Origin of the sequence: Nisaea sp. (assembly GCF_039990255.1) — a bacterium.
GTDB lineage: Bacteria > Pseudomonadota > Alphaproteobacteria > Thalassobaculales > Thalassobaculaceae > Nisaea.
This window is the reverse complement of sequence record NZ_JBDXGG010000018.1, coordinates 399,699-630,384: the sequence shown is the minus strand read 5'-3', so window position 1 is coordinate 630,384 and position 230,686 is coordinate 399,699. Positions and strand designations below refer to the sequence as shown.

Genomic DNA, 230,686 nt, shown 5'->3' with positions numbered 1-230,686 from the left:
GGTCAGAGCCGTCCGCATAGGCGCGCGGCAGATATTCCTTCACCAGCCGCAGGCCTTCAAGCGCGATGCCCTGGCTCATCGGGTGGTAATGCGGGCTGCAGAAGGCTTCGAGGCAATGGGCGAAGGCATCCATGCCGGTGCCCGCCGTGATCGGCTTCGGCATGCCGACGGTCAGCTCCGGATCGCAGATAACCACGCTCGGCAGCACCTTCGGGTGGAAGATGATCTTCTTCACGTGGGTTTCCGAATTGGTCAGTACGCTGGCGCGGCCGACTTCGGAGCCGGTGCCCGCCGTGGTCGGCACGGCGACGTTCGGATAGATCGCGTCGGCGTCGGCGCGGGTCCACCAGTCACCGATATCCTCGTAATCCCAGACCGAGCCTTTCTGGTCCGCCATGAAGGCGACCATCTTGCCAAGGTCAAGGCCGGAGCCACCGCCAAAGGCGATGACGCCGTCATGATTACCTGCTTTGAAAACCTTGATACCGGCTTCGAGGTTCTTCTCGTTCGGGTTCGGGTCGACCTCGGAAAACATGGCGCGGCCAAGGCCGGCGGCTTCCATCAGATCCAGCGTCTTCGTGGTGATCGGCAGGCTCGCCAGCCCCTTGTCCGTGACCAGCAGCGGGCGTTTGATACCCGCAGCGGCGCAGGCCTCGCCGATTTCGGCGATACGCCCGGCTCCGAAGCGGATCGCGGTCGGGTAGCTCCAGTTGGCGGTGATGCTCATCGCAATCAGGCTTTCTTCAGATGGTATGATTTTGGACGGGTCAGGTTCTGGAAACCGATGACGGACAGCGCGCCGCCCCGGCCAGTATCCTTGCACCCGGTCCAGCACAGGCCCGGATCGAGATAGTCCGCACGGTTCATGAAAACGGTCCCGGTCTCTAGCTGCGCGCCAATAGTTGCCGCCCGCTCGGTGTCTTTCGTCCATAGCGATACGGTCAGGCCGAAATCGCTGTCGTTCATCAGACGGATCGCTTCCGCGTCGTCCCTGACCTTCATGATGCCGACAACAGGGCCAAAGCTCTCTTCCCGCATCACCCGCATCTCGTGGGTGACCCCGGTCAGGATCTGCGGCATCAGATACGCGCCGCCGTCATCTTCCGGGAACAGCTTCGGGTCGATAAGTGGGGTCGCTCCGAGGGCAACGGCCTCATCGGTTTGCTCACGCACCAGAGCGGCAAAGCGCTTGTGCGCCATCGGGCCAAGCGTCGTTGTCTCTTCCATCGGGTTGCCGAGCTTGTAGCCTGAGACGATGGCGACAGCCTTCTCCACGAAAGCGTCATAGAGGCTTTCATGCACGTAGATCCGCTCAATGCCGCAACAGCACTGGCCGGAATTGAACATGGCACCGTCAATCAGCGTATCAGCCGCCGCGTCGAGATCCGCGTCTTCCATCACATAACCCGGATCCTTGCCGCCAAGCTCAAGGCCAAGCCCGGTGAAGGTTCCCGCCGCCGCCCGTTCGATGGCACGGCCGCCACCGACGGAGCCTGTGAAGTTGATGAAGTCGAACTCGCGGGTACCGATCAGCGCCTCGGTCGTGCCGTGATCGAGGAAGAGATTGACGAACAGCCCCTTCGGCAACCCCGCTTCTTCGAAGGCGCGGACCATCCGCTCGCCAACCAGCAAAGTCTGCGTCGCGTGCTTCAGCGCCACCGCGTTACCGGCGATCAGAGCCGGGGCGACGGTGTTGATCGCCGTCATGTAGGGATAGTTCCAGGGCGCAATGACGAAGATCAGGCCGTGCGGCTCCCGCATGATGCGGCGTTCGAACTTGTCGGAGTTCTCCACCACGATAGGCACCAGGGCCGTCTCGGCAATATCGGCCATGTAGGAAGCGCGCTCGTTCGTGCCGCCGAACTCGCCGCCATAGCGCACCGGACGGCCCATCATGTGAGCGAGTTCCGGCGCCATCTCGTCCTGCATCTCGCCGAGCCGGGCAACACCGGCACGGACCAACGCAACCCGGTCGGCCAGCGGCCGTGCGGCCCACGCGCGTTGCGCATCGCGCGCTGCCGCGAGGATCTCGCGCGCCGCTGCCGGCTCGATCACCGGACGCTCCGCGAAGACGGAGCCGTCGATCGGCGAAATACACTGAAGCATCTTGGTCATTGAAGTGTCAGGCCCTTTCAAACCCGCGATTGACTTCCCAGTCAGTGACGCGGCGGTCATATTCAATCTGCTCCCACCGGGCAGCATTCAGATAGTGGTCGATCACCTCGTCTCCGAAGGCCGACCGCAACATTGTCGATCCATCGAGCGCTGTGGTCGCTTCCCGCAGCGTCGCTGGAATCTCCCGGATATTCGCGCCGCCATAGGCATCGCCCTTGAATTCCGGCTCGAGTGCCATCTTCTTCTCGATCCCGTCAATGCCGGCCGCGAGCAAAGCCGCCATGGCGAGATAGGGGTTGAGATCGGCGCCGCCGATCCGGCATTCGACGCGCACTGCCTTGGTGCCGTCGCCACAAACCCGGAAGCCGGCTGTTCGGTTATCCATAGACCAGACAGATTTGGTCGGCGCGAAGGTGCCCGCGACAAAGCGCTTGTAGGAATTGATGTAGGGCGCGAGGAAATAGGTGATTTCCTCGGCATGCGCCAACAGCCCCGCGACATAATTTTGCATCAGCTCCGACATACCGTATTTGGCTTCCGGATCAAAAAACAGCGGCGCGCCGTCTTGCGACCAGAGAGACTGATGGACATGTGAGGAATTGCCAGCGAAGTCATAATTCCATTTGGCGAGGAAACTGATTGCATGCCCCTTGGCCCAGGCGATTTCCTTGCAGCCGTTTTTAATCAGGACATGCCGGTCCGCCATAGTCAGTGCCTCGGCATAGCGGACATTGATCTCTTCCTGGCCCGCGTCAGCCTCGCCCTTGGAATTTTCCACCGGAATGTCGGCGCCATGCAGACCGTTGCGGATGGCCCGCATCACTCCCTCTTCCTTCGTGGTCTGGAAGATGTGGTAATCCTCGTTATAGGGGCTGATGACGTCGAGGTTGCGATAGCCTTGGGCGTGCGCTTCCTCAAAGCTCTGCTTGAAGAGGAAGAATTCCAGCTCGGTGGCCATGAAGGCCTTCATATCCATCGCTTCCAGCCGGGCGACCTGTTTCTTCAGGATCGCCCGCGGCGAATGCGGGACTTCCTTGTGGGTGTGATGGTCGAGCATGTCGCAGAGCACCAGCGCCGTGCCTTCCAGCCAGGGAATGCGGCGCAGTGTCGAGAGATCGGGCTTCATCGTATAGTCGCCGTATCCCGCTTCCCAGCTCGTCGATTTATACCCCTCGACCGTATTCATCTCCATGTCGGTCGCCTGGAGATAATTGCAGCTATGGGTCTCGTCATAGGCGCTTTCGCAGAAGAACTCGGCATGAAAGCGTTTGCCCATCAGCCGGCCCTGCATGTCGATCTGCGCCGCGAGCACTGTGTCGATTTCGCCGCTCGCAACTGCCGCGCGCAATTCCTCAAGGGTGAGTTTGCCTGCCATGCCGATAACCCATCATTCCTGTGTTCGGGGCTGCCCCCGTTGAGTGTCCTGTATCAGCGCCCGGACCAGACGGACCGGGACGAGGTCCGGCCGCCAGACCACCCTTTCAAGGCATCCGGCGGCCGGTATTCATAACTCCCGAAGGGGGAGCCAGGTCTTAGCTATAGCGGTACGGCTTGCCCGCCTTCTTCATATCCGCCGCATATTGTTTGAAGATCTCGACGACCTTCTTGGTACGCGGCGTCCGGTCGGCAATCTCGTCCCAGAACTTCAGCGCTTCGTCTTCGACTGTCTTCCATTCTGCGTCGTCGATGGAGGTCAGCTTCAGCTTCGTGCCGTTGACACGCAGCTTCGCTTCACCACCCCAGTACCAGTGCTGGCGATAATAGTGCGAGCTGTCCATGCAGAGCCGGAACAGGGTCTTCAAATGCTCCGGCAACTCGTCCCAACGCTCGGAATTGGCGAAATAGGAACCACACCAGGCGCCGGAGATGTTGTTGGTCAGGAAGTAGTTGGTCACATCCGCCCAGCCGACGGTGTAATCCTCGGTGATGCCCGACCAGGCAATACCGTCGAGCTCGCCGGTCTGCACCGCAACCTCAATGTCTTCCCATGGCAGGGTCACCGGCACCACGCCGAAGCGGGACAGGAACTTGCCCGCCGTCGGGAAGGTGAAGATGCGCTTGCCCTTCAGGTCGTCCAGCTTGTTGATCGGATCGACCGTGTTGAAGTGGCACGGATCCCAGGCACCGGCGCTGAGCCAGGTCACACCGTCGACCTCGCCATAGGCTTCTTCCCAGATTTCCTTCAGGCCATACTGCTCGAACAGCACCGGCACGTCGAGGCTGTAGCGGGTGGCGAACGGGAAGTAACCGCCGAACACCGAGATATCGACCGGAGCCGCGATGGAATCGTCATCACTCTGCACCGCGTCGATGGTTCCGCGCTGCATGGCACGGAACAGCTCACCCGTCGGGACCAGCTGGTCGGCGAAGTAGAGCTCGATTTCCATCTCGCCATTGGCGACCTTGTTGAAGGCATCAATGGACGGTTTGATCACATGCTCGGCAAGGGCCGGGCCCGCATAGGTCTGCAGCCGCCACTTGATCGTCTTGTTGGTAGCGGCCTGCACATAAGGCGCGCTCAGTGTCGTTGCGCCGGCCCCCGCCGTCGCGACGGCAGCCGTCTTCAGAAAATCACGTCTGTTCTTCATCTCACCAATCTCCCTCGTCGATGGTGGTTCAATCGAACCCGTTGCCCCGATGCGACCGTAGGAAACAACCGTCGCATCTCCCTGTTGTGGCGCGTCGCGCCTTCCTTCCCCGCCTGATTTTCTTTTGCATCACCGCCCCGCTGCTAGCGACCATAAAAGGTCTTCGGCAACCAAAGCGCGATCTCAGGGAAGATCATGACCAGAATGAGCGCCAATGTCATGACCAGCACGAAGGGGCCGATGGACCGGTAAATGTCCGACAGCGTGACCTCCGGCGGCGCCATGGCGCGCATCAGGAAGAGATTGTAGCCGAATGGCGGCGTCATATAGGCGATCTGGCAGGTAATCGTGTAGAGCACGCCATACCAGACGAGATCGAAGCCCAGCAGCTTTACCAGCGGCACATAGAGCGGCGCGACGATCACCAGCATCGCGGTGTCGTCCAGGAACATCCCCATCAGGATGAAGGAGAGCTGCATCAGGATCAGAACTTCCCACGGGCTCAGGCCGAGCTTGCCTATAAAGAAGCCCTCGATGGCTTTCACCGCGCCCAGGCCGTCGAACACCGAGCCGAAGCAGAGCGCGGCCAGGATGATCCACATGAACATGCAGCTGATGCCGAGCGTCTTGCGCAGGGTTTCTTCCATGACATGCGCCGTCAGGCGGCGCTTTACCAGAGCGGCAAGAGTCGCAGCCGTGGCGCCGACAGCCGCGCTCTCGACCAGGGATGTCACGCCCATCAGGAAGAGACCGGTCATGGAAAAGAAGATGAACAGGGGCAGAATACCCGCCTGCAACAGCCGGAACTTCTCCGCCCAGCTGATCTCCTCACGTTCTTCCTTGCTGAGGGACGGGCCAAGGTTCGGCTGAAACCAGCAGCGGATGACGATATAGGCGATGAACATGCCCGCCATCATCAGCCCCGGAAGGGCACCGGCGAGCCAGAGCTGGCTGACCGGCTGACGGGCGATCATGCCGTAGAGAACGAGCACGACACTCGGCGGCACCAGAATGCCGAGCGAACTCCCTGCCTGAATGACCCCGGTGACCATGATCTTGTCATAGCCCCGCCGGAGCAATTCCGGCAGCGCGATGCTGGCGCCTATGGCCATGCCGGCGACGCTGAGGCCATTCATGGCGGAGACCGCGACCATCAGCAGAATGGTGCCGATGGCGAGACCACCGTTCAATGGCCCCATCCAGACATGGAACATCCGGTAGAGATCGTCGGCAATTCGCGATTCCGACAGCATGTAGCCCATGTAGACGAATAGCGGCAGGGTCAGCAGCGGGTACCATTTCATAAGCTTCATGGCTGCGCTGAAGGCCATTTCCGAGCCGCCGTCGCCCCACATCAAGAGGGCGGCAGCCGAGGCGACGAAACCGATGGCCCCGAAGACCCGCTGCCCCGTCAGGAGCAACAGCATCATCGAGGAGAACATCAGGAGAGCGATCAGCTCATAGCTCATCAGAGCTCCTCCCCGCGTGCGGCGGCAATATCCTTGAAGAGGGTCGCCAGTGCCTGCAGCAACATCATGAAGACACCGAAGGTCATGACGATTTTCACCGGCGCCATATAGGGCGCCCAGGCGGAATAGCTCTGCTCGCCATACTGGATTGCATAGGACGTCGAGGAATAGCCGCCATAGAGCAACAGCGAGAGATAGAAGATCAGGCAAAGCACGGTAATCGAGTCAACCAGGGACCGGGTGCGCGGCTTCCAGGTCGTATAAAGCAGGTCCATGCGCACGTGGTCACCGAGCTGCATGGAATAGCTGCCGCCCAGAAGGTAGTAGGCCACCATCAGGAATTGGGCGGTTTCAAGGGTCCAGTGCGCGGGCAGGAATACGGTCTTGGAAAAGGACGAATAAAGCAGTACGCCCAGCATCGCGAAGATTAGATACATCGCGCACCGGCCGATCGCCCGGTTTACCTTCTCCACATACCTGACATAAAGCCGTATCGCTTTCGGCATCCCGACCTCTTAAGCCTTATGAAGAACTGGATTACCGGCAGCCGGCCGATCATATCCGGAGCATCGGCTGATCGCATCCCCGATCACATCCGAGAAAACCCGCGCTATCGCCGTCTGCTCCGAGGGCCGGCGGATCACATCATTGCGGATTTCGATCATCACATTGAGCATGCGACGCGGCAACGCATGCCTCTGCAAGGTGTGCGTTACGCCGTCCACAGGACCATAGGGTTCGTTCCGCCGTACATCCATTCCATCGAAGGCGTCTGACTTGTCGAGCATAGCATCAGCAAGCCGGGCATCCTCGTCATGCAGAATTCCTATTTCGAAAGGACGTCTGGCACCGTGATAGGTTGGCGTAAAGGAGTGAATGGTGACGATGGCGGGCGCCGTACCGGCCGCAAGTCGCGGCTCGATCACGGAACTAACCGCAGCATGGAAAGGATTATAGATCCGTTCCACCCGTTCTGACCGTGCAGCATCCGAAAGGTTTTGATTGCCGGGGATCGCGAAAATCTCACTGACGGCAGGCATTGCGCTTTCAGCGCTCGGCGGTCGATTGCAATCATAGACAAGGCGCGAGAAGGAGGCGGCCACCATCGGACAATCCAGCGTCGTCGCGATAACGCTTGCTACCGCCAGGGCGCCCGGGTCCCACGCGACATGACTGTCGCAGACATCCGCTTCGAGACCGAGATCGTTCAATTCGGGCGGAATGAAATTCGAGGCGTGCTCACAAATAATGACAGCTGGACCGCACCCGCTCTCATTGGTTACACGCACCGGATCGCCCCACGCGGCAGCGCCGGACATTGGCTGAGCCATCGTCGCCACTCGTATTCTCCCTGCCTCTTGCTGGCATCTTTTCAACTTTGACCAAGCAGTCAAGATTAATTCTGAAAATTCTTCTTCTTTGATTTTTAAAATGTAACATTATTTTCAGAACAAAGAGCGGCGTCGCAGCGCCGACGGGGAGAAACAAGTGTCGGAAACCTCGGCAGGGACCGTCGCGGAACGTATCAGCCGCCTGTTTGAAACGCTCACGCATGCGGAACGCAAACTGAGTAACGTGATACTGGAGAACTATCCGGTCTCCGGACTCGGGACGATCACGGCGCTTGCCGAAATAGCAGAGGTATCAGCCCCCACCGTTGCCCGAATGGCCCGGAAGCTTGGATATGGCGGCTTCCCTGAATTGCAGACAGCCCTCCGGACGGAATTGGAAGCGACACTCTCCAGCCCCATAACAAAGCACGATAGCTGGGCCGCGAACGCACCGAACACCCATATCCTCAACCGTTTCGCGGATGCTGTGACGGACAATCTGCGCCAGACTCTGCAGCAACTGGATCTGGAGGATTTCGATGCGGTGGTTGACCTGCTTTCCGATCCGTCCCGCAACATCTACGTCGTCGGCGGCCGCATCAGCCGCTCCATGGCGGACTATCTGTACACCCACATGCAGGTCATTCGGGACCGGGTGACGCTGATCCCGCCCAACTCGAACACCTGGCCGCACTATGTGCTGAACATGACAGAAGGCGACGTTCTGGTGGCGTTCGACATCCGGCGATACGAGCACGACACCCACCGGCTCGCCGAGATGGCGACCGAACAAGGGGCACAAATCGTTCTTTTTACGGATCAGTGGGGCTCGCCCGCCGCGAAACATGCCCGGCACGGTTTCCGTGCCCGGATTGAGGCACCATCGGCCTGGGACAGCTCGGTTGTCATTATGTTCATTCTGGAAGCCCTGATCGCGGCGGTGGAGACAGAGCGTTGGGAAGAAACCCGGGACCGGATGAAAACGCTTGAGCAACTGTTCGACAGAACAAAGCTGTTCCGTAAATTCACCTGAAGCGGCACGGATTAGCGCCGGAAAGACTCGAGCAATTCCAGATACTGGCGCACCACGGTGTCCTCGCTGAATTTGGCCTCGTATTCAGCACGCCCGGCGGCAACGAGTGACCCGGCCAACACCTTGTCGGCAATCACCGCTTTCAGCTTTGCCGCCAACCCCTCCGCGTCCTCAAGTTCTGCCAACAAACCAGTCTCGCCGTCTCTGATCAGATGCACCGGACCTTCACTGCGAGCCGCGACCACAGGACGATCCCGAGCCCAGGCTTCGATAACCACGTTACCAAGCCCTTCGACCCGGCTGGAACAGACCAGAATGTTCGCTGTCGCCAACAGATCCGCCGTATCGTCACGCCATCCAAGAAAGACAACCCGGGACACCACATCAAGCTCTATTGCAAGCGCCTTCAGCGCCCCCTCTTCCGGGCCGGTCCCGGCTATCCAGAGGTACGCATCCGGCACCTTGGCGAGAGCGCGGATCAGAACGTCGAAGGCCTTGTTCCGGTGCAACCGGCCGAGTGCCAGCAACAATGGAGCATCTTTCGGCGTTCCAAAAACACTACGATCCAAAGCCTCCCCTGGCACGGCGTTGACAAAGTTAGGCAGGTAATGCAACCGCTCCGTCGGCCAGCCCTGCCCCATCATGTGATCGATCAGACCTGGCGCATTGCAGATCAGATGATCGAAACCCCGATAATATTTGATGTCGTAATAGCCGCCGATCCGGCCGGCGCGGATGTAGTCACCAGGCGGGGTTTTCGATGCCGCCCGGTTCATCCAGGCAAGCACGACATCTGGTGCGAAGGAGCGAATGTCTTTTCTCAACCGCCAGGGCGTCAAAAAGTCAATCGCGCCTCCAAAGCGGAGCTCGGTGAAATCGACACCCGCAGCACGCAGAATGCCGGCACGCCGATCATCCCGTCGGATCGCCACATGCTGTGCCACAGCCGCGCGGCGTTCAGGCTTCGCCATGGCGGAGACCAACCGTTCGAAAAACACTTCGGCGCCGCCGTGGCGCGCCCCAGCCATGGTCTGGTAAAGACGGATCATTCAAATATCAGAAAAGCTTGTGACAACGCGGCGCATTGTGGTGTAGCCGGGACCTGACCGCAAGCGCAGCCACTTCGGGAGTAATGAGACGTGGAAGCTGAAACCGCAGGAGCGAACCCACGCCACATCGGCGGAACGCTTGTCATCCAGCCACTGCCCGGTATCGGCGACGCAATCTGGCTTTTGCCACACCTGAAAAGCATTGCCGCGCAGACCGAGGAAAAGACAGTCACCTTGCTGACCAAGAAACGCTCTATGGCGGATGCACTGTTTCAGCGTCTGGACTGCGTGCGGGATGTGCTGTGGCTCGATGATGATCGGCATCGCGGACCTTTCGGTGGCTTCAACCTCGGCACAGCCCTCAAACCCTACGGATTCGACACCGTCTGGATCCTGCATGCGTCAGCCCGCTACGGACTTGCGAGCTGGCGTGCCGGTATCGGTGAACGGATCGGTTATGGCATTGGCTGGCAGGATGCATTCCTGACGTCGCAACACAGCCTGTCACGCGAAGCCCGAAAATTTACAGCCATCGAAAAAGCGAACCAACTCCTGCTGAACCACTCGGTGCCGAAGCTGGAATCGATGCCCAATCTGCCTGTCCCGGCATCCATGCGCGAAGAGAATATGCGCCGGTTTGCCGACCTGCCCCGCCCCTGGATCAGCTTCATCATCGGCGCCAGTGAGCCTTTCAAGCAGTGGGGTGCCGAAAATTTCGGGGCCCTCGCCGACCGACTTCGCCGGGAAACGGGTGGCACCATTTTCCTGATCGGCGGGCCAGGTGAAGCGGATCTCGCGGACAGGCTGCACACCCGCTTTGGGCGGCCGGACTGGATGATTCCCATGCTGACCCAACCCATTCTCGACTCCGCAGCCACCATTTCGGTAACGGATATCGCTGTTGGCAACGACACCGGCGGCCTCAACCTGGCCGCCGCGACAGGCATCCGGTCTGTCGGCCTGTTCGGTGGCTCCCGGCCAATGATGGAAGATAGCAGAATCGATGTTGTCATGCCGTACGGCGACGTGCGCTATGGCACTGACCGGATGTCGGATATTGGCCCGGACAGAGTTGCCGACAGGATCATCTCAACTCTCGCTGAGAATTAAACGCTCTTCTGCTCGTGCATCATCCGAAGCCAAACGGACACCACCGCCCCGGCCTCCGAAGAATCAAAACTGATTCGCGAGCCTCCGGTATCGTTACCGATCAGATGGCCGGTCAAATTGAGGCCCGACGCAGGATGCTTGATCGTCAGATCGGCGCCAGCTTGAGCCTCCACTGGTGGCTCAAGCCGGAGACCACCAACCGACACATTATCAATGATGCAATTATGCGCCGTGCCGTCCACCGTCACCTCAATTGGCGAGGTAACGGGATAGCGTTCGAACTGGCGTCTTTCATCTTTCGAAGAAAGGCCAATGGCCTGCAGTATCGCGTTCAACATGGTTCAGGACTCCTCCGGCACGAACGCCGAACGTTCAACCAATGATACGCACTCAATGCGATATTTAAAACGTGGTCTGTGCGAAAATAAACGCCAGAGACAAATTATTTCCGTCAACCAGTTAACTGTCGATTCCGAATAGCGCATTATCAGGCCAAGTACCAATCCAAAAGGACGGATCGGGCATCGTGAAGAAACTTACACTGGAAGACGTCCGGCATCGATTTGGTGGAATGCCGTCAGAGACTGAGGTGCATGCGGTCGGAGCAGCGGAATTCTCTCTTTCGGATGGAGAATTTCTGACAATTGTCGGACCATCGGGATGCGGAAAGTCGACGCTGCTGCGATTGGTCGCTGGCCTGATACCGCTGCGCGACGGACATATCAGCTTCGATGGCGCGTCAGTGACAGGCCCAAGTCCCCGGCGCGGGATGGTGTTTCAGCAACCCGCGCTTTTCCCTTGGCTGACGGTGGAACGGAACATCGCGTTCGGGGCGCGCTTCAGATCACTTTCCCGCAGTCAGACAGCAGATGTGACCGCGGAACTGATAAGCGCAGTCGGGCTGGAAGGCTTCGAGGCATTCTATCCCTCAACTCTCTCCGGCGGCATGCAACAGCGGGCGGCACTGGCGCGTACACTTGCGGGCGGGCCGGACCTGTTGCTGCTTGACGAGCCGTTCGGCGCACTTGATCAGCAAACCCGGGCAAAAATGCAAGTCTGGCTTGCCGGACTTCTGGCCGAGCGTGGCATTTCGGCTCTGCTGGTAACGCACGATATCGAGGAAGCCGTTTTTCTTTCCGACAGAGTGCTCGTGATGAGCGACAGGCCAGGGCGCATTGTCCGGGAAATCCATATCGACCTTCCCCGGCCGTGTAAGGCCCATATCAGAACAGATGCCAATTTCGTCGCTCTGAAAGCCAAGATCGGCGCGGCACTGGAGGGTTAAGCGAGGAAGTCACAGCCGCCAGGACCTCAACCGGCTAAATCGTTAGAACGACTACAAACAAGTCATGGCCTCACCGCATACTTTTCTGTTACTAAAGAGGGAATCGCTCGGCTGGCTGTGTATGCGGTCATCCGGTATCTGGTTTATCCCTGACCGTCCCCGCGGGGTCCATGTACATCTACCTGCCCATCGCAGAGATGTCGGTAAACGTCCTTACCATTCTGGCAATGGGCGGCGCCGTCGGCTTCCTCTCCGGCCTATTTGGTGTCGGCGGCGGGTTCCTTATGACTCCCATCCTGATTTTCATCGGCGTACCTGCGCCTGTGGCCGTCAGCACCGGCGCCAACCAGATTGTCGCCAGCTCGGTATCCGGCGTGATCGCCCACTGGCGACGCGGAAACCTTGATTTCACCATGGGCTTCGTCCTGCTGGCCGGCGGTATCGTCGGCTCGACGCTGGGCGTCCTCCTGTTCAAGTTTCTGGAAAGCCTCGGCCAGATCGATCTGGTCATTAAGCTCTGCTACGTGGTCTTCCTGGGTGTGATCGGCAGTCTGATGCTGCTGGAAAGCGTCCGCACCATCCTGCAGGTCCGGCAGAGCGGCGGACGCCGGCGGAAACTGCATCAACACACTTGGATGCACGGCCTGCCGTTCAAGATGCGGTTCCGCAAATCGAAGCTCTATATCAGTGCCCTGCTACCGCTCGGAATCGGCTGTTTTGTCGGTGTGCTCTCTGCCATTATGGGGGTTGGCGGCGGCTTCATCATGGTGCCGGCGATGATCTACATGCTTGGTATGCGGACCTCCATGGTGGTTGGGACCTCGCTGCTGCAGATCATTTTCGTCACAGCCAACGTGACCTTCCTGCAAGCTATCTCGACGCAGACCGTCGATGTCGTTCTCGCCATCCTTCTGCTGGTCGGGGCCGTTGTCGGAGCTCAATTCGGCAGCCAGTTTGCTGTCAAACTCAAAGGTGAACAGCTCCGCGGGTTGCTTGCGCTGATGGTTGTTGCCGTCTGCCTGAAGCTCGCATTCGATCTGGTGGTTACACCGGACGACCTCTATTCCATCGTGGTGGCCCACAATGGCTAAGCGCGAGAACAGGCTTACAAAGCTAGGCATCCTGCTACTTGCGATCACCGCACTGAGTTATGGAGCCGCCGACAAAGCCAGTGCGCAGGATCTAATCGCCGATCTTTCCAGCCACCGGGTCGACATTACAACGGGGTTTACGGGCGCCGATCTCCTGCTCTTCGGCTCGGTTGACGACGATGGCGATATTGTCGTCACGGTCTCGGGTCCGCGTGAGTCCGTGACGGTACGGCGCAAGGAGCGGGTTGCCGGTATCTGGATGAACACCCGCAGCATGCAATTCTCCGCCGCTCCGAACTTCTATGCCGTCGCTGCCAGCCGGCCATTGAAAGAAATCGCAGCCCTGGAAGTTCTGGAGCGCCAGCAGATCGGTGCGAACCACCTGCGGCTGCGCGCCTCCTCAAGCGGCAGCGAACTGCGGCCTGAGGACGAGGATATTTTCCGCAAGGCTCTTGTGAGGCGAAAACAAGCGCAGGGCCTCTATGCGACCGAGCCCGGCCAGGTCACCATAATCGCAGGCAAACTATTCCGCACCCAAGTCCATTTCCCGGCCAATTTGGCAACAGGAACCTACACTGCTGTCGTCTATCTGATCCGAGGCGGCCGCGTCGTCCACGCCCAGACAACTCCGTTATTGGTCGAAAAAGTCGGTGTGGGTGCAGAGGTTTACACCTTCGCGCACGAACGCTCCGCAATCTATGGGCTGGCCGCAATTCTGATCGCCGTCGCCGCAGGCTGGCTTGCCGCCGCTGTTTTCCGTAAAGTCTGAAGCCAGTATAGGCGGAACGGACAACACGCATGAATCAATTGACGGACGGATCGAAGCCAAGGGTCTTTCTCGTCGTTGTCGACGACAGCGAGGAGATGCTGATTGCTCTGCGTTTTGCCTGCCGCAGGGCGCGCCATAGCGGCGGCCATGTAGCGCTGTTCCGCTCTATTGAACCGCAGGAGTTCCAGCATTGGATGGGGGTTGGTGAATTGATGCGCGAGGAAGCCCGGGAAGATGCGGAAGCTCTTCTTGGCCAGCTTTCCGAGCAAGTCGTCGAAATCTCCGGACAGATCCCGATCATCTATGTCCGCGAAGGAGCCATCCGGGACGAATTGCTTAACTTGATCGATGAGGAGCCGAGTATCTCCGTTCTGGTGCTCGGCGCGAACACACAGGGCGAAAGCCCGGGGCCACTTGTCACTTACATGACCGGCAAAGGCGCCGCGCGCATGCGCGTTCCTGTCACCATTGTTCCCGGCAATCTCTCCAACGAGCAGATCGACGCGGTCACCTGACGCACAACGCCGATAAAGTCAATTCGTCCACCATTTCCGAACGAAACAAAAAGTCTTGTTTCCATCCTGACTTTTTCCGACAAGTCCTGCTATTGTCTCTGAAAATAATAATATAATGCGCCGAACAGGCCTTCCCGCCCCGGAGAGATAATGAGCATCAACCCGTTCGAGACGGTGATTGAAACAGTCGACACGTCGCCTGCAGTGTCCGATGAGACCAAATTCACGACCTGCTATATGTGTGCCTGCCGCTGCGGCATCAAAGTGCACCTCCGCGACGGAACGATCCGGTATATCGAGGGCAACAAGAACCACCCGGTGAACAAGGGTGTGCTCTGCGCCAAGGGCTCCGCCGGGATCATGCAGCATTACTCGCCGGCACGGCTGACCAAGCCGATGAAACGGGTTGGCGAGCGCGGCAGCGGCGAGTTCAAAGAAATCGAGTGGGACGAAGCCCTTGCCACTGCCTCCGAGTGGCTCGGCGATATACGCAAGAGCGATCCGCGCAAGCTCGCCTTCTTCACCGGCAGAGACCAGTCCCAGTCACTCACCGGGTGGTGGGCCAGCCAGTTCGGAACGCCGAACCACGCGGCCCATGGCGGCTTCTGTTCCGTGAACATGGCGGCGGCGGGGCTATATTCCATCGGCGGCTCCTTCTGGGAGTTCGGCGAACCGGACTGGGAGCACACCAAATTTTTCATGATGTTCGGCGTTGCCGAGGATCATGATTCGAACCCGATCAAGATGGGTCTCGGACACATAAAAACCCGTGGTGCCAAGTTCGTTTCCGTAAACCCTGTAAAGACAGGCTATTCCGCCATCGCGGATGAATGGGTCGGTATCCGGCCCGGCACGGACGGGCTGTTCATTCTAGCCCTAGTGCATGAGCTGCTGCGCGCCGGCAAGGTCGACCTGCAATATCTGGTGCGCTACACGAACGCCCCCTGGCTGGTGATCCAGGATCCGGGTGCCGCCGATCACGGCCTGTTCGCGCGCGATGCCGAAGGCCGCCCGCTTGCCTTTGACAAGAGTGGCGGCAAGGTGGTCTCCGCGCTGGAAGCAGACATTTCGCCTGATCTCGCCGGCGAACATGTCCTGCCGGACGGCCGGAAAGCCGTTCCCTCCTTCAAACTGCTGGCCGAACGGTATCTCGACCCGTCCTATGCGCCGGATGCTGTTGCCGAACAGACCGGCCTCGATGCCGCGACAATCAAGCGGCTGGCCGCCGAGATCGCCCATGCAGCCTTCGAGCAGGAAATTACCCTCGATATACCCTGGACTGACTGGGCTGGACGCCGGCACGAAAAGATGATCGGCCGCCCCGTCGCCATGCATGCGATGCGCGGTATCTCCGCACATTCCAACGGCTTCCATACCTGCCGCGCCCTGCACGTGCTTCAGATGTTGCTCGGCAGCATCGATTGCCCGGGCGGCTTCCGTTACAAGCCGCCCTTCCCGCGCCCGGCACCGCCGCCTCTGAAACCTGTGGGTCGAGCAGAACAGATCAAGCCGGGAACGCCCATGGCCGGACCGCCGCTCGGCTTCCCGATGGGCCCGGAAGACCTGCTGGTGGACGATGCCGGAAACCCGGCCCGGATCGACAAGGCCTTCTCCTGGGACGCACCGATGGCCGTGCACGGCATGATGCATATGGTCATCCACAATGCCTGGGCACAGGACCCGTACCCAATCGACACCCTGTTCATGTACATGGCCAACATGAGCTGGAATTCGACGATGAATTCCAGGGGAACGATGGAGAAGCTGACGGACAAGGACCCGGAAACCGGCGAATACCGGATACCGAAGATCATCTATTCCGACGCCTATGCCTCCGAGATGGTGGCCTATGCCGATCTGATCCTGCCGGATACCACCTATCTGGAGCGCTGGGACTGCATCTCCCTGCTGGACCGCCCGATCTGCGACGCTGACGGGGCGGCAGACTCTATCAGACAGCCGGTGGTGGCACCGGACCGGGACGTCCGGCCGTTCCAGGAAGTGCTGATCGATCTCGGCGTCCGCCTCGGGCTGCCGGGCCTCACCAATGAGGATGGCTCCGCGAAATATCCAGGCGGCTATCCCGATTATATCGCCAACCACGAACGCGCACCGGGCATTGGCCCGCTGGCGGGCTGGCGCGGCGCAGACGGAACCGAAGGCGGCAAGGGCGCGCCGAACCCGGACCAGCTCAAGCGTTACGTGGAGAACGAGTGCTTCTGGCGCCATGAGTTCAAGCCGGAAGAGCGCTACTACAAGCACGCAAACAAAACCTATCTGGAAACAGCAACACGCCTCGGCTTCATCGGCGCGCCGAACCAGATCATAATGCAGCTCTATGTCGAGCCGTTGCAGCAGTTCCGGCTGGCCGCCGAAGGGCATGGCGCCAACCAGCCGCCGGAAAAGGACCGCGACCGGATCAAACGCTATTTCGACCCACTGCCGATCTGGTATCAGCCGTTCGAGGAAAGCCAGGTCGATACCGACAGCTTCCCGATGCACGCAATCACCCAGCGCCCGGCGGCAATGTATCATTCATGGGGCGGCCAGAACGCCTGGTTGCGCCAGTTGCACGGTAAGAACCCGCTCTTCATGAACCGGAAGCAGGGCGAGAAGCTCGGCATCGCGGACGGAGACTGGGTCTATGTCACCTCCCATCACGGCCAAATCAAGGTGCCGGTGAAACTGATGGAAGGCGTCAATCCGGACACTGCCTGGACCTGGAACGCTATCGGCAAACGCCGAGGTGCTTGGAACCTCGGCAAGGACGCTCCGGAGACGACGAAGGGTTTCCTGCTGAACCACGTGATCTCCGAGCTGCTACCCGCACGCAAGGACGGCTACCGCTATGCCAATGCGGACCCGGTCACCGGCCAGGCCGCCTGGTATGATCTGCGGGTTCGGATCGAGAAAGCGGAGGATGATCACCCAGAGACGGTTTCGGAGCCGCAATTCCCTGTCCTGAAGACAGCACCGACGGCGAAACGTCCAAAAGGGCCGCTCCAATACAAAGGGAGGCGCGGCCAATGACCTCTCTTCCAGCAGCCCTTCCCGCTTCGGCCGGGGGCAAGAAACTCGGTCTCGTCATCGATCTTGATATCTGCGTCGGCTGCCATGCCTGCGCGGTGAACTGCAAGGAATGGAACACCAGTGGCCATTCGGCGCCGCTGACGGATTGGAACGCCTATAGCGCCGACGCCGAGGAAGACGGCGACGAAGGAGCGTGGGGTGTCTGGTTCAACCGCATCCATACCTTCGAGGCCGGTGACGGCGAAGACGCCCGTACAGTACATTTCCCACGCTCCTGCCTGCACTGCGATACACCCGACTGTGTCACCGTCTGCCCGACAGGCGCCTCCTACAAGCGCGCTGAGGACGGCATTGTTCTGGTAAACGCGGATCTCTGCATCGGCTGTAAACTCTGCTCCTGGGCGTGTCCCTATGGCGCGCGGGAGTACGACAAGACCGAAGGCGTGATGAAAAAATGCACCCTCTGCGTCGACAAGATCTACAATGAAAACTTGGAAGAACAGGATCGTGTCCCGGCCTGCGTCTCGACTTGCCCAGCCAGCGCCCGCCATTTCGGTGATCTCGGCGACCCGGACTCCGATGTCTCTAAACTGGTTGCCGAGCGCACCGGGTACGAGCTGATGCCGGAGATGGGCTATAAGCCGGTCAATCGCTATCTGCCGCCGCGCCCGCGCCGCAACAAGGCAGAGGATTTCGGCGCGCCGGAACGGCTCGCGGATCTTGCCCGGCGGGTTCCCGCAGGAGAGACCTCTTCCGACGCCACTGGCCTGCTCGGCTGGCTCGACACCATGCTTTCCCGCTGAGGACCGCAGATGCATCCCGCCCTCTCAGTCATCTTCTTCACCACCGCCTCCGGCGCCGGCTACGGCATGCTGGTCTGGCTAGCGCTGCATGCCGCCCTCACTGGCGATGCGAACCCGCTGATCGGCTGGATTGGTTTCCCGCTTGCCCTTGGTCTTATTACTGCCGGGCTGCTGAGCTCCACCTTCCACCTCGGACACCCGGAACGGGCCTGGCGCGCGATGAGCCAGTGGCGGAGCTCATGGCTGTCACGCGAAGGTCTCCTCGCCGTGCTGACATATATACCGGCGCTTCTGTTTGCCGCCGGATGGCTGTTGTTGGGTCACAACGACGGGCCATGGATGCTGGCCGGAGCGGCGGCTGCCGTACTGGCCCTCGTCACGGTCTATTGTACGGCAATGATCTATCAGTGCCTGAAGACCATCCCGCGCTGGCATAACAGTTTCACCGTGCCCGGATATCTCGCCATGGCGATGGCGACCGGAGGCCTTTGGCTGCTGCCGCTTCTCGCTCTTTCGGGCAACGACCTGCGGGCAATGGCCTTGTCTACAATGGGCTTCCTGCTGCTTTCAGCAGCGATCAAGTGGCGCTATTGGATCGCGATGGACAATGCGGCTCCAACTGCGACATCTGGCACCGCAACCGGGCTCGCAAGTCTCGGAACCGTGCGGTTGCTGGAAGGACCTACAACGTCAGAGACTTACGTGATGCGCGAGATGGGCTACAAGATCGGACGAAAACATGCAGTGAAGCTCCGGCGTCTTGCAGCTTTCTTCGGCCTGGTGATCCCAATTGCGGTTCTGTCTGCCGTGCTCGCTATGCCCGGCTCCGGCACGATGGCAAGCGGCCTGGTTTTGCTCGCGGCCATCTCGGGCAGTGTGGGCGTTGTCGTGGAACGCTGGCTCTATTTTGCCGAAGCGAAGCACGTCTCGACGCTCTATTACGGCGAAGAGTTTGCCTGAACCCATTCCTCGGCCTCGCCTTCGACCGCTGACTCGATAACCTCGTCGTAGGAGAAATCCTTCGGCAGGTTCTCGTCCATCACGTTCGGCTCGACTTCCTCGATAAACTCGCCACGCGGATCGAGTTCAGCAACGATGGCCGAAGTCCGGGCATAAGCGACGTACGGCCCCTGCTCTTCCATGGTCGGCGCCTCGCTGCGCAACATCCGGTAAACAGCGAAGATGCCAACGGAAAAGCCCACAAAGGCGGTGAACTGGAACAGGCCGCCGGGTCCCACTTTATCCATGGCAAACGCACCGATAATCGGTCCGATGGACGACCCCAAGCTCGCCGCGATCAGGATACCGGCTGCAGCGGGCACCAGGTCGGAGGCGTCCACATGATCGTTCACGTGGGAGATCGCCAAGGGATAGAGCGCGAAGTTGAGCCCGCCAAAGACCACCATCAAGCCAAGAAACATAAATATCCCGCCATCAAACAGCAGCGCGATGGCGAGAGACACACCGCCCACGGCAAAGAGCACAACCGCAATCACTGTACGACGGTCGAAAAAGTCGGAGAGCTTTCCGATCGGATATTGCAGCAACAGGCCGCCAAACATGGTCACCGTCATCATTGTTGCGATCTGCGCGACCGAAAACCCGATCTGGTTACCGAAAATCGGACCGAGGCCCATGACAACCGCTCCCAGAACACCGCTGGCAAAACTGCAAATCATGCCGAGTGGCGAGACCTTGAATAGTTCTGCCATGCTGAGACGGGACGGTGCCAACTCTCCCGCCGTCGCCCGGCTGGCCAGCGACAGCGGGACCAAAGCAAGCGAGAAGAGGATCGAAGCCACGCTGTAAAGTATGAAGCTGGTCGGCGGCGAGAGATTGAGGATCTGCTGCCCCGCAGCCATACCGAAATAGATCACCACGACATAAATCGAGAGCATACCGCCACGTCGCGTATTCGAAACCGCACCATTCAGCCAACTCTCAGCGACCATAAGCGCCCCGGCGATGCAGATGCCGGTTCCAAAGCGTAACAGCGACCAGAAATACGGATCGACGAATATTGCGTGGGCAACCGCACAGGCAGAGATGATAGAGGCGAATGCCGCAAACGAGCGTACATGCCCAACACTCTCGATAATCCGTCCGCAGAACACAGCCCCGACAAGCTGACCAATGAAGTAAGCAGCGGTAACCAGACCCGCGACAGTCGTATCGAATCCCTCCTGGCTCATACGCAGGGCGATCAGACTGTGAAACAACCCGTTCGCGGTCCACAGGAACGCGACGGAAATCATCAAGGCAACGATGGGGTGACCTAGCATGCTCATCGGAAAACCGTTTCGGTTGCGCGTGGCCCTTTATACAGAGCAGCCCTTAGGGCAAGAGAGGCATCAAAGTCTCGCTTCCCGGCGACGGAGGAGGCGCAAACAGGATGATTTACCAACCAGTCTCAACAGTTTTATAAAAACCCCGGCCTTCTGCAACGGTTGACAGATTCCCTCTCCGGCGCATATCGATGCCGATCACGTAAAATGGAGTCCCCCATGCGCTGGCGCACTGCCCTCGGCGGAATCATAATGATCGTCGGCCTTATCGCCTATATCGTGGGCACCGTAACCATCGCGAACCACATGCTGCCTCAGCACTGGCTCGCCGAGCTGATTTTTTACCCTATTGCCGGCTTCCTGTGGATTTTCCCCGCAATCAGCTTGATTGGCTGGACCAAAAAAGACAAAGAGCCGCCGCTGAATCTTTAATGCGGCAACGTCTGGAAAACCCATTCATGACGGCCGGAGCTGGGCAATTCATCAACCCAGGCAAGTTTACCCGGGCCACAATTATGCGAACGTCAGTCAATCTGACGACTCTCGTTCAGCCTTCCCGGAAATCCCTGGCGGACAGTCCGAAACGCGACAGGCGGTCGTAGAACGTATTGCGCGGTACGCCCAGTATCCTGGCTGCCTCGGCTGCCTTCCCGCTGGTGCGCTTCAGCGTTTCCGTCAGAACCATTTTCTCGAATGCCTCAACCTGTTCCGCCAGAGTCCCCTGTCCGGCGCCATTGCTCTGGACCCGTGCACCCAGGGCATAGGTCATGGCAAAAGCACGCAGTTCCGGCAGACTGCCCGGCCAGGACCGGGTCATGATCTCAGTCAGGGTAGTTGTCGCTATTTCCGGCATGTCCATGTCGAGGCTACGCACCGTAAGGCGAAGGATATTCTCAAAAATCTCCGGCAGGTCGTCTCTTCGCTCATCCAGTGACGGAACCCGAACTTCCACTACCGTCGCGCCCTCGAAAATCGGATCCAGACGCTCCAAATCCGCAAGCGGAAGCGTCGAGGATGATATGACGCGAAGCTCCGGGCAACGGTGTATCAACGCCCGCACATCCTCTATCTGGTCTGGAGTGGCACACTCGACGCTTTTCAAAGATAGGTCCGCCGGGCCTTCGGGCACACGCAGGCGCTGCACAGCATCCGACGAGGCGTAAGAAAGGTTCAGAGTAAGGAACACACGTGGCTCAGCCGAAAGAGTATTGATCGCAAAAGCTGCCTCTTTCCGGCCCGTCCCCTTCTGGCCATGCAGATGGATATGACAGTCGCTCGCGGCCACCCGGCGAAGCGCCGTGCGCAATGCTGTCGAGACAGGCCCAGAACCCGGGAAACTCCGTGCCGCGGCATCGCTGCGTTCAAGCGCCCGCTCGATCCGGCGGGATTTCAACACAAGATCTCTATGCTCAATCGCCCTGAGGACAACATCGACCAGACGATCCGTTCCGACAGGCTTTTCGAGATATTCGTATGCTCCCTCCTTTATTGCCCGCATAGCCGTCGGCACATCGCTGTGCCCAGTCAGCAGGATCACCGGCAGCTCCGGATCGGCCCCACGAGCCGCCGACAGCACGGCGAAACCATCCTGATGCGGCATCCGGATATCTGACAAGACGATGCCAGCGAAATTCGCCCGGATAGTCCGCTTTGCCTGCACATAACTGCTCGCTGAAATGACAGCCAGATCGGCAAGCTCAAGCGTCTGCGCCAACGAGTTGCGCAAGGCATCGTCATCCTCGATCAGCAGCACCTGCCCGGTCATTGCACTACCTTTTCGGTCAATGGGAGGCGAACGGTGAATACCGCTCCGCCATGCACACCGTTTCGACACGAAAGTGTCCCGCCAAAACTACGAATGATCCCATAGGAAATCGACAGCCCGAGGCCAAGGCCTTTCGAGGCACCAAGCTCCTTGGTTGTGTAAAACGGCTCAAACACCCGGGTCGGGTCTGGGATACCTGGTCCGGTATCGGCAAGTTCCAGAACAGCGTCGCTCGTATCAATTTTCAGCGTCACGTCGATCCGCTTTATACCCGACGATGCCATCGCATCCTGTGCGTTGGTCAGGATATTGACCACGACCTGTTGCAGACGGACCTCGCCACCAACGACCAGCACCTGCTGGTCAGGTCGTGACCAGGACAAGACGATCCCGTCCCTGTTAAAAGACGGCATCGAGAGGGTGATCGCATGTTCAATGGCGGCGACGAGGTCTACAGGTTCTGTGGCGACGGTTTCGCCTTCATTTCGGGCGAAGGCGCGCAGATTTCGGATGATCTTGTCGATCCGCTGCACCTGGACGGATATCTGACTGAGATTGTCGGCTGCATCGTTGAACCGGTTCCGGTCGAGTAGCTTTTGCCCGTTCTCCGACAGGTTCAGAATGGCCGCGAGTGGCTGGTTAAGCTCGTGGCTGATCCCCGCAGACATTTCTCCAAGCGCGGTGAGTTCGGAAGCCTGGACAAGCTGCTCCTGTGCCACTTTCAGCTCTGACGTGCGCCGGTCGACACGCTCTTCGAGATGCGCGTTTACCGCCGCCTCGATCGCCAGACGATCTGCCATACGCCGTCGCCAAAGCGCCGCGATCAGCATCGCCAACCCCAATGCCCCGAGAACAGTCGTGGTCAGTAAACCGCGCAATGTGGCAGCGGTCCTAGCCGGGGCCGTGTCAAGAAAACCGCGTGCGATCATGTTCACCTGCGGTAATTCACGGGTTACGACAAGAGCATGTTTCGGCAATTCGATAGCCTTGGAGAAGGACCACACTTCGTGGCCGCCTTCATGCGCCAAAGTGTGACGTGGAAATGGTTCAAATCTGGAGTCATCTTTTCCCCGACTCTCATCCCGCCGGCTCAAAAGCGATTGTCTGGTCGAGGCGAACACGGTTTGCGACGCATCGAAGAAACAGATCGCCTCCGGATCGACCCCCCATTCAAATTCCAGCGCCGCAACATCGATGGTCAGGAATATCGCACCCTTTGCAGGAGCCGCACCATCTAGGATGCCGCGGCTCAACCGGATCATTCTGCGACCATCATCGTCGAAAGCCGCTTCCAGTCCCAGACGGCCATTCCGCGCCGCACGCAACAGGGAAGTATCAACCGGGCCATCGACTGGTTCCGGTTGTGTCTCAGGAGATGAAGACGCCACCAGACGGCCGTCCGCGTTGGTCAATTTGATCCGGTCGGCGCCATAGGTCAGAACAGAGTCGATCAACAGGTCTTCAATAACCTCCGGGGAAACACCTCCAGAGACGCTTTCGATAACCAGTGGATGTCGCGCTAGCAAATTGATCAGATATGAATAGCCGGAAAGCTGGCCCATCAGGCGGTCACTCGCCTGTTGCACCCGAATTCTGCCGGTCTCATCCAGCTGGTCAAGAGATCCCAGATAGGCATGGCGATACACCAGCCAGCCAGCCAGCATGGAGAAAAGCGCATAGAACGCGCAAAGAAAGACAACGGTCGCCTTGAGCCGTGACATGATACCCGGACTGCTGGTCGCCTTCCCGAAACGAATACGGGTCGCGAAAGTTCACAATGATTTGCCCGAAAATTCGGACAAATGAAGTTCTTGCGCACATTAGCAAAAGTTAGTGTGCTGACTTTAAAGAAAAAAAAAATTACCTGAATTGGCGATTGCCCAGTTGAGCGAGACAAATTCAGTTATCAGCCTATGCGGATTCAACCGCGTGTCTATCGGGAGGACACAATGAAGAAGTTTTTTGCTGCCGCTCTGGCGGCTGCCGCCCTTATTACGCCTGGCGCTGCTTATGCCAATTGCGATGACGGCGAGGTTGTCATCAAATTCAGCCATGTCACCAACACCGACCGGCACCCGAAGGGTATCGCTGCGTCGCTGCTGGAAAAGCGCGTGAACGAGGAAATGAACGGTAAGGCCTGCATGCAGGTTTTCCCGAACTCAACCCTCTATAACGACAACAAGGTTCTGGAAGCGATGCTTCAGGGCGACGTGCAGCTCGCCGCTCCGTCGCTGTCCAAGTTCGAGAAGTTCACCAAGAAGTTTCGCCTGTTCGATCTGCCGTTCATGTTCAAGGACATCAACGCTGTTGAGGCCTACCAGAACTCAGCGGCCGGCCAAGATTTGCTCGACAGCATGCAGCGCCGCGGTCTGCAAGGTCTCGGCTACTGGCATAACGGTATGAAGCAGATGTCAGCGAATAAACCGTTGCTTATGCCATCCGACGCGAATGGCCTGAAGTTCCGCGTGCAGTCTTCGGAAGTGCTGGTCGCCCAGATGGAAGCCATCGGCGGCACCCCGCAGAAGATGGCCTTCTCCGAAGTCTACGGCGCCCTGCAGCAGGGTGTTGTCGACGGTCAGGAAAACACCTGGTCGAACATCTACGGCAAGAAGTTCTTCGAAGTGCAGGATGGCACCACCGAGACCAATCACGGCATCATCGATTACCTGCTGGTCACCTCCGTCGACTGGCTGGAAAGCCTGAAGCCGGACGTGCGTGACCAGTTCCTGAAGATCGTTGCCGAAGTGACCAATACACGAAACCAGGAATCAACAGCCGTTAACGAAGCTGCCAAGCAGTCCGTAATCAAGGCTGGCGGGACCGTTCGCACCCTGACGCCGGAGCAGCGTTCTGCCTGGGTTGATGTGATGAAGCCGGTCTGGGCCAAGTTCGAAAAAGACGTCGGCTCCGACAATATCGCCGCTGCACAGGCCGCGAACAGCCTGACGAACTAACTCCACAGCACTAAACTCCAAGGCAACGGCTCGGACTTTAGCCTTGTCGCGCGGTGCGGACCTCCCTCCGCACCGCGCTTATTTCTGGGGCGCACGCGATGACGACCACCCCCCTTACCGACCGGATCGAGGAAACCGCTATAGCGGTGATCCTCGGATCCATGACCGTGATCACCTTCGCCAATGTGATCGCACGCTATGTTTTCGATTCAGGCATTCTCTGGGCTCTTGAAGTCACCGTCTTCCTGTTCGGCTGGCTTGTACTTCTCGGCGCTGCCTACGCGGTCAAGATCCGCGCTCATCTGGGCGTCGATGTTGTTACCGCGGCCCTCACCTCACCAAAACGCCGCATCCTGGCGCTGCTCGCCTGCACCATATGTGTTCTCTATGCCTTCCTGCTGCTGAAGGGGTCGTGGGATTACTGGGCAAACTTCGCAAACCTTCCGGCCACCGAAGGCCGCTGGTTTCCGCTCGGCTTTGAAGACAAGTTCCGAGAAAAAGGCTGGTACGAGACAGAAGACACACCAATGCCGGACATTTTCGGCTTCCGTCCGCTTGACTGGCTGCAGGACGTCTTCAACGAGGGGGAGGCTTACGAAAAAATTCCCCGTCTCATTCCCTACGCCATTCTGCCAATTGCGATGGCGTTACTACTGTTTCGTTTCGTTATGGCCGGCATAGCAATCTGGCGCGGCCGGATGGAAGGGCTGATTGCCAGCCATGAAGTCGAGGACGCCGTCGACGAAGCCGCCAAAAAACTGAAGGATCTCTGATCCATGGAAGTCGCCCTTCTCTTCCTCGCCATTATCATGCTGCTGCTGATCGGGGTCCCCATCGCGGTCGCGCTTGGCTTGTCATCCATTCTGTTCCTGCTGGCTTTTTCGGACTCGTCCCTGGCTTCCATTGCGCAAACTCTCTTTAGCGCTTTTGAAGGCCACTATACGCTGTTGGCGATTCCTTTCTTTATTCTCGCCTCTTCCTTCATGTCGACGGGCGGGGTCGCGAAACGGATCATCCGGTTCTCCATCGCCTGCGTTGGGCATTTCCCGGGCGGCCTTGCCATTGCCGGTGTCTTCGCCTGCATGATGTTCGCCGCTCTCTCCGGCTCCTCGCCCGCGACTGTGGTCGCCATCGGTACCATCGTGATCGCCGGCATGCGCCAGGTTGGTTACACCAAGGAATTCGCGGCCGGTGTAATCTGCAATGCCGGAACCCTCGGCATCCTGATCCCGCCTTCCATCGTCATGGTGGTCTATGCTGCTGCCGTGGAAGTCTCGGTCGGCCGCATGTTCCTTGCCGGTGTGATCCCGGGCCTGTTGGCCGGGCTTTCGCTCATGGCGGCGATCTACATCATGGCGAAGTGGAAGAACCTGCCGAAAGGGGAATGGGCCGGCTGGCGCGAGATTTATGCCAGCGCCAAGGATGCCTCCTGGGGGCTGCTGCTGATCGTCATCATCATGGGCGGCATCTATGGAGGCGTTTTCACACCGACCGAAGCAGCGGCCGTCGCGGCCGTCTATGCCTGGATCATCGCAACCTTCGTTTACCGGGACATGGGTCCGCTGGCGACCGAAGGCGAGGCACGCAATGTCTCCCTGTTCCGCCAGCCCAGCGCAGTGCTGACAGCGCTCTACCACCCGGACACACGCAAGACCCTGTTCGATGCCGGCAAGCTGACAGTGACGCTGCTGTTCGTCATCGCCAATGCGCTGATTCTGAAGCACGTTCTGACCGACGAGCAGATCCCCCAGCAGATCACCGAAACCATGCTGGCCTACGGTTTCGGGCCAGTGATGTTCCTGGTCGCTGTGAACGTGATCCTGCTAATCGGCGGGCAGTTCATGGAACCGTCGGGCCTGCTGGTCATTGTGGCACCGTTGGTCTTCCCGATCGCCATGGAACTCGGTATCGACCCGATCCATCTCGGCATCATCATGGTGGTGAACATGGAGATCGGCATGATCACGCCGCCCGTCGGGCTCAACCTGTTTGTCACCTCGGGTGTCGCCGGTATGCCGATGATGTCAGTGGTGAAGGCAGCCCTGCCATTTCTGGCAGTCCTCTTCGCCTTCCTCATCCTCGTAACATATGTTCCATGGATCTCGACGGTGTTGCCGAATGCTGTGATGGGACCGGAGATCGCTACAAACTAAAATAAATCAGGCCGCGCCCTCGTCCGGGTGTGGCCTGCTGCATGTTCAGATCGACGACATCATCTTGTTAAGATCGCCGCCGCTCAGCCAGTCCGTATTGGTATCACTTGCATAGCGGAATTCGGCGGGTACCAACTTGCAGCCTTCAGCCAGATAGTCATCCAGCACCCGGTCACTTTGGGCCGGAAGGATGACATACCGGTCTTCCAGTTCAACCGTGGTGCGGGAATCGTCTTCCGAGATCATCACCTCATGCAGCTTCTCGCCCGGCCGGATGCCCACATTGCGGAGCGGCAGACCGGGGGCCATGGTTTTTGCCACGTCCGTAATCTTCATGCTCGGGATCTTCGGCACGAAAATCTCGCGGCCCTTCATCATCTCCATACTGGAGAGAACGAAGTTCACACCCTGCTGCAGGGTGATCCAGAAGCGTGTCATGCGCTCATCTGTGATCGGCAAATCCGCAGACCTATCGTCAATCAGCTTCTGGAAGAAGGGAATCACACTTCCGCGCGAGCCGATGACATTTCCATAGCGAACAACAGCGAAACGGCAGCCGTCTGCTCCGGAAATATTGTTGGCAGCAACAAAGATCTTGTCAGAGGCAAGCTTGGTCGCACCATAGAGATTGATCGGGTTTGCCGCCTTGTCCGTCGACAGAGCAATGACCTTCTTCACCCCGGTCCGAAGCGCCGCCTTCACGATGTTTTCAGCGCCATAGATGTTTGTCTGAACGCATTCAAACGGATTGTATTCGGCTGCCGGCACATGCTTCATTGCCGCTGCATGAACGACATAATCCACGCCGCGCATCGCCAATTCCAAACGGTCAACATCGCGCACATCGCCGATGAAATAGCGGATCGGCTTGCCGGGCACCGAGGGGTAATCCTGGCCCATGTCATAATGCTTCTGCTCGTCCCGTGAGAACACGATACAGCGGCGCATTTCCGAGAATTCCAGCGCCGTGCGCACGAATTCCTTCCCGAAAGAGCCTGTGCCGCCTGTAACCAGCACCGTCTTGCCATTGAGATCGATATGGTCGGTATCAAACGAGAATGGTTGATAGCTCATGCGGCTCGGAGCCTCCCCCTAAGACATTCGAATCATTTTATTTTGCCCTGTTTCCCGCATCTGCGGAAGAGGCAGGTTTGATCCCTTATGTCCCGAGTACCTCAGCCAGTGCCTCAACCACCCAGTTAACATCTGCCTCATCCATCGCCGGAAAAAGCGGCAGGCTGAGGCAGCGGGCGTAATAGGCGTCCGCGCCGGGCAGGGACTTGGTCTGGTACCGGCTCGCGTAATAAGGCTGGCGATGAACTGGAATGTAATGCACCTGGGTGCCAATGCCGCGCTCTTTCAGCGCTGTCATGACCGCCGTCCTGGTAGTGCCCAGCGCCGCGAAATCGATCAGGGCCACCGCGAGGTGCCAAGCGGGGCTGCAGCCTGGAGCAACCTTCTGCATCGCGACGTGCGGACCAAGGCCGTCCAGCAGCTCCTGATAGCGCCCCCGGAGAACACTGCGCTTGGCGACGAAGCTGTCGAGTTTGCCCAGTTGGCTCAAGCCGAGAGCGGCATTGATGTCGGAGAGCCGGTAATTATAGCCGGGCTCATGCATCTCGTAATACCAGGGAGCCGGGACGCCATCTTCAAATCCCATGCGCTTGTTCAGGAAGTTCTCGGGCTCCCGCACGAGGCCGTGATTCCTGCTCCGCCGGAGCGTGTCTGCAAAGCGGTCGCTGTTGGTTGTCAGCATGCCGCCCTCGCCCGTTGCGATGGTCTTCACCGGGTGGGTCGAGAACATCGTGATACCGCCGCGCGGACAGGACCCGACGGGTTTCATACTGCCGCCGACCTCATATTCCGCGCCGATTGCATGACAGGCATCCTCGACCAGCACCAGTTCAGGGAACTCCGCGGCGAGTTCATCCACATTGACCGTATGTCCGGTCAGATGGACCGGAAAGATCGCTTTGACCGTCCCTTTAGACATACCCGCGATGGCCCGTTGTACGTCCTCCAGGCGCATCACGCCTGTTTCCGGATCCACATCGGCGAAAAGAACATCCGCCTTGACGTATCGGGCGGCATTGGCCGTGGCCAGGAAGGTCACGCTCGGAACGATAACGATGTCGCCGAAATCAAGGTTCAGAGCAATAGCCGCCATGTGCAGACCCGCCGTTCCGCTGGAACAGGCAATCGCATGTTTTGCACCGACGCGCTCGGCGAAAGCCGCCTCGTAGGCCTCCACAGCTGGACCTGTGGTCAGCCAGTCTCCGCGCAGCACGTCGAGAACGGCCTGCTCGTCGGCCTCGTCGAGCATCTGTCTGCCGTAGGGAAGAAAAGAACGCTTGTCGGACACATCATTCATCGGATCAGTTTTCCCTCAATCCAAGCTCGAAACTGCGCACCAGTGGGGCAAGCAGATATTCGAGCAAGGTCTGGTCGCCGGTCGAAATTATCACGGTTGCCGGCATCCCCTGTACTAACTCCAGTTTAGGCTGCCTCGCCAGACTGTCGCCGTCGAGAACGATCCGAGCCTCGTAAAAGGGCGCACCCTGCTCGGGCTGCACGATATCAGCCGAAATACTTGCCAACTCGCCATCAATAGGTTGCGTGGTACGCTGACTGAAAGAGGTCAGCCTGATGCTGGCTTCCGCGCCGACCGAGACCACATCGATATCGGTCGGATCGATCCGCGCCTTCACCACCAGCGTATCTCCCTGCGGCACAATCCCCATGACCGGCTCCCCGGGAGCGACAACGCCACCGACCGTATGGAACCGCAGACCGTAGACCTGCCCGTCCTGCGGTGCCCGGATGCGGGTCCGGTCAAGCGCATCCCGAGCACCAGTCAGACGATCCTTCAAGTCTATCATCTGATCCTGCACCTGACGCAGGTTGGTCTCAACCTCGGTCTTGAATCGCTCTTCTGTGTTCAGCAACTGGAATTCGGTCTCGGCAATGGTCTGTTCGGCCCGTGCGACCAACGCCCTGCGGTTTCCAATACTTCCTTCCAGCTGCACCGCAGTGCGCTCGAGAGACAAAAGGCGTGGTTTGCGCTCCAACCCTTTTTCGTACAACTCCCGGACATCCGCGATTTCTTCCTGGATCAGCTCGTATTGCCGCCCATCCGCGCGCTGCTGCGCCCCGAGTGCAGTGATCTCCTCACGGGTCTTCTGGATGCGGCGGCGAAGCAACCCGAACTGGCTGTCGCGGGCACTGATACGGGTCTCGAACAGGCGTCTCTGACCGGCGATAACTTCTCCCACATCGTCGTCAGCCGACTGCGACAGGAGTTCCGAGGGGAAATTCACCTCTGCCAGATTATCCCGCTCGGCCACCAATCGTGCCTTGCTGCCAAGGTGTGTCAGAAACTGCTTATGCAGCAGCTCGTATTCAACCCGCGCCCGGGTATCGTCCAGCTTGATCAAAACCTCCCCTGCGCGCACCAGATCGCCGTCCCGGACATTGATCGCTTCGATAATCCCACCTTCAAGATGCTGAACTGTTTTCTGGTTGGAGGAGACCTGCAACTGCCCCTGCGCGATCGCGCCGCTGCCGAGTTGGGCCAGAGATGCCCACAATCCGAAACCGCCGAAGAATGCCAGCAATATGATGAAACCCGTCCACACGACAGGCCGCCAAGCTTTCGGGTTTTCAGCCTCAGAAAGCTCAGAACCGTCGCTTAGGTCATCTACGGCATTCGACATTAATAGTTCCTGACAACGGACATTGCGCCCGGTTCCGGGCGATTACGACTTGGCACGGGGGCGTCCCGAAATGGATTGTATGTCCGCGATATTGAGGGCCGCGACCGGCCGGGCATTCGTCGCCGGTGGTGGCGAGAGTGGGCGGGAAACCGAAGGCTGTTCGACATGCTTCTCAGCGCGCGGTTCCTGCGTGTTCGCCGGTTTCGGAGCCGGACGTACCGGTCCGGAAGGAGGCGGTTCCATGCGCACTGTCGTTTCCATTTTCGGCGGCCGTATCATTGGCGCAGACTCGCCAGCCTTTTCAGACTGAGGCGAAGCACCGGGGCCGGGGCCGGCAGTTGGTCGGGCGGCCAGAATTTCCATAGCCTGGGCCGAGCCTTGACCAAGTTGCGGCCTGACGCCATGGCCAGTACCTGGCTGCAGAGTCGGCGGCGTCGTCTTGCCGGAACGCGTCCGGCGCGCCGACGGCATTTCGGGAATGCGTGGCGGCGGAGGCAAATTAGCTGCTGCGGGCACGCCGCGCGGTGCCGGTCCTGGTCCTGCCCGCGGAGGTGACGGCATGCGGCGGCGCTCAACCTCGGATTTGTCCTCTTCAGCTTTGGACGGCGCCGGCTTATTTGAAGCGCGTTGTACGGGAGCCTTGGGAGTCGATGCACCGGTCCCACCTGACGAAGGCGACGCGGAGGCGGGAGCCCCTCCCATACCGGCACTCGCCAGCACTTCATCACGGGAGCCGTATTTGTTGATCATGCCATCCTGCAGAACCAGCAGCTGATTCATATTGGCGAGGGTCTGCACCCGATGCGTGATCATGATAACCGTGGCGCCACGTTCCTTAAGGACATTGACCGCATGCGCCAGTGCTTCATCACCCTTTGAATCCAGGTTAGAGTTCGGCTCGTCCAGAACCACAAGAGACGGGTCGCCATAGAGCGCGCGGGCAAGCGCGACGCGCTGCCGCTGGCCACCAGAAAGGATCGCACCGGCATTGCCAATATCGGTGTCGTAGCCGTTTGGTAATTGCAGGATAAGCTCATGCAGACCGGCAAGCTTCGCCGCATCGATCACCTGTTCCGGATTCGGATCGGCGTCAAGGCGCGCTATGTTCTCCGCGACGGACCCACCGAACAGCTCGATATCCTGCGGCATGTAACCGACATGCTTGCCTAGGCTTCCGGTGTCCCAGTTGAATATATCGGAGCCGTCGAGCCGGACATGCCCGACATGCGGCTTCTCGACCCCAACAATAAGGCGTGCCAATGTAGATTTTCCGGCAGCAGACGGGCCGACGACACCCAGCGCCTCACCCGGCTTAACCTCAAGGCTGATGCGCTGAAGGATCGGTCGCGGCGCACCGCGCGGCTGATACCCGACATTCTCCAGAACCAGATGCCCTTTCGGTGCCGGCAGTTCCATCCGGCGAATGCCAGACTGGGCATTGACCAGCGCCGTCTCGATACTCTTGTACGCCGCCAGCGCATCGACCAACTGGCGGGCCTGGCTGATACCCATTTCGACCGGCTGCAGGGCGCGACCAAGAATCAGCGAACAGGCGATCATCATCCCCGGTGTCATGTCGACCGCCGGATCGATGATCTGCAAGACGGCAACCGTCATAATCACCATCTGGATCAGCATCCTTGCGGACTTCGACATCGAACTGAGAATGGCGGCACGGTCACTTGCCCGCCCTTGCAGGGTGAGAACCTTTTCGTTTTCCCGATGCCAGCGCGCCATCACGTTCCGGCGCATGCCCATACTTTCAACAACCGCCGCATTACGAACGGCGGATTCCGCTGCCGAATAGGCTTTGGAGGAGAACTCCTGTGCCGCGTTGAGTGCCGGCCGCGTCATCCGGTCGTTGACGATGCCAAGCACCAGCATGACCACAGCGCCGGCTATTGCCGCCATACCCATGTGCGGATTGATAAAGAAAATAAGGGCCATGAAAACCGGCACCCACGGCAAATCAAGCATGGTGAGCATGCCGGGGCCCGTCAGGAACATCCGGAGTGTTCCGAGCGAACGAAGCGGGTTGCTATTCGGCTGGCTGCCCCGGTCAAGCGCATCGGTGATGATCGAGGAGAGCAGAATCGGGCCAATGCGGCGATCAATCCAGCCACTGATCCGAACGAAAGCGTAAGCGCGAATTGTGTCGAGCGATGCCTGGATGCCGAGCGTGAAAGCGGCGATTCCCAGCAGCAGGTAAAGCGTTGACTCGCTGCGACTTGCCAGCACGCGGTCGAACACCTGGAACATGAAGACCGGCAGGGTCAGCATCAGCATGTTCACTGCGAAACTGAAAATGCCAGCCGACATCAAGGCCGTATAGCAGGCTCGCATCAACCGATTTACGGTTACGGGCTGATCCGCCCCTGCCATTGAATCACCTCGGTATCGAATATCCAAACGAAGCCGCGCATCTCAACTTGCGCGGCTTTTGCCTCGAAAACTATCAATACCATACATGATTCGCCGATGCGAAACATGAAGTTGAGCGTCTTGTTTATTGATTTATCGTCAAAAAAGGCCTGCCGGAACAGCCCCCTTGCAGGCCTTGAGGATCAATCCTCGGTAAATTTCGCCAGATCGATATCGCCGTGACGGAATGGTACCCAGTATTTGGTTTCCGGATTGTACTGCAGGCCATAGATATTGACGCAGAACACCTTGGTCGGCGGGCTTACGCCCTCACCTTCGGTCCGCGCAGCGTCAACCAGCTCGGCGGGCTTGAAGTAGGTTTCCCAAGCCCCCGACACGTCAGAGCGCTCTTGCTCGGGAAGATCATTCACCTTCATGGCAAGATCCCAAGTTTGCTCAAGATCGTTCCAAAGGTCGTCGAGATACTTGCCCATCGATCAAAAATCCACAATTTCGTATGCGGTTCGGCCTAACGGCCTTATATCGGATCGCTTTCGAGAGGTGAAGGTGTAATTTAAAACTGGCTGGGTGATTGACCATAACATATTTATGGAAATTCTGGCTAACCAACCGCCTCAACGGAGGCTGGAGCGCGCGTGCTCGACAAGATCTTCGACAAGTTTTTCGCCTATCAGGATACAACCGCTCCCCTGTTGATCGGTGCGACCGGCGGATCGGGAACCCGAGCGCTTCACAGCGCGCTGGATAAGGCCAATTTTTTCGTCGGCACCCGGCTGAATCATGCCGGCGATGCGATGGATTTCGAGCCTTACCTGGACGAGATTATCAATCCGATTCTGCGGGAAACGCGCTCACTCGACTACGTTCTCGACCAGCTCTCCGACGGAACGCGCGCAGCTGCGGAACGCGGTTTCAAAGCGGCCTTGAAGACATACACGGCCGATCTCACGCCAAAAGCCGGGCATTGGGGCTGGAAGAATCCCCGCAGCATGTACATCCTCCCAATCATTGCCGCTGCCTGCCCGGGCATGAGCTTCCTGCATCTGGTGCGCGACGGGCGCGACATGGCCCTGAGCGACAACCAGAACCAGCCCAACAAGCATTATGCAGCCCTTTTCGGCGAAGCCTACGAAGGTGCCGCGCCCGAATTCGCCATCAGACTTTGGGCAGCGGCCAACTCCCAGGTCGCCGATTGGGGCGAACGGGAACTCGGCAGCCGCTATATGCGCATTCGATTCGAGGATCTCTGCGCCGCACCCGGCGCGGTTATGTCCGATACGTTGATCAAGCGCGGCATAGAGCCTTCTCTCGCCAACCGCATCGGCGCCGGAGCTGACGCCGTGATCAAGTCCCCCTCTTCCATCGAACGATGGAAAAGCATACCTGTTGCAGACGCGCACGCTCTCACGGAGAAGGCTCGAGATGCGCTGGAGCGATTCGGTTACCAACCCTGAGCCGAACAAGGCGGCAACACCGCCGAATTGAATGGCATGTAACACTAAAACAGTCAGTCACGCGAACTGCGAACCGCGAACGACGTTCACCCGGCGAATCAAAATCGATGAAATCAAAAAACAAGACCTCCAAACCGACCGCCATCATCATTCTCGGCATGCACCGAAGTGGCACGTCAGCGATGACACGGGTATGTAACATCCTCGGGGTCAATCTGAGCGACAACCTCCTGCCACCGACCAAGGGGAATAACGAGACCGGGTTCTGGGAACATCTAAACACCGTCGTGACCAACGAGGAGTTGCTGGATGCGTTCGACATGCATTGGGACGACCCGCGCGCCCTGCCGAGCCGCTGGACGGAAACGGAAGCGGCCAAGGCAGCGCGCGAAAAAATCCTCGCTTTCCTGAAAACGGATTTCGGAACGGCGCCGCTCTGGGGTATCAAGGACCCGCGCATGTGCCGTTTGATGCCGCTCTGGGATCCGATTATCGACGAGCTTGGCGTGGCCCCCGCCTACATCATCATGCTGCGGCACCCGCTCGAGGTTGTCCGTTCTCTGTACCAACGCGACGGTCTTTCGGACGGCCGCGGCATGGTTCTCTGGCTCCGGCATGTGATCGAAGCGGAGCGGGCGACGCGGGGCAAGCGCCGCACTTTCGTTAGCTACGACCTCCTGATGCAGGACTGGCAGCGCGCTATCGAAGGTATGGTCGGACAACTTGGCCTGCCTTTCGAGAAGACAACAGATGAGTCCCGCGCCGAGATCGAGAGTTTCATTCGTCCACGGCTGCGCCATTTCAACTTTCACGACACCGAGCTTTACGGTTCCGCCCCCCTCGCACGCTGGACTGGTCGTGTCTTTGCCGCATGCCGCGCGCTGGAGCAGGACCCGCAGGATACGAAAGCCCTTGCCGATATAGACATGGTCGCTCGAGAGCTTGATCAGGCTGGCAGCTATTTCGACGACATCGTCGGCGAAGGCGCCCCGCGTGAGAGAAAGTTGCGCCAAGAGATCGTCAACCTCCGTCGCAAGGTGACCGAGCGGGAAAACTGGGCCAACGAGCAAATCAGTCGGGTGGCTGAACGCGATGCGCGCATTGTCCGGCGCGACGCAAGAATTGTCAGCCTGTCCGAAGAACTTAATGCTGCGGCCGAAACGAGCAGACAGACGACCTCAGAGCTTATGATCGAGAATTCCAGGCTGCATGGAGAGATCCAGTTCATTGCCAGGACCTGGTCCTGGCGCCTGACCCGACCATTCCGTGGCATATCACGCATTGCATTACGCAGCCTCGGTGCCATGCGCGTGATGACCCATCACATGACCGTCAAGTCCGCGGTCGATGCAGAGCCGCTTGGCAACCACAAGTTCCGTTCCCAGAAGCCGAATCCGCAGTTGGTGCTGGCGTCGCCGTGGCGCTTCCTACCGAGCGGCTGGGTCGAGATCACCTACGAAATCGATGCGAGCCAGACCGCCACGCCGTTCCTGTTTGCAGACACGGGCCAGGGTTTCACGGAAGCAAACCGATTTCGCCTGCCAACGACACGCGATGGCTTTGGGCGTGTCATCGTCCGCTTGCCGAACCATGTCTCGGCCTTGCGCTTCGACCCAGTGCATTTCGTTGGCACCTTCACAATCAAGTCGATCAACATCCGCGAAGTCAGCCGGATCGGTCTTGGGCTGACCGCATTGGCTCGCCAACTCCGGCAGGTTGCGAGCTACAGCGACACCCGCAAGCGGAATTAGACGTTCCTCTGGAAAGCCCTAAGCATGACGGTACGAGATTACATCCGGCCAGGCCCGGAGATATCTCGGCCTTCATCATCAAATTTCAGGCTCCCTACCGCCCTTCCCGCAGCAGCTTGACGAAATCCGTCAACCCCAGCCGCCGGTCGCGCTTCAGGCGTTCGGCGGTCAGGATGGCGCGGACCGCCTCGACGCTTGCGTCAAGATCGCGGTTGACGATGATGTAGTCATATTCGCGGTAATGGCTGATTTCGTCCGCAGCCTTGGACATGCGCTGGGCGACGACTTCGGCACTGTCCTGTGCACGTCCCATCAGGCGGCGCTCCAGCTCATGCGTCGAGGGCGGCAGGATGAAGACGCTGACCAGATCGTCACGGGCCGCGTCGGCGACCTGCTGGGTGCCCTGCCAGTCGATATCGAACAGCACGTCCTTGCCGCCACTCAGAACATCGTCCACCGGGCCGCGCGGAGTGCCGTAGTAATTGTCGAAAACCTTGGCGTATTCGAGGAACTCGCCCCGGTTGATCATCAACTGGAAATCGGTCTGATCGATGAAGTGATAATCGACACCGTCCACCTCCCCCGGCCGCCGAGGACGCGTGGTGGCCGAAACGGACATAGTCAACTCGCTTTCTGTTTCCAGAAGGCGGCGGGAGATCGAGGTCTTGCCGGCACCGGACGGGGAAGACAGCACCAGCATCAGGCCACGGCGCTGCATATCTGGATGAAAACCTTCCGACATGCTCATTCGACGTTCTGAACCTGCTCGCGGAACTGCTCGACCGTCGATTTCAGCTCAAGCCCAATATTGGTCAGCGCAAGAGAGGCCGCCTTGGAGCAGATCGTGTTGCTCTCCCGGTTCAGCTCCTGACAGATGAAATCGAGCTTCCTGCCGATTACCCCACCTACACTGACGAGGTCCCGGCAGGCGGCGACGTGGGCGTCCAGACGGTCGACTTCCTCGCGGATGTCCGCCTTGGTCGCCAGCAGTGCCAGCTCCTGGCCCAGCCGCTCCTCGGAGACCGGCGGGGATTGTTCGAGGATCTCGGCGATCTGCTGCTTCATCCGCTCACGCTGCTGACCCGGCTGCAGGTCCGCCGTATCTTTTGCCGCTTTGGAGAGCCCGGCGAGCGTGTCGAGATGGCTCGTCAGCATTGTGCCAAGATGGACGCCCTCCTCACCGCGCATTTCCGACAGAGGCTTCAGCACCGTTTCGAGTCCGGACAAGAGCGCCGCAATCAGCGCGTCCTTTTGCGCCGGGTCCTGCGCCGGCTCTTCCTCCGTCTCCAGAATGCCGCGCACGGACAACAAGCTGTCGAGACGCGGGGGGGATGGATAGATCTTGCCTTCGGCTTCGAGCGTAGTCTGGAGGTCGAGGATCTGCTCGATCAGCTCCCGGTTCACCGTCAGCGCCTTGGAATTTGTCTGGCGGGAGAGCATCAGGGAGACGGAGAGCGAGCCTCGGCCCAATTTCGTGCCGATCAGCTTGCGGGCGGGGATCTCCAGCGTGTCGAAACCGCCAGGCAGGCGGAAGCGGATATCGAGGCCCTTGCCGTTGACCGACTTGACCTCCCAGCTCCATTGCCATTGTGCGGCACCATCTCCAGAATCATGGGTTCCCTCGACACGGGCGTAACCCGTCATGCTGTTGATCGCCACTCGCACCACCAAATTTTTGCTATAGGTTCAGGGGGCGCACTATATCCGCGCCCCGTTACGGCAACAAGACGCGGAGCAGCCAGGTGCGTGCGCCCAGATCGATTCTCATCACCGGCGCCTCCAGCGGATTAGGCGCCGCGCTCGCCGAAACTTATGCGGCGCCGGGCAAGACCCTGTTCCTCGGCGGACAGGATACAGCACGGCTGGAAGCGGTCGCAAGGATCGCGACAGCGAAGGGCGCGGAGGTCCATACCGAGACAGTCGACGTGACCAAACGGACACATATGGAAATTTGGATCGACTCGGCAAACGGGATCGTGCCCCTCGACCTTGTTATTGCCAATGCCGGGATTTCCGCCGGAACCGGCGACGGCGGCCCCGAGCCGGCAGATCAAGTCCGGCGCGTTTATGCGGTGAATGTCGACGGCGTGATGAACACAGTGCTGCCCGCTCTGCCGCTGATGCAGAAGCGCGGAAAAGGACAGATCGGGATTGTTAGCTCGATGGCCGGGTTTCGGGGTTTTCCAGGCGCACCGGCCTATTGCGGCAGCAAGGCGGCGGTTAAGGTCTTTGGCGAAGGACTTCGGCCGACCGCTGCCCGCCATGGCGCCGAAGTGTCAGTCATCTGCCCGGGCTATGTCCGCTCACCGATGACGGCCGTGAACAATTTTCCAATGCCATTCCTGATGGAAGCGGACGACGCGGCGGAGAAGATCCGGCGCGGGCTGGAGCGAAACAAGGCACGGATCGCCTTTCCATGGCCAATGTATGCCACTGTCCAGCTGTTGCAGATCATCCCGCCCTCCTGGATCGACGGACTCATGGCGCGCCTGCCGACCAAGTCGAGCTGAACCCGGCGCATGCCTTTCGTTAATTTGTCCAGAAGCCGCGGTCGAATATCACCAAAATGGTGAATATTTCCAGCCGCCCGAGAATCATGGCAAACGCCAGGAGCAACTTTGCGCTATCAGGCAGGCTGCTGAAATTCCCGGCCGGGCCAACCACAGGGCCAAGACCGGGCCCAACATTAGTGATAGCTGCCACGCTGGCCGAATAGGCCGTTATCAGATCGAGATCCATAAAAGTCAGCGCCAGTGTGCTGAGCGCGATGGTCGCAACAAACATGGTCAGAAACGCCAGCACGGAAATCGCCACGTCATCCGGCAAAGGGCGGCCGTTGAAATGCGTCGGCACCACGCGATGCGGGCTGGTCAGCCGTTTTATATGCGCGCTGATGACCTGGGCCAGAACCTGAAAACGATAGATCTTAATCGCGCCCGAAGTCGATCCGGAACAACCGCCGACAAAGGTCAGAATAAGAAATGCGCCGACAGCGCCGGTGCCCCATAGCGTATAGTCGGCGCTGGCAAAGCCGGTGGTCGTTACTACTGACGTAACGTTAAAGAATGTAAGGGTCAGTGCATCGCCAAAATCCATATGGCTGTGACGAGAAAGCCAAACCGCCATGGCGACACTGGTGGCAATCAGAAAGATAACCAGCGCCCGAACCTGACTGTCGGAAATCATAGTCCAAGCATTCCCGCGCAAGGCCTTGATATAGACGTAGAATGGGATCGCGCCGGACAGCATGAAGATCGTGGCGGTCCATTGCAGGGCGTTGGACTCGAAGAAGCCGAAGGACGCATCGTGAGTCGAGAATCCGCCGGTCGATACTGTCACCATCGCATGGCAAATTGCATCGAATCCGGTCATCCCCAGCAGGCGAAAAATGATCCCGCAAAGAACGGTTAGAAACAAATAGACCAGTAGGATATTCGACATCAGAACAAACCAGCGCGGCTCGACTTTGTCTGACGTATCGGAGCTTTCCGTGTGGAACAGCTGCGCCCCACCGATCCTCATAAAAGGCAGCAGAACCACGGCCATCACCAGGATCCCGATACCGCCGATCCATTGCAGGATAGATCGCCACAGCAAAATTCCCGGCGGCAGATCGTCGAGCCCCGTAATAACGGTCGAGCCGGTTGTGGTAATACCGGACGTGGCCTCGAAGATCGCATCGGCGTAACTGAGACCGAGATCCAGAAACGGCAGTGCGGCGAACAACGGCAAGACAAACCAGGAAAGCCCCGTCAGAAGGAACGCTGTCCGCAGAGTGATGGATTTGGATTTCTCACCGCGTGTTGCCAGAATACAGGCGCCGCCAAAAAAGCCCATTGCAGCGGCCGAGACAGCGAAAGCCAGCCACTCGGCCCGGCCTGCGATAAAATCGGCCAGCATCGGCAGCACGGCCGCAATCGCGGTGCCGAAGACAACTAAACTGACAATGTGAACAACGAAATTTACCTGCATTGGCAAACCTTTGTCACGGGCCGCGCGCTGAGCTCCCGCTATATGCAAACCGGCGAGCCAGGCCTTTCCTACGCCCCCTCATCCTCCATCGCGAATTCTCCGCCATTTGCGGACGTTGCGATTATGTTCTTTGAGGGTGCGGGCAAAAGCATGACCGCCTGAACCGTCGGCGACGAAGTAAAGAAAATCTGTCTCGACGGGGTTCATCACAGCCCGAATTGCATCAATTCCGGGATTGGCGATCGGCGTTGGCGGCAAGCCCTTGATCACGTAAGTATTATACGGCGAAGGCTCCTTGAGATCCCTCCGGGTCAGCGGTCGGTCGAGGCCGCCAGGCGCAATACCGTAGGCCACGGTCGGGTCTGACTGCAGACGCATGCCACGCTTCAGACGGTTGACAAAGACACCCGCGACCAGACCGCGCTCACGAGCTATCCCGGTCTCCCGCTCCACGATAGAGGCGAGGATGACGGCCTCTTCCATCGTCTTGATCGGCAAATCCGGTGAACGCATGTCCCAAAGCCGGGCGACAGCGACCTCCATGGAGGCCTGCATGCGTTTGACAAGTTCCTCGCGGCTGTCGCCATAAGAGAAATGATACGTCTCGGGCAACAACGAGCCCTCGTCCGGTCTGCCTGCTGGCTCGGAGAGCCCTTCTGCCAGATCCAGCCGGGCCATCACTTCAGAGGAGGTAAGCCCTTCCGGGATCGTCAGCCGGCGGACGACCGTCTTGCCGGATGCAAGGATGTCCATCACCTGGCGCGGACTGGACGTCGCCGGGATCATGTATTCCCCAGCTTTCAGGCTCCGGGCCTGCCGCGAAACCCTGGCACCGATAACGAAGACAAAGTCGCGCCGAATTGCACCCGCCCTCTTCAGCGAAGTAGCGATCCCTTCCAGGTCAGTTCCGGAGGGGATGACTATGGCGGTTGATACAGGAAGCGGCCCCGGGCTGGTGAACTGCGCATAAAGCCAAGCGCAGCACACCGCACCGGCGATAGCCAGAATCACCAAACCAAAGAATGCACGCAGCAGGGCCCGGCCCATGCTGCTTTAATCCACGGCGGAGAAGATCAGGGACGCGTTCGTACCGCCGAACCCGAAAGAATTGGAAAGCGCGTGTCTTACCTTGCGCTCCTTTGTCTTGAGCGGCACGAGATCGACCGGTCCTACGTTCTCGGCCGGTGTCTCAAGATTAAGAGTTGGCGGCAGCATGCTATCACGGATCGCAAGTATTGAATAAATTGCCTCGACCGCACCGGCCGCGCCGAGCAAATGCCCGATGGCCGATTTAGTCGACGACATGGAAGCGCCGCCCAGATCGTCACCCATTAGACGCTTCACAGCACCAAGCTCGATCATGTCGCCGAGCGGCGTGGAAGTACCGTGTGCGTTGATATAATCGATCTGGTCAGTCGCCAGATTGGCCCGCTTCAGAGCGGCCTTCATGGCACGGAAACCGCCATTACCGTCGGCGGCCGGTGCCGTGATGTGATTAGCGTCACCGGAGAGTCCATAACCTGTTACTTCGGCGTAGATCTTCGCGCCTCGGCGTTTGGCATGCTCGTATTCTTCAAGAACAACACAGCCGCCACCTTCACCCATGACGAAGCCGTCGCGGCCTTCGTCCCAGGGGCGGGAAGCGGTCTCGGGAGCATCGTTAAAATTGGTCGATAATGCGCGGGCCGCAGCAAAACCGGCAATGCCGAGCCGGCTAACAGCCGCTTCGGAGCCGCCAGCGACCATCACATCAGCATCATCCAGCATGATCAGACGCGCAGCGTCACCGATAGCATGCGCGCCGGTCGCGCAAGCCGTGACTACCGCATGGTTCGGCCCACGGAACTTGAAGCGAATGGAGACATGACCGGAAATGAGATTAATCAGAGCAGCCGGGATGAAGAACGGGCTGATGCGACGCGGGCCGCGATCCCGGATCAGGTCCTCGGTCTCGGCAATGCTATTAAGCCCGCCGATCCCCGATCCGATAAGAACGCCGGTACGATCCTGGCTTTCTTCATCTTCAGGCATCCATCCGGAATCGCGCACCGCCTGATCGGCTGCCGCGACACCAAGCAGAATGAAACGGTCGACCTTGCGCTGTTCCTTCGGCTCCATATAGGCAGACGGGTTGAATAGCCCCCCTCCGCCTTCGCCTTCCTCAACTATTCCAGCGATTTTCGCGGGCAGATCGGAAACATCGAAAGTATCTATAGCCTTGATGCCGGACTCGCTTTTCAGGAGCCGGGACCAATTATGTTCTACCCCATCGCCGAGGGGCGTAACCAGACCGAGGCCGGTGATTACGACACGTCTCATGCCTTGCACTTTTCCAGATTACAAACGTAACCCCGGGCGGAAAACTCCGCCCGAGGGCAGTCGTCAGTCAATTACTTGGAAGATTCTTCGATGAAGGAAATCGCGTCCTTCACAGTCAGAATTTTCTCGGCGGCATCGTCCGGAATTTCGACGCCAAATTCTTCTTCGAACGCCATGACAAGTTCAACCGTGTCGAGGCTGTCGGCCCCGAGGTCGTCGATGAAGCTCGCGGAATCGACCACTTTGGCCTCATCAACGCCGAGATGTTCGACCACGATCTTCTTCACGCTAGCGGCGACGTCACTCATTTTTGTTTTCCTCGAATCTTAAGCTCAACGGTTTGTCAGCGAAACGTCTGCGCTCACCGACCTCAATATACTCCAAGAAACCCGTGTTTCATCATGGAGTCCGAAACAGATAGGCAACACACCTGTAAGCGGCGGCGGGATACCACACTTTTTTTTACTTGCCTAGCATCAGAAACACCAAGCGCCTGCAGCATGAAAGCCAATGCAGGGCCTGCGACTCGGCCCACCCACACTCGCTCGGCAGCACTTAAAGCATCGCCATGCCACCATTCACATGAATGGTAGCACCCGTAACATAAGCAGCTTCCTCTGAGGCGAGATAAACAACCGAGGCCGCAATATCCTCGGGCGTGCCGAGACGGCCAGCCGGAACGGCGGCGAGAAGTTTCTCGTGCTGCGCCTCGTCCAGGGCATCGGTCATCGCGGTTTTAATAAAGCCCGGCGCCACCACATTCGCGGTGATGCCCCGGTTAGCGACTTCCTGAGCGAGCGACTTAGTGAAACCGACCATGCCCGCCTTTGAGGCCGCGTAGTTCGCCTGGCCCGGATTGCCTGTCGTGCCGACGATGGAGGAGATACCGACAACACGGCCCCAACGCCGTTTCATCATACCGCGCATCAATGCGCGGGAGAGCCGAAAGCCGGACATCAGGTTGACGTTCATCACCGCCTCCCAGTCCTCGTCCTTCATCCGCATCATCAGACCGTCACGGGTCACGCCCGCATTGTTGATCAGAATGTCGATACCGCCGTCGGCGACTTCTTCCGCCGTCTTGGCAAGTGCGGCGACCGATTCGGCATCGCCAAGATTTGCCGTCACCACATGGGCCCGCTCGCCCAGCTCAGCGGCCAGCGTCTGCAGCGCCTCCTCACGGGTACCGGACAGAACGACTTCCGCCCCTTGCGCGTGCAGAGCTTTGGCAATTGCATTGCCGAGGCCGCCGCTAGCGCCAGTAACCAGGGCTGATTTTCCATCAAGACGAAACATATGAGTTCTCCCCGCCCGCGACCGGGCCGATTGGACCTTAAAGGGTTTCGAGAAAGGCCGCGATCTCTTCCGGCGCACCGATAGCACTGCCCTTCAGAGAGCGGTCGATCCGCTTGGCCATGCCGGTCAGCACCTTGCCCGCACCAAGTTCGACAATATCGGTGACGCCTTCGGAGGCAAGCCACAGGACGGACTCGCGCCAGCGCACCATGCCGGTGACCTGCTCGACCAGGCGGATGCGTATTTCACTCGGGTCGACCAGTTTGTCCGCCAGTACGTTCGCAACCAGCGGCACCAATGGCTGGCGCAGATCCGTAATCGCCAATGCTTCCGCCATCGCGTCCGCGGCCGGCGCCATCAGGCCGCAATGGAACGGGGCGCTGACGGGTAACATGATGCTCTTGCGCGCACCCTTTTCAGCCGCTGCCGCGACGGCACGCTCAACCGCCGCCTTAACCCCGCTGATCACAACCTGTCCGTCGGCATTGTCATTGGCGATATCGCAGACACCTCCGCCAGATCGGCCTTCCTCCGCGATCTCCTGCGCCACTTCGAGCGTCACACCGAGGAGCGCCGCCATGGCGCCCTCACCGACAGGAACCGCCGACTGCATTGCTTCGCCACGCAGCCGGAGCAGCTTGGCGGCATCCGCAATATCAAGAGCACGGGCCGCCGCCAGCGCGGAATACTCACCAAGCGAATGGCCGGCGACGAAACTAGCCATATCGCGGATCGTCTTACCGCTCTCGGCTTCCAGAACACGGACGATCGCGAGGCTGACCGCCATCAGTGCGGGCTGCGCATTGCGGGTCAGGACGAGTTCCTCTTCCGGCCCCTCAAACATGAGCCGGGACAGGGGTTCGCCAAGAGCCTCGTCAACCTGTTCGAAAACCGCGCGCGCTTCGCCATAAGATTCTGCGAGAGCCTTCCCCATTCCGACGACTTGGGAGCCCTGTCCAGGGAACGTAAATGCGCGAACAGTCGTCATATGTGAGATCCTTTTACTTAATGGCGTTTCCGAAGCCTCTTCCACTCGACCAGGCCAGCGGAGGCCAGCCAATTAAAGAAGAACGACCTGAATAGGCACGGTATTTTTGGCGCCAAAAAGAACGGGCTGCCAAAGCCCTGTCAAGCGGAACCGACAGCAGAGTTGCGCGTCCGTAGGATTTGTGTATATTCCGCCGGTCCCGCGCTAAGGTACCTCGTGCCGGGGCGGGTTTTTACATAACTCCTTGCCGGTTTATGCCGGCTTAGCAGCGTTCCATGAGGGAACGCTCTGATTATCCGTAAGGAGCACCAATGCCTCTCTATGAGAGCGTGTTTATTGCACGCCAGGACATTTCGTCCGCACAAGCCGAGCAGCTTACGACCGAATTCTCCGAGATCATCACCAACATGGGTGGTGAGATCAAGAACACCGAATTCTGGGGTCTGCGCTCCCTTTCCTACAAGATCAAGAAGAACCGCAAGGGTCATTATGTGCTGCTGCACATCGAAGCCCCGGCCGAAGCCATCACGGAGATGGAACGCCTGATGCGTCTCAATGAAGACGTGCTGCGTTACATTACCCTGCGCATGGAAGAGCTGCCGGAAGGTCCGTCCGCAATCGTACTCGCCAAATCCGAACGCACCGACCGTGGTGGCCGTGGCGGCCGTCCTGGTGGCGGCGGTCGTTTCGACCGTGGTGACCGTCCAGGCGGTGATCGTCCGGACCGTGGCGATCGCCCGGAACGCGCCGACCGTGAGCCGGCCTCAAGCGAAGCCCAGGGAGACTGATCCATGAGCACTCTTACGATTTCCCGCGCCGCTGTCCGAAAGCCGTTCATGCGCCGTCGCAAGTCGTGCCCGTTCGCGAGCACCAACGCGCCGAAGATCGATTACAAGGACATCAAGCTGCTCCAGCGCTTCCTGTCCGAACGCGGCAAGATCGTTCCGAGCCGCATCACGGCCGTGTCGGCCAAGAAGCAGCGTGAGCTGGCGCGAGCCATCAAACGCGCCCGCTTCATGGCCCTGCTGCCGTACGTGCTCAGCTAATAGACGTGCTTAGCTAACGCGATTGGCCGATGCCCGCGTATGCGGGCTTGACGAGGCAAAATGTGGTCCAGGTGGTTTCCCATCGGAGCGGCGGCAACAGCAAGCGCGCTCATGTATCTCTCCACGATCCTCGGATCGCTTGGGGCGGTTCTGCTTGCGTTCCTGTCGCCTCTTCCGCTGTTCGCCCTCGCTCTCGGGCGGGGGTGGGTTGCGGGGATCGCCGCCGCACTGGCGGGCAGCGCAATCGTGCTGGTCGCCGCCAACGGCATGGCTGCACTGTTCTTTCTGGTCTTCTGCGGACTGCCTCCAGCCCTGCTTGCACGGCAGGCGCTGCTGGCGCGTCCTCTGAACGAGGATCAGGAGAACAAGGATCTCGAATGGTTTCCTCCTGGCATGCTGGCCATGTGGCTGACGGCAATCCCCGCTACGGGATTGCTGACTGCGATCGTGGTCACCGGCCTGCAGGGGGAAGGTCTCGAAGCCATCGTCAGGGTGGAAGTCGAGGCGCTTTTCGAGGCGATGGGAACGACCTTCCAAGGGCCGTTGGCCCTGCCTCCGGAGCAGCTTGCTGCCGCCCGGGAGCTGACCATCGCGGTGCTTCCCGGTGTGGCCGGCTTACAATGGGCGGCGATGATCCTCGTCAATGGCCTGTTGGCACAGGGCGTGCTCGCACGCTTCAACGCCAACCTCAGGCCTTCGCCGGACATGCGGGATATCCGTCTGCCGAACTGGGCCCCCTTCCCGCTCGCCGTTGCGGCATTGCTGGCAGCGGTGGCAGATGGAACGCTCGGCTATCTCGGATGGAACGCAGTGCCAATCCTATGCCTGCCGTTCTTTCTCTCGGGCCTTGGGCTGATACACGCCCTTGCTTCCGCGCTGAATGGCAAGCGTTGGCTTCTGCACGTGACCTATACGCTGATGATCCTGTCCTTTGTGCTGCCTGCTCTGCAGTTCGTCTGGCTCCTGCTGGTTTTCGCGGGACTGGTCGATCATTGGGCGGACCTGAAGGGCCGAATCGCACGGAATTCGAATTGAACGTGACCCTGGCCGGAACCGGCCTGCACCGCGGCAACGCGGCAACGGCTTCGGCCTTTAAGGAGTAAGAGAAATGGAAGTCATTCTTCTGGAGCGTATCGAACGTCTCGGCCAGATGGGCGACGTCGTTAGCGTCAAACCGGGCTTTGCCCGCAACTTCTTGCTGCCTCAGGGTAAAGCCCTGCGCGCCAGCAAAAATAACCTGACCCACTTCGAAGGCCAGCGGGCTCAGCTCGAAGCGGAAAACCTTGAGCGCAAGGGCGAGGCCGAACAGGTCGCCAAGAAGCTCGAAGGCCTGATGGTCCCGATTATCCGGGCCGCCGGCGACAGCGGTCAGCTCTACGGCTCCGTCACCTCCCGTGACATTGCAGAGTCCGCGACCGCCGAGGGCGTCACCATCAACAAGCGTCAGGTCATTCTCGACCGTGCGCTTAAGGTCCTTGGTCTTGAAGAAATCCGTGTCGTTCTGCACCCGGAAGTCGCGGTGAACATTACCGTGAACATCGCCCGCAGCACGGACGAAGCCGAACAGCAGAAACTCCTCGGCCGCGCCGTCGGCTCCGAAGAGAATGAAGACGACGACGAAGATGAAGTCGAAGTCCAGGCTGCCCCGGAAGCGACTGAAGAAGTTGCTGAAGGCGCTGCTGACGAAGAGAAGACCGAAGAGGCCTGAGCCTCCCGGTTCTCTCGCGTCGATGCATCAGGAAACGGCTGCCCCGCAGGGCGGCCGTTTTCTTTTTCACAAGCAATAGCCGTTGAATAACAGGGACTCTGCGATATTTATCCCCGTTATTTTGCTTTATCCACAGGATTAAGCCTCTGATATTTCAAGGCTTGTGGATAAGATTGCGGAAGACGTCCACAGCCCTTCTTGGTATGTGTAGGCAATGTCGAATTCAGAGCCCGTTTCCACAGTTGCATCGCTCCCGCTCGCTGAACCGCAAACCAGCGCGTATCGTGAGCCACCTCATAATCTGGAAGCAGAGCAAGGTCTGCTCGGGGCTATCCTCGTTAACAACCGCGCCTTCGAGCGGGTGAGCGAATATCTCGCTGCCGACCATTTCGCCGATGCTGTTCATGGCCGGATCTTTGCCGCCTGCGGTCGCTTGATCGAGAAGGGCCAGATCGCCAACCCGGTCACTCTGAAAGGCTTGTTCGATCAGGATGAGTCCCTTCAGGAAGCCGGCGGCGCCCAGTATCTTGTTCGCCTTGCCGCCTCCGTGGTTACGGTTATCAACGCCGACGATTACGGCCAGGCGATTTACGACAGCTTCCTCCGGCGCGAACTGATCGATCTTGGCGGCGAGATCGTCAACGAAGCCTACGAACATGATCTTGAGCTGCCCGCATCGGAGCAGATCGAAGCGGCGGAATCGAAACTGTTCGGCCTCGCCGAACGTGGCTCCAGCCAAGGCGGCTTCCAGGATTTCGGCGAGGCTCTGACCAACTCCGTACGGATGGCCGAGGAAGCTTTCAAACGCGATGGTGGTCTTGCCGGTGTATCGTCCGGCCTGACGGACCTCGACGCTAAACTCGGTGGCCTGCATCCATCGGATCTGCTGATCCTCGCCGGACGGCCTGCCATGGGTAAAACCGCTCTGGCCACGAACATCGCCTTCCATGTCGCCACCGCATCACTGAAGGATCCGGAGCTCGAACGGCAGGTCGTGGCGTTCTTCTCTCTGGAAATGTCAGCCGAACAGCTCGCCACCCGTATCCTCGCCGAGCAGACAGAAATTTCCTCGGAACACATCCGGCGCGGCGAGCTTACCACCGAGGATTTCCAGAAACTGGTTGCTGCCAGTCAGGATCTGGAGCGCGCACCGCTCTATATCGACGACACGCCGGCGATCACCATCGCCACCATGCGGGCCAGGTCGCGACGGCTGAAGCGTCAGCAGGGTTTATCCCTCATCGTCGTCGATTATCTACAGCTGATGCGCCCCTCCGCCGGGCAGCGGGCCGACAACCGGGTGCAGGAGATTTCCATGATCACCCAGGGCCTGAAGGCGATCGCCAAGGAGCTTGAGGTTCCGGTCATCGCACTGTCCCAGCTCTCCCGCGCCGTCGAGCAACGCGATGACAAACGCCCGGTACTGGCCGACCTTCGCGAATCCGGCTCGATTGAGCAGGATGCAGATGTGGTCATGTTCGTGTTCCGCGAGCAATACTATCTGGAAAAGGGCGAGCCGGCCCAACGCATCGATGAATCTGACGAGAAATTCCATGATCGTCATGACCAGTGGAAAGAACGGTGTGAATCGTCATACGGCAAGGCCGAAGTCATCATAGGCAAACAACGACACGGCCCAACGGGCACCGTTACCCTGCACTTCGAAGGCGCGACGACCCGTTTCTCCAACTTCATCGCAGACGATCATATACCGGACAATTTTTAATGCTCGACACTCTCCCGTCGACTGACGGCTCCGGCGCCGCGTCGGAACTCGTGATCGACCTTGGTGCGATCAAACGGAATTACCTCGATCTGAAAGAGCGACTCGGCGGCGTCGAATGCGGCGCGGCGGTGAAGGCCGATGCCTACGGAACAGGTGTACACCAGGTCGGCCCGGCTCTGTTTGAGGCCGGGTGCCGGACGTTCTTCGTCGCTACCGTCGACGAAGGTATCACCCTGCGGGACGTACTTCCCCGAGCTCGTATTGCCGTGCTGAACGGCTTGCTGTCCGGCACCGAGGAAGTTTTTCCGGAGCACGGATTGGTCCCGGTGATCAACGATCTGGAACAGATCGCGCGGCTTAGGCAGATGTGCGTCAAGGCCGACAGGGCTCTGAAAGCGATGCTGCATATCGACACCGGCATGAGCCGGCTGGGCTTGACCGCCGAGGATATGAAGTGGATTTCCGACGAGCCGGATGTGCTCGGCGGGCCCGATTGGCTTTACGCCCTTTCACATCTCACCACAGCCGACAATCCCGATGCCCCATCAAACGCCGCGCAGCTCGCCCGTTTCAAGGAACAATTGCCGCGGCTACAACGCAGGATGAAGGCCAGCCTGGCGAATTCCGCCGGTATCTTTCTCGGGCCGGATTATCATTTCAATCTCGCCCGGCCCGGCTTCGCACTTTATGGCGGGCGCGTAAAAGACGGGGAGCCAAGTCCGATGGCGCCCGTTGTTAAACTGTCTGGACGCATCCTTCAGGTTCGTGCTGTTAAAGCCGGCGATACGGTCGGATATGGCGGCACTCATAAGGTGCAGAAAGACGGGCGTATCGCGACCGTTGCCGTGGGATATGCCGACGGATATCTCCGCTCTCTGTCCAGTCAGGGTGTAGTTTATCTCGGAGAACGCAGACTTCCTGTTGTCGGCCGTGTTTCCATGGATATGCTCGCGGTCGATGTCAGCGATGCTGACCGGGCTGAGGTATATCCCGGAGGCTTTGTCGAACTGTTGGGGTCGCGCTACACGGTGAACGACGCGGCCGACGCGGCCGGAACCATCGGCTATGAAATATTGACAGGCCTCGGCCATCGCTATACCCGACGCTACATTGATGCGGCGAGCGGAGAAGCCTGATCATGCCAAGCGAAACGTTCGGTTCCTTCAAAGAGACCCCACACGCATGAATTTTCTTGCAGCGATCGGACGGACCTTTCTCGGCTTTCTAGCAGCCACCGGACGGTTGGCGGTCTTCACCGGCATCACCCTAAGCCATTGCGTGCGTCCACCAGTCTATTGGCGCCTGCTCGGCCGCCAACTGGTGGATATCGGTTATTACTCCCTGCCAGTCGTCGGACTGACGACCCTGTTCTCCGGCATGGTGCTGGCGCTGCAAAGCTATACCGGCTTTTCCCGCTTCAATGCCGAAAGTGCGATTGCCACCGTGGTCGTACTGTCCATGACCCGGGAACTCGGACCTGTCCTGGCCGGTCTTATGGTCGCTGGCCGCATTGGCGCCTCGATGGCAGCGGAAATCGGCACCATGCGGGTCACCGAGCAGGTTGACGCGCTGACCACACTGTCGACCAGCCCCTTCAAGTATCTTGTCGTGCCCCGCGTGCTTGCAGGCATCATCAGCCTTCCGTTCCTGGTTCTGATCGGGGATATCATCGGCGTGTTCGGCGGCTATCTGGTCGGTGTCCACAAACTTGGCTTCAATGCCGGCAGCTATTTGAAAAGTACTTTTGATTTTCTGGAAGTTCAGGACGTGGTCTCTGGCCTGGTGAAAGCCGCCGTCTTCGGTTTCCTGATCGCCCTCATGGGCTGCTATCACGGTTACCATTCCGGGCGCGGCGCCCAGGGTGTCGGCCGAGCCACGACCAACGCCGTGGTCTCCGCCTCGATTCTGATACTGATTTCGAACTATCTGATCACCGAACTGTTCTTCGCCCGCTGAGCGGCAGGGAAACTCCATGGCCGAACTCACGGCGGCACTTCCGAAAATCAGGATCCAGGGACTGACAAAGTCCTTTGGTTCGAACCATGTGTTGCGCGGACTGGATCTTGTTATTGCCGAGGCGGAATCCGTTGTGGTGATTGGCGGCTCCGGCACCGGCAAATCCGTCCTGATAAAGACCATCTCCGGCCTGATGGACGCCGATGGCGGCTCGGTTGAAATCGACGGCACTGACGTGTTGTCTCTGCCTGCTTCAGGGCGGCGCACGATGATGAACCGCTTCGGGTTGCTGTTTCAGTCGGGCGCCCTTTTCGATTCGCTGAGCGTACTCGACAATGTCGCCTTCGGTCTGGTCGAGGCCCAAGGCATGCCGCGCCGCCAGGCCTATGAGCAGGCGCTGGATTATATGGCCCAAGTCGGTCTCGAGCCGGATGTCGGTGCTATGTATCCGGGCGAAATCTCCACCGGCATGCGCAAGCGCGCCTCCCTCGCCCGCACCATTGCAACCCGCCCGGACGTGGTATTCTTCGATGAGCCGACCACAGGTCTAGACCCGATCATGGGCGACATTATCGACGAGCTGATCGTCAAATGCGTTCAAGAGTTCAAGATCACCGCACTGACCATCACCCATGACATGGACAGCGCTCGCCGGATCGGCGACCGCATCGCCATGCTCTATGACGGCAAGATCATCTGGCAGGGACCGACCGCGGAGATCGACAACTCCGGCAATCCTTATGTGCATCAGTTCATTAACGGCCTCGAAGATGGCCCGATTGAACTCGTGACCAGCAGAGCCTGAGCGGAGCACGCGCGATGGCAAAATCCCAAGCCCGTTATGTCTGCCAGGAATGCGGCGGGGTCCAGCCGAAATGGTCAGGAAAGTGCGACGCCTGCGGCGCCTGGAACAGTCTCGTTGAAGAGGTTGTCGAGAAAGCCGCGCCGAAGGGCCTCGGCGGGGCAAAGGGCCGCAAAATCGACTTTGTCAGTCTCTCCGGAAGCTCCAAGAAATCGCCGCGCCGGGTCACGAATATCGCCGAGTTTGACCGGGTCGCGGGTGGCGGTCTCGTTCCCGGCTCTGTCGTGCTGATCGGCGGCGATCCCGGTATCGGCAAATCCACCCTGCTGCTTCAAGTGACAGCCAAACTGTCCGAGAACTCCCGCTGCGCCTATGTCTCTGGTGAAGAGGCGCTGGATCAGGTGAGGATGCGCGCCCAGCGCCTTGGCGTTGCCGAGGCGCCCGTGCAGCTCGCCGCCGCAACGAGCGTGCGCGACATCGTCACCACGATGGACGGCGAGGACGCGCCTGACGTGCTGGTGATCGATTCGATCCAGACAATGTATGTGGACGCTATAGACAGCGCGCCCGGAACGGTCTCACAGGTTCGCGCCTCAGCCCAGGAGCTGATCCGCGTCGCCAAGCGGCGCGGCATCGTGCTGCTGCTGGTCGGACACGTAACCAAGGAAGGCACCATCGCCGGTCCCCGGGTGCTTGAGCATATGGTCGACACGGTGCTCTATTTCGAAGGCGAGCGCGGCCACCAGTTCCGTATCCTGCGCGGCGTAAAAAATCGGTTCGGGCCGACCGACGAGATCGGCGTCTTCGAAATGACCGAAGGTGGTCTTGCCGAAGTCACTAATCCGTCCGCCCTTTTCCTTGGCGATCGGCAGGACAATGTTTCAGGCGCCTGCGTCTTTGCCGGCATGGAAGGCACCAGGCCACTGCTGGTCGAGATCCAGGCATTGGTCGCCCCTTCCCCCTACGGCACTCCGCGCCGGGCCGTGATTGGCTGGGATTCCGGACGTCTCGCCATGGTCACCGCTGTTCTGGAAGCCCGTTGCGGCGTCGTGCTGGCAGGCAGCGACGTGTTTCTCAATGTCGCCGGTGGTCTGAAAGTCAGCGAGCCTGCCGCCGACCTTGCCGTCGCTGCGGCCCTGCTTTCCTCGCTGACCGGGAAACCGGTCCCGTCGAATTCGGTTGTGTTCGGAGAAATCGGCCTTTCAGCGGAGATCCGTGCCGTATCCCATGCAGAGGCGCGGTTGAAAGAAGCTGCCAAGCTTGGTTTCGAACGCGCTATCCTGCCGGAGCCGCGGCGCTCGTCCGGTGACAAGAAAGCCCCACGCAATGGCAGCCTAACACTTGCCACGATCAAGCATTTGCATGACCTGGTTGCGATGTTCTTGGACGAAACCAATATCGGCCGCAAAGCGGGAGAGGCGTGAGTCATGGATAACCTGCCGGTCAATGTGACCGACATCGCGATCATCGCCATTGTCCTGCTCTCGGGCATTCTCGCCTTCGCGCGTGGATTTTTCCGTGAAGTGCTGTCCATCGGCTCATGGGTCGCAGCGTTTTTCGCCGCCCTTTACCTCTACCCTGTCGCCGCGCCCTATGTCCGGCAACTTCTGGGCTGGGGCGATATGGCGGATCTGGCAGCAGGTATCGCGGTTTTCGTCGTCTCGGTCATTGTAATGTCGCTGGTCACCCACTATGTTGCGGCCGCGTTACAAGGAAGCGGCCTTAGCGCCGTTGATCGCTCCCTTGGGTTCCTTTTCGGGATCGCCCGTGGCGCGGTACTGGTTTGCTTGCTCTATCTCGGACTGAACTGGCTGATCGAGGATGATGGCTATCCGCAATGGGTAACCGAAGCGCGAACATTACCTCTCGTCGAACAGGGCGCACAAACCCTTGTCGGCCTCGTGCCGCCAAAATTGCGACCAAAGATTCAGGGGGCCGCTGGGACAGCCGGCGCGAAAGCCCGCGAGAAAACAGAACAACTGCTTTTAGAACGTTTGATCAGTCCGCCGGCAAAATCCGATGCGCCGAAGGACGGCGATGGGTATACTGCCGATCAACGTCGGGGACTGGAGAAGGTTATCGAGGGCACGGATTAGCGCTTTCGATGAATGTGCCATGGACAGCAACCGGCAGGAGGATGTCGCCGTGACGGATTTGAAACAACCGTTGGACCGGTCCCCCAATTGGGACGACGATCATCTCCATGAGGAATGCGGCGTCTTCGGCGTCTTCGGCGCTCCTGATGCATCCGCACTGACGGCCCTCGGACTTCACTCCCTGCAGCATCGTGGACAAGAATCCTGCGGTATCGTCTCTTGGGACGGTGCTCATTTCCATGCCCACAGGGCGCTGGGACATGTGGGTGAAAACTTCGGCGATGAGTCGGCGAAGATCATCAATCAGCTCAAGGGGCATGCTGCCATCGGGCATAACCGCTATGCCACTACCGGCGGAGCCAATCTCCGGAACGTACAGCCGCTCTTCGCCGATTTCGAATTCGGCGGTATGGCGCTCTGCCACAACGGCAACCTGACCAACGCTATTGATCTGCGCGATAGTCTGGTGCGCCAGGGCTGCCTGTTCCAGTCCACCTCGGACACCGAAACCATCATTCATCTGGTAGCCCGCAGCCCGCAGCACACCGTGCTGGACCGGGTGGTTGACGCCATGCAGAAGATCGTCGGCGCCTATTCTCTGGTTTGCCTCTCCCGCGACTCGCTGATTGGCATCCGCGATCCATACGGTGTTCGTCCCCTCGTGCTCGGTAAGCTGGGCGACTCTCATATTCTCGCTTCGGAGACCTGCGCGCTCGACATCATTGGCGCTGACTATGTGCGCGATGTGGAGCCCGGCGAGGTTGTCTACATCACGGAAAAAGGCGTTCAGTCGCTGAAACCTTTTGCCAACAAGCCAAGCCGCTTCTGCATTTTCGAGTATGTCTATTTTGCCCGCCCGGACAGCGTGATGGAAGGCAAGAGCGTCTATAGTGCCCGCAAAGAAATCGGCGCGGTGCTGGCCAAGGAGAGTCACGTCGATGCGGACGTTGTGGTCCCCGTCCCAGATTCCGGCGTTCCAGCCGCGATTGGATACGCGGCGGCGGCCGGCATCTCCTTCGATCTCGGCATCATTCGCAATCACTATGTCGGACGGACCTTCATCGAGCCTACGGACCATGTCCGGCATCTCGGTGTGAAGCTGAAGCACAACGCGAACACAGCACAGCTCAAGGGCAAACGCGTTATCCTGGTGGACGATTCCATCGTCCGTGGCACAACCTCGACCAAGATCGTTGAAATGGTGCGTGCCGCCGGTGCCAAGGAAGTCCATATGCGCATTGCCAGTCCGCCGACGACGCATTCCTGTTTCTATGGTGTCGATACGCCAGAGCGAGAGAAGCTGCTGGCCTCCAAGATGTCGGTGGATGAGATGGCCGAGTTAATCGGCGTCGACAGTCTTGCCTTCATTTCTCATGACGGCCTTTACCAAGCTGTTGGCGAGGCCGCGCGCAACAAAGACAATCCTCAGTACTGCGATGCCTGCTTCACCGGTGACTACCCCATCGCGCTGATCGATCAGAACGACGGATCAAACGTCCGGCAGCTTTCCCTGCTGGCTGAGGCTTCCTGACTCAAACCAATCTGCTGAGAGTTCCATGACCGGCATTCTTGACGGCCGCATTGCGGTGATCACCGGCGCGTCCCGCGGCATTGGCGCCGCCGTTGCCAGGGCCTTTGCCCGTGAAGGCGCGCATGTCGTGCTTGTTGCCCGCACCGTTGGGGCACTGGAAGAACTTGACGACGAGATCCAGGCCGCCGGTGGCAGCGCCAGTCTCGTGCCTATGGATCTTACGGATTACCCGGCCATCGACCGGCTCGGCTCAGCTCTTCACGAACGCTACGGCAAGATTGACATTCTTGTCGCGAATGGCGGCATGCTCGGCAATCTGACACCCGTCCATCATTACGATCCCAAGCTTTGGGAAAAGGTCATCGCGACCAACCTGACCGCCAATCAGCGTTTGGTGCGCAGTCTCGACCCTCTGCTTCGCCAATCGGACGCGGGTCGCGCCATTTTCGTGACCGCCGACGCCGCTCACGGCGAAAAACCTTTCTGGGGTGCCTACGCGGTCAGCAAGGCTGCTCTAGAGGCTATGGTCCGCAGCTATGCGGTGGAAAACACCAAAAGCAATATCAAGGCAAACCTGCTGAACCCCGGCGCAACGCGCACGACATTGCGGGCGACAGCCTATCCCGGAGAAGATCAGGAATCGGTCAAGCCGCCGGAAGATCTGGTGCCCCTGTTCCTTGAGTTAGCCTCGCCGGAATGCCGTCGCAACGGCGATCTGGTCAATGCTTAGCAAGCTCGTCAGCCCTTTCTCCCTCGCAATCGTTCTGATCGCCGGGTTTTCCAGCATGGCTGTGGCTGTCGAAGTCCAGGGCCACCGCGGCGCCAGAGGCCTACTGCCGGAGAACACGCTTCCCGCCTTTGAGAAAGCCCTCGATCTCGGTGTCGATGTGCTGGAACTAGACACGGTGGTAACAGCGGACGGTATTGCCGTCATTCATCACGACCGCGCTCTATCGAAAGACAACACGCGCCTCAACGGTGCTTGGATCAACCGCGAGATCCCGCTGAACACGCTCACTACGACCGAACTGGAAGCATACGATGTCGGCCGGATACGTCCCGGCAGCCGCTATGCAAAGCGTTTCCCCGATCAGATACCAGTTGACGGCACCCGGATTCCGAAACTGGCGGACCTTTTCGCCATGGTCGCCGCGCGGGGAGATAAAACAGTCCGCTTCAATATCGAAACCAAACGTTCCCCGCTTGAACCCGGAGCTACGCCCGAGCCTGAAACCTTTGCCCGGCTGTTGATTGAAACAGCCCGGAATGCCGGTGTCCTGGACAGGATCACATTGCAGAGTTTTGACTGGTCGACTTTGCTCGCGGCCAAGCGGATCGACCCAGCTATTCCGACCGTCTGCCTAAGCGCCGAAGCCCGATGGCTCGACTCGGCAGAAAAGGGCAAGGAGGGCGCGTCTCCCTGGCTCGGAGGACTTGATGTCGACGATTACGGCGGCTCCATCCAGAAAGCAGCCAAAGCGGCGGGGTGTGCTGTGTGGTCGCCCTATCATCGCAACGTCACCAGAATTGCCATAGAAAAAGCCCATGCAGAAGGGCTCCAGGTCATTGTCTGGACCGTCAATAAGGCAGATGACATGAGACGGCTGGTCGATTTGGGTGTCGACGGCATCATCACCGATTATCCGGACCGAGCAAACGGGTTCTGATCCGGCGGCCCGGCATTGCCCGTTCGCGCCGCCTAGATATACTAATCGGGGTATCGATCATGAGCCTGGATGTCCGGACGCTCAGATATCATAAACTGCTGAAATAATCTGCGGGACCGGGCCACAGAATATCATGCCACATCATTTCAAGACCCTTCTTGTGCTTCTGATTTTCGTGCTTGGCTTTAGCGCCCTCACCCCGACGCTGGCTAATGGCCAGGAGACCGCCGAAAGTATTTCGCTGGAAGAGTCTGACAAAGTCAGACCGCAGAGGGTTCAATCTCTGCTCGACACGCTGAAGGACGAGACCAAGCGCGACGCTCTGATCACCGATCTGGAGACGCTGCTGGCCGCAACCGAGAAAGAAAAACCCGACGAAGGCTCTTCCGTCGCTTCCGCGATGTCGGATGTGGTCACGGGGATCAGCGGATTTCTTCAGGAAGCCGTGCGCCGGCTCTCCGATACCGCGATTGCCCTAACTGACGTAAAAAGCCTGGTTCCTGCTATTTCCGCACTTGCAGCCGACCCGGAAGAACTTTTTAGCATCGGACGATGGTTGGCGATAATTGCAGGCATCGTTGGGCTTGGACTTATTGCCGTCCGCCTGACCACCCGATTGATACGGCGCCCCATCGACAGAGTAGAAGAATGGGTTATGCGTGGGACACTGCTGCGCAACCTCGCCGCCCTTGTGCCGCTGCTCGTGCTCCGCAGTACCCGCAGCGTAGTCTTCTTCGCCGTCACTCAGGGGGTATTGACCACGGTGAGCAGCACCAACGTGCAACTGGCCGGCCGGGCGTTCGTTTTCGCCGTCGCCTCCCATATCGCGTGTCGCGCCGTGATCCACACCCTTCTGAAACCCGCCGGACTGATCAGCCGTTCGCTGAATATCTCGGAAGCGACCGGCGCCTATCTCGGGGTCTGGGCCAATCGGGTGATTGCCACTGGCATCTACGGTATCCTTGGGCTGCAGAGCGCTTACATCCTCGGCATGCCGGTCGCGACCTTCATTTTCCTCGAGAAAATTGTCTATGGTGCGCTCTGGGTACTTCTCACGGCTTTCATTCTGCAAAACCGAGGAAGTTTCGCCCGAGTTATCGCAGGCAGCGACGCTAATGCGACGAGCCGGACATTCTGGTCCATTCTCTCCGCGGTCTGGCACCTGATCGCAATTGCCTATGTAACCGCTGGCCTGGTGATCCTGATGTCGATGGGGGATGCAGGCTTCAAGCGCCTCGGCGAGATCGCGGCCTACATGGTCGTTATCTCGATCGCCTGGCGGCTCGCCTGGCTTGCTGTCGAGACCGCCGGCCGCTGGGCTTTCTCCATCTCGCATGAAATGACCGACCGTTATCCCTCTCTGGAACGCCGTGCGAACCGCTACCTGCCGCATCTCCTGGCCGGCGCCCGCGTCCTCATTTCCATTGTGGCTCTGGGTGCCCTGCTTGAGATCTGGGGCATTCAGCTTTCAGCCTTTTTCGCCTCCGAGAACGGCCAGGTCCTGATCCGTGCCATTGCCACCATAATTGTCGTCGGCGGCGGTGCCGTTGCCTTCACCGAAATCGTCAGCCTTTTCATCGAGCGTCGGTTGTTTGTGCTGGAGAGCACTGGTGTTCTGAGCGGGCGCGAACGTACCCTGCTGCCTCTGCTAAGGCGCGCCATGATCATTGTCATCGCCGTGCTCGCCGTGTTCGTCATATTGTCCGAGATCGGCGTCGATATTACCCCGCTGCTTGCCGGTGCCAGTATCATCGGTCTGGCCATCGGCTTCGGCTCGCAGTCTCTCGTCAAGGACGTGATTTCCGGGATCTTCCTGTTGATCGAAGACACGCTGAACGTGGGCGATTATGTCGATGTCGGCGGCAAGTCCGGAACAGTCGAGGCCCTGAGCATCCGCACCCTGCGGCTGCGCGACGTCGCGGGCGATCTGCACACTATTCCGTTCGGCACCGTCGACGTCATCACCAACATGACGAAGGACTACGCCTACGCGCTGGTCGATGTCGGTATCGCTTATCGAGAGGATGCGGACGCGGTGATGAAGCTGCTGCAGGAGATCGGCACAGAGCTTGCCGAAGACGACGCCTTCAAGGATGGGGTCGCCGGTCCGTTCGAGGTGGTCGGCGTGCAGGATCTTGCCGATTCCAGCGTCAATATCCGGACCCGCCTGAAAACCGTCGCAGGCCGACAATGGTCGATCCGGCGCGAATTTCTACGCCGCGTTAAAAGGCGGTTCGACGCAGAGGGAATCGAAATCCCGTTCCCGCACCAGACACTCTATTTCGGCGAGGACAAGGACGGCGGAGCACCACCAGCCTTTGTGACGGTCGCCCAGGCCAAATCCCGCTCAGGTGCAAGAGGAGCAAGTGCAAAAGAGGCAAACGGAGAACCTTTAGAAAGCGCGGAATTTTTCGAGACTGCGGACCCGGAAATGGCCGATGCGGAGACCGCCCGGAATGCGGAGAAAGACTCCCAGGAAGCAGACCGCAAGCGTCTCCTCAAGGAGCGTGAAGAAGCAGCCGAGGACGCCAAGGAGGCGGAACAGGAACTGATTGGCGAAGCCCCTGATAGCGACTCCACAAAGGACGGTGCCTCCCCGACCGGGAAAAAACCGGGTTAACCCCGGTATCGGCCGATGCGCAGAGTTGATTGTCTCATTATCGGCGCCGGTGCCGCCGGAATGATGTGCGCAGCCGAGGCCGGCAAGCGTGGCCGCTCTGTGCTGCTGGTCGATCACGCCTCCGCGCCGGGAGAGAAAATCCGCATCTCTGGCGGGGGCCGCTGCAACTTCACCAATCTCCGCGCCGCTCCGGAAAACTTCCTCTCTAATAATCCGCGCTTCTGCATTTCCGCGTTGCGGCGCTACACCCAGCGCGACTTCATCGCCCTCGTCGAGAAGCACACCATTGCCTATCACGAGAAAACGCTCGGCCAATTGTTCTGTGACAGCTCGGCAAAAGCCATTATCGACATGCTGCTGGCCGAACTCGCCGAGGCGGGCGTCCGGATGGAGCTTTCAGCGCGAGTCGACGGCATTGAACGACAGGGAGAGGGCTTCCGCGCTACGCTCTCCTCCGGTCCGGTAGAAACCGCGTCGGTTGTCATCGCCACCGGCGGCAAATCGATCCCGAAGATGGGCGCCACAGGTTTCGCTTACAGCACAGCCGAACAGTTCGGCATCAATGTGATCGAGACACGCCCCGGTCTGGTGCCCCTCACCTACGACGCTGCCATGCTTGAAAGGCTCAAACCTCTCTCCGGCATTTCCGTCGATGCGGTTGTAGCATCAGGCAAAACGCGGTTCGCCGAAGGGCTTCTTTTCACCCATCGCGGCGTTAGCGGACCGTCAATCCTGCAAATATCTTCCTACTGGCGGGAAAATGGTGAAATCATCGTCGACCTAGCGCCGGGAACGGCAATCGAAGATCGCCTGATCGCTGGTAAATCCAGCAATGGTAAACAGGCCGTCCAGACCGCTTTGGCCGAGCATCTGCCGAAACGGCTGGCTGTGGCAATCACGGAAGAAGTCAGCCTCGCCCGCCCGCTTGGCGATACCAGCGACAAGGCGCTCAGACAGCTCGGCGAGCGGGTGAACCGCTGGCGTGTGAAGCCCTCTGGCTCGGAAGGCTATCGCACAGCCGAAGTCACACTCGGCGGAATCGATACCGCCGCACTCAACCAGAAGACAATGGAAGTGAAAGCGCAGCCCGGCCTGTATTTCATCGGCGAGGCCGTGGATGTTACCGGCTGGCTCGGCGGCTACAATTTTCAGTGGGCCTGGTCGAGCGGCTGGAGCGCCGGGCAGGCCGTTTAAACGCGCGCCTTTGCTGCCGGTCTCTGGATTCCCAACACAAGCCCAAGCAAAAGCAGTGCACACACGCCCGTCAGCACCCAGAGACTGACTGTAAAACCGCCGGTCATGTCATGGATCACCCCGATGGCTACCGGACCCGAGACGCCGCCGATTTCCGCCGCTGAAAAGAACAGCCCGCCGGCGGAGCCCGCATTCTTCGATCCAACGCCGCGCGCCTCAACCAGAAACAGCAGCGCGATGGTCATCATCGAGCCGCGCGCCAGCCCCTGGAAGATCAGCGCCAGGATCAGCCCCGGGCCTTCCCCGAGCTGCAGCAGCAGGGTGCAAAGCCCCGCCAGCACGAACAACCCGCCAAGTATCGCGCCACGCCGCTCCGGTGTCGCCAGACGCGGGATGGTCAGAGAGCCTAGTACACCGACCATCGTTGGCAGCGCCGCCCAGTAGCCTGCATCGACCGCGCTCATACCCGTCGATTTCAGGATCTCCGGCAGCCAGTTATTGGTTCCATGATTGAAGAAGAAGATCCCCACGCTCATAGCGAGGATGACCCGCACCACCGAATTGGCCATCAGCTCTCGGAAGATTTCGAGTTGGGGCCGTTTCGGAGCCGCCTTCTCAGCGGCCTCGCGCGCCCGCGCTTCAGGATGCTGTGCAATCAGCAACCAGAGCAGACCGGCGATTGCGGTGACAGCGGCATAATCCAGCACCACCATACGCCAGTCGCCGTCATGGAAAGGCAGCACAATAGCGTTGGTAAGGCTGAGAGAGAGTATGCCGCCCATGGCCGGGCCGGTGATATAGATGCCCATGGCGAAGCCGCGCTCCTTGCCTTCGAACCATTCGGCAATGATCTTCGGCGCCCCGATAGAAATCAGCGGCCCTCCGAACCCGAATATGCCGACGGCAAGAAATAGAGACAAGTGATCAACCGCCACCGCCCGGCACAGACCGGAAGCGGCCATAATCATAGCGGCAAGCAACAGAGCCCGACGGGCTCCAATCCGGTCCAGCAGAATGCCGCACGGCACCGCCGCGCCAATATAGATGAAGGGCCAGGCCCCGAGCACGGTCCCCATGGCGCCATGGCTGAGCCCCAGATCATGTGTGATCGGGCCAACCATCGGGGCCAGCGCGCTGATCGTCAGGCCGAAGGCGAAATAAATCAGCCAGACGCCAAACAGCATTGCCCAGCGATAGGGGTGCTGCGTCGGATCTGCGGCGGTAACGTCGATGGTTTGATTCACGCGAAGGGCTCAATCGAAAACGGAGAAAGGACGCAACGACAGTATGGCCTCCGTCCGAATCCGCGCAAGTAAGGTGCGCGCCTTACTTGTCCGTATCTGTCTTCATTCCCTTCGCCGCCAGCCGGAGATTGCGGGCCGTCTGCTCCATCTCCCGGCGCTGACGTATTGTCAAATCCTCATAGCGCAGTGCGTACTCGATGCCGTCCGCCCGTTCCTGCAGCCGTTTCAGCCGGACCTCGTCATGCACCACCTCACGTTTACGTTTGGAGTTGAACACGGGTGTCTCGACCTTCCAACGGCGGTAGTAGCGCCTCTTCTGGCTCTCCAGAAGCGTGTCATAGAGAGCGGCGATATCGTCGACCGTAAGCTGGTGACGGGTGATGCGGCGGCGGCTCATACCACGAAGTATGACGGCTAAGCCGCCGCGTGAACAAGACCGGATCGCGGTACTAACGGGCTCGCGATCCAGCGTGGCGCATGACGGCCTGGCGCAACCGCGTGGACGGATGTGGGATACAAATAAAAAAGGAGAAGCTTCCGATCATACATGAAGGACATAGCGCTGGGTCTCACCGAACCCCTCGAAATCAGTGAGATTGAACTTCGCTCTATCGTCACAACGGACAAACTCGAACACTTGGGCCGAGAGCACATGGTGGACGGTGTGCCCATCGTTCGAAAACGGCATCATCAACCGCTGCGTAGAGCGTGTTACGTAGTCTTTCCAATGAATTGTGCTCTCTGTAAACAGAGGTGCCCTCTCTTGCACGAGCCGCTCATAGATGCCGATTATATAGTCCCTGTACCCCCCGCGCTCTGGCAACTCATCGAGGTACGAACCGGTCAGGTCCCACCCGACCGCCTCAACATGAGCTGTGCCATGCAACCGGTAGAGGAACCTCTTTTCCTCTTGAACCTCTACAATCATGAGATTTGGCAGGGTTTTTGGGGGCACTTCCGTCGGGTCAAACTCTCTCCGGGTCGGCATGACCCGATTCGCGCGCAGCGCGCACCAATGATTCAACATCCAATCAAGCTGATCATTTCCGGTCGATTGCTTAGATTGCATCCAGCGAATGGAGTCCCGATTTTCCCCTTGAGCGAGACACTACAACAAATTTGTTAAGCAAGTCTTTGCTAGCCTCCGAATTCTAAGCGACTAGGGCGGACCCGCTCTTCCAGAGATCTGGCACCCACACAAGATGTCATCGCATTATTTCCATTGGCATCATCATCCGGAAATTTATGCGCCTCTGATCAGCGCAGCCCTTTGCGCTTCCATAGCTCATGAATCTGAACACCATTCACGCGCTCTAGCGCTTCGGCCGCATCAAGAGTCAGATCTTCGCGAAAGCGGCGGCCGATGATCTGCACGGAGATAGGCAGACCGTCGTGATAACCAGCCGGTGCGATGGAGGCCGGCAGACCGAGGAAATTGATCAACCAGCTATAGACAGAACTATCGAAAATATCCTTCGTTCCTGCGGAGCTGTCCAAATCCTCGTTCCAGGTGAAGCCCGGGCGCATCATGAAAGGGGTCAGGATCAGCGGATAGTCCTCGAGAAAGACATTCCACTCCCGAAGATAACGGGTCCTGCGGGACATGGCACGCAGTAGGCCTTCGGCATCAGTCGGCGGATAGTTCTCGAAGTAGAAATCAAACGCCTTCTGGATCTCAGCGCTGCCGTATTTCTTGATCACCTCGCCGATGAAGATCTCGCAATCGGCATAAAGCGCGGGCAGTGCTTCGGCCGCAGCCTCCCGGATCATTGGCGGCGCCGCTTCCTCAACCCGATATCCGGCCTTTTCCAGCTGTTCGGCGGTTTTTTCCAGCGCGGCGTCGATCGCAGGGTGCATGGAATAGCCATTGGTTTCGCGGCAGAGAGCGACCTTGATCGGCTGCTCGACCGCCGGCCCTTCAAACGGCAATGGCACCTGCATCGGATCGCGGGCGTCATATCCGGCCATTACCTTCGTTGCGAGCCGCACATCGCGCACCTCGCGGGCAATGATGCCCTGGACAGACATAAGCTGGGCGAGCAGCGACCGTTCTTCCTTACCGGACGGATTATAGGCAGGCACGCGTCCCAGGGTCGGCCGTACGGTCACGGCGCCGGTCTGATAGGCCGGAAAGCGCAGTGAGCCGCCGATATCATTGCCGTGGGCAATGGGACAGAACCCGGCCGCAACGGCGGAGGACGCACCGCCGGAGGAGCCGCCGGGCGAATGATTGTCGTCCCACGGATTGTAGGTGCGGCCATGCAGCTCGTTGACTGTCGTCGCGCGGAAAGAGAATTCCGGCGTATTGGTCCTGCCGACTATAATCGCCCCGGCCTTTTTCAGATTGCGTACGACCGGAGCATCCTCCGGCGCGATCAAATCCTTGAAGGCGACGACACCATTGCTGTTGGCCGTGCCCTTCTGATCCACGTTGATCTTGATGGCTACCGGCACGCCGTGGAGCGGGCCAATCGGGCCATCCGTTTTCAGAATTTCATCATAGGAAGCTGCCTGCTCTTTGGCGGCCTCGGTCTGGTCGAATACAATCGCGTTGAGATGGCCGTTCTCGGCACGAATCCGTTCGACGACAGAGCTTACGGCATCAGACGCGCTGACACGCGCATCACGGATGGCTCCCGATAGCTCCACAGCGCTCCATTGCCACAATGGAACGGGATTCTTGGGGGCGGCAGACATGGCAAGGACCTCGATTGGGAAAGGCAGGACCACCATGATGTCCCCTTCCCCGTCGATTGCCAAGTCCGCTTTGGAATGAGGCGCTTACTCGTCGTTAACGTAAGGGTTCTTGCTGCCGCGCAGATAAAATCGGATCGGCACTGCCGTGAGCTGGAAGCTCTCGCGCAAGCCATTCACCAGATAGCGCGTGTAGGCTTCCGGCAGTTCTGTCGGCTGGCTGACGAAGGCAGCGAAGGTCGGCGGACGGGTCTTGATCTGCGTCATGTAGCGCAGCTTGATCCGGCGCCCCTTGGCCAGCGGCGGAGAATGCTGAGCCGTCATGTCCGCGAGCCAGCGGTTCAGGCGCGACGTCGACACCCGGCGGTTCCAAGTATCATAGGTCTGGACGATGGAATGCAGCAGCTTGTCGAGATTGCGGCCTCGTTCGGCCGAGATGGTGATGTAGGGGATGCCCTTCACCTGCGGCAGCGACGTTTGCAGCCGATCGCGAAGTTGACCAAGGGCTTTCTCGCGGTTCTCGACAATATCCCACTTGTTGGCGGCGATGACGAGGGCACGGCCCTCCTCGACCACCATGCGGGCGATGGTCAGATCCTGCTTTTCCAGCATCGTGCTGGCATCAAGCATCAGCACAACGACATGGGCGAACTGGATAGCCCGGCGGGTGTCTTCACCGGAGAGATACTCAAGCCGCTTGGTAACTTTCGAGCGGCGGCGCAGACCCGCCGTATCGAACAGCTTGAACGGCTGCCCCTCGAATTCCCAGTCACTCTCAATGGCGTCACGGGTGATCCCGGCCTCAGGGCCGGTCAGCATGCGGTCCTCGCCGAGCAAGGCGTTCACGAAGGTAGACTTGCCAACATTCGGACGGCCGACAATTGCCAGCCGAATGGTGTCAGGCGCCTTGGCATCACGCCAGGTCACGGCACCGTCTGGTGATTCTTCAATGATATCGTCAGCGCTCTCTCCGTCATCGTCGAGATCTCTGTAGTCGTCATGCGCGCTTTCCGGCGCGAAAGCGGCAAGCGCATCGTAAAGCTCGCTCAGCCCCTCGCCATGCTCGGCGGAAAGCGGCACGGGGTCGCCAAGACCGAGCCCGAAAGACTCGTAGAGACCTGGCTTGCCGGCCTTACCCTCACACTTGTTGGCGACCAGGATGACCTTCTGCTTCTCGCGGCGGAGCCAGCGGGCAAAGTGATCGTCCAGCGGCGTAACGCCGGCGCGGGCATCGATGACAAACAGAACGGCATCCGCTTCAGCAACGGCAGCCTCGGTCTGCTGCCGCATCCGGCCTTCGAGGCTTTCGTTATCCGCGTCTTCAAGACCGGCCGTATCGAACAGGCGGAAGGTCAGATCACCCACTCGCCCCTCGCCCTCGCGACGGTCGCGGGTAACCCCCGGCTGATCGTCGACAATAGCAAGGCGCTTGCCGATGAGCCGGTTGAAGATGGTCGATTTGCCGACATTAGGACGGCCGATGATGGCGACTGTAAAACTCATGGCTGTTCCGTAGTCCCGAGGCACGCCTCAGATCAAGCATTGTTGCGGCATAGCCGCCATGCGGGGTTGCGGTATAGCCACTGTGCGAGCACGGCCCCCACCGGCCAAAGGCCTAGCGGTAAGCGTCGAGATCACCATTATCGGTCAGGAAGAATACCGTTCCCCCGGCGGCGATCGGCGGCACGAAAACCGGTGATCCGATATCGATCTTGCCGAGGATGTCCCCCGTATAGGGCGAAATCGCATAGACATCCCCAGTCGAAGCCCCCACCAGCAAACGGTCGCTGACCAGCACCGGCCCGGCGTAAGTGATAATGCCTTCCTTGTCTTCGGGATTTTCGAAGACCGGCAATTGCTGAATCCAGCGGATCTGGCCCCGGCGCTTGGTCAAGGCCAACACCTCGCCTAGATCGGACACCACAAAGATATAATCACCAGCAACCCAAGGGGTCTGATCCCCACCGACCCGCGCTTCCCAGACACGGCGACCGGACTTCAGATCCGTCGCCAGCAGGCGTCCAGCCTGGCTGATGGCGATCACAAGGCCATCATCCACCACCGGATTACCGCGAATATCCGAAAGCCTGGAAACGGCGTTGCGGCCCCTGATCGCACTCAGGTTGTCACTCCAGATCAACCGGCCATTCTCCACCCGGAGAACGAAAATCTCGCCAGAGGAATAGGGAATGATAGCCGAACCGCCGCTCACCGCCGGGCTGGCGATGCCAAGCAGAGCAGACTCTTCCGAAATTCCTGTATGGGACCAGACACGGGTCCCGTCCCTGAGATCAAGCGAGAAGGACTGGTTCCCGAGAATGCTTACGAAGATCCTGCCGTCAATCACTGTCGGTGCGGCACGGGCCGGCCCGGGGAGCCGAGAGCGCCAGAACTCCGAGCCGTCCTTCAGATCGAAGGCAATCACTTCGCCATATCCGGTAGCCGCGATCAGTTTTCCGTCACCGGCCGCGATGCCGCCCGGAAAGATCGTCTCGTCTTCATCGTCTGGCCGCGTTTCAACCGACCATATCCGGTCACCATCCACAACGGAGAGCGCGGAGACCTCTCCTTCGCCATCCATCGTGTAGATCAGGCCGTCAACGACGATCGGGCTCGCGATAAGCTGGATTTCATCGTCCGAGCCACTGCCGATACTGGTTGACCAGGCGCGTTTCAGGACATCGCCAGCCGCCAAATGCTGCATTGCGTGTAAAGCGTTGCCGCCCGGCTGCGGCCAGTCCCTGTTCTCGAAGGGCCGCGGCAGAACGATCTTCAGTTCGGCAAGGTCAGGATCAGCGGTCAAGCTCTCCTCAAGCGCAAGGATTGGCAGCCGCTCGCCTTCCAGCGGCGGACCTTCCTCTTCCTCACCGAAAAACAGCGAGTCTGCGCTGCAACCCTGCAGGAGAGCTGCCGCAAAAAATGCCAAGCCTAGGGCCCGCCAGGAACGCATGCCACTCATCCCGCTCACTCGGCGCCGATGGCGCTGATCAGTTCCGTCACTCGGGCCCGCTGCTGCCGCGGCGTCGCCACATCGGCGTTGAGCGCGTTTAGAACCTCAAGAGCCTTAGCCTTGTCACCGACCTTCAGCGCGATCATAGCTTCGGTCTCGCGGGCCAGTGAGCGCCACGGGCCAGTCTTGCTGGCGAGCGCTGAAATGTCCCGGGAGAGATCTGCCGCATCCCCGCTATCGATCCGATGCGAGATGGAAAGCAGAAGGGCCAGGTCACGAAACAGTTCGGGCGCAGCCTGATCATCAACCATTTTGTTGTAGATCAGCACCGCACCTTCAGCATCACCAGCCTCGATAGAGGCCGCTGCCTGACGCAGGGTCGCAAGAGCGGCGTAGCCGGCATTGCTATCTCCGGCGAGCGCGCCAAACCCGGCTGCTGCCGCTGAGGGGTCTTCGGCAAGAGCTCTCGCCGCAGCCTCATAACGGGCGGACTGGTTTGCGCGCTGGTCTGCCTCGTAGGACTGCCAGAAACGGTACCCGGCAACAGCCGCTATAACCAGAACCGCAAGCGCGATGACATAGGGGCCATACCGCTTCCAGAGCTTGGCCGCCTTCTCCTGCTGGAGTTCTTCATCAATCTCGCGAAAAATGTCTGCCACGCGTATCTCCGTTGCGATGCGCCGCCCCCGCTCGCTCGCTTGAGCGAATGGACCGGCAGCCAGGTCCCAGCGCCTTTGTTCCGGACAGCATTCCGCGTATCCGGCTTCCGGCGGAAGAGCGCAACCTACATGGCGCGCCCGCCGAAATCAAACCGCTCTGAAGGTCTCCTTACTTTCCGCTATCGTGGCCTTTACGCCGGGCGATTTTTCGGGAAAACTGTCTTTCATGAAACGGCAACAAATCCAACGGTGATCAGCTCATGGCGGATTTGATTCGGCTCAAGAAAAGCCGGTCGCCGCAGCGCGGTCTCTTCTTCACAAAAAAAGAACTCGGCCAGCTACTCGCATTATACTCGAGCCGCGTTATTTCCGGCGAGTGGCGCGATTATGCAATCGACCATTCGGACGACGGTGCCGCCTTCTCGATTTTCCGCCATAGCCACGAGTTGCCGCTGTTCTCGATCTCCAAGAATCAACGCAAAGGCCAGCGCCAACCGACCTTTGAGCTGGTGTCGGGTTACAAAAAGATCGCATCCTCGCCATCTTTGGTAGACGTTATCTCTCAGTTTGAGAAATTGCCCCGCCTCGTTACCGGTTGAAACCATGCCCCCATTCGATGCTTTTCTCTCCGAGATTCGGAAAGCCGCCCGGCTGTCCGACCGTCCGGCACCAACCGTCACAGGCTCCGGAACCTTGCCATCAGCCTATGCCGTAACGGATCTGGCGGCGGCCTCCATCGCGGCCGCCGGAGAAGCCATTGCCGAATTGATTGCCGCTCGACACGATGCGGCCCCTGCTGTGGATGTGGACCGGCGGCTTGCCTCATTCTGGTACAAAAGCTCGCTTCGGCCGGACGGATGGGAACTCCCGGCGCCTTGGGATTCGGTGGCGGGAGATTATGCGACGAAGGACGGCTGGATCCGGCTTCACACCAATGCGCCGCATCATCGGATCGCCGCCCTGAAGGCCCTTGGCATCCCTGATACGGCCGAGACCGAACGGGCGGATGTCGCCGCCGCCGTGGCCAAATGGAATGCCGCCGAACTCGAAGGCGCTGTTATCGCAGCTGGCGGCTGCGCCGGGGAGCTACGCTCCAGCGCCGCCTGGGCCGCACACCCTCAGGGCAAGGCCGTCGCTGAAGAGCCGCTTCTTTGTCGCGAAACCTTTTCCGGGCCCTCCCCGGCAAACTGGGAAGTGAGCCGCGCCCGACCGCTGGACGGCATCCGGGTGCTCGATCTGACCCGGGTCCTGGCCGGACCAACCGCCACCCGCTTCCTTGCCGGATACGGGGCCGACGTGCTCCGGATCGACCCGCCGGCCGATCTCTGGGTCGAGGCGCTGGCGGAGGAAATGACCCTGGGCAAGCGCTCTGCCATTCTAGACCTGCGCAAGGGTGCAGACAGGCAACGCCTGAAACAGCTGATCGCGGAAGCCGATGTCATGGTGCACGGTTATCGCGGAGATGCGCTCGACGGTCTCGGTCTCGGCGCATCCGAACGCCGCTCGCTCAATCCCGGGCTGGTCGACGTGGCGCTTTGCGCATATGGCTGGACGGGGCCGTGGGCCGGACGGCGCGGCTTCGACAGCATTGTGCAGATGAGCAGCGGCATCGCCGAAACCGGCATGCGTCGTTACGGCAAGGACAAGCCGACGCCGCTTCCGGTCCAGGCACTGGATTACGCAACCGGCTTCATCGTCGCGACAGCGGCCATCAGCGGCCTCGCCGAGCGCGTCCGGAACGGCGACGGCAGCGCCTTCCGCACCTCCCTTGCCCGCACCGCCGTACTGCTCGAAGGCCAGAAGCAAAACACGGACGAGCCGCAATTCTCCCCGGAAACCGAAACAGACCTCGCTCCGGACATCGAAGAGACCCACTGGGGGCCCGCACGCCGTCTGGCGTCGGCGCTGACGGTCTCGCGTGTTCCGGTTTCCTGGGATTTCCCGGCTGGCCCCATCGGCACGTCGGAACCTGTCTGGCAAAACCTCTAAACGTCACCGGAACGTAGTCCCGACAATCCAGTCATCTGCTTGTTTATCTAAAGTGTTCTTGTTATGTTCTCATTCAGTTTCCAGCATGGATGCGATGGATGGGACGCTTTAAAGACAAGGCCCTGCAGCGGGACGAACAGCACAACCGGCCTGCCACTCTCGCCGATCTCGCGCGGGCTGGTATCGGCGTGTTCTGCTGGTGCAACCGCTGCGGCCACAATGCCGAAGCGGCAACGGCCATGCTCATCTCTCAACTCGGCCCGGATTATCCCGTGCCCGAGATCGGCACGCGGATGCGCTGCAGTGCCTGCGCCTCGAAAGATATCGCAACCCGGCCGGCCTGGCCCTCCAGGGACCCGGTCATCGCCCGGCACAGCTAGGTACACCTGGCAAGTCCGGCAGTTTCAGTCCGGCAGAACTTGCCGCATCGGGCGAGGCCACGCGCCAATCCTTGCAAATAGCAATGAAACTCACCCTAATTTAAGGAATTGTCGTCGCGGCAAGAAAAATGGCACGCAGGTTGCTTGCAAAGCTGGCATCCACCGCGGGTCGGAACAGAAGGGCCGGAACCGCCAAGAAAATCGCGAATGACAGAAACGAGGCCGCCCATGTCGCAGTCCACTTCCGAGTCCGTCGACCGGTCATTATCTGATGACCGCCGTCGCGCGCCACGCGCAACCGCACCGATGACGGCTGTGGTCGGATCGACCCCCTATACGATCGACGACTGGAATACGCATGGCATCAAGATCGTTGGTTATTATGGCAACCTGAAACCGGACGACCGGGCGGAACTACGCGTGCTAGTACCGACTGCCGGACCCGGCGCGCTGTTCAACGCCAAGATCTCCGTCCGGCGTTACGATCCTGAAACGGCAGCCTTAACCCTGCTGTTCGATCCCGCCGAGCCTGTTGCAACGACGACCCTGAACCGCTACTTGCATGAAATGGTCGCGCAGGGATGCGCGTGAGCTTTATGCGATGAACAGTTTCAGAGGAGCCGCCAGCTTGATGGCCGACGATCGCACACCCGCCGTATTCGATCTGACACGCGATGCCTCTTCTGACGATAAAAAGGACCGCGACAACGACTCCGCATTTCCCAGCCTGAAACGGCGCCCTGCGGAAGAGCGGGCGAAAGAGATCGTCGACGACCTGAAAGAGGTGATCCTCAACCCCGGCCGGACCGACGGCAAGACCGGGATGCGCGTCGGCGACTGGACCAAGCTCGCCCGCAAGGATATCACCAAGGCCATTCGCGACGCCGAAACCAGCGCCGCCTTCCGCGAGCTGATGTCGGCCAACCGCATCGGCGGACTCTGCGTGCGCATCGGCTTCCTGCTGATGGCTGCCGTCGCGTCTTTCTTCTCCTTCTGGTACGGCATCGTCTTCATCGGCCGAGAATACGGCCCACTCTGGGGCTTCGGCGCCACAATGTCCGCTCTCGGCCTCTCCCTAGCCTTCGTTATCGCCGGTCTGGTCTATGGCAGCGAGAACAAGGAAAAGGCCCGCGACAAGGTGAAGCGTCAATACCAGAAGTAGCTATTCGAAAACCATACGGAGCATATCGGACCAGGCTTTCCCCTTTTCGAAGGGGCCACCCGGTGATGGCCTTGTCTTTTGCAAAGGACTTCTGGCTAAAGAGAAACCATCTCACGCAGTTGACCGGCTGTCCGATCTATGACGTCGGTCCAGTCTCCGAGCCGCTTCTGTTCGAAGACCTCCACACTCGGATACCAAGGCGACGTCTCCTGCCCGCTCGGCCAACGCCATTCGGGGGCTTTCGATTTGAGAAGCAAGGCCGGTCGCCCAAGGGCTCCTGCCACGTGAACAACCGATGTGTCGACTGTAATCAGTAGATCAAGTTCTTCAAGTGCAGCCGCCGTCTGTTCGAAATTCGTGAGATGCGCGCTGAGATCCGTCAAAGTGGTAAAGAGGGGTTTCGGTAAGTCGCTCTGTCTCTCTCCGACCTGCAGACTGAACCAGTCAATCCCTTCAATATCGAACAGAACCTCCAGGCTGGCATTATCAGCGGCCGGCGTTCTCGGACTGTCGGCCAGCCCCCCCAAATTCGGAAGAGAAGCGACGCGCGCCATCATTTTGTTGAAATCAGGAACGGCTTTCGTTGTCCCAATTTGATCCTTCGGCTGATAAAGCGAGCGGAAACGGTCGTTGCGATGCATCGCGCGCCCGGCCCACACTAGGCCGACCTTGAGACCTTTGAACGGAGCAAGGCGTTCCTGCCATTGCCGTTTGGCATTCGCGCCAGCCGCAAGATAGGGGAATTTGGCCGGGATCGTGTCGACGCGCGTCTCGAACAAAAGAGGCAGACTGCCAAGCGGGCAATGAAAGGCAAAATTCGGAAGATCCGCAGCGTTCGTGTATATCTCGTCCACACCCGCCAGCGACTGGAAAAGCTCGGCAAGGCCAGTCCTGCTTTGGTCCACCAGCATAATCACACGACCACCCCGCTCCTTGACCATCGGCACATAGCGAGCAAATTGAATGGTGTCTCCTATGCCCTGTTCGGCGTGGAGCAGAATCGTCTTTCCGTTGAGAGGCCTGCCGTCCCAGCTAGGCCGGGGGAAGTTCCGACGCTCCAGAGCCTGTGTGGGAAGCTGCCAACGCCACTCATATTCCAGCCAGCCACGTTCGAACTCCCCACAAGCAATGTCGAGAAGAGCGCGATTGAAGCGTGCGGATGCAAATTCCGGTCGAAGTCTCAGTGCTTGCCTGAAATGCCAGGCCGCGCTCTTGAGCTCTCCAACTCGCTGAAGCGCATATGCCAGATTGTTATGAATGAGGTGGTTGTCCGGGTTATAGGCAAGCGCGGCCTCAAGGACCGGGATTGATTCCTGGATCAGCCCAAAACCCTGAATGTTTAGGGCGAGATTGTAGTAGGTATTGGCATCGTCCGGATCGAGTTCGAGCGAGTTGGCGATCGCTTCAAAAGCCTCACATTGCCGCCCCAGCTTAATAAGAATCAGCGAATAATTGTTCAGGTAAGCGGCGTTGCGGCTATCTAGCTCAACAGCCTGGGCAACCAACCCTTCAGCAACGTCAAAACGTCCCTCTTCGAAGTGAGTCATGCCAAGCATATGCAGCGCGTCGGCGTGCTGAGGCCTATTCTTGAGCATCGCTTCGTAGATCGGACGGGCTTCGGAACTTCGGCCAGAAAGGTGCAAAGCGCGGGCTTTGTCAAAGTCGCTCGGGATGTCGTTCATCTGTCTTCACTTTTGCTGATTCCGGCAGGCCGCAAGGTTTCCGATCCCGCCAATTACCGGTCATGCATGGCTTGTAGAAAGTCGGGGGAAACTCGGGGAGACGGCGTATCATTTACGGTAGCACTCCATGCCACACTCCCGAAACTCAGGCAAATTCAGAACTGATACTTCGCCGATTTCTCTCTCATCGCACCGCAGCATAACGGCTATAGTCACCCTCCAAACAAAACCAGAAGCTTTTGACAGGGGGGAAACATGAAGCTCGATCTGACGGGCAAGCGCGCGCTGATCACGGCAGGCGCAGGAGGCATCGGCCGCAGGACAGCCGAAATGTTCAGCGAAGCCGGTGCAAAAGTCTTCATCTGCGACATTGACCAGGACCAGCTCGAGGATGCCCGGGACAAGGTGCCAAACCTGAACGGCACGATCACCGACGTCTGTGACCGGCTCGCGCTGAAGGACATGTTTAAGGCCGCGATCGAGGATCTCGGCGGGCTCGACATCCTGGTGAACAATGCCGGTACGGCCGGGCCAACCGATCGGGTTGAGGATATCAGCCTCGAAGACTGGCAGACCTGCATGGACATCAATCTGACCAGTACGTTCCTGATGAGTCAGATGGCCGTTCCTTACCTGCGAGACTCAGGCGGCGGCGCGATCATCAATCTCTCCTCGGCGGCAGGCAAGTTCGGCTTCCCGTTGCGCAGCCCCTACTCCGCTGCAAAGTGGGGCATTGTCGGCTTTACGCGCACACTGGCACTTGAGCTTGGGCCGGATGGAATCCGCTGCAACTGTATCCAGCCCGGTGCCGTCGAAGGTGACAGGATTGATCGGGTAATCAAGGCCAAGGCAGCAGCGAAGAAGGTCTCCGAAAACGCAATGCGGGACGAGCTCGCTTCCATCACCTCACTCAAGGTCTTCGTCACGGCAGACGATATCGCCTCGATGATCCTGTTTCTCTGCTCGTCAGCCGGAGCCCACATCACAGGCCAGGCGCTCAGCGTCGACGGCGGTCTCGAAGGACTGGTCTAACCCGTGGCAAAAGCAGCGCTCTCAAATAATCTCCAGGGAGCGCTGTGGATCCTCGCCTCCTGTCTGGCGGCAACAGTGATGACCGTCGGGGTCAAGATGGCGTCCGGCGGTCTTTCGTCCACGCAGATCGTGTTTCTGCGATGCGTTCTCTCGCTGGTCATAATGGCACCCTTCGTCATCAACTCCGGCAAAAACGTGCTGTTCAGCCGGCACTGGAAAAAGCATCTGGTGCGCGGCGCCTTGGGCGCCGTCTCGATGAATGCGGGCTTCTATGCCCTCGGCAACCTGCCTATCACCACGGCCTCCGTACTGTTCTTCTCGACCCCGCTTTTCATGACCGCGCTGGCCGGACCAATGCTTGGCGAGAAAGTCGGCATACACCGTTGGGGCGCCACTCTGGTCGGGTTCGCCGGCATTATCGTTGTGGTCAACCCGACCCTGGACACGGTCGAATTCGCGATGCTTGCGGCGCTGATCAGTGCCGTACTCTTCGCAGTCATACTCATACAGGGAAAGATCCTCTCGAAGGATGACCCTCCCGGCACGTTGATGATCTATTTCATGGTAATGACCACACTGGCTAGCGCACCGCCCGCCCTGTCCCATTGGGTCTGGCCGGACCAGTCGCTCTGGCTCGTCCTTGTTGTGCTCAGCATCGGGGCCACCGCGCGTGTCTATTTCGACATCAAGGCCTACGCCGTCGGCGAGGCCAGCGCGATCTCGGTCTTCCAGTATCTCCGGCTGATCACCATTGCCGGAGCCGGCTATATCGTGTTCGCGGAGGTTCCAGACGAGCGTACCATCGTCGGCGCGGGTCTCATCGTCGCCAGCACGCTCTATATCGCCCAACGCGAGACGTTCCGGCAAAGACGGGCGCGGCTTGCGGCGGCAAAGGCTGACGATTAATCAGGATACGTTATCAGGCTAGCGTGCGGTCGAGCCAGCGGGCCGTGCGCAACAACTTTCCATCCTCGCCAGGCTTCCCGACAAGTTGAACACCCAGCGGCAAACCATCGACGCTCAGCCGCGGTAAACTCACGCAAGGCACACCAAGGTAGGTCCACAACCCGTTGAACTTGGGTGAGCCTGTGGTGGCGAAACCGCGCGGTGCGGGTCCAGGCGCAGGCAGACAGAGAACCGCATCATACCGATCAAGTAACGCGGCCAAAGCCTCGTTAAGAGGGCCGCGTGCAAGCAGCGCCGATATATAATCTCCTGCACCAACACCCTTGGCGTCAGCCAACCGCTCTTTAAGCAAGGCGCTGACCTTATGAGGGCTTACTTCGGCATGATGCCCGTAATAGGCCAAAAGCTCGCCGGCGCCGACCGCCCCGTGAAAGTCGATAATGCGGTCGAAGGGAGATGGTAAGCTTTCCCGCACACATTGTGCGCCCAGACCAGCGACAACGCCCTCAATAGCTTTGCGAGCACCCGCATCCGCTTCAGCCCAGGCAGGGGTCTCCAAAAAGGCAAAGCGCGGTGCGAGGATATCCTGCTGGATGGCCGAGACAAGTTCCGCGCAGCGGTCGCCATATCTTGAAACATTCGTGGCACTGAAATCCGATAAACTGTCCGTGATCAGCGCCAAATCCTCGACGGAGCGGCCGAACACACCGACTGTATCGAGCGTGTGAGACTGCATCAAAACGCCATCGCGCGGGATACGTCCGACAGTCGGCTTTAGGGCATGGATACCATTGAAGGAGCCGGGCCGGATCACCGAGCCAGCGGTTTGCGTGCCAAGCGCCAGCGGAACATGGAAATCCGCCACCGCCGCGCCAGAACCAGCGGAGGAGCCTCCGGGCGTATGCTCCGGGTTATGTGGATTGCGCGTCTTGCTGGGACAGCCATTGGCAAGCTCGGTGGTGACCGTCTTGCCCATGATCACCGCACCGGCATTGCGCAGCATGGCAACGCATACCGCATCGCGCCCCGTATGCTGTCCACGGAACAGATCCGAGCCATTCTCGGTTGGCATATCGGCGGTCTCGATCACATCCTTGATGCCGACAGGCATACCATGCAGAGGCCCAAGCGCAGCCCCCGCCTTACGGCGGGCATCGGCAGTGCGGGCATTGGCGAGGGCGATTTCAGGGTCAAGGAAGGCCCAGGCCTGCACCGTCTCCTCGCGATCAGCCACACGTTCAAGGCAGGCACGCATAAGCTCTTCAGCGGAGACATCTCCCGCCGCCAGCATCTGTGCAAGCTCGGATGCAGTCCGTTCGTTCAATGCAGTCATCGGGACTTCCCTTTCCGGTTACCCCGACAACTATCGGCTGCGCCCCAGCTTAAATATCGAGCGTGTTATCCCGCTCCCATTCCGTGAGGTGGGAAGCGTAGGAGTTCCATTCGCCTGATTTCAGCTTCAGGAAGGCGGCCGAGAATTCGTCGCCGAGAATTGACTTCAGATCCGTATCCTTATCGAAGGTCCGCAGCGCGTCCAGCATGTTCAGCGGCAGACGCGGTGCATCGGCAGCAAGTTCCGGCTGGGCATACATGTCATTGTCGTACCTCTTGCCGGGATCAGCCTTGGTTTTCAGACCGTCGAGACCAGCGGCGATGACAACAGCTTGCAACAGGTACGGGTTCACAGCCCCGTCCGGCAGACGCAGCTCAAACCTGCCCGGACCTGGCACGCGGACCATATGGGTCCGGTTGTTGCCCGCCCAGGTAACCGTGTTCGGCGCCCATGTAGCACCGGAGAGGGTCTTCGGCGCGTTGATGCGTTTGTAGGAATTCACAACAGGGTTGGTGATCGCCGTCATTCCCTGGGCGTGCTTCATGATGCCGCCGAGAAAATTCATCCCCTCTTTCGAAAGATCGAGTTCGTCCTTCTTGTCGGCGAATGCATTCTCCTTGCCCTTCTTGTCCCAGACTGAGACATGGCAATGGCAGCCATTGCCGGTCAGGTGCTTGAACGGCTTCGGCATGAACGTGGCACGCAACCCGTGTTTCTCGGCCACGGACTTGACCATGAACTTGAAGAAGGAATGCTTGTCCGCCGTTTTCAGGGCATCGTCGAATTCCCAGTTCATCTCGAACTGACCGTTCGCGTCTTCATGATCGTTCTGGTACGGCCCCCAGCCGAGCTCCAGCATGTAGTCGCAGATCTCGGAGATAACATCGTAGCGGCGCATCACCGCCTGCTGGTCGTAACAGGGTTTCTCCGCCGTATCGAACGGGTCGGAAATCTCGGTCCCATCCGGCAGGATCAGGAAATACTCGGCCTCGATCCCGGTTTTCACGCGCAAGCCCTGCCCGGCGGCCAGATCGACCATCCGCTTCAGCGTGTTGCGCGGCGCCTGTTCGACAGACTTGTCCTCCATGACGCAATCGCCCGCGACCCAGGCCACGTCCTTCCTCCAGGGAAGCTGGATAACAGTCGAGGCATCCGGCACGGCGAACAAGTCCGGGTGGGCCGGCGTCATGTCGAGCCAAGCGGCGAAGCCTGCGAAGCCCGCACCCTCTTCCTGCATGCCGGCAATTGCCTGGGCAGGCACCAGCTTGGCCCGCTGGGCGCCGAACAGGTCGGTAAAGGAGATCATGAAATACTTGACCCCCGTCTCTTTCGCGAAAGCCGCGAGATCCTTCGTCATGAAACCTCCAATGTCCCCTGTCGTCTCCCTCGGCACGCGACGCGTTGGCCGCAGCGTCTTAGCCTGTTCCTAAAGTCCGCTCTTGCCCGGTATCCAGTCCGTCCCCGCCAGCGGCACGCCCGCCATGGCCGACGCCTCGATGCTCAGCGCACAAAGATCTTCCGGCTCGAGATTATGCACATGGTTCTTGCCGCATGCCCGGGCGATGGTCTGCGCTTCCAGAGTCATCACCTTCAGATAGTTCGCCAACCTGCGCCCGGCGGCAACCGGGTCGACCCGCTTCATCAGCTCCGGGTCCTGGGTGGAAATACCCGCCGGATCGCGGCCCTCATGCCAGTCGTCATAGGCACCGGCAGTCGTGCCGAGGGCCTGGTATTCCTCTTCCCAGCGCGGATCGTTGTCACCGATGGCAACCAATGCCGCCGTGCCGATGGAAACCGCGTCCGCGCCCAGCGCCAGTGCCTTGGCGACATCCGCGCCGTTCCGCACCCCGCCGGAGATGACGAGCTGGACCTTGCGATGCATGCCGAGATCCTGCAGCGCCTGCACGGCGGGCCGGATACAGGCCAGCGTCGGCAGGCCGACATTCTCGATGAAAACTTCCTGGGTCGCCGCAGTGCCGCCCTGCATGCCGTCCAGCACGACAACATCCGCGCCGGACTTCACCGCCAGCGCGGTATCGTAATAGGGCCGGGCACCGCCGACTTTCACATAGATCGGCTTTTCCCAGTCTGTGATCTCACGCAATTCCTGGATCTTGATCTCCAGATCGTCCGGCCCGGTCCAGTCCGGATGCCGGCAAGCGGAGCGCTGGTCAATGCCAGGCGGCAAGGTCCGCATTCCCGCCACCCGGTCGGATATCTTCTGACCCAGCAGCATACCGCCGCCGCCCGGCTTGGCGCCCTGTCCGACGACAACCTCGATAGCGTCGGCCCGGCGCAGATCGCGCGGATTCATGCCATAACGGGACGGCAGGTATTGGTAGACGAGTATCTCGGAGTGCCCGCGCTCCTCCTCGGTCATGCCACCGTCACCGGTCGTCGTGGACGTCCCGGCGAGCGTCGCGCCGCGTCCCAGCGCCTCCTTGGCGGGACCGGAGAGCGAGCCGAAGCTCATTCCCGCGATAGTGACCGGGATCTTCAGCTCGATCGGTTTTTTCGCATGACGCGCGCCGAGCACCACATTGGTTCCGCACGCCTCGCGATAACCTTCCAGCGGATAGCGGGAGATTGAGGCGCCGAGGAACAGCAGATCGTCGAAATGCGGCACCTTGCGCTTCGCACCGGCTCCGCGAATGTCATAGATTCCTGTCGCGGCGGCGCGGCGAATTTCCGACAGCGTGTAGTCGTCGAACGTTGCAGACTGACGCGGCGTGGTCGGGGGATTTTTATAGGTCATCTGTCCGGCCTCAATACGCGTCGACATTGTCGATGTTGAAATTGTAGAGAGTGCGCGCGGAGCCGTAACGCGTGAACTCCTCCGGCTTCACGTCAGTGATCCCCGCCTTCGCCAGCAGGTCCGCCAATAGCGCCAGATGCTTCGGCCGCATTTTCTTCTTCACGCAATCGGCGCCCAGGCTTTTTACTTCTCGGCGCACGAAGAGCTTCGCCTCATAGAGCGAGTCCCCGAGCGCATCACCAGCATCACCAAGCACGACGAGGTTCCCGGCCTGCGCCATGAAGGCGGACATGTGGCCGATATTGCCTTTCACGACGATATCGATGCCTTTCATGGAGATGCCGCAGCGCGAGGAGGCATTGCCTTCGATCACCAGCAGGCCGCCATGGCCCGTGGCACCGGCATACTGGCTAGCATCGCCTTTCACCACGACGGTGCCGGACATCATATTCTCCGCCACTCCGGGGCCGACGCTGCCATGCACAGTGACCGTCGCCTCGGCATTCATTCCGGCGCAGTAATAGCCAACGCTGCCATGCACATCGACGCGGATAGACGCATCGATCCCGACAGCCACCGCATGGGCGCCACGAGGGTTAACGACTTCGAACTCGGTTTCGTTCTTGCCAGCTTCCACAGCGTGGAGCGCCTGGTTCAGGTCCCGTAGCGGAACCGACGCCAGATCAAAGGTCGGCATCGCTCAATGCTCCCAGAAATAGACAGTTGCGGGTTCCGGCTCCCAGACCCGGGCGGCTTCAATGCCCGGCAGGTTGACCAGCGCCCGGTATTCGGAGCCGAAGGCAACATAGCCGTCCGTCTCGGCCATCACAGCAGGCTTGCAGGCAATCGGATCGCGCAGCACGCCGAAGCCGGATTTGGTGCCGACCACGAAAGTGTAGAAGCCGTCCAGATCGCTCAGCCCGCTCTCCAGCGCTGCGCCCAGATTGCTGCCGGTCGCGAGCTTGTGGGAGAGATAGGCAGCGGCGACCTCTGTATCGTTCTCGGTCTCGAAACGGAGCCCGTTCCGGACCAACTCGCGCCGCAGATTGTTATGGTTGGAGAGCGAGCCATTGTGAACCAGACACTGGTCCGGTCCGGTCGAGAACGGATGCGCGCCAAAGGTGGTCACAGCCGACTCGGTTGCCATACGGGTATGGCCGATGCCGTGCGTGCCGGCCATTGCGCCGATCTTGAAGCGGGCAGCCACGTCTTTCGGCAGCCCGACTTCCTTGTAAATCTCGACGCTCTCTCCGCTGCCCATCACGGTGATGCCCGGCCGGAGTTCCTTCAGAGCCGTCCGCGCCGCATCCAGCTTGCCACTCTCCACCGCAATCACCGCATGTGTCGCCCGCACCGTCACGGAGACGGGAACGCCCAGCTTTTTCGCGAGCGCAACTTTGAGCCCTTTGAAATCCATGGCTAGGTCGGCGGACTGGACCGTGATTTTTCCAGAGCCCGCTTCGCTCGGGCCATAAATCGCAATGCCGGCACTGTCCGGACCACGATCCGTCATGGTGATCAGCATATCCGACAGCAGCGCGCCGAGCTGCGGCTCCAGCGCCTTGTCCTTCAGGAACAAACCAACGATGCCGCACATACCGGCAACCCTCCGTATCAAGTTCTGACGGAGGTTAGCAGCCCGTCTTCAGGAACTCAATTGCGAAGAATAATTGTTTCTTATGGAGAATAATTCGTTCAGTCCTGCGATCCGCGCTGGGGATAGGAAATGATCGAGAGATAGCGGATCGGCCGGGTGATAAGTTCTTCCGGCCCGTGCGGCGCATCCGCATCGAAGAACAGGCTGTCCCCCGGCAGCATCCGGTGGGTCTCGTCTCCATGCCGATAAAGCACCTCGCCCTCCAGCATGTAGATCAGCTCGGTGCCCTGATGTTGAAAGGCGGGGAAGATGTCGGAATCCTCGGTCAGGCTGATCACGTAGGGCTCGACAAGAACGCCGCTGGTATTGCCTTCGAGATAACCGAGCAGATTGTACTGGTGCCCGGCCCGCGTGCCCCGGCGCTCGACCTGCACCCCTTCACCCGCCTTCACGAAGACCGCGTTGCGTGGTTCCTCGAACCGTTTGAAGAGATCGGTGATCGGCACACCGAGAGCACGGGCAACGGCCTGTAGTGTGGTCAGGGAGGGAGAGATCGCGCCGTTCTCGATCTTCGACAACATGCCGACCGAAAGACCGGTGGACGTGGCGAGATCCGCGACGGTGATACCGAGTGCCTTGCGGAATTCCCGCACCTCCCGGCCGATCGCCTGCTCCAGGTTGTTTTCCTTAGGTTCCTTGACCGCATGCGGGTCCTGGGCAAGGGCGGGTCTGCCGCTGATGCCCGCCCCTTTGGCGACCTTTGGCTTTTCGGAAGACATCAGGAGTAACGCGAGAGGCGGTTGAGCAAGCGGGCGAGGAACTCATCCGCGTCGACATCCAGCATAACGGTTGCGTTCGGCGCCCCGTCGCCCGCATCGCGGACGATGCTGCGCCCCGCTTCAATGCCTTCGGTAACAATATCCACGCGCCGCGCTTCACCGGAGAACAGTTCCGGCCAGAGCATGTAGCCAACCGTCAGCACGTCGTGCAGAGCCGGGTCATTGTCGGAGTCATAAAAGGTCAGCATTCCGGCAGTCGCATGGCCAACTGTTGTATCGAGCGCCCGCAGCGCCGCAATCCAGTCCGGCTTCGCCCGAACCTGATGGGTGATATTCAGACCGTGCATGACAATCGGCGCGCCACTCTCGAAGACGATATGGGCGGCATGCGGGTCGACATGGAAATTGAACTCGGCATGGGGCGTGACGTTACCGGGTCCGGTCGAGCCGCCCATGACGACGATATTCGAGACTTCCTGCGCGAATTCCGGTCGCGCCGCCAGGGCATGCGCGACATTCGTCAACGGCCCCACCGGCATCAACGTGATACCGCCCGGCGCATTGGAAATCTCCTGGCGCAAGACATCCGCGCCATGTCCCGGCGCGAGGTGAGAGGCCGGGTCGGGAAGGTCGCTTCCGTCCAGCCCGGTCTTGCCGTGAATCTCATCCGCCGTTTTCAGCGCCTTGATCAACGGGCGCGGGCAGCCGGCATGGATCGGCACCTCGCCGCGCCCTGCAAGATCTCGGATACGACGGGCATTCGCCTCCGTCCGGTGCAGCGGCACATTGCCCGCAACCGTGGTGACGGCTTTGATGTCGAATTCTTCCGGGCTGGTGAAGGCAAGCAGCAGGGCCACCGCATCGTCAATTCCCGGATCACAGTCAATAATGATGGTTTCGCGCTGGGTCATGCATCGGAAGATAGGCAGCGACGTAAAACTGCGGCAAGCTGTTTTACCGGAACGCCTTGAACCATCGGCATGGTTCCGCTATTCCCGTCCGCTCAATCGAACAAGGGGGACACCCGTGCAAAAGAGCGAAATCGAAAAAGTTCAGCGCTACCTGCGCCAGACCTTCGGAAATCACGGCATCAGCATCGAAGGCCGTCCGAATAAAGACGATTCGGCCGAAGTCTCCCTGGATGGAGAATTCATCGGCGTCATCTTCAAGGATGATGAAGAAGGCGATGTTTCCTATGATTTCCATATGACTATCCTGGAAATGGACCTCGACTAAGGGGTCCATTCGCGCGAGCGAAAAACTCCACAAAACCGAAACACAGGATGTGTCATTCTGTTCCGTACATGGAACGGAGGATGCGACATGCGTCTGGATGACATTGTTTCGGTAACCTGCACCGATACGGACAAGACAGAACACGGCAAGGTGGTGCGTCTCAGTCGCGACCGCGCCGACATCATGATTGGCCCGGCGGTGATCCAGTTCAGGATGACCAAGCCCGGTTTCTATATCGGCAACATGCACGGGCTCGAATTCACCATGAAAGCGGGATGACTTTGCGCTCAAGAATGTTCCGGCATGCCCGGCACCTCTCACTCGCGCCTGCCCTGGCCGGATTTCTGCTGCTATTCTCACTCTGCATCCCATCCGTCACTGGCGCGGAAAGCATGACACCAGACGTAACCCTAAGAGCGCTGTTCGAAACTGAGAAGCTGGACGATGCGCGCTTCTCAACGGCTTTTCTCGCTCAAGTCCCTGCCTCAAGCATCGCACAGATTCTTTCCAGCCTGCGTCAAAGCTATGGCGCGCTTGGCAAAATCGAACCAGACGGGGACGGGTACCGGCTGAGTTTCGAGGGTGCGGATATCCCCGCAAAGATCGTTCTTAATCAGGAAGGCCGTATTACCGGTCTCTGGTTCGGCGCTCCGGTGCCGTCTGGATCGGTCGAGGAGCATGCGGCAGCCATCACCGGGTTGCCGGGAGCCGTCTCGCTGCTTGTTCTAGAAGACGGGAAGCCGCTGATATCGCACAACGCGGACGAACCTCTCGCAGTCGGGTCCGCGGCAAAACTCGCAATACTGAAAGCTCTGTCTCTCTCTGTCCGCAATGGGGACAAGCAATGGTCCGACGTCGTGGAGTTGCGGCCCGAATGGAAATCCCTGCCCAGCGGAACGCTACAGGACTGGCCGGACGGCACGCCCCTCACACTCGGATCACTGGCGCATGTCATGATATCGATCAGCGACAACACCGCGACAGACGCCTTAATCCGTCTGGTCGGGCGGAATGCGGTAGAGGCAGTCTCGCCACGCAACAGCCCGTTCCTGACCACCCGCGAGCTGTTCACCCTGAAGACCCGGGACCATTCCGCGCTGCGCCTTGAATGGGCGGGTGCGGACGAGGCCGCGCGCAGGCTTATTCTGGAGCGGATCGCGGATATACCGCTGCCCGACCCCCATGCGCTCGCGTCCGAGCCAACATTCGAGGCAGTAGAATGGTTCTTCTCCGCTCGAGAGCTTTGCACCTTATTGGAAGACACCTCCGGTCTGCCGAGCGGCAGCATCAATCCCGGCCCTATCGATCCCGGCCAGTGGCGAGAATTTTCCTACAAGGGCGGCTCGGAAACGGGGGTCCTTAATCTGTCCAGCCGGGTGGTTGGGACGGACGGGATCGCACGCTGTGTGGTCGCCACCTGGAACCATCCCTCAGCGCTCGACGAGAACAGCTTGCTGCTGCCCTATCGCGGAGTTCTCTCGGCCCTGGCCGGGCTAAGCCGCTGATCCAATAAAATGGACCGGATCAGTTACTGAATCCACAGCGGCTCATTGGATTAATTTGTTGTCGAGGAGCATCCACGCTCCGAACACAGCGAGAAATCAAAGCCTAGAACAGCGAAAAATATTCCCGCTCTTCCCACTCGGAGACGGCCTGGGCATAGCGATCCCACTCCGCCTGCTTTATGTGGCTGTAGTAATCCACATAGGCATCACCAAGCGCTTTCCGGAAAAAGCTGCTCTCTCGAAACAGGCCAATCGCATGCTCCAGGCTTGATGGCAGTTTGTCCGCATCGCTGTCGTATGGCCGCTCGACCGGCATCGGTGCTTCAAGCCCGCGCTCGATTCCATCAAGGCCCGCAAGGACCTGGGAAGCCATATAGAGATAGGGATTGGCCGTCGGCTCGCCGACCCGGTTCTCTATCCGGCTGGCTTTGTCGCCCGGTTTGGCCAGAGCACGGATCATGGCGCCCTTGTTGTCCCGGCCCCACTGCACCCGATCAGGCGCCAGAGTAAAGGGCCGATAGCGCTTGTAGCCGTTCACTGTCGGTGTCGAGAGCAGGCAACTCTCGGCCGCGTGCTCGAGCAGGCCCGCAACCCAGTTCCCGCAGAGCATCGAAAGAGTTTCGCCCTCCTCTGGGATGAACAGGTTTTCACCGCTCTTCAGATCAACAAGAGACTGATGCAGATGCCAGCCGCTGGCCATCGCGTCCTTGAATTTCGGCCGACACATGAAAGTCGCGTGCAACCCGGCACGGCGGCAGACCTGCTTCACCATAGAGCGAAACAGGATCATGTTATCCGCGTGCACCATGGCGGACGCTGGATGGAACGTCACCTCGCACTGGCTCGGACCGAATTCGGCCTCGAAGGAGCGCACCGGCAGACCGAGCGCCGCCGCATTGCGCCGGACCAGATCGAACACGTTTTCCAGTCGGTCGTACCTATCCTCGGTCAGATATTGATAGCCGTGAGAGAGTAGCTCGGTCTTCGGCACCGCCTCTGGCTGCCCCGTATCCTCATGGCCGAGCTTCGGATCGACCACCTTCAAGACATGGAACTCGACCTCCAGCCCCGTGATCAAATCGTACCCCTGGGCGTTCAGCCTCTCAACCGCGCGGCGCAGAATACCGCGCGAGCAGACCTCAAGCGGCACTCCGTCAGCATCCATCAGGTCCGCCTGCATCCAACCGGAATGCGGCGACCAGGGCAGTACCTTGAAGGTTGCCGGGTCGGGATACATCAATACATCTGCAGCCCCGGTCATCCGCCCGGCCCCAAATCCCGCATCCTCCTGCCAGACAGGGAATACCGTCCGATGCGAGGTGTCCTTCAGCAGCAGCGTGGAGGTCATGGCGATGCCGGAGCGGAAGGCGCTCTCCAGATCCGCCGCCATCACCGTCTTGCCACGCAGAATTCCATGCTGGTCGGCAAAGGAAATGCGGACGACCTCCAGCCGTTCTTCCGCTACCCGCGCCAGAACGGCATCGATAGCGGTCTGGTCTACACTTGAGCCGTTCACGAGAGCGCCGCATCCCAGGTGCAGGAGGCGCGCCGGCCGGCGTCCCGGTCGGTCCAGACGGACTCCCATTCCTCTGTCGGCCCGATTGCGTCGATTGAGATCGGCCCCTGAATGTCTTTTGCCGTGACCTCGTCAATCACCAGCGGCAGCTCGCCTTCACCCAGCTTCACGCTCTTGATCGCGGCGCGCAGCATGCGCCGGTAGCGAACGATGGCGGCATCGGAGGACGCCAGATGCTCGCGGGTGCGGTCCTGAACCGCTCCCATGGATTCCACCGCCCATTGGTCATGCACGTTGATGTCCAACCCCATGCCCGTATAGGTCAGGGTCTTCTGCTCTTCCGGGTCATAGCCATACTCGTTCGACTTGTTGCGAAGCGGCGCATAGTCCGGCAATCGGTGCTCCTTCAAGCGCTGCTCCCGCATCTTTTCCTTGTCGACGGGGGCACCGAAACTGGTGAACATCGAGTACCAGTAGCAATGCGTGTCATCCACCGGCACATGCCACTGGGTGATGGTCATCTCGTTCGACATCGGAATGGTGATGGCACAGGGAAAAACCTGATTGGTCACCCGGACATGACGCTGGCCGTTGCCGAGATCGCGCAACGCGATGATCCGCAGCCCGTAATCGGTCTCCTCGACCTTCAGTTCCGGATTATCGAAATCGCGCAATACTTTTGTCATCGGCAGGTCGCTCTGGGCCGCTTTGTCCCGGAACTGCTTGCCGTATCCGTCCGCCGGGTCCTCATCCTGCAGAAAACGATGAAGGAAGGAAGCATGCGCCGGATCGATACCTATCTCGAGCGCCTGCAGCCAGTTGCACTCCCACAGTCCCTTAAAGGCGAAGACATGGCTGTCGGGCGCGCGGAAACAGTCCAGCGCCGGAAAGGCCGGCGGCTCACCCGGCCCCATATAGGCCCAAATTACACCGTTCTTCTCTACCGCCGGATAGCTGGAAATCTTGACCCGCTCGTGCATGCGCGAGCCATCGGGTTCTGCCGGCTGCTCGGTGCATTGCCCGGTCTGGTCGAAGTGCCAGCCGTGGAAAGAGCAGCGAATACCGCCGCCCTCAAGCCGTCCGTAGCAGAGATCGACCCCACGATGAGGACAGAACCGGCTCATCAGGCCAAGCGTGTTGTCCTCGCGCCGGAAAAGTACCAGATCCTCGCCCATCAGTCGGACCGGCGCCACCGGGCGCGGGCCGTCAAGTTCGACCGCGAGCGCCGCTGGCATCCAGTAATGACGAAGCAATTGCCCAGCCGGCCGGTCGGCGCCAACCAGCGTGATCTCGTCGTTCTTTTCCTGGCTCATCATGGCTGGGAACTCCTTTGCAGCCAAGCGCTCCGGTCCGGTAGCGCAAAAGCGGTTTCTTCAGTACTGACGATCCGGGATATGAATCTTGATCCCGTCCATCTCACCCGTAAGTTTGACCTGACAAGAGAGACGGCTGGTCGGACGCACTTCGGCAGCCGCGTCCTCAAGCATAACCGTCTCTTCTTCCTCGGCTTCGGGCAAAAGACTGGAGATCGCGTCGTCGAAATAGACATGGCAGGTAGCGCACATGCAGCTGCCGCCACATTCTGCCTCGATCCCCTCGACGTCATTGAAAACAGCGGCTTGCATGACGGATTCACCCGTCTCTGCCTCGACCGTTTCGACCGATCCTTCCGACCGGACGAAATGAACCGTGATTTTGGTCCCCACGTCACGTCTCTCCTTGCCAACTCGCGTCAAGGACACACCTGAGTTGACATATAAGTTTGACCGATTATCGAACATTCGGTCTATTATTGATCATAGTAAAAAATACACCGCAAACAGATGCATCGGTCAAGCCCTGGGAGCTTCATGATTACCGATAAAGATATCTCGCTCACTTTCATAAAAGGGATGGAAGTCCTTGAAGCCTTCGAGCGCGCTGCGGCTCCCCTCACGATCCCGGAGCTTGCACGCAGAACCGGCATCAATCGCTCGGTCACGCGGCGACTGGTTCTGACCTTGGTTCGACTAGGCTATCTGGCAGAAACCAACCGTGCTTTTACGCCGACCCCGCGCATCCTCCGTCTGGCAAGCGGCTATTTGAAGGAGCGGCAGTTCGGACGCACCGTACAGCCTGTGATGGCCGCTTATTCGAAACGCCTCGGGGACGCGATCTCGCTCGCGGTCAGGGACGGAGTGGATGCAATCTATGTCGCTTATTCTCCCGGTGACCCGACACTGATCACGTCCGGGTTCAGCATCGGCTCAAGATTGCCGCTGACCGCGACCGCAATCGGCCGCGTGCTACTGGCATTTAGCGATCCGGAAGAGATCGAACGCTTACTCGCCAAGCCATCAGCGTCCTATACGCCAGATACCAAAACAGATCCGGACGCAATTCTTGCTGATCTCTCAGCTGTTCGAGCGCGTGGGTTTGCCCATGTCACTGGGGAATACGAGCCTGGCGTCGCCTCCATCGCGGTACCTGTACTGGGACCGGACAACACAGCCAAAGCTGCTCTCGGCATCGTTGGGCCTGCAGCACGCTTTGAAGAAATGGAAATTTGTGCCCGGAAAGCCGCCCTGCTATCGGAATGCGCAGAAACTTTGGAGAGCTTCGTTTAAGCCCACCAGAAAACGGCATCAGCGGGCAGATGCCGAGACGCAGCGAGCCGGAGACGAAGCCCCGGCCCGCCACCCTGAGCCGATCCCAAACGGCCGCAGGAGATCAATCACACACCCCGCTCTAAGCTAATGTTCAGAGCACCAGAACTTAAAATCTCGCAATTTTTAGATGTGTATTCTGAAATCTCGGAAAACCATACATCAGTACTCTCTAGAACCGCAAGGGTTTAGCCCCAAAATCATCACGTAGAAACACACAATGCGTCATAAAAACTACTTCAGTATTAAAAATGGCTAAAATGAAATGCTTTTCATGACATCTCGTTAACAGTGATGATTTCCAACGGTCGATCTCGCACAAGTAAAAATAAACTTAAAATTACTTAAAAATCGGAAAGCTGGAAAGGAAACCCCATACAACCCTAAAAGCACTTCATCGTTGATGCCTCGGGAAGCTCCTTCAAGCTGAGGAATGACAGTTTTTTTGCCTTTTGCACTGGCCCAGATTTTTCTGCCTACATGACGCCGGAGTCACCATCGGCAGGCTGACACCGCTCTGCTAATTCTCTGGTGAAATCGACACTCAACCCAAAGCGGATCGAGATCCGTTCTTATGCAGTTTCTTCGCCATCCCTCAAGACAACCGCCGGAAATATCGCCATCGCAAAACCACTCGAGTCAGCGCCAATGCTGCTATGGAACAACAACGCCGCCTCGAGCCGCGCAAGAACAACTAGCTCCGCGCGCCCGCACTGCATTGGCACCGCCGCAAACGATAATATACCTTCTAAGGGTCCTGTCTTAGGCTCGTCAGCCCGATACCCGTAGCCTCGAAGCCGCCGTCGACGGCGAGGTATTGGCCATTTACGTAACTCGCCTTGTCGCTTGAGAGAAAATAGATCGCTTCGGCCAGTTCTGACTCGAGCCCGTAGCGGTTCAGCGGGATGTTGGCGTGATAGTCTGCACGGATTTCAGGCGTATGCACCTTCATCGCCATAGCCGTGTCAACCGGACCGGGACAAACAGCATTAACCCGGATACCCACGTTACCAAGCTCAGCCGCTTGCTGCTTCGTCAAATGCAGCACGCCTGCCTTGCTGGTGCCGTAGGCGACCCGGAGCGTACTCGCCCGGAAGCCCGAGATGGAGGCGATGTTCACAACTGCTCCGCCTCCGGTTTTCAACATCACCGGAGCAACGGCATTAGTGCAAAGGAACGGGCCATTGAGGTTGGTCGCCATGATCTCGGACCACTCCTCGAAGCTGGTCTCCAGGACCGGCTTGAAGTTCGCAATCCCGGCATTGTTGACCAGCGCATCGATACGCCCGAAGGCGGCCTCGGTCTCCCCGACCGCCCGACGCACCTGATCCGGATCCGAGACATCGGCAAAGATCGGCATGGCGCCATTGCGATGGCCGATATCTTCCATCGCCTGCGTCAAGGTTTCCCGGTCCCGATCCAGCAGCGCCACGCGCCAGCCCTCGTCCAGAAACTTGAGTGCCGCCGCCAGGCCAATACCGCGCGCGGCCCCCGTGATGATGGCAACCTTTGAATCAGTCATTTCCTACCCCGTTTTTTGATACTGACGCCTCTTGCTTTGGCGTCTTCAGACTTGCTCGTGCCAGACGTTAGGAGATTGCCGCCCGGACAAAAAGAGAGGACAGTCGCCCACCGCCATTATGAGCAGGCGCCAGTCCGGCGGATCAAGGCTCTTCCGCCCCGCTTCCGATCAACGTCATGTCGAACGGCGTCGTCTGGTAGATCTGGTTGATCCAGTTGGCGAACAACAAATGTGCATGACTGCGCCAATGGTTCTTTGGCGCCTGCTCCGGATCGTTGTCCGGGAAGTAATCGTGCGGCAATGCCGTATCGAGCCCCCGGGAACGGTCACGGAAATATTCGTCGCTAAGCGAGTCCGAGTCATATTCGATGTGATTGAACATGAAGAGCGTGCGCCGCGCCTTGTCCTCAAGCAGGCATGGCCCCTTCTCGGCCGAATCCATCAGGGTTGTAATCCCCGATTCCGTTGGAATGTCGGCTGATCGGATCTCGGTCCAGCGGGACACCGGTATGGAAAAGTCGTCTGAAAATCCACGCAGGTAAGGTGATGCCGGCGCCATATTGCGATGCCGGTAAACGCCGAACGCCTTTTGCGGCAATTCGTGCTTTGGCACGCCATGGAAATGATAAAGCGCCGCCTGAGCACCCCAGCAAATCGAAAAGCACGAATGCACGTGGCTCCTTGTCCAATCGAAGATCCGGCAGAGCTCGGACCAATAGGACACGTCCTCGAATTCCATCTTTTCGACCGGAGCCCCGGTGATAACCAGCCCGTCGAACTTCTCTTCCCTGACGTCTTCCCACGGCCGATAGAAGGAAATCATGTGCTCCGCAGACACATTGCGGGACACATGATCCGTCATCTTGATCAGAGACAGCTCAACCTGTAGCGGTCCTGCACCGAGCAGGCGGGCGATCTGGGTTTCCGTGCGGATCTTGTCCGGCATCAGATTCAGCAAACCGATCTTGAGAGGCCGCACATCCTGACGGATGGCATCCGCCTCACGCATGACCATGACGCCTTCAGCTTCAAGTGCGGCGAAGGCGGGAAGATCGTTTGGAATCTTGATCGGCATGTAAACGTCCTCTGCTTTTTCGGCGCATCGAGCAGAGCAGACGTTATGGCGAGACCCGTTTGGTTGCCGGTTCGGCCACATCTTCCTTTAGAGGAGCGCCACCTTGCCCGGAGAGCAGGTTGGCGTTGAGCGTCGGCTCAACTCTTGATGCAGATTAATATTTAGTCGAACCGGGCGCGTTTGGCAATTCTGTCGCCAAGTGCAGTCAGATACGCATTGTATGGGGCTAGCATTCCAGCACTTCCGTGCGAACCTGACCCAGCAATCGCTCCACTTCCTCTTTGTGGCAGAGATCGGTGCCCGGTGTCAGAAGCGCGGCCGAACCGGCTGCAATGGCATACTTGAACGCCGCCTCCGGCGCATCGCCTAACGCCAGCCGCCAGACCATGGCGGCGAGGCAACTGTCGCCCGCGCCTACAGCACTGACGGCTTCTACCGGCACAGCATCCGCGCGCACACGAAGATCCCGGGTCGCAAGGAACGCACCCTCTTCTCCCAGAGTCAGCAGAACAATCTCGACCTGGTGAACCCGGACCAGATCGGCAGCGGCTTCCTCCCACTCCGATCGCCGCTCAAGTAGAGAACCGGTCAGATCGCGTAGTTCCTGAAGGTTGGGCTTGGCGAGATAAATTCCGTTGCGTATTGCCGCGTCGAGCGCGCGCCCCGAACTATCGATCACAAGACGGACCTTGCGACCCACGAGTTCTCCAGCGAGTCTTGCATAGAAGTCATCCGGCACGCCGGGCGGCAGGCTACCGCTGGCGACAACATAGTGATGCGGCTTGGCGTGGGTAGCGACAGCATCGATGCATGCCTGCCAATCCGCCTGCCCGAGGGGATCGCCGGGAAGAACGAACCGGTATTGCGCGCCGCTGCGCGCCTCGGTTATGGAAAAACTCTCTCGCGTTTCGGCAGAAACGTCGATGGCCAAACTATCGACACCCTGTTCCACTAGTATGCCCCGGAGCTGCTGCCCTTGCGCGCCACCAGCCGGATAAATCGCGCGACAGGTTCTGCCAAAGCGTCCGATCACCCGTGCAACATTGATCCCGCCGCCCCCGGAATCACGATGAGCGTCGCGACAGCGGAGTTTATCGGTTGGAACCACACTATCGGTCACAGCCGAGACGTCGATCGTGGGGTTCATGGTCAAAGTAAGTATGCCGCCTGTCACGAAAATGCCCCCGGCACCGTCCTTGCCGGTAACGAAGATGCCTCTGTTATTCCATAACGGTTGCTGTACATCGTAAAATCCGTCCGCATTGTCCGACCAGGCATCGAACGTCGCCCCTCAATCAGCTACCCCTCAAAATCAAGAAACCGAGCGTGTCGGAAAGCAGGGTAAACTCCTGCCGTTCTGCAGAACAGAGCTGGCCCGTCCGCATTCGGAAGTCGATGCCGAACTCCCATTCTCCCTGCGTGGAATCCATTTCCTCCGCGAAAGCATGCAGATGTTTCACCAGACACCCCATAACCTCTGTGAGCCTGGGACTGATATCCTCCCCCATACGATCGTTCACGGCCCCGGCGTAGGCCTACTCCGCAAAATATCGGATCATATGACTTCTCTCCCAGATCCGACTGCCTTCTTACGAAAGCCCGCGACCTCTCGGTAGCCGGCAGCCACTTCTTCAAGCTCCTCCGTCGAGATCAAATCCTCGATCCTGTCGTCGGGGCCGGTCACCCGGGCAGCGGCAATGTCCAGTACCCTCTCGGGCCCCGAACGCCGATTGGTCATGACCAGCTTTGAGGTTGCCGGACAGCGGAGTTCCTCATAGGCGAGCAGACCGTCCGGGCCGGGTTTCTGGCCCAGGATGTCTGCGAGAATACGAGCGTCGATAATCGCTTGCGAGGCGCCATTGGCGCCGATCGGATACATTGGATGCGCGGCATCGCCCAACAGGGTGACCCGTCCGACTGTCCAGAACCCTACCGGATCGCGATCGACCATCGGAAACTCGTTTACCTGCTCGGTTGCGTCCATGAGCGCCGCGACATCCATGTCCGGCAGTGCAAATTCTCTAAAGGCGTCGATGAATTCCCGTGTGCCCTGCCGGGTCCAGTCCGCATCCTGAACATGGCGGGGTTGATCGCGGCGCAGCTCCGCCACCCAATTGGTCAGGGACTTACTCTGCCGCCGGGCCTGCTCACTGATCGGATAGGTGACGAATTTCACATCATGATCGCCAGCGATCACCATGGTTCGGCCATCGCCGATCATTTCCATCTCGACCGCCCCCCGCCACATCATCGTCCCTTCGTAATGCAGCGGCCCTTCATCAGGATGTATCTGTGCCCGTATCGCCGAATGCAGACCGTCGGCGCCGATCAGCAGATCGCATTCGGTATTGTCACCGTCGGCGAAATGCACCGTCACCAACGCCTCTTCCTGTGCAAATCGTGTCACCTTCTTTCCGGTAACAACGGCATTCTTACCCAGACGCTCTTTCACCGCGTCCAGCAGCAGGAACTGCAGATCGCCGCGATGGACCGAATATTGCGGCGCCGCGAAGCCTGCTTCCATGTTGCGAGGATCGGACTGGATCAGATGCCCGTATCTGGTCCGGTATTCGATGCAGCGGGTTTGAATAGCGGTTGCGTCCAGCACGTCCGCCAACCCCAAGTCCCGCAAGATCGCCGAAGCGTGAGGCATTACGTTGATGCCGACACCCAAGGGGCTTATGTCGCCGACCGCTTCGTAGACCTGCACGGAAAATCCCCGCTCGTGCAGACAAAGGGCCGCGGTCAAACCGCCGATCCCGGCTCCCGCAATGGCAATTCGCGTCACAGCATCCTCCCGCAGTATTTTCATTATTCAATTTCGGCCGATTTTTAGCCGAGATAGATTTTGTCGAGATTCAGCATCATTCCGGTTAGGATCAAGCCACTCTTGTGACAATAAATTGCACTATCTCAACATATCAGGCATGCCATGAATGATGCCGCTCTCGACCAGCATCAATATGTCCTGGGCTCCCCGTCAGCCCACGTAGGCCTGCTGAATTGCGAGCGGATCGCCGAGCGCCGCCACATCCACAACTGGACCGTCGCCCCGCATTATCACGAGGGACTATCGCAGCTCTTTCTGTTCGGCCGGGGGAACGTCACGGGTCAAATAGACGACAGTCATTACCGTCTTCAGAGTCCCGCGCTGGTCTGGGCGCCCGCTCTGTGCCGCCACGGTTTCGATTACGAGCCGGAGATGCTTGGGTGGGTGATTACCATACCGAGCGCGGACGTCGTCCGGCTGACGGAAGGGCGGCCATGGCTGCGGGATCTGACCCAGAAGCCGCATGTTCTTCAGGGGCAGCAACATGCAGCCTTGCTGGCTGAAGTCCAGCTTCTGGTCGGCAGGATCGAAGAGGAACATCAGCGCTATGGCGTGGACCGCAACCTGGCTTTGGAATCTCTGTTCCAGCTTCTTTTACTCAACCTTTACCGGGGCCTTCCCGAAGAGCCGGGCACCACACCATCCGGAACCGGCCGGGGGCGCCGAGTGGTCCAGCGTTTCGAGGAACTGCTGGATCAACATCTGCACACGACCAGATCGGTCGCGTCGTTCGCCGCCATGATGGCGGTCACCCCGACCCATCTTTCCCGAACCGTCAAGGAAGTGACCGGGTCCACAGCCGGAGCCATCATCCAGGACAGGGTTCTATTGGAAGCCAAGCGCCGGTTGGTCTTCAGCGATCATCCGGTCGCCGAAATCGCTTACGCACTCGACTTCTCGTCACCATCCTATTTTTCCCGCTTCTTCACCGCACGAACCGGCGAGACACCGGCAAGCTTCCGCCGCCGCGCACGCTATACCGCCGAAGACGTATAGCAACGGGCCCGGATTACTCCCACTCAATGGTCCCCGGAGGCTTCGAGGTGATGTCGCAGGTCACCCGGTTGATACCCTTGCATTCATTGATGATGCGGGTGGAGACCCGTCTGAGGAACTCGTGGTCGAAGTGACGGCGCGGAGCGCGCAGGCGAAGTCGTTGGTCCGGCCGTCGCCCATGACGCCCACGGTGCGGACAGGCAGCAGCACCGCGAAGGCCTGCCAGATGGCATCGTACAGGCCGGCATTGCGGATTCTCTTCCAGATACACCGCGTCGGCCTTACGCAGGATATCGAGCTTCAGCGCAATTATTGCCGCTGCCTGAGGTACATAATTCCTATTGATAGGAACAGCAGAATTGCGCAAGGATCGAGAAATTTACGGCAATGGGAGAGAAGAAATCGGCAAAGTCCGTTATTGTCCAAAGCAGAACAGGTCCGTCAGCAGACGTGATTTTCTGAAATCATCCGCTGCTGCAACAGCCCTTGCTGCTATGCTTCCTGCACAGGTCAAGAGAGCTTGCGCAAAATCTAAATCTATTGATGAGTTCGTGAACTACGACGCACTCGGCATGGCCGAATTGATCAAAACTGGCGAGATTTCACAAATAGAAGCCGTTGACATCACCATCCGCCGCATTGAGGCCATTGAGCCGCTGATCAACGCGATCACTACCCCAACATTTGAACGTGCTTATGAAAAAGCAGAGACTATTTCAAAAAACTCCACCTTTGCTGGAATGCCGATCCTTATCAAGGATATGATTGATGTTGGAGGCGTGCGCCGTACGGACGGCTCTCGGATGATGCTCACAAATATTCCCAAGGAAAATGTAAAATACATAGACGGTATTGAGGCCGCTGGCATGAATATCATCGGGATGACCAACGTACCTGAGTTCGCTCAGCTGGGCATCGCGACCAACAATACTGCTTTCGGACTCACCAAGAATCCTTGGGACTTGTCCAAATCTACTTTGGGCTCAAGCGGCGGCGCCGGTGCAGCAGTTGCATCAGGCATGGTGCCTCTGGCCCATGGCACAGATGGCGGAGGGTCAAACCGGTTACCACCTTGCACACAGGGCGTTTTCGGGATTAAACCGAGCAAAGCACGCATGTTGCCTGGTGAAGCAGGTGGCGCACACGGTCCTTTCAAGACAAATCAGGCCATTTGCCGCACCGTGCGTGACAGTGCAGCACTGTTTTCTCACACAGAAGATCCCGATGGTCCATTTCCCGCAATTGGATTGGTTGAGAGACCAAGTAAAACCAGACTCAAAATAGGTTATGCAGCTTCGATCAAGGGAGGTGCAAAGGTCGAATATGCTGTGCGGAGCGCACAGGAAAACGTGGTCGAACTTATTAAAAACCTTGGGCACGAGGTCGTCGAAATCGATATTCCTGTAACTCAAGACGAATTTTTTATCAATTTCAATGGAGCTTTTCTTGGTCAATTTGGTGCGCTCACTGAAAGAGCAAAGGCCATTACCGGGATGAGCGCAGCTCAATCTGGTCTACTGGATCCTTTCACCGTAAATTTGATTGAATATGGAGCATCCATTACTCCCGAACAGCAGGCCGCAGGACTTGCTTATTTGAGTACCGTTCCAAATCTATATGCCAAAACATTCGAGCAAGTTGACCTAATTCTCAGTCCAGTAATGCCGCTAGTTTCTTTACCTGGAGACACGTTAACACCAACCACAAAAGTCAATGAAGCAACATTGGCAATACTAGAGAACAACCTGGGTTACACAGCGTCAGTTAATGTTTCAGGCCATTGTGCGATGTCTGTACCGCTCAATTGGGACCCGGAAAGCGGCATGCCGATCGGCTCAATGTTTCAGGCAGCAACAGGTAATGACCGCATGCTGTATGAGCTAGCATTTGAGCTGGAAGCAGCCCGCCCATGGAAGGATCGATGGGCACCATACTCAATTAAGAATATTCCGGTTTAAGCTACGACAAGGATGGGCTGATTTATCCAAAACTGGAGATCTTTATACGCCAGGCCTCGCTATGCTTGAGGAATAACACTCGCAGTATTGCTCCCGCACATCAGTCATTGATGATGCAGTCGGGGCCCCTCTTCAGGGACGCTTGGTCAACGCAATAGCAATCCACTGCCTCGCCTTTTGCAAACTGTTGGCGTCGGGATCGGTCAAAAGCACTGCCAGACGTGACGCTTATTCTACCTGTCGTCCTTTTGTTGCCCGCCAGCGCCCTGTTGCTCCAGTAACTCCTGGTCCAGCACTGGGGCCACAGCGCCGGAAACCGCTTCCTTCTTCTTGTCGGAGAGGGTGCTGCTCGTTTCATCCGCCAGACGCACGGTGACTTCTCGTGTCGCGAACCTGATCCCATTGGATTCGAACAGTTCCCGGAGCTTGGCATAGATGATCTTGCGGGCAACGAATTGATCTCCCGGCTTGGTCATGAACTTGACCGAGAAGATCATCGCCGAGTCTTCCATCTGGCGCACACCCTGAGCCTTGAGAGGTTCCAGGAAACTGCTTCCAATCTCGGGATGTTCCAAAAGCTCCTGGCCCAGCTTCTTGATCAATTTCCGAACTTTTTCCGGATCCGTATCATAGGTCAACCGGAGCGGCAGTTTCATAATCACCCAATCCCTGGAGTAGTTCGTCAGGGATTTGATCTCGCCAAAAGGAATGGTGTGAAGCGGCCCTAGATGATGGCGGAGTTGCATGGATCGGACAGAAATTTTCTCGACCGTGCCGCGAGTCCCGTCTGTCTCGATGTACTCGCCTTTACGGAAAGCATCATCAAGCAGGAAGAACGCGCCCGAGAAAATATCCCGGATCAGTGTCTGGGCGCCAAAGCCAACGGCAAGTCCGACAACACCAGCCCCTGCGAACAAGGGTGCGATGTCGACACCCATTTCCGACAAGATCACCATACCCGCGGTCGCCACGATAACGGCTAACAGGAAATTGCGGAAAATTGGCAGCAAGGTCGCAAGGCGGGATGCCCCGCCTTGCCCGCCTTCATCGCCCGGCAGTGCCTCGACAGCGTCACCACCTTCCAACGCGATCATGCCGTCAATTTTGATGCGCGCTGCGTTAAAAGCGATATAGGCAAGGACACCGACAATGATGATCTGCGCTGTCGCATCGAGTGCACTGCTGCTCTCCAAACTCACAGCGAACCAGTCCTGGAAGATAAACAAACCCGCTCCTAGGGCGAGCGTCATAGCGATCACATTCTCAATCAGCTGCTTTAGAGCATAATTCTCGCCGGAAAACGGAACATCGTCCGCATCAAGGGATGGGGCCGCCCCTTTCATGAAACGGTCGAGGATCAAAAGGCTGACTGCATAGAGATAGAAGCCCAAAGTGCCGTATTTCAACGGCGACATGATCAACCCCAAAGCACCGGGCTCCTCCAGCAACAACCGGATCGCGGAAACAAACCAGGCGCCCATGAAGTAAGTGGCGGCAATGGCGTGCCACGAGGAGGCGAAGACCCGCAGCGCAGGACCAGCGCTTGAGATCCCGTCGCCCGCTTCTTCCATCCCCATATTGGCAGGCCCCAGCATCGCCCTTGCGACCGCATCGCGATACCGGATCGCAAGGCCAGAGAAAAGCAGTGCCGCCAGCAACGTTGAGCATATCAACATTAATGTATGGGCGCCCCGATCGATCCCAAGCAGGTCCATCAAGACACAGATCCCTCCGACGGGGGCGGCGATAAAACACGCCGTCACAAAGCCCCGATAAAGGCCCTGCGCGTCCTCGTCGGACAAGTGGATCATGCGATGCCTAGGCAGGTCGGGACCAATCATCCCCTCGAAGATGACAACCCCGAGCTGAGCCACCCCAAAAAACACGACAGTCATCATCATTGTCGAGCGCCACGGCACCGATTCATCGCCGAACAACACGACGAGCATTGCCGCGAGCCCGATCAGCAACGCCACGCCCAGCATTTTCAAGATCACCCGCTGCAACGGATAGATCAACCGATCCGTCCGGTCCTCCGGCTCGGGCGTATAAAGATTTTCAAAGCGGGATGCCATCCAGCGACGGACTGGAATCACAACGAGATAGGCAACAACCAGAAAGGCGACAGCCAAGACAAAGGCCTGAACAATCCACCAGGGGCTACCGTCGAGCCCCGCGTTTTTCTTGAGCACCTCATGAACATGTTGCGGGAACGCATCCATGTCGGAGAGAATTTCGACAAGACGCCCACGGGCCTTGCGAGCCAGGACTTCAAACCGAGCTGTGGCGGAAATAATATCAGCGCCACCGCTTTCAACGTCAGATGTCGCCGCGCCCTGCGGGACGAGAATAATCTGATACCCATCCTCTTGAGCCTGCTCAACCAGCGTTTCCAAGGTCCCTGGTTCAGCTTGAACCGGGATCTGCGCCCGCGCCGCGATCGGGCCAAAGGCTGCTGTTAGGATCAATAAAGTCGGTAAAAGCGACGCAACCTTTCGCACCATGCCCCCTATTTGAGCAGCGGGCCCCGACACATGGTGTTTCAGGGCTTAGGGAGACACTAGCCGATCATCGTGAAATGGGCGAGCCCTTGCACGATCTCGCCGCTTACTCCCACTCAATGGTCCCCGGAGGCTTCGAGGTGATGTCGTAGGTCACCCGGTTGATGCCCTTGCACTCATTAATGATGCGGGTGGAAACACGGCTGAGGAAGTCGTGATCGAAATGGTAATAGTCTGCGGTCATGCCGTCGGTCGAGGTGACGGCACGAAGTGCGCAGGCGAAGTCGTAGGTCCGGCCATCGCCCATGACACCAACGGTACGAACCGGCAGGAGGACGGCGAAGGCCTGCCAGATGGCATCGTAGAGACCTGCATTGCGGATCTCTTCCAGATACACCGCGTCGGCCTTGCGCAGGATATCCAGTTTTTCGCGGGTGATGTCGCTGCCGGGGATACGAATTGCAAGGCCCGGACCGGGGAACGGGTGGCGGCCGACCAGGGTTTCCGGCAGGCCGAGTTCGCGGCCGAGATCGCGGACCTCGTCCTTGAACAGCTCACGCAACGGTTCGACCAGTTTCAGGTTCATCCGCTCCGGCAGACCGCCAACATTGTGGTGGCTTTTGATAGTGACGCTCGGCCCGCCAATGAACGAGACGCTCTCGATCACGTCCGGGTAAAGCGTGCCCTGGGCAAGAAACGCGGCGCCCTCGATCTTGTTCGCTTCTTCCTGGAACACGTCGATGAAGAGAGAGCCGATGGTCTTACGCTTCTTCTCGGGGTCGGTCTCACCTTCAAGCGCGCCGAGGAACAGATCGCTCGCATCCTTGTGGATCAGCGGGATGTTGTAATTGTCGCCGAACAGCCGCACGACCTCTTCCGCCTCGCCCTGGCGCAGCATGCCATGGTCGACAAAGACGCAGGTGAGCTGGTCACCTATGGCCTCGTGGATCAGCACGGCGGCGACGGAGCTGTCGACCCCGCCGGAGAGACCGCAGATGACTTTCCCGTCACCAACCTGATCGCGGATTTGCTGGATCGCCTGATCCTTGAAGGAGGCCATGGTCCAGTCACCGGCACAGCCTGCGACCTTGTGCACGAAGTTGGAGAGCAGCGCGGCACCGTGCGGCGTGTGCACCACTTCGGGGTGGAACATGGTGGCGTAGTAGCGGCGCTCATCATCAGCGACCACCGCGAAGGGAGCACCTTCGCTGGAAGCGACGACCCGGAAGCCCTCCGGAAGCTCGATCACCCGATCGCCATGGCTCATCCAGACCTGTTCGCTGGCGCCGATCTCCCAAACCCCGTCGAACAGGATGCAATTGTCCTTCACGTCAACGAAGGCGCGCCCGAATTCGCGGTGGTCGGAAGTCTCGACCCGTCCGCCGAGCTGGTGACACATGGTCTGCTGGCCGTAACAAATGCCCAGCACAGGAAGGCCGGATTCGAAAACCAGGTGCGGCGCCCTTGGCGTTTCCTCTGCAACCACGGAGGCCGGTCCGCCCGAGAGGATATAGGCCTTGGCGCCGAACGCCTCGATCTTCTCGACAGGTGTGTTGAAGGGCATGATTTCGCAATAGACACCAGCTTCGCGGACACGGCGCGCGATCAGCTGTGTGACCTGACTGCCGAAATCGAGAATGAGGATACGATCGGTCATCGGGCACCAATTTTGCTGGGCGGGAATGAAGCGCAGGAAACTACCCGAACTGCTGCATTGCGGCAAGGCTAGCGAACAAGCCCTTGGCACCGGTGTCGCTCTAAGGCGAGACTCACTTTCAATCCAAGCGCCCGCCCCTTCGAATCATGCTTTATGCATCGAGGCGAAAGAGCCTGCCTGCCCGCTGATCCCGAAAACCGTCGATCAGCGATCGGTCCGTTCAATCCGGGCAAAATCGAAGACCGTCAGACCCTCGGAATGTGAAAGGCTGTGAGTGCCGACGAGCTTTTCAAAAAACCGAGGCGAGATCGCGCAGATCTCGCTCTCCCGATAATGCTCTTCATCCAACGTGTCGATCCGGGCAACGCCCATGCCCTGGCCGTAAGTGTCGAAACCCTGAATCTGGAACACACGGAACAAACCTCGATCATCCAAAATGAACCCACCATTCCGTGCCCGACAACTGTCGAAGACCACCGGATTGCGAGGATGCGGAACCCAATTCTCGGAATCGAATGCATCGGCATGAAAAACGTGAAGCTCGGAATCATGATCGCCGATCCCCGCGCTATCGATATTCGTAAGCATCCACCATTTGCCGTTGTGCCTGAAAATACTGGTATCGGCCGCGCTCACATCCCGCACGATCACTTTGTGAAGCTCCCACCTGTTGGGAAAATTCACACATTTGTATAGCCGTATATCTCCGGCCTCATGCGTCTCCGGGCACATGTAAAGTCCGCCTTCCGCCTCAAACAGATAGGGGTATGAGAGGTGGAAATCTTCCTGCAGTGCGCACCCCAGATCGTCATACCCGCCCTCTCGCAGACCCAGCACAGAGATCTTCCCTTTTCCGCTCGCATAGCCATAGTCCTCAACAAAGCAGAAATGTGCACCATCCCGGAAGATCAGGAATGGATCGGCCAGATAGCGACCTGGTAAATTTTTGATCGTCACGCCCCGCCGGAAAACTGCATCCCTCCAGTCTCCACCCAACAGGTAAGCGACACTCCATCGTTGTGACTGCCCCCGTATCCAGCGGAGGATCTTGCCCGACAGGTGAAAGCCAGTGCGCCCGAGATAAGCCAGTTGTTGAGTAATCGTGGGAGTGCGATAGAGCGGGCAGGCATAGGGCACTTTTGGATAGGCGTCCGGCAAGCTCCCCGACCGGCCGATACCTTCCAGCAGCCGATGCAAGAAGATGTTGGCTTTCCGGTAAAGCTTCGCCTGGTTCAGGGCATAGAACGGCGCTGTCCCTATATGCCCTTTAAAGAGGACATCGCCCCCGTCGAGTTCGGTCGACAGTTTCTGAATGACAAACCCGGTAGAGGGTTCCCGATGCAACACCTCCCAAAACCCGGCGGGGCTGCCCCGATACACATCGTTATCTCCATGGTGAAACGAGAGAACGCCAAAGGGACAAACAGTGAGGATATCTCCCTTCAGGATGCCACTTCCCCCACGGATCAGAACATCGATATTTCTTGTTTGGATCGCCTCAATGTCACTCTCCATGTAGCGGTAGACCAGCCCGCCGTCCGAAATCTCGGGTGTGACGTAAAGTCTCTCCAGGCCGACTTCATCCAGAGATTGCCGATCGAAAAACCCGAATAGTATGGAAGAAGCACGTGTGTTTCCGAGGGCCTTCGATGCGAGGCTCGCAAACCGCCATTCAGCCCGCTGCAGAAAAGCAATCAATGCTTTTTCGACGAGCTTTTTCACGCCTCTTCTTTTGATGAAATTAAGTATTTTCCGGACTTTAGATACCTCATTCGTCCGAAACGTTCTTTGAACAATCAGGAGAGCAATTTCATAGTCATCCGACTGTCGGCTCTTCTCGATGAGATCGGAAACAAGCCATTCCTGCTCACAATCATCGACAATGTAAGCAGCTTTTAACTTTCCCATGGAGAGTCCCAACGCACAGGCGCCGCTAGCCTTCCGCGCTTGCAAGACGCTCCTGAAGCAAGCGGATGTCCGGCCAGCGATAAACCGTCTCTTCCGTCTTCACGCCCATCACACTGCACTCGATAGGGGCATCGGCGACACCGTCCAGCTTCTCATAAAACGCCACACCGCCGCGATTTTCGCTCAACACCGTCAAGACAAGGGCGCCAAATCCAGCATTGGAAAGCCCCTGAACAACACGCCCCAGAAGCGCCGTTCCCACGCCAAGACCCTGAAAGCTCGGGTCCACATAGAGAACATAAATTTCGGCAAGCTCGCCAGCTTCATTTCCGGCGGCTGTGATATCCTGCCGGCGCATCCCGCCCTGGCAAAAACCCACAATCATGCCATTCCAGTCGGCGACTTGAAAAAGCTCGGCATTCCCGTTCTTGGCAATCGCGTTCGACCATTGCCCCGCCGAACGCACCGCGCGCAACTCAAGCAGAACGCGGTCAGGCAGGATCCCTACATAGGCATCCTGCCAGGTTTCGACCTGCACTCGTGCAATCGCGGACGCGTCCTTGGGTTGGGCGGGACGTATCTTTATGTCTCTCGGATCCGGCATTGCTTTCCTCTCATCGGAACGCATCGGGATCATGATAATGGAGAGACAGCACCGTTTAAACGCCGAAACAGCACGACGAAAGCGCCCGGACCTTATTCGGGTATTTCTTCTGCCGCGCGACGCTCCAGGATCTGCACGAAAAAACCGTCCGTCCCGTGCTTGTGCGGATAGAGCCGCAATGCAGTCCCTTTACCCGGGCAGTCTCCACCACCGAGCGGAGCCACCGTCTCGGCCCAGACTGTTGCGATATCCAGTGCCTGGAACTCGCCTTCCCGTGCTTCGAGGAATGCGTTGACGATCCCCTCGTTCTCTTCCGGCAAGAGCGAGCAGGTGACATAGGCAAGCCTGCCGCCCGGCTTCACCAAGCGAGCCGCCCGTTGCAAGATCACCGCCTGCAGATCATTCAGCTCTGCAAGATCCGTCTCATTGTAGCGCCATCGGGCATCGGGATTCCGGCGCCAGGTTCCCGTTCCGGAACAGGGCGCGTCAACCATGACCCGGTCAAACTTCCCGGCGAGCCGCTTAACCCTGCGGTCGCTGCCTTCAGCCAGAACGTGCCGTTCGATATTGTGCAGCCCGGCGCGCCGGGTACGGACACCGCAGCGTTCCAACCGGCCCTCGGAAGTATCGAGCGCGAGGACACGGCCCTTGTTCTCCATCAGACCGCCGAGCACGAGGCTCTTGCCGCCAGCACCGGCACAATAATCGGCTACCTGCATGCCAGGCGCAGTACCGAGCAGCAGCGCGGCAATCTGCGCGCCTTCGTCCTGCACCTCAATGAGACCTTCCTTGAACAGCTTGAGACTATCAATCGGCTTCCGGTCTGCAGACCGAAGACCGAAGGGCGACAGCGGTGTCGGGGTGCACTCGATGTCCTGCTTGTAAAGCGCCTCACGGACCGAATCCCTGTCCGCCTTATGCAACGGATTGATCCTGAGATCGAACGGAGCCTCGGTTCCCATGGCTGCGAGGGCGGCTTCCCGCTCGTCACCCAGCACCGGCTCAAGCCGCCGGTAGACCCAATCAGGCGTCTCCAGACGCACGGCCGCAGGCATGTCCGGAGCACTGTTCAGAATCTGCCCCTTCAGCTTGGACAGCAGCCGCAGCTCCACCTCGTCCATCACGTAGGGAGCATGATTTTCACCGGAAAAGAGTTCCGTGATCGCCGTTTTGGTCAGCTCATCCACGAGCACCAGATCCGCAAGAACCCGCATGCGCGCCGTCGGGTGCTCGGAAACTCCGGTTCGGCCAAGGTGCCAGTCGACCCGCGACCGGCGCCGGAGCAATCCATACACCCGGTTGCGGACCGCATGCCGGTCCTTTGACCCCGCATAACGCCGCTGCCGGAAATAGCCTTCAAGAACGCGGTCAACCGGACGCGGATCCGCGTCGGCTTCTTCCATGATCTCGATTGCGGCAAGGAGGCGGGCCGCTGGGGTCATCTAAGTTGCTTTCGTTATGCCGGGTATGCCCCGGGCGTTGTACCGAACTGGTTTACATGCTCGGACGGTAATTTGGGGCCTCACGGGTAATCGTCACGTCATGGACATGGCTTTCCCGAAGACCGGCGGAGCTGATTTTCAGGAACTTGCAGTTCCTCTGCATTTCCGCCAGCGTCGCGTTGCCAGTGTACCCCATGGCCGCCCGAAGCCCACCGATAAGCTGATGCACCACGGCGGAGACCGGGCCCTTGTATGGCACCTGACCCTCGATCCCTTCCGGAACCAGCTTCAGATTATCCGACACTTCTTCCTGGAAATACCGGTCAGCGGAACCTCGCGCCATGGCGCCGAGCGAGCCCATGCCACGGTAGGATTTATAGGAACGGCCCTGGTAAAGGAAGACTTCTCCCGGGCTTTCGTCAGTCCCGGCGAAGAGCGAGCCGATCATGGCGCAGTCGGCGCCGGCTGCGATGGCTTTGGCAAGATCACCGGAATACTTGATACCGCCATCGGAGATCACCGGCACCCCAGCCTTGCGGCAGGCTTCGAGCGCTCCTGTAATGGCCGTGAGCTGCGGCACACCGACACCGGCAACCATGCGCGTCGTGCAGATCGACCCTGGGCCGATACCGACTTTGACCCCATCTGCGCCCGCATCGATCAGAGCCTGCGCCCCGTCCCGTGTGGCGACATTACCTGCGATGATCTGAGTATTGTTGCTGAGATTGCGGATTGCCTCGACGGAACTGAGCACGCCCTGTGAGTGACCATGAGCGGTGTCGATCACGATAATATCGACTTCCGCATCGATCAACGCCTCAGCCCGGGCAATACCGTCCGAACCAATGCCCGTCGCAGCAGCGACCCGCAGGCGGCCCTGCTCGTCCTTGCAGGCATGCGGGTGGGTCTGGGCCTTGTCCATATCCTTTACGGTGATCAGGCCGATGCACTTGTGATCGCCATCGACCACCAGCAGTTTTTCAATCCGGTGCTTGTGCAACAGCGCCCGCGCTTCTTGCGGCGTGACATCCTCGCGCACCGTGATGACCCGCTTGGTCATCAGATCTTTCACTGGCTGGCTCATATCCGTCGCGAAACGCACATCGCGGTGAGTCAGAATTCCAACAAGCTTGCCGGTCTTGGCTCTCACCACCGGGATGCCGCTGATCTTGTAGCGCATCATCACTGACATGGCGTCCGCAAGGCTCTGTTCCGGCGCAATGGTCACCGGGTTCACCACCATGCCTGCTTCGAACTTCTTCACCGTGCGGACTTCACCGGCCTGAGCGTCCGCGTCCATATTCTTGTGAATAACGCCGAGGCCACCAAGCTGCGCCATGCCGATGGCAAGACCGCTTTCGGTCACGGTATCCATCGCTGCGGAGATAACCGGAATCCCCAATCGGATCGACCGGGTCAATTGTGTGGACGTATCGACTTGTGCCGGGAGAACCGACGAAAGGGCCGGTTCAAGAAGGACGTCATCGAAGGTCAAAGCTTCGCGGATATCCATGGTGCCTCCGTTTGCTGCGGTGGCACGGCGCTATAACACCAGCCCTGCCACCTGCCAAGCACGAAGTGCCTACGCTTCCGTTACGTTTCCGCAGAGCTGCCATGCGAGGCAGTGCACAAAGCCTTATCGGTGGCCTTCACAAGCCGGAAAGCAAGCGCGTCCAGCCCTTTCCACACCATCTCGTCCGACAGGTTTCCGTCATCTCCAAAAGCGCTGCCCACGCCCGGAACCGTGACGAAACCCTGAACCGGCACGCCACCGAGTCGGCCTGGAGACGCCGCCATTACCGCGACATGTTTCGACATCAGGACGTCTTCGGGTCCGCCATCCTTTGACGGACGGGACACCCATCTAAAACGTTGGCCAGAAGCGGCGGCACGAAGCCGTCATATTCCGGCGTCGCGATCATAAGCCCGTTATGCTCGGCAATCAGTTTTTTCAGGGCGCTAATGTTCGCGGAAACACCGTGAGCATCTTCGTCGTCACCGTGATAGATCGGGGCCGGATAATCGTTGAGATCGATCAGAGTAGCCTCGTCTCCGGCCTTCCGGATGGCAGCCGCGCTAGCCGTGGCCAGTTTCTTGTTCAGGGATTCCGCACGTGCACTTCAGGAGAAAACGAGGATCTTCGAATTGCTCAATTAATGACTTCCATAAAGGGAGGAACGAAAGGTTTTAAAGTGGGGCAGTCAGTCTGTCGGACAAGCCGGCGCTCTAGAGATCTCGGCTGAGATAATAGCGACTGTTGCCCGTTGGGTAGTCCAGAGTCCCGAAAACAATAAAGCCAAGCGACTCATAAAAGGGCCGGGCCTGAAAATCGTAGGTATCGAGAAGCATCTTGGACGCCCCGAGCCGGCGCCCTTCGTCTGCGATCGCATCAACGATTCTTTTGCCCCATCCAGTGCCCCGCAGATCTTCGTCGAGCCAAAGCACTCGGATTTCTGCCACGCCAAGATTTACGCGCCCTCCGGCACCGCCCTTAAGTGCGCCTTCGGCATCCCTGATTTCGACTGTGAAATACTGGCTGTTCCAGTCGGATCGATCCTTGTTGAAGGCGACCAGACGCTCATCGAGCTCCTCAAGAGCTTCAGTAACGCCCTCCTCAGCCTTAATCGTCAGACCTGTCGTCATCACCTTCGTCCAATTTGGAACGGTCCGGCTTTTCCTCGGAGATTCCCCTGAAACCAGTGCAGACCACATAGGCTTCCGGCGATTCAGGCCGGCTGGCGGCCGGTTTCGCATGCCTCACAACCCGGAAGGCAAGCTTCATACGCCGCAGCATCTCTTGTTCGCTGCCGCCTTTGAAAACCTTTGCGACAAAACTGCCGCCTTCGGCCAGCACCTCAAGCGCGAATTCGAATGCCGCCTCACAAAGTGCAGCGGTCCGCAAATGATCCGTCGGTGCATGCCCGGTGGTCGAGGCTGCCATGTCGCTCAGCACGACATCAACCTGCTCCGGCATCCGCTCGCGCAGGGCCGCCAGGCCTTCGTCGGTCATGAAGTCACCCTGGAACAGATCCGCGCCCGGAACCGGCTCCATTTCCAGAAGATCAATCCCGATGACAGTGCCTTTGCCCTTGCCGGCCCCGACGATGTCCACCGCGATCTGAGTCCAACCGCCCGGCGCGGCGCCAAGATCAACCACCTTCTGACCGGACTTCAGAAAGTGAAACTTCTCATCAAGCTGCTGCAGTTTGAAGGCCGCACGAGACCGGTAGCCGCGCTTTTGCGCCTCGACCACATAAGGGTCGTTCAATTGTCGGCGCAGCCAGCGCTGAGATGAAGGTTTATGTCGGCGCGCATTCTTGAGCTCGACGCTGGTCATCCGTGACCCAGAGCCGCGCCCGCCGCGCCGTCCGCCGCGATTGGTTGTCATGGCCGCTTTAGTGCGCCGGAAGCGGCTGTCCCGTCAACCCATCCTGCCTATTCTGCGGGCAAAATACGCTGCAAGAGTTCAACGAGAATTCCCTCGCGCAGTCCTCTGTCAGCGACCCGGAGCCTGCCAACAGGCCAACGCTCACAAATTCCTTGCAGAATGGCGCATCCCGCCACGACAAGGTCTGCACGGTCTGAGCCGATACATGGCATCGCCGCCCGTTCCCGGTACCCGACCGACGCCAGGTGCTCTGCAATCCCTTCCATCTCCGAAAAATCGAGATAGGTACCATCGACACGGTTTCGCTCATAGCGGCGGAGATTCATATGCAGTCCGGCCAGTGTCGTCACCGTCCCTGACGTTCCGAGCATCTGCACCTGACCATCGCGAATTGCGGAGCCGATGCCGAAACGGGTTTCAAACTCGTCAAGCGCCGCTCGGGATTCCTCGACCATTTTGCGATAGGTGACACGGTCGAACCTGTCCCCACCATAGCGCTCCGACAGGGTGACCACGCCGAATGGCAGGGAAATCGTATCAAGCGCGCCGCTGCCGTTGCATTGGGCTCCATCGTGGTGATGTGCCCGGTGCCAGACCAACTCGGTACTGCCGCCACCGATATCGAAAACCAGTGCGTTCGGGATTTCCGGATTCAGCAAGGGCAGACATCCGGCGAGCGCCAACGACGCCTCCTCGTCCGTCGAGATGATCTCGATCTCCAGATCCGTCTCGGAAGCAACCCGCTCCAGAAAAGCATCGCAATTACGTGCTTTGCGACAGGCTTCCGTCGCCACGATGCGGGAAGACGTCACGTTCCTCTTGGCCATCTTCCGAGCGCAGATTTTCAATGCTTGGAGCGTCCGGTCCATGGCGTCAGTAGACAGCTCCTGTCTGCTCTGGAGCCCCTGCCCCAACCGGACGATACGGGAAAATGCATCAATAACACGAAAGCCTGATCCGTGCGGAACCGCGATCAGCAACCGGCAATTGTTCGTCCCCAAATCCACAGCGGCCAGGACCGGCGGTTGGCCTGGCTTATGGGGTGCGTGGACGGCAGCGTTCGACGATTTCGGAGCCTCGCGTCTTGAAGGCGGCCGCAACCGCTCAAGGCGCCCTTGTTCGCGGCTACCCTCTGTCGAACGTCCTCCCCGCCGCGTCGAATGCGAACGGCCGGCGGACATGCATCACTCATTTCAAATGGCGCGCCTCCGGCATTCGGAGGCTGTTTCATCGGATACTGTAATAGGATTATCTAAAATTTCATACAGTACGGACTGATGAGTTCCGTATTTTGTGAACGGATGATCAGGTGCCGTTTAGTTTCTCTGCAATCAGACTGCCGTTCGGCGTCAGCGCTCATAGATAAAAGTGAACGATAGAGCGTCCGTCGACGGACTCGACCCGCGCCTCCAGATCAAAAATCTCTTTGATATTAGTTGAGGTCACGATCTTGGAAGGCGCGCCCTGTCGAACCAGCTGACCGTCCCGCATGGCAATCATCAGATCGGAATAGCAGGACGCGAAATTGATATCGTGGAGCACCAGAATGACGCTTTTGGAGAGTTCGTCGGCGGCACGCCGGAAGAGCTGCATCATCGCGACGGCATGCTTCATATCGAGATTGTTCAACGGCTCATCGAGCAGCACATATTTGGTGTCCTGACACAACACCATGGCAATGAAGGCTCTCTGACGCTGCCCGCCGGAAAGCTCGTCGAGAAAACGATGCGTAAGCTCCTCCAGACCAAGATAGGAAATCGAGCGCTCGACATGCGCGAGATCTTCCGAAGTCGGCCGCCCCTTGGAGTGCGGATAACGCCCAAAGGCAACGAGATCGCGCACGGTCAGCCGGGTCGTCAGATGATTGTCCTGACGCAGAATGGAGAGCTTCTTCGCCATCGCATCGCCGTCCGCCGTCAAGATATCCATTCCATCGACCGTGACCTGACCGGAAGACATCGGCAGCAGGCGGCTGATCATTGAGAGGAATGTCGACTTCCCGGCACCGTTCGGACCGATGATCGAAGTCACCCCGCTGGCAGGAAGACTGGACGTCACACCGCGAACGACTTCCGAGCCGCCATAGGCTTTTGTGACGTTGCTGACTTCGATCATCGTGCCCCCCGCATAACGATCATCATGATGAACACGATCCCCCCGGCAAATTCGATCACGATCGACAAGGCGCTGCCATAGGACAGAACACGTTCAAGAAACAATTGCCCGCCGACAAGGCAGGTCACCGCCAGAAACGCCGCTCCTGGCAGGACAAGAATATGACGGTGGCTTGGAACCAGCATGTAGGCGAGGTTCGCAACCAGCAACCCGAAGAAAGTGACCGGGCCGACCAACGCCGTCGAAACTGAAACCAGAACGGTGACCATGGCGAGCGTCACCGTCACCATGCGGCGGTGGTTCACACCGAGATTGACCGCGGTTTCGCGCCCGAGCGCCATTACGTCAAAAACATTCCGTAGCCGCCAGGCGGCAAGAGACACAAGCAACACGAGGGTCGCGGCCACCGACAAAAGTTCCGGATTAGCCCTGTTGAAACTCGCGAACAATGTGTCCTGCAGGATAAGAAACTCATCAGGATCGATAACCCGGCGGAAAAACGAGGACAGGCTCCGGAACAGGAGCCCGAAAATGATCCCGCTCAGCAGCATAAGGTGCAGCTCGCGCACCCCTCCCCGGAACAGCCAATTGAACAGGAGGCCGGCAAAGACAGTCATTGTCGCTGTCTGGATCAGGAACAGAAGACCAGGCGGCAATCCGGTCAGAAACATCGCCCCGAAGAAGAAGGCGATACTCGTCTGGATCAGGATGAAAAGAGCGTCGAAGCCCATGATCGAAGGCGTCAGAATGCGGTTTGCGGTAACCGTGTGAAACAGCACGGTGGAGACCGCGATCGCGTAGCCGACAAGCGCCATGGTTGCGATTTTCAGGCCACGGAAGGGCAGAACAAAGCCCCAGTTGCCCTTGACGCCGACAGTCATGAAAAGCGCCACGGACAGGCACGCGAGCCCGGCCAGAAGCATCAACGCCAGAGCCGGTGTCCAGATCCGCTTGGCGTTACTCCCCATATCCGCGCCTCCGCAGCAGGAAATAGAGGAAGAGGCAACTGCCGATAACCCCCATGATCGTGCCGATCGGAATTTCGTACGGCGCGATGACGAGCCGGGCAACGATATCGCAGGCAATGACGAGCGCTGCACCGAGGAGCGCGACCCAGGGCAATGTGCGCCTCAGATGATCTCCGATGACGAGCCGGACGATATTCGGCACAACAAGGCCAAGGAACGGGATGACGCCGCACGTCACCACGACCGTCGCAGTAACCAGGGAAACAATCACCATCCCGAGCGCCATGACCTTGCGGTAATCCAATCCGAGGTTAGTCGTGAAATCCTGCCCCAAGCCCGCAACTGTGAACCTGTCCGCCGCAACATAAGCGACACATGTCAGCCCGAACGAGATCCAGAGCAGTTCATACCGCCCGCGCAAGATCGCGGAAAAATCGCCGATCATGTAGGCGTTGAGCGACTGAAGCAGATCGTAGCGGTAGGCAACGAAGTTCGTTCCGGCCTCAATAACGCCACCCAGCATGAGACCGATCAAAGGCACGATGAATTCGCTTCTCAATGGCACACGCCTAAGGATACCGAGGAAGACAGCCGTACCGGCCATGGCGAAAGCGGCAGCCACCAGCATCTTCAGGATTACCGGCAATCCCGGCGCCAGAAGCATCACCACAAGAAGGCCAAGCGTCGCAAATTCGACGGTACCCGCCGTTGACGGCTCGACGAAGCGGTTGCGCACCAGCATCTGCATGATCAGCCCGGCCACGGCAAGAGCGGCCCCGGCAAGAACCAGCGCCAATGTGCGCGGTAACCGGCTGACCATCAGCATCTCGACGGCGTGGGCCGATGTCGCGGGATCCAGCAACGTCGCCGGCGTCACATCGCTGACGCCGATGAAAAGACTGAGAATGCCCAGAGCAACCACGCAGAGGCAGGCTAAAACAAAATACTTCAAGACATTCTTCGGTCAGACAGAGGGGCATAGAAGCACATAGGCCGTCACAGGACGGCCTATGTACCCGATTTAACCACGATTTCGGAGAGACTATTTGGCTTTCAGGGCGCCTGCAATCTCATCCACATTCATCTGGAGAGCCTGAAGACCTGTGCCGGCAAGATACCAGTTTGCCGCATTCACATAGACAATGTGCCCTGCTTTCCAGGCTTTCATCTTGTGGACGATCTCGTTATCCAGCATTGCCGCAGCCGACTGTCCCTCACGGCCGATAGCCGCATCCCGGTCCACTACGAACAGCCAGTCGGGATCCGTTTCCAGAAGGAATTCGAACGAGATCGGCTGGCCGTGCCGCCCAGTGCCCTGACTCTGGACCGCTGGTTTGAAGCCGTAGACATCGTAGAGAATCGAGAAGCGCGAGCCCTGGCCATGCGCGCTCATCTTACCGCCGGTCGTGATCATCGCGAGCGCGGTTCCCGCTTCGCCTGCAAGCGACTGAAGCTCAGCCGTTGAATTTTCGAGTTTGTCCACCAGAGCCTTCACCTCGGCGTCCTTGCCGAAAACCTTTCCGAGCATCAAGGCGTTCCGTTTGGTGTCCTCGATATGATTCTCCCAACTGGCGGAGACATCGACCGTCGGCGCAATTTTCGCCAGATCGTCATAGCTCCTGGAGGAACGACCGCCGACGACAACGAGGTCCGGCGCGGCAGCAACAATAGCTTCATAGTCCGGCTCGAACAGGGAGCCGATATTCAGGTAGTCGCCGGATGCATATTTAGTCAGATGCGAGGGCTTCGGCCCGCCGGGAACGCCAGCGATCTCGACGCCAATTGCGTCCAGGACATCAAGGGCGCCAAGATTGAAAACGATCACCTTTTCCGGAATTGCCGGCAGCGTTGTCGTCCCCTTTGCATGCTCGACAACGATCTCTTCGGCAGAGGCCACGGGCGTCCAGACAGTCAGGGCCAGGATGGTTGTGCAGACGAGAACGCTGCGACGGATATTTGAAAACAAGGAATATCTCCTTTGCGGGTGAACAATCCGGAGAACCAGGGATGGTTCTCCGTCCCCTTTACCAGAAGGGGAAAATTCGAAAATCAGAACTTTGCCGTCATGCTGAGCCAGACACGGCGCCCATCCTCAACATATCCGAATTCGTCATAGGTAACGCGCTTGTCGGTCAGGTTGTAGCCCGCGAGGTTGACCTGAATTGTCTCGTTAAGATCATAGCTAACACCCATGTCGAGGAAGGTATAAGACGGAGCAACTATTGAGGTGCTGGACGGCCCAGTGGTGGGCTGGCTTTCCTCGCCGCGAAACGTCACGCGTGCCCAGGGCCGCAGTTGCGGCGTTGCCCGCCAGTCGATCTGGCCTGTTGCCTGATGCTTCGGCAACTGAGTCAGTGGCTCTCCTTTATAGTCACCGCTGAGCTGCTCGGACTCTGTGAAAGTATAGCTGCCGGACAGCGCAATCGTATCGGTAACATCGGCAGCGAGAGACACTTCAATTCCCTGCGTTTCCGCCTCGTCGATATTGACCCGGTAAGTCGGATCGGCCCCAAACTGGTTCGCGCCATCCGAACAGATCGTTGTCGGGCAGGTGATCCGGGTGATCTTGTCCTTGAAGGCATTGTGGAAGACAGTGAAGCTTGCCTCAATGCCAGATGGACTTGAATAGATGACGCCGATTTCCTTGCTCAGAGAGGTTTCCGGCTCAAGGTCCGGGTTACCGTAAATGTTGCCCCCGCGACTGGTCTGTCCCCAGTCCGGCGTTGTCTCCCGGAGGCTGGGGGACCTGTATCCGGTAGATACTCCGCCCTTCAGCGTCCAATTGTCGGTGACGTTCCAGTTGGCATAGACACGCGGGCTCAGGTTTGCGCCGTAATCCTCATTGAAATCCATCCGCACGCCGCCGGTTAAAGAGAGATCGGACAGCACCAGCCATTCATCTTCCGCGAAGGCAGCATATTGGGCCATCTCCGCCTTCGTCCGATCAGAAATCTGGTTTGTTGTTGAATCGTCCAATTCTTCAAGACCATAATTGCCACCAACCGTCACCAGATGATCGCCGAAGGGCATCCACAGACTGGTCTTCACCGTTGTGTTGGTGATCTCGATATCCCGGCTCTGATTGTCGGAGATTTCCCGCTTGATGTGACTGTCGGTATTGCCGAAGGCAAATCGTCCGCTATGAGCCAGAGAAAAATGCGTATTGGTGTAGGTATTATCGCTGTCCACGCAAGCGCCACGGCAACCGGTTGTCGCACCCGTGTTCCCGACCGTCCCTTCACGATGCTGCTCAGAAACACCGGCCTCAAGCGTTAAATCGTGATCCGGTGTCGGCGTCAGCGTGAGGCGCGCTGTGACACTCTTATGCTCACGCTCCTCAAATCCGTTGAGAATTTCGTCTTCTTCCCGCGTGCTGTACTGGCCATAGAGCTGAAGCCCGACCAGATCCTCGCTCAGAGGGGCTGCGAGATAGAAATTGGTCTGGTACGCATTTCCAGAGGCATTGTCCTGCTGCAGAAGCGCATCGGCCTGGAACGCGCCTTCCAGCTTTTGCGGAACCTTCCGCGTAATGACATTGATAACGCCGCCGATTGCATCGGATCCATAGAGCGTCGACATCGGCCCGCGGACGACTTCGATACGCTCGATTGCCTGCAGGGGCGGTAGCCAGTTCTGCTCGAAACCTGCACTGCCGTTTGGCCGGCTTTCCCTGGAGTCAACCCGCTGACCGTTGACCAAAATAAGCGTGTAGGAGGAAGACATGCCGCGAATACTGATATCCGCACCGGTATCTCCCGCCCCGCCTCCGGTCACGATAACACCGGGCACATCCCGAAGAGCGTCTGTGATGTTTTTGTATTGGTGACTTTCCAGCGTCTCGCGGGTAATCACACTGATCGACGCTGGTGCATCTTTGATTACCTGTTCGTGACCCGACGCCGTAACAACAATCGGCTCGATCCTGATCGGTTCCTCGGCCGAAACCTGTGTTGCAACAAATGCCGCAACAACCCCGACGACGACCGGGAAAGTGCACCCCTGGCCTACGCCCCTATCCTGGTGCAAAAGCTCGCTCCCCAACATGCAATAACTCCAGCCAATGCAAGACATCTGAAATTCATAATGCTAATGTAAATCATTCTCATTTTTGTCATTCAACCAAGAACCGTGGCACAGAGCGTTGCAAAAAATGGAACCTCTCTCCTTGACCCTCCCGCAAAGGCAGGATTGGTAAAAAATCACGCTCCCGGACAATTCAAATTCACGTTCCATGGAAGACGCCTAAAGCGAGCAAGCGATGTATGACCTGAAGGCCCTCGACATATTTAATTCAGTTCTCCGGCATGGCAGCCAGACCGCAACCGCCCGGGAATTCGGCTTGCCAAAATCGACCGTAAGCCGGCGCTTGAAGGATTTGGAAAGCCAGGTTGGCCACCAGTTGCTGCGCCGCGACGCCAACCGAATGATTCCGACCGAAGCCGGCCTCGTCTTCGAGAAGTATTCAAGAGCAATCCTCGAGCTCACTGAAGACAACCGGGAGGCCCTCAGCGAACTCAGCCAGGAGGTCAGTGGAGACCTGACGCTGCATGTCCACGAGGGCCTTATCAGAGGATGGTTCGCGAAACAGATGACGCATTTCATCGCGCGTTACCCTCATGTGAAAATTACACTGAGGACGGACACTGCCCTGCCGGCATTGGATGGTAAGGATACTGTCTGCATATGGCTTGGCCCCGTGCCGGAAGAGGTTCGCTTGCGTCAGGAGACACTCGGGCGGCTCACACGGGGGCTTTTTGCCCATCCCGACTATCTTGCCCATCGAGGCATGCCCCGACACCCGCGGGAGCTTTCCCACCATAGATGGGTAGACCTGCTCGGCGACAGCGGCGACGGCTTGATCCTGCGCCATTCCCGGGAGGGAAAACACTGCGTGACACTGCCAAAGTCGCAGATCAAGGTGGATCGGATCGCATTACAGGGGGATGCCATTGTCAGCGGTCATGGCATCGGCTTGCTGCCACATTGGATTGTAAAGAAACGCAGCCACTATCATCCGGGCACGCTGGTACCCTGTTTGCCGGAGTGGCATGCAGCACCGCTCGCGGTACGCCTGCTCCATCCGGACACCCCGCTTCCTCGCCGGTCACTTGCCTTCATCGAGCATATCCGCGCGGCAATTCCCGCCGACTGGGCGCCAACCACTTCCATGCACGGAGCAATGTCTGAAGCGAACGGCGAGTTTCAGGTGCCAAACCCACGCTTTAATGTCGCGTAACCGGCCTTCAGGCCCGGTCAATCTCCCCGCGGGCAACTCGTTCCGCCATCCAGACATAGGTTTCATCTAGAACCGACCGCAGAGACACAGTCGGCGCCCAGTCTAACTAGGCCCGGATCGGATTGTTGTTGGAAGTCCGGCCACGCACACCAAGTGGCCCTTGCACATGGCGCTTCGTCAGAGATTTTCCAGCAATGTCGACCAGCCGGTTGATGCTGACCATCTCGTCCGAGCCTATATTCACCGGTCCCGCGCCCCCCGACCGGGTCAGCCTCTGCACATCCATCGCATCGAGATTGAAGACAAGGATCTTTCTCGGAACTTCCGGAAGCACTGTCGTGCCTTGTGAATGTTCAACGACAATCTCTCCAGCGGGAGCGCCAGGAAGACGTTTTCGAAAACCGCAATGAATACTGCAAGTGACAAAAAACTCTTTTTGGATAACTAATTAACGGTTTTTTATAACTTAAATCATATTTTACCAGCATTGAAAGTGAACTTAAGCAGATCCCTGATCCGGAGCGCTCATCGTTGAAAGACGCTACGTCCCGTACGCAAGAAACAATCAGGTCTGCAATAGATTCGAATATGTTCTCCATCGCCATCGCCGGTGCTTGGTTACCGGACCTTCCTCTGGTCTACGTCAACAAACAGTTCGAGAACATTACCGGCTATTCGGCAGACGACGTCGTCGGTCGAAACTGCCGGTTCCTGCAGGGTCCAGAGACGAGCGCAGAAGCCATTGCGGAAATCTCTCACGCGATCGCAAACCGGAAGCCTGTTGCCACGAACCTTCTGAACTACCGCAAGGACGGCTCCACGTTTTGGAACAGGTTCCAGATGTCCCCTCTTTTCGGAAAATCTGGTGAGTTGGACGGCTATATGGGCATCCAGGTCGACATGACCCTCGATGCAGTCAACGCCAGCAACCAGGCTGAACGTTTGAAGCTGGAGACCCTTGGCAAAATCGCGGGCAGCATTGCACACGATCTCGGTAATGCCCTGCAGCCAATGAGACTGATGGCGGAGGAACTCAGAGACATCTGCCGCAATCTCCCGCCGGAATTCCAGACTCAAGCTGAGAATTGTCTGTCGATCATCCTCGATCAGGCTTCCGTCGGAGCGTCCATCACACGACGGGTCCTGACCTACTCTGCTCCGAACCAGCAGCACACAATTACCGAGGACTTCCTGAAGGTGTTCTCCGACGCCTGCGCGTTCGCGTCCGGATCTCTACCGAAAAAAGTTGTTATGGCGACCCGCTTGGCAGCCGGTTTCGACAAGAACCTGACCGTTACGTTAGAGGCAAACAGTCTCAATCAGGCCTTCATGAACCTGTTCGACAATGCGGCCATCGCAATGGACGGATCGGGTGAACTCACACTCAGCGTCCAAGAGGACGACACCTGGCGTCGTCCCGGAGACAAGGCATCTCCCCGCATGGTCCGAATTGACATCACGGATTCCGGCTGCGGCATCCCGGACAGCGACCTCGACAGAATCTTCGAGCCCTATTTCACCTCAAGGCGCGCCGGTCAGGGCAGCGGCCTCGGCCTCTTTGGAGTCAGACGTCTGGTAACGGATTGGGGCGGCAAGATCAGCGTTCGAAGCACCTTAAACGAAGGCACAACCTTCAGTCTCTACATCCCCGCTCGATCAGGAGAAACAAGCAATGCCTAACATACTGCTCATCGAAGACATGAAGGGCGTTCAGACCTCCATGGCGATGATCCTCACCAATGCGGGATACTCCGTGACCACGGCCGACAACGGACGGCACGGTATCGAGACATTCGAAACCAAAGAATTCGATCTGGTCATCACGGATATTCTGATGCCCGAAATGGATGGATCGGAGGTGCTTTTCGCACTTATGAAAAAACCGTCCAAGCCTCCCATGATTGCCATTTCCGCCGGCGGCGGAAGCATCAATGCGTCCGAGGCTCTTCGGTTCGCAAGCAAGATCGCCGATGCGGTGCTCGAAAAACCGTTCTCGCGCAACGAATTGCTCGAAGTCGTCGAGCGCCTCACTTCCAATCCGACCAAGAGTTAAAGGAGGGATGATAATGTCCGCCTTCAAAAACATGCGGATCAAGCACCGCATCCTGGCGCTTGTTTTCATAAGCCTAGCAACCTTGGGCTGCATCTCTCTTACCTCGATCTACACGATGCAGGTTATTGGAGATGAACTCGCTGATATTGCGGAACAGGACATTCCCCTGACCGAAGCACTCCAGGACATAACCATCCATCAGCTCGAGCAGGCAGTGATCACCGAGCGTCTTATTGGGGTTATCGAGGTCACGCGTGCCGGCGGCGAACCGATTGCGGATACTGAGGAACTGCTGAATTCCTTTACAAAACTCGGCCATAAAATCGAAGACGAAATCAAGGACGCGGAAGAGCGCTCCGTGGCGGCACAACTCAATGCCCATGACGAGGCGACGCGCCAGGAGTTCGTGCTGGTTTCGAATGAACTCAAGGAGATCGAAGTCCTTCACGCCGCGTTCGACAGGCATGTTCTAGAACTTGCTGACATGGCGGCAAGCGGCGCTTCCTTGACGGAACTCCACGCGCTGGAAAAGAAAATCAAGGAAGAAGAAGACAAGCTCGATCATTCCCTGACCGATCTGCTTCACGAACTGGCCGCGTTCACAGAACATGCGAGCAAGCGGGCACTTCAAGACGAGCGCAACGGACTGACCGTCATCATCATCATTTCAGTCGCCGCTTTGCTGGTTCTGCTCATCTCCGCCTTTCTGATTACCACAAGCATCGTCGGGCCGCTGCGCAGCGCGACCAATAGCTTCAAGGCTCTTTCAAAAGGCGACCTTTCTGTCAAACCCGCCGCAACGATGTTCAATGACGAAGTAAGGGAAATGAACACCGCGCTTGAGAGTTTCCGGCAGCAATCAATCACCCGCGTCGACAATGAGCGTGACGAACAACAGGCGCGCGAAAAGCGAACACAACAGCAGTCGGAAATGAACCAGCTTGTCGGAATTTTCGGCGCGAGTATCGGCGGAATTTTTGAACTGGTGTCAAAGTCATCGTCCGACATGACGCGTCAAAGCGAGACGATGGTGAATGACGCGATGACCACGAGGTCAATGACAGACGAACTCCTCGGGATGTCAGAGACGACCTCGGAGAATGCGCAACAGGTGAGCGCCGCCACAGAAGAGATGGTCGCATCGATAAAGGAAATCGCCACCCAGGCCGACTCCACAAGCAAGATAGCCGACGAAGCCCTCACCGTGGCGACGAAATCAGCCGACGAGGTTCGCGAACTTAAGGAAGCAGCCGACAAAATCGGAACCGTGATCGGTATGATCAACGATATCGCGGAGCAGACCAATCTGCTGGCGTTGAACGCGACAATCGAGGCCGCACGTGCTGGTGACGCCGGCAAGGGGTTTGCGGTCGTAGCGAACGAAGTCAAGGCGCTGGCCACCCAGACTGCGAATGCAACCGCGGAGATTGCCGACCAAATCCAGGGCATTCAAACCGCGTCCGGACATGCCGCGGACAATATTCAGGGCATCGGCGATGTTATCGGCAACTTGAACGAGCTATCATCAGCAATTACCGCCGCCATCACGCAACAGGAGGCGACGACACAGGAAATCGCGCAGAATATCAGCAGCGTGGCGGAGATTTCGCAACAGGTCAGCGCCCAGCTCGAAGATGTTCGGGCGAGTGCGCAAAACTCGGAGACCATTGCCACGCAAGTGGGAACCTCATCCAGAGGCCTCGAGACAGAAGCGATCTCGCTTGGCGGAGAGGTGGACACTTTCCTCGACACCCTCAGAAATGCCGGAGCTGAAAATCAGGACACAGTTGTAGCGGCCAAGAAAGTCGACCTCGAAGCCTCCCTGCAATTGCAGGACGGCACGCGTAGCGGCCGGCTCACAGAGATATCGCCGTCACATGTCCTCTTTTCCCCCGCTATCGACGCTGCCCCCGGAACGCCGACAACGGTGGTTATCGGGGATTGGGGGCAGACAATTTCCGCACGGGTTTCGGAGAAAAATAGCCATGGCACCTATTTGCAGCTCCCTCTAAACCACGAGCATATTGCCAAAATGCGGGAAAAGTTGGCCGCGGTTGGGGATGCATAGAGATCTGGGGTGACGAACGCCGTTTACCGGATCGTCACTCCAGCATTTCAGAGGGTGGCCCGCTCGGGAGAATCCGTTTCCTTGCGAACCACCTTTTCCTCTACCCAGCGATAGGTCTTCGTCAGGCCATCGCATAGTGAGGCGCTTGGAGCCCAATCGAGCTCTTGTCGGATCAGCTTATTGTCCGACGTTCGTCCGCGCACGCCGAGCGGCCCCGGGATATGCCGCTTGGTTAGCGATTTTCCGGCAATTTCGCAGACCATGTCAACCAGCCGGTTGATGCTGACCATCTCGTCCGAGCCTATATTAACGGGCCCCGCGAACCCCGACCGGGTCAGCCGCAGCACGCCGTCCAAGCATTCATCGATATAGAGAAAAGATCGGGTCTGCTCTCCATCGCCCCAGATTTCGATCTCCTCGCCATCCCGCGCTTCGGCAACCTTCCGGCAGATCGCCGCCGGCGCCTTTTCCCGGCCGTCGTTCCAGGACCCTTCCGGGCCGAAAATATTGTGAAATCGTGCGATCCGGCATTCAAGGCCGTGATTGCGCTGGTAAGCGAGATAGAGCCGCTCACTGAAAAGCTTCTCCCAGCCATATTCACTGTCCGGATTGGCCGGATAGGCGCTATCCTCGCGGCAGTTCGGATTGTCGGGGTCCCGCTGGTTTTCCTGCGGATACATGCAGGCCGAGGAGGAATAGAACACCCGCTTGATGCCGTGCTTGCGGCAGGTATCGACGACATTCAGGTTGATCGCCGCGGAATTGTGCATGACATCGGCATCATGATCGCCAGTGAAGATGTACCCGGCCCCGCCCATATCCGCCGCGAGTTGGTAGACCTCATCGAACGTCCGGTCTATTGCCGCGCGAACATTGGCAGGCTCGCGCAGGTCCGCTACGACGAAATCGTCGGCTTCAGTCCTGGCATAGCGCGGATGCTTCAGATCGACACCCCTGACCCAGTTTCCCTCGGCCTTGAGCCGACGCACCAGATGGCTGCCGATAAAGCCGCCGGCCCCGAGCACCAGAACCTGTTTCATACTGAGAATTCCACTTTCATCGACACCAGAATCACCTCGCCGTCTGCCCGGCCGAAGATCATCCAAGACAAGGATCCTATGATGCAAAAATGTATAAAGGATAACCGTCGAAGCAAAGCACTGGCGGCCCGTTTCGACTAATTTCGAGGCGCACCGGCAAAGCATTTCCCTAACAGCTATTTTGGTACTTGCCATCCGCTAGCAAGCTCGCTAATTTCCGCTCCCTGCCGCGAACGCACTCGATGCGCCGGTCCCGTTGGGGGATAGTTTAACGGTAGAACTGCGGACTCTGACTCCGTCAGTCCTGGTTCGAATCCAGGTCCCCCAGCCACTTTTCGTCAAAACATATGCTAAACGATTGATCTCATAAAGTTCTTAGCCCACTCGCCCAGCGTGGCACCCACTTTAGGTTCCGGACCCATAAATTAGTTGCGCGGTGTTGCACGGGTTGATGACCGTCGGGTGATCAGCGGGATCGTGCATGTTCTGAAGAGCGGCGGGCGTTGGGTTGATGCGCCACGTTCGGTCTATGGGCCGCACAAGACCTTGTATAAGCGCTTCGTGCGCTGGTCGGCGAAGGGAGTTTGGGCGGACATCTTTCATGCTTAGGCGGCCGCCGGAGGTCCTCCGGCGCAGCTCCTGATCGACAGCTCGGCTGTGAAGGCGCATCGCTCGGCCGCCGGTGGTAAAGGGGGGCAGCAGCCCAGGCCATAGGCCGCTCTCGCGGCGGGCGCACGACCAAGATCCATGCCCTCACCGATCTTTGGGCCGCCCAGTCGCCTTCTTGCTCACCGGCGGCAATGTGGCCGACTGCACGGCGGCGGATGAGCTGCTGGACCGCTTACCCCCGGTGCGGCTGGTCCATGGCGACAAGGGGTATGACAGTAACGCGGTCAGAGCCAATATCGAAGCCTCAGGCGCCGCGCCGAACATCCCGCCCAAGGCAAACAGAAAATGGAAAAATTGTTTCTCGCCAGCGCTCTATAAAGACCATAATGCCATTGAACGCATGTTCGGGCGGATCAAGGATTTCCGTCGTATCGCAACAAGATACGACAAACTCGCCACGCACTTCCTCTCCGCAGTCCAACTCGTCGCTACCGTATGTTATTGGTTATGAGTCCGGAGCCTAAGCGAACAATTGTTGTCCGTCGTCCAAACCACAAAAGGCGCTGTGGGTCTGATGTTTGACGCCGTTGATTTCATGGACGGCCTCGGGCTTAAACTTCTTGTCTCATTCCACGGTCACCTTGCAAACAAGCAACGCCGCTTGTGGATTAGGGGTGCCTGTGGCCAGCCGAACGAATTGCTTTGCATCACCGGCCGTTGGCGCATGCTGTGTGACGAGAAAACGTGAAGAAGGATGATGGGTGTCTTCACCCTTCCACACCTCAAACAGTAAGAAGCAGCGAGACGCCCGAACGGAAAGCAGTGAAAGAGCGACCAAGCCCGCTTCAGGGTCCATTGAAGCCTAGGTGGGACATAGAGGCTTTCCCGCCCTATTAAGCGTACAATATCCCTCAGGGACCCTTTTGAGACAGCGTGCCGGACTTCTCCGGCCACTTGTCCGTCGCGTCCCAGCCGCCACGTCGTTTGAGCCGAATGCGGTTGCGGATCAGAATGGATAGTGCGACGCTAAAAACCGTCCATACTGCCAGTCATTTTGGAGGAATTCGCCCCATGATCGCTATCCGACTGATCGCTCTCATTATGCTTCTTGCTGGCATCTCAGTCACCCAATCAGCATCAGCGCAAGCATTGTTCGGTGGCCGGAATATGGCGACGGAGTTAATCACAATTGAAGACCTCGAGATCCAGAATAAAGTCGGCTTAGAGCTGCTGAACTCAGGCAAAGAAGGCGACTCTGCGGAATGGTCCAACCCGCAGACTAAAAGCCATGGTACGATCACGTTACGCGATGCCTTTGAATACAATGGAATGAAGTGCCGCAGGGCGGAGATGGAAACCACGCCTAAAGGACTGACCACGCACACTGTCTGGTACAAACATGGTGTTTGTGCTGTGCCAGGAGAAGGTTGGAAATACCTTTACTGACGACCTCTCGCAATTGTGCTGCAGTCCACAATCCGTTTTCAGTTATGATTTAGATCGGTCATAGGTTCGGAGGCTGAAATGGCTTTCTGGTCGTGTTTAAGTCTTTCCCGAATTTTCTTGGTCACTGTGATCGCTTCGGCTGTAACCGTTGGAAGTCAAGCGGTCCAGGCCCGACAAAGCGACGAAGCCCAGGCACTGGTTGAAACAATTATCGACGATCTCGACGTTGACCGTTCCCGTATTCGGTCAGTTGACGTTATTGCCGATCAACAGGGCGGTCGATCACCGGCGTCGAGTTATTCGGGCTGGATCTCGTTCAAGGATTGCAAAGGCAATCTGGTGATTATCCTAGGCCGGACGTTAGCTGTCCAAAGCATCTACACAACAGGCGACTGCAAAGTCTCCGGCGTAGACTGACTGTTTACGTAAAGCGCCGCAGAGCCGGTGCGGCGCTTTACTATTTCAGCAATCCTAACTGGATGTGACGCAGCGCGCCCAAATCCGGAAACTCCAGTGCCATCGTCTCACAGTCTTGCGTCTCCACATGGCTCAAGCTGCGGCTGGCGGTCCCTGTGCGGGTCATTAACGTTGGCTCGGGAAGCGTTTTCGCCATTTAAGTTGAACATCACCAGCTTTCGATCAATGATTGATTGTCGATCAATGCGAGCCCTAAAACAGCGCGCACAAGAGTGGAGCAGAACAGCCCAGACAGTAAAAAAACAAGGCCTTAACAACGGCTTAAATATAGGGGAGAAATGCGCGATGAATCAGGTTCAAATCCTGACTTCTAGAATTCTTGCCCTCGGCGCGATAGCGCTGACCGGCTTGCAGCCTGCAGCGGCCCAGGACATCCAGACCAAAGATGTAGAAGGTTTCGGCGGCGTTATTGCCAGGGAATACGAAAATTCGCGCGAATGGTGGCCGGCCGACCCACGACCGCCCGAAGGTGCACCAAACGTCATCATGTTTGTCCTTGATGATGTCGGTTTCGCCCAGGTCGGAAGCTTCGGCGGGCTGATCGAGACTCCCAACATCGACAAACTGGCCTCCAACGGGCTGCGCTATAATAATTTCCACACCACCGCACTATGCTCGCCGTCGCGCGCGTCGCTTATGGCTGGCCGCTTCCCGCATTCCATCGGCCTCGGCAGCCACGCGCTGACGGCGATGGGCTTTCCCGGCTACAACGCGGTGATGCCTGCCTCGGCAAAGTCGGTCGCCAACTATCTGCAGAGCGTCGGATATGTGAACTACGCACTTGGCAAATGGGACCACACGCCGCTCTACGAAGTTTCTCAGGTTGGCCCCTTTGACCGTTGGCCGAGCGGAGAAGGTTTTCAGCACGCCTATACGTTCATGGCCGCCGATGTGCACCAGTTCGTGCCGGTCATGTGGAACGATCATTCGCCAGAGCCTTACCGGAAGTCCGTTCATTTGGATCAGGACTTGGCCGACCGGGCCATCGAATGGATTACCGGCCACAAGTCCATCAAGCCTGACTTGCCGTTCTTGATGCTTTGGGCGTCTGGCTCCATGCATTCACCTCATCACGCCCCGGATTCCTATCTCGACCGATACAAGGGCAAATTCGACATGGGGTGGGATAAGGCACGCGAAGCCATCCTCGCGCGGCAAAAGCAACTCGGAATCATTCCCCAGAAGACGGAATTGACCGAGCGGATTGATGAAATACCTGCTTGGGATTCCCTTTCAGCGGATGAGAAGAGACTCTATGCAAGACAGATGGAAGTCTTCGCAGCGCAGATGGAGTGGGTGGATTTCCAGATCGGGCGCATTGTAGGCGAGCTGGAGCGGATTGGCGAACTCGAGAACACCCTGATCTTCGTCACAGCCGATAACGGCGCCAGCGGCGAAGGCGGCCTCGCCGGCACCTTCAATGAAACCTACGTGCTGAATGGATTGCAGACCAGCCTGGAAGCAAACCTCCGCCACTTGGAGCGCTGGGGGCGCGAGGATACCTACCCGCACTATCACGCCGGATGGGCAATGGCGGGTAACACCCCCTTCCGCTATTTCAAGCAAAGCCAGCACCGTGGCGGCCAACACGATCATCTGGTGGTGCATTGGCCAGACGGTATTGAGGCGAAAGGCGAAATCAGGAAACAATATCATCACATCTCGGATATCGCGCCGACGATCATGGAAGCGGCTGGCGTCCAGGTCCCCGACAGCTATCACGGCGTGAAGCAGCAGCCGATGGATGGCACTTCAATGCTGTACAGCTTCAATGATGCCGCCGCACCGGACCGGAAGCGGCGCCAGTACTTCGAGATGTTCGGCAATCGCGCGATCTGGGCCGATGGCTGGAAGGCCGTGACCTTGCATGCCAACCGGATGCCCTGGAACGTGAATGTTGTGTTGCCGTTCGATCAGGACGAGTGGGAGCTTTACCACGTCGCGGAGGATTTCTCCGAGAACGTGAACCTCGCTTCCGTTCATCCGGAAAAACTTGAGGAGCTGAAACAAATCTTCGATGAGGAGGCATGGAAGTATAACGTCTATCCGCTATACGACGACATGGTAAAGCGCCTGACAAAACAGCAGGACCGCCTGTTCGAGGGGCAAAATCAGTTCGTCTACTTTGCGCCAGGCGCCTTCCGAATTGCCGAAAAAGCCTCGGCCCCGGTCAAGAACCGGGCACACCGGATCGAGACCACGCTTGAGCTACAAGGCGGGGAAGAAGGCGTGATCGTTGCTGTCGGCGGGATGACCGGGGGATTCTCCATGTTCGTTCAGGATGGCAAGCTTCACTTCGATTACAACTATCTCGACGGCGTCCATTACAACCTTGTCTCGCCACCGTTGCCGCAAGGCGCAACTGAGCTCAAATTCAATTTCATCAAAACCCGGGAGTTCGGCGGGATCGGCGAGCTCTATGTGAACGGTGAAAAAGTGGACGAAGTCGAAATGCCTCAGATGCATATTTCCACCTATTCGCTCGCCGAGACCTTCGATATCGGTCTTGATACCGGCACGCAGGTGTCGAGACTCTATACGGATCCCTTTGCATTCAAAGGGAAGCTCGACAGAGTGGTCATCACGCTGACCGATTAACGGGTCCGCATCATGAGACACATCTTTGCCGGGCCGCTTTTGGCATTGCTTCTTCTGCTTCCAGCCAGCGCGGAAGCGGCCCAGAAAGTCTGTGTAGAAGGACGACAAGACGGCAGCCCAATCACGTCCCGAATGGTACGGATCGACGGCGGTCTGTTTACGATGGGCGCCGATATGGAGCGGCCGGAAGAAAACGCCCCGCATCTGGTTCAAGTGTCAGCTTTCTGGATAGACCGTTACGAGGTCACCAATCGTGATTTCGCCGCCTTCGTCGAGGCGACCGGTCACAGTACGGTGGCGGAACGTGGTCTCGATCCGGTCCGCCATCCTGGCCTCCCGACCACTCTCCTAGCACCTGGCTCAATGGTGTTTTCCGCCCCGCAAAACAAGAACAGGGTTACCGATCCAAATGCTTGGTGGTCCTATGTCGCCGACGCCAACTGGCGCGCACCACTTGGCCCTGGCAGTAGCATAGAGGGACTGGAGAACCATCCAGTCGTCCATGTCGCCTATGAAGACGCCCTTGCTTACGCGAAATGGATGGGCCGCGACTTACCGACCGAGGCGGAATGGGAATTCGCTGCCCGCGGCGGGCTCGAAGGTAAACGCTACCCCTGGGGGGACTCCTATGATCTGATCGAGGGCTGGAAGGCGAATACTTGGCAGGGTGCATTTCCAGCGACCAACACGCAAGACGACGGCTACCGGAGCACTGCTCCAGTCGGCTGTTTTCCCCCGAACGGCTACGGGCTGCACGACATGGCCGGAAATGTCTGGGAGTATGCCCGGGATCTCTGGGCGCCCGGCCATTCTCGCGCGCCAGCCGCAAACCCGACCGGACCGTCGCTCAGAATTGCGCACCGCTACGCTGGAGCAACTGGGCCGTCTGTCGTCATCAAAGGCGGATCATGGCTCTGTGCGCCTAATTTCTGCCAGCGTTACCGGCCATCAGCGCGGCAACCCCAAGAGCTTAGCCTCGGCTCGAACCATATCGGATTCAGGACCGTCCTGCGTGAGAGAACCGGCACTGACCGTTAAAGCCCTCTACTTCAATGCTTCGGCTGCATCCAGATAGCTGTCGCAGGCCGAGACTTTGAGTTGATCGCCTTCGGCTTTCTTGACGCAATCCTGAAACTCTTCAATCAGGTTCAAGCGCTCCCGTGCGAACTTTTCCTGCGCATCAAAGGCTCTCTCTTGAGCCTTCGCCGCGTCGTCCGCCGGCGTCGAACACGCTGCCAGCAAACCGGCCACAATTATGGACGTGAAAATGGATATCCGCATGATCGCCTCCCCCGACTGCGATTCGTCTCTTACTCAGAAATAATTCGTACATTTCTTTTGAGTAAAAAATCAGTCTTCATACTGTTTTATTGACATCAGTGTTTCATCGATTTTATCTGATGTCGATGATGAACACTCTGCCCGTCCAGCGATATTAGAAACCATCGCGGTGAAGACTGTCGAAGGGTCGTGCCGAGCGGAAACGCGAACGCACTAAAATGTTCGTAGGAGCCATTGCCCGACACAGCTTTCCCGGAAGAACAAATCCATCAAAACAAACCGACCCGGCATTCAAGGTTGCCGGGCCGCTGGTGGAGTTTGATCTCGAAATCGACCAAGAGCTGGAAAAGAATCAGATCCTAAAGCGGAGCGATCCGGCGACCTGTAGAACCGAAATGTAATCCGCTAAGACGGCGTAAGCGGGCGCAGACGCGCTGCGAGGACGCGGAGCGTGAATACAAGCACCAGAGCATACTTCTCGAGCGCGGGCATGTCGGTCATGATCCTAGCCGGTCTGACGCTCGGTGCTTTCCTGATCATAGTGCTGATCACCCTCTTCTAGGCTATCCTCGACCGGATCGGGTAACCCGGCACCTGCGGCTCCGTTCAAGAGGGACCAATGCTCTTAATCAATTTGGCCGTCGCCACGGCAGCGATTGCGACCGTCATTGTGGTGCAGCTTGCTGCTACATTGGTCCTTGCGTACCAAGTCCGCCGGTTCATTCCAGTCTGGATCGAACATCATCCGGCGCAGTTCGTCATCGCACGCTCGGCTCTCTTGTCTTTTGCAATTTTGTTCCTCGGCCACATTGTTCAAATCTGGTTTTGGGCCGGCCTCTATATCGTTCTGGGCGAATTCACCGATTTTGAGACGGCGCTCTACTTCTCGACAGTGACCATCTCCACGCTCGGATATGGCGACATTGTCCTGTCGCCCGATTGGCGGCTACTTGGAGCAATCGAGGCCGCCAGCGGCATTCTGCTGTTCGGCTGGAGTACCGCGATGCTCGTCGCGGTGCTTATGCGGACCTGGCAAGGTGCGCTGCAGCGGCATCAGTCCAGCGCCGCCGCGATGCGCTCGATCCCTTCGGCAATGCGGGCGGAAGGGATCGACGAATAGGCCAGACGATAGAATTGAGCGTTACCGTCTACGGCATCGAAAAATGTCTGCCCAGGTTCGATCAGAACGCCCTGCTCGCGCAGAGACACTGCCAGATCGGCCGTGTTGACGCCATTCGGCGCTTTCATCCAGAAACTGGATCCGCCGAAACTGCCGGCTCCAGCAACCTCAAGCCCACACTCACGTATCGCCTTCTCCATGACGGCGCGACGACGGCCATAGGCCTTACCGATACGGTTCAGCATGCTGTCGTGATAGCCGCGAGAGAGGAAATAAGTCGTTGTGCGCTGAACGCTTCCAGGCGGATGCCGCAGCACCATAGCCCTGAGCGCACGCGCCTCCCGGATGAAGGCCGGTGAGGCAACAAGATAGCCAAGCCGCAGACCGGGAAACAAGGATTTGGAGAAAGATCCGATATAGATCACGGATCCGGCGCGATCGAGTGACTTCAGCGCGGGAGTCGGTTTCTGGGCGAAGGACATCTCGAATTCATAATCGTCTTCCACGATAATGAAATTCCGCTCTGAAGCCAGACGCAGCAAATCCCGGCGCCGGCCCATCGGCATCGTCGTGTTCGTCGGGCATTGATGGCTTGCCGTCGTGAAGACCACATTGACCTGATCAGGCAGCCGTTCCGGAGGCAAGCCGTTCTCATCAACATCGACAGGAACTGTGCGGCAGGAACTGTGCTGCAACACTTTCCTGAGACCGGGATAGCAGGGGTTCTCGATAACCGCCGTGCGGTCGCTTGTGAGCAGCAGTTGCGTGCAAATCCAGATGGCGTTCTGGGCGCCGAGGGTGAGTAAGACCTCTTCTGGCCGGGCGGAAATTCCCCGCCGTGGCAGAACGTTCCGGACGATATATTCGATCAGTTTTGGATCGTCCTGCTCGTACCTGTCCGCCGTGACCTCTTCGAAATCCTTGCGGCCATGCGCCTCCAGCGCGCAACGGCGCCAATTGTCATGATCGAACAGGCTTGGGTCCGGCTGGCCGTAAATGAAAGGAAACTCATAGCCGCGCCAGTCCGGCGGCCGCAGCATATTCGACTGGTCGGAAAACCGCGCGCCGAGCGCTCGCTGCCAGTCGACTGACTCTGTCCGCTCCGTGTCGCCGAGCTTGTAGTCGGGCGGGCGCGGCGCATTTTCGGAGATGAAATGGCCAGACCTGCCTCGGGACGTCAGGTACTCGCTGGCCACCAGTTCCGCATAGGCCAGCGTCACCGTAACCCGGCTGACACCGAGCTGCTGTGCCAGCATGCGGCTCGATGGCATCTTTTCTCCCGGCAGAAAACGGCCAGCCAGAACGCTCTGGCTGACCATTTGCTGGATCTGCTTCTGCAATGTTCCGTCGAATTGCGGATCAAGGTGAAACTGTGTCGCCTTGATACTCATAGACTGAACACCAGCCGCCGGGAGCGCCTATTTCCCGGAACCGAACACAGCCGTCAGGGCGTTGTCGATGGCGCCGGTGATCTGGTCGATATCCGACTTCGTGGCAATCAGAGCCGGGGACAGGCAGAGCGTGTTGTTGAAGCCCGGGAGCGACCTGTTGGTAACGCCAATAAGCACGCCCTCGGCATTGCAGTGGCCGACCACGGCCTGAGCCTTGATCTCATCCACCGGCTCCTTTGTCTCACGGTCCGCAACCAGCTCGGCACCCCAGAAAAGGCCCTTGCCGCGCACGTCGCCGATCACCGGATGCTTGTCCATCAGCGCAAGAAGGTTCTGCTCCAGACGCGCGCCCATCTCGGCCGTGTTCTCAAGCAGGTTTTCTTCCTCGATGATACGCATGTTCTCGAGCGCCGCGGCCGGACCAGAGGTGCAGCCACCAAAGGTCGAGATATCGCGGAAATAGCTCATCGGATCGGAGGCATCTGCCTTGAACTGATCGAAAACGGCTTCGGTGGTGACGGTACAGGAGATCGCCGCATAACCCGAGGCAACGCCCTTCGCCATAGTGACGATGTCCGGCTTGATGCCGTAATGCTGATAGCCAAACCATTCGCCGGTCCGGCCAACGCCGCAGACCACTTCGTCGAGAATCAGCAGGATGCCGTATTTGGTGCAGATCTCCTGGACCCGCTCCCAGTATCCTTCCGGCGGGGTGATGACGCCACCACCGGCGGTGATGGTCTCAAGGCAGAGGCCGCCGACCGTGTCCGGACCTTCGCGCAGGATGACTTCCTCGATCGCATCGGCGGCGCGCTCACCGTAATTCTCAGCCGTGTCATATTGGTTGCGATATTCAAGGCAGTGCGGAACCGCCACGAAACCCGGCGTGAACGGGCCGTAATGAGCCTGTCGCTGCGGCTGACCGGCGGCCGAGAGAGTGGTGATGGTGGTGCCATGATAGTCCCGGTCCCGGTACAGGATCTTGGACTTCTTGCCGCCGTGATGCTGCGCGGAGATCTGGCGCACCATCTTGAAGGCCTTCTCGTTCGCTTCCGAGCCGGAGTTCGAATAATAGACCCGGCTCATGCCCGGCATCTTGGAGATAAGCTGTTCGGAAAAGCGAGCAGCAGGAACGGAGCCGAGAGCACCTGCGAAATAGTTCATCTTCACGAGCTGATCGCGCACCGCGTCGGCGATGCTTTCCCGGCCATAGCCGACATTCACCGTCCAAACGCCGCCGGACACGCCATCGAGATGTTCCTTGCCGTTGATATCCCAGACCCGCATTCCCTTGCCCTCGACAATGATCCTGGGATCAACCGTCTCGAACATCTTGTGCTGCATCAGGTGATGCCAGACATGCGCCTTGTCGGAGGCGACGACATCGGAAAGATCATTTTCGAATTGCATGGTGCTCATGGCGAAGGGTCTCCAAGGTCCGGCCGCGAGGAAATCCGGCCAAATGAAATCGTCAGCTCGCAGAATTACACAGTCACGGCACGAACCATAAGTCCAGATTGCACCTGCGGATAAGACCAGAATATCCGAGCCAGCCGGAGAGCGGAAACAAAACAAGCGCCGGACTGGTGACCGGCGCTTGCCTAATAATTCTCAGCATGACGTCAGAACCGGAAATTGCGCAGATACAAGGCGCCCCCGGAGTTCTGGCAGTCTTAATCGACCCAGGGGGCCTTCGGCTTGTTCACACCCTTGCGGTGCGGTTTCTTGGTGCCGGAACCAGGCTTCGACTGGGGTTTGCCCTTAGCGGGTTTGCCAGGCTTGCCGGATTTGCCATCCGCAGATGCAGATCTCGGTTTGTCGAACTTAGGTTTGCCCAGCTTAGGTTTATCGAACTTCGCCCCTGCTTTGGAAACACCATCCTTCGGCTTTCTGGGCTTCTTGAGCTTGCGATCAGGTGCCGTGCCTGTATCCGGTTTGGCGTTCGGCTCAGTTGTTGGGGTTGGGGCGCTCTCGACGGACTGCGTTACTGCGTCCCGCGCCGGCCGAGCCCGATCCTCACCCATGTCACGTCCGCGCTTCGGCGGACGGCCGCTCTGTTCTGCCCCGCCACTAGAAGAACGCGGAGCGCGGGATGCCGCCTCACCGTCGGCTCTGGGTTTGCGCGGTGCTGACTCTCTAGGTTTGCGGGGAGCGCGCGGCTCCGGAGCCGATGATGCCTCGGACGGAGCACTAGCCATCCGGTCAACGGTGATGCTCTTCTCGACCTTGCGGCTCGGACCGACCGCCGCCAGGAACTTGTCCACCGCCTTGGGGTGCAGCTCAACGTGCGTTTCGGTCTCCTGGATCTTGATCGCCCCCACATCGGATTTGGTGATGTCGCCGGTGCGGCACAGCATCGGTAACAGCCAGCGCGCTTCGGCCTTGTGGTTTCGGCCGACCGAAAGGCGAATCCAGACACCGTCTTCGAAGTCCTGCCGACGCTTGCGGGGCTCGCCGCGATCCCCACGGTCGCCCCTATCACCACGGTCTCCACGGTCGTAACGCTCGCCGCCCGAGGGATCATTCATCAGCTCTTCAGGTGCAGGGAGTCCGGCCATGCGCTTGCGCAGGAACGCAATGGCAACGGCCTCGGCTTCATGACTGGACAACAGCTCCGCCGCGAAGGCGCGTTCTTCCTCGGTGGTCTCACCGCTAAGATCCGCATCCTCGAGGATGCGTTTGCGGTCCAGCGCGAGAATCTCGTCAACCGAGGGCGGCTTGCCCCAGGTCGCCTTGATATTCGCATTCGACAGCATCCGCTCGGTCTGGCGCCGCCGGGAATAGGGCACGATCAGGGTAGAGACACCCTTGCGCCCCGCTCTGCCAGTACGGCCACTCCGATGCAGCAGGGATTCCTGGTTCTTCGGCAGGTCGGCATGGATCACCAGTTCCAGGTTCGGCAAATCGATACCGCGCGCCGCGACGTCGGTGGCAACACAGACCTGAGCCCGGCCGTCCCGCAGTGCCTGCAGGGCATGGGTCCGCGCGCTCTGGCTAAGCTCACCAGACAGGGCAACCACGGAGATCCCCCGATTGGTGAACCGGCTGGTCAGATGGTTCACCGTGGCACGGGTGCTGCAGAAAACGATGGTCGTGACCGCATCCGAATGCCGCAGCACATTGATGATGGCATTCTCACGGTCGTTCGGAGCGCAAGCCAGGGCCCGGTATTCGATATCCCCGTGCTGGTTTTTCTCGCCAGCCGTCGAAATGCGCACGGCATCCTTTTGATAGCGTTTGGCAAGAGAGGCGATGGTGCGAGGAACAGTGGCCGAGAACATCAGTGTCCGGCGGGTTTCGGGCGAGGATTTCAGGATGAATTCCAGATCCTCACGGAAGCCGAGATCGAGCATCTCGTCCGCCTCGTCCAGCACAATTGTTTTCATGCCAGACATGTCGAGCGACCTGCGCTCGACATGATCCCGCAAACGCCCCGGTGTACCGACGACGATATGCGCGCCGCGCTGTAGCGCCATCCGCTCTGTCCGCATGTCCATACCGCCGACGCAGGACACCACTGAAGCGCCTGTGAATTCATAGAGCCATTCCAGCTCACGCTTCACCTGCAGGGCCAACTCGCGGGTCGGTGCGACAGCCAACGCAACGGGGGAGGATACCCGCTCAAAGCGTTCGGCATCGCCCAGCAGGGTCGGCGCCATAGCCAAACCAAATGCCACCGTCTTGCCCGAACCGGTCTGGGCGGAGACCAGAGCGTCGGCATCCTGCATGTCGTTGGCAATGACCGCCTGCTGAACAGGGGTCAGCGTCTCATATCCGCGCTTCGCCAATGCCTTACCGAGCGCCGGAACAACGCCTTCAAATTCTGTCATGTCATGTCTTTCGGAATGCCTGCGATCGACCGTTCGGGAACCATGTTTCCCCCGGTGGGATCAGCAGCGCGGCGCCTTGTGCGCGTGAACGAATTAAAGTGGCGCGCAACATAGGCGTGAAAACGTCAAATGTACAGCGTTCCGGCGCGCATAGCTGCTGGCCGGATACGGCATTCGTGCTCTCGATAGACGGCCCTGCACTACCCTTGAATGCGCTCGGCGATTGCCAGAATACGGTGCATGTCCCGCAATACCGGTTTTTCGATCAGTTTGCCGTCGATCACGACAAGGCCCGTATCCGCCTCCTCAAAGGTTTGTACAACGCGCCGCGCATGGGCGATGACTTCTGCAGTTGGAGTGAATACCTCGTTGAGAGCCGGGATCTGCTTCGGGTGGATCGAGCCTTTGCCGCTAAAGCCCAGGTCGCGGGCGAATTCGGCCTCACGGCGCATGCCGTCCGGATCCTGCAGGTCAAGATAGGGCACGTCGATCACATCGAGCCCCGCGCTTGCCGCCGCATGCACGACGCGGGAGCGGGCATAGAGCAGCGGCTCCCAGGCATTCCGGCAGCGCAATTCCGCCGCCATATCGACCCCGCCGAAGAACAGAGCATCTATCCTCGCGCTTGACCGGGCAATATCGTGGACGGCTTCTAGCCCTGCGTTGGTTTCGATAATAATGTGCAAGCGCGTATCGTGCCCACGTTCACTAAGCAAAGTGTCGAGCCAAACAATTTCATCCGGCGTCCGGACCTTCGGCAACATCAATGCCGGTGGTGGTGTGTCGCTCGCCAGAACCGCCTGCACATCCGCCAGACCGAATGCCTCGCGCAGACAGTTAATGCGGACGATCCGCTCGACTCCATCATCTGCCTGCGGTTTGGCAAACAACGCCATGGCATTCCGGCGCGCCTCGTCCTTGTCTTTCGGCGCGATCCCATCCTCCAGCTCGACGCAGACAATGTCCGTCCCACAGGCGAGAGCCTTCGGGAACATGTCCGGCTTCAGACCCGGCAAGAAAATAAAGCTGCGGCGCGGGCGGAGAATGCGTTCGGTCGTCATGGGCAATACCCGTCTTCTTTTCTTGGAATGGCGGCTTTTCTTGGAATGGCGGCCCAAGGAATAACAGACGCATCCCGCGAATGGCAGAGCCTCAGGAAATTCAATATGGTCAACTGACGAATATAGCCCCTTAATCCATTGTACGTTTCAAGGTCAAAGGGCACACTGTCGGCTGATTCGAAAGGATGTCAGAACGTGGTTTCACAGGAAGAAATGCAGCCTGAAGGCGCAAAGCAGGCGCTCAAGCTCAATCTTGGGTGCGGAAAGGTCATCCGCGACGGCTGGGTGAACCACGACATCATGCCCGGGCCGGGCGTCGATGTGATTTATGATCTCGAGACATGCGGGATCGAGCCGTTTCCGCTTCCGGACGATTCCGTCGACGAGATCCATGCCTCACATCTGATTGAGCATATTGATCGTGTCCTGCCATTCATGCAGGAGATGTGGCGGGTCGCGAAAAATGACTGCACGTTCGAGCTCAAGCTGCCTTTCGGGGCGACCGACATGGCCTGGGCCGATCCAACTCACAAACGGCCCTTCTTCATTCGTAGCTTCGATTACTTCCAGCAGCCGTTCTACAATTTCGCGGATTACGGTTATCGGGGAGACTGGGGCACTGACGAAGTGACCTTCCTGATACCAAGGAGTGTTGCCGGGTCAAATACCGCAGATGAGCTGATGCACCGCATCAACACCGAGCGCAATCTGGTGGCGGAAATGCAGGTAAATCTGATTGCTTTCAAGCCGATGCGGCCGAACGACCGGGCCCTGATGACCATTCCCAAGGTCAATTTGAACATCGTTTGAGAGCAAGGTCCGCGTTGACTGATTGAATTTTATCAATTTCTAAATGTTTTTGGTCGATCATCGGAGAATAGCGATTTCCGCATAACTTGAATGTTATCGAACCGAAGACCTCCCATGACCCAATCTATAGTGGATAAGGCCCTAGCCTATTGGGACCAAATTGGTGGTGCAAACTGCACCCCTGAGCGTATTGCATTTGATCCCTGTGATATCCCCCGGCTCTTGCCCCACGTTGTTTTCATGAAAGTCGTCAATGGTGGCGGAGACTTCCAGTTCCGCGTGATCGGTGATACTGCTCGGTCATTCTTCGCGGAGAACTACACCGGACGTCTGGTCAGCGACTTGCAGCATGTCAAGCAGGATGGCCCACTCATCGAAAACTTGCGCCAGGCCGTGCGGACTGGGCGCCCTGTTCGTCGGCCAGTCGAGTATGTCGGCCCACGATCAGACTTCGTGAAGCTCGATGAGGTCGTCTTGCCGTTCTCTGGCCCGGACGGGTCCGTGACGTATCTACTGACGGTTTTAGAACTGGTCAGGCTAGATTAGCCCAACAGGTGTGATCCTTTTACTGCAACATGCAGCAGGTCCGAAAACCATCATTCCGACAAAATGGTCCACACCTTCAAAATTGTCTGCAAGCGGTAACAGAAGGCTTTCGTATCCAAGGTGTTCCTTGCGGCGCCACTCCACGACAGCATGGCCCCTGATTGGCCGCCGTTCGTCCCAAACCTTGCAATACAGCTCAAGACCGGACGGGCCAAATATCTCACCAACATTTCGACCGGCATTATCGATGCCGACATGTTCGGTGATCGCCGTACCGATCTGTGTATAGCGAAAATCATCTGAAGCTTTTTCCGGAACGACAACGAAGAGATTGCCAAGAAATCGTTTCACTTCGACAGGGTCGAAATCACACCTGAAACGCGGGCGAGTAATCGGATCATCTTTCAGGAAAGGCTCGGCACGGCGCAGGACTTGAGGTATTTTTCACAAATGGCCTCGCATGATACCCGCCTTCCTCCCTTTCGCTCGCTCCTCGCATTTCGCGCTGCGGCAACGCATGATCGGCTAGCCGATGCCGCTGTCGCTCTTGGCGTTACAGAATCCGCGGTCAGTCATCAAATTCGACAACTGGAGACCTTGCTGCGGACGCAATTGTTCGACCGCACAAACCGGCGCCTCGTGCTGACGGAAACCGGAGTTCGCTACCTCGCCCGGATAGACCCGGCTATCAGGGAACTTGAAGCGGCAACCGAAGCGGTCCTGCCTTCCGATGGCCGAGCAATTGTCCGGCTCACATTGCCGACGTCAATGGCCGCAACCTGGCTGCTGCCGCGCCTCGGCGCCTTCGAATCAGCGAACCCGGACCTCGACATCCAGCTGGTGCCGACGACACGGGTCATCGACCTTGAGCGTGATCAGGTGGACATAGGCATCAGATACGGACGCGGTAACTGGCCGAATGTCGATAAAACGTTCCTCTTCGACGACAATGCAACTCCCGTAGCCGCTCCGGGATACGTGCCAGAGGGCGAGGAAGACATTGAAGAAGTCCTGAAGCGATCACGCTTGATTGTCGTTCGCAGCATTCCTGATGAATGGCAGGAATGGGCCAAGGCACGCGGCCTGGCACCGCCAGAGTTAAGAGGGGCGCTGGAGCTCGATGCAATTGAACAGGGGCTGCAGGTTGCTGAAGCCGGGCATGGCATAACCATCGGCCGGTCACCCTATATCGAAGCTCGTCTTGCCCGCGGCACTCTGGTTACGCCGTTCGGCGCAACAGCCTCCTCCGGTGCCGCATTCTATCTCTGCCTGCCGGCAAACAGGCCTCCGCCCGGACGAACGCTGCGGGTGAAACGCTGGCTGCTTGAGCAAGCAGGTGCAAGCCGAAAAGCGCTTGAGCCAACCCAGCCATAGCAGCGGCCTCTTTCTTAAATTTTTCTCAAGTAAACTTGAATTCTTCTCTTTTGTACCCGGCTCTTTCAGGGCCTATCTAGAGTGCCATCACAACAGGCCGGCATCCGGCGGCCAAGAGGAGACAAACGATGGCGAATGCTGTTCAGAACCGCATCAACGATCCAGTTTCAGAAAATGCTGTGAATGTTATGGCCCCGCTGACTTTCATGGTGCCCCAGGCGGAAAAGCCTGCTCTTTACAGCGCAGCCTATACCGGCGGCGCTCCTGATTTTCACTTCTCCGTCGAGCAGCACGACGTTCTGGTGGCGGATATCCGCGCTCATGCCGGATCGTTCAGCCTCGACAAGGAAGGCTTCGAGTTCCGGGCCGTGCCAACGAATGTGGCCGATCTGTACGATGATAATGCTGTCGAAACAGCCTATTACGATGAAATTCGCCACCTGCTCACGCAGGAGTATGGTGCCAGCCAAGTCGCCATTTTCGACGCCACTCGTCGTTCAGATGGCGGGCACGGCGCCAGCAACAAAGACGGGAACCGTGGCCCGGCTTCGCGTATCCATGTGGATTACACGGCAAAGAGTGGCCCACAGCGCGCTCGCGACGTACTAGGAGCCAACGAATTCGAGCGCTTGATCGAGTCCGGTGCGCGTATTGTCCAGGTCAATGTCTGGCGGCCAATCAGCGGGCCTGTCCAGCGATCCCCGCTCGCCCTCGCCGACGCGACCAGTGTCGAAGCGGCCGACATGATTGCGACGGATCAGGTCTTCCCCGACCGGGTCGGCGAGATCTATCACCTGTCCCACAACAAGGGTCAGCGTTGGTATTATGTGCCGGAGATGACCCGGGACGAAGCCCTGCTAATCAAGGGCTGGGACAGCCTGGAAGATGGCCGTGCGCAGTTCACTCCGCACAGCGCCTTCGCCCTGCCGTCGCAGACCGCTGGCACACCTGCACGGGAAAGCATTGAAGTCCGCACCTTCGTGGTGATCGAGTAGGCGATCCCCGTTAGCACCATTGCAGTTCCGGCCGCCGCCCTGTCGCTGACCCGGGCCGGGATTTCCGGCCCGGTCCGGCTCAATTGATACGGATCAATGTTCCGTATCATGATCTTCATCATATTAGCCTCAATCAGCTTACGTTCCAGTCGTAAGAGCATCTGCTGTCAGCGCTCGGAACCAAGTGCCGGGACATCGGGGTTTTGCTGTGCACGACGAAGCGATCAAAGGCTCGCAACCGCAATTACCGACCGGGGAGGTCGTTGCGATCAATGGATCAGTGATCGACATCCGCTTTCCACCGGATCAGGTTGCGTCGCTTGGCACGGCAGTCTCGATCATCAACGGCACAGGCAAGCCGCTTTTCGCCGAAATCCAGGTTCACCTTGATAATGTGACCGCGCGGGCTGTGGCACTGGGGAATACCGCGGGGCTGAAACGCGGAACACCGGTCCAGGCAACGGGCGCCCCCTTGCAGATTCCTGTCGGCGAAGCGGTTCTGGGTCGGCTCGTCAACGTCATTGGCGAGCCAATGGACGCGGGATCACCCTTTCCTGCGGACGTACCCCGAAAACCAATCCACGCCCCCGCGCCGCCTCTATCACAACAGAGCAATCAGCCCGAGATGTTCCACACCGGCATCAAGGTAATCGACTTGCTTGCCCCTCTGGTCAAAGGCGGCAAAGCTGCCATGTTCGGAGGGGCCGGGGTTGGCAAAACCGTTCTGATCATGGAGTTGATCCGGACCACGGTCGAGCGGCATTCCGGGATATCGGTCTTTGCCGGTATCGGCGAACGCTCGCGCGAGGGCCACGAGCTCCTGTTGGAACTGCGGCAGTCCGGCGTGCTGGACCGCACCGCACTGGTTTTCGGGCAGATGAACGAGCCTCCTGGGGCGCGGTGGCGCGTCGGACTGAGCGCGCTCGCCATCGCGGAACATTTCCGCGACGACATCCATGAGAACGTCCTTCTGCTGGTAGACAATGTCTACCGTCTGGTTCAGGCGGGCGGAGAGATCTCCGGCCTGCTGGGGCGCCTGCCGTCCCGCGTCGGATACCAGCCCACCCTGAGCAGCGAGATTGCGGAATTCGAGGAACGTATAGCCTCCGTTCCGGGAGCGGCCATCACCTCGATCCAGGCAGTCTATGTTCCGGCGGACGATTTCACCGACCCCGCCGTGGCCGAGATCTTCGGCCATCTCGATTCATCGATAGTGCTGTCTCGGGAGATGGCGAGTGAAGGCATGTATCCCGCTGTCGAGCCGCTGGCCTCGACATCGAGCCTGCTCGATCCGCGGCTGATAGGCGATCAGCACTACAAAACCGCTCAAGAAGTGCGGAAAGCGATAGCCCACTATCGCGACCTGCAGAAAATCATCGCCCTGCTGGGGATCGAGGAGCTGAGCGCGACAGACCGCCGCCTTGTCGGCAGGGCCCGCCGACTTATGCGGTTCCTCACCCAGCCCTTCATGGTCACCACCGCCTTCACCGGAAAATCGGGCCGGGCGGTGGAGCTGGACGCCACGATTGCCGGATGCCGCGCCATCCTGGACGGAGAAGCCGACAACTGGGCCGAACAGTCGCTCTACATGATCGGCGACATTGAGGAAGCGCGAAAAAGAGAAGCTCCCGCCGAAGAAGCGCCGCCTGGTGCGTTAGCGTCATGAAACTGACAATTGCGACACCGCTCGCGCTTATCGTCGATGAAGCCGACGTTAGCCACGTTCGGGCGGAGGATGAAACCGGCGCGTTCGGCCTGCTTCCCGGACATGCGGATTTTCTGACCGAACTTGCAATTTCGGTCGTGACCTGGCGCGATGAGACTGGTGCCGAGCACCATGTCGCGGTGCGCGGCGGCATGCTGAGCGTGCGCGATGGAGACATGATCGAAATCGCCACACGCGAGGCCGTGCCGGGCGACGATCTGGGGCAGCTGGAGACCGAGGTTCTGGATCGTTTCAGGCGCCAAATCTCGGAGGAACAGTCTGCAAGGACCGACGCGCACAGGCTTTATCTGGCGGCGATCCAACAGATTATCACTGCCCTGCACCCCAACTCTTCCGGCATTTCCGGGCAGAAACTTGGGCTTGGAAGCCTGCCAGGGGAAGACGCATGAGCGGCGCGGAGGACCATAACAACCAACTGGAAAAAGCGGTGCAAACACGTAAGGAGCGACGCGCGCTCTGGGAACGCGAGGGCGAACGATCCATTGCCCGCAATCTGGCGATGATAGGGACTCTTGGCTGGACGATTGTGATCCCGCCACTTCTTGGGGTTTTCATCGGCCGCTGGCTCGACCGCATATTTTCAAGCGACGTGTTCTGGACACTCGGACTTCTGGTCCTGGGACTCACACTCGGCTGCTGGCTCGCATGGTCAAGGATGCACAAGGAATGAACGGATCTGACCCAATCGCAACCGTCGCTATTGCCCTCGCCGTGGCCGCGGGAAGCATGGCGCTGGGCCTCGCCTATTTCTACGCCCTCGGGCGGACGGTGGACGCCTTGCTCGGCGAACGGCATACAGCCAAAGTTATCGGGTTGAGCCTATTGCGGCTCGGCGGTGCAATCGCCCTGCTGACTGTGCTCGCACAATTTGGCCCGGTGATGCTGCTCAGCGGTTTTGCCGGGTTCCTCGGCGCCCGCATGATTGCGACGCGGCAGGCCAGGAGAGCAGGATGATGGATGCCTCGCCCCTGACCAGCACAATCCTGTTCCATATCGGCCCGATCCCGATCAGCCGGGCCGTCATGACCACCTGGGGACTCATGCTGGCGCTCCCTCTGGGATCGTGGCTACTAACACGGCAACTCGGCCGGGACTCCGGCCGACTGCAGGCAATCCTCGAAACCGTTGTCGTCGGGATACTGGATCAGATCACCGAGGTCGCAGGCAAGTCCGCACGGTCGTTGCTCCCCCTGCTCGCCACGCTGTTCCTGTTCATCGCTACCGCCAACTCGATCAGCATTTTACCCGGCATAGAAGCCCCCACAGCCAGGATAGAGACGGCAGCGGCCCTGGCTGCGGTCGTCTTCATTTCTGTGCATTTCTACGGCATCCGCGCCCGGGGATTGCTCAGCTATCTGGCGGGCTTCGCCAAGCCCAAACTGATCATGCTGCCGCTCAATCTGCTGTCGGAGATCACCCGTACGCTTTCGCTGATGGTTCGACTCTTCGGGAACGTGATGAGCGGCGAATTCATGATTGCGCTCGTACTCGCCCTGGCAGGGCTCTTCGTTCCGATCCCGCTCATGGCCCTGGAGCTGCTGCTGGGACTGGTCCAAGCCTACATCTTTGCCATTCTGGCCGGCGTTTTCATCGGCGCGGCCATCAACGCCCAGCAACAAAACTGAGGAGGTAACGTGGACCACGAATTTATCAGCATATTTGCCGCCGCATTCGTCGTCTCGTTCGGTGCGCTCGGCCCGGCTCTCGCAGAAGGGAAAGCGGTGGCCGCCGCGATGGACGCCATCGCCCGCCAGCCCGAAGCCGCAGGCACGATTTCAAGGACCCTGTTTGTTGGCCTGGCAATGATCGAGACAACAGCGATCTACTGTCTCGTCGTCGCATTGCTGCTTCTGTTCGCAAATCCGTACACAGGATAGTCATGTCGTTCGACTGGTGGACCTTCGGATTGCAGACAGTCAACTTCGTCATCCTGGTATGGCTGATGCACAGATTTCTCTACAAACCGGTTTTGCGGGTCGTCGACGCGCGCCGTGCCGAAATCGACAAGGAGCGCGCCGAAGCGAAGCGTTTCCAGCAGGAAGCACAATCCGAGCTGGAGCGAATTCGCACGGAACAATCCGAGACAGAGGCCAAGCGTGAAGCCGTGCTCGCCACGGCCAGAGCCGAGGCGGAGGCACTGGCAGCGGCGCGCCGGAACCAGGCAGAACGCGATGCAGAGGCGCTTGAGGCACAGACCCGGAAATCATTGCAAACCGAGCGCACCGCAGCCGCAGATGAGACCCGGAAGATCGCGCTCGATCTCGGGATGGACGTTGCACGCCGTCTGCTGGAGGAAGTGCCCCCGGATCTTAGGGCCGAAGCCTGGCTCGACCGCATCGAACGGCACCTGAACTCGCTGGGTCCCGGCGAGCGCGACTCCCTGATCGATGGTCAGGACAACAAGAGGCTATTGCGGGTAGTCAGCGCCATTCCCTTTTCGAAGACCAGTATGGAGCGGTGGAAAGTGCATCTGGCTGATATCCTCGGACAAGATCTGGAGCTCGAATTCGCCCATGACCCAGACCTTATCGCCGGTGTGGAGCTGCATTTTCCCAGTGCCATTCTGCATTTCTCCTGGCGTGGTGCCCTGGACGCAATGCGGATGGAGATGACCGCCGATGCCGACGCTCACTGACGACCTGCACCAGTGGGCGGCAAAGAACCGGGCCCACATCAAGGACGTCTCAATGGCCCCTTGGGTCGAGCCCATCGGCAGGGTGCTACGCACTGGAGATGGTGTCGCCACGGTTTCCGGCCTGCCGGAGACGCGGCTTGACGAGCTACTCGTGTTTGAGGGCGGCGTAAGGGGGCTCGTCGTCGGTCTCGGAGAGACGAAAATCGGCTGCGTGCTGCTTGGCGACCCCTCCGCGATTTCTGCCGGAAGCGCGGTGCGCGGCACAGGAGAGGTTGCGCGCGTGCCGGTGGGCGATGCGCTGCTCGGAAGAATCGTCGATCCCCTCGGGGCGCCACTCGACGAAGGGCCGCCCATTGCAGAGGCTGCCTTCAACGCTGTCGAGCAACCGGCTCCGCCAATCATTGATCGCGCCCTGATCGAACGCCCACTGGCGACCGGTTTGCTGTCCGTGGATGCCATGGTCCCGCTCGGCCGGGGGCAGCGCGAGCTGATTATCGGCGATCGCGGAACCGGCAAGACCGCGGTCGCGGTCGACACCATCATCAACCAAAAATCCAGCGACGTGATCTGCATTTATGCCGCGATAGGCCAGAAGGCTTCCACCGTCGCCCAGGTCATCGACACGGTGCGGCGCTACGGAGCGCCCGGGCGCTGTCTCTTTGTCGTCGGCGAGGCCGATGCTCCTCCCGGCCTGCAATGGCTGACACCCTATTCCGCCTGCACCATGGCCGAATACTGGATGAACAAGGGGCACGACGTCCTGCTTGTCATGGACGAGCTGACCAAGCATGCCGCAGTGTACCGCCAGGTCTCGCTGCTGCTGCGCCGGCCACCCGGAAGGGAAGCCTATCCGGGCGACATCTTCTATATCCATTCGCGGTTGCTCGAACGTGCTGCCCGGCTCTCGCCGGAACGGGGCGGTGGCTCGCTGACCGCCCTGCCGATCGCCGAGACCCAGGCAGGCAATATCAGCGCCTACATCCCGACCAACCTGATCTCCATCACGGACGGACAGATCTATCTGGATCCCGCCCTGTTACATGAAGACCAGAAGCCAGCCGTCGATATCGGCAAGAGCGTCTCTCGCGTTGGCGGCAAGACCCAGGCACCGGTGATCAAGGCCTTCTCGGCCAGCCTGCGGCTGGACTATGCGCAGTTTCTCGAACTTGAGGTCTTTACGCGGTTCGGCACCATGGTCGATGACCGGACCCGCAAGAGCATTGAGCACGGGCGACGAATTCGCGCGATACTCCGGCAACGCCAGTTCGCTCCGCTCCCCCTGGGGGAACAGGTTGCCTTACTTTTCGCGCTCTCCGAAAATCTGCTCGACGATGTGCCCATGGACCGGATCGAAGCGTTCAGGGACGCCCTGTCCTCATGGCTTATCCAGGAAGCTCCGGACATCCTAGCGTTGAGTGATCAAGCCAAATCTCTGACAGACAAGCAGCGTCAGCACCTGCATGACGGCATCGCCGCCCTCGTGTCATCGATACGCGGAGCGGCCCCGGCGGATGCCCAATGACCCGCCTCGCGGAGATCGAGGCGCAGATTTCCGGCATGAGCGATCTGCAGAACATCATTGCGGCCATGCGGTCGCTCTCCGGCATGCGCCTAAGGGAAGCGCAACGCGCGGTCCCCGTTATTCGGCAATATGCCGAGGTCGTCGCAGGCGGAATCGCCGACACGCTCTCCATGGTGCATGATAAGCCGGACATGTCAGAAGCAAAACCGGGCCCGACCGCCATTATCCTCTGTGCGTCCGAACACGGCTTCGTCGGTGGCTTCAACGACAGGGTCGTAGAAGCGGCAATGGATGCCCTCGGTCCCCGGGACAAACTGTTCGTGCTCGGCACTCGCGGCGCCGCACGCGCGGCGGAAATGAACCACACCCCGACCTGGTTTGGACCGATGGCGACCCGGCCAGATGCCGTATCGACGGTGGTGCAGCGATTATCGGAAGAGCTGTTTCGGCAGATCGAGACACGCGAAATCACACGTGTGGAAGCGGTGTGTGCTGTCTCAAGGCAAGGCACTGCCTCAACCGTGGAACGCCGGTCCTTACTGCCGCTTGATGCCGATATCCGCCAATCAAAGCAAAAGCATCAGGCTCCGCTCCACAACATGGACCCGGCAAATCTGCTTGAAAAACTGACGGAAGAATATGTCTTCGCACGCCTGACCGAAGCAGCGGTGGAGTCGATCTCCGCTGAAAACGCCGCCCGGCTCTCGGCCACGCAGGCAGCACACGACAATATCTCGACCATGCTGACTGCCTTGCAAAGCGATGCACGGCAGTCACGGCAATCCGAAATCACCACCGAGATCCTGGAGCTCGCCGTCGGAGCGGCGATGGTTGGCGACCAGTAGATCCCTGAAATTCTCTCACGTCGGCGCGTGCAGCTCCGGCAAAGCCCGAGTCACGGTTTGCCTGCCGCTTTTGAAGACGAACATCGGCTGGGCCAGTTCGGCGACGACCATGGCCGGGTCCGTACTGTCGACCACGACGAGATCCGCGGTCTTGCCGACCTCGATGCCGTAATCCTTCAGGTTCATCAGCGCGGCAGACCGGGTCGAAATCATATTCAAACATTCCGCCAGCAGGTCCGTCTGTCCGATCTGCGCGATATTGGCGTAGAGATTGGCCATCCGGATCAGCGAGCAGTCGCCATAAGGCGTGAACGGGTTTAGCACGTTGTTCGTCGAAAGCGAGCAATTGACCCCGTGGCCGAGCATCCGGTGCAGCGGCGTGACCCCGCGCGGGACGGAGTGATCAAGATCGCGATGCATCAGAAACAGATCCGTTGACGGCAGGACAGTGACCCCTACGCCTGCACCGGCGAGCCGCCTGGCCAGCACATCGAAGCTCTCCGGTGGCATGGCGGCAAACTTGGTGACGTGTCCGACGGCGACCCGTCCGCCCCAGCCATATTCGTCAGCCTTGCGCGCAACGTAATCGGCGTCGAGTTCCGTAGGATCGGCCGCAAGATCGAGATGCATGTCAATATCGACATCGAACTCCCGTGCGAGCTCGAAGATCCGGTCGATCTGTCCGTGCGGATCGCTGTCTGTATAGGGCGCCGCCCCGACACATCCGGCACCGTTCTTCAGCGCCGCAACCATCAACTCTTCGGTTCCCGGATTGTTGAGCAATCCCTCCTGCGGAAAGACGCAAATCTCGACGTCGATTGCCCAGGCGAAATCGGCAATCGCCTGCTTCACGCCCTCGAAACCGCGCAGCCCGATGACCGGGTCGACTTCCACATGAGTGCGCATCCGGGTGGTTCCATTCACAACGCACTTCCGGAGCGTTCGCCCAGCTCTTTCGGCAACGTTTTGTTCCGTAAAGCCCGACTTCAGCCGGGCCACTTCGCTGATAGCCTCGGCCAGATCGCCTTTTTCGGAGCTACAACGGTGCAAAATGCAGGACTTGTCGAGATGAATGTGGGTCTCGACGAAACCGGGTAACAGCAGACGTCCTTCAAGATCGAGCGTGCGGGAGCCATCCGGCAGCTCGCCGCCAATCGCGGCGATTTTTCCGCTGTCCACGCCGACATCGAGCACTTGTGCAGGCTCCATCGCAAGACGGATATTGCGGAGCGTGAGTTCCAAGAATTGACTCTCCCATCGGGACTGTAGATCGTCCCACCAACATAATCAGACACACTAGAGTGTGCACCTGACGTTACATCTACACGGGACATTTCTGGCAGAAACGCTTCCCATGCCTGAATTCGGCATTCACTGTATAATAAACCCACAGTTTTTCCTCAGGCGCGCTTGACGGCGCTCCTACTTCGTCTCAACACTCCGATTATAAAGTCATGACGACTGTTTGGGGGGCCGAATGACACGATTTCTGACGGGGCTTTTGGTGCTGTTACTGCTGACGGGCGGTGCCTCGGCTCAAGGAACAGGCCCGGCCATCGGCACAATCAAAGTTTCGAGCGGCGACGCCTCTGTGCAACGCGGGGGAACGGTGACACCAGGCAGCGAGGGGCTGGAAGTGCGTCGCCAGGATATCTTGCTCACCGGAGCCAACGGCGCGCTTGGTGTTACCCTGAATGACGGCACACTGATTTCCCTAGGCCCGAATTCCCGTTTCGAGCTCGCGGAGTTCGAATTCGCACCGCAGCGGAACAGCTTCAGTTTTTTCGGGAAAATACTGGAAGGCACGATGGTCTATCAGTCTGGCCGGATTGGCCATATAGCACCTGAAAAAACCCGTATCGAAACACCGTTGTCTGTCATCGCTGTTCGCGGAACCCGTTTCGCGGTCCGCATTCCGGCCGGCGCGGGGAACTAGGACATGTTGATGCAGAGCCTAACTTCAAATCGCCCCGGTAAAGTACGATCCAGCGTTACCGCACTGCTACTCGCGCTTTCCGTCAGCGCCTGTGCCATCGGCCCATACGACGCGGACGAGCTAGAGGGGATGACGCCACCGGACTCCCAGTTCCTTCAAAGTCTGAGCAGGGAATATGTGGCGCTCGGCGACCTGGAACGCGCCGAATATGACTGGGCGGACACCGCCAGATTCTATGACCGCGCCATCCGCGCCGGCAAAGGCGAGATCGTCGAGCCGGAAATGCTGGATCAAAGGAATCTGACCCCTGCAGGACGGAACGAACTCAAACAGGCACGCGATCAACTGACCAACCTGTTTTCTGCCGGTGCCCGTTCCATTGCCGGTTTGAGCAGCGCCCGTGCGCAGGGCGGTTTCGACTGCTGGATGCAGGAACTCGAAGAAGGTCATCAGCCGGACGACATTGAGAATTGCCGGAAAATGTTCCTGGCAGCCCTTTCCAATGTGGAAGCCTCAGTCAACGGCGCGCTTGTTGTCCTGCTGCCGGAAGAAGACGGAAAGCTCGGCGTGATCAGTGTTGAAAACCAGCAGGGCGCTGTCACTCTCGACACTTCCCGAGCCAGCGCCTTGGTAGCACGGACGGATGCAGCCCCACGGGCAAGCGGCATTTTCGCGGCGGACGATGTCCGTGCGGTTTTCGGCATGGCCATTGCCGCCGGCCCGCCCCAACCAGTTACTTTTCTGCTCTATTTTGAACAGGGAGCCGATGTTCTCACCACCGAGTCCCTGGCCCTGCTCGACAAGGTGCTGGAGACCGTCCGCCAGCGTAAATTGCCGCAGGTTGAAGTCTCGGGGCATACAGACCGTTCCGGCTCGGCAAGTTTCAACGATCGGCTTGCGCTTGATCGAGCCAGTATCGTCGGACAAGAGGTCCTGAGACGCGGCGTCCCAGAACAGTTTCTTACGGTGGAGTCGTACGGCGAACGGGCACCAATCATCCCAACAGCGGACGGAGTGTCCGAGCCCCGCAATCGTCGCGTCGAAATCGTTATTCGATAGAGCTCTTTGATGTCAACACAATTAAAACGGGATAAAAACTCCGAACAATACCTGCATCTCTGGTTCACCGACGCCTCACTTGGCGTTAAGGTCTGGGCCGGAACCCGACCGATATCAAAGCAGCGAATCCGCACGGAGACGACCGAAACATAGTCGTCAATGGCGCCTCCATGAGGCATAAATGGAAGGCAGACGCAGCACTGTAGGCTTTGCTAGGCCTGAAGAGCAAAGCGACTTTCCGTGGCTCGACGGCCCGGAAGATGGGCAACTGCGCCGCCTGGCACGCCAGAGCCGCCTCATCGCCGGCGGCCTCTTGCTTTTGCTGATCCTGTTACGGCTCATAGATATCACGCCGGTTCAGGTCTTGCGGCTCTGGGGATTCGACCTGTTGCTTCAGACGGAAATCACCGGGACCGAGGCTTCCCCTGTCGTCGTCGTTGACGTGAATGACGAAAGCCTAACCCAACTCGGCCAATGGCCCTGGCCCCGCAGATACTATGTAGATCTTGTAGACCGCCTGCGGGAGGCCGGGGCGGCAATGATCGTCTTTGACATCCTGTTTACAGAACCAGACCGCATGTCACCCGAGAACCTGGCGGTCACTCTCCCCAAGATTGGAGCGGATCTACGCCGCAATCTGCTGAGCCTCGGTAGCTCCGACGTATCGCTGGCGGCCGCCATGCAGACCATTCCGACAGTCACTGCAGCGGCAGCCCAGCCCCCCGGCAGTCCGGCCACCCCCGGCAAAGCCCGCCCCGGGCGCTTTGCCGTCCACGGACACCCTGACGTCGCTGATCTTCCGGGCATTTCCGGTATCATAGAAAGTGTCGCGCCGGTTGGTCAGGCAGGCGTTGGTGAAGGGCTCGTCAATCTGCTTCCCGAGCCCGACGGCGCCGCGCGCCGGGTTCCCGCAGCCTTTCGCGCCGGAGAAGCCCTCGAGCCTGGCCTCGCAATCGAGGCGGCACGGGTCGCCCTCGGTCAAAGCAGCATGTTGCTGAAAGTTCCGTCCGCATTCGGAATATCCGGGATATCAATTGGACCATTATTCGTCCCCACGGATCGGATGGGCCAGATTTGGATCAACACAACAAACCCGCAGCGTATCACCACACATGCCGCGCATGAGGTTCTCGGAAACAAGGTTCCGGACGAAGAGCTTGCCGGACGTATAATCGTTATTGGAACCTCAGCCTCCGGCATCGGGGAGCAAGTCCGCACCGGCATTGGGGACACCATGTCCGGATTGCATCTGCAGGCTCTCGCGCTGGATACGATTGTGACCGGCCGGACGCCATTGCGGGATCGCAGTTTCACTGCGGCGGAAATTACCACTGCCCTGGTCCTAGGGCTTCTGCTGCTATGGCTGCTGCCGCGGATGCCCCTGATCTGGAAACCGGCTACTGCCTTAGCCACGTCCACCGTACTGATATCAGCGTCCGTTGCGGCCTACGGCACCAACGGGGCATTGATCGATTCAAGTTTCCCCATAATTGCCATTCTCCTGTTGACCGGAAATTTTGTGCTTGCAGATTTCCGCAGCGAAACACTCCTGCGTCGGCGCAACGAAACAACACTGAAACAGCACGACACCTATTTTCGGGAAGTCGTCGACGCCAGCTTCGATGCCATTGTGACAATTGACGGGAGTGCCAGAGTACGCACAGCAAACCGGGCTGCAGGCCAGATATTCGGCATCCCCGCGACTGAACTCATCGGCCATCCCATCGCCGGGCGCCTGTCTGGCGACTGGGCTCGCGGGCTTGCGGCAGCACCCGCGGACATGCTGCGGCAAACGGCCGCCATGCCCACCACAATAGAGACCGGGATTCTTGATCCTGAGACGTCCTCAATCATGCGCCCGACTGAAATCACCCTTGCTGAGTCTTTTGCCGGTCAGGAACGCGTCTTTGTTCTCGTGTTGCACGATATCAGCGCTCGCAAGGCCGCCGAGGCGTCAGCCGAGCGATCCTCACATCGGCTGCGTGAAGGTATCGATGCAATCTCCGACGGCTTTGTCCTCTATTCACCCGACCGCCGCCTGATCCTGTGCAACAATCATTTCCGCAAAATGTTTGGCGATGCGGGGGACGCGGTCGTCGCTGGCATGGAATATTCAGATGTTCTGAAACACTACTTAGATCACCGTGGGGTGATCCCGGAAGAATGCGAAAAAGCGAAAACCTGGCTCGATGAACGGTTGCGCTTGTTCGGTTCCTCTTCGGACCCCTATGAGCTGCAAACAGACGACGGACGATGGTTCCGGGTCGACAAACGCCGCACTGCCGAAGGCGGCATGGTTTGCGTCTATTCGAATATCACAGAGCTCAAACTTCGCGAAATCGAACTCGAGACCGCAAAAGAACAGGCTGAGATGGCCAGCAATGCAAAGTCCGAATTCCTTGCCAACATGAGCCACGAATTACGCACACCGCTGAACGCGATCATCGGCTTTGCCGACTTGATGCGTGGCCAGCCTTTCGGACCTCTCGGGAACGAACGTTATGTCGACTATGCCAACGATATTTCGGACAGTGGCACGCGATTGCTAAAAATGATTGAGCAGATCCTCGAATTCGCCCGGCTGGAAAAACTCCAGTCCCGGATCGAAAATTCCGTGACCAGCTTGGCGGAAACGGTCCACGCGGCAGTTACCGACCTGACACCGAGCGCACAGGAACACGCAATTTCTGTAAAGGTCGACCTGCCCGACACACTCCCCTCTCTGAGGGCCGATCCGCATATGCTCTATCAGATCGTCCAGAATCTATTGGCGAATGCCGTGAAGTTCTCCACTGCCGGATCGGATGTCACGATACGCAGCCGACTAGACGACGAACGGCAGATCGTCCTCTCCATAGAGGATCATGGCATCGGTGTTCCGCCAGAGATGCTCGAAAACATCACCCAGCCTTTCTGGCAACGCCCCGGTGCGATGACCAGCTCTCATCAGGGTGTCGGTCTCGGCCTCGCTATCGTCAACGCACATGTGCAGGCGCACGAGGCACGTATGGATGTCGACAGCACAGCAGGCATTGGTACGATAGTGACGATCACCTTCCCAGCATCGCGCACAGTCTGAGCTGGTCCCGGAGCGCCGGTTAAGCCGGGCGACCCTCGACTTCAGCCGAAGACGGTGCCGCATCGGGATCAATCGCCCGGAGCCGGTAGGCAGCAGCTTTGGGCGCCCAGTCCCGCCAGAGCACTCCAAGATCCTTCAACGGGTCGGTCGAAAAATCGACACGGATGTCCGCATCCATCAATCCTTCATCGCCGAGCACCTTCAGCGCGGCCGATTGTAGGGGCTCGCGTTCACTGCCAGCCGCTTCGCCGGCAAACATGCCCGCCTGCAAACGCTCCTCAAGCGGGCCAGCCGCCTCTTCAAAGGCCCGGACCATTTCCGGCAGGACATTGGCCGAACCGAGGAAATTGCCGAGCGCGAGGCTATTGGCTCCCTCAAACCCGCCGCAATGATCAAGGCAGGAGGTGCCGGTATGGTGAAGCGGCTTGCCATTCAACGTCAGAATACCGAGTTGCCGCCAGTGCTCCGACGTTGCGGACTCACGCATGGCTGAAAGTGTTTCCGCCGCGTCCTTGGTCCGTTGCCAGGCTGAAATCCCGACAGCATGGAGACGTGGATCAGTTCGCGCCTGGGAAAACACAACACAGCCTTCCGCGATAGCGCCCACGCGGGCACCGACGCAGACAGACGAAGTGGCAACGGCGAACCCGATACGGCCGGTTTCCATGCAGCGTCCTGCAAGAGAAAATGTCATTCTGTCACCTCAATGCCGGTTTGCTCGGTGATTGGTCCATAATGCTCGATCCGGCGATGCCGCGCGAAATCGAAGACGGATCGACGAATATAGGCGCCAAGATCAAGATCGCAATTATGGGCGATCACCTCGTCATCCTCGGATACAGCGCGGGCCACGACCTCACCGGTCGGAGCGACGATGGCTGAACCTCCGATCATCGCAAAGCCATCCTCGGAACCGCATTTCGCCGCCGCCATGACCCAAGCGCCATTTTGGTAAGCCGCCGACTCGAGGCTGAGCCGGTTATGGAACTCCCGGAGATGAGCCGGTTCCGGATGATGAATGTTTCGCGTGGGTGTGTTGTAGCCGAGCATGAAAACCTCAGCCCCGCGCAATGCCATGACACGAAAGGTCTCCGGCCATCGCCGATCGTTACAGATACACATGCCGAAGCGGCCGGACGGGGTCTTGAAAGCCGGAAATCCGAGATCTCCTACCTCGAAATAGCGCTTTTCCAGATGCTCGAATTCTAGATCCCCGATCGGGTCTTTCGTTCCTGGCAGATGAATTTTCCGGTACTTGCCAAGAATGGCGCCGTCTGGGCCGACCAGCACCGAGGTATTGAAGCGCCGGGTGTCACCACCCTCCTCAACCTTCTCTGCGTAGCCAAGATAGAAACCGATGCCGAGTGCCTTCGCTTCTTCAAACAGCGGCAGCATCGCCGGAGAAGGCAGCCCCTCTTCGAAAAAAACATCGTACTCTTCCGGGCTGTCATAGATATAGCGAGGGAAGAACGTGGTCAGGGCCAGTTCCGGAAAGGTAACCCAACGGGCACCATGTGAATGGGCCTCGCGCAGCATTTCAATAAGGCGCGCCACCACTTGGGCCTTCGAGTCCTGAAGATGGACGGGTCCCATCTGGGCAACGGCGAACACTTCTTTCCGGCTCATGGGAGCCCTCCTCTTCGTCTCCAACACATGAAGTGCTAGACGAGCGAAGTATCACCGTGAAATAAAATTGGCGGGCAACTTAATAAGGTGAAATTATTGAAATGATCAATGCACGCCAGCTCGAAGTGCTTTGCACCGTCATAGAAGTCGGCACAACAGGCCGGGCTGCGGACCTGCTGAATGTCAGTCAGCCGGCTGTGAGCAACATGATCCGGCACACCGAGGATCTTGTCGGCTTCCCCCTGTTCGTGCGCGAAAGGGGCCGACTGGTCCCTACCCGCGAAGCACAGCATATCGCGCAGGAAGCGCAGTATCTTTTCATGCAGCAGAAGCGGGTAGAGAATGTCATCAACGAGCTGCGCGGCGGCACGGTCGGCCGGCTTCATATTGTCGCCACGCCATCCATCGGGCACGGGATCCTGCCGCGGGTCATCGCAGAGTTCGTCAAGAACAGGCCGAAACTGACACTCTCAATTGAACTCGGCAGCATCGACGAAAACACCGAAAAGCTGGTCAGCGGGCAGGCCGATATCGGCCTCTCCATCACCCAGCCTCGCCATTCAATGCTGTCCGTTCGGCCCGTCGCCGAAGGGCGGATGATGTGCGTTTGCCCGACAGATCATGAAATGGCCCTGTCCGAGCGGGTTAACGTCACCGATCTCAATCACGTGCGGCATATCTCCTATGCCGCCGGCACGCCACTCGGCCAAATTATCGACGCGGTATTTTCAAGTCAGGGACTGGAACGACGTTATTTCTGCGAGGTGCGGCACACAGCAACCGCACTGGAGATGGCGATTTCCGGCCTTGGGGTCGCCCTGGTAGACAGCTTTGCCCTGTTCGGTCGGGACCTCACCACACTGGCGGCACGCCGGACCCATCCGACCATCCCCCTCAGCATCCACTGTATTTCCTGCAATCTGTTCCCGACCTCCAACCTGGCACTCCAGTTTCAGGGCTTCTTCAGCGACTTTCTGAAAAATCACGACATTCCAACGGTCAAGCCAGAAGCTATAAACTGACATTATCAAGTGTGAGCAAATTATTATTTTCAGGTTTTAGGCCTGCATGATTTTCTCCGTCCCGATCCCGGCCGAACTGCTCCCGGCCGCCCATACAAACGGGACGCCTGCACCCTATGAGCAATCCGATTCTTTCCATCAGAAACTCGGTCAAGCGTTACGGACCGGTCCATGCTTTGGATCATGTCGATCTGGATGTCGCGGAGGGTGAGTTTCTGACCCTGCTGGGCCCGTCGGGCTCGGGAAAGACGACGCTCCTGACCGCAATTGCCGGTTTCACGGACCTGACCGAGGGTACTGTGTCCCTGCGCGGACGCGACATCACGAACGAGCCACCGGAACATCGCGACTTCGGCATGGTTTTCCAGGGCTATGCCCTGTTTCCGACCATGACCGTGCGGCAAAATGTCGGCTTTCCCCTGAAAGTCCGAAAACGCCCGGCAAGCGAGATCATCGCGCGGGTCGATGAGTGCCTCGAACTGGTACAGATGAGTGCCTATGCGGACCGGATGCCGAGCCAGCTTTCCGGTGGCCAGCAACAACGGATCGCCCTTGCCCGCGCCCTTTCCTTCAAACCCCAGGTCCTGCTGCTGGACGAGCCGCTTTCCGCGCTCGACAAGAAACTGCGCGCGGACCTGCAGTGGGAGCTGAAGGCCCTGCACGATCAGCTCGGCGTCACTTTCATTTACGTGACACACGATCAGGACGAGGCCCTGTCCATGTCCGACCGGATCGTCATCCTGAAGGATGGCAAGATCCAGCAGGCCGGTGTCCCGGACATGCTCTACAACAAGCCGCGAACCCGTTTTGTCGCAGATTTCCTTGGCAAATCGAACTTCCTAACCGTCAAGATCAAGAGCCGTCAGGGTGATCATCTCGAATGTACCGCCGGCGATGAAGCCTTCCCCCTGGATGCGACCGGACATTCCGGAACCATCAAGGACAGCGCCGAGATCGCGCTCCGCCCCGAGCGCATTCGGCTGGCTGAACCCGGCAAGGAGTTCCTGACAGGCACGGTGAAGCAGGTGAGCTATCTCGGCGAGCGCTGCCAGGTGCTCCTCACCCATTCGGTTCTCGGCCAGATCCTCGTCTCCTGCCCGACATGGAAGTCCGGCATCGACCCCAATCCGGGCCTTCATCTCAGCTTCGGATGGGACACGGATGCCTGCGTGATTCTCGAGGCTGAATAGCAACGCCTCGCAAAAGCAAGAAACAGGGATTTCATCGATATGGAGAAAGACATGACCGAAATCATCGAAACAACCGACGTTGAAGCCAAGGCTGATATCGTCGATATCGCCGTCGAGCGTTACAAGCAGGGCCTACTGACCCGCCGCGGTTTCATCGCCGCAATGGGCGCACTTGGCATCCTGCCGGCACTCAGCGGCAAGACCCTGGCCGCGACGAAGGAAATCATCGTCGTGAACTGGGGCGGTAAAGCCAAGGACATCCTGCAGGAAGTCATGTGCGATACCTACACCAAGGAAACCGGCATCAAGGTTACCGTCGACGGCGCAGGCCCGTCCGCCGGCAAGATCCGCGCGATGGTCGAAAGCAACGCGGTGGTCTGGGATCTTTGCGACAGCGGCGCCGGCTCGGCTTTGATCCTGGAGAAGGCTGGCGTCTCCCAGCCGATCGATTACAGCATCGTCGACAAGTCCAAGGTGCTCGAGGGCGCCGTCTACAACAATGGGGTCGGAAACTACGTTTATTCCTACGTTCTCGCCTCGAACCCGAAACTGCTCGGCGGTAATGTTCCGCAGAGCTGGGAAGATGTCTGGAACGTCAAGGACTTCCCTGGCATCCGGACGTTCCGCAAATCGGTCCGCGGCATGCTGGAGAGTGCCACGATGTCCATGGGCGTCGCGCCGAAAGACGTCTATGAGGCTCTCGGTACCGACGATGGTATCAAGGCCGCCATCGACCGGTTCCGGCAGCTCCGTGAGAACATCATTGTCTGGGGCTCCGGCAGCGAAAGCCAGAACCTGTTCCTGCAGGAAGAAGTCGCCATCGGCAACATCTGGTCGACCCGCGCACATCTGCTGAAAGACCAGATGGAAGAAGGCACCTTCACCGTCACCTTCAACGGCGGCGTCGTCGCCCCGGGCATCTGGGTTGTCCCGAAGAACAACCCGTCCGGCACCGAAGAGGTGATGAAGTTCATCGCCCACGCCCAGACACCGGAACTGCAAGTCAAATGGCTTGAAATGATCGGTTGCGGCCCGGCTAACCCGGCAGCGGCAGCGCTGGTTCCTGACTCCATGCAGAAATGGAACCCGTCCAGCCCGGAAAACCTAGCCACCCAGATCATGTACAACGACACCTGGTACGCAAAGAACCAGATCTCGGCTGAAGAACTCTACGTGGACGCGCTTATCAACTAAGCCGTCCGGCGGGCGGGGCGGCTCCTCCCTCCAGGAGCCGCCCCGTTCCTTTATTGATCACCTTTCCCGCGACCGGAGCCGACATGCCGCGTCTGAACGACCAGACCCGCTATTGGATGCTAGTGCTGCCAGCGCTGGCCATCATGGTGATCTTCTACATCCTGCCTGTTCTCGGCATCTGGGAGATTTCCTTCACCGAACCGGCAACCGGTTTAGGCAACTACGTCAAGATGACGGAGTCGAACGCGGTCAAGACCAGCTTCATCCTGACCTTCCGTGTGGCCGCCATCACCACCGTCGGATGCCTGCTGCTCGGCTATATTGTCGCTTATGCAATCTCGAATTTTGTTACCCGGCTAACGCCGCTCATGCTGGCCCTGGTGCTGTTGCCCTTCTGGGTTTCGGTGCTGATCCGCTCTTTCAGCTGGATCATACTGCTCGGCCGTTCCGGCCTGGTGAACGATACCCTGCGCGATATCGGACTGATCACCAGCCCGCTGCGCCTGATGCACAATGAACTCGGCGTTCTGATCGCCATGATCCACGTTATGCTGCCTTTCGCAGTGCTGCCGATGCTGGCCAATATGCGCGGCATTTCCCGCTCCTATACGGACGCGGCCCGCGGCCTAGGCGCAAGCGAATGGACGGCCTTCCGCTCGGTCTACTTCCCACAGACGCTGCCTGGCGTGTTCTCCGGCGCACTTCTGGTTTTCGTTCTTTCCCTCGGTTTTTTCGTCACCCCGGCCCTGCTCGGCGGCGGCCGCGTGCTGATGATCTCTGAATACATCACCTACCAGATCCAGGAATTCCTGGCCTGGGGCCTCGGCTCGGCGCTTTCGGTGGCCCTGCTGGTCGCGACCGCACTCGTCCTGCTCATCGCCGCGCGCTTCGTGAACTTGAAATCGGCCCTGCTGGAGCGCAACTGATGAAGACCTCGCCTTTCCGCATCTTCTTCAATACCGGCGCCTGGGCTGTCCTCGCGTTCCTGCTGCTGCCGATGCTTGTGGTCATTCCGATTTCGCTGACCGACACCAGCTATATAGGTCTGCCGAAAGAGCATCTTTCCCTGCAACACTATGAGAACTATTTCAGCTCTGCCGAATGGCTCGGCGCGACCTGGACCAGTATCTGGGTCGGCCTCGTAGTGGCCGTTGCCGCGACCGTGCTCGGCACCGCCTTCTCCATCGGCTGCTGGCTGATCTCAAGCCGGGCTTCAACCATCGCACGCTGGGTATTGATCGTGCCGATCCTGGTGCCGCCGGTGGTCCAGTCCCTTGGCTTTTATCGGTTCTGGGTGAAGCTGGATCTGATCGACACCTATTTCGGCGTCATCCTGGCCCACACATTGCTGGCCCTGCCCTACGTTTCGATCTCCGTCTTTACCGCGCTGGCTAACCTCGACCATCGTATCACCCAGGCCGCGCGCAGCCTCGGCGCCTCGGTCTGGCAGACAGTGATCGCCGTCATTGTTCCGGCGATCCGCCCTGGCATGCTGACCGGCGGCACCTTCGCCTTCATCGTCAGCTTTGATGAAATCGTCGGCGTGCTGTTCCTGACTGTCCGCAATGTGAATACCCTGCCGAAGCAGATCTGGGAGGGTATTCAGGAGAGTATCGATCCGACAATCGCGGCGGTCGCCACCTTCCTCGTGGTCCTTTCCCTGATAGCCACTGCCGCTGTTTCCCTGCGCAAGAAGACCGCATGACATGAACCGTTTTTTGCTGCGTGACGCCCGCTATATTCACCATGGCGCGGATGGAAAACCCGAAATCCACCGGGGCCATATCGCCATCGACGGCAGCCGGATCGCCGCCATAGCCGAGAACCTGAACGGCACCGAATTCGCGGATTTCGAACCCGTCGACATGAGTGACCGACTGGTCTCCCCAGGCCTCATCAATGCCCACACCCACGCAGTGTTGCTTGTCCTGCGGGGCACGGTCGAAGATATCGAGGGTAATCTCGTCTACCAGTACATGGTTCCGGCCTCCTATCTGCTGGAGCCGCAGGAGCGCGCCGCTATCGCCCGACTTGCCTGCGCGGAGGCGATCCGCTCCGGCACCACAACCATGGTCGACCCGTTGCGCCATGTTGCCGATTACGCCCCAGCAATGGTGGATACCGGCCTCCGGCTCTGGCTCGCCGAAAGCTGCGCCGATGCGGTTACCACCGAAGTCGGCAGCGGCACCTACCGGTTTGACCGGGAATTTGGCGAGACGTTCCTTACCCGCACCCGCGATCTAATCGAGCGCTTCCACGGCACCGAGGATGACCGTGTCCGGGTGATGCTATCTGCCCATGCGCCGGACAATTGCAGTCCCTGGATGCTGGCTGAGCTGAAGAAGCTTGCCGCGCAGCACAGTCTGCGCCGCACAGTTCATCTCAGCCAGATCATCAGCGAGAAGAAGCAGGTCGAGAGCCTGCACGGCTGCACTTCGACGGAATATCTCCAGCGCAACGACTTCCTCGGCGACGACCTTCTGGCCGTGCACTGGACATTCTGCACCGAGCGGGATGTCGAGATCCTGGCCGAGACAGGCACCCACTTCGCCCATTGCCCGGCCTCAATGTCCGCCAAGGGGCCACACAGCCTGCCGATAAAGGCGATCCTCGAGTCCGGCGTGAATATCGCACTCGGCACGGACAACATGACCGAGGACATGTTCCACGCCATGAAGCTAGGCCTGACCATCCATCGGGGCGCCTATGGCCGGTCGGTCACGCCGACGCCGAACGACATCTTCAATTACGCCACCGTGAATGCCGCCCGCGCGCTGGATCATCCGGGCATCGGCCATATCGCGCCGGGCATGAAGGCCGATCTCGCCATGATCGACCTGATGACGCCCGCCATGACGCCGCGGCTTTCCGCGATCTCCAATCTGGTGCATTACGGACATCCGGGACTGGTCACAGACACCATGGTGGACGGCCGGTTCCTGATGCGGAACAGGGAATTACTGACCATCGACGAACGTGCCGCCGTGACGGAAGCGCAAACCGCGACCGAGGCAATGTGGGAAAAATTTGAAGCAGAAGACAGGGGCGTGCCGCTTCCGGCGACCGACCCCGCCTGAAAGAATCATCCCGCCTGCCGGGAGCCAAAGGGGAATACATGACCTTTTCGATCATCGGCCGCTGCGAGCGCACGGGGTGCTATGGCGCGGCGATCACCACATCCGATCTTGCCGTCGGATCGCGCTGCGTGCGCCTCTCCCACGGGCGCGGTGCCATGCTGTCCCAGCACCGAACCGACAGTCGGCTCGGTGATCTCGGCATCTCCCTGTTGGCCAAAGGCACCGCAGCGGATGCGGTCGTCTCGGAAGTCTGCGACTCGACCGCCGATATCGAATGGCGCCAGATCGGCGCGCTCGACTCCGACGGTCGGGCAGCCGCTTATCACGGCCGCCGGATGTATTCGATCTACTCCCACACGGTCGGCCGCAACTGTCTCGCGCTCGGCAATATCCTCTCCAACCCTCAGGTCCCCCAGAAGATGGCGGACGCCTTTACTCGCGATCCGTCCCTGCCTCTTGCCGAACGGCTGATGAAAGCACTGGAAGCCGGGCGCGACAGTGGCGGTGAGATACTCGGCCCGCTTCGCTCGGCGGCACTGCGTGTGACCGGAGAATATGGCATCGACACCTACGATCTCCGGATCGATGTCTCCAACTCTGACGCCGTTGCCGATCTGCGTGCATTGTACGAGGCCTATCAGGGCCGCGAGGACACCATCCGCCGTGTTGCGCTGGAGCCGGAAACCATGCCAATCATGCGCACCCTTTTCGAGGCAAGCATCGAGCGGATCTCGGAGCTGGGTCTCGAAGACCGTTTCCCAACCGCCAAACACCGGGACAGCTGGACCGTTAAGGACTGAGACCATGGCAAGCGATACGATCTACTGGAACGCAAGCGCCGCCCCAGCCCAGGCCAAACCCGAAAGCGCGCTTCCGGAGCGTGTCGACGTCGCCATCGTCGGTGGAGGATATACCGGGCTTGCATCGGCGATCCATCTCGCACGGGCGGGACGCTCGGTCGCTGTGTTCGACGCCGAGGAAATCGGCCATGGCTGCTCGTCCCGCAACGGCGGCATGGTCGGCCCCAGTTTTCATAAGCTTGGCATTACTGGCCTGACCTCCCAATACGGCGAGACGAAAGCGCACGCCATCATGCAGGAAGGCATGAACGCTCTCGATTATTTTGAGCGCTTTGTCGCGGAAGAAGAGCTCGATTGCGATCTGCAGATGACCGGCCGCTTCCGAGGCGCCCGCAGCGTCGCTGGCTATGATGCGACAGCGCGAGAATGCGAGAAGCTGAACAAGGCCGTTGGCCTGCCTTTCGAAATGGTAGCTAAGGAAAATCAACGTGCCGAGATCGGCACGGACTTTTTCGATGGCGGCGCGGTCTACCACCGCGATGGCGGTATTCACCCCCGCAAGCTGGCCAACGCCCTGGCAACAAAAGCCGTTGAAGCCGGAGCAATGCTATTCCCGTTCACGCCCGTCAAAGGCATGCGCCGCGATGGCACTGAAACAGATATCTTCTGCGGCGGAAAGGTGGTCACAGCACGCGACGTTCTGGTCGCGACCAACGGCTATGCCGACCGCCGCACCGACGCCATGCATCAGCGGGTGGTGCAGATCCGGACCGGCGCCATCGCTACGGAAGAAATTCCAGCAGATCTGATGGCCGAGTTGTCGCCAAAAAGCCGGATGTTCGGCGAATCCGCCCGGATCTTCATGTGGTTCCGTCCGTCACCGGACGGTAAGCGCTTCATCTTTGGTGGCCGCATGGGAGAGCCCGGCTGCACCCCGGAGGAACGCGCTGCCGCCATCCATAGTGCGGCCATCCGGGTTTTCCCGCAGCTTGAGCCCATCGGAGCCGCACATGTCTGGTTCGGAGATGTTGCCTACACACCGGACCACTCCCCACATCTCGGCTTTGAGGATGGCGTTTGGCTTGCCGGCGGTTATTGCGGCTCCGGTGTTACCCGCAGCCTTTACTTCGCGATGAAATTATCCCGCCGAATCCTTGGCCAGACGGACTCGGAAACCGCCTTCGACGACCTCCCGTTCAAGAAGGTCCCATTCAAGCCGTTTTCCCGGAAAGTGGCCGACCTGATGTCCCGCTGGTGGGCATGGCAGGACGAGCGAGACCTGATAAAGCGCGCCTGAGCATTCACAGGTCGTGACACGGCGGAACGACGCCCTGCGCTTTCCGGCCAATGACCTCACGCCCCACGGCGTGGTAAATCTTCTTCCATCGATTGCGGCAGGGTTCTCTGCCGCGCTCAATCAAATGCATGAAGACCGGCAAGGCTGAACCAGTCGAACGGTCTCGGCATCTTCTGGGAGGAAGAAGCGAAATGACTGTCGGTTTTATCGGACTTGGCCGCATGGGACGCCCAATGGCGTCCAACCTTTGCCGCAAGGGCTTCAGGCTGGTTGTCAACGACATCAATCAGGAAGCAGTTAAAGAGCTTGAGCTACTGCAGGCATCGAGCGCTGCGACCGTTGCCGAAGTCGCCAGCAAGTCTGAGGTAATCGTGACCATGCTGCCGGACTCCCCTGTTGTCCGCGAGGTTATCGCCGGGCCGGACGGGATCATCGCGAACGCTCCGAAAGGCGCGCTGATCCTGGACATGAGCACGGTCGATCCGGAGACGACAGATGAACTCGCGGCTGCCGCCAAGGCAAAGGGCCTGAGCTTTGTCGACGCACCGGTCGGCCGCCTTGCCCAGCATGCGGATAGGGGCGAATCCCTGTTCATGGTCGGCGCCGAGCCGGAGGATTTCGAGCGGGTAAAGCCAATGCTCGAAGCCATGGGAAGCACCGTCTATCACTGCGGCGGAGTGGGCACCGGAACCCGAACAAAGCTCGTGAACAACTTCCTCGCCGTCGCCTCCTGCCAGTTCAACGCCGAGGCGCTGGCCCTGTCGCAGGGCTTCGGGCTCGACCTCGAACGGACGCTGGACGTGATCTACGGCACCACGGCGGTGAACGGTCAGCTCAAGGTGAACTGGCCGGACAAGGTGCTGAAGGGCGATACTTCGCCGGGTTTCACCGTCGACCTGGCTCACAAGGATCTGTCATTGATCATCCAGGCCGCCAATGCCGCAAAGGTGCCAATGCCGATGGCCGCCGCCGCGCGCGAGATGTTTACCGCCGCACGCGCCCGGGGCTTCGGCAAACAGGACTTCTCCGCCATGGCGGACGCGCATTGCGATCTTGCGAATATCGAAAAACCGCGCCTGAAACAGTAAAAACAAAGCAGCCGCCGGAGCGACCCGGCGGCTGCTTTGTAACGATTTGGATCAGGCTGCGACTGCGAACGCGTCATCCAGCGCCTTGCGGGCACCGGTCAGGGACTCTTTGCGGGCCTCGTCACCTAAGGCGAGCTTCTCAGCCCGGACGAATGTTACATCGGAAACACCGATGAAGCCGAGCATGCCGCGCAGATGCGGCTCCTGTGCATCCATTACCTGGGCCGGGCCCTCACTGTAGAGGCCGCCCCGGGTCTCGACGACGATCGCCCGCTTGCCACTCAGCAGGCCTTGCGGGCCGTTCTCAGTATAGCTGAATGTCACGCCAGCCTGCAGCACATGATCGAACCAGGTTTTCAGGGTCGAGGTGATCCCGAAATTATACATCGGTGCCCCGATCAACACTGTATCCGCTGCAATCAGTTCACCAACGAGTTCCGCCGCCAGCTTTTTCGCAACTACCTGCTCGTCATTGGTAGCCTCGGCACCTCGAATGACGCCGACCGTGTTTTCGTTAAGGTGCGGCAGCGGAGACCCGCCGACATCGCGGCGGATGATCGTCGCGCCCGGCTGCTGAGCCTGAAGTTTCGCGACCGCTTCATCGATAAGCAGTCCGGAAGTGGAAGCATCGCCGAGGGCGCTGCTGGTGAGAACGAGAATGGTCGACATGATTTGGGTCCAATGTCTGCTGGTCAGTGCGTTTCCGATAAGGTAGTGATCCTTTTTCCAGATCGGAATAGGTGCAAAACGCGCCATACTGTTGCTCTGAGAGGAACACCTGATGATCGAGATCGAGGATATGCGCTGCTTTCTCGAAGTGGTGAAAAGCCGCGGTTTCAACCGCGCGGCGGCTTATCTCGGCATATCAAAGTCCATCGTCAGCCGCCGCATCGCACGCATAGAGGCCGATCTCGGTACTGTGCTGCTGAATCGGACCACGCGGGGTGTCAGCCCGACCGAGCCCGGACTTGAATTCACGATGCGCTGCGAACGCATTCTCGCGGAATATGACGATGCACGGGAAGCCGTCGCCCAGCACGGCGGGGAAGTTGTCGGCTGCCTGCGCCTGTCGGCCCCACTCTCTTTTGGCACGCGGCATGTCGTGCCTGTTCTCTCCGAACTGGCAAAGCGCCATCCCCGGCTCGAAATCGATGTTTCTTTCAGCGACCGGAAGGTCGATCTGATCGCCGAGCGATTCGATGCCGCCATCCGCATCGGCACATTGCGGGACTCCAGCCTGATCGCCCGCCGGATCGGGCCCGCCCGCGCTATTCTGGTGGCGAGCCCCGACTATCTCAACCGACGCGGCCGACCGGAAAAACCTGCGGATCTGACGAGCCATGACTGCCTGATCTATACAGGCAGCTCCGATCCGGACATCACCCTCCGCAACGGCGACCGCTGGGTTTCCATCCGCCCGTCAGGCCGATTGAGATCGGATAATGGAGAAGCCTTGCTCGCTTGGGCCATTGAGGGGCTAGGCATTACCGGCGGGCCTACCTTCATGCTCTCCGATGCCCTCTCAAGCGGTGCCGTCGAGCCAGTGCTGGCGGACTTCCCCCTCGCTGAGCACGGCATCTACGTAATCCGGCCACCGGGCGCCAATGTCCCCGGCAAAGTGCGCGTGCTGATCGATATTCTGGTCGAGCATTTCGGCGGCGCGCCACACTGGGACGACTGCCTCATGCGTGCAGAGAAGAGCGGGATCGGACTCTAGTTAGCCGGCCGGTACTGCGTAACGGCCAAGCTGACTCTGCAACCGCCGCATCAGGAAGAAACCGAGTTGCAGGGTTAGTCCGAAGCAGAGAATACCAATGGCGAACAGCATCATCTTGTCCGCAAGCGATGTCATCGGCGCAGCCGCGCGCAGGATGACGGAAATCCCTTCGGTTACGCCGACGGCCGCCCCCGTGCTGGAGGACATCACCAGCACGAAAAACGCCCGGGTAATATTCGGCAGGAACAGCAGCGCCCCCAGCATCGAGCCCCGGCGCAACTGCATCACCGCTTCGATCCCGTTATCCACCACGTATGACGCGGAATAAGGCACGAGGGATAATGCCACCGCCATCAGTGGCGACGGCGCCAGACCGATGCTTAATTCCCCGAAGGTAATCGCTGCCCCGCGCGGGATCGCGTTCAGCAGAAAGAACATCACGACAAAGGTCGGGGCCGCCCGCATCACCCCGACCAGAGCTGCGACGATCACCTTGAAAACACCGCGTGAAAGACTCAGCAAGCAGAGCAATCCACCGAGAACGAGGCCAATGATCAGCGCGATGAAGGCGATTTCGAAATTGACCACCATACCGGCGAGCAATTGCGGCAGGAACTCTGAGAGATTCGGGAACTGGGACATCACGCGTGCCTCCTTTCGAGAACCCCGCGCAATCGGCCGCAAAGCCAGACCACGATCATGACAACCAGGACATAGAAAAGCAGAAGCATCGTGTAGGTCGTCGCCCGACCGCTTGCGAAGGAGGTGATATCTGTCAAAGCACTCAGCAGCTCTGGCGCACCGATGAAGGCGGCAACGGGTGTACCTTTGGCCGCATTGATCAGGAAAGAAACAATCTGGGTCGCCGAGCGGCTGACCGCACGACCGAACAGCTCGGTCTCTGCGACATCCTTCCCCGCATTCTCCGCATGCAATGTATGCATCGCTTCACCGATAGCCTGCCCGGCATTACTGCCGTTCATCAGACCCAGCGCCACGATGGCAGCGCCAATGGCAACCATGGAAGAATAGCTGAAAAACTCCTGTGCGAGCGCCGCCGCGATGACCACAGTCAAAACGACAGGCGAGGACTGCAAGATCACAGTAAGGACCTTGAAGATCCATTGCACAAAAGCGTTTTCCGTACTTTGCAGCGCGCCAAGCAGAAGGGCGAAGAACAGAGTTGCCCCCAACGCGCCAACAACCAGATAAAGCGAATTGAGAATGCCGCTCTGGAACAGCGTCCAGGCGGGTACCGTCTTGAACATCGGCAGAGACACTGACAGTCCTGTTTTCTCCGACATCCACTTCTCTGCAGCAACGACGCGATGCACGAACGACGTAGGCTCCAGAGCCGCGTCGAGCGGAGGCAAAACACATTCGACATTTGAATTGCCGTCCGCCGTATTGCATTCCGGGCGGGTCCAGACTTCCTGCTGGTGCTCCAGAAAGCCGGTGGCAATACTATTCTTGCGCCCGATCTCAAGGAAAACGCCGGTGCGGTGAAAGATCTGGCTCATAAGATCGAGTGCCTGAGCCAGCCGATCGCTTCCCGTGTTCGCCACGCCCATGCCCCACGGGACTTGCGCGAAACCGAATTTGGTCTCGAACCTGCGGGCAAAATCTTCATCGGTAAAATACGAGGCGAAGAAACTGTTGTCCTGCGCCGCCAGCATGCATGTCTCATCGGCAAGGCGAACCGGCAAGACCGTCGCTTCCTCGAACAGCATGAGCCGGGCCTGATGCGAGATCATCTGTGCATTCGAGCCGTTGCCGATCGTGACACAGATACTGCGCCCGGCAATATCCTTCCAGCCGGCAACCTGCAGCTCCTTCGGCCCTATCAGAACGGTCTCCGACTGATAATAGTGCGGGCGGATGAAGCGGGCCTGACTGTCGCGCTGGGTGTTGTGCCCCATGGTCGCCAGAACCACGTCGATCTTGTCTTCGTCGAGCAGAGGGATACGGGTCGCCGCCTTAACCCTGGTGAACGCGGGCTCGACCCCGAGCCTTAAAGCAATGGCTCGCGCCACATCCACGCCGTAGCCAAAACGCTCATCGCCTTCGAGGGTGCCGAACAGCGGATACTTTTCGCGGATACCCGCCCTGATACTGCCTTCACAGAAGATCCGAACCAGACGGTCGTTGTCGGGCTTCTCGCACGTCCCCGGCGTTTCAGCCTCCAGGCGAGCGTCGCCGAGCAGGCGATCAAGCGCCGCGTCCGGCGTCTCCGCCAGCGCCGTAGCACCGCCCGTGAAGAAAAGACCGGCAACGAGCAGCAGAAAACGCCATTTATCCCGCATGCGTATCTCGATCTTCTTTAGCAATTTCGACAATATGCATATCAGCAAATGCGTAAGGCCCATAGCGATGGATCGATTTCCCTTCCTCTGCCCGCAGCACGAACGGAGTCATCAGAGAGAGCTTCTCCTGATCGATCGATACCAGCACGGATTTGACGATACGAAGTGTCAGCCCGTGCGCTGCGACAGCCTCCCGCGATAGATCAAGGCCAACGAAACCATTATGGGTGAGAACCGCGCGGCCACCATCCGCCAGATGATCACGCAGACCTGTCAGGAACGGGTCGAGCAGCCTGCGGCCATCCGGCCCCCCCACACTCCATGTCGAATGACGCCCGGGAACCTCGTGATCCTCCATGGCAAAATGCGGCAAGTTGGCCGCAATCAGATCGAAACGACGGCCAGCGACCGGCTGCCACATATCTCCGCGATGAATCTGGCTGCGCGGGCCGTGCCCAAGATCCTCAAGCAGCAGGGTTCCGGCGGCGACCGCGTCATGCTCGACATCGACACCACAGAGAGAGGCCGCCCCCAGACGCGCGAGAGCTGCCAGAACGACACCGCTTCCAGACCCCATTTCCAGCGCATGCGCATCCCGGACACGCTCCACATCGAGATGCAGGGCATGTATCAGAGCCGCCGTATACTCGCTCGGTCGAAGCGCCGAAGGCGCAACGGTAATCTCTCGTAAAACGGACATTGCTCAATCTGAAACTTCTGTGGGTGTTGCGTCTTTCGCCAGTCTCAAAGCGAGACGGCGTGCCATTTCCGCAGCCACCGTATCATCCGGATAGTCCTCCAGGATCGCTTTGTAGCGTTCCAGCGCCAGATCCAGCTCTTCGGCGACCAGGGCCTCATATGCACCGCGTGTCATACGGCAAAGCCGGACAAGGTCTTCATCGGGCTCGAATTCGGGTTCCAGATCGTAAGCACCGACCAGCTCATAGATCGGCACCTTGCCCCGTCGTCCCTTGACCGCAACTTCGTCGATTGGCCTCACACAGAGCCGGTCGCCAGCCTCCTTGAAGACGGTATGGCTGATACAGATCCGCGTTCCGTAATCCTTGTTGATGCCTTCAAGTCGGGCAGCGATGTTCACACCGTCCCCCATCACCGTGTAGTTCATGCGGTCCGAAGACCCGATATTGCCGACCAGAACCGCGTCGCTGTGAAGACCTATCCGGATGTTCAGCGGCAACATCCCCTCAGCCGTCCAGTCCGCATTCAGGCGCGCCATCTCATGCTGGATCCTCAAGGCCGCGAAACAGGCATGCATGGCATGGTCGTCAAGACGGCTCGGTGCACCCCAGAAGGCCATCACGCCATCGCCGATGAATTTATCGATGGTTCCGCTTTCCCGCTTGGTCGCGCGAGTCACTGTTTCGAGATAGGTCGAAACCCGATGCAGAAGTTGCTTCGAGGGTGTTGACTCAGAAAGGGTCGAAAACCCTTCGATATCGGAGAAAAACACAGTGAGGAACTTGTTGTAACCGCCAAGCGCCAGCTTCTGATCGGTATCGATAAGCTGGCGCACCAGATCGACCGGCACGAAGGATGCGAAGGACTTGACCGTTGTGTCGAGTGTGTCGATGGCACGCCCTAGCAGCGCAACCTCCCGGATCGGGGTCTGCAGCGACAGCGGGCTTTCAACATCCAGATCCTTGATCTTCGTCACCTTGATCGCGAGCCTCTCAAGAGGTGCCGAGATCACGCCTGACAGGAAATAGATGATCACGATCTGTACAAGGATGGCGATCAGGCCAAAGATGAAGAGCTGCTTGTTTCGTTCTTCCAGCGTGCCGGTGAAATCCGAGAGCGGCGTAACAACGAACAGCTGCCAGCCTTTGCCGAAGGAAGGCGGAAACGTCGTCAGGCTTGCAACATAATCCCGGCCCTGATGCTTGAATGCATACATCCCTTTGCTATCGGCCTGCGCTTTGGCGTCACGCGGCCGCGAGCTGAAGGCAATTGCCGGCAGATCGTCGTTCAGCGACGTTATATGCATGAGCTCAGCACGGCCGCTCCGGTTGCCGTAGGTCTTCTCCTGGCGCGAATTGGCGATCACGCCTCCCTGATGGTCAAGGATGAATGAGATAGTGGCTGGGCTGATCGTGCTCTCGGCTAGGTAGTCCGACATCCCATCCAGAGTGATGTCGGCAGCCGCAACGCCGCGCACATTTCCGTCTGCTCCGTAAAAGGGAGCGCCGATGGTAAAGCCTATGAGATCCAGCACGGCGAAAACATCGACGTCACTGAGGGACATCCCGCCGGATGCCAGCGCGGTTTCATACCAGAGCCGGGCACGCGGGTCGTAGGATGTGCCTTTTTCGGAACGGCCGAGTTCACCGTGATCATCATCCAGAAAAATATAATGATCGACCGGCACTTCACCGGGTTCGCGCTTGATCCAGCGGTCGGCGTAGCGCGTCCCTGCCGGCGGCAGCTTGCCATGCACCTTGACTGCAGGGTCTATCTTCCGGGCTTGCCGGAAGGAGCCGTCTTCCAACCCGACATAGGCGCTGATGATGACATCGCTGTGCTCGATGATGCTGTGGAGATAGGTAATCGAGCCGTTGGCCTCGTAAAACTCCGGCAACTCCCCGCCGAGGGCCGATGCGCTGCGGATCAGGGACTTAATCGGGTCGAACAATTGCTCGATACTGTCGATCGCTTCGTTGTTGAAGCGATAAAGCAGCTTCTCCGCATAGATATTCGCCGCTTCCTGATTAGAAACGTAGTTCACCGCAACAATGGTCAGAAATACCGGCAAAGTCAGGATGATGAACAACGTCAGTATGACTGGACGCAGGCGCAAATTATTTGTCGAGAAACTCATTCCAGTGCTCACTCGGCGCCCTAATGATTCGATCTAACATATGATAGTTGGATAGTTTTTTATCGCCGAGGACTATTTATCAAAGCCTTCCGACCGTCAACGCAGGCACAGAAAAGTCACGCCCTTGAATGGCAGGTGCATCAAGCAAACCGCCCATTTCCGCATTTCTGACAAATCTCTAAGCCGAAACGCTCACCGTGCGGCCCACCTTGGGCGCTCGAACTACACAAAGGCCACTGATTAGGCGAAGGAGCCCTAATAATCTGATGAATTAAACGCAGAGAGCAATACAGATAAAAACAAAACTGTATACAGTTTCTTTAAAACGAAAATTTATATAATTGATTTTATTGAATTTATAAAATTCCTTTCCCAGAAATGTATACACCTTGGCGTGAAATACGTAACATTCGCCCTCGTCAGGTGGAGTTAGGAATCGAAGATGCTGGGGAGCGAAAGCCAGAAACGGGCGTTGAGCCAGTCGGAACGTGCGCTATCGGGCATCAGGGAGCTTTTGTTTTCCGGGGTTTTCGAGCCCGGCGCCCGGTTAAGCGAGCCGGCCATCGCCGACCGACTACAACTCTCCCGCACCCCCGTCCGCGCCGCGCTCGCTCGGCTTGAGCAGGAAGGCGCTGTAGACTCCATTCCTTCCGGCGGCTTCTCAGTTCGTAAATTCGCGACCGATGATATCCTTGATGCCATTGAGTTACGTGGTGTGCTGGAAGGCACAGCCGCACGACTGGCTGCCGAGCGGGGCATTTCCCCGGCCAAGGCAATGTCCTTCAAGACGCTGCTTTCAGAGATTGATGCACTGCTTCAAGTCCCGGAGAGCGACATCGATCATGCTTCCTACACCGCCAGCAATGCGGCCTTCCACGGCCTGTTGAAAGAGAGCTGCGACAGTTCTGTTATCGCACGGGAAATTGACCGACTGACCGGACTGCCTTTTGCCAGTCCGAACGCACTCCTCATGGTGCAGCGGGACCTGCCGGAATTTCACGGCTCACTGGTTCTGGCCCAATCGCAGCACCGGGCAATCGTGAATGCCATCGAGCTACGCGAAGGCAGCCGGGCCGAGGCCCTCGCCCGCGAGCATGCCCGCCTAGCCCGGCGCAATCTCGAAGTTGCCATGAACGATGACAGGATCAAGGCCCGCTATCCCGCCCTCATCCTGGTGACGGCCTGAACAGACAACATAGAAACCATCAATTCGGGAAGAGACGACGCTATGAGTGAACGCTTTGACAATGGCATGAAGATCCGCCGCTCGGTACTGGGCGACGCCCATGTGGATCGGGCCGAAGCGGCAAAGACGGCATTCGACGAGCCGTTCCAGAGCTTCATCACCGAAGGTGCCTGGGGAACGGTCTGGGCCAGCGACAAGCTTACAAAGCGCGAACGCTCCATGATCACTCTCGCCCTGCTGGCCGCGCTCGGCCAATGGGACGAAGTCGCCATGCATGTCCGCGCCTCAGCGAATACCGGAGCCACGCCGGAGGATCTCCGGGAAGCGATGATGCATGTGGCCGTCTATGCCGGAGTTCCAGCCGCGAACCACGCGCTGAAAATCATCAAGAAGACCTATGAAGAGATGGGAGTGGAGTTATGAGCCTCACCAACCAGAGGCCGGCCGGCGGGTTTTTCGCCAGGGACCGGGGCTGGCAACCCGAAGCACTGACGCCGCAATACAAAACCTCTGTGGCACGTTCGCCGAGCCGGGCACTGCTGTCCATGCCTCAGACCCTCAGCGAAGTCACCGGGCCGGTATTCGGCCAAAACGTGATCGGCGCGCTGGATAACGACCTGATCCTGAATTTTGCCAAGTCGGGCGAGAGCGCTATCGGGCCACGTATCATTGTCTATGGCCGCGTGCTCGACGAGAACGGACGTGGCGTTCCGAATGTGCTGGTGGAATTCTGGCAGGCCAATGCCGGTGGCCGCTACCGGCATGCAAAGGAAGGTTACATCGCACCGCTGGACCCGAATTTCGGTGGTTGCGGACGCACCATTACCGGCGAGGACGGCTCCTACGAATTCCGCACCGTGCAGCCCGGCCCCTACCCCTGGCCGAACCGGGGCAATGACTGGCGCCCGGCCCACATCCATTTCTCGCTGTTCGGGCAGGGCTTCGCCCAGCGGCTGATCACGCAGATGTATTTCGAGGGCGATCCGATGATCTGGAAATGCCCGATCGTGGATGTCGTGCCCCATCGCGAGGGGATCGAAAGCCTGATCGCGCTTCTGGACATGGACAGCACGGTGCCGATGGATGCCCGTGCCTACAAATTTGACATGGTCCTGCGCGGCAAGCGCTCGACCCTGTTCGAGAACAAACTGGAGGGGAACTGATGCAGTCGCTAAACCGTCTGAAGGAAAGCCCGAGCCAGACAGCGGGGCCATATGTTCACATCGGCTGCATGCCGAATTTCTGCGACATTGAAGGCGTCTACCCCGAAGATCTCGGCTCCACCATGGTGAACGAGCAGACCAGGGGGGAGCGGATCAGCGTCACCGGCATCGTCTATGACGGCACGGGAACGCCGCTAAAGGATGCCATGATCGAGATCTGGCAGGCCGACGCGGACGGGCTTTACCCCAGCCCGGAGGAGCATCGCGGCACGGCAGATCCGAACTTCACCGGCTGGGGCCGCAAGGCCGGAGACTACACAACCGGCGAATGGGTTTTCGAAACCGTGAAGCCTGGCGCGGTCCCCTTCCCTGACGGCCGCATGATGGCTCCCCATATCAGTCTGTGGATTGTCGCGCGCGGCATCAATATCGGCCTGCAGACCAGGCTTTATTTCGAGGACGAGGCAGACGCCAACGCGAAAGATCCCATCCTGACACGGCTGGAACACCAGAACCGGGTGCCGACCCTGATCGCCAAGAAGACCGGAGATAGCGCCTACCGGTTCGATATCAATCTGCAGGGCGAGAACGAAACCGTATTCTTCGACTTCTGAGCCGGCGAAACACCTGAATACGAAGAGGACGGCTAATGTCTGCCCGTCCCCTTCGTTCGTAATTAGGGTTATTCCGATCAATAATCCACTGAACACCATCATTTCAGCGTCAGACTGAAAGCAGATAAATCTCCGGGAGGATCAATGTCAGGCTCGCGCGAAACCATTACCGCCGGCGGCGCAATCTTCACGCGCCTGAAGGCGCTCGGCATCGATTACGTGTTCTGCAACTCCGGCACGGATTTCCCGCCGATTATCGAAGGCCTCGCCGAAGCGAAGGCGAAAGACATCGCCCTGCCGCAGGCTCTGACGATCCCGCACGAGCACGCGGCCATGAGCATGGCCCACGGTTACTACCAGCTCTCCGGCAAATGCCCTGCCGTCATGCTGCATACCAATGTCGGCCTGTCGAACGGGGTCACCGGCGCCATCAACGCGGCCTGCGCCCATGTGCCGATGCTGCTGATGTCCGGTCGCACGCCGATCACCGAGCACAGCCGGTTCGGCGCCCGCACCGTGCCCATCGGCTGGGGCCAGGAAATGCGCGATCAGGCAGGCATGGTCCGGGAATGCTGCAAGTGGGACTTCGAGCTGCGCTACCCGGAGCAGATCACCGAGCTGATGGACCGTGCCTATGCCATCTCGAACTCGACGCCAAAAGGCCCCTCTTATCTCTCCCTGCCCCGGGAAGTCCTGTGTGAGACCATCTCCGCCGACGGTCTGACCGGCGACGGGGCGATGGCTCCTGCCCGGATCATGCCGGAAGCCTCCGACCTGCAGGCAGCGGCCAAGGCTTTGGCAAACGCGGAGAACCCGCTGATCATCGCCCAGCGCGGTGCCGGGAATGCGTCCAGTTTTGCGCAGTTCCAACAGATGGTCTCGGACTGGGCCATCCCGGTCTGTTCCTACTGGGCCGTCGAGCTGGCGTTGCCGACGGATCATGACTGCCATGTTGGCCCTAACCCGTCGCCCTGGATCGAGAAGGCCGATGTCATCCTGATTCTGGACAGCCTCGCTCCCTGGCAGCCTGACATTCACAAGCCGCGCAGCGATGCCACCATCATCAATCTCGGCCCCGACCCGATCTTCTCCCGCTTCCCGGTACGCAATTTCAAATCCGCCATCACCCTTACCGGTGAGAGCGCAGACACTATCCCAGCACTTGCCGCAGAGCTCGACACGCAAGCGAGGAACCAGTCCCGTATCCGCGACCGCCGGGAGCGGATCGCCAAAGCTTCCTCAGCCAACCGGGCGGATATGGTCCGCGTTGCGGAAGCCGGAAACAGCGGCCCCATGACCAAGCAATGGGTCAGCCAGTGCCTCGGTAAGGCGCTCGAAGGACGACCATCCACCGTCTATTCTGAGCTGGGCACCATGCTTGGCTTTCTGAGTCGCCGAGAGGTGAACTCCTTTTTTCAGGAACCCCATTCAGGTGGTCTCGGCTGGGGGCTTCCCGCCGCCCTCGGGGCGCAGCTCGCCGATCCGGACCGGCTGGTGGTCGCCACCATGGGCGACGGCTCCTACATGTTCTCGAACCCAACAGTCTGCCACCAGATCGCCGAAGCGCTGGAACTGCCGATCATCACGCTGATCCTGAACAACCACGAATGGGGCGCCGTCCGGCAATCTGTTGTCGGACTTTATCCAGACGGTTATGCCGCGAAATCGAACGAGGTTCCATTGACGGCTCTGACGCCGAGCCCGGACTTCCGGCAGACCGCCAGCGCAAGCAATGCCCATGTCGAGCGCGTAGAACGGGGAAGCGAGCTGCCCGCCGCCCTTGAACGCGCCATCGCCATTGCGACAAAAGAGCGAAGGCAGGTCCTGCTGGATGTGCAGGTCGCCGCGTAAACCTGAAGTCAAAGGCAACTCTTTCCCGCCTCGAACAGGACTGGTCCTGCTCGTTGGGGTTGTTCAGAGCCCCTCCAGCCGTGTAGCCTTCTTTCATTCATGTATTGGAGGAAAACGCCCCCGGCCAATGTGGCGGCGGATCCGGTGTGTGAAATGGGAACGACGCTGGGAAACTCTTTATGACAGATATTCAATATGTAGCGCCAACGACGCTGGATGAAGCGGTCGGCGCTTATGCTGCGGCGAATGGCGCAGCCCGTATTCTGGCCGGCGGCACAGACCTGCTGGTGCAGATGCGTGCGGGCATGGTCAAGCCCGGTCTGATTGTCGATATCAAGAAAGTCGGGGAACTGAGCGCGATCGAGCAGACGCAGGATGGTGGCTTCCGGGTAGGCGCTGCCGTGGCTGGCGCTGTTCTGGAAGAACACCCGACATTCGGCAAGGTTTGGCCCGGGGTACTCGAAGGTCTGAACCTGATCGGCTCGACGCAGGTTCAGGGTCGCGCTTCCGCCGGCGGTAATCTCTGCAACGGCTCGCCTGCTGCCGACAGCATTCCCAGCCTGGTCGCCGCCGGTGCGGTCGCGACAGTTCAGGGACCTGACGGACGTCGTGATATCCCGGTTGAGAAAATCCCTACAGGCCCTGGTAAAACCAGCCTCGCGCCCGGCGAGATTCTGGTCAGCTTTACGCTGCCGCCGCGCCCGGCGCATTCGAGCGACGCCTATCTACGCATGATCCCAAGAACGGAAATGGATATTGCGGTCGTCGGCTGCGCTGTCAGCCTCACCATGGATGGTGACACCTGCACCGCCGCCCGCGTCAGCCTCGGCGCCGTTGCCCCGACCGTGCTTCTGGTCGAGGACGCAGCCAAAGCATTGATCGGCTCCAAGCTGGACGATGCCGCACTGGACAAGGCTGCGGCCGCGTGCAGCGCGGCCTGCCGCCCGATTGACGACAAACGCGGTACCATTGCCTATCGTACGAAAGTCGCGGGCGTGCTGCTCAAGCGCACCACCGCCATCGCCGCCGAACGCGCCAAGGGAGGCTGAGCACATGGCCAAGATGCACATCACCACCACTATTAATGGCGAGCCGACGGAATTCCTCTGTGAGCCTTATGAGACCATGCTGGACGTGCTCCGGGATAATCTCGGCATGACCGGTTCCAAGGAAGGCTGTGGCTCCGGCGATTGCGGCGCCTGCAGCGTTACTCTGGATGACCGGCTGGTCTGCTCCTGCCTGATGCTGGCCGCAGAGGCCGAAGGGCACGAAATTAAAACGATCGAGGGCATGTCCGAGGGTGAAGCTCTGCATCCGCTGCAGCAGAAGTTCCTCGAAACGGCTGCGCTGCAATGCGGTATCTGCACGCCGGGCGTGCTGGTCGCGGCGGATGCCCTGCTGAAGAAAAACCCGAACCCGAGCGAGACCGAAGTGCGGTATTGGCTTGCAGGCAATCTCTGCCGTTGCACCGGCTATGACAAGATTGTCCGTGCCGTTCTAGAGACCGCCGCAGATCTGCGCGGCGCCGCCGAATAAAGACTTTACAGGCAAGACCGCCGCAGGCTCGAAACGGCCCCCGCGGCGGTCTTCTTCAAACATTTTTCGAATGTTTATTTTGCGACGCAGCAATGTCGTTCCCATGACGAACGCTACCCGCTCTCTCGTGCTCTAATTTCAGCGTTCGAGGTGCCGTGTTGGCCGAACCGACATCGTGTTTGTTGGGACAGCATGGAGAATTGGGAAACCGGCCCGAAACCGGTGCTGCCCCCGCAACGGTGGCGGAGCAAAAGTACCCGCAAATGCCACTGGGCCATGATCGGCCCGGGAAGGCGCGGGGGCAAAAGTTGGACCGCTCCGAAGTCCGGAAACCAGCCTTGAACGGACGCAACTGACGGGATCGCGGTGGGCGATTTCGGGGTAGTACGGGTTATTGGCGTAGAACGCCTTCAGCTCTTTCACCTCACTCCCGCCGATATCCACGCGTATCGCGAGGATGAGAGATGAGCGCGCGCAACTACATGCTGGCCTTGCTGAACCAGCAACGGAGCGGACACAGCCTGGCACAGCCATTCTATGGTGACCCGGATATTTTCCGGCTCGACATGGAACAGATCTGGTACCGCGAGTGGCTGTTCGCGATCCCGGCATGTGAGCTGACGAAGCCCGGCAGCTATGTCACCCACAAGGTTGGCGATTATCGCGTCATCATCGTGCGCGGCGCGGACAATATGATCCGGGCCTTCCACAATACCTGCCGGCATCGTGGCTCGGTCATCTGCAAGGCTGCCAAGGGTAATGCCCCTAAACTGGTCTGCCCTTATCATCAGTGGACTTATGAGCTTGATGGCAAGTTGCTCTGGGCCAGGGACATGGGAGCCGATTTCGATGCAACACAGCACGGCCTGAAGCCAGTGCATTGCCGTGAACTTTCCGGCCTCATCTATATCTGCCTCGCCGACGACGCGCCCGACTTCGACGCCTATGCCGATTTTGTTAAGCCTTATCTCGCACCGCATGACCTGAGCAATGCCAAGGTTGCACATGGGAGCAGCATCATCGAGAGCGGCAATTGGAAGCTGGTCTGGGAAAATAACCGAGAGTGCTATCACTGCAGCGGCAATCACCCGAGCCTATGCCGCACCTTTCCCGAAGACCCGACCGTCTCCGGTGTCGAGGGGGACATTCCGCTGCAACTTCAGTCTCATTTTGAACGAATGGAAGCACAGGGCTTTCCGTCCCGATTCAAGATGTCGGAGAATATGCAGTACCGGGTCACCCGGATGCCACTGCTTGAGGGCGCTGAAAGCTACACGATGGATGGCAAAATCGCGGTCAACAAGTTCCTCGGCCGGATCGCTGACAAGTCAGCCGGCACCCTGTTGAAATTCCATTATCCGACGACCTGGAACCATTTTCTCGCGGACCATTCCATTGTCTTCCGTGTGACCCCCATCGGACCGACTGAAACTGAGGTCACGACCAAGTGGTTGGTCAACAAGAACGCAGTCGAAGGCCAGGATTATGACCTGAAACGCCTGACCGAAGTCTGGACGGCCACAAACGACGAAGACCGCCGCGTGGTCGAAGACAACCAGCATGGCATCAATTCCCCCGCCTATGAACCGGGACCGTATTCACGGACACAGGAAAGTGGCGTGATTTCATTCGTCGACTGGTACCGCAACACAATGGGCGACCGGTTACAGCCGACCATGATGGCGGCGGAATAACCCATGGCCGCACCATCCCCCATTCTGGATGCCGGTGTATGGCACGACAGCGAGCTGCTTGAATGCGTTTCCGTCCTGCCGGAGGTGCCGAACACCGCGACCTTCACTTTCCAGGCCCCGTCCGGTGCATTGTTCGATTTTCAGGCTGGCCAGTTTCTGACGTTGGAGATTCCGACTCCCGGCGGGCCGGTGCACCGGACTTACACAATCTCGTCCTCGCCCTCGCGGCCCCGGTCTATCTGCATCACCGCCAAGGCGCAGGATACCAGCATCGGCACCCGCTGGATGCTCGACAATCTCGGTCCCGGCGTGAAGATCAAGGCGATCGGCCCCGCAGGTCTCTTCTGCATGGCACAGCATCCCGCGCCGAAATATCTCTTCATCTCCGCCGGATCGGGCATCACGCCGATGATGTCCATGACAACTTACATGTACGATCTCGGCACCGAGCCCGACGTGGTGCTGATCAATTGCGCCAAGCGCCCGTCGGAGATCATCTTCCGGGAACGGCTCGAGCACATGGCGAGCCGTGTTCCGGGCATCGATCTGAAATTCGTCGTGGAAGAGCCAGACCGATATCGACCGTGGACTGGCTACCAAGGCATGTTCAACCAGCTCATGTTGGGCTTGATGACGCCGGATTATCTTGAGCGTGAGGTCTTCTGTTGCGGACCTGAGCCGTTCATGCAGGCAGTTCGAGAAGCACTTGCAGGCTTCGGCTTCGACATGGACCATTACCATCAGGAAAGTTTCCAGGCGCCAGCCGCCAAGGAAGAAGACATCCCGGAACTGGAAGATACTGTTCCCGACGAAGGCGCCATGGCGGAGATTGTCTTCGCCGCCTCCGGCGTTACCGGGCACTTTGCCGAAACAGACACCGTGCTTAATGCCGCCAAAACCTCCGGACTCAACATCCCGTCCGGCTGCACCTTCGGCGTCTGCGGCACCTGCAAGATCAAGAAGCTCTCCGGTGAGGTGCACATGGTGCACAACGGCGGCATCTCGGAAGACGATATCGAGGCTGGCTACATCCTCGCCTGCTGTTCCAATCCGATCGGCCGTATCGAGGTAGAGGTGTAAACCTTTCACGGAACCCTGCACCTTTTACCAGGCAGTTCATCCAGGCATTGCACAAATCGGCACATTCTCTTCGCGCTCCCGACCTTGTTCATGAGAGCGAAGAGCGTGTAGGCTTTCTCCAGCGAAGAATGAATTTTGCCAGCATCGTCTTCAGGCCACGGGCCGGGCGAAATGCAAAGCCGGGATGAACGGGGCAACAGAAAGCTCTGGACCGCAGGGAGAGCCAGCATGAACGAGAATTCAAACAAATGGATCGGCACGAGTACGATCCGTCCGGACGGCGCCGACAAAGTAACCGGCAAGGCCGCCTATGCGGCGGACACCAACATGCCCGGCATGATCTGGGGCAAGGTGCTGCGCAGCCCGCATCCACATGCCATCATCCGCTCCATCGACACTTCCAAAGCCGAGGCACTGCCCGGCGTGAAGTCCATTGTCACGGCCGAAGATATCGTCGATTTCTCCGTTCATACGCCTGTGCCGCTCGGCATTCAGGACATGCGCTGGATGTGCCGCAATGTGATGGCGCGCGAGAAGGCGCTGTTCCACGGACATCCAATCGCAGCGGTTGCGGCAACCTCCGGAGAGATTGCCCAACAGGCCTGCGAGCTGATCGAAGTCGATTACGAGGTCCTGCCCTGGGCCATTGAGATCGATGACGCTATCGCCGACGATGCGCCGATTTTGCACGATTTCATCGAATTCGAAGGCAAGCCGTCAAACATTGTCGGCACACTTGAGCACACCCTGGGCGACATCGATGCTGGTTTTGGCGAAGCCGACGTAATCATCGAGCGGAGCTTCGACACAAGGCCTGTCCATCAGGGCTATATCGAGCCCCATGCCTGCCTTGTCAGTGTTGCGGCCGACGGCAAGACCACGATCTGGAGTTCCAGCCAGGGCCAATTCATGGTCCGCGCCATGACCGCGTTCCTGACCGGCATCCCGCAGAGCGATATCCGGGCAATCCCGGCCGAGATCGGCGGCGGTTTCGGCGGCAAGACCATCATTTATCTTGAACCCGTCGCAGCCATGCTATCGAAAAAATCGGGGCGTCCGGTGAAGATGGTGATGAGCCGCGAGGACGTCATGCGGGCCTCGGGGCCGACCTCGGGCGCCAAGAGCATGGTCAAGATCGGCGCCAAGAAAGACGGCACTATCGTGGCCGGACATGCGGTCCACTACCTGCAGGCCGGCGCATTCCCGGGCGCACCGATCCGCGGCGCTTGCGGCTGCTGCTTTGCGCCATACGATATTCCGAACGTGCTCTCTTTCGGCTACGACGTGGTCTCCAACCGTTCCAAGGTCGCGGCATATCGGGCCCCGGGTGCACCCATTGGCGCCTATGCGGTCGAAAGCGTGCTGGATGAGGTCGCCGAGGAACTCGGTATCGACCCTCTGGAGCTACGCCTCAAAAACGCCGCCAAGCAGGGTACGAAAGCTGCGCACGGCCCAGTCTATCCGGTCATGGGCTTTGCCGAGACGGTGAAAGCCGCGCTCGCGCATGAGCATTACAAGGCCCCCCTCGGCAAATTCCAGGGTCGGGGCGTTGCCAGCGGTTACTGGTTCAATGCGGGTGGCGAGTCCAGTGCCCAGGTGAACATCACCGAAGACGGCAATGTCGTCGTCACCACGGGTCATCCGGATATCGGCGGCTCTCGTGCGTCAATCGCCAACATCACTGCGGAATTGCTCGGCATCGACTATCGACGGGTCTCGGTTCTGATCGGCGACACCGCGACCATCGGCTATAGCAACCTGACCGGCGGCAGCCGTGTCCTTTTTGCCTCTGCCATGGTGGTGACCCAGTCGACAGAGCAGGTGATCGAAAGGCTGCGCGGTCTGGCCGCCAAGATCTGGGGCATCGATGCCGAAGCGGTCACCTGGTCGGATGGGGCAGCCCGCCCGGCTGGCGAGAATGCTGGTAAATTCGATCCTCTCACTCTTGAAGATCTTGCGGCACGCTCGAATGAGACCGGCGGGCCGATCGGTGCGGGCGTTCAGCTCAATACCGCTGGCGCCGAAGGCGGTTTCGCGACGCATGTCTGCGACGTCGAGGTCGATGTCGACCTTGGGATCGTCCGCGTGGTCCGCTACACCTCGTTCCAGGACGTCGGAAAAGCAGTTCATCCGGCCTATGTTGAAGGGCAGATGCAAGGCGGAGCCGTTCAGGGCATCGGCTGGGCACTGAATGAGGAATACATCTACAACAAGGATGGCAAGGTCGATAACCCGGGCTTCCTGGATTACCGGATGCCGGTCTGCTCAGACGTGCCGATGCTGGACAATGTGATCATCGAGATCCCGAACCCGAAACACCCGCAGGGTGTCCGCGGCGTCGGCGAGGTCCCGCTGGTGCCGCCGCTGGCAGCCATTCGGAACGCCGTCTACAACGCCCTTGGTGTTCGCTTCTACAGCCTGCCTATGTCCCCGCCAAAGGTCCTGGAAAAGCTGGACGCGACAAAGATGGCGGCGGAGTAATCGTCGGCGAGCCTCCTGTCCTCTAAAGTCAGGAGCAAGAGGCTTCCGAAAGCGAAATACCGGAAGCAGCGCCAACCTCTGTTGATTCTGCTTCCGGTAACCAACCAAAACGTCAGTTCAGCTCAGGATGGATTTTCCTGGCGAGTACAGTGATGGCCTTCGGTGTTGAAAGGCCGAGATCGGTTAAATACCCACTCGGCATTGAGAATACCGCCCCATTTCTGGCGGCAGGTGTCAATTGAACGCCCGGAGCCTGGAAAGCGATGATTTCGCCGCCCGCAAGTCCCAGCCCCTCCTTGTTCACAATGATGAAATCGGGCGCAGCCATCATCATGGCCTCCTGATTCATAGGCTTGAACAAGGATATGCCATCAGTAACGTTTACACCGCCAGCAAGCCGGATCAGGGATGCTATATGGGTATCCCCTCCTGCAACGACCGTAGGACGGCCGCCGCCCGAAAGCAGGAACAAGCCGCGGGGTCGGCTTTCCGTATTATCGACAAGAGCTTTCGCCGCGACCAACTCCGCGTGAAAGCTTGCAATAACGGCCTCCGCCCGACCCTCCCACCCAAGCAGTTTTGCAATCACCCGCACACGGTCGGGAAGATCGCTCAGATCCGTCAGTGTCTCGAACAGATACACTTCGACGCCTGCTGCCTCTAGCTGCTGTTTAACAACAGGCTTTGTCCGGCGTGCCGACATCAAAGCGATCGTCGGCCCAACAGCCAGCATGCCTTCGGCGGACGGCTGACTATATCCGGGCAGGCGAACTGCATCGGTAATTTCCGGGATGTGATCGGTTCCGCCACCACGCAGAACAACATTCCCGCCCTCGCCGAGAGCGACCACAATCTCCGCAATCGAACTGCTAATGACAGCAATTCGGTTATCCGTCGCATCCGCCTGACGACCGGCAAGAAGCAATATCACAGCGGCAAGAAGAAGGCGCACAATGCCATTCATCACACAGCCCTCCCGACAATGATACGAAGCAACCGAGGCGCGTCACCGCTTTCGTCTGGAACAGATCCGTTAAATGCCAGGCCTCCTTTCTTTGTCTCGCAAGCTGACGCCAATGGCTCCATCCTGAGGTGCGAACGAAGCCCCCCTTCATGCAGATGCATCATTCCATTCGCGAAACGCCACCCGGACAGAACACCGCGCCAGATGACACGGGCATGTCTCGACACTGCCTCGATTTCCATCGATCCCGCCACGGCAGACAGATATTCCTCGATGGCTTCTTGCCCAACGCAGTTGAGCGAATCCAGATCGTGGTCTTGCCTCCCGGACGCGGCGCCCGGGTCGTAAGCCGGCGTCGTGCTTCGCGGCGCTGGCACACGGGATTGGTCTTCTGTTGCGAGGCTCCGTATCCCAGCCTCAACGGCTTCGAAATGCCCCTTGTGAAAGATAAATATCTTCACGATCGGCGCGCCTCGTTCATCGAATAACTGGATAGACCGGGAGTTTCCGTGGCTTTCATCTCTATCCAGAAAAAGAAATGCTTCCGCAACGGCCTCGCCATCAATTTCAGCGTCCATATGCGCGCCGAACAAGCGGAGCGGACCGCCTTCATTCGACTCCAGAGCGACATCACCCAGCGGCATGTGAACGCCACTCTCATTGGAAAAGGCACACAAGACGCGTCCCCATTCGGATATTGAGGAAAGCAGCACTGCTGCGTCGGGCCGCAGACGCAGCGCCCCGGTCCCGATACGCGCGGCCACGAGAGCGGCTTCACTCACGTTCAAGCGCTTTGCGATCTCCGGTGCATGCAAGTGTTCTCCGGAACGGAGCAACGTCTTCCAACCGTCCAGAATTGTATCAGGGTCAGCGTAACGCTGCCCTGATACGCATGTCTGATTGTCCGCCATCAGAACGCGAACCGCATGGTCGCATAGACGAAGCGGCCAGCAGGGTCCTCGACGCTGCCGTTCGACGAGTAGTTCACGGGCACCTGCTTATCGAAAATGTTGTCGACGCCAATCGAGAATGAAAGATCGTCGTTAAGCCGATAACGTCCGTTGAGGTCTACTGTTGAATATTCTGAGGTAAAAGGTGCAGAACCACGAATGTTCGGATCCGGAGCGTAATAGCCAAGAGCTGTTCGGCCACGAACAGTCGCGGACCATGGGCCGCTCTCATATGTCCCGCTCACTTTGAAGGCGTGACGCGCACGATCCTCCAGGCGCTTGCCGTCGCCGTCTTCAGCATCCAGAAATTCATATGAGCCACCGATACTGACTTCATCTGAAAGCAGGTATTCACCGGAAAGCTCAATGCCCTGAATGACCGCTTCGGAGATGTTCTGGTATTCGATGACCCCGAGGCCGTCGGAGGTCCTCTCGGAGGTTGTAACCGATTCGATCAAATTCTCGATATCACTGTGGTGATAAACGGCTTCTATCCTGCCTCGATCTCCACTCCATCCCAAGGCGGCTTCATAAGAGGTAGATTCCTCAGCTTCGACATTCTCGTTGCCGCGAATGAGGAAACGGCCACGCACAAACTGCGAATATTGCTCGATCACGCTCGGAGCGCGGTACGCCTGTCCGTAGCCGATACGCCATGACAAACCGTCGCCGCGGGAGCCGATCGTCAGGCGCGGGACTGCATGGGTGCCGAAGTCGCTGAAATGGTCAACGCGGACACCGCCGACAATGGAAAGCCAATCAAGCGGAACCCACTCATCCTGAATGAAAAAGTGGGTGTCATCACGCTCACCGGTCCGGGAATAGATATTGATGTCAATTTCGTCGCGGGCGATGCCGCCTCCCGTCAGAACAGAATGGCTGCCTGCTGCGGTATTATCGAAGTCCAGGAAATACCGACCCTGCGCGATAGTCTGGGTGTAATCGGTTTTCTCAACGGTAATCGAGCGGTTTGCGGATCCGTCCGTATGTCCGCGGGACCCTTCAATCGTCAAGAAACCCGGTCCGACATTGCCGGAATAGGTCAAGGCACCGAACAGGCGTGTTTCTTTTTCCGTCCGCGTATAGGTCTGGCCCGCGGAAACTCCGGTATGGCGATCATCCTGATCATACCCTTCGAGACGCAAATCCAGCTGATCAGTCTCCGTGATCTCCCATCGCCCCTGATAGGCGAAGCCAAGATGTGCATTTCCATTCAACGAGTCATCGATATCGTCATCGAAAGCGAAGGGGCGTGCATGTCGGGTATCAACGGAGATCTTGTGAGAGAACTGACCCGCTGAAAAATGCGCCGTCGCGCCAGTGTTGAAGGTCTCTCGTCCGTCGCCATCGTCGGATGCTGAGGTTCCAACCGTCGTGCGGATGCTCCCGCCCGTTCCTTCCGGAGACTTCGTGATAATGTTGATGACGCCCCCGGCAGCGTTAGCGCCGTACAGTGCAGACATCGGCCCCCGAACAACCTCGATACGCTCAACGTTTTCGACGCTTATAAGGTTCAGGTTGTCGACGCCGAACTTCGCTGTCCGCGGAAGACCGTCAACCAGAATCAGCACTGAACTACCCGCATTCGGGATTTGTCCCCGGATGGTTACATCCGAGCTGGAACCGCTAGACCGCGCATCGACACCGACTGCATCTCGCAGCGCCTCAATCAAGGACGCTCCGGAATATCTTTGCAGTTTTTCCTGATCGATAACGTCGATGCTGGCCTGAACATCATCGATTGACTGTTCCCGCCGGTTTGCGGAGACCACGATCTGATCCAACCGGTGGGCTTTCGCCTTATCATCTGTGCTTTGCGCAATACTTTCCGGGGCGCCGCACAGCAATGTTACGACGGCGCTCACGGAGGCTGCCGCCGAAAGAGAAACTCTTCTGGACATGAAAATACTCTGAACTTGGATTTAACGGATGCACCCGCGCATACGGGTGTTCGGCAAACTCAATTCAGATAATTGGCGGCGCTCTCGGGAATTTCCGAAGATTGGTCCCGTCCTGGAAACAGGATTGGGGACGAAGACAGTATTGTGAAATTTCCGTGCTGAACTGCACTGGAATAACAGGAACATCACCAAGCGAAGCAGCAGCAAGAACGGTCGCGAAGTCGCACGGTTTACTAACCGGATTATCATTTGTGCCGTTGAGTTGAGAGAGGAACTCCAGCGCCGCACGCTGCTCCTCATGCAGCACATTGGGCGCGCTATCCCCGGCATACGAGGATAGCTGAGAACAGATGACCAAGGACCAGTCGTTTCCTGGTCCTTCCTGTTCGAGCATAAATCCGGCAGGAAGCAACGAACGCAGCAAGAAAACCGCCGCGACAAGAAAAGTCACGATGCGGCCTGCAGTCATTCCGGCACCTCTAAAAGGCCCGTTCCCCAATATCCCCGCCCCATTCATAATGTGGTATTACGAGAAAGATCGCGGGAGCACAACAAGCTGGTAAGCGGTAAGAAATTCGATCCGATAACCGTGCTGGCAAAGAAAGGCGAGAATCCGTCGATTATGCAGCGTCATATTTTTTGCTGCGCGTCCCGCACCAGTGCCGCCAGCCTGAAGAAGCCGTGTACCATCTTCGAATAGGGAGCGAGCAGGAAGAAGGTCAGCACGGCACCAAGATGCAAGGGCAGCAGCACGGAGACCGCCGCCGTGCCGGTCGCGGCATAGAGGGCAAGGCCGCTGCCGCCAGTGAAGCTCAGCAACAGCACGAACGCCATCTCGCCGCCCCAGAGCGCGGGCGCGCCGAGGTCTTTCTCGCCACGCGTTTTCAGCACTGCCATGCCAAGACTGCCAAGGGTCAGCATCAGCCCCCCTGGTATACCCAGCAGCTTGGGCAGGGAAAACAGCCCGTATGGCGCAGGCATATCAAGGAGATAGTGCATCAGCGTTGCGGAGCCGGTTGAAGCGAAACAGAGCAGGAATCCATACATCACTGCCTGATGGTGCCAGCGGCGCACATTGCTGAAGCGGTCGCCCTTTTCGAAGTTGCAACCTTCCGCCGCCCCGCCGGAAAGGTTTTTCAGCTTGGACGCATCGGCGAATGCGGCCTTCAGATGTGCAAAACTGACAGACTGCCCACCAACCTCCTTCCAGTAGGCACGCAAGCCCACAAAAATCGCCAGGAGCGGCAACAGGAAAGCCGGAGTGAAAATCGACACCATGATGGTGTGGGACATCACGGCATAGAAGCCTTCCCCGTCGGCAGGCTTCAATGCCTGCGCCACCCAAAAAAGTGCCGCTAACCCAACGATAAGCGCGCCCGCGATGGCAACGCCGCTGCGGTGGAACGGGCCCGCCAGGAAACGCGGCCAGGCAAACCGCTCCCAGCTCTCGGCGCGCGCCTCGGCCAGCGCCCTCGGCAGATTGATCGCGAATTCATGGGGTTCGGTATATTGGCAGGCGTAATAGCAGCCCCGGCAATTGTGGCAGAGATTGGCAAGCTGGGTAATATCGCCATCGACAAATGCCCGCTGTCTGGTGATAGCCGGGAAGACGGAGCAATAGCCCTCGCAATAGCGGCAGGCATTGCAGATCTCGATCTGGCGGCGCGCTTCATCTGTCAGGGCGTTTGCGGTCGGCATTTGTGTCGCGTGATCAAGCGGCATTGCTGTTCACTCCCCGGCGCGCGCCTTTCGCTGCTTCCTGCCCCGCTATCCGGCCGAACACAGTGCCGATGGTCATGCCGAAACCGGCGAGATAGCCTTCACCCAGAATGCTTCCCGCCATGATCTCACCCGCCGCCCAGACATTTTCGAGTTTCTTGCCTTCCATCGTCACTCGCGCCGTCTCGTCCACCTTGAGGCCAAGATAGGTAAAGGTGACGCCAGGGCGCAGGGAATAGCCGTAGAAAGGCGGCTCGGTGATCCGCCGGGCCCAGTTGGTCTTCTGGGGTTCGACACCGTCCGTCGCCAGCCCGTCCAGTTCCGTCGGATGGAAATGCCCCTCGCGGCACGCCGCGTTGAAGGCATCGACCGTCTCCCGCAGCTTCGCAGCGGGAAGACCCATTTGTTCTGCCAGCCCTTCAAGTGTATCCGACTGAATTGCCGAGAAGACCGAGGGCATGAAGAGCGTGCTGCTTTTCGCATCAATGATCGAATAGGCGACCTGATCCGGTTGCGCGGCGACGAGGCGGCCCCAGATTGCATAGCGCTTCGGCCAGACATCCTCACCCTCGTCATAAAAGCGTTCACCATTCTTGTTCACGACGACAGAGAACGGAACGCAGTCCAGCCGTGTGACGATGCCGCCATCAAATTTCGGTGCCCGCCCATCAATGGCGACAGCATGACACTGGGTCGGATCGCCGACGCTATCCGCGCCTTGATCCAGCATGTCTCTCAACACAACACCGCGGTTATAGGGGGTGCCCCGAATGAGGAAATTCCGGGCCGCAGGCCCCCATGCACGGGCCAGCCAATCGATATCTCCCTGAAAGCCGCCAGACGCCAGCACGATGGTGCGGCCTTCGACCCGGCAGGGCGCAGTGTCCCCTATCTCCACCTCGACCGCCTGAAACGCCCCGCCCTCGATTTCAACATGCTTGACCTGGGCCTCATAGACCACCTCAACACCGAAATCAGCGGCAGTGTTGTAATAGGCATTCACCAGCGCTTTGCCGCCACCGAGGAAAAATGCGTTCGTTCGCCCCAATGACAGGGTTCCTGAAAGCGAGGGCTGAAACCTGACACCATGCTCCTCCATCCAGGGCAGACAACTCTCCGAGGTGCGGATCGCCAACCGGGCCAACCCCTCATCCGTGTTGCCCTTTGTCACACGCAGCAGATCGTCGAAATACTCGTCCTCTTCGTAGCTATCAGTCAGAACAGACAGCGGCCCCTGATGCATGCAGCGGAAATTCCGTGTATGGCGCGAATTTCCTCCGCGATAGGCTTTCGGAGCGCCTTCAAGGATAATCACCCGGCAACCGGCCTCGGCCGCTTCGATGGCCGCGCACAAGGCAGCGTTACCGCCGCCAACAACGATGACATCCCATGCAGTATCAGTGATTTCAGGCAGGGTATCTCTCCTTCAGCGGACCGGCATATTGAGGATAGCGGCGCCTCAGTCAGCGGTCTTCTTGACCAAATTGTATACAATTGAATACTGTACAGTCAAACAGACCAGACGCGCGGCTTTCAGATTGGCGCGACACTTGGTGCGCGATCATGGCTTACACAGCCGGATCGACTCAGACCGGCCCGGGGGAAACACGCAAATGACCGCAAAGAAAACATACGAAGTTCTGGCCGAAGCCTTTCGGCAGGAAGAGGTGGATACCTGCTTCGCGCTGCTGGGCGATGCGAACATGAACTGGGCCACCCATTTCGCCGAGCTAGGTGCAGATTTCATCTATGTCCGGCACGAGCATTGCGCGGTCGCGGCGGCCATGTCCTATGCGAGAGCGCTGGACAAGATCGGCGTTGCCAGCGTCACCTGCGGGCCGGGCCTGACGCAGATCATGACCGCCCTGCCCGCCGCCGTTCGCGCGCATATCCCTCTCGTGGTCTTTGCGGGCGAATCGCCCTTACGCAACAACTGGTACAATCAGGAACTGGACCAGGCTCCCTTCGTCACTGCGTGCGGCGCCGCCTATCATCCGCTGCATCACCCGGACCGTATGCTGCGTCAGGTGCGGGACGCCTTCGTGCAGGCACGGGAAGAGATGCGACCAGTAGTGCTCGGTGTCCCATTTGATCTGCAGAACAAGGATTGGGCCGGCTCGCACGAGCTGCCAGCACCCTCCCGCGACATTCTGCCGAAGATGCGCCCGATGCCGCCGCATCCAGACGATGTGGCGGAAGCGGCCACACTAATCGCCAGTGCGGAAAAGACCATCGTCATGGCCGGACTGGGCGCCGTCCGGTCGGCCGGTGCCGGTGAAGCCTGCAGGGCTCTCGCGGAGAAGTGTGGCGGCCTGCTCGCGACCACCCTGCCCGCGCGCGGCCTGTTTCACGACGACCCGTTCAACCTCAGCATCGCCGGAGGATTCTCCAGTCAGGTGACGCGGGAATGTTTCGCCGAAGCCGACTTGATCATAGCTGTCGGAGCAAGCCTGGCGCACCACAACGCCGATGGCGGCAAGCTCTACGGGCAGGCACATGTTCTACAGGTCGACACTCATCCCGCCGCTCTCAGCCAGGGCCGGGTGCCGGCGGACACACATCTGCGCGGCGACGCCGCCCTTGCAGTCAAGGCACTGGCCGATGCGCTAGAGCCACGCGCGGAGGATGCCGGTAGCTGGCGCAGCGCAGCGCTTGCTCAGCGCATACAGGACACTCCGCCAGACACCTCCAACTTCCAGGCAGAACAGGGGCTGCTCGACCCTCGTGACGTGGCCTCCAGACTGGACGATGCCCTGCCGCTGGATTGGGAAGCCGTGAATTCCTCCGGCCATTGCTCCTATTTCTTCGCCCAGATGCCAAATCGACCTGTCGAACGCTTCCATACCATCCGCGAGTTCGGCGCCATCGGAAATGGTATCTCCTTCGCCATCGGCGTTGCCGCCGCCAAACCGGACGAGACGGTCGTCATGTTCGACGGCGACGGTAGCCTGCTTATGCATATCCAGGAATTGGAGACCATCCGAAGACATGGCATGAAGGTTCTGATCTGCGTGCTAAATGACGGTGCCTACGGGTCCGAAATCCACAAGCTGCGTTCCGAGGGACTGTCCGACGCCGGTGCCGTCTTCGGGCGTCCTGACCTTGCCGGCATCGCAAGAGGCTTCGGCTTGGACGGGGAGACCGTTACAGACCTATCGCAACTGCCCGATCTGGTCAGAAAATTCAACGCATCGGACCGCGGCGCCGTCTGGGATTTCCCGATCTCTGATCAGATCATTTCGCCAGTCATGCAGAGGGCTCACCCCCGAGCACCATAAGGTATGCTCAAAATATATCCAAATTACATTGATTTTAAAGATAAATTCACAATTCTATGAGGTAAACGCCGATTTTCTGCGGATTTTGGGTAGCTTCGATTGCTCTCAGAGCTAGTCTCGGTTAAAATACATTCACCATAAAAGGTAGTAAATTCGATTATCGCGCTCAGAAGAGCACGAGATAGGCGCGTCACTGCACTAGAGCCAGAATGGGGAAAAGTGATGAGCAAGGGATCGTTACACGATTCAGATTCCTGTTTACGGACTGAAACTACGCCTGCTGATTTAAACTCCGTCGATAGCCCAGGTGAGCAATTGAGGGGTTCTCGACAAGAGCCAAAGATTTCGTCTGGTCATGATTTCAATGTCCTGACCATGACCCTGAGAGATTGGGCGGAAGGTCCCTTTCAACTCAACGAGCGACGTCTGCAGCTGTCAAACACAACGGCGACGTCGCAGGCGCTCAACACCATTGAATTCGAGATTTTCAAAATTACCGAGATGGCGCGGCGATGGATCGTCGAGAATGGTCTCTCGCCCTATAAGCTCGCCCTGACCACCGGGACATCCCCAAGCCAGGTCCACCGCATCATGGAACCTGACTGGACGCCATCGCTGAAACTTGCGCGACGCATCGCCTCCTCCCTGCCTGACGACTGGGTCAGCATGTTCGAGCGCGACTGCAATGCCTGCCTGCCACGCATTTTCCACCTGCACCCGTCACCGTACAATTCCCCCGATCCGGTGACCCGTCTGCTCGGCACCTTGAACGGCTCCGATACAACTCAGGTCGTCGACAGTTTGGTCAAGGACAGATGGAGTGTCCGCCATCACGTGTATCTCTCGCGCGCGGAGACAGAGATATTCGTGGCAGATCACACGGCATCCGACCTAATAAAAACCGATTATACGCCGCCGCTCCCACGCATGGTCTGGACGGCCGATGCTAACGGACCACAAGCGCCAAACTGCGCATTACTGCTTCACCGAATTCCGCTAAAGATAGGCACCAAGCTCAAGCTTTTTACGGTCCATATTGCCGAATATACCGGTAAAAACTGGGCCACCCAGTTCTGGAGAATAGAGGGTAGCAGGGATCTTACCAGCCATCGTCAAATGGATATCCTGAAAGCCTTTTTGGCGGAGAAAACCTAGAGCTTAGGGGCCCGCTTCGCCGGACGGCCGGCGATATAGGTTTCGGCGACCGCCCGATCGTCTCCAAGGGTCTGCAGGACGAAAAGTTCTTCCTGCAGGCTTTCGACCGTTTCCATCCGCAGGGTCATTACGTCCGTCGCCCTGCTATCGAGCACTGTGATATCCGCATCCGTGCCCGGCTCCAGCGTACCGATCCGGTCTTCCAGTCTAAGCGCCCGGGCATTGCCGAGGCTGGCCCAGTAGAAGCTGCGCAAAGGGTCGATGTTCTGCCCGCGCAGTTGCAGGGCCTTGTAGCCCTCATCCAGCGTCCGCAGCATGGAATAGTTCGTGCCGCCGCCGACATCCGAGGCAATTGCCCGTCTTACCCCCGCTTCTTTCAGCCCTGCCTCGTCATAAAGACCGCTGCCGAGGAACAGGTTGGAGGTTGGGCAATAAACCGCGACCGAGCCGGTCTCGGCCATCCGGTCCCGCTCCCGATGCGACAGGTGAATGGCATGCCCGAACAGACTGCGCTCACCGAGCAAGCCATACTTCTCATAAACGTCGAAGTAATCGCGCGCCTGCGGATAAAGCTCGCGTGTCAGTTCGATCTCGGCCTTGTTCTCGGAGAGATGAGTCTGCAGATAGCAATCGGGATTCTCGCGAAACAGGGCCTCGGCCATCTCCATCTGTTCCGGCGTCGAGGTGATGGCGAAACGCGGCGTGATTGCATAATGCGCCCGCCCCTTGCCGTGCCATTTACCGATCAGTGCCATGGTATCGTCGTAAGAGGATTGGGGCGTGTCGCAGAGCGCGTCCGGCGCATGCCGGTCCATCATCACCTTGCCGGCGATCATTGCCATATTCCGCTCTTCCGCTGCCGCGAAGAACGCCCCGGCAGATTGCGGATGCACGGTACAATAGACAGCGGCCGTGGTTGTGCCGTGCGCCGTCAGTGTGTCGAGGAAATGCCCGGCGATGCGGCGGCAATGCTCCGGGTCGGAAAATTTGGTCTCCTCTGGAAAGGTGTATTTCTCCAACCAGTCGAGTAGTTTGGCACCCCACGAGGCGATTACTTGCATCTGCGGGTAATGGGCATGCGCATCGATGAAGCCCGGCACAATCAGGTGTGGGCGGTGATCTACGATCTCTGCCCCATCCGTTTGCAGTGCCCGAAAATCTGCAACTTCTGCAATCCTCCCGTCCCGGATGCGGACACCACCATCCTCGACATAGCGAAAGGAAGCGGTGTCGTCATAGCCCGCCGGCTCGTCCCGGAAACTGAGAACCCGGCCCCTCAAGATACGGTCGCGCGCCAATTGGGCAGGCATTACTGAACTACCGGACTGTTATCTTCATACCATTGCACGATCTGCGTCCGCTCCGCCGGCTCCATATAGGAGACATTGGCGGGCGGCATGGCATGGCTGCGGCCTGCCTGCAGATAGATCTCCCGGGCATGGGCGGCAATCTGCGCCTCAGTTTCCAGCAGCACGCCCTTCGGCGCCACAGCGATGCCGTCCCATACCGGCTCGCTTGCGTGACACATGGAGCAGCGACCTAGCACAGCCTCGTAAACCGCTTCGAAATGCGGCGATGCGGCAAGCCGGGTTGCTTCCGGAGTCATCACTTCGGCCGCCTCCTCGTCCATCTGCTTCGGTCCAGCAGTCGAGAGCAAAACGATGGCGAGGAACAATACTACTGTCGCAGCCCAGGTCCACCAGGGCTGGTCCTTGCGAGCATGCATGGAGTTGAAAAAATGCCGGATGGTGACGCCCATCAAGAACACCAGGCTTGCGATCACCCAATTGTACTCCGTCGCGAAGGCGAGCGGATAATGGTTCGATAGCATCAGGAACAGGACCGGCAGGGTCAGGTAGTTGTTGTGTGTCGAGCGCAGCTTGGCGATCGCACCGTACTTCGGATCCGGTACCCGGCCCGCCTTCAGGTCGGCGACCACGATCTTCTGGTTCGGAATTATGACCATGAAGACATTGGCTGACATGATGGTTGCCGTAATCGCGCCCAGATGAACGAAAGCGGCGCGCCCGGTAAAAATCTGGGTAAAACCCCACGCCAGTGCAACCAGCGCGCAATAGAGAACGATCATCAGCAGCGTCGGATTCTTCGCCAGCGGTGATCGGCAGGCCAGGGTATAGACGGTCCACCCCAGAGCCAGCGAGGCAATGGAAACCGCAATCGCCATCCAGGGCTCCGCGTCCCATACGGCGGCATCGATCAGATACAGCTCCGCACCGCCGTAATAGACAATGCACATCAGCGCGAACCCGGACACCCACGTCCAGTAGCTCTCCCACTTGAACCAGGTCAAATGCTCCGGCAGGGCGGCAGGAGCCACGAGATATTTCTGGATGTGATAGAACCCGCCGCCATGCACCTGCCACTCTTCGCCATGTGCGCCTTCCGGCAAGCCCGGCACCTTGCGCAGGCCAAGGTCGAGAGCGATGAAATAAAAGGAAGAACCAATCCAGGCGATAGCGGTGATGACGTGCAGCCAGCGCGCTGCGAAGGACGCCCAATCCCAGATAATCGCTGAATTCGGCAGCAGCTCAAGCATAGCATTCCCCATCAGATCGATACATTGCCACTCTGGCAAATTCGCCGCTCTTTCAAAACATCTATATCTCCTGTTAACTTTATAGAAATTATTGAAAATCAGAGGCGGCAATGCCCTATCTGGACAGTATCCGGGTCTTTGTACGAACCGTCGAACTTGGCAGCATTACTGCGGGCGGACGCGATCTCCGCCTGACTCCGGCGGTTGCAAGCAATCGTATACGGGAGCTTGAAAACCGGCTCGGCATCCGGTTGTTCAACCGGACCACGCGCAAGATCGCTCCGACCGAGGCCGGGCGGCTCTATTACGATCATGCGAAAGAGATTATCGAGGCTCTGGACCGGGCGGAAGCGGCGGTTGCCAACTATTCCCAGCATCCGCGCGGATCGATCCGAGTGCTTTCGCCCCTCGGCCTAGCCCGCCGGGTCGTGGCCCCGCTGGTAGCCGAGTTCAACGACCTCTATCCCGATCTTGCCATCCAGCTCCGGCTGTCGGATCGCAAGGTGGATATCTTTGACGAGCGGGTCGATGTCGCCATCTTAATTGGCACGCAGGAGGATTCCAGCCTGAAGGCCCGCAAGATCATGGATTGCCCGCGGGTGCTCTGCGCCGCCCCGGTCTATCTCGACCATTTTGGCACGCCACAAACACCGGAAGAACTGACCGAGAAGAACCACCGCTGTCTGCTGCTGCGATTCCCCGGGACGCAGGAATATTTCTGGACGCTGGAAACCGAAAACGGCCCAAGCCGCTTCAACGTCCGCGGCCCCTACGATGCCGACGAAGGGGACGTGCTGACCGAATGGGCGCTGGCCGGACGTGGTATCGTCAACAAACCCTGGTTCGAGGTCGCGAGCCATATCCAGAACGGTGCGCTCGTGCCTATATTGGAGGAAACTCCGCCGCCACCGTCTTCCCTCGCCTGCCTCTACCCGCACCGACGCTTGCTCGACCCGAAGATCCGGCTGTTCGTCGATTTCATGACGAAGAAATGCAAGGCACGGGTGGACGGGATGATGAAAGGCGTAAGCGCATAAAATCGGGGTCGACGATCCAACGCACCAATCAAAGGTTCATGAGCAATGTCCGCCGCCCCAGTTTCCATCCGTCCCCTGCAACCTGAAGATTACGCAGACTGGCAAGACCTATGGGCGCGATACAATGCCTTCTATGGACGCGAAGGCGATACAGCACTGGATAGTGAGATTGTCACCACCACCTGGAAACGCCTGATGTCCGACGAGGAACCGGTATACGGACTGGTCGCCGATCTCGGCCGCGCGCTGGTAGGGCTGACCCATTTCGTCTTCCACCGGAACCTGATTCATATTGCGGATACCTGCTACATGCAGGATCTGTTCACAGCGGAAGCCGCGCGCGGTCACGGTGTTGGGCGAAAGCTCATCGACGGTGTCGCTGATGCCTGCCGGGCACGCGGTGTCGGCGATATTTACTGGCACACGCAGGCAAGCAACAAGACCGCGCGGGCCCTCTATGATCGCCTTGCACGGAATACTGACTTTCTGGTGTACCGGACAGACGTCGGCTGAGCAGACCGCTTAGGTCGATGGCTTGAACGGCTGCCCCAGACAGGCAGGCGCCTGGGCGCCGACGGATTTCCGCAGCGAGATCAGCGCCAGCACGACAATGGTCGCGATATAGGGCATGGCGGCGAGGAATTCCGGCGGCACATATTCAAAGCCAGCTGCTTTGGCATGCAGCTCCAGCGTCATCACCACACCGAAGAGATAGGCGCCTGCCAAAAGACGCATCGGCCGCCATGCGGCGAAGACCACCAGCGCCAGTGCGATCCAGCCGCGCCCGGCCGTCAGCCGTTCCGCCCACATCGGGGTCAGGAACAGCGAGTAGTAACAGCCACCGATCCCCGCCATGGCGCCACCAAAAGCGACGGCCATGTAACGCACGCCGATAACCGAATAGCCGATGGAATGGGCGGAAGCGTCGTTTTCCCCAACCGCGCGTAAAATCAGGCCCGCTCTCGTCCGGCGCAGGAACCACGCGACAGCCAGTGTCATGGCGAAGGAGAAATAGACCACCGGATCGTAGCCGAACAGGATACGCAGATGCTCATGCTCAGCCAGTGCGGGCGGGAAAATTGGGCCGAGCACGGTCACCGTCTGGCCGACGAAACCGGCACCGATCAGCGAGGACAGGCCGACTCCGAAAATGGTGAGCGCAAGACCGGTGGCGACCTGATTGGCGGTCAGCGTCAGGGTGAGGAAGCCGAAAATCATCGAGGCCGCAGCTCCCGCCAGCCCAGCCGCGACAATGCCAAAGAAGGTGGCGCCGGTCATGGTGGTGACGGCAAAGCCGGTGACGGCGCCGACCAGCATCATGCCCTCGACGCCGAGATTGAGCACGCCTGCTTTCTCCACCACCAGCTCGCCGAGACCGGCCAACAGGATTGGTGTGGCTGCGCCTACGACGGTGACAAGGATCGCTATCAGGATAGCTTCGTTCATGCCGTGCCCCCGCTCCGCATACCGCTAAAGCGGACGCGATAGTTCACAAGAATGTCCGTCGCCAGCAGGAAGAAAAGCATCATCGCCTGAAACAGACCGCTGGCCGCGTTCGGCAGGCCGATGGAAGACTGCGCGATTTCGCCTCCGACATAGGAGATCGCAAGAATGATGGCCGCCAGCATTATGCCGACCGGATGCAAGCGGCCAAGAAAGGCGACAATGATTGCCGTGAAGCCATAGCCTGTCGGGAACTGCGGCACCATTTGCCCATAAGGGCCTGCCGCCTCCAGAATGCCTGCGAACCCGGCAAGGCCTCCAGCCGTCAGAAGAGACGTCCAGATTGTCCGTGTCCGGTTGAAGCCGCCATACCGGGCTGCATTCGGGGCCGCACCGACCACCCTGATCTCGAAGCCGAACACGGTCTTGGACAGGATGAACCAGGCCAGCAGCGCGACAATGAAAGCGATCGGCACGCCGTAATGGACGAAACTGTTGCCAATCTCCGGCAGCATCTGGCTATCCGTGAACATCCTGCTCTGCGGGAAGTTAAAGCCCTCCGGATCCTTCCAGGGCCCCCGCATCAGGTAGAAGAGCACCTGGATCGAGACATAGGTCAGCATCAGGCTGGTCAGGATCTCGTTGACGTTCAGCTTTGTCTTGAGGAATGCCGGGATCGCCGCATAGAGCATGCCGCCCGCCACACCGGCGAGACACATCAGCGGCAATATCCACCAGCCATCCATTTGCCAGGTGGCAAGCGCCACACCGGTCCCGGCAAGCCCGCCGATGACATACTGGCCCTCCGCCCCGATATTCCAGACATTCGCCCGGAAGCCGACGGACAGGCCGATGGCGATCAGGATCAGCGGCGCCGCCTTGATGCCGAGATCTTGCCATTTGTTCGGGTCGAGCGCCGGCACGAAGAAGATGTTCCAGACCGCACCCGGTCCGTCATATCCGAGCAGCGAGAAGATCGTCGCGCCAAAGACCATGGTCAACAGCACCGAGAAGACCGGTGTGAGATAGAGCATGGCACGGCTTGGCTGTTTCCGTTTGACCAGCTCAAGCCGCATGGAACGCCCCCGAATGATCCACCGTTGCTTCAGGGTCACCATGCACCCCGCCCATCAGCAGGCCGATCTCCTCGACCGAGGCCTCGCCAACTGCGAGTGTGCGGGAGAGCCGTCCCTCGTTCATCACTGCCATGGTGTCGGAAATCGCCATCAGCTCATCAAGATCCTGGCTGATCACCACAATGGCGGAGCCCCGCGCGGCCAGATCGACAATCTCCTGATGGATCGCCGCCGCCGCGCCAGCATCCACACCCCAGGTCGGCTGCGAGACGACCAGCACATCCGGTGCCTGCATGATCTCCCGCCCCATGATGAATTTCTGAAGATTACCACCCGACAACGAGCTTGCGGCAGCTTTAGCGCCGGTTGTCTTCACAGCAAAACCGCCGATCACCTCATTCGTGTAGCTGTCAGCCTGCCCCGCGTTGATGACGCCCATGCGCACCATTTTTTTCCGGGTGCGGGCCGTCAGGATCGAATTATCGGACAATGAGAAGATTGGCACAGCGCCATGGCCATTGCGCTCTTCCGGGACGGCACAGAGCCCGAACCGGCGGCGCTTTTCCGCATCGAGCGCACCGACCGGACTTCCATCAATGCTGATGCAATCGGCGCTCTCCACCGGCCGCTCGCCGCTAAGGGCCAGCATCAATTCGTTCTGTCCGTTCCCGGCAACACCGGCAACGCCGAAAATCTCGCCTGCCCGAACGGAAAAGCTGATATCTTTTAGTGAAGTACCAAATGCATCATCGGCTTCCAGGGACAAGCCGCCGACGATGAATCGCTCCGCGCCGAAGTTCCTGTCGGCCACCTTCTCGATTTCCTTCAGCGATCCGCCAATCATCATCTCCGCCATGCTGCGCGAGGATTCGGCGCGAGGGTCGCATTCCGCGACAACCTTACCTCCGCGCAGGATGGTCGCCGAATGGCAGAGTTCCACGATCTCGTGCAGCTTGTGGCTGATATAGAGGATGGAACAGCCGCGCGCCGCCAGAGCCCGGAGCGTGTCGAAGAGCTGGGCCACTTCCTGCGGCGTAAGCACTGACGTCGGCTCGTCCATGATCAGCAGCCGGGGCTCCAGCAACAGTGCACGTACAATCTCGATGCGCTGCTGCTCGCCGACGCTGAGCGTGGCGACGGTCCGATGCGGGTCGAGCGAGAGGTTGTAGGTCTTGAGCACTTGTCGGATACGGGCCTCGAGATCGGCATAGGAGATCGCTTCGTCAAGACCGAGGGCGATATTCTCCAGAACAGTCATCGGCTCAAACAGCGAGAAATGCTGAAAAACCATCCCAACGCCCATGGCGCGAGCAGCTTTCGGGCTGGCGACATGGACCATATCACCGTCGAATCGGATCTCGCCCGCGTCGGGCTGCATGATGCCGTAGATCATCTTCACCAGCGTCGACTTGCCCGCGCCATTCTCCCCGAGCAGCGCGTGAATCTCCCCCGGCGCCACGGAAAAGCTGACATCGTCATTGGCAAGCACGCCCGGAAAGGCCTTGGTTATGCCTTTCAGATCCAGACGGCGCGTCGTCCCGTCACTCATGCAAATCCCCCGCTCCCCAGCAGTTCCAGTTGAGGGTCAACCGGACCGGCTACCGGCGTCAATCGCGCGATCACTTCAGCAGCAACGAAAGCCGCAATAACCTCCGGCCGCTTGTCACCGCTTCCCTGCGCCCCGATCGGGCAGACCAGCGGCTCCGCACGTCCCACCGGAGCGTTGCTTTTCCGACACCAGCGCTCGAACGAGGCCCGCTTTGTATCCGATCCGATCATTCCGACATAGGATGCATCTCCACGCATCAAGGCTTCCGCCGTGATGATGAAATCCAGCGCGTGATCGTGGGTCAGTACGATGAAGGCGCTCCACGCAGGCGCCGCCCGCACTTCGGCTTCCGGCAAAGGCGTTAGGCAATGCCGAACCGGAGCAGTGCACAATGCAAGCTCTTCCTCCCGCTCATCCACCAGCGTGACCTGCACTGGCAGCAGGCTGAAACTGTTCGCCAACGCCCGGCCGACATGACCGGAGCCGAAAATATAGACCAACGGCAGCGTACCTCGCTCTGCCTCCTTCCGGGCCTCCTCTGCTCTCAAGTCGGCCGGTCCCAGCAGATTCATGGCAATGGCGACATGCCCCCCGCAGCACTGGCCGATCTCCGGGCCAAGCGGAACTTCGAGCCGCCGCTCCCGGGAACCAGCCTCCAGCATGTCCCGCGCCGCTTCGATGGCGATGAATTCGAGCCGCCCGCCGCCGATGCTGCCTTCGATCCGTTCGGCGGACACATACATCACCGTGCCCTCCGCCCGCGGTGAGGAGCCCCTGACCGTAACCAGCTCCAGACGGATGGCGGCCGGAGTGCTTGTGAAGAAAGAAATTGCTGATTTCATGTCCCGGCTCCTTAGCTTGCACGCAGCCGCTCAACCGCCATCAAGACCCGCTCCGGTGTCGCCGGTGTGTCGAGGCGCGGGCACTCCCGGTAATCGGCAACGCTCGCCACCGCCATGGAAATCGCTTCCAGCACGGAGATCCCGAGCATCAATGGCGGCTCTCCCACTGCCTTGGAGCGGCGAATAGTACGTTCCTTGTTCTCCGACCATTCGGCCAACGCCACATTGAAGACGCGTGGCCGGTCGGAGGCGAGCGGAATTTTGTACGTCGACGGCGCGTGCGTGCGCAGCTGGCCCTTGTCGTCCCACCAAAGCTCTTCCGTGGTCAGCCAGCCGACGCCCTGCACGAAACCACCCTCGACCTGCCCCTTATCGATGGCCGGGTTCAGGGATTTTCCGACGTCATGCAGGATATCTGTACGCTCGATCAGATATTCGCCGGTCAGCGTATCGATGGAAACCTCGGAGACCGCCGCGCCATAGGCGAAATAATAGAACGGCCGCCCCTTACCCGCCTCCCGGTCCCAGTGGATATCCGGGGTCTTGTAGAAACCGGCGGCGGAGAGATGCACCCGCGCCATGTAGGCCTCAGCGATCAGCGCATCGAACGGCATGGTCTCGGAACCGACACGCACGCCGCCCGCCTCGAACAATACCTCTTCCGCAGGAACCGACCATTTCTCTGAGGCGAAATCGACCAGCCGCTGCTTAATTTGCTCCGCAGCATTCTGAGCAGCCATCCCGTTCAGGTCGGAGCCGGAAGAGGCCGCAGTCGCAGAGGTGTTCGGTACTTTCTCGGTCGAGGTCGCGCTGACCCGGATGCGATGGAGATCCACCTGGAAGCAGTCGGCAACAATTTGCGCCACCTTGGTGAACAGCCCCTGCCCCATCTCCGTGCCGCCATGGTTCAGATGGATCGAGCCGTCCTTGTAGACATGCAGCAGTGCGCCCGCCTGATTGAACCATGTGGCCGTGAAGGAGATGCCGAATTTCACGGGCGTCAGCGAGATGCCCTTGCGGATCACCCCACCCTGCCGATTGAAGTCGAGGATGGCCTCACGCCGCGCCTGATAATCCGAGCTCTCTTCCAGCTCGCTCACCAGGCGGTCGAGGATCGAGTCCGTCACCGTCTGGTGATAGGGCGTCACATCCCGGCCGGGCGGGCCGTAGAAATTTGCCTTGCGGATTTCCAGCGGGTCCTTGCCGAGCGCGTAGGCGATCTCCTCGATAATCCGCTCAGCCCCGACCACCCCCTGCGGCCCGCCAAACCCACGAAACGCCGTGTTGGAGACTGTGTTCGTCTTGAGAGGCAGGGATTTCAGCCGGACATGCGGGAAGTAATAGGCATTATCGGCATGAAACAGCGCCCGGTCGGTCACCGGCCCGGAAAGATCCGCCGAGAAGCCGCACCGCGCGGCATATGTCCCCTCGACACCAAGAATGCGGCCTTCGTCGTCGAAACCGACATCGTAAGCGACCTTGAAATCATGCCGCTTGCCGGTGGCGATCATATCGTCATCCCGGTCCGGACGGATCTTCACCGGGCGGTTCAGACGCTTGGCCGCCAGAGCCGCAACGGCAGCGAACAGCGCCGGCTGGGATTCCTTTCCTCCGAAGCCACCTCCCATCCGCCGGACCAGCACTGAAATCGCATTCGCAGCCACACCAAGCACCTGCGAGACAAGGGTCTGCGCTTCGCTCGGATGCTGGGTGGAGGAGTGGATGGTCACGGTCTCGTCCTCGCCTGGAATGGCGAAAGCGATATGGCCTTCGAGATAGAAGTGATCCTGGCCACCGATTTCCATGTTGCCGGTTATCCGGTGCGGCGCCTCGGCCAGCGCCTTGTCGACGGAACCGCGTTCCAGTTTCAGAGGCTTGGTAACGAGGTCGCCTCCCGCCGCCATCGCAGCGTCGATATTGATAGCCGCATCAAGCGGGCGATACTCGATCCGGGCCAGCGCCGCCGCGCGCCGGGCCTGCTCCCGACTCTCTGCAATCACGGCGAAGACCGGCTGGCCCCAAAACATCACCGTGTCCTCGGCAAAGACAGGATCGTCGTGCGCATGAACCGGGCTTACATCGTTCTCCGCCGGGATATCCGCCGCCGTCAGCACATCCACAATACCCGGTGCCGCCCGGACAGCAGAGAGGTCAACGGACTCGATCACTCCATGGGCCATCTCGGAAAGACCGAGATAGGCATGCAGGGTGCCGACCGGCTCCACCATGTCGTCGATATAGTCAGCCGCTCCGATGACATGCTTGTGAGCAGAGTCATGCCGCTCGGCGCTATGGACACCGCCCCGCACCGTTATCGCCCTATGCTGCCGGTCGCCGTCCATCAGGCGCTCAGCCGAACCGGTTGGTCACCAGTCGTCTCAAGATAAAACCGCAACAGAAGGTTCGCCGCGACCCGGCTACGGTACTCGGCGGAAGCACGCCAGTCGGACAGCGGCGTGAAATCGTCGCTCAAAGCCGCCATCGCCGCCCGGACACTTGCCTCGCTCCAGGGCTGGCCGGTCAAAGCAGCCTCGGCGCTGGCCGCCCGTTTCGGCGTTGCGGCCATGCCGCCGAAGGCCAATCGGGCGCTTGTCACCATCCCGTCTTCCACGGCAACAGAAAAACCCGCGCAAACCGCAGAGATATCCTCATCCCGGCGTTTGGAAATCTTGTAGGCGGCATTCAGTGTTCCGGCGGCTGGCAACGGTATGTGCACCGCCTCGACAAACTCATCCGGCGCCCGATCCTGCTTGCCATAGTCGATGAAGAAATCTTCCAGCGGAATGCGCCGGCTGCCCTCGACACGCCGCAATGTCAGTTCCGCGTCGAGCGCGATCAGCACCGGCGGCGTATCGCCGATGGGCGAACCGTTGGCGATGTTACCGCCGACCGTGCCCATATTGCGCACCTGCCAGCCACCGATCCGGTTCCAGAACGCGCTCAGGTGCGAAAAATGCTCAGCAATGACCGGAGCCGCGTCGGAATAGCTGACACCGGCGCCCAGGATCACAGCACCCTCTTCCACCGAGATGCGCTTCAGTTCTTCCAGATGGCCGATGAAAATCGCGGGCGAGATATTCCGCATATATTTGGTGATCCAGAGCCCGACATCGGTTGATCCGGCGACAATGGTTGCGTCCCTGTGCTCATCAAGGATCAGCGCCAGATCAGCAACCGTCGGCGGGAGAATTGCTGTGCTGCCATCGCGGGACACCATGACCCGCGCACCGTCATTCATTGTCCCCAACCGATTGAGCACTTGCGCCCGCTCCGCCATAAGGAAATCCCCATCCGGCGCGGTCTGGCCTGCCGTGAGTGCCGCGCGGATGATCGGCTCATACCCGGTGCAACGGCAGAGATTGCCCTGCAGCGCCGTTTCCACCGCCTCTGTGGAGGTGCAGCCGTGCTCCATCCAGAGCGCGTAGAGCGACATCACGACGCCCGGCGTGCAAAAGCCGCACTGGCTGCCATGATGATCGACCATGGCCTGCTGCACGGGATGAAGCGCGCCTTCAGCGCCGCGCAGATATTCCACCGTCACCACATGACAAAGATCGACGGACGCAAGCAGCCGGATACAGGCGTTGACGGTCTCGTATCGGAGCGTACCCCCGGTAAGCCGGCCGACCAGCACGGTGCAAGCACCACAATCACCCTCGGCACAGCCTTCCTTTGTGCCGCGTAAGCGCTGATCGAGGCGGAGATGGTCCAGCAGAGTGTCACCGGCGCCGACTGACCCGAGGCGTATCTCGCGATCATTCAGCAAAAACCGGATTTCACCCCGCACCATGGTCACCGGTCAGCTCCCCCTGTAGGTGGCATAGCCGTAGGGAGAGAGGAGCAGGGGCACATGAAAATGCTGGTTCGCATCGGCGATACCGAAGCGCAGCGGAATGGTGTCAAGGAACAGGATGCCATCGCCGACATGGCCCGCCGCTTTCAGATAGTCTCCTGCATGGAACAGCAACTCGTAGGTGCCCGGCGTGAAACTCTCGCCATCTGCCATCGGGCCGTCCGTCCGCCCGTCCGCGTTCGTCACCGCATGCGAGACAAGCTGCGGCTCACCGTCAAGCAACCGGAAAAGCTCGATCTTCAGACCACTAGCCGGTTTTCCGGCTGCCTGATCCAGCACATGAGTCGTTAATCGACCTGACACCATAACAAATCTGCCCCTATTCTCCCGGTTTGCTCCCGGTTGCAGTCTTTGCACGACCGCGTTCTTTGACTGAATTAGATTGTCTAGGAATTGTATATGAAAGGGGGCTTGTCATAAGACTCTTTCAAAATTTTGTTGAATGTCCGACGGACAGTTCTCTGGAACGATGACGCCTGCAGGCATGAGAGGAAGAAAAATGGGGACCTATCCGCGCGACCTGGAAGGCTACGGCCAGACCGTTCCGAATGCCAACTGGTCCGGAGGCGCCAGGGTCGCGGTGCAGTTCGTCCTGAATTACGAAGAAGGTGGCGAGAACAACCTGCTGCACGGGGACGAAGCCTCTGAAGCGTTCCTCTCGGAGATTGTCGGCGCCACGGCCTGGCCAGGCCAGCGGCACTGGAACATGGAATCGATCTACGAATATGGCGCCCGGGCCGGTTTCTGGCGCCTGCACCGGCTTTTCACCGAAGCAGGCATCCCCATCACCGTCTACGGCGTTGCCACCGCGCTGGCACGCAGCCCGTCACAGGTGAAGGCGATGCAGGAGGCCAACTGGGAGATTGCCTCGCACGGTCTCAAATGGATCGAGCACAAGGACATGACCGAGGCGGAGGAGCTGACCCAGATTGTCGAAGCTGTCCGCCTGCACACCGAAGTCACCGGTGAGGCGCCGCGCGGCTGGTATACCGGCCGATGCTCCATGAACACGGTCGGCCTGGTCGCGGCGCGGGGCGATTTCGATTACATTTCGGACAGCTATGCCGATGACCTGCCCTACTGGATGGAAGCAGGTGAGCGCGATCAGCTGATCATCCCCTACACGCTTGACGCCAACGACATGCGGTTCGCCACACCTCAGGGCTTCAATACAGGTGAGCAGTTCTTCCAGTATCTGAAAGACAGCTTCGACGGTCTTTACGCGGAAGGTGCCGCAGGACGCCCGGCCATGATGTCCGTTGGCCTGCATTGCCGCCTTACCGGACGGCCGGGACGCGCGGCAGGATTGAAGCGGTTCATCGAGTATGCACAGTCCCATAACGATGTCTGGTTCGCCCGCCGGATCGAGATTGCGGAGCACTGGAAAGCCAACTTCCCGCACGAACGCCGGGAGCGGCCCGGCGCCATGTCCCGCGAGCGGTTTGTAGAATGCTTCGGCGGCATCTTCGAAAACTCGCCCTGGATCGCCGAGCAAGCCTTCGACCTCGAACGCGGCCCGGCGCACGACACGGCAACCGGCCTGCACAGCGTCCTTACCCGAATCTTCCGCTCGGCCAGTGACGCGGAGCGGCTTGGGGTGCTGAATGCTCATCCGGACCTTGCCGGCAAGCTGGCGCAGGCGAAACGTTTGACCGACAACTCCACTGCCGAGCAGGCCAGCGCCGGGCTCGACGCCTTGACCGATGCCGAGCGCGCCAGTTTCGAGGATCTGAACGGGCAATATGTTTCGAAGCACGGCTTCCCGTTCATCATCGCCGTCCGCGACCATGACAAGGCCGGCATCCTCTCCGCTTTCCAGCGCCGCATCGGCAATGACCGGGAGACGGAAATGGCCGAGGCCTGCCGTCAGGTCGAACGTATCACCGAACTCAGACTGAAGGATTTGCTGCCATGAGTACCGTAAACAACGACAGTGGATCCTACTTCGCCATCGATGGCGGCCTGCCGGGTCAACGCGAGCTGATGACCGGCCGGGCCGTATTCACCGATGCCTATGCGGTGATCCCGAAAGGCGTGATGACCGATATCGTCGCCAGTCTGTTCCCCTTTTGGGAAAGCACACGCGGTTGGATCATCGCCCGCCCGCTTTCCGGCTTCAGCGAGACCTTCTCCCATTACGTGATGGAAGTCGGCCCCGGAGGCGGGTCGGACAAGCCAGAGCCGGAAGCGGGCGCCGAAGGCGCGCTGTTCGTTGTCTCCGGCTCAGTCACCGTTACCGTCGGCGGGGCAGAGCATGTGCTTGAGCCGGGCGGGTTCGGCTTCCTGCCGCCCTCCTCCGGCTGGACCCTGCGGAACCGGGGCAGCGAGCCTGCGAAATTCCACTGGATCCGCAAGATGTACGAGGCCGTGGACGGGATAGACGCCCCCACACCATTCTTTGCTAACGACCGCGATATCACCCCCAACGCCATGCCGGATACGGAAGGCCGCTGGGCGACGAGCCGCTTCGTAGATCCGGAAGATCTGCGGCACGACATGCACATCACCGTCGTCACCTTCCAGCCGGGCGGCACCATCCCGTTCGAGGAAACCCACGTCATGGAGCACGGCCTCTACGTGCTTCAAGGCAAAGGCGTCTACAAGCTGAACCAGGACTGGGTGGAGGTCGAGGCGGGCGATTATATGTGGCTGCGTGCGTTCTGCCCGCAGGCCTGCTACGCCGCCGGGCCGGAGCCGTTCCGGTACCTGCTCTACAAGGACATGCACCGGCACCCGAAACTGACCGGCGTCGGCGGGTTCGGGCGATGAGCCGGACCATCAGGGCAGAACCGTTGACGGCGGAAGGTTTCGCGCATTTTGGCGATGTGCTGGAAGCAACGGGCACGCCCGACTTCATGATCAATGCCGGGCTCTGCGGGCGCCATCACGACCTTGCGCGCCCGGAGACGGATGCAGACGGCACCGTCAGCCTCAGTGTCGGACGCAGCGAGGCCGTCGCTCTGCCGCTCTCCCTTGGCATGATGGAACGACATCCTCATGGCAGTCAGGCCTTCGTGCCGATGGCGGGAACGCGGTTCCTAGTCATTGTCGCCGAAGACAACGACGGCACGCCCGGCATACCGCGCGCCTTCCTGACAAACGGTCGTCAGGGCATTCAATACAAGATCAATTGCTGGCACGGGGTGCTGGCGCCCCTAACTGGGCCGTCGGATTTCCTGATCGTCGACCGGGTTGGCCCGGGCGACAATCTTGAAGAATATCACCTGACCGAGCCGTACACCGTCGTTCAAGGCTGAGCTGGCTTTTCTGGCAGAAATGGTCATCGACGACGGCACCCGAAAACAGAAATTGCCGCTAAAGCGGCAATTTCGTCAGTCGTTTTCATATCAGATCTAGAAGATATCAGATCCGATCAGCATCGTTGCCTTGATCGGCTAGCTCCGACATCGTCCGCACAAGATCCACGATGCGGGTCCGCGCATGTTCCGGCAAGTCACACCAGAGCCGCACAAGATCATTAGCCTGACGGCGCGCCAGCGGCGAATCAATCTCGACATCGTGCGTGCTAACCATTGGCGGCGCCATGCCCTCGGCACCCAACAGGCGCGCCGGAGACTGGGCAATCGTCTGCTCGTCCATCTCGTCGAAGAAAAAAGACACGGGCGTATTCAAGACAGAAGCCACATCGAACAATCGCGACGCGCTGATCCGGTTATCCCCGCGCTCATATTTCATATATTGCTGCGAAGTCACACCGATCTTTTGCGCTACGGTGCGCTGGGTCATCCCCATTTCCTTACGTCGACGGCGCAGACGGGCGCCCACGAACACGTCGACCGGATTATTCGAGGTCGTCTTGCCCCGATCTGCGTCATCTCTATCCGTCGCCGACGTTGCATCCTCAGACATATCGTCGATCTGACGATTAGCCGCGTTATTCATTTTTACACCCCCATGCCGTGTTAATGTCCCAGAATCGAAAGTTTGGTATCCACGTGGCCACCCGGATAGGGAATTGCCTTCCCTTGGGAATAAGCCGCATTGTCTAAAAGCTTTCTGCTGCACCGGTTTTGGCACCGCCATAATGCGTGTCACGCGGCCTAAGCTTTGCGTCGCTGCCTTATATTGATTTGGGCAATTGGCGTTCAGATGCGTCTCCATACCATGCTGCGCCGTAACATTCAATTTTCCCGTGATCGTCCTAGGTAGATTTTTATTAATATCCCACTTCTTGATATTCCCAGGGAAACCCGCTCTCAGAGCGGATTTCGAGCTTCTTAAACATTAAATATGCCTCAAAATTAATGTATAAACATCAACCATTGCGCGATCGAATAGATCATATCGCGAAAACTTGCAGATTACTAACTCAGGACCGAAACTGGCGGATACCATAAAGGAACTACAATGCTCGTCGATATCGCCGTGATAGGAAATGGTCCAACCGCCCGTCTCGCCGCACATGCGCTTCGCGACTGTGGGGCGGATGTGGTGATGATCGGACCAGATACGGACCGTTCAGCCGATCCACGCACTACGGCGCTGATGCCCTCGAGCGTCGATTCACTTGATGCGCTGGGCATCGACGTCCGGACAAAGGCGACCCCGCTTGCGGACCTTCGGATCGAGACGACAGGCCCATTCGGCGCAATAGCGGAGCTGTTCACGGCGGCGGATGCAGGCGAGGCATTCCTGGCTCAGAATCTTTTCATCTCGGATCTTATGGATGTCATGCCGGTTGTGCGCCAGCACAAGGCTACGGTCACCGGCATAAAGACAGCAGCAGACAGTGTCGAGATCGAGACAGACGACCGCCAAGGCATCAGAGCGCGGCTGGTCGTTGCCGCCGATGGCCTTCAGTCCGTCGCGAGAGAGGCTGCCGGCATCCAGATGCGCAAGAAGCCGCTCGGCCGCAGCGCCCTCTGCGTACCGGTAAGGCTCGAGCGCCCGCACGAGCGCCTCTGTATCGAGCGTTACGATGATATAGGCACCCTTACCCTGATACCCGTGGGCGAGCATGACGCTTCGTTGATCAGCATCGCGGCTCCGGACGAAATCGCAACCCTCGCCGCCCATTCCGACGAAACGATCGAACGTAAACTGACGCGCCGTCAGGACGCTTTCGGGTATATCGCTTTCGCCGGTCAGAAAGCCATCTTCCCCCTAGCGCTTGGCTTTACGCCGCAACCGGCGCGGGCACGGGTCATCGTCATAGGCGAGAGCGCGCATATAGCCCCGCCCATAGCCGCCCAAGGATGGAACATGTCCGTGCGTGATATCATGACCTTGAGATCACTCCTCGCCACGGCCGTCACCAATGGCGAGGATATTGGCAGCCAGGATGTGCTCGACGCCTACGCGCCCCGCCGCCAGTTGGATGTTGCAGGACGCCTGTCCGCCATCGGCGCACTTGCTGGTGTCGCCACCCGCCCGGCTGGACCGCAGAAGCTTATCCGCCAAGCCGGTCTCGCAGCCATCGGCCAATTCAGCGGATTGAAGCGCAGCCTAATGCGCGCCGGCCTCAGATAGACATACGGTCGACATTCGCCGCCTTCAGATCTCTCGCACGGATCATAATTTGACAACGCTCAGCTGCAGAAATACACAGCGCTGATGTCGAGCCTTATGCCCGTCAGCGACGCCGCACGCCGAGATATGCTCCCGCAAGAAAAGGTGAACTTAACATTGTTCCAACGCCTGCCGTGCCAAGACATGCCAATAAAAACGCCATGAGATCGACGTCCAATCGCGCAACAAACAACATAACTGACATTTATTTAATTTTTACTGCCGCTAATTATTAAATAACACAAATGATTGAACTATTATCTGAATTTTATTTTTTGAAATTATGGCACTTTTATTTCATGCGCGTGATGAATACTGAATCACGCCGCCGTGCATCGACTTGACAAGGTCAGTCCCGGCAGTATGTGTTCTGACAAACATCACAACCGAAACAGCCGGAATATCAGAAGGATGCCAATAAAGACGTGGGGCCATCTAACAACCGTTGATGTTGCAGCGCTCGACCCGGCACGTGCAATTGCGATACTTCCGGTCGGCGCAATCGAACAACATGGCCCGCATCTGCCGTTGGCAACCGACATTCTGATCTCCGAAGGCATCCTCGCGGCCGCTGCAGAACACGTTGCACCGGATATCGATCTGCTCCAGCTACCCTCACAATCTGTTGGCCTCAGCCCGGAGCATATGAGCTTTGCCGGCACGCTTTCCCATGAAGCCGAAACCCTGCTCGCCTCCTGGACGGAAACGGGCCTGTCCGTGGCTGCAGCCGGACTACGCAAGCTGATCATCCTGAACAGCCATGGCGGCCAACCGCAAATCGTCGACCTGGCGACACAACGGCTCCGCACAGAGGTAGGCATGCTGGCCGTGCGCGCGAACAGCTTCCGCTTCGACCTGCCGCCAGACCTAATCGCGAAGGAAGAGCAGGCATTCGGCCTGCATGGCGGCCAGATCGAAACCGCCCTGATGCTCGCGCTTCATCCAGACCTGGTGCGCCGGGACAAGATCGCGAACTTTCCGAACAAAGCGGCGGAACGTACCCGCACGGCGAAACGTCTCGGCCTTTCCGGTGCCGGAGGATATGCCTGGAATGCGGAGGACCTGAACCCGGGCGGCGCGACAGGAAATGCCAGCCTGGCCACGAAGGAACAAGGCGCGACCCTTCTCTCCGCCTATGCAGGTCAGCTTGCAGAACTGATCGTCGATGTTGCGGACTGGCCGCTTACAGAGGGCGTAACCTTTGGCGCGACGCCATGAACGATGAATGGTCCAGCATTCTCGCCTTGCTGGGCAAGGGCAACGGTATGGTCGTCGCGGACACACCAGAGAGCGGCGACGTGCCGTGGCGGCTTTACCGTGAACTGGCCCGGGACTGCATGAAACAGCCCCTCGTCATCGCACAGATCGGTCAAAGCCTGGATGGCCGGATTGCAACGGCCAACGGTCATTCCCATTACATTAACGGCCCCGAAAGCCTCGACCACCTGCACCGCCTTCGGGCAATCGCCGACGCGGTCATTGTTGGCGCCAGCACGGCCGCGCTGGATAACCCGCGCCTGACGACCCGGCGCGTTCCGGGCCCTAACCCCGTGCGTGTTGTGATCGATCCGAACGGCCGTGTCCCGCGAGAGCATGCCCTGCTTTCTGAACCGGACGCAGAGACTCTGCTGGTTACCGAACGGGACGAAGAGGGCCTGCCGCCTCACTGCACCAGGCTCGCCGGGACGAACCAGTCGGGCCAAATAGCGCCTGAAGCATTACTCGATCAGCTTCGCGCCCGTTCTCTCGGCACCATCCTGATCGAGGGCGGGGGACAAACAATTTCGCGTTTTATGACAGCAGGCCTGATAGATCGCCTGCATATCGCCGTCGCCCCCATGCTCATCGGCTCCGGTCGGCCCAGCCTCGTCCTGCCAGAAATCGGGACTCTCGCGGAGGCACGGCGCTTCGAGGCCCGCACATTTGCGCTCGGTCAGGATACGCTGTTCGATTGTCGTCTCAGCTGATCCGGGGTATCGCGAAATGATCAAGGTGCCCGACACGGATATGGCTGCCACGCGCGTCCAACAATTTCGCCCCCCAGGATGAAATCTCCGATGCCAGTTCTGGAGCTATCTCGGATGCAGCGGAAACCCAACCGCTCACCAGTTCATCCGCACCTGGATCACCAACGCTGATACTCCAGTCGCTGTCCCCTTCGAACAGGTCATACGATCTGCCCCGAAGTCCGGCGGAAAGGACCGAAGCGGCCTCCGATCCAAGCGCAGGCCCCAGTCCCTTGTCACCTTGCTGATGCCGATTGAAAAGACGTCGCACCATTTCGGTCTCGCCGCCATTGACATCCGCTTCCATCCGGCCGTCGTAAGTGAGAACAGCCAACAATGCAGAGCTGTGTTTCTCAAGCGCATCGAGCATTCTGTCGAGCCAAGGCATCGAGACAAGGTCAAAGAGAGCAGATGCCGTCACCAGATCAGCTCCGGCGATGAGCTTTTCCAAATCCTCTGAGCCCAGATCTGTCGTCCTGCAGGCGAGCCGGTCACCGTCTTTCAGCACCGCTCTACTATCAGCCGCCGCAAGCAGAGCCGGATCGTTGTCGACCAGCAACCAGTCGACAGGCAGTGAGAATAGCGGCGCGAGATGGCGCTGGTTGTTCCCGTTGCCGGCCCCGAGATCGACGATTACCAGACGATCAGCATGACCACCGGCCCAAACCCGCAAGGCGTCCTCGACGGTTCGGCTTCGGGCCGGGCCGTCCCAATCCGCGCGGGCGCGGAGCCAAGCGTCCGAAAACCCGCTCACTGCAGGATCACCCCATCCACGGCCCTTTGGAATGCAGCGGCAGCACTGTCCCAATCAGAGAGGCCGCCGGCTTCTGCCCGGGAACGGGCAGCCAGCTTCTGTCTGGCGTCTGGCTCCTGCAGCAGCCCCCGGAGCGCTTCTGAAAGGGTTGAGACCTCGCCGGCAGGAACCAGATGCGCCGCCTGACACACAACCGCCGAGGCTGCACCTTCATGAGTTGCCAGCACCGGCAAACCGGCGGCGACTGCATCGGCGAGCGCCATGCCGAACCCTTCATGATGCGCCGCCGAGAGAAACAAACCTGACGTGGCATGCATCCGCGCCAATTCGTCTTCCGGAACTTCGCCGTGAAACGACACGCGCTCGTCCAGTTCCAGCTCCCCAACGAGCGCGGTCAGCTCCGACGCGTGAGCGGCGTCGCGGGCATCACCGACAATATCAAGCCGCCAGTCGAGATCGCGGCAATCAGCAAGAGCCCGCAACGCGACATCGTGGCCCTTCCGCCGCGTTAGCGTACCCACCGAGAGAATCCGTATCGGCCCGTCGTCGAGACTGGTGCCTGGGCGCACCCAATTGGCGATGCCGGGCTCAACCACATAGACAGAAGAAGGATGCACACCGAAATCGGTCAGGCGTTCGGCCGTCCGGCGGCTGGAAACGACAATCCGCGCCACTTCCTTCAACACGACTTTCTCCGCCTCGAAGAACGCCGCCTGTTCCGTCTCGCTGAGGCTAGTTTCGTCGGCCAGAGGATGATGGATCATGGCCACGATATCGAGCCTCGGCGCATGCTGGAGAACAGCTTGCCCGAGAGCCGTCAGGGCCAGGCCGTCGATAACACAGCACACCCGGTCCGGCAGCCCGGAAAGGACCGCTGCACCGGCCGCGACATCGTAGGGGGCCGCCCTCGGAAAATCACCGGTAAGTTCATGCACCATTCCAAGGCGCCCGGCGGCCTTCAGCCCTTCCACCATGTACCGGTCGTAAATGAACCCACCGGTCAGTGTTTCCAGCGGCCCCGGAACGATGAAATGAACGGACGGTTCCGAGTTTTTGAACGGATCAGAGCTCACAGCATCCCCTCATAGGAGGCCCAAGCTATATGGGATTCATGCAGTATCACCTTCATCGAGGCCAGCTCTCTCGCGCCCTCGCCTAGCTCTCCGGCCGCAATCGCACCCGCCATGCGGTCGAATATATGCCGGGCAAGAAACTCCGTTGTCGTGTTCTCTCCGGCGAATTCCGGCAGGTCGTCCAGATTGCGGTAGCCGAGCGGCTCAAGCACCACCTTCAACCGCTCCGAGGCAGCGCCGATATCGACCACCAGATTGTCCGCGTCCAGCTCCGCCCGGCGGAATTCCACATCGATCACATAGGTCGCGCCATGCAGCCGCTGGGCTGGGCCGAAAGTCTCGGAATTGAAGCTGTGCGCGATCATGACATGGTCGCGAACGGTGAGTGCGTACATTGAAATACTCCGGTCAGTCAGAATAACGAATGCGATGGCAGAGCGTTTCAGGCGCTCCGGCGACGAGCCCCGCCAGCACGTTTGGGAGAGAGTCGAACGGGCTCTCATCGGTGATGAGAATATCCAACGCCGGGTCGTCAAGCAGGTTGAGCGCCTCGGCCAGACGTTCGGCATGCCGCGCCCGCTCCCGGCGGGACGGCGCCACGGCTCCGACCTGGGAAGCCTTGATTGTCAGGCGCTGCGAATGAAAGGCGCCACCCAGCGGCAGGGAAACTTCGCAGTCCCCGTACCAGCTCAGCTCGACAATGGTCGCCTCGAAAGCCGAAAGATCAAGCGCCCTGCGCAATCCGCCCTCTGTCGCGCTGGCATGGAAAAGCAGGCCAAATTCTTCCGGCTGCGCGCCCGGCTGCGCGAAGTGGAGGCCCAGCGCGCTGCATATCGCGGCACGGCTCTCCACCGGATCGAACACCCAGACCTCCGCCCCCCAGAACCGATGCGCGAGATAGCCGGTCAGCAAACCGACCATACCGCCGCCGATGACGGCAATCCGGCCGGTGCGTGCCGCTTCGGCATCCCAGACCGCGTTCAACGCTGTCTCCATATTCGCGGCAAGCACGGCCCGCTCCGGCGTGACGCCCTCCGGCACGGCAATAGCGGCGGCGGCAGGCAGCACGAAACGGGTCTGATGCGGGTAAAGTGCGAAGATCAGGGAGCCCCGCTCCAGCGCAGTGCCACCAACGACACGGGCAACGGCGGCATAACCGTACTTCACCGGCCCCGGAAACTGCCCCTCCTGGAACGGGCAGGCCATGCGCCCCCACTCAGACTCCGGCACACCGCCCCGGAAGACAAGGCTCTCCGTGCCTTTGCTGACCGCTGAATAGACGGTCTCCGCCAGCACATCATCCGGCCCCGGCGCAGCGAGCGCCGCCGCCCTGATTTCGCCCCGGCCATCGCCGCGCGACCAGAACGCCCTCGCGCCGTCCGTTGATGCCTTATCCTGCCCCATCATCTCCGCCTTATTGGAAGACGCACAAAACCCTACAGGGAAGGCCTAGTCCCTTGTGCTTGCTCATGCAGCAAAAACTATCGTGAGCGGGTTGTTTTCAGGCGCCGCCCCTCCTCCAAGATTGTCATCCCGGCCGGAGAGCCGGGACCTAGAAGATCATAAGGCGGCGCATGCCTTCCCTGGGTTCCCGCGTGCGCAGGAACAATTAGATTGAGAGGAAAGGAGAAAGCCGAGCCTACTCCTCCGAAGCCACCGGCAAACGCGCCTCAACGCCGGTCAGCTTTTCATAGGCCTTTATCACCGCCGTGCAGCTTTCATCCTCGAAGCCCATGATCGAGGCCAGCGCATAGGTCTGGTGAACCGACTCCGCCATGAAACCAGGCAGCCCGGCCTGCTCCAGCCATTCGGCGTAGTAGCGGACATCCTTCTGCGCGTTGGCCAAAGACATCAGCGGGGTGAAATCGCGTTTGAGGGTGGCCTCTCCATAGAGATCCATCATGCCGGACTTGCCTCCGGCAGCCGAGATGATGCCGATCACCTTGTCCATGTCGAGCCCTTCACGGGCGGCCAGAGCGAAGCCTTCGCACCAGGAGGCGACATTGGCAAAAGCGATGTAGTTGTGGATCAGCTTCAGACGGATCGCGTGACCAGCGGGGCCTACATGGAAAATGTTTTCGGCGTACATCGAAAATAGCGGTCGCAGCTGCTCCAACAATTCCTCCGTGCCGCCGAAAAGGATGTTGACCTCGCCCCGGTCGGCATGGACTGGCGTCCGGGTCATTGGCGCTTCGCAATAGGCGACGCCATGCGCGTCGCAAGCCTCCCGCATCTTGTCCACATGGTTCGGAGATACCGTCGTGTGATCGAGGAAGACTGCACCCTCACGCATGTGGGAGAGTAAGCCGCCCGGCCCGAGAGCAAGTTTCTGGACCGCCTCCGCCGTAGTGATACAGATACCAAGAACATCAGCATTGGCTGCCATCATGGCCAGATCCGGCTCGGCAGTTGCGCCCTGCGAGACAGCCAGTGCCACCGCCTCCGGATCGAGATCATGCACAGCAACAGCGGCGCCTCCGGCCAGCATGTTCTTCACCGCCCCGCGCCCCATGCCGCCGAGGCCAATGAAACCAACTCTAAATCCGGATGCCTCCGATACCGACACTTTCTCGCTCATGACCGCATTCCCTTCCTCGGCATCAAACGCAGAAAGGCCGGCAAAATGCCGGCCTTTCGCGAAACAGTTAAATGATCAATTGATTACGCGCCCGGCTGATCGACCACACGAAGATACGGACGCTGTTCGTCCCAGCCACCCGGGAACAGCTTCTTGGCATCGTCGTTCGAAAGCGCCGGAACGATGATGCATTTGTCACCGCTGTTCCAGTTCACCGGGGTCGCCACCTTGTGCTTGTCAGTGAGTTGCAGGGAATCGACCACGCGCAGGATCTCGTCGAAGTTCCGTCCGGTGCTGGCCGGGTAGGTCAGGATCAGGCGGACCTTCTTGTTGCCATCAATGATGAAAACAGAGCGCACCGTCAGCGTGTCGTTCGCGTTCGGGTGGATCATGTCGTAGAGACCGGCAACCGTCTTGTCGTGGTCCGCGACCAGCGGGAAATTCAGCGTATTGCCCTGGGTCTGCTTGATATCGTCAGCCCATTTCTCATGGTCGCCGAGACCATCGACAGAGAGGCCGAGCACCTTGACACCGCGCTTGTCGAATTCCGGCTTCAGACCCGCCATGTAGCCGAGCTCTGTCGTGCAGACAGGGGTAAAATCCTTCGGGTGGGAGAACAGGATGACCCAGTTGTCGCCCGCGTAATCGTAAAAATTGATCTTGCCGTCCGTGGAGTCCTGCGTGAAATCAGGCGCTGTATCGCCAAGCCGGATCGTCATGGCCTTATCTCCTCGTGTGAGCTTCTGAAACTGTCCGCGTCCCTCCCCGGGAATGCACGGGCGGCGGAACTATAAGCAGAAACGGGGGTGGGCGAAACCGCCACACCCCCGCTTTTTTAACCAATAGTACGATGCCGGATCAAGGCAGCTCCATGCCCCGGCTCAGAGCCGGACGCGCCATCATGGAATCGTACCAACGCTTCACGTTCGGGAACTGGGCAAGGTCCACTTCCTGCCAGTCATGCCGGAATACCCAGGGCAGGGTCGCGAAGTCGGCGATGGAAACCTCGTTGTTGGCGAGATAGTCCCTGCCTTCGAGGCGGCTGTTCAGCACACCGTAAAGACGCAGGCATTCCTTGCCATAGCGCTCGATGCCATAAGGCACTTTCTCTTTGGCGGCGCGCTTGAAGTGGTGCACCTGCCCAAAGATCGGGCCGATACCGCCCATCTGGAACATCAGCCACTGGATGACCTCATAGCGTTTCGCCATTTCGGTCGGCATGAACTTGCCGGTCTTCTCGGCCAGATACATCAGGATCGCGCCGGACTCGATGACCGTGTATGGCTTCCCGTCCGGGCCGTCCGGGTCGATGATCGCAGGGATCTTCGAGTTCGGGTTGATGGCAATATATTCAGGCGTGAACTGGTCATCCTCACCGATATTGATCGGATGCAGATTGTACGGAATACCGCACTCTTCCAGCATGACCGTGATCTTGCGACCGTTCGACGTTTTCCATGTGTAGCAGTCTATAGGTGCCGTCATGGCTTCCCCCTGTTGAAATCTTGAACTGTCATACAAGAAAAGACGGCAGCGTTTCCGCAACCGTCTTTTCAGAATGATACCTATTCGGCCGCCGCGAGTTTGCCCTCGTTCGCCACCGCCCAGATCTTCTCCGGCGTCGCCGGCATGTCGATATTGGTGATGCCGAGCGCATCGCAGACCGCGCTGATGGCCGCAGGCGGGGCACCGATCGCACCGGCCTCGCCCGAGCCTTTAATACCGAGCGGGTTGGTCGTGCACCAGACATTGTGAGTCTCGAAGTCAACCCACGGCACATGGTCCGCGCGCGGCAGGGTGTAATCCATGTAGGAACCGGTCACGAGCTGGCCGCTCTCCTCGTCATAGATCGTGCTCTCGTAAAGCGCCTGGCCCAGGCCCTGACCGACGCCCCCATGCACCTGGCCCGCCAGCATATTCGGGTTGATGACCGAGCCGAAATCATCGACCACGGTGTATTTCTGGATCTCGACTATGCCCGTGTCCGGGTCGATCTCCAGCTCGCAGACATGGCAACCGTTCGGGAATGTCGCCGCTTCCGGCGTGCGTTTGTACGTGGTGTCGAGGCCGGCCTCTTCCTCGCTTTTGGCTTCCCGGTTCACCTCGAATATCGACATGGTCTTGTCGGTTCCGGCAACAGTGAATGTGCCGTCGGTGAATTCGATATCCTCGATTGCCGCTTCCATGACCCGAGCCGCAGCTTTCTTGCCCTTTTCGACGATCTCGCGGCCACCGAGCAGCACAGCGACGCCGCCCACCGGCAACGCACGGGAGCCGCCGGTGAGGCCCGGAGGCGTGCGGTCCGTATCGCCCTGGATGATCCTTATATCCTCACCATCGATGCCAAGCACGTCGCCCAGAACCTGGGCATAGGCGGTCTCGTGGCCCTGCCCGTTCGACTGGTTTCCGATATAGATCTCGATCTTGTTGTCCTCGGTGAAGCGGATATCCGCCGTCTCCGGGTTTCCGCCACCGCATTTCTCGATGTAATAGCCAAGACCGATACCGCGCATCTTGCCGGCCTTCTCGGACACGGCCTTACGGGCGGCGAAACCGTTCCAGTCCGCCTTCGCCATGCATTTCTCCATTACAGTCTGGAATTCGCCGGTGTCGTAAACGTTGCCGAGCGTCGTGCTGTAGGGCATTTGCTCCGGCTTGATGTAATTACGGCGCCGGATTTCGTCCCGGCCAAGACCGGTTTCGGCCGCGCAATTATCCATCACCCGCTCGATCAGATAGGCCGCCTCGGGCCGACCGGCACCACGGTAGGCATCAACCGGCGTGGTGTTGGTCAACACGCCCTTCACATTCACATAGATCACCGGAATATCGTAAACGCCGGAGAGCATGTGAGTTCCCGCCTCGGTCGGGATAAAGGGCCCCATATTGGAGAGATATCCGCCAAGATTGGCGAAAGTCTCGACCTTCATGCCGATGATCTTGCCATTCTCATCGAGCGCGGCATCGACATAGCTGACATTGTCCCGGCCCTGGGTGTCGCTCATGAAAGCTTCGGAACGCTCCGGGGTATATTTCACCGCCTTTTTCAGGCGGCGGGAGGCCCAGGCAAGAAGGCACTGTTCGGGGTAAAGAAAGATCTTCATGCCAAAGCCGCCGCCAACATCGGTGGTGATGCAGCGCAGCTTATCCTTGTCGATCTTCAGCACGACATCGGCGAGAAGCGGATGGATGAAGCTCGGTCCCTGGGTCGAGCTGTAGAGCGTCGTGCGATCAGTCTCCGCATCGTAAAGGCCGATAGCGCCGCGCGGCTCCATGGAATTCACGATGATGCGATTATTGACGACCTTGGTCCGAACAACCTTTGCCGCCCGCGTGAAAGCCGCCTCTGCCGTTTCCAGATCGCCCTTCTGCCAATCGAAGCAGATGTTGTTGGGTATATGATCATAGAGCTGTGCGGCGCCCGGTTTGGCGGCGCCTTCGGTATCCGTGGCGGATTGGAGCGGCTCATAATCCACGTCGATCAATTCCGCCGCATCGCGTGCCTGATCCAGCGTTTCCGCGATTACCATGGCAACGGGCGTGCCTACATGGCGGACCGTATCGCCTTCAAGGATCGGGCGCGGCGTATCCGCACGCGCACTGCCATCCTTGTTTGGCGCCGGCGCCAGACTAGGGAGATCGCCCAGCCCGTCTTCTTTCACATGTTTATTGGTCAGAATGGCAATAACACCGGGCATTGCTTCCGCATCCGCCGTGTCGATCCCTTTGATTCGCGCATGAGCGTAAGGTGAGCGCAGGATGAACGCACGGGCTGTGCCGTCCGGCGTGACGTCATCCGTATAATTACCCTGACCAGTCAGTAACCGCTGATCCTCAACGCGCTTGATCGCCTGGCCAATGCCGAATTTTACCATAAAGTCTCTCCTCGTCGGGCCGTTGCGGGCGCAGCGGCCGATATCTCTCGCAGCGGATGTTAGGGGTTTAGAAGTCTGGCACTCAAGCAACAAATGGGTTAGCAAACTTTCTCTTTACACGCTTTTCACAGAGTTAGGGGCTGTTCGCCCGTGAACCAACCCTTGCCACAAAAAACTGCGGAGATCCCTCCTTTTGCGATCTTTCTGCTGGCCATGCTCGCCTTGCTCTGGGGCCTCAACTGGCCGGTGATGAAGCTATCCCTAGCCGAATATCCACCCTTTGTGTTCCGCGCCATCGCCGGAATCTCGGCAGGATTGGGCCTGTTCGCGATGGCGCGTGCAAACGGACAGGTGCTCCGCGTGCCACGCACCGAATGGAAGGGATTGCTCATCGTCTCCCTTCTCAATATGTCGATCTGGAACATCGCAGTCTTGTATGGGGTTGACCTCATGGAATCCGGCCGCGCTGCAATCCTCGCATACACTATGCCGCTGTGGGCGACCTTGACCGGCACGTGGCTGGTCAAAGAACCCTTGCGCGCCAGATCAGCCTTGGCATTGGGACTGGGACTCGTCGGTGTGAGCTTGCTGTTTTTCGGCGACGACCGCGCCTTGTCGGGCGATCCACTCGGCCCCGTTCTGGTCGTTTTCGCGGCGATGAGCTGGGGCGTGGGCACTGCAGCAGTAAAATATTTCCGCTTTTCCATGTCGGTGACGGTTCTTACCGGCTGGCAGCAGATGTTGGGTGCTCTGCCGATCGCGGTCATCGCGCTTGCATGGGATTATCAGAACATGCCGGACGCCGTCACACTCGTCCCGACGCTTGGCCTCGTCTATAACATGACGATTACTGGCATCTTCTGCTACTGGGCCTATTTCAGTGTCGTGAACATGCTTCCGGTTGTGGTCTCCACCGTCGGTACACTGATGGTACCGGTGATCGGCGTTGCTGCTGATGCGCTGATCTTCGGGACCGTCCCAGGAATTGTCGATTATACCGCCCTCGCTGCCGTGGTCTCCGCCGTCTTCCTGGTGATGACCCGCAGGGCGAAATAACCCTTATGCGCCGGAAACTCAGATAAAGGCGTAGTGCAGGATACTGAGGATCGGCACCATCACTGCCCAGATCACAATTACATAGGCAAGGTTCCGGCTTATCGCGATGCGAGCTGGCGGCACACCGAACATCGATCCCGCCGTCACCACGGACAGAGAAGCAATGGAAACCATGGCGCCAAGCCCCCAGCCAACCAGCATGGCTTCGTAAAGCGCCAAAGGCAGAACGCCGTGATCAAGGCTGGTCAGGGCGGCAAGAAAGATCGTCCCGGTGATGATCGGATGAATGCCAATGATGGCCGGGACCAGTTGAATGCCGATCATCATGGCCAGCAGAACTGGCGCCGGCAATCCACCCTCAAGCAACGGGGCCACATGGACGATCACTGAGTCGGCCTCTCCCGCAACGGTGCCAACCACGATGGCAATGGCGACAAGGGCAAGGTCATCCCCGAGACCTTTAATCCCCTCGGCTGTTTTCTCAAGGACCGGCCTCAATGCATCCGGCCGACGGACGCATTGGATCAAACACAGCAGCGGCATCACCACCAGGATAGAGCCAAGGGTCGAGAGAGGTGTGAAAGTCCCGACCAGAACGACCATACCGGCAGCAATCCCCAACCTCGACGCAATCGGCTGGAGACTGGCGAGAGCAGCGCCGACGGCCCCAAAACTGAATGGCCGGGCGAACATGGCAAGCGCGATGGAAATAGCTAAGCAGACGCAGAGAAAACCGAAGGGGATGATTTCCCAGAGTTGGACCATCGGCAAATAGGTGCCAGCGACTGCGAACCCGACGAAAAAAGGCGACCAGAGCACGGCAATGCTCATGCCCCGCATGGAAGCGCAAGCGGCCGAACGGCGACGGTCGTCGCTCGCATCGGCCGGTACTACGGCGGAAACAAGAGCGAAAGATCCAGTGTTCAGAACCGCCCCGAAAACCGTCGCACCGATGGTTATACCGACATCCGCTGCGCTGTCAGGAAGTGCGGCCAGCCTGTCCTGGCTTTTCCGCACAGAGGGCATCAGTCGGGCGACTTCCCGCGTCATCTTCAGCGTTGGCAACAGTCCTGCAAAAATCAGAGTGCGCTCAAGGCCGCGCCAGGCAGCTTCAGGATCGGCAATGGTAAAGATCAGGATAAGCGTCACGGTCGAACCGATGCCGACAAGCACCTTCGTCTCAAGCCGCGCCTGCGGAAGCGTGCCAAGCACGAACAGCAACAGGCCGCCGGCAACGATATGATCGAGCATCGGAATGGAAAAAAAGAGTCCGGCAACAGAACCGGCCCAAACGGATGTCAGAAGCAGGACACGCCAGTCCAGAAAAGACTGCGAAAGGATGGGGTTTCTCCATGAGGGGAAAGTGGCAGTCAGAATAGCAAGGAGTCTGCGCCGCAGAGGAAAAATAGGCAATCCTCACGCAATCGTCCTGGATTCGCCCTAACGATCTTCCGCCAACGGTGGCAACGTGTTATCGGTATTATATCGAATTTGGCACAAAATTAAGTCGGGCGAATTTCAATGAGCGATACTTCGAACACCAACACCGGCGGTCAGGCGGCAGGACAGCAGCCAAACATCGTAATTGCCCCGGAATGCCAGGATATTTTCGTCGACGGAGTCATCGGTGCTATGGTGCGAGACGGTGTCGTTCGGATTAATCTTGTGAACACGCGTTTCAATATCGACGGCTCCCAGGTTGAGCATGCCGTCGTGTCCCGGATGATCATGTCCCGCTCGGGCGTGCGCAACTTGCATGCTGCACTTGAGCAGCTGATGGGCCGTCTCACCCGCTCAGCAGACGGTCGCCGTGACGATGATACTGCCGAAGACGAAGGCTGAAGCGCCTCTTTAATCCAATACAGGCATTCAGATGGTCGCGTGCTGCAGAACCGTAAGGTTCGAATTGCGGATCATCTGAGCCAGATTGTGCAGTATCTGCACCAGCACTGCGGGATGTTCCGAGAGCATGTTGCGGAAGTCACTCGGTGACATGGCCGCAACGATGCAATCCTCCGTCGTCCGAACCTCGGCAGACCGCGGACCGCCATCAAGTGCTGATAGTTCTCCGAAGTAAGCACCGGCGCCAAGCTGACCGAGCCTCAACGCATCGCCGATAATCGTGTGATTTTGGACGTCGGCAGAGCCTTCCAGCATGAAATAGACATCGTGGTCATCGCCCTGTCTGGAGATAACGACCTCGCCTGCCGCGAACCGTCGCTTCCGGCAAAGAGCTGCGACGGCCGCGCGCTCTTCTTCGCCCAGATCCAGAAACAGCCCGATCCGGCCAATTTCATCCGCGTTGACGGAACTACCGTCCAAATCGAAGTCATCCGAACTCATCATCCGCCCCAATCAATCCCATACACATCGCTTTATCATCGTAGGCGCCTGCTGACCGCCCGTTAAAGGGTTTCGAGCGCGAACAGGCCCATCCAGTTCAGAGACGCCCGAGAGACCTGAGATCTCGAACCGCGAGAGCAATTGCGCGCGCATCACCGAGCCCGGTATGAGCGCCCGGCATGGCCTTGTGCCCGAGATGCTGAGGCAAGGTCGAACTCACCGTCTGGCTCTCCGGCAGCCCCAAAGCCTCGGCAAGGCAAGGGCGGATGTTGGCGAAAAGATCGTCCTCAAACGGCCAATCCAAACCCGCCCAATCAGCATTCTGAACGAGGTCACTCCAGTCACTTCCATTCGACACAACGAGACAGGCATCGCCGACGAAAGCGAAAAACCGGGCAAGAGCATCCTTGAACGGGATCCCGTCGCTGATCAGATCTGCATTGGTGATTCCGGTCAATTCGATGAAATAGTTTGAGAGAACCGGGTTTTTCTCCGGTGTAACCAACGCCTCGAAGCTCGACAGTTCTGCCATCGGCATGGCGACGTCTATCTTCACCGCCCCAATCTGGACGACTTCCATGAACTCGTCGGGGCCGCTCCAGTTACGCGCGAGCGAGCCTTCCCAGGCGGTGATTTCAAGGTCGAAAACAACCACCGTGCCCTGCCCGGGAAAATCGCAAAATGGACCAGCAGCAGCACTCTTTATGACGCGATCTGCGCGTCCCGGCATCGCCGCTCTCCCCGCACTGGTTGATTTGAGAGCTGGTAAAATTCGCTCCCCAGACGCTACAGTCTGCCCCCCATCCTGCCAAGCGAAAGACTGATGACCAAAAATCTTGTTCATATCGGCTGTGGCGCCGGCTTTGCCGGCGACCGGAAGGATGCCGGAGGTCCTGTGGCTGATACGCTCGCCACCCGTGACGGCCCGAAATACCTTATCTTTGAAACGCTTGCGGAACGCACGCTGGCGCTGGCCCAGAAGCAAAAGCAACGCGATCCGGAGCGCGGATACTCACCTTTCCTCGAAGCTTATGTCCGGCCGGTTCTAGAACGATGCCTTACGAACAACATCCGGATCGTCTCCAATTTCGGCGCGGCTAACCCGGCAGGTGGCGCGAAGCGCATTCTGGAGATCGCCGAGGAGATCGGATGCCGCACACCGCGTATCGCGGTTGTCTCAGGGGACGACCTGCTGACGGTAATGGATGAAAAAGAAATCCGCGCGCACACGACCATCGAAGGATTGCCCATCGGCGACGGTATTGTCGCCGCCAATACCTATATTGGCGCCCGCCCTATTGCCGAAGCATTGGCTGGCGGCGCGGATATCGTGGTCGTCGGACGGACCACGGACCCGGCGCTGGTGCTCGGCCCGCTGATCCATGAGTTCGGCTGGAAAGAAGAGGATTGGGATGCACTCGCAGCCGGAACGCTGGCCGGGCATCTACTGGAATGCGGTGCTCAAGTAACAGGCGCCTATTTCTCCGATCCCGGTTTCAAGGACGTACCGGATCTTGCCCATGTCGGCTTCCCCATTGCCACCATCTCCAGCGACGGCGCCATCCAGGTCGGCAAGGCGGATAACACAGGTGGCTGTGTATCACCCGCGACCGTCAAGGAGCAGATCCTCTACGAGATGCATGATCCGTCCGCTTATCTGACGGCTGATGTCGTGCTCGATATCACCGGAGTATCTGTCGAGCAAACGAGCCAGAACGTTGTCGCTGTATCAGGCGCACGCGGCACGGTCCGTCCTGATACGCTGAAGACCACGATCAGCTTCGACGGCGGGTGGCTCGGGGAAGCGGAAATCAGCTATGCCGGACCGAACAGTCTGGCCCGAGCGGAACTCGCCCGGGAAATCCTGACCGAGCGGGCCCGCGAACGCGGCAGCAATGCCGAGTACCGGTTCGATATCATCGGTACATCAAGCACTTTCGATGGGGGCAGCACGCCCTATCCCGCAGCAAAACCCGCTTCGCCGGACGGCGATTACCGGGTCCGTGCCGCCGTTTCCTGCCATTCCCGAGATATTGCCGAAGATCTCTCTGACGAGGTGCTGAGTCTATATTGCTCCGGCCCTGCCGGCGGTGGCGGGTTCCGGCGTAACATCACAGCACAAATTCATACTGCCTCTATCCTGGTCGACAGGAACAGGCTCTCGCCCAGCGTTCAGTTTCTCGGAGCAGGCACATGACCGTGGTTCTCGACACCCTCCGCCTTCGCCTGCACGACATTGCGCACGGGCGCAGCGGCGATAAGGGAAACCGCTCCAACATCAGTGTCATTCCCTATACGGAAGCAGCCTATTCCCTCGTGCTGGAGCAGGTTACCGAAGAGCGTGTGCTCTCACTCTTCGGCCACAAAGGCGCGAGCGCGGTGACACGCTATGAGCTGCCCAATCTTCCGGCATTGAATTTCGTTATCGACGATGCGCTGGAAGGCGGCGTGAACAGCACACTCAATCTGGATCTACACGGCAAGACCCTGTCCTTCATGCTACTGGACTTGCCGATCGAGGTTCCTATGGATCAGGTCCACGAGTTTACACAAGGCAGACGTAAGAACTAGCGCGCATCGCGGAGTTTTTCTGCAAGAGCCTCTTTCTGCGCTTCGAAAATAGCTTCCTGCATTTTTGCGGGAAGAACTTTCAGCCTTTCGACCGCCTCCGCTGGCGAAAGCTTTTCGACCTCTTCCTCAGGCATTGACTTCGCCTCGGTCGCAAACCGGTCCCGATACTTTTTCAGAGCCACCTCGACCGCCGCCGCCGCCTTCCGGCATGTCTCGATATCGTGCAAAACTATTTCGTAGCGCTCTTCCACATTGAGACGCTTGAGTTTCAGATAATCCCCGTGATCCGGGATAGCCTTCTCAAGAGCCGGGTGCAGATTCTTCTCATAGAAAGTCTCGGCCAGTTGACGGGCTTCGCTCTTGATTCCAAACAGATCAAAACCGAGGGGCTTCGAGAGCCGCCAAACACCTAAGCCAACAACATCAAGAACATACTGAGTATCATAACTGTCACAAAGCTGATCCAGCGCCGTGCGGGCTTTTCCCGGAACCGCATAGCAATTGAAAAAGCCCTGGGCTAGGGCGTCCAGCTTGGTCTCGTGCTTGGTCACGAACCGCTTCTCAGTCTCCAGAAATGACTCCGATTTCTGATGTTCTTTCAGGCTCTTACCAACCTTAGACTGAAGATGCCGTGCTTCTTCCACGACATCAAGCAAGTCGCGGAAACGATTTATGGCATCCGGTTCGGACATAGCCTGATCGAACCGCGACCCCAGAGCATCTATCGACGCTGAAATTTTGCTTGAATCATCCATTCGTCATATCACCGATGTTCTCTTCGCTCACAACCACGCCCTATTATTGCGGTGCATAGAAATACTGGTATTGCGGAGTATAGAAATACTAGATCGCGTGTATATTTGCGTGTGACATTACGACAGTCCAGACACGAATTACGAGATTAAGAAACATGTTGCGACGCGAAGATGACCGGCTGCTGACCGGCCATGGCTGCTATGTGGACGATTTGTTCCCGGAAGGCGCCGCACATGCGGTCGTCGTTCGCTCCGCCATGGCGCATGCTCGGCTTCTCTCTGTTTCCGTAGATGAGGCAAAAGCCGTTCCGGGCGTTCTGACCGTGCTGACCGCGGACGATCTGGCTAGTGAGGGCGTCGGTCCGATGCGATCACGTATGCCCATGATTGGGCATGACGGGAAACCGATGATCGAGCCGGAACGCCCGGCACTCGCAAAGGATGCCGCCAAATATGCAGGCCAACCGGTTGCTTTCGTCGTGGCCGAAACGGTGTCCGCTGCCCTCGAAGCTGCAGAACTTGTCGACATCGGCTATGAGGATCTGGAGCCGGTCACCGATCTCGCTCATGCGGTTTCCAATGACGCTCCCAAGCTCTGGGACAAAGCGCCGCGCAATGTCAGTTTCGACTGGCGAATCGGAAATGGCAGCGAAGTCGATGAAGCCATTTCAGCAGCCGATCATGTGGTGGAGCTGACAGTCGACCATCCCCGTGCCGTAATCGCGCCGGTCGAACCGCGCGGCTGTGTCGGTGCGTTCGATGGTGAGACCGGAAAATACACGCTCCACACACCGAGCCAGGGCGTTGTCATGCTGCGCGCGGCCATGTCGGAAGCACTCGGTGTCGACGAAAGCCATATGCGGGTCATCACCAACGATGTCGGCGGAAGCTTCGCTGTAAAAATTTGGCCCTACCCAGAACAAATCCTCTGCCTGCTCGCCGCCCGCCTGACAGGACGGCCGGTGAAATGGATCGCGGATCGCACCGAAAGCTTCGTTGCCGACGCACCGGGCCGAGGCCGCCTCGACCGGGCGACGCTGGCACTGAAAAAGGATGGCACGATCACCGCTTTCCGGATCGATGCGCTTGCCGATATGGGCGCCTTCCTCAATGCGGTAAACCCGTCCATCGTCACCAAGGGGGCCGTCCGGGTCTTCACCAGTTGCTACAAGATCACCGCCGCCGAATACCGGGTGCAGGCCGTCTTCACAAACGCCACGCCGACCGATGCCTATCGCGGCGCCGGAAAGCCGGAAAGCGCCGGCACGCTGGAACGCTTGATCGACTATGCCTGCGACAAGCACGGGTTCGATCGGGCGGAAATCCGCGCCAAGAACCTGATGACGCCGGCGGACCTGCCGTTCCACACGCCGATGGGCGAGGATTACGATGGCGGCGACTATCCGGAGATCTTCAGGAAAGCGCTCACCAAGGCGGACTATGAGACTTACGCGGGTCGTCGCACAGCGAGCGAGGCTGCCGGCAAGAAACGCGGCATCGGCTTCGGCATCCATGTGCACGCGACCGGCGGGTCCACCGCCGAGCGGAGCAAGGTCGAGCTAACCGGCGATGGCAAGGTCCGGGTCCGCACAGGAACCCAGGATTCCGGCCAGGGGCACCAGACGACGCTGGCACAGGTCGCGGCCGAAACCCTTGGCATCGATCCGTCGCAGGTCATCGTCGAGCAAGGCGACAGCGACGACCTTCAGATTGGCGGTGGTACCGGCGGTTCCTGCCTGATGCCGATCGCTGCCAACACCGTGCATCGCGCGGCCATCGAGATGGTCGAGAACGGCAAGAAGCTCGCCGGGCACATCCTGGAGACAGCAGCTCAGGACATCGAATACGAAGCCGGGTCCTTCAAGGTGGCCGGCACGGACAAGGCGATCTCCTTTCCAGAGCTGATGGCCCGCATGGGCGACATTCCGGCGGAGACGCTGGAGCCAGGCCTGCGCGGTGGCTGCGTCGGCGAGATGGATTTCGAAGGCAAACACACGACCTTCCCGAACGGCGCCTATGTGGTCGAGGTCGAGGTCGATCCGGACACGGGCCATGTTGCCGTCGATCGTTTCGTCGGTGTCGACGATCTCGGACGGATTGTGAACGAGCCCCTCGCCTTCGGGCAGGTGACCGGCGGTATCGCCCAAGCCATCGGCGAGGTCCTGATGGAAGGCAGCGTCTACGATCCGGATTCCGGTCAGCTGTTGACCGGATCGCTCATGGATTACGCCTTTCCGCGCGCCGACGACGTGCCCTTCATCGATCATGCCTGGGCGGCTACGCCGTCTCCGAACAGCCTCCTCGGGGTGAAGGGCGTCGGCGAAGTCCCGTCCATCGGCGGGCCGGGACCGATCATGAATGCGGTGATCGATGCGCTTGCGGGATACGGTGTCAAACACATCGATATTCCGATGACACCACAAAAAATCTGGACGGCAATCCACAATGGAGGCTGATCCGCAATAAGGCTGATACATGTTGGCAACAGACCGGCACCGGCCATAGGGAGGAAACATGACCGCATCCAGTTCCATGACCGGCGGCACGGCCCTGGTCCGTGCCCTGACGGAAAACGGTGTCGACACGGTGTTCGGCCTGCCCGGCATCCAGCTCGACGGTCTGTTCAACGCCTTGTATGACGCCCGGAACAGCCTCCGCGTGATCAATGCCCGGCACGAGCAGGGCACCGCCTATATGGCGTTTGGCTATGCACAGTCGACCGGCAAGGTCGGCGCT

211 protein-coding genes, 1 tRNA gene, 4 pseudogenes and 2 riboswitches (2 of these 218 only partly in view) are annotated in these 230,686 nt (G+C 59.1%); of the genes and pseudogenes, 108 read left to right on the top strand and 108 right to left on the bottom strand.

The features are described 5' to 3' along the window. From ABJ076_RS13185 to ABJ076_RS13155, 7 genes are all read right to left on the bottom strand, one after another. Positions 1 to 727, bottom strand: the 5' portion of a protein-coding gene (locus ABJ076_RS13185) for an iron-containing alcohol dehydrogenase (protein WP_348189133.1). 419 nt of this gene lie to the left of the window's left edge; 727 of the gene's 1,146 nt are visible here — the first part of the coding sequence; it begins with the start codon at positions 725 to 727; the stop codon falls past the left edge of the window. A gap of 5 nt (positions 728 to 732) precedes the next feature. Next, complete coding sequence (locus tag ABJ076_RS13180) at positions 733 to 2,115, bottom strand: aldehyde dehydrogenase family protein (protein ID WP_348189135.1); 1,383 nt, start codon at positions 2,113 to 2,115, stop codon at positions 733 to 735. Between the two features lie 7 nt (positions 2,116 to 2,122). Next, positions 2,123 to 3,490, bottom strand: coding sequence for a glutamine synthetase family protein (locus tag ABJ076_RS13175; protein ID WP_348189137.1), 1,368 nt, complete (start codon positions 3,488 to 3,490; stop codon positions 2,123 to 2,125). Positions 3,491 to 3,647: 157 nt separating this feature from the next. Continuing rightward, positions 3,648 to 4,703 carry a TRAP transporter substrate-binding protein gene (locus tag ABJ076_RS13170; protein WP_348189139.1) on the bottom strand — a complete coding sequence of 352 codons (1,056 nt, stop codon included), beginning with the start codon at positions 4,701 to 4,703 and terminating at the stop codon, positions 3,648 to 3,650. Positions 4,704 to 4,846: 143 nt separating this feature from the next. After that, positions 4,847 to 6,172: a TRAP transporter large permease subunit gene (locus tag ABJ076_RS13165; protein ID WP_348189141.1), complete on the bottom strand. Its 1,326-nt coding sequence runs from the start codon at positions 6,170 to 6,172 to the stop codon at positions 4,847 to 4,849. Further along, on the bottom strand, positions 6,172 to 6,678 hold the full coding sequence (locus ABJ076_RS13160) for a TRAP transporter small permease subunit (RefSeq protein WP_348189143.1): 507 nt from the start codon (positions 6,676 to 6,678) through the stop codon (positions 6,172 to 6,174). The genes ABJ076_RS13165 and ABJ076_RS13160 overlap by 1 nt, the downstream gene beginning before the upstream one ends. Positions 6,679 to 6,687: 9 nt before the next feature. Beyond that, on the bottom strand, positions 6,688 to 7,503 hold the full coding sequence (locus tag ABJ076_RS13155; RefSeq protein ID WP_348189549.1) for an N-formylglutamate amidohydrolase: 816 nt from the start codon (positions 7,501 to 7,503) through the stop codon (positions 6,688 to 6,690). A 157-nt stretch (positions 7,504 to 7,660) separates the two neighbouring features. On the opposite strand from ABJ076_RS13155, the gene ABJ076_RS13150 reads away from it, so the two are divergent. Further along, positions 7,661 to 8,536, top strand: coding sequence for a MurR/RpiR family transcriptional regulator (locus tag ABJ076_RS13150; RefSeq protein WP_348189145.1), 876 nt, complete (start codon positions 7,661 to 7,663; stop codon positions 8,534 to 8,536). An 11-nt stretch (positions 8,537 to 8,547) separates the two neighbouring features. Here ABJ076_RS13150 and ABJ076_RS13145 read toward each other — a convergent pair whose 3' ends face one another. After that, entirely contained in the window at positions 8,548 to 9,585 is a 1,038-nt protein-coding gene (locus tag ABJ076_RS13145; protein WP_348189147.1) for a glycosyltransferase, read from the bottom strand. A 90-nt stretch (positions 9,586 to 9,675) separates the two neighbouring features. Between ABJ076_RS13145 and ABJ076_RS13140 the strand changes: the two genes are divergently transcribed. Then, entirely contained in the window at positions 9,676 to 10,695 is a 1,020-nt protein-coding gene (locus tag ABJ076_RS13140) for a glycosyltransferase family 9 protein (RefSeq protein WP_348189149.1), read from the top strand. On the opposite strand, the gene ABJ076_RS13135 is transcribed toward ABJ076_RS13140, so the two are convergent. After that, complete coding sequence (locus ABJ076_RS13135; protein WP_348189150.1) at positions 10,692 to 11,033, bottom strand: PilZ domain-containing protein; 342 nt, start codon at positions 11,031 to 11,033, stop codon at positions 10,692 to 10,694. The two genes, ABJ076_RS13140 and ABJ076_RS13135, sit on opposite strands and share 4 nt — an antisense overlap. A gap of 188 nt (positions 11,034 to 11,221) precedes the next feature. Between ABJ076_RS13135 and ABJ076_RS13130 the strand changes: the two genes are divergently transcribed. The 7 genes from ABJ076_RS13130 to ABJ076_RS13100 all read left to right on the top strand — a co-directional run bounded on the left by ABJ076_RS13130 (position 11,222) and on the right by ABJ076_RS13100 (position 19,148). Next, complete coding sequence (locus ABJ076_RS13130; RefSeq protein WP_348189152.1) at positions 11,222 to 11,980, top strand: ABC transporter ATP-binding protein; 759 nt, start codon at positions 11,222 to 11,224, stop codon at positions 11,978 to 11,980. Between the two features lie 170 nt (positions 11,981 to 12,150). Continuing rightward, entirely contained in the window at positions 12,151 to 13,071 is a 921-nt protein-coding gene (locus ABJ076_RS13125; RefSeq protein ID WP_348189154.1) for a sulfite exporter TauE/SafE family protein, read from the top strand. Continuing rightward, entirely contained in the window at positions 13,064 to 13,840 is a 777-nt protein-coding gene (locus ABJ076_RS13120; RefSeq protein ID WP_348189156.1) for a TIGR02186 family protein, read from the top strand. Before ABJ076_RS13125 ends, ABJ076_RS13120 begins: the two co-directional genes overlap by 8 nt. A 29-nt stretch (positions 13,841 to 13,869) precedes the next feature. Then, positions 13,870 to 14,355: a universal stress protein gene (locus tag ABJ076_RS13115; RefSeq protein ID WP_348189158.1), complete on the top strand. Its 486-nt coding sequence runs from the start codon at positions 13,870 to 13,872 to the stop codon at positions 14,353 to 14,355. Between the two features lie 150 nt (positions 14,356 to 14,505). Then, complete coding sequence (locus tag ABJ076_RS13110; RefSeq protein WP_348189160.1) at positions 14,506 to 17,385, top strand: molybdopterin oxidoreductase family protein; 2,880 nt, start codon at positions 14,506 to 14,508, stop codon at positions 17,383 to 17,385. Continuing rightward, positions 17,382 to 18,188: a 4Fe-4S dicluster domain-containing protein gene (locus ABJ076_RS13105; protein WP_348189162.1), complete on the top strand. Its 807-nt coding sequence runs from the start codon at positions 17,382 to 17,384 to the stop codon at positions 18,186 to 18,188. Before ABJ076_RS13110 ends, ABJ076_RS13105 begins: the two co-directional genes overlap by 4 nt. 9 nt (positions 18,189 to 18,197) lie before the next feature. Beyond that, positions 18,198 to 19,148, top strand: a complete 951-nt coding sequence (locus tag ABJ076_RS13100; RefSeq protein ID WP_348189164.1) for a DmsC/YnfH family molybdoenzyme membrane anchor subunit — start codon at positions 18,198 to 18,200, stop codon at positions 19,146 to 19,148. Here ABJ076_RS13100 and ABJ076_RS13095 read toward each other — a convergent pair. Then, positions 19,127 to 20,476 carry an MFS transporter gene (locus ABJ076_RS13095; protein ID WP_348189166.1) on the bottom strand — a complete coding sequence of 450 codons (1,350 nt, stop codon included), beginning with the start codon at positions 20,474 to 20,476 and terminating at the stop codon, positions 19,127 to 19,129. The two genes, ABJ076_RS13100 and ABJ076_RS13095, sit on opposite strands and share 22 nt — an antisense overlap. Positions 20,477 to 20,692: 216 nt before the next feature. Between ABJ076_RS13095 and ABJ076_RS13090 the strand changes: the two genes are divergently transcribed. Then, positions 20,693 to 20,905, top strand: a complete 213-nt coding sequence (locus ABJ076_RS13090; protein ID WP_348189168.1) for a DUF2842 domain-containing protein — start codon at positions 20,693 to 20,695, stop codon at positions 20,903 to 20,905. Positions 20,906 to 21,020: 115 nt separating this feature from the next. Here ABJ076_RS13090 and ABJ076_RS13085 read toward each other — a convergent pair whose 3' ends face one another. Together ABJ076_RS13085 and ABJ076_RS13080 are read right to left on the bottom strand one after the other, a co-directional pair. Beyond that, positions 21,021 to 22,238, bottom strand: coding sequence for a response regulator (locus tag ABJ076_RS13085; protein ID WP_348189170.1), 1,218 nt, complete (start codon positions 22,236 to 22,238; stop codon positions 21,021 to 21,023). Beyond that, positions 22,235 to 23,959 carry an ATP-binding protein gene (locus tag ABJ076_RS13080; RefSeq protein ID WP_348189172.1) on the bottom strand — a complete coding sequence of 575 codons (1,725 nt, stop codon included), beginning with the start codon at positions 23,957 to 23,959 and terminating at the stop codon, positions 22,235 to 22,237. The genes ABJ076_RS13085 and ABJ076_RS13080 overlap by 4 nt, the downstream gene beginning before the upstream one ends. A gap of 228 nt (positions 23,960 to 24,187) precedes the next feature. Here ABJ076_RS13080 and ABJ076_RS13075 point away from each other — a divergent pair, with 228 nt between their 5' ends. From ABJ076_RS13075 to ABJ076_RS13065, 3 genes are all read left to right on the top strand, one after another. Further along, positions 24,188 to 25,192 carry a DctP family TRAP transporter solute-binding subunit gene (locus tag ABJ076_RS13075; protein WP_348189174.1) on the top strand — a complete coding sequence of 335 codons (1,005 nt, stop codon included), beginning with the start codon at positions 24,188 to 24,190 and terminating at the stop codon, positions 25,190 to 25,192. A gap of 98 nt (positions 25,193 to 25,290) precedes the next feature. After that, positions 25,291 to 25,965, top strand: a complete 675-nt coding sequence (locus tag ABJ076_RS13070) for a TRAP transporter small permease (RefSeq protein ID WP_348189176.1) — start codon at positions 25,291 to 25,293, stop codon at positions 25,963 to 25,965. Positions 25,966 to 25,968: 3 nt separating this feature from the next. Further along, on the top strand, positions 25,969 to 27,345 hold the full coding sequence (locus ABJ076_RS13065; protein WP_348189178.1) for a TRAP transporter large permease: 1,377 nt from the start codon (positions 25,969 to 25,971) through the stop codon (positions 27,343 to 27,345). Positions 27,346 to 27,390: 45 nt separating this feature from the next. Here ABJ076_RS13065 and pseB read toward each other — a convergent pair whose 3' ends face one another. The 5 genes from pseB to ABJ076_RS13040 all read right to left on the bottom strand — a co-directional run bounded on the left by pseB (position 27,391) and on the right by ABJ076_RS13040 (position 33,913). Continuing rightward, entirely contained in the window at positions 27,391 to 28,419 is a 1,029-nt protein-coding gene (pseB, locus tag ABJ076_RS13060) for a UDP-N-acetylglucosamine 4,6-dehydratase (inverting) (protein WP_348189180.1), read from the bottom strand. Positions 28,420 to 28,504: 85 nt separating this feature from the next. Then, positions 28,505 to 29,716 carry a UDP-4-amino-4,6-dideoxy-N-acetyl-beta-L-altrosamine transaminase gene (pseC, locus tag ABJ076_RS13055; protein ID WP_348189182.1) on the bottom strand — a complete coding sequence of 404 codons (1,212 nt, stop codon included), beginning with the start codon at positions 29,714 to 29,716 and terminating at the stop codon, positions 28,505 to 28,507. Positions 29,717 to 29,720: 4 nt separating this feature from the next. After that, positions 29,721 to 31,058, bottom strand: coding sequence for an HlyD family type I secretion periplasmic adaptor subunit (locus ABJ076_RS13050; RefSeq protein ID WP_348189184.1), 1,338 nt, complete (start codon positions 31,056 to 31,058; stop codon positions 29,721 to 29,723). Positions 31,059 to 31,100: 42 nt separating this feature from the next. After that, the gene (locus ABJ076_RS13045) at positions 31,101 to 33,440 is read right to left on the bottom strand and encodes a type I secretion system permease/ATPase (RefSeq protein ID WP_348189186.1); all 2,340 of its coding nucleotides are present in this window, start codon (positions 33,438 to 33,440) and stop codon (positions 31,101 to 31,103) included. 182 nt (positions 33,441 to 33,622) lie between these two features. Continuing rightward, a complete protein-coding gene (locus ABJ076_RS13040; RefSeq protein WP_348189188.1) occupies positions 33,623 to 33,913 on the bottom strand; it encodes a hypothetical protein in 291 nt (96 codons plus the stop codon). Between the two features lie 162 nt (positions 33,914 to 34,075). Between ABJ076_RS13040 and ABJ076_RS13035 the strand changes: the two genes are divergently transcribed. Further along, the gene (locus ABJ076_RS13035) at positions 34,076 to 34,894 is read left to right on the top strand and encodes a sulfotransferase (RefSeq protein ID WP_348189190.1); all 819 of its coding nucleotides are present in this window, start codon (positions 34,076 to 34,078) and stop codon (positions 34,892 to 34,894) included. Positions 34,895 to 35,001: 107 nt separating this feature from the next. After that, positions 35,002 to 36,645, top strand: coding sequence for a hypothetical protein (locus tag ABJ076_RS13030; RefSeq protein ID WP_348189192.1), 1,644 nt, complete (start codon positions 35,002 to 35,004; stop codon positions 36,643 to 36,645). Positions 36,646 to 36,739: 94 nt separating this feature from the next. Here ABJ076_RS13030 and gmk read toward each other — a convergent pair whose 3' ends face one another. Together gmk and ABJ076_RS13020 are read right to left on the bottom strand one after the other, a co-directional pair. Next, on the bottom strand, positions 36,740 to 37,387 hold the full coding sequence (gene gmk / locus ABJ076_RS13025) for a guanylate kinase (protein ID WP_348189551.1): 648 nt from the start codon (positions 37,385 to 37,387) through the stop codon (positions 36,740 to 36,742). Positions 37,388 to 37,389: 2 nt separating this feature from the next. Beyond that, complete coding sequence (locus ABJ076_RS13020) at positions 37,390 to 38,304, bottom strand: YicC/YloC family endoribonuclease (protein WP_348189194.1); 915 nt, start codon at positions 38,302 to 38,304, stop codon at positions 37,390 to 37,392. A gap of 83 nt (positions 38,305 to 38,387) precedes the next feature. On the opposite strand from ABJ076_RS13020, the gene ABJ076_RS13015 reads away from it, so the two are divergent. Further along, positions 38,388 to 39,155: an SDR family NAD(P)-dependent oxidoreductase gene (locus tag ABJ076_RS13015; RefSeq protein WP_348189196.1), complete on the top strand. Its 768-nt coding sequence runs from the start codon at positions 38,388 to 38,390 to the stop codon at positions 39,153 to 39,155. Positions 39,156 to 39,174: 19 nt separating this feature from the next. On the opposite strand, the gene ABJ076_RS13010 is transcribed toward ABJ076_RS13015, so the two are convergent. The 6 genes from ABJ076_RS13010 to fabD all read right to left on the bottom strand — a co-directional run bounded on the left by ABJ076_RS13010 (position 39,175) and on the right by fabD (position 45,220). Further along, entirely contained in the window at positions 39,175 to 40,617 is a 1,443-nt protein-coding gene (locus ABJ076_RS13010; RefSeq protein WP_348189198.1) for a TrkH family potassium uptake protein, read from the bottom strand. A gap of 78 nt (positions 40,618 to 40,695) precedes the next feature. Then, on the bottom strand, positions 40,696 to 41,664 hold the full coding sequence (gene mltG / locus ABJ076_RS13005) for an endolytic transglycosylase MltG (RefSeq protein WP_348189200.1): 969 nt from the start codon (positions 41,662 to 41,664) through the stop codon (positions 40,696 to 40,698). A 6-nt stretch (positions 41,665 to 41,670) separates the two neighbouring features. Continuing rightward, positions 41,671 to 42,936, bottom strand: a complete 1,266-nt coding sequence (gene fabF, locus ABJ076_RS13000) for a beta-ketoacyl-ACP synthase II (RefSeq protein ID WP_348189202.1) — start codon at positions 42,934 to 42,936, stop codon at positions 41,671 to 41,673. A 71-nt stretch (positions 42,937 to 43,007) separates the two neighbouring features. Next, on the bottom strand, positions 43,008 to 43,244 hold the full coding sequence (locus ABJ076_RS12995; protein WP_028465581.1) for an acyl carrier protein: 237 nt from the start codon (positions 43,242 to 43,244) through the stop codon (positions 43,008 to 43,010). Positions 43,245 to 43,491: 247 nt separating this feature from the next. Next, entirely contained in the window at positions 43,492 to 44,232 is a 741-nt protein-coding gene (fabG, locus tag ABJ076_RS12990; protein ID WP_348189204.1) for a 3-oxoacyl-[acyl-carrier-protein] reductase, read from the bottom strand. Between the two features lie 37 nt (positions 44,233 to 44,269). Continuing rightward, positions 44,270 to 45,220 (bottom strand): ACP S-malonyltransferase, encoded by a 951-nt coding sequence (gene fabD / locus ABJ076_RS12985; RefSeq protein ID WP_348189206.1) that lies wholly within the window; start codon positions 45,218 to 45,220, stop codon positions 44,270 to 44,272. Between the two features lie 311 nt (positions 45,221 to 45,531). Between fabD and rpsF the strand changes: the two genes are divergently transcribed. The 15 genes from rpsF to ABJ076_RS12910 all read left to right on the top strand — a co-directional run bounded on the left by rpsF (position 45,532) and on the right by ABJ076_RS12910 (position 61,566). Further along, the gene (gene rpsF / locus ABJ076_RS12980) at positions 45,532 to 46,008 is read left to right on the top strand and encodes a 30S ribosomal protein S6 (protein WP_348189208.1); all 477 of its coding nucleotides are present in this window, start codon (positions 45,532 to 45,534) and stop codon (positions 46,006 to 46,008) included. Positions 46,009 to 46,011: 3 nt separating this feature from the next. After that, a complete protein-coding gene (gene rpsR / locus ABJ076_RS12975; RefSeq protein ID WP_028465585.1) occupies positions 46,012 to 46,266 on the top strand; it encodes a 30S ribosomal protein S18 in 255 nt (84 codons plus the stop codon). A 60-nt stretch (positions 46,267 to 46,326) separates the two neighbouring features. Continuing rightward, positions 46,327 to 47,301: a DUF2232 domain-containing protein gene (locus ABJ076_RS12970; protein ID WP_348189210.1), complete on the top strand. Its 975-nt coding sequence runs from the start codon at positions 46,327 to 46,329 to the stop codon at positions 47,299 to 47,301. 73 nt (positions 47,302 to 47,374) lie between these two features. After that, a complete protein-coding gene (gene rplI, locus ABJ076_RS12965) occupies positions 47,375 to 47,974 on the top strand; it encodes a 50S ribosomal protein L9 (protein ID WP_348189212.1) in 600 nt (199 codons plus the stop codon). Positions 47,975 to 48,188: 214 nt separating this feature from the next. Beyond that, positions 48,189 to 49,700, top strand: a complete 1,512-nt coding sequence (locus ABJ076_RS12960) for a replicative DNA helicase (RefSeq protein ID WP_348189214.1) — start codon at positions 48,189 to 48,191, stop codon at positions 49,698 to 49,700. Then, positions 49,700 to 50,836 (top strand): alanine racemase, encoded by a 1,137-nt coding sequence (gene alr, locus ABJ076_RS12955; protein WP_348189216.1) that lies wholly within the window; start codon positions 49,700 to 49,702, stop codon positions 50,834 to 50,836. The genes ABJ076_RS12960 and alr overlap by 1 nt, the downstream gene beginning before the upstream one ends. Positions 50,837 to 50,882: 46 nt before the next feature. After that, the gene (locus ABJ076_RS12950; protein WP_348189218.1) at positions 50,883 to 51,656 is read left to right on the top strand and encodes an ABC transporter permease; all 774 of its coding nucleotides are present in this window, start codon (positions 50,883 to 50,885) and stop codon (positions 51,654 to 51,656) included. A gap of 16 nt (positions 51,657 to 51,672) precedes the next feature. Continuing rightward, complete coding sequence (locus ABJ076_RS12945) at positions 51,673 to 52,461, top strand: ATP-binding cassette domain-containing protein (RefSeq protein ID WP_348189220.1); 789 nt, start codon at positions 51,673 to 51,675, stop codon at positions 52,459 to 52,461. A gap of 14 nt (positions 52,462 to 52,475) precedes the next feature. After that, entirely contained in the window at positions 52,476 to 53,882 is a 1,407-nt protein-coding gene (radA, locus tag ABJ076_RS12940; protein ID WP_348189222.1) for a DNA repair protein RadA, read from the top strand. Between the two features lie 3 nt (positions 53,883 to 53,885). Then, positions 53,886 to 54,554: a CvpA family protein gene (locus ABJ076_RS12935; RefSeq protein ID WP_348189224.1), complete on the top strand. Its 669-nt coding sequence runs from the start codon at positions 53,886 to 53,888 to the stop codon at positions 54,552 to 54,554. Between the two features lie 19 nt (positions 54,555 to 54,573). Next, entirely contained in the window at positions 54,574 to 56,085 is a 1,512-nt protein-coding gene (gene purF / locus ABJ076_RS12930; protein WP_348189226.1) for an amidophosphoribosyltransferase, read from the top strand. Between the two features lie 25 nt (positions 56,086 to 56,110). After that, positions 56,111 to 56,815, top strand: coding sequence for an SDR family NAD(P)-dependent oxidoreductase (locus ABJ076_RS12925; protein WP_348189228.1), 705 nt, complete (start codon positions 56,111 to 56,113; stop codon positions 56,813 to 56,815). Then, positions 56,808 to 57,752, top strand: coding sequence for a glycerophosphodiester phosphodiesterase (locus ABJ076_RS12920; RefSeq protein ID WP_348189230.1), 945 nt, complete (start codon positions 56,808 to 56,810; stop codon positions 57,750 to 57,752). Before ABJ076_RS12925 ends, ABJ076_RS12920 begins: the two co-directional genes overlap by 8 nt. A 133-nt stretch (positions 57,753 to 57,885) precedes the next feature. Next, positions 57,886 to 60,372, top strand: a complete 2,487-nt coding sequence (locus tag ABJ076_RS12915; protein ID WP_348189232.1) for a mechanosensitive ion channel domain-containing protein — start codon at positions 57,886 to 57,888, stop codon at positions 60,370 to 60,372. A 15-nt stretch (positions 60,373 to 60,387) separates the two neighbouring features. Next, positions 60,388 to 61,566, top strand: coding sequence for an NAD(P)/FAD-dependent oxidoreductase (locus tag ABJ076_RS12910; protein ID WP_348189234.1), 1,179 nt, complete (start codon positions 60,388 to 60,390; stop codon positions 61,564 to 61,566). Here the strand turns inward: ABJ076_RS12910 and ABJ076_RS12905 are convergent. The 7 genes from ABJ076_RS12905 to ABJ076_RS12875 form a co-directional block, all read right to left on the bottom strand. Further along, positions 61,563 to 62,810 carry an MFS transporter gene (locus ABJ076_RS12905; RefSeq protein WP_348189236.1) on the bottom strand — a complete coding sequence of 416 codons (1,248 nt, stop codon included), beginning with the start codon at positions 62,808 to 62,810 and terminating at the stop codon, positions 61,563 to 61,565. The genes ABJ076_RS12910 and ABJ076_RS12905 overlap by 4 nt on opposite strands. 82 nt (positions 62,811 to 62,892) lie before the next feature. Next, complete coding sequence (locus tag ABJ076_RS12900) at positions 62,893 to 63,207, bottom strand: hypothetical protein (RefSeq protein WP_348189238.1); 315 nt, start codon at positions 63,205 to 63,207, stop codon at positions 62,893 to 62,895. 144 nt (positions 63,208 to 63,351) lie between these two features. Further along, complete coding sequence (locus ABJ076_RS12895; RefSeq protein ID WP_348199332.1) at positions 63,352 to 63,837, bottom strand: PAS domain-containing protein; 486 nt, start codon at positions 63,835 to 63,837, stop codon at positions 63,352 to 63,354. A 230-nt stretch (positions 63,838 to 64,067) separates the two neighbouring features. Next, the gene (locus ABJ076_RS12890) at positions 64,068 to 65,570 is read right to left on the bottom strand and encodes an amidase (protein WP_348202608.1); all 1,503 of its coding nucleotides are present in this window, start codon (positions 65,568 to 65,570) and stop codon (positions 64,068 to 64,070) included. A 21-nt stretch (positions 65,571 to 65,591) separates the two neighbouring features. Next, entirely contained in the window at positions 65,592 to 67,007 is a 1,416-nt protein-coding gene (der, locus tag ABJ076_RS12885) for a ribosome biogenesis GTPase Der (RefSeq protein ID WP_348189243.1), read from the bottom strand. Between the two features lie 112 nt (positions 67,008 to 67,119). Continuing rightward, on the bottom strand, positions 67,120 to 68,454 hold the full coding sequence (locus ABJ076_RS12880; RefSeq protein WP_348189245.1) for a PQQ-binding-like beta-propeller repeat protein: 1,335 nt from the start codon (positions 68,452 to 68,454) through the stop codon (positions 67,120 to 67,122). 14 nt (positions 68,455 to 68,468) lie between these two features. Continuing rightward, a complete protein-coding gene (locus tag ABJ076_RS12875) occupies positions 68,469 to 69,113 on the bottom strand; it encodes a tetratricopeptide repeat protein (protein WP_348189247.1) in 645 nt (214 codons plus the stop codon). Between the two features lie 260 nt (positions 69,114 to 69,373). Here ABJ076_RS12875 and ABJ076_RS12870 point away from each other — a divergent pair, with 260 nt between their 5' ends. From ABJ076_RS12870 to ABJ076_RS12850, 5 genes are all read left to right on the top strand, one after another. Further along, positions 69,374 to 69,712 (top strand): DUF2794 domain-containing protein, encoded by a 339-nt coding sequence (locus ABJ076_RS12870; protein ID WP_348189249.1) that lies wholly within the window; start codon positions 69,374 to 69,376, stop codon positions 69,710 to 69,712. 4 nt (positions 69,713 to 69,716) lie between these two features. Next, positions 69,717 to 71,102, top strand: coding sequence for a CoA transferase (locus tag ABJ076_RS12865; protein ID WP_348189251.1), 1,386 nt, complete (start codon positions 69,717 to 69,719; stop codon positions 71,100 to 71,102). 98 nt (positions 71,103 to 71,200) lie between these two features. Next, positions 71,201 to 71,482 (top strand): hypothetical protein, encoded by a 282-nt coding sequence (locus tag ABJ076_RS12860; protein WP_348189253.1) that lies wholly within the window; start codon positions 71,201 to 71,203, stop codon positions 71,480 to 71,482. 228 nt (positions 71,483 to 71,710) lie between these two features. Next, positions 71,711 to 72,073, top strand: a complete 363-nt coding sequence (locus tag ABJ076_RS12855) for a hypothetical protein (protein WP_348189255.1) — start codon at positions 71,711 to 71,713, stop codon at positions 72,071 to 72,073. A 40-nt stretch (positions 72,074 to 72,113) separates the two neighbouring features. Then, positions 72,114 to 72,644: a hypothetical protein gene (locus ABJ076_RS12850; RefSeq protein WP_348189257.1), complete on the top strand. Its 531-nt coding sequence runs from the start codon at positions 72,114 to 72,116 to the stop codon at positions 72,642 to 72,644. Between the two features lie 95 nt (positions 72,645 to 72,739). Here ABJ076_RS12850 and ABJ076_RS12845 read toward each other — a convergent pair whose 3' ends face one another. Beyond that, positions 72,740 to 74,326 (bottom strand): tetratricopeptide repeat protein, encoded by a 1,587-nt coding sequence (locus tag ABJ076_RS12845; protein ID WP_348189259.1) that lies wholly within the window; start codon positions 74,324 to 74,326, stop codon positions 72,740 to 72,742. A 255-nt stretch (positions 74,327 to 74,581) separates the two neighbouring features. On the opposite strand from ABJ076_RS12845, the gene ABJ076_RS12840 reads away from it, so the two are divergent. Further along, a complete protein-coding gene (locus ABJ076_RS12840) occupies positions 74,582 to 75,358 on the top strand; it encodes an SDR family oxidoreductase (protein ID WP_348189261.1) in 777 nt (258 codons plus the stop codon). A 3-nt stretch (positions 75,359 to 75,361) separates the two neighbouring features. Further along, the gene (locus tag ABJ076_RS12835; protein WP_348189263.1) at positions 75,362 to 76,264 is read left to right on the top strand and encodes a DMT family transporter; all 903 of its coding nucleotides are present in this window, start codon (positions 75,362 to 75,364) and stop codon (positions 76,262 to 76,264) included. Between the two features lie 13 nt (positions 76,265 to 76,277). On the opposite strand, the gene ABJ076_RS12830 is transcribed toward ABJ076_RS12835, so the two are convergent. The 7 genes from ABJ076_RS12830 to ABJ076_RS12800 form a co-directional block, all read right to left on the bottom strand. Next, the gene (locus tag ABJ076_RS12830) at positions 76,278 to 77,597 is read right to left on the bottom strand and encodes an amidase (RefSeq protein WP_348189265.1); all 1,320 of its coding nucleotides are present in this window, start codon (positions 77,595 to 77,597) and stop codon (positions 76,278 to 76,280) included. A 49-nt stretch (positions 77,598 to 77,646) separates the two neighbouring features. Beyond that, positions 77,647 to 78,954: a type III glutamate--ammonia ligase gene (gene glnT / locus ABJ076_RS12825; protein ID WP_348189267.1), complete on the bottom strand. Its 1,308-nt coding sequence runs from the start codon at positions 78,952 to 78,954 to the stop codon at positions 77,647 to 77,649. A 69-nt stretch (positions 78,955 to 79,023) separates the two neighbouring features. Beyond that, positions 79,024 to 80,352 (bottom strand): FMN-binding glutamate synthase family protein, encoded by a 1,329-nt coding sequence (locus ABJ076_RS12820; protein ID WP_348189269.1) that lies wholly within the window; start codon positions 80,350 to 80,352, stop codon positions 79,024 to 79,026. Positions 80,353 to 80,362: 10 nt separating this feature from the next. After that, the gene (locus tag ABJ076_RS12815) at positions 80,363 to 81,049 is read right to left on the bottom strand and encodes a GXGXG domain-containing protein (protein ID WP_348189271.1); all 687 of its coding nucleotides are present in this window, start codon (positions 81,047 to 81,049) and stop codon (positions 80,363 to 80,365) included. A gap of 3 nt (positions 81,050 to 81,052) precedes the next feature. Further along, a complete protein-coding gene (locus ABJ076_RS12810; RefSeq protein ID WP_348189273.1) occupies positions 81,053 to 81,949 on the bottom strand; it encodes a glutamine amidotransferase in 897 nt (298 codons plus the stop codon). A gap of 98 nt (positions 81,950 to 82,047) precedes the next feature. Next, complete coding sequence (locus ABJ076_RS12805) at positions 82,048 to 82,728, bottom strand: helix-turn-helix domain-containing protein (RefSeq protein WP_348189275.1); 681 nt, start codon at positions 82,726 to 82,728, stop codon at positions 82,048 to 82,050. Then, a complete protein-coding gene (locus tag ABJ076_RS12800) occupies positions 82,728 to 83,639 on the bottom strand; it encodes a nucleoside hydrolase (protein ID WP_348189277.1) in 912 nt (303 codons plus the stop codon). Before ABJ076_RS12800 ends, ABJ076_RS12805 begins: the two co-directional genes overlap by 1 nt. Between ABJ076_RS12800 and ABJ076_RS12795 the strand changes: the two genes are divergently transcribed. The 3 genes from ABJ076_RS12795 to ABJ076_RS12785 all read left to right on the top strand — a co-directional run bounded on the left by ABJ076_RS12795 (position 83,617) and on the right by ABJ076_RS12785 (position 85,469). Next, on the top strand, positions 83,617 to 83,964 hold the full coding sequence (locus tag ABJ076_RS12795) for a DUF3126 family protein (protein ID WP_348189279.1): 348 nt from the start codon (positions 83,617 to 83,619) through the stop codon (positions 83,962 to 83,964). The genes ABJ076_RS12800 and ABJ076_RS12795 overlap by 23 nt on opposite strands. An 87-nt stretch (positions 83,965 to 84,051) precedes the next feature. Further along, the gene (locus tag ABJ076_RS12790) at positions 84,052 to 84,243 is read left to right on the top strand and encodes a hypothetical protein (protein ID WP_348189281.1); all 192 of its coding nucleotides are present in this window, start codon (positions 84,052 to 84,054) and stop codon (positions 84,241 to 84,243) included. Next, entirely contained in the window at positions 84,240 to 85,469 is a 1,230-nt protein-coding gene (locus ABJ076_RS12785) for a serine hydrolase (RefSeq protein ID WP_348189283.1), read from the top strand. Before ABJ076_RS12790 ends, ABJ076_RS12785 begins: the two co-directional genes overlap by 4 nt. Positions 85,470 to 85,572: 103 nt before the next feature. Here ABJ076_RS12785 and ABJ076_RS12780 read toward each other — a convergent pair whose 3' ends face one another. The 3 genes from ABJ076_RS12780 to ABJ076_RS12770 are packed head-to-tail and all read right to left on the bottom strand — an operon-like array spanning position 85,573 to position 88,691. Continuing rightward, entirely contained in the window at positions 85,573 to 86,985 is a 1,413-nt protein-coding gene (locus tag ABJ076_RS12780; RefSeq protein ID WP_348189285.1) for a glutamine synthetase family protein, read from the bottom strand. Further along, positions 86,982 to 88,301, bottom strand: a complete 1,320-nt coding sequence (locus tag ABJ076_RS12775) for a Rieske 2Fe-2S domain-containing protein (RefSeq protein ID WP_348189287.1) — start codon at positions 88,299 to 88,301, stop codon at positions 86,982 to 86,984. The genes ABJ076_RS12780 and ABJ076_RS12775 overlap by 4 nt, the downstream gene beginning before the upstream one ends. A 57-nt stretch (positions 88,302 to 88,358) precedes the next feature. Next, on the bottom strand, positions 88,359 to 88,691 hold the full coding sequence (locus ABJ076_RS12770) for a 2Fe-2S iron-sulfur cluster-binding protein (protein WP_348189289.1): 333 nt from the start codon (positions 88,689 to 88,691) through the stop codon (positions 88,359 to 88,361). A 144-nt stretch (positions 88,692 to 88,835) separates the two neighbouring features. Here ABJ076_RS12770 and ABJ076_RS12765 point away from each other — a divergent pair, with 144 nt between their 5' ends. After that, a complete protein-coding gene (locus tag ABJ076_RS12765; RefSeq protein WP_348189291.1) occupies positions 88,836 to 89,591 on the top strand; it encodes an IclR family transcriptional regulator C-terminal domain-containing protein in 756 nt (251 codons plus the stop codon). Between the two features lie 787 nt (positions 89,592 to 90,378). On the opposite strand, the gene ABJ076_RS12760 is transcribed toward ABJ076_RS12765, so the two are convergent. From ABJ076_RS12760 to ABJ076_RS12740, 5 genes are all read right to left on the bottom strand, one after another. Continuing rightward, the gene (locus tag ABJ076_RS12760) at positions 90,379 to 91,152 is read right to left on the bottom strand and encodes an SDR family oxidoreductase (protein WP_348189293.1); all 774 of its coding nucleotides are present in this window, start codon (positions 91,150 to 91,152) and stop codon (positions 90,379 to 90,381) included. Positions 91,153 to 91,294: 142 nt separating this feature from the next. Continuing rightward, positions 91,295 to 92,227: a homoserine O-succinyltransferase gene (gene metA / locus ABJ076_RS12755; RefSeq protein WP_348189295.1), complete on the bottom strand. Its 933-nt coding sequence runs from the start codon at positions 92,225 to 92,227 to the stop codon at positions 91,295 to 91,297. A 49-nt stretch (positions 92,228 to 92,276) separates the two neighbouring features. Then, a riboswitch (SAM-I-IV-variant riboswitch) is annotated at positions 92,277 to 92,383 on the bottom strand. A gap of 70 nt (positions 92,384 to 92,453) precedes the next feature. Beyond that, the gene (locus ABJ076_RS12750) at positions 92,454 to 93,401 is read right to left on the bottom strand and encodes a 1-phosphofructokinase family hexose kinase (RefSeq protein WP_348189297.1); all 948 of its coding nucleotides are present in this window, start codon (positions 93,399 to 93,401) and stop codon (positions 92,454 to 92,456) included. Between the two features lie 121 nt (positions 93,402 to 93,522). Continuing rightward, positions 93,523 to 93,687, bottom strand: a complete 165-nt coding sequence (locus tag ABJ076_RS12745; protein ID WP_348189299.1) for a dioxygenase — start codon at positions 93,685 to 93,687, stop codon at positions 93,523 to 93,525. A 95-nt stretch (positions 93,688 to 93,782) separates the two neighbouring features. Continuing rightward, on the bottom strand, positions 93,783 to 95,015 hold the full coding sequence (locus ABJ076_RS12740; RefSeq protein ID WP_348189301.1) for a flavin-dependent oxidoreductase: 1,233 nt from the start codon (positions 95,013 to 95,015) through the stop codon (positions 93,783 to 93,785). Between the two features lie 144 nt (positions 95,016 to 95,159). On the opposite strand from ABJ076_RS12740, the gene ABJ076_RS12735 reads away from it, so the two are divergent. Continuing rightward, positions 95,160 to 96,053, top strand: a complete 894-nt coding sequence (locus ABJ076_RS12735) for a helix-turn-helix domain-containing protein (protein ID WP_348189303.1) — start codon at positions 95,160 to 95,162, stop codon at positions 96,051 to 96,053. Positions 96,054 to 96,066: 13 nt separating this feature from the next. Here the strand turns inward: ABJ076_RS12735 and ABJ076_RS12730 are convergent. Then, a pseudogene (locus ABJ076_RS12730) lies at positions 96,067 to 96,354 on the bottom strand (GMP synthase (glutamine-hydrolyzing)); the annotation flags it as partial. A 58-nt stretch (positions 96,355 to 96,412) separates the two neighbouring features. Here ABJ076_RS12730 and ABJ076_RS12725 point away from each other — a divergent pair. Beyond that, positions 96,413 to 98,011, top strand: coding sequence for an amidase (locus ABJ076_RS12725; RefSeq protein WP_348189305.1), 1,599 nt, complete (start codon positions 96,413 to 96,415; stop codon positions 98,009 to 98,011). Between the two features lie 233 nt (positions 98,012 to 98,244). Here the strand turns inward: ABJ076_RS12725 and ABJ076_RS12720 are convergent, their stop codons facing one another. From ABJ076_RS12720 to ABJ076_RS12650, 15 genes are all read right to left on the bottom strand, one after another. Then, positions 98,245 to 100,515 carry a mechanosensitive ion channel family protein gene (locus ABJ076_RS12720; protein WP_348189307.1) on the bottom strand — a complete coding sequence of 757 codons (2,271 nt, stop codon included), beginning with the start codon at positions 100,513 to 100,515 and terminating at the stop codon, positions 98,245 to 98,247. A 103-nt stretch (positions 100,516 to 100,618) separates the two neighbouring features. Further along, entirely contained in the window at positions 100,619 to 102,169 is a 1,551-nt protein-coding gene (gene guaA / locus ABJ076_RS12715; protein WP_348189309.1) for a glutamine-hydrolyzing GMP synthase, read from the bottom strand. Positions 102,170 to 102,373: 204 nt separating this feature from the next. After that, positions 102,374 to 103,891 (bottom strand): hypothetical protein, encoded by a 1,518-nt coding sequence (locus ABJ076_RS12710; RefSeq protein ID WP_348189311.1) that lies wholly within the window; start codon positions 103,889 to 103,891, stop codon positions 102,374 to 102,376. 211 nt (positions 103,892 to 104,102) lie between these two features. Next, complete coding sequence (locus tag ABJ076_RS12705; RefSeq protein ID WP_348189313.1) at positions 104,103 to 104,681, bottom strand: GNAT family N-acetyltransferase; 579 nt, start codon at positions 104,679 to 104,681, stop codon at positions 104,103 to 104,105. Between the two features lie 92 nt (positions 104,682 to 104,773). Then, positions 104,774 to 106,123, bottom strand: a complete 1,350-nt coding sequence (locus tag ABJ076_RS12700) for an RsmB/NOP family class I SAM-dependent RNA methyltransferase (RefSeq protein WP_348189315.1) — start codon at positions 106,121 to 106,123, stop codon at positions 104,774 to 104,776. Positions 106,124 to 106,175: 52 nt separating this feature from the next. Next, positions 106,176 to 107,636: an IMP dehydrogenase gene (guaB, locus tag ABJ076_RS12695; protein ID WP_348189317.1), complete on the bottom strand. Its 1,461-nt coding sequence runs from the start codon at positions 107,634 to 107,636 to the stop codon at positions 106,176 to 106,178. An 80-nt stretch (positions 107,637 to 107,716) separates the two neighbouring features. Next, positions 107,717 to 107,941 (bottom strand): hypothetical protein, encoded by a 225-nt coding sequence (locus tag ABJ076_RS12690; RefSeq protein WP_348189319.1) that lies wholly within the window; start codon positions 107,939 to 107,941, stop codon positions 107,717 to 107,719. Between the two features lie 408 nt (positions 107,942 to 108,349). Continuing rightward, positions 108,350 to 108,766: a GNAT family N-acetyltransferase gene (locus ABJ076_RS12685; protein WP_348189321.1), complete on the bottom strand. Its 417-nt coding sequence runs from the start codon at positions 108,764 to 108,766 to the stop codon at positions 108,350 to 108,352. Beyond that, complete coding sequence (locus tag ABJ076_RS12680; RefSeq protein WP_348189323.1) at positions 108,744 to 109,511, bottom strand: RlmE family RNA methyltransferase; 768 nt, start codon at positions 109,509 to 109,511, stop codon at positions 108,744 to 108,746. The genes ABJ076_RS12685 and ABJ076_RS12680 overlap by 23 nt, the downstream gene beginning before the upstream one ends. A 47-nt stretch (positions 109,512 to 109,558) precedes the next feature. Further along, positions 109,559 to 110,692: a Ppx/GppA phosphatase family protein gene (locus ABJ076_RS12675; protein ID WP_348199324.1), complete on the bottom strand. Its 1,134-nt coding sequence runs from the start codon at positions 110,690 to 110,692 to the stop codon at positions 109,559 to 109,561. Between the two features lie 175 nt (positions 110,693 to 110,867). Continuing rightward, positions 110,868 to 111,626: an ATP-binding cassette domain-containing protein gene (locus tag ABJ076_RS12670; RefSeq protein ID WP_348189327.1), complete on the bottom strand. Its 759-nt coding sequence runs from the start codon at positions 111,624 to 111,626 to the stop codon at positions 110,868 to 110,870. Further along, complete coding sequence (locus ABJ076_RS12665; RefSeq protein ID WP_348189329.1) at positions 111,623 to 112,594, bottom strand: iron chelate uptake ABC transporter family permease subunit; 972 nt, start codon at positions 112,592 to 112,594, stop codon at positions 111,623 to 111,625. Before ABJ076_RS12665 ends, ABJ076_RS12670 begins: the two co-directional genes overlap by 4 nt. After that, positions 112,584 to 113,546: an iron chelate uptake ABC transporter family permease subunit gene (locus ABJ076_RS12660; protein ID WP_348189331.1), complete on the bottom strand. Its 963-nt coding sequence runs from the start codon at positions 113,544 to 113,546 to the stop codon at positions 112,584 to 112,586. Before ABJ076_RS12660 ends, ABJ076_RS12665 begins: the two co-directional genes overlap by 11 nt. Positions 113,547 to 113,636: 90 nt before the next feature. Continuing rightward, on the bottom strand, positions 113,637 to 114,560 hold the full coding sequence (locus ABJ076_RS12655; RefSeq protein WP_348189333.1) for a siderophore ABC transporter substrate-binding protein: 924 nt from the start codon (positions 114,558 to 114,560) through the stop codon (positions 113,637 to 113,639). 83 nt (positions 114,561 to 114,643) lie between these two features. Further along, a complete protein-coding gene (locus ABJ076_RS12650; protein WP_348189335.1) occupies positions 114,644 to 116,638 on the bottom strand; it encodes a ligand-gated channel protein in 1,995 nt (664 codons plus the stop codon). A 214-nt stretch (positions 116,639 to 116,852) separates the two neighbouring features. Here ABJ076_RS12650 and ABJ076_RS12645 point away from each other — a divergent pair, with 214 nt between their 5' ends. After that, complete coding sequence (locus tag ABJ076_RS12645) at positions 116,853 to 117,830, top strand: LysR family transcriptional regulator (protein ID WP_348189337.1); 978 nt, start codon at positions 116,853 to 116,855, stop codon at positions 117,828 to 117,830. A gap of 106 nt (positions 117,831 to 117,936) precedes the next feature. On the opposite strand, the gene ABJ076_RS12640 is transcribed toward ABJ076_RS12645, so the two are convergent. Beyond that, entirely contained in the window at positions 117,937 to 118,164 is a 228-nt protein-coding gene (locus tag ABJ076_RS12640; RefSeq protein WP_348189339.1) for a hypothetical protein, read from the bottom strand. Between the two features lie 254 nt (positions 118,165 to 118,418). On the opposite strand from ABJ076_RS12640, the gene ABJ076_RS12635 reads away from it, so the two are divergent. The 3 genes from ABJ076_RS12635 to ABJ076_RS12625 are packed head-to-tail and all read left to right on the top strand — an operon-like array spanning position 118,419 to position 121,951. Continuing rightward, positions 118,419 to 119,510 (top strand): ATP-binding protein, encoded by a 1,092-nt coding sequence (locus ABJ076_RS12635; RefSeq protein WP_348189341.1) that lies wholly within the window; start codon positions 118,419 to 118,421, stop codon positions 119,508 to 119,510. Then, positions 119,503 to 119,883 (top strand): response regulator, encoded by a 381-nt coding sequence (locus tag ABJ076_RS12630; RefSeq protein ID WP_348189343.1) that lies wholly within the window; start codon positions 119,503 to 119,505, stop codon positions 119,881 to 119,883. Before ABJ076_RS12635 ends, ABJ076_RS12630 begins: the two co-directional genes overlap by 8 nt. Positions 119,884 to 119,896: 13 nt before the next feature. Continuing rightward, complete coding sequence (locus ABJ076_RS12625) at positions 119,897 to 121,951, top strand: methyl-accepting chemotaxis protein (protein ID WP_348189345.1); 2,055 nt, start codon at positions 119,897 to 119,899, stop codon at positions 121,949 to 121,951. Between the two features lie 47 nt (positions 121,952 to 121,998). Here ABJ076_RS12625 and ABJ076_RS12620 read toward each other — a convergent pair whose 3' ends face one another. After that, the gene (locus ABJ076_RS12620) at positions 121,999 to 122,991 is read right to left on the bottom strand and encodes an NAD-dependent epimerase/dehydratase family protein (protein WP_348176369.1); all 993 of its coding nucleotides are present in this window, start codon (positions 122,989 to 122,991) and stop codon (positions 121,999 to 122,001) included. 257 nt (positions 122,992 to 123,248) lie between these two features. Between ABJ076_RS12620 and ABJ076_RS12615 the strand changes: the two genes are divergently transcribed. From ABJ076_RS12615 to ABJ076_RS12590, 6 genes and pseudogenes are all read left to right on the top strand, one after another. After that, positions 123,249 to 123,322 (top strand) — tRNA-Gln (locus tag ABJ076_RS12615). Between the two features lie 101 nt (positions 123,323 to 123,423). After that, positions 123,424 to 124,111: pseudogene (locus ABJ076_RS12610) on the top strand (IS5 family transposase); the annotation flags it as partial. Positions 124,112 to 124,611: 500 nt separating this feature from the next. Beyond that, positions 124,612 to 125,046, top strand: a complete 435-nt coding sequence (locus ABJ076_RS12605; protein ID WP_348189347.1) for a hypothetical protein — start codon at positions 124,612 to 124,614, stop codon at positions 125,044 to 125,046. A gap of 78 nt (positions 125,047 to 125,124) precedes the next feature. Then, entirely contained in the window at positions 125,125 to 125,463 is a 339-nt protein-coding gene (locus ABJ076_RS12600) for a hypothetical protein (RefSeq protein WP_348189349.1), read from the top strand. 345 nt (positions 125,464 to 125,808) lie between these two features. Further along, positions 125,809 to 128,121 (top strand): arylsulfatase, encoded by a 2,313-nt coding sequence (locus ABJ076_RS12595; protein ID WP_348189351.1) that lies wholly within the window; start codon positions 125,809 to 125,811, stop codon positions 128,119 to 128,121. A 12-nt stretch (positions 128,122 to 128,133) separates the two neighbouring features. After that, positions 128,134 to 129,159, top strand: coding sequence for a formylglycine-generating enzyme family protein (locus ABJ076_RS12590; RefSeq protein ID WP_348189353.1), 1,026 nt, complete (start codon positions 128,134 to 128,136; stop codon positions 129,157 to 129,159). Between the two features lie 6 nt (positions 129,160 to 129,165). Here the strand turns inward: ABJ076_RS12590 and ABJ076_RS12585 are convergent, their stop codons facing one another. Then, positions 129,166 to 129,402: a hypothetical protein gene (locus ABJ076_RS12585; protein ID WP_348189355.1), complete on the bottom strand. Its 237-nt coding sequence runs from the start codon at positions 129,400 to 129,402 to the stop codon at positions 129,166 to 129,168. Positions 129,403 to 130,021: 619 nt separating this feature from the next. Between ABJ076_RS12585 and ABJ076_RS12580 the strand changes: the two genes are divergently transcribed. Next, the gene (locus ABJ076_RS12580; RefSeq protein WP_348189357.1) at positions 130,022 to 130,522 is read left to right on the top strand and encodes a potassium channel family protein; all 501 of its coding nucleotides are present in this window, start codon (positions 130,022 to 130,024) and stop codon (positions 130,520 to 130,522) included. On the opposite strand, the gene ABJ076_RS12575 is transcribed toward ABJ076_RS12580, so the two are convergent. From ABJ076_RS12575 to ABJ076_RS12560, 4 genes are all read right to left on the bottom strand, one after another. Beyond that, the gene (locus ABJ076_RS12575) at positions 130,456 to 131,913 is read right to left on the bottom strand and encodes a PLP-dependent aminotransferase family protein (RefSeq protein ID WP_348189358.1); all 1,458 of its coding nucleotides are present in this window, start codon (positions 131,911 to 131,913) and stop codon (positions 130,456 to 130,458) included. The genes ABJ076_RS12580 and ABJ076_RS12575 overlap by 67 nt on opposite strands. A 27-nt stretch (positions 131,914 to 131,940) precedes the next feature. Then, positions 131,941 to 133,332, bottom strand: a complete 1,392-nt coding sequence (locus ABJ076_RS12570) for an aminotransferase class III-fold pyridoxal phosphate-dependent enzyme (RefSeq protein WP_348189360.1) — start codon at positions 133,330 to 133,332, stop codon at positions 131,941 to 131,943. A 254-nt stretch (positions 133,333 to 133,586) separates the two neighbouring features. After that, entirely contained in the window at positions 133,587 to 135,743 is a 2,157-nt protein-coding gene (locus ABJ076_RS12565; protein WP_348189362.1) for a DEAD/DEAH box helicase, read from the bottom strand. A gap of 200 nt (positions 135,744 to 135,943) precedes the next feature. Continuing rightward, positions 135,944 to 136,804, bottom strand: coding sequence for a CoA ester lyase (locus ABJ076_RS12560; protein WP_348189364.1), 861 nt, complete (start codon positions 136,802 to 136,804; stop codon positions 135,944 to 135,946). A 195-nt stretch (positions 136,805 to 136,999) separates the two neighbouring features. Here ABJ076_RS12560 and ABJ076_RS12555 point away from each other — a divergent pair, with 195 nt between their 5' ends. Together ABJ076_RS12555 and ABJ076_RS12550 are read left to right on the top strand one after the other, a co-directional pair. Next, positions 137,000 to 137,614 (top strand): methyltransferase domain-containing protein, encoded by a 615-nt coding sequence (locus ABJ076_RS12555; protein WP_348189366.1) that lies wholly within the window; start codon positions 137,000 to 137,002, stop codon positions 137,612 to 137,614. Between the two features lie 114 nt (positions 137,615 to 137,728). Beyond that, complete coding sequence (locus ABJ076_RS12550; protein WP_348189368.1) at positions 137,729 to 138,160, top strand: PAS domain-containing protein; 432 nt, start codon at positions 137,729 to 137,731, stop codon at positions 138,158 to 138,160. Here ABJ076_RS12550 and ABJ076_RS12545 read toward each other — a convergent pair. After that, a complete protein-coding gene (locus ABJ076_RS12545; protein WP_348199579.1) occupies positions 138,152 to 138,553 on the bottom strand; it encodes a PAS domain-containing protein in 402 nt (133 codons plus the stop codon). The genes ABJ076_RS12550 and ABJ076_RS12545 overlap by 9 nt on opposite strands. A gap of 57 nt (positions 138,554 to 138,610) precedes the next feature. On the opposite strand from ABJ076_RS12545, the gene ABJ076_RS12540 reads away from it, so the two are divergent. The 11 genes from ABJ076_RS12540 (at position 138,611) to ABJ076_RS12490 (ending at position 147,257) form a co-directional block, all read left to right on the top strand. Further along, entirely contained in the window at positions 138,611 to 139,534 is a 924-nt protein-coding gene (locus tag ABJ076_RS12540) for a LysR substrate-binding domain-containing protein (RefSeq protein WP_348189370.1), read from the top strand. 128 nt (positions 139,535 to 139,662) lie between these two features. Continuing rightward, the gene (locus ABJ076_RS12535; protein WP_348189372.1) at positions 139,663 to 140,529 is read left to right on the top strand and encodes a CmcJ/NvfI family oxidoreductase; all 867 of its coding nucleotides are present in this window, start codon (positions 139,663 to 139,665) and stop codon (positions 140,527 to 140,529) included. Positions 140,530 to 140,752: 223 nt separating this feature from the next. Beyond that, positions 140,753 to 142,195 (top strand): F0F1 ATP synthase subunit beta, encoded by a 1,443-nt coding sequence (gene atpD / locus ABJ076_RS12530; RefSeq protein WP_348189555.1) that lies wholly within the window; start codon positions 140,753 to 140,755, stop codon positions 142,193 to 142,195. Then, complete coding sequence (locus ABJ076_RS12525) at positions 142,192 to 142,644, top strand: F0F1 ATP synthase subunit epsilon (RefSeq protein ID WP_348189374.1); 453 nt, start codon at positions 142,192 to 142,194, stop codon at positions 142,642 to 142,644. Before atpD ends, ABJ076_RS12525 begins: the two co-directional genes overlap by 4 nt. Further along, entirely contained in the window at positions 142,641 to 142,925 is a 285-nt protein-coding gene (locus tag ABJ076_RS12520; RefSeq protein ID WP_348189376.1) for an AtpZ/AtpI family protein, read from the top strand. The genes ABJ076_RS12525 and ABJ076_RS12520 overlap by 4 nt, the downstream gene beginning before the upstream one ends. Further along, positions 142,922 to 143,209: an ATP synthase subunit I gene (locus ABJ076_RS12515; protein WP_348189378.1), complete on the top strand. Its 288-nt coding sequence runs from the start codon at positions 142,922 to 142,924 to the stop codon at positions 143,207 to 143,209. The genes ABJ076_RS12520 and ABJ076_RS12515 overlap by 4 nt, the downstream gene beginning before the upstream one ends. Next, complete coding sequence (locus ABJ076_RS12510) at positions 143,209 to 143,880, top strand: F0F1 ATP synthase subunit A (RefSeq protein WP_348199576.1); 672 nt, start codon at positions 143,209 to 143,211, stop codon at positions 143,878 to 143,880. Before ABJ076_RS12515 ends, ABJ076_RS12510 begins: the two co-directional genes overlap by 1 nt. 9 nt (positions 143,881 to 143,889) lie before the next feature. After that, positions 143,890 to 144,132: a F0F1 ATP synthase subunit C gene (locus ABJ076_RS12505; protein WP_348189381.1), complete on the top strand. Its 243-nt coding sequence runs from the start codon at positions 143,890 to 143,892 to the stop codon at positions 144,130 to 144,132. A gap of 2 nt (positions 144,133 to 144,134) precedes the next feature. Then, positions 144,135 to 144,890, top strand: coding sequence for a F0F1 ATP synthase subunit delta (locus tag ABJ076_RS12500; protein ID WP_348189383.1), 756 nt, complete (start codon positions 144,135 to 144,137; stop codon positions 144,888 to 144,890). Then, positions 144,874 to 146,412 (top strand): F0F1 ATP synthase subunit alpha, encoded by a 1,539-nt coding sequence (locus ABJ076_RS12495; protein ID WP_348189385.1) that lies wholly within the window; start codon positions 144,874 to 144,876, stop codon positions 146,410 to 146,412. The genes ABJ076_RS12500 and ABJ076_RS12495 overlap by 17 nt, the downstream gene beginning before the upstream one ends. Next, positions 146,409 to 147,257, top strand: a complete 849-nt coding sequence (locus ABJ076_RS12490; RefSeq protein ID WP_348189387.1) for a F0F1 ATP synthase subunit gamma — start codon at positions 146,409 to 146,411, stop codon at positions 147,255 to 147,257. Before ABJ076_RS12495 ends, ABJ076_RS12490 begins: the two co-directional genes overlap by 4 nt. Positions 147,258 to 147,272: 15 nt before the next feature. Here the strand turns inward: ABJ076_RS12490 and ABJ076_RS12485 are convergent, their stop codons facing one another. Continuing rightward, complete coding sequence (locus ABJ076_RS12485) at positions 147,273 to 148,499, bottom strand: amidohydrolase family protein (RefSeq protein WP_348189389.1); 1,227 nt, start codon at positions 148,497 to 148,499, stop codon at positions 147,273 to 147,275. 235 nt (positions 148,500 to 148,734) lie between these two features. Between ABJ076_RS12485 and ABJ076_RS12480 the strand changes: the two genes are divergently transcribed. From ABJ076_RS12480 to ABJ076_RS12470, 3 genes are all read left to right on the top strand, one after another. Beyond that, complete coding sequence (locus ABJ076_RS12480) at positions 148,735 to 149,193, top strand: FecR domain-containing protein (RefSeq protein ID WP_348189391.1); 459 nt, start codon at positions 148,735 to 148,737, stop codon at positions 149,191 to 149,193. A 9-nt stretch (positions 149,194 to 149,202) separates the two neighbouring features. Next, entirely contained in the window at positions 149,203 to 150,252 is a 1,050-nt protein-coding gene (locus ABJ076_RS12475; RefSeq protein ID WP_348189393.1) for an OmpA family protein, read from the top strand. A 181-nt stretch (positions 150,253 to 150,433) separates the two neighbouring features. Beyond that, on the top strand, positions 150,434 to 153,331 hold the full coding sequence (locus ABJ076_RS12470) for a CHASE2 domain-containing protein (RefSeq protein ID WP_348189395.1): 2,898 nt from the start codon (positions 150,434 to 150,436) through the stop codon (positions 153,329 to 153,331). A 19-nt stretch (positions 153,332 to 153,350) separates the two neighbouring features. On the opposite strand, the gene ABJ076_RS12465 is transcribed toward ABJ076_RS12470, so the two are convergent. Both ABJ076_RS12465 and ABJ076_RS12460 read right to left on the bottom strand, forming a co-directional pair. Further along, a complete protein-coding gene (locus ABJ076_RS12465) occupies positions 153,351 to 154,025 on the bottom strand; it encodes a DUF1028 domain-containing protein (RefSeq protein ID WP_348189397.1) in 675 nt (224 codons plus the stop codon). Next, a complete protein-coding gene (locus ABJ076_RS12460; protein WP_348189399.1) occupies positions 154,022 to 154,957 on the bottom strand; it encodes an N-carbamoyl-D-amino-acid hydrolase in 936 nt (311 codons plus the stop codon). The genes ABJ076_RS12465 and ABJ076_RS12460 overlap by 4 nt, the downstream gene beginning before the upstream one ends. Before the next feature lie 101 nt (positions 154,958 to 155,058). On the opposite strand from ABJ076_RS12460, the gene ABJ076_RS12455 reads away from it, so the two are divergent. The 9 genes from ABJ076_RS12455 (at position 155,059) to ABJ076_RS12415 (ending at position 164,625) form a co-directional block, all read left to right on the top strand. After that, positions 155,059 to 155,979 (top strand): LysR family transcriptional regulator, encoded by a 921-nt coding sequence (locus ABJ076_RS12455; protein ID WP_348189401.1) that lies wholly within the window; start codon positions 155,059 to 155,061, stop codon positions 155,977 to 155,979. Between the two features lie 116 nt (positions 155,980 to 156,095). Then, positions 156,096 to 157,169: an ABC transporter ATP-binding protein gene (locus tag ABJ076_RS12450; RefSeq protein WP_348189403.1), complete on the top strand. Its 1,074-nt coding sequence runs from the start codon at positions 156,096 to 156,098 to the stop codon at positions 157,167 to 157,169. Between the two features lie 51 nt (positions 157,170 to 157,220). After that, on the top strand, positions 157,221 to 158,363 hold the full coding sequence (locus ABJ076_RS12445; protein WP_348189405.1) for an extracellular solute-binding protein: 1,143 nt from the start codon (positions 157,221 to 157,223) through the stop codon (positions 158,361 to 158,363). 83 nt (positions 158,364 to 158,446) lie between these two features. Then, the gene (locus ABJ076_RS12440) at positions 158,447 to 159,289 is read left to right on the top strand and encodes an ABC transporter permease (RefSeq protein WP_348189407.1); all 843 of its coding nucleotides are present in this window, start codon (positions 158,447 to 158,449) and stop codon (positions 159,287 to 159,289) included. Next, positions 159,289 to 160,068 carry an ABC transporter permease gene (locus ABJ076_RS12435; protein ID WP_348189409.1) on the top strand — a complete coding sequence of 260 codons (780 nt, stop codon included), beginning with the start codon at positions 159,289 to 159,291 and terminating at the stop codon, positions 160,066 to 160,068. The genes ABJ076_RS12440 and ABJ076_RS12435 overlap by 1 nt, the downstream gene beginning before the upstream one ends. Before the next feature lies 1 nt (position 160,069). Continuing rightward, on the top strand, positions 160,070 to 161,440 hold the full coding sequence (locus ABJ076_RS12430; RefSeq protein WP_348189411.1) for an amidohydrolase family protein: 1,371 nt from the start codon (positions 160,070 to 160,072) through the stop codon (positions 161,438 to 161,440). A 38-nt stretch (positions 161,441 to 161,478) separates the two neighbouring features. Then, the gene (locus tag ABJ076_RS12425; RefSeq protein WP_348189413.1) at positions 161,479 to 162,240 is read left to right on the top strand and encodes a DUF1028 domain-containing protein; all 762 of its coding nucleotides are present in this window, start codon (positions 161,479 to 161,481) and stop codon (positions 162,238 to 162,240) included. A gap of 4 nt (positions 162,241 to 162,244) precedes the next feature. Then, positions 162,245 to 163,537, top strand: a complete 1,293-nt coding sequence (locus ABJ076_RS12420; RefSeq protein WP_348189415.1) for an FAD-binding oxidoreductase — start codon at positions 162,245 to 162,247, stop codon at positions 163,535 to 163,537. 128 nt (positions 163,538 to 163,665) lie between these two features. After that, entirely contained in the window at positions 163,666 to 164,625 is a 960-nt protein-coding gene (locus ABJ076_RS12415; RefSeq protein WP_348189417.1) for an NAD(P)-binding domain-containing protein, read from the top strand. Positions 164,626 to 164,676: 51 nt separating this feature from the next. Here ABJ076_RS12415 and ABJ076_RS12410 read toward each other — a convergent pair whose 3' ends face one another. Beyond that, a complete protein-coding gene (locus ABJ076_RS12410; protein ID WP_348189419.1) occupies positions 164,677 to 165,294 on the bottom strand; it encodes an FMN-dependent NADH-azoreductase in 618 nt (205 codons plus the stop codon). Positions 165,295 to 165,406: 112 nt separating this feature from the next. On the opposite strand from ABJ076_RS12410, the gene ABJ076_RS12405 reads away from it, so the two are divergent. Continuing rightward, positions 165,407 to 166,342 carry a LysR family transcriptional regulator gene (locus tag ABJ076_RS12405; RefSeq protein WP_348189421.1) on the top strand — a complete coding sequence of 312 codons (936 nt, stop codon included), beginning with the start codon at positions 165,407 to 165,409 and terminating at the stop codon, positions 166,340 to 166,342. Here the strand turns inward: ABJ076_RS12405 and ABJ076_RS12400 are convergent, their stop codons facing one another. From ABJ076_RS12400 to ABJ076_RS12385, 4 genes are read right to left on the bottom strand one after another with little or no spacing between them, the layout of a single operon-like run. Beyond that, positions 166,343 to 166,984 carry a hypothetical protein gene (locus ABJ076_RS12400; RefSeq protein ID WP_348189423.1) on the bottom strand — a complete coding sequence of 214 codons (642 nt, stop codon included), beginning with the start codon at positions 166,982 to 166,984 and terminating at the stop codon, positions 166,343 to 166,345. Further along, positions 166,984 to 168,645, bottom strand: coding sequence for a transporter substrate-binding domain-containing protein (locus ABJ076_RS12395; protein ID WP_348189425.1), 1,662 nt, complete (start codon positions 168,643 to 168,645; stop codon positions 166,984 to 166,986). The genes ABJ076_RS12400 and ABJ076_RS12395 overlap by 1 nt, the downstream gene beginning before the upstream one ends. Beyond that, positions 168,635 to 169,345, bottom strand: coding sequence for a methyltransferase domain-containing protein (locus tag ABJ076_RS12390; RefSeq protein ID WP_348189427.1), 711 nt, complete (start codon positions 169,343 to 169,345; stop codon positions 168,635 to 168,637). Before ABJ076_RS12390 ends, ABJ076_RS12395 begins: the two co-directional genes overlap by 11 nt. Positions 169,346 to 169,348: 3 nt before the next feature. After that, positions 169,349 to 171,481 (bottom strand): adenylate/guanylate cyclase domain-containing protein, encoded by a 2,133-nt coding sequence (locus ABJ076_RS12385; protein WP_348189428.1) that lies wholly within the window; start codon positions 171,479 to 171,481, stop codon positions 169,349 to 169,351. Between the two features lie 442 nt (positions 171,482 to 171,923). Between ABJ076_RS12385 and ABJ076_RS12380 the strand changes: the two genes are divergently transcribed. From ABJ076_RS12380 to ABJ076_RS12335, 10 genes are all read left to right on the top strand, one after another. After that, complete coding sequence (locus ABJ076_RS12380) at positions 171,924 to 172,667, top strand: GntR family transcriptional regulator (protein WP_348189430.1); 744 nt, start codon at positions 171,924 to 171,926, stop codon at positions 172,665 to 172,667. A gap of 42 nt (positions 172,668 to 172,709) precedes the next feature. Next, complete coding sequence (pcaC, locus tag ABJ076_RS12375) at positions 172,710 to 173,090, top strand: 4-carboxymuconolactone decarboxylase (protein WP_348189432.1); 381 nt, start codon at positions 172,710 to 172,712, stop codon at positions 173,088 to 173,090. Then, positions 173,087 to 173,830, top strand: a complete 744-nt coding sequence (gene pcaH, locus ABJ076_RS12370; RefSeq protein WP_348189434.1) for a protocatechuate 3,4-dioxygenase subunit beta — start codon at positions 173,087 to 173,089, stop codon at positions 173,828 to 173,830. The genes pcaC and pcaH overlap by 4 nt, the downstream gene beginning before the upstream one ends. Next, positions 173,830 to 174,444 (top strand): protocatechuate 3,4-dioxygenase subunit alpha, encoded by a 615-nt coding sequence (gene pcaG / locus ABJ076_RS12365; protein WP_348189436.1) that lies wholly within the window; start codon positions 173,830 to 173,832, stop codon positions 174,442 to 174,444. Before pcaH ends, pcaG begins: the two co-directional genes overlap by 1 nt. Positions 174,445 to 174,588: 144 nt before the next feature. Further along, positions 174,589 to 176,295 carry a thiamine pyrophosphate-requiring protein gene (locus tag ABJ076_RS12360; RefSeq protein ID WP_348189438.1) on the top strand — a complete coding sequence of 569 codons (1,707 nt, stop codon included), beginning with the start codon at positions 174,589 to 174,591 and terminating at the stop codon, positions 176,293 to 176,295. A gap of 179 nt (positions 176,296 to 176,474) precedes the next feature. Then, the gene (locus ABJ076_RS12355) at positions 176,475 to 177,344 is read left to right on the top strand and encodes a xanthine dehydrogenase family protein subunit M (protein WP_348189440.1); all 870 of its coding nucleotides are present in this window, start codon (positions 176,475 to 176,477) and stop codon (positions 177,342 to 177,344) included. 4 nt (positions 177,345 to 177,348) lie between these two features. Next, positions 177,349 to 177,831 carry a (2Fe-2S)-binding protein gene (locus ABJ076_RS12350; RefSeq protein ID WP_348189442.1) on the top strand — a complete coding sequence of 161 codons (483 nt, stop codon included), beginning with the start codon at positions 177,349 to 177,351 and terminating at the stop codon, positions 177,829 to 177,831. A 131-nt stretch (positions 177,832 to 177,962) separates the two neighbouring features. Next, a riboswitch (cobalamin riboswitch) is annotated at positions 177,963 to 178,187 on the top strand. 108 nt (positions 178,188 to 178,295) lie between these two features. Then, a complete protein-coding gene (locus ABJ076_RS12345) occupies positions 178,296 to 179,525 on the top strand; it encodes an aromatic ring-hydroxylating dioxygenase subunit alpha (RefSeq protein ID WP_348189444.1) in 1,230 nt (409 codons plus the stop codon). A gap of 3 nt (positions 179,526 to 179,528) precedes the next feature. Beyond that, complete coding sequence (locus ABJ076_RS12340; RefSeq protein ID WP_348189446.1) at positions 179,529 to 180,605, top strand: hybrid-cluster NAD(P)-dependent oxidoreductase; 1,077 nt, start codon at positions 179,529 to 179,531, stop codon at positions 180,603 to 180,605. 228 nt (positions 180,606 to 180,833) lie between these two features. Next, positions 180,834 to 183,086 (top strand): xanthine dehydrogenase family protein molybdopterin-binding subunit, encoded by a 2,253-nt coding sequence (locus ABJ076_RS12335; protein WP_348189448.1) that lies wholly within the window; start codon positions 180,834 to 180,836, stop codon positions 183,084 to 183,086. Positions 183,087 to 183,198: 112 nt separating this feature from the next. Here ABJ076_RS12335 and ABJ076_RS12330 read toward each other — a convergent pair whose 3' ends face one another. From ABJ076_RS12330 to tcuA, 6 genes are all read right to left on the bottom strand, one after another. Continuing rightward, positions 183,199 to 184,050, bottom strand: a complete 852-nt coding sequence (locus tag ABJ076_RS12330) for an ABC transporter substrate-binding protein (protein ID WP_348189450.1) — start codon at positions 184,048 to 184,050, stop codon at positions 183,199 to 183,201. Next, positions 184,050 to 184,865, bottom strand: a complete 816-nt coding sequence (locus ABJ076_RS12325; protein ID WP_348189452.1) for a ChuX/HutX family heme-like substrate-binding protein — start codon at positions 184,863 to 184,865, stop codon at positions 184,050 to 184,052. The genes ABJ076_RS12330 and ABJ076_RS12325 overlap by 1 nt, the downstream gene beginning before the upstream one ends. A gap of 95 nt (positions 184,866 to 184,960) precedes the next feature. Then, positions 184,961 to 186,901, bottom strand: a complete 1,941-nt coding sequence (locus ABJ076_RS12320) for a TonB-dependent receptor (protein ID WP_348189454.1) — start codon at positions 186,899 to 186,901, stop codon at positions 184,961 to 184,963. Between the two features lie 64 nt (positions 186,902 to 186,965). Continuing rightward, entirely contained in the window at positions 186,966 to 187,370 is a 405-nt protein-coding gene (locus ABJ076_RS12315; protein ID WP_348189456.1) for a hypothetical protein, read from the bottom strand. Between the two features lie 161 nt (positions 187,371 to 187,531). Then, the gene (gene tcuB / locus ABJ076_RS12310) at positions 187,532 to 188,623 is read right to left on the bottom strand and encodes a tricarballylate utilization 4Fe-4S protein TcuB (RefSeq protein WP_348189458.1); all 1,092 of its coding nucleotides are present in this window, start codon (positions 188,621 to 188,623) and stop codon (positions 187,532 to 187,534) included. After that, the gene (gene tcuA / locus ABJ076_RS12305; protein ID WP_348197942.1) at positions 188,613 to 190,025 is read right to left on the bottom strand and encodes an FAD-dependent tricarballylate dehydrogenase TcuA; all 1,413 of its coding nucleotides are present in this window, start codon (positions 190,023 to 190,025) and stop codon (positions 188,613 to 188,615) included. The genes tcuB and tcuA overlap by 11 nt, the downstream gene beginning before the upstream one ends. Before the next feature lie 208 nt (positions 190,026 to 190,233). Here tcuA and ABJ076_RS12300 point away from each other — a divergent pair, with 208 nt between their 5' ends. Further along, a complete protein-coding gene (locus tag ABJ076_RS12300; RefSeq protein WP_348189460.1) occupies positions 190,234 to 191,898 on the top strand; it encodes a thiamine pyrophosphate-binding protein in 1,665 nt (554 codons plus the stop codon). Positions 191,899 to 192,120: 222 nt separating this feature from the next. Continuing rightward, positions 192,121 to 193,053 (top strand): hypothetical protein, encoded by a 933-nt coding sequence (locus ABJ076_RS12295; RefSeq protein WP_348189462.1) that lies wholly within the window; start codon positions 192,121 to 192,123, stop codon positions 193,051 to 193,053. Here the strand turns inward: ABJ076_RS12295 and guaD are convergent. Both guaD and ABJ076_RS12285 read right to left on the bottom strand, forming a co-directional pair. After that, positions 193,050 to 194,363, bottom strand: coding sequence for a guanine deaminase (guaD, locus tag ABJ076_RS12290; RefSeq protein ID WP_348189464.1), 1,314 nt, complete (start codon positions 194,361 to 194,363; stop codon positions 193,050 to 193,052). The two genes, ABJ076_RS12295 and guaD, sit on opposite strands and share 4 nt — an antisense overlap. Beyond that, complete coding sequence (locus tag ABJ076_RS12285; RefSeq protein WP_348189466.1) at positions 194,363 to 195,610, bottom strand: urate hydroxylase PuuD; 1,248 nt, start codon at positions 195,608 to 195,610, stop codon at positions 194,363 to 194,365. The genes guaD and ABJ076_RS12285 overlap by 1 nt, the downstream gene beginning before the upstream one ends. 110 nt (positions 195,611 to 195,720) lie before the next feature. On the opposite strand from ABJ076_RS12285, the gene ABJ076_RS12280 reads away from it, so the two are divergent. Beyond that, entirely contained in the window at positions 195,721 to 196,647 is a 927-nt protein-coding gene (locus ABJ076_RS12280) for a LysR family transcriptional regulator (RefSeq protein ID WP_348189468.1), read from the top strand. 45 nt (positions 196,648 to 196,692) lie between these two features. Then, positions 196,693 to 197,160 carry a GNAT family N-acetyltransferase gene (locus ABJ076_RS12275; protein ID WP_348189470.1) on the top strand — a complete coding sequence of 156 codons (468 nt, stop codon included), beginning with the start codon at positions 196,693 to 196,695 and terminating at the stop codon, positions 197,158 to 197,160. Between the two features lie 9 nt (positions 197,161 to 197,169). Here the strand turns inward: ABJ076_RS12275 and ABJ076_RS12270 are convergent, their stop codons facing one another. Genes ABJ076_RS12270 through uraH form a run of 7 tightly spaced genes read right to left on the bottom strand, consistent with a single transcriptional unit; the run spans position 197,170 to position 205,716 of the window. Next, on the bottom strand, positions 197,170 to 198,093 hold the full coding sequence (locus ABJ076_RS12270; RefSeq protein ID WP_348189472.1) for an ABC transporter permease: 924 nt from the start codon (positions 198,091 to 198,093) through the stop codon (positions 197,170 to 197,172). Continuing rightward, positions 198,090 to 199,166: an ABC transporter permease gene (locus tag ABJ076_RS12265; RefSeq protein ID WP_348197934.1), complete on the bottom strand. Its 1,077-nt coding sequence runs from the start codon at positions 199,164 to 199,166 to the stop codon at positions 198,090 to 198,092. The genes ABJ076_RS12270 and ABJ076_RS12265 overlap by 4 nt, the downstream gene beginning before the upstream one ends. Next, positions 199,156 to 200,715 (bottom strand): ABC transporter ATP-binding protein, encoded by a 1,560-nt coding sequence (locus tag ABJ076_RS12260; protein WP_348189476.1) that lies wholly within the window; start codon positions 200,713 to 200,715, stop codon positions 199,156 to 199,158. The genes ABJ076_RS12265 and ABJ076_RS12260 overlap by 11 nt, the downstream gene beginning before the upstream one ends. Continuing rightward, positions 200,712 to 201,557: a xanthine dehydrogenase accessory protein XdhC gene (gene xdhC, locus ABJ076_RS12255; RefSeq protein ID WP_348189478.1), complete on the bottom strand. Its 846-nt coding sequence runs from the start codon at positions 201,555 to 201,557 to the stop codon at positions 200,712 to 200,714. Before xdhC ends, ABJ076_RS12260 begins: the two co-directional genes overlap by 4 nt. 11 nt (positions 201,558 to 201,568) lie before the next feature. Continuing rightward, positions 201,569 to 203,899, bottom strand: coding sequence for a xanthine dehydrogenase molybdopterin binding subunit (xdhB, locus tag ABJ076_RS12250; protein ID WP_348189480.1), 2,331 nt, complete (start codon positions 203,897 to 203,899; stop codon positions 201,569 to 201,571). Then, positions 203,899 to 205,347: a xanthine dehydrogenase small subunit gene (xdhA, locus tag ABJ076_RS12245; protein ID WP_348189559.1), complete on the bottom strand. Its 1,449-nt coding sequence runs from the start codon at positions 205,345 to 205,347 to the stop codon at positions 203,899 to 203,901. Before xdhA ends, xdhB begins: the two co-directional genes overlap by 1 nt. A gap of 9 nt (positions 205,348 to 205,356) precedes the next feature. Beyond that, complete coding sequence (uraH, locus tag ABJ076_RS12240) at positions 205,357 to 205,716, bottom strand: hydroxyisourate hydrolase (protein WP_348189482.1); 360 nt, start codon at positions 205,714 to 205,716, stop codon at positions 205,357 to 205,359. Between the two features lie 193 nt (positions 205,717 to 205,909). Here uraH and puuE point away from each other — a divergent pair. The 4 genes and pseudogenes from puuE to ABJ076_RS12220 all read left to right on the top strand — a co-directional run. Further along, positions 205,910 to 206,803 (top strand): annotated as a pseudogene (puuE, locus tag ABJ076_RS12235) (allantoinase PuuE); the annotation flags it as partial. A gap of 33 nt (positions 206,804 to 206,836) precedes the next feature. Continuing rightward, positions 206,837 to 207,325, top strand: a complete 489-nt coding sequence (gene uraD / locus ABJ076_RS12230; RefSeq protein WP_348189561.1) for a 2-oxo-4-hydroxy-4-carboxy-5-ureidoimidazoline decarboxylase — start codon at positions 206,837 to 206,839, stop codon at positions 207,323 to 207,325. Beyond that, positions 207,322 to 208,179, top strand: coding sequence for a bifunctional allantoicase/(S)-ureidoglycine aminohydrolase (locus tag ABJ076_RS12225; protein WP_348189484.1), 858 nt, complete (start codon positions 207,322 to 207,324; stop codon positions 208,177 to 208,179). The genes uraD and ABJ076_RS12225 overlap by 4 nt, the downstream gene beginning before the upstream one ends. Continuing rightward, positions 208,176 to 208,667 carry an ureidoglycolate lyase gene (locus ABJ076_RS12220; protein ID WP_348189486.1) on the top strand — a complete coding sequence of 164 codons (492 nt, stop codon included), beginning with the start codon at positions 208,176 to 208,178 and terminating at the stop codon, positions 208,665 to 208,667. The genes ABJ076_RS12225 and ABJ076_RS12220 overlap by 4 nt, the downstream gene beginning before the upstream one ends. Before the next feature lie 106 nt (positions 208,668 to 208,773). Here the strand turns inward: ABJ076_RS12220 and ABJ076_RS12215 are convergent, their stop codons facing one another. Further along, positions 208,774 to 209,313 (bottom strand): helix-turn-helix domain-containing protein, encoded by a 540-nt coding sequence (locus ABJ076_RS12215; RefSeq protein ID WP_348189488.1) that lies wholly within the window; start codon positions 209,311 to 209,313, stop codon positions 208,774 to 208,776. 465 nt (positions 209,314 to 209,778) lie between these two features. On the opposite strand from ABJ076_RS12215, the gene ABJ076_RS12210 reads away from it, so the two are divergent. From ABJ076_RS12210 to ABJ076_RS12200, 3 genes are all read left to right on the top strand, one after another. After that, positions 209,779 to 210,900, top strand: a complete 1,122-nt coding sequence (locus ABJ076_RS12210; RefSeq protein ID WP_348189490.1) for an FAD-dependent monooxygenase — start codon at positions 209,779 to 209,781, stop codon at positions 210,898 to 210,900. 450 nt (positions 210,901 to 211,350) lie between these two features. Further along, the gene (locus ABJ076_RS12205) at positions 211,351 to 212,157 is read left to right on the top strand and encodes a creatininase family protein (protein WP_348189491.1); all 807 of its coding nucleotides are present in this window, start codon (positions 211,351 to 211,353) and stop codon (positions 212,155 to 212,157) included. Beyond that, positions 212,154 to 212,906 carry a RibD family protein gene (locus ABJ076_RS12200; RefSeq protein WP_348189493.1) on the top strand — a complete coding sequence of 251 codons (753 nt, stop codon included), beginning with the start codon at positions 212,154 to 212,156 and terminating at the stop codon, positions 212,904 to 212,906. The genes ABJ076_RS12205 and ABJ076_RS12200 overlap by 4 nt, the downstream gene beginning before the upstream one ends. Here ABJ076_RS12200 and ABJ076_RS12195 read toward each other — a convergent pair. The 8 genes and pseudogenes from ABJ076_RS12195 to ABJ076_RS12160 form a co-directional block, all read right to left on the bottom strand. Next, positions 212,899 to 213,699, bottom strand: a complete 801-nt coding sequence (locus ABJ076_RS12195; RefSeq protein WP_348189495.1) for a class I SAM-dependent methyltransferase — start codon at positions 213,697 to 213,699, stop codon at positions 212,899 to 212,901. The two genes, ABJ076_RS12200 and ABJ076_RS12195, sit on opposite strands and share 8 nt — an antisense overlap. Beyond that, positions 213,696 to 214,772: a glycosyltransferase family 4 protein gene (locus ABJ076_RS12190; RefSeq protein WP_348199550.1), complete on the bottom strand. Its 1,077-nt coding sequence runs from the start codon at positions 214,770 to 214,772 to the stop codon at positions 213,696 to 213,698. Before ABJ076_RS12190 ends, ABJ076_RS12195 begins: the two co-directional genes overlap by 4 nt. Then, positions 214,769 to 215,167: a 6-carboxytetrahydropterin synthase gene (locus ABJ076_RS12185; RefSeq protein ID WP_348189499.1), complete on the bottom strand. Its 399-nt coding sequence runs from the start codon at positions 215,165 to 215,167 to the stop codon at positions 214,769 to 214,771. Before ABJ076_RS12185 ends, ABJ076_RS12190 begins: the two co-directional genes overlap by 4 nt. A gap of 13 nt (positions 215,168 to 215,180) precedes the next feature. Further along, on the bottom strand, positions 215,181 to 216,176 hold the full coding sequence (locus ABJ076_RS12180) for a zinc-binding alcohol dehydrogenase (protein WP_348291597.1): 996 nt from the start codon (positions 216,174 to 216,176) through the stop codon (positions 215,181 to 215,183). Between the two features lie 235 nt (positions 216,177 to 216,411). Continuing rightward, positions 216,412 to 217,353, bottom strand: a pseudogene (locus ABJ076_RS12175) (NAD(P)-dependent oxidoreductase); the annotation flags it as partial. A gap of 80 nt (positions 217,354 to 217,433) precedes the next feature. After that, positions 217,434 to 218,069, bottom strand: coding sequence for a peroxiredoxin (locus ABJ076_RS12170; protein ID WP_348189503.1), 636 nt, complete (start codon positions 218,067 to 218,069; stop codon positions 217,434 to 217,436). Between the two features lie 139 nt (positions 218,070 to 218,208). Beyond that, positions 218,209 to 218,835 carry a glutathione binding-like protein gene (locus ABJ076_RS12165; RefSeq protein ID WP_348189505.1) on the bottom strand — a complete coding sequence of 209 codons (627 nt, stop codon included), beginning with the start codon at positions 218,833 to 218,835 and terminating at the stop codon, positions 218,209 to 218,211. An 80-nt stretch (positions 218,836 to 218,915) separates the two neighbouring features. After that, complete coding sequence (locus ABJ076_RS12160; RefSeq protein ID WP_348189507.1) at positions 218,916 to 221,225, bottom strand: xanthine dehydrogenase family protein molybdopterin-binding subunit; 2,310 nt, start codon at positions 221,223 to 221,225, stop codon at positions 218,916 to 218,918. Positions 221,226 to 221,387: 162 nt separating this feature from the next. Between ABJ076_RS12160 and ABJ076_RS12155 the strand changes: the two genes are divergently transcribed. Next, positions 221,388 to 222,281 carry a DMT family transporter gene (locus ABJ076_RS12155; RefSeq protein ID WP_348189509.1) on the top strand — a complete coding sequence of 298 codons (894 nt, stop codon included), beginning with the start codon at positions 221,388 to 221,390 and terminating at the stop codon, positions 222,279 to 222,281. Between the two features lie 18 nt (positions 222,282 to 222,299). On the opposite strand, the gene ABJ076_RS12150 is transcribed toward ABJ076_RS12155, so the two are convergent. After that, positions 222,300 to 223,694: a hypothetical protein gene (locus tag ABJ076_RS12150; protein ID WP_348189511.1), complete on the bottom strand. Its 1,395-nt coding sequence runs from the start codon at positions 223,692 to 223,694 to the stop codon at positions 222,300 to 222,302. A gap of 108 nt (positions 223,695 to 223,802) precedes the next feature. Here ABJ076_RS12150 and ABJ076_RS12145 point away from each other — a divergent pair, with 108 nt between their 5' ends. Beyond that, positions 223,803 to 224,123: a hypothetical protein gene (locus ABJ076_RS12145; RefSeq protein ID WP_348189513.1), complete on the top strand. Its 321-nt coding sequence runs from the start codon at positions 223,803 to 223,805 to the stop codon at positions 224,121 to 224,123. 27 nt (positions 224,124 to 224,150) lie between these two features. On the opposite strand, the gene ABJ076_RS12140 is transcribed toward ABJ076_RS12145, so the two are convergent. After that, positions 224,151 to 224,624 carry a cyclic nucleotide-binding domain-containing protein gene (locus ABJ076_RS12140; protein WP_348198119.1) on the bottom strand — a complete coding sequence of 158 codons (474 nt, stop codon included), beginning with the start codon at positions 224,622 to 224,624 and terminating at the stop codon, positions 224,151 to 224,153. Positions 224,625 to 224,721: 97 nt separating this feature from the next. Next, the gene (locus tag ABJ076_RS12135; protein ID WP_348189518.1) at positions 224,722 to 225,354 is read right to left on the bottom strand and encodes a 3'-5' exonuclease; all 633 of its coding nucleotides are present in this window, start codon (positions 225,352 to 225,354) and stop codon (positions 224,722 to 224,724) included. Positions 225,355 to 225,447: 93 nt separating this feature from the next. On the opposite strand from ABJ076_RS12135, the gene ABJ076_RS12130 reads away from it, so the two are divergent. Then, positions 225,448 to 226,821 carry an acyclic terpene utilization AtuA family protein gene (locus ABJ076_RS12130; RefSeq protein WP_348189520.1) on the top strand — a complete coding sequence of 458 codons (1,374 nt, stop codon included), beginning with the start codon at positions 225,448 to 225,450 and terminating at the stop codon, positions 226,819 to 226,821. Next, positions 226,818 to 227,195 carry a hypothetical protein gene (locus tag ABJ076_RS12125; protein WP_348189522.1) on the top strand — a complete coding sequence of 126 codons (378 nt, stop codon included), beginning with the start codon at positions 226,818 to 226,820 and terminating at the stop codon, positions 227,193 to 227,195. Before ABJ076_RS12130 ends, ABJ076_RS12125 begins: the two co-directional genes overlap by 4 nt. Here the strand turns inward: ABJ076_RS12125 and ABJ076_RS12120 are convergent. After that, the gene (locus ABJ076_RS12120; protein ID WP_348189524.1) at positions 227,192 to 227,950 is read right to left on the bottom strand and encodes a hypothetical protein; all 759 of its coding nucleotides are present in this window, start codon (positions 227,948 to 227,950) and stop codon (positions 227,192 to 227,194) included. The two genes, ABJ076_RS12125 and ABJ076_RS12120, sit on opposite strands and share 4 nt — an antisense overlap. 155 nt (positions 227,951 to 228,105) lie before the next feature. Between ABJ076_RS12120 and ABJ076_RS12115 the strand changes: the two genes are divergently transcribed. Next, positions 228,106 to 230,406, top strand: coding sequence for a xanthine dehydrogenase family protein molybdopterin-binding subunit (locus tag ABJ076_RS12115; RefSeq protein ID WP_348189526.1), 2,301 nt, complete (start codon positions 228,106 to 228,108; stop codon positions 230,404 to 230,406). Positions 230,407 to 230,464: 58 nt separating this feature from the next. Then, positions 230,465 to 230,686 carry the beginning of a thiamine pyrophosphate-dependent enzyme gene (locus ABJ076_RS12110; protein WP_348189527.1) on the top strand. 1,422 nt of this gene lie beyond the right edge of the window, so only the first 222 of its 1,644 coding nucleotides appear in the window; the start codon lies at positions 230,465 to 230,467; its stop codon lies off the right edge, out of view.

Bases quoted from the DNA above. Each gene is read 5' to 3' on its own strand.
- ABJ076_RS13180 (WP_348189135.1), bottom strand. From the start codon at position 2,115: ATGACCAAGATGCTTCAGTGTATTTCGCCGATCGACGGCTCCGTCTTC.
- ABJ076_RS13175 (WP_348189137.1), bottom strand. From the start codon at position 3,490: ATGGCAGGCAAACTCACCCTTGAGGAATTGCGCGCGGCAGTTGCGAGC.
- ABJ076_RS13170 (WP_348189139.1), bottom strand. From the start codon at position 4,703: ATGAAGAACAGACGTGATTTTCTGAAGACGGCTGCCGTCGCGACGGCG.
- ABJ076_RS13165 (WP_348189141.1), bottom strand. From the start codon at position 6,172: ATGAGCTATGAGCTGATCGCTCTCCTGATGTTCTCCTCGATGATGCTG.
- ABJ076_RS13160 (WP_348189143.1), bottom strand. From the start codon at position 6,678: ATGCCGAAAGCGATACGGCTTTATGTCAGGTATGTGGAGAAGGTAAAC.
- ABJ076_RS13155 (WP_348189549.1), bottom strand. From the start codon at position 7,503: ATGGCTCAGCCAATGTCCGGCGCTGCCGCGTGGGGCGATCCGGTGCGT.
- ABJ076_RS13145 (WP_348189147.1), bottom strand. From the start codon at position 9,585: ATGATCCGTCTTTACCAGACCATGGCTGGGGCGCGCCACGGCGGCGCC.
- ABJ076_RS13135 (WP_348189150.1), bottom strand. From the start codon at position 11,033: ATGTTGAACGCGATACTGCAGGCCATTGGCCTTTCTTCGAAAGATGAA.
- ABJ076_RS13125 (WP_348189154.1), top strand. From the start codon at position 12,151: ATGTACATCTACCTGCCCATCGCAGAGATGTCGGTAAACGTCCTTACC.
- ABJ076_RS13120 (WP_348189156.1), top strand. From the start codon at position 13,064: ATGGCTAAGCGCGAGAACAGGCTTACAAAGCTAGGCATCCTGCTACTT.
- ABJ076_RS13115 (WP_348189158.1), top strand. From the start codon at position 13,870: ATGAATCAATTGACGGACGGATCGAAGCCAAGGGTCTTTCTCGTCGTT.
- ABJ076_RS13110 (WP_348189160.1), top strand. From the start codon at position 14,506: ATGAGCATCAACCCGTTCGAGACGGTGATTGAAACAGTCGACACGTCG.
- ABJ076_RS13105 (WP_348189162.1), top strand. From the start codon at position 17,382: ATGACCTCTCTTCCAGCAGCCCTTCCCGCTTCGGCCGGGGGCAAGAAA.
- ABJ076_RS13100 (WP_348189164.1), top strand. From the start codon at position 18,198: ATGCATCCCGCCCTCTCAGTCATCTTCTTCACCACCGCCTCCGGCGCC.
- ABJ076_RS13095 (WP_348189166.1), bottom strand. From the start codon at position 20,476: ATGAGCATGCTAGGTCACCCCATCGTTGCCTTGATGATTTCCGTCGCG.
- ABJ076_RS13090 (WP_348189168.1), top strand. From the start codon at position 20,693: ATGCGCTGGCGCACTGCCCTCGGCGGAATCATAATGATCGTCGGCCTT.
- ABJ076_RS13085 (WP_348189170.1), bottom strand. From the start codon at position 22,238: ATGACCGGGCAGGTGCTGCTGATCGAGGATGACGATGCCTTGCGCAAC.
- ABJ076_RS13080 (WP_348189172.1), bottom strand. From the start codon at position 23,959: ATGTCACGGCTCAAGGCGACCGTTGTCTTTCTTTGCGCGTTCTATGCG.
- ABJ076_RS13075 (WP_348189174.1), top strand. From the start codon at position 24,188: ATGAAGAAGTTTTTTGCTGCCGCTCTGGCGGCTGCCGCCCTTATTACG.
- ABJ076_RS13070 (WP_348189176.1), top strand. From the start codon at position 25,291: ATGACGACCACCCCCCTTACCGACCGGATCGAGGAAACCGCTATAGCG.
- ABJ076_RS13065 (WP_348189178.1), top strand. From the start codon at position 25,969: ATGGAAGTCGCCCTTCTCTTCCTCGCCATTATCATGCTGCTGCTGATC.
- pseB (WP_348189180.1), bottom strand. From the start codon at position 28,419: ATGAGCTATCAACCATTCTCGTTTGATACCGACCATATCGATCTCAAT.
- pseC (WP_348189182.1), bottom strand. From the start codon at position 29,716: ATGAATGATGTGTCCGACAAGCGTTCTTTTCTTCCCTACGGCAGACAG.
- ABJ076_RS13050 (WP_348189184.1), bottom strand. From the start codon at position 31,058: ATGTCGAATGCCGTAGATGACCTAAGCGACGGTTCTGAGCTTTCTGAG.
- ABJ076_RS13045 (WP_348189186.1), bottom strand. From the start codon at position 33,440: ATGGCAGGGGCGGATCAGCCCGTAACCGTAAATCGGTTGATGCGAGCC.
- ABJ076_RS13040 (WP_348189188.1), bottom strand. From the start codon at position 33,913: ATGGGCAAGTATCTCGACGACCTTTGGAACGATCTTGAGCAAACTTGG.
- ABJ076_RS13030 (WP_348189192.1), top strand. From the start codon at position 35,002: ATGAAATCAAAAAACAAGACCTCCAAACCGACCGCCATCATCATTCTC.
- gmk (WP_348189551.1), bottom strand. From the start codon at position 37,387: ATGTCGGAAGGTTTTCATCCAGATATGCAGCGCCGTGGCCTGATGCTG.
- ABJ076_RS13010 (WP_348189198.1), bottom strand. From the start codon at position 40,617: ATGCAGGTAAATTTCGTTGTTCACATTGTCAGTTTAGTTGTCTTCGGC.
- mltG (WP_348189200.1), bottom strand. From the start codon at position 41,664: ATGGGCCGGGCCCTGCTGCGTGCATTCTTTGGTTTGGTGATTCTGGCT.
- fabF (WP_348189202.1), bottom strand. From the start codon at position 42,936: ATGAGACGTGTCGTAATCACCGGCCTCGGTCTGGTTACGCCCCTCGGC.
- ABJ076_RS12995 (WP_028465581.1), bottom strand. From the start codon at position 43,244: ATGAGTGACGTCGCCGCTAGCGTGAAGAAGATCGTGGTCGAACATCTC.
- fabG (WP_348189204.1), bottom strand. From the start codon at position 44,232: ATGTTTCGTCTTGATGGAAAATCAGCCCTGGTTACTGGCGCTAGCGGC.
- fabD (WP_348189206.1), bottom strand. From the start codon at position 45,220: ATGACGACTGTTCGCGCATTTACGTTCCCTGGACAGGGCTCCCAAGTC.
- rpsF (WP_348189208.1), top strand. From the start codon at position 45,532: ATGCCTCTCTATGAGAGCGTGTTTATTGCACGCCAGGACATTTCGTCC.
- rpsR (WP_028465585.1), top strand. From the start codon at position 46,012: ATGAGCACTCTTACGATTTCCCGCGCCGCTGTCCGAAAGCCGTTCATG.
- ABJ076_RS12970 (WP_348189210.1), top strand. From the start codon at position 46,327: ATGTGGTCCAGGTGGTTTCCCATCGGAGCGGCGGCAACAGCAAGCGCG.
- rplI (WP_348189212.1), top strand. From the start codon at position 47,375: ATGGAAGTCATTCTTCTGGAGCGTATCGAACGTCTCGGCCAGATGGGC.
- ABJ076_RS12960 (WP_348189214.1), top strand. From the start codon at position 48,189: ATGTCGAATTCAGAGCCCGTTTCCACAGTTGCATCGCTCCCGCTCGCT.
- alr (WP_348189216.1), top strand. From the start codon at position 49,700: ATGCTCGACACTCTCCCGTCGACTGACGGCTCCGGCGCCGCGTCGGAA.
- ABJ076_RS12950 (WP_348189218.1), top strand. From the start codon at position 50,883: ATGAATTTTCTTGCAGCGATCGGACGGACCTTTCTCGGCTTTCTAGCA.
- ABJ076_RS12945 (WP_348189220.1), top strand. From the start codon at position 51,673: ATGGCCGAACTCACGGCGGCACTTCCGAAAATCAGGATCCAGGGACTG.
- radA (WP_348189222.1), top strand. From the start codon at position 52,476: ATGGCAAAATCCCAAGCCCGTTATGTCTGCCAGGAATGCGGCGGGGTC.
- ABJ076_RS12935 (WP_348189224.1), top strand. From the start codon at position 53,886: ATGGATAACCTGCCGGTCAATGTGACCGACATCGCGATCATCGCCATT.
- purF (WP_348189226.1), top strand. From the start codon at position 54,574: ATGGACAGCAACCGGCAGGAGGATGTCGCCGTGACGGATTTGAAACAA.
- ABJ076_RS12925 (WP_348189228.1), top strand. From the start codon at position 56,111: ATGACCGGCATTCTTGACGGCCGCATTGCGGTGATCACCGGCGCGTCC.
- ABJ076_RS12920 (WP_348189230.1), top strand. From the start codon at position 56,808: ATGCTTAGCAAGCTCGTCAGCCCTTTCTCCCTCGCAATCGTTCTGATC.
- ABJ076_RS12915 (WP_348189232.1), top strand. From the start codon at position 57,886: ATGCCACATCATTTCAAGACCCTTCTTGTGCTTCTGATTTTCGTGCTT.
- ABJ076_RS12910 (WP_348189234.1), top strand. From the start codon at position 60,388: ATGCGCAGAGTTGATTGTCTCATTATCGGCGCCGGTGCCGCCGGAATG.
- ABJ076_RS12900 (WP_348189238.1), bottom strand. From the start codon at position 63,207: ATGAGCCGCCGCCGCATCACCCGTCACCAGCTTACGGTCGACGATATC.
- ABJ076_RS12895 (WP_348199332.1), bottom strand. From the start codon at position 63,837: ATGTTGAATCATTGGTGCGCGCTGCGCGCGAATCGGGTCATGCCGACC.
- der (WP_348189243.1), bottom strand. From the start codon at position 67,007: ATGAGTTTTACAGTCGCCATCATCGGCCGTCCTAATGTCGGCAAATCG.
- ABJ076_RS12880 (WP_348189245.1), bottom strand. From the start codon at position 68,454: ATGCGTTCCTGGCGGGCCCTAGGCTTGGCATTTTTTGCGGCAGCTCTC.
- ABJ076_RS12870 (WP_348189249.1), top strand. From the start codon at position 69,374: ATGGCGGATTTGATTCGGCTCAAGAAAAGCCGGTCGCCGCAGCGCGGT.
- ABJ076_RS12865 (WP_348189251.1), top strand. From the start codon at position 69,717: ATGCCCCCATTCGATGCTTTTCTCTCCGAGATTCGGAAAGCCGCCCGG.
- ABJ076_RS12860 (WP_348189253.1), top strand. From the start codon at position 71,201: ATGGGACGCTTTAAAGACAAGGCCCTGCAGCGGGACGAACAGCACAAC.
- ABJ076_RS12855 (WP_348189255.1), top strand. From the start codon at position 71,711: ATGTCGCAGTCCACTTCCGAGTCCGTCGACCGGTCATTATCTGATGAC.
- ABJ076_RS12850 (WP_348189257.1), top strand. From the start codon at position 72,114: ATGGCCGACGATCGCACACCCGCCGTATTCGATCTGACACGCGATGCC.
- ABJ076_RS12845 (WP_348189259.1), bottom strand. From the start codon at position 74,326: ATGAACGACATCCCGAGCGACTTTGACAAAGCCCGCGCTTTGCACCTT.
- ABJ076_RS12840 (WP_348189261.1), top strand. From the start codon at position 74,582: ATGAAGCTCGATCTGACGGGCAAGCGCGCGCTGATCACGGCAGGCGCA.
- ABJ076_RS12830 (WP_348189265.1), bottom strand. From the start codon at position 77,597: ATGACTGCATTGAACGAACGGACTGCATCCGAGCTTGCACAGATGCTG.
- glnT (WP_348189267.1), bottom strand. From the start codon at position 78,954: ATGACGAAGGATCTCGCGGCTTTCGCGAAAGAGACGGGGGTCAAGTAT.
- ABJ076_RS12820 (WP_348189269.1), bottom strand. From the start codon at position 80,352: ATGACCTATAAAAATCCCCCGACCACGCCGCGTCAGTCTGCAACGTTC.
- ABJ076_RS12815 (WP_348189271.1), bottom strand. From the start codon at position 81,049: ATGCCGACCTTTGATCTGGCGTCGGTTCCGCTACGGGACCTGAACCAG.
- ABJ076_RS12810 (WP_348189273.1), bottom strand. From the start codon at position 81,949: ATGTGCGGCATCGTTGGTTTGTTCCTGAAGGACAAGGCGCTGGAGCCG.
- ABJ076_RS12805 (WP_348189275.1), bottom strand. From the start codon at position 82,728: ATGTCTTCCGAAAAGCCAAAGGTCGCCAAAGGGGCGGGCATCAGCGGC.
- ABJ076_RS12795 (WP_348189279.1), top strand. From the start codon at position 83,617: ATGATGGTTTCGCGCTGGGTCATGCATCGGAAGATAGGCAGCGACGTA.
- ABJ076_RS12800 (WP_348189277.1), bottom strand. From the start codon at position 83,639: ATGACCCAGCGCGAAACCATCATTATTGACTGTGATCCGGGAATTGAC.
- ABJ076_RS12790 (WP_348189281.1), top strand. From the start codon at position 84,052: ATGCGTCTGGATGACATTGTTTCGGTAACCTGCACCGATACGGACAAG.
- ABJ076_RS12785 (WP_348189283.1), top strand. From the start codon at position 84,240: ATGACTTTGCGCTCAAGAATGTTCCGGCATGCCCGGCACCTCTCACTC.
- ABJ076_RS12775 (WP_348189287.1), bottom strand. From the start codon at position 88,301: ATGATGAGCCAGGAAAAGAACGACGAGATCACGCTGGTTGGCGCCGAC.
- ABJ076_RS12765 (WP_348189291.1), top strand. From the start codon at position 88,836: ATGATTACCGATAAAGATATCTCGCTCACTTTCATAAAAGGGATGGAA.
- ABJ076_RS12760 (WP_348189293.1), bottom strand. From the start codon at position 91,152: ATGACTGATTCAAAGGTTGCCATCATCACGGGGGCCGCGCGCGGTATT.
- metA (WP_348189295.1), bottom strand. From the start codon at position 92,227: ATGCCGATCAAGATTCCAAACGATCTTCCCGCCTTCGCCGCACTTGAA.
- ABJ076_RS12735 (WP_348189303.1), top strand. From the start codon at position 95,160: ATGAATGATGCCGCTCTCGACCAGCATCAATATGTCCTGGGCTCCCCG.
- ABJ076_RS12720 (WP_348189307.1), bottom strand. From the start codon at position 100,515: ATGGTGCGAAAGGTTGCGTCGCTTTTACCGACTTTATTGATCCTAACA.
- guaA (WP_348189309.1), bottom strand. From the start codon at position 102,169: ATGACCGATCGTATCCTCATTCTCGATTTCGGCAGTCAGGTCACACAG.
- ABJ076_RS12705 (WP_348189313.1), bottom strand. From the start codon at position 104,681: ATGCCGGATCCGAGAGACATAAAGATACGTCCCGCCCAACCCAAGGAC.
- ABJ076_RS12700 (WP_348189315.1), bottom strand. From the start codon at position 106,123: ATGACCCCAGCGGCCCGCCTCCTTGCCGCAATCGAGATCATGGAAGAA.
- guaB (WP_348189317.1), bottom strand. From the start codon at position 107,636: ATGGATATCCGCGAAGCTTTGACCTTCGATGACGTCCTTCTTGAACCG.
- ABJ076_RS12690 (WP_348189319.1), bottom strand. From the start codon at position 107,941: ATGTCGAAACATGTCGCGGTAATGGCGGCGTCTCCAGGCCGACTCGGT.
- ABJ076_RS12685 (WP_348189321.1), bottom strand. From the start codon at position 108,766: ATGACGACAGGTCTGACGATTAAGGCTGAGGAGGGCGTTACTGAAGCT.
- ABJ076_RS12680 (WP_348189323.1), bottom strand. From the start codon at position 109,511: ATGACAACCAATCGCGGCGGACGGCGCGGCGGGCGCGGCTCTGGGTCA.
- ABJ076_RS12675 (WP_348199324.1), bottom strand. From the start codon at position 110,692: ATGTCCGCCGGCCGTTCGCATTCGACGCGGCGGGGAGGACGTTCGACA.
- ABJ076_RS12670 (WP_348189327.1), bottom strand. From the start codon at position 111,626: ATGATCGAAGTCAGCAACGTCACAAAAGCCTATGGCGGCTCGGAAGTC.
- ABJ076_RS12665 (WP_348189329.1), bottom strand. From the start codon at position 112,594: ATGGGGAGTAACGCCAAGCGGATCTGGACACCGGCTCTGGCGTTGATG.
- ABJ076_RS12650 (WP_348189335.1), bottom strand. From the start codon at position 116,638: ATGTTGGGGAGCGAGCTTTTGCACCAGGATAGGGGCGTAGGCCAGGGG.
- ABJ076_RS12645 (WP_348189337.1), top strand. From the start codon at position 116,853: ATGTATGACCTGAAGGCCCTCGACATATTTAATTCAGTTCTCCGGCAT.
- ABJ076_RS12635 (WP_348189341.1), top strand. From the start codon at position 118,419: ATGTTCTCCATCGCCATCGCCGGTGCTTGGTTACCGGACCTTCCTCTG.
- ABJ076_RS12630 (WP_348189343.1), top strand. From the start codon at position 119,503: ATGCCTAACATACTGCTCATCGAAGACATGAAGGGCGTTCAGACCTCC.
- ABJ076_RS12625 (WP_348189345.1), top strand. From the start codon at position 119,897: ATGTCCGCCTTCAAAAACATGCGGATCAAGCACCGCATCCTGGCGCTT.
- ABJ076_RS12620 (WP_348176369.1), bottom strand. From the start codon at position 122,991: ATGAAACAGGTTCTGGTGCTCGGGGCCGGCGGCTTTATCGGCAGCCAT.
- ABJ076_RS12605 (WP_348189347.1), top strand. From the start codon at position 124,612: ATGGATAGTGCGACGCTAAAAACCGTCCATACTGCCAGTCATTTTGGA.
- ABJ076_RS12600 (WP_348189349.1), top strand. From the start codon at position 125,125: ATGGCTTTCTGGTCGTGTTTAAGTCTTTCCCGAATTTTCTTGGTCACT.
- ABJ076_RS12595 (WP_348189351.1), top strand. From the start codon at position 125,809: ATGAATCAGGTTCAAATCCTGACTTCTAGAATTCTTGCCCTCGGCGCG.
- ABJ076_RS12590 (WP_348189353.1), top strand. From the start codon at position 128,134: ATGAGACACATCTTTGCCGGGCCGCTTTTGGCATTGCTTCTTCTGCTT.
- ABJ076_RS12585 (WP_348189355.1), bottom strand. From the start codon at position 129,402: ATGCGGATATCCATTTTCACGTCCATAATTGTGGCCGGTTTGCTGGCA.
- ABJ076_RS12580 (WP_348189357.1), top strand. From the start codon at position 130,022: ATGCTCTTAATCAATTTGGCCGTCGCCACGGCAGCGATTGCGACCGTC.
- ABJ076_RS12575 (WP_348189358.1), bottom strand. From the start codon at position 131,913: ATGAGTATCAAGGCGACACAGTTTCACCTTGATCCGCAATTCGACGGA.
- ABJ076_RS12570 (WP_348189360.1), bottom strand. From the start codon at position 133,332: ATGAGCACCATGCAATTCGAAAATGATCTTTCCGATGTCGTCGCCTCC.
- ABJ076_RS12565 (WP_348189362.1), bottom strand. From the start codon at position 135,743: ATGACAGAATTTGAAGGCGTTGTTCCGGCGCTCGGTAAGGCATTGGCG.
- ABJ076_RS12560 (WP_348189364.1), bottom strand. From the start codon at position 136,804: ATGACGACCGAACGCATTCTCCGCCCGCGCCGCAGCTTTATTTTCTTG.
- ABJ076_RS12550 (WP_348189368.1), top strand. From the start codon at position 137,729: ATGACCCAATCTATAGTGGATAAGGCCCTAGCCTATTGGGACCAAATT.
- ABJ076_RS12540 (WP_348189370.1), top strand. From the start codon at position 138,611: ATGGCCTCGCATGATACCCGCCTTCCTCCCTTTCGCTCGCTCCTCGCA.
- ABJ076_RS12535 (WP_348189372.1), top strand. From the start codon at position 139,663: ATGGCGAATGCTGTTCAGAACCGCATCAACGATCCAGTTTCAGAAAAT.
- ABJ076_RS12525 (WP_348189374.1), top strand. From the start codon at position 142,192: ATGAAACTGACAATTGCGACACCGCTCGCGCTTATCGTCGATGAAGCC.
- ABJ076_RS12520 (WP_348189376.1), top strand. From the start codon at position 142,641: ATGAGCGGCGCGGAGGACCATAACAACCAACTGGAAAAAGCGGTGCAA.
- ABJ076_RS12515 (WP_348189378.1), top strand. From the start codon at position 142,922: ATGAACGGATCTGACCCAATCGCAACCGTCGCTATTGCCCTCGCCGTG.
- ABJ076_RS12510 (WP_348199576.1), top strand. From the start codon at position 143,209: ATGGATGCCTCGCCCCTGACCAGCACAATCCTGTTCCATATCGGCCCG.
- ABJ076_RS12500 (WP_348189383.1), top strand. From the start codon at position 144,135: ATGTCGTTCGACTGGTGGACCTTCGGATTGCAGACAGTCAACTTCGTC.
- ABJ076_RS12495 (WP_348189385.1), top strand. From the start codon at position 144,874: ATGCCGACGCTCACTGACGACCTGCACCAGTGGGCGGCAAAGAACCGG.
- ABJ076_RS12490 (WP_348189387.1), top strand. From the start codon at position 146,409: ATGACCCGCCTCGCGGAGATCGAGGCGCAGATTTCCGGCATGAGCGAT.
- ABJ076_RS12480 (WP_348189391.1), top strand. From the start codon at position 148,735: ATGACACGATTTCTGACGGGGCTTTTGGTGCTGTTACTGCTGACGGGC.
- ABJ076_RS12475 (WP_348189393.1), top strand. From the start codon at position 149,203: ATGCAGAGCCTAACTTCAAATCGCCCCGGTAAAGTACGATCCAGCGTT.
- ABJ076_RS12470 (WP_348189395.1), top strand. From the start codon at position 150,434: ATGGAAGGCAGACGCAGCACTGTAGGCTTTGCTAGGCCTGAAGAGCAA.
- ABJ076_RS12465 (WP_348189397.1), bottom strand. From the start codon at position 154,025: ATGACATTTTCTCTTGCAGGACGCTGCATGGAAACCGGCCGTATCGGG.
- ABJ076_RS12460 (WP_348189399.1), bottom strand. From the start codon at position 154,957: ATGAGCCGGAAAGAAGTGTTCGCCGTTGCCCAGATGGGACCCGTCCAT.
- ABJ076_RS12455 (WP_348189401.1), top strand. From the start codon at position 155,059: ATGATCAATGCACGCCAGCTCGAAGTGCTTTGCACCGTCATAGAAGTC.
- ABJ076_RS12450 (WP_348189403.1), top strand. From the start codon at position 156,096: ATGAGCAATCCGATTCTTTCCATCAGAAACTCGGTCAAGCGTTACGGA.
- ABJ076_RS12445 (WP_348189405.1), top strand. From the start codon at position 157,221: ATGACCGAAATCATCGAAACAACCGACGTTGAAGCCAAGGCTGATATC.
- ABJ076_RS12440 (WP_348189407.1), top strand. From the start codon at position 158,447: ATGCCGCGTCTGAACGACCAGACCCGCTATTGGATGCTAGTGCTGCCA.
- ABJ076_RS12435 (WP_348189409.1), top strand. From the start codon at position 159,289: ATGAAGACCTCGCCTTTCCGCATCTTCTTCAATACCGGCGCCTGGGCT.
- ABJ076_RS12430 (WP_348189411.1), top strand. From the start codon at position 160,070: ATGAACCGTTTTTTGCTGCGTGACGCCCGCTATATTCACCATGGCGCG.
- ABJ076_RS12425 (WP_348189413.1), top strand. From the start codon at position 161,479: ATGACCTTTTCGATCATCGGCCGCTGCGAGCGCACGGGGTGCTATGGC.
- ABJ076_RS12420 (WP_348189415.1), top strand. From the start codon at position 162,245: ATGGCAAGCGATACGATCTACTGGAACGCAAGCGCCGCCCCAGCCCAG.
- ABJ076_RS12415 (WP_348189417.1), top strand. From the start codon at position 163,666: ATGAAGACCGGCAAGGCTGAACCAGTCGAACGGTCTCGGCATCTTCTG.
- ABJ076_RS12410 (WP_348189419.1), bottom strand. From the start codon at position 165,294: ATGTCGACCATTCTCGTTCTCACCAGCAGCGCCCTCGGCGATGCTTCC.
- ABJ076_RS12405 (WP_348189421.1), top strand. From the start codon at position 165,407: ATGATCGAGATCGAGGATATGCGCTGCTTTCTCGAAGTGGTGAAAAGC.
- ABJ076_RS12400 (WP_348189423.1), bottom strand. From the start codon at position 166,984: ATGTCCCAGTTCCCGAATCTCTCAGAGTTCCTGCCGCAATTGCTCGCC.
- ABJ076_RS12395 (WP_348189425.1), bottom strand. From the start codon at position 168,645: ATGCGGGATAAATGGCGTTTTCTGCTGCTCGTTGCCGGTCTTTTCTTC.
- ABJ076_RS12390 (WP_348189427.1), bottom strand. From the start codon at position 169,345: ATGTCCGTTTTACGAGAGATTACCGTTGCGCCTTCGGCGCTTCGACCG.
- ABJ076_RS12385 (WP_348189428.1), bottom strand. From the start codon at position 171,481: ATGAGTTTCTCGACAAATAATTTGCGCCTGCGTCCAGTCATACTGACG.
- ABJ076_RS12380 (WP_348189430.1), top strand. From the start codon at position 171,924: ATGCTGGGGAGCGAAAGCCAGAAACGGGCGTTGAGCCAGTCGGAACGT.
- pcaC (WP_348189432.1), top strand. From the start codon at position 172,710: ATGAGTGAACGCTTTGACAATGGCATGAAGATCCGCCGCTCGGTACTG.
- pcaH (WP_348189434.1), top strand. From the start codon at position 173,087: ATGAGCCTCACCAACCAGAGGCCGGCCGGCGGGTTTTTCGCCAGGGAC.
- pcaG (WP_348189436.1), top strand. From the start codon at position 173,830: ATGCAGTCGCTAAACCGTCTGAAGGAAAGCCCGAGCCAGACAGCGGGG.
- ABJ076_RS12360 (WP_348189438.1), top strand. From the start codon at position 174,589: ATGTCAGGCTCGCGCGAAACCATTACCGCCGGCGGCGCAATCTTCACG.
- ABJ076_RS12355 (WP_348189440.1), top strand. From the start codon at position 176,475: ATGACAGATATTCAATATGTAGCGCCAACGACGCTGGATGAAGCGGTC.
- ABJ076_RS12350 (WP_348189442.1), top strand. From the start codon at position 177,349: ATGGCCAAGATGCACATCACCACCACTATTAATGGCGAGCCGACGGAA.
- ABJ076_RS12345 (WP_348189444.1), top strand. From the start codon at position 178,296: ATGAGCGCGCGCAACTACATGCTGGCCTTGCTGAACCAGCAACGGAGC.
- ABJ076_RS12340 (WP_348189446.1), top strand. From the start codon at position 179,529: ATGGCCGCACCATCCCCCATTCTGGATGCCGGTGTATGGCACGACAGC.
- ABJ076_RS12335 (WP_348189448.1), top strand. From the start codon at position 180,834: ATGAACGAGAATTCAAACAAATGGATCGGCACGAGTACGATCCGTCCG.
- ABJ076_RS12330 (WP_348189450.1), bottom strand. From the start codon at position 184,050: ATGAATGGCATTGTGCGCCTTCTTCTTGCCGCTGTGATATTGCTTCTT.
- ABJ076_RS12320 (WP_348189454.1), bottom strand. From the start codon at position 186,901: ATGTCCAGAAGAGTTTCTCTTTCGGCGGCAGCCTCCGTGAGCGCCGTC.
- ABJ076_RS12315 (WP_348189456.1), bottom strand. From the start codon at position 187,370: ATGACTGCAGGCCGCATCGTGACTTTTCTTGTCGCGGCGGTTTTCTTG.
- tcuB (WP_348189458.1), bottom strand. From the start codon at position 188,623: ATGCCGCTTGATCACGCGACACAAATGCCGACCGCAAACGCCCTGACA.
- ABJ076_RS12300 (WP_348189460.1), top strand. From the start codon at position 190,234: ATGACCGCAAAGAAAACATACGAAGTTCTGGCCGAAGCCTTTCGGCAG.
- ABJ076_RS12295 (WP_348189462.1), top strand. From the start codon at position 192,121: ATGAGCAAGGGATCGTTACACGATTCAGATTCCTGTTTACGGACTGAA.
- guaD (WP_348189464.1), bottom strand. From the start codon at position 194,363: ATGCCTGCCCAATTGGCGCGCGACCGTATCTTGAGGGGCCGGGTTCTC.
- ABJ076_RS12285 (WP_348189466.1), bottom strand. From the start codon at position 195,610: ATGCTTGAGCTGCTGCCGAATTCAGCGATTATCTGGGATTGGGCGTCC.
- ABJ076_RS12280 (WP_348189468.1), top strand. From the start codon at position 195,721: ATGCCCTATCTGGACAGTATCCGGGTCTTTGTACGAACCGTCGAACTT.
- ABJ076_RS12275 (WP_348189470.1), top strand. From the start codon at position 196,693: ATGTCCGCCGCCCCAGTTTCCATCCGTCCCCTGCAACCTGAAGATTAC.
- ABJ076_RS12270 (WP_348189472.1), bottom strand. From the start codon at position 198,093: ATGAACGAAGCTATCCTGATAGCGATCCTTGTCACCGTCGTAGGCGCA.
- ABJ076_RS12265 (WP_348197934.1), bottom strand. From the start codon at position 199,166: ATGCGGCTTGAGCTGGTCAAACGGAAACAGCCAAGCCGTGCCATGCTC.
- ABJ076_RS12260 (WP_348189476.1), bottom strand. From the start codon at position 200,715: ATGAGTGACGGGACGACGCGCCGTCTGGATCTGAAAGGCATAACCAAG.
- xdhC (WP_348189478.1), bottom strand. From the start codon at position 201,557: ATGAAATCAGCAATTTCTTTCTTCACAAGCACTCCGGCCGCCATCCGT.
- xdhB (WP_348189480.1), bottom strand. From the start codon at position 203,899: ATGGACGGCGACCGGCAGCATAGGGCGATAACGGTGCGGGGCGGTGTC.
- xdhA (WP_348189559.1), bottom strand. From the start codon at position 205,347: ATGGTGCGGGGTGAAATCCGGTTTTTGCTGAATGATCGCGAGATACGC.
- uraH (WP_348189482.1), bottom strand. From the start codon at position 205,716: ATGGTGTCAGGTCGATTAACGACTCATGTGCTGGATCAGGCAGCCGGA.
- uraD (WP_348189561.1), top strand. From the start codon at position 206,837: ATGTCCCGCGAGCGGTTTGTAGAATGCTTCGGCGGCATCTTCGAAAAC.
- ABJ076_RS12225 (WP_348189484.1), top strand. From the start codon at position 207,322: ATGAGTACCGTAAACAACGACAGTGGATCCTACTTCGCCATCGATGGC.
- ABJ076_RS12220 (WP_348189486.1), top strand. From the start codon at position 208,176: ATGAGCCGGACCATCAGGGCAGAACCGTTGACGGCGGAAGGTTTCGCG.
- ABJ076_RS12215 (WP_348189488.1), bottom strand. From the start codon at position 209,313: ATGAATAACGCGGCTAATCGTCAGATCGACGATATGTCTGAGGATGCA.
- ABJ076_RS12210 (WP_348189490.1), top strand. From the start codon at position 209,779: ATGCTCGTCGATATCGCCGTGATAGGAAATGGTCCAACCGCCCGTCTC.
- ABJ076_RS12205 (WP_348189491.1), top strand. From the start codon at position 211,351: ATGCCAATAAAGACGTGGGGCCATCTAACAACCGTTGATGTTGCAGCG.
- ABJ076_RS12200 (WP_348189493.1), top strand. From the start codon at position 212,154: ATGAACGATGAATGGTCCAGCATTCTCGCCTTGCTGGGCAAGGGCAAC.
- ABJ076_RS12185 (WP_348189499.1), bottom strand. From the start codon at position 215,167: ATGTACGCACTCACCGTTCGCGACCATGTCATGATCGCGCACAGCTTC.
- ABJ076_RS12180 (WP_348291597.1), bottom strand. From the start codon at position 216,176: ATGGGGCAGGATAAGGCATCAACGGACGGCGCGAGGGCGTTCTGGTCG.
- ABJ076_RS12170 (WP_348189503.1), bottom strand. From the start codon at position 218,069: ATGACGATCCGGCTTGGCGATACAGCGCCTGATTTCACGCAGGACTCC.
- ABJ076_RS12165 (WP_348189505.1), bottom strand. From the start codon at position 218,835: ATGACGGCACCTATAGACTGCTACACATGGAAAACGTCGAACGGTCGC.
- ABJ076_RS12160 (WP_348189507.1), bottom strand. From the start codon at position 221,225: ATGGTAAAATTCGGCATTGGCCAGGCGATCAAGCGCGTTGAGGATCAG.
- ABJ076_RS12145 (WP_348189513.1), top strand. From the start codon at position 223,803: ATGAGCGATACTTCGAACACCAACACCGGCGGTCAGGCGGCAGGACAG.
- ABJ076_RS12140 (WP_348198119.1), bottom strand. From the start codon at position 224,624: ATGAGTTCGGATGACTTCGATTTGGACGGTAGTTCCGTCAACGCGGAT.
- ABJ076_RS12135 (WP_348189518.1), bottom strand. From the start codon at position 225,354: ATGCCGGGACGCGCAGATCGCGTCATAAAGAGTGCTGCTGCTGGTCCA.
- ABJ076_RS12130 (WP_348189520.1), top strand. From the start codon at position 225,448: ATGACCAAAAATCTTGTTCATATCGGCTGTGGCGCCGGCTTTGCCGGC.
- ABJ076_RS12125 (WP_348189522.1), top strand. From the start codon at position 226,818: ATGACCGTGGTTCTCGACACCCTCCGCCTTCGCCTGCACGACATTGCG.
- ABJ076_RS12120 (WP_348189524.1), bottom strand. From the start codon at position 227,950: ATGGATGATTCAAGCAAAATTTCAGCGTCGATAGATGCTCTGGGGTCG.
- ABJ076_RS12115 (WP_348189526.1), top strand. From the start codon at position 228,106: ATGTTGCGACGCGAAGATGACCGGCTGCTGACCGGCCATGGCTGCTAT.